Source organism: Luteithermobacter gelatinilyticus (assembly GCF_005849285.1).
Taxonomy (GTDB): Bacteria; Pseudomonadota; Alphaproteobacteria; order Sphingomonadales; family Emcibacteraceae; genus Luteithermobacter; species Luteithermobacter gelatinilyticus.
In genome coordinates, this window is sequence record NZ_CP040517.1 from 1,227,504 (window position 1) to 1,458,189 (window position 230,686).

Below are 230,686 nucleotides of genomic sequence, written 5' to 3' on the forward strand. Positions count from 1 at the left end.
CTGACAAACTTGGCATTTCCGTCAGTACGGTTGAAAAACACGTGCTGAAAGGCATGCGGGATTGTCAGCAGTATATGGAAGCTCGAATGAAACAGACTTCTCCCGCGCACAACCAAAAAACTGCCAAGGGTGATGCTGTTCGTTCTTCATAAAAACAGTAAAAGAAATAAAACAAACAATAAATATAATATACAATAATATAATAATAAAAAGACAAAACAACCTACGGAAGAGATGAGAGTATGGGTGGTAAAATATCTGTAGAAGATCAGGCCAGACAGTGGTATCTGCGCCTGCAGGAAGGGGTTGATGATGACCAGGTCAGAGGGGAGTTTGAGCGCTGGCTCAAGGCGGATGAAAGGCATTTTGCCAGTTTTAAAAAGGTTGCTGTCTTTTGGGGCACCATTGAGGACCTTCCTGATCTGATCTCTTGTGGTGCGGCCGCAAGGCAAAAAGAACCGGATCCAGACCTGTTTCTCAAATTGGCCAATGCTAATGAAACAGACCAGGCTATTCAGGCCGGGATGGCTAAACAGCCAGCGAAAGAGGGGGCGCGTGTCGTTCCTGTTAGGTGGTGGAAAAAGCGCCATCGGGGCTGGTTTTTCTCAGATTTACAAAAAAAGTACGCTGCGGCGGCAGCGTTTCTTCTGGTGGGGGTGTTCTCCTATTATTTATACCAATCATGGATGCCGGAGGGGACGTTCAGAACCGGTGTAGGCGAGCAGTTGACCGTCACACTTGATGACGGGTCGGTTATGCGCCTCAACACAAATACGCGGGTGCGGGAAGAATATTCAGAAAAACTGAGGAAGGTACGACTGTTACGGGGGGAAGCCAGCTTTGAGGTGAGCAAAGATGAAACGCGTCCCTTTGTTGTGGAAACGGATCACGGGGTGATCATGGCCGTGGGGACGTCTTTTAACGTCTATGAAACTTCGGGCAAGGTGGAAATCATTGTTCTCGAGGGTACTGTTGCCGTAGGTCAGGGGCAAACTCTGCCGCATATGCAGCCGCTTGCGGTTCAGGAAAAGATCAAACAAGAAAAGAGCCGCCCAAGGGACAGGGATATGGTTTTGCTGTCTGCAGGTGAGAAGGTCTATGCTTATGAAAACAAACTGGGGTTAGTGGGGCGGGCCAGCCAACTGGAACTGGATAAAAAAACACTATGGCCGCAGGGAAAAGTGATTTTCCGGGGACAGGCTTTGGCCGAAGTCGTAGAGGAAATGGCCCGATATAGTAACCGTAAAATTATCATCACTGATCGCAGAGCCAAAGACATGAAAATGGGCGGCGCTTTCGAAATTGATGACTTCGACGCCTTTATCAGTGCCGTAGAGGACGCTTTTCCGGTAAAAGTTATTCGTATTACCCCCTTGCTTACGGTTATTGTGGAAGCATAGATCATTCGGTAGACTGGAATTAAGCAGAAAAATATGTTTCCATTACGCTTTCATGAATGGAAAAACCGCTACAGGTTTTACAAAGACACCGTTGTGTCTTTGTGTTTTTTTTGTGTTTTGGGCGTTGCTGCAACGTTATTTCCGGAAAACGCAGCTTTTGGCGCACAAGACTCTGTTGTGCCTGTTGAGCTACCCCATCCAGTTCAGGAAATTCATATTAGGAAGGACTTGGCCACCCTTGCGGATACACTTCTTCTATTTGCCCAACAGACCGGTGAAGAGATTATTTTCCCTTATGACAGAGCCCGGCAGTATCCGGCCAAAGGTCTGAAAGGGCGTTATACGTCAACCGGGGCATTGGCGGTGCTGCTGAAAGACACGCCGCTCATTGCTTATCGCAATGCAGAGAATATTATCATTATTCGGTTTGATCAGGCCAAAGCCCGGGGCCTGCGGGAGAAACGCCGACAACGACCCCGGTCCTCTCAGCCAGACAATTTGTCTGCCTCTCTTACAGAAACTGTAGAGCTTGATGCCGGGGATCTTCCCGTAGAAGAATTAGTAATTACCGGCTCCCGTCTTGAACGTAAGGAGTTTGTCACACCTACTCCCCTGGCGATCATTTCGTCTGACCTAATCAGGACAACTGGAAGCACGAATGTGGAAACCATTCTCAATAAGTTTTCTCAGGTACTTCCGGGCTTGACCGCTCATTCCAATAATCCGGGAGATGGCACTGTAACGCTGGATCTCAGGGGGCTGGGGACGAGCCGCACATTGGTGCTGGTGGATGGAAAGCGTTATGTGGCCAGTAATCAGGCGGGGATTATTGATCTTAATGCCATTCCCACTGTGTTGGTCAAAAAGGTTGAAATCGCCACGGGCGGAACTTCCGCGGTCTATGGATCAGATGCGATTTCCGGCGTGGTGAATTTTATTCTCAAAGATGACTTTCAGGGCGGTCTGCTGGACACTCAATACAGTATTTCCAATGCAGGAGATGCCGAGAAATGGCATGCAGATGCGGTGTTTGGCGGCGATATTGCCCAAGGCAGAGGCAATTTGTTTTTGCATGTTGGGTATCTTGAAAGGCAGGCATTATTGCAGGGGGAAAGGAGGTTCTCCAGTTATGCGTTGGGTGATGGATTTATTGTGCCAGGCAGTGCCGATCCGGATTTTGGCTTTGGTCTTCCATCCCGTCCGAGTGAAGGCGGCGTTCCCGGATTGATCCGTCTGGGAAGCGGCGCTATTCCAGAAACCCGGATAATTGGTGTATTTCCTACGGGCCCTTATCCGGGTCTTGAGCGCTTTGGACCTCAAGGGGAGTCCCTGCCCTATAGAAGTGAGGAACACTCTTTCAATTATGCGCCCGATAACTTTCTTCAGCTGCCACAAAAAAGGTGGATGACTACCTTGGGTGGTAAATATGAGATTTCGGACGCTTTGCGGCTGCAAAGCCGATCGACCTTCGTGCATAATAGGGTTGACACAAAACTGGCGCCAACCCCAGCTTTTATGGGGGAGGTTCTGGTCCCGGTGGAGAATCCCTTTCTTGCCGAGGACAGCCGGGCGGCGCTGCGAGGTCTTGACTGGTATGGCACGGGGGACATTATTCAAGCTCGAAATGGGGCTGGCGAGCTTTTGTTTCATGCGGATGGAACGCCGGTACAGGCGCGCCAGGCGTTGGGTGTTGTCTATGATGAGCAAGGAAATGTTCTATCAACCCAGGCGCTCTGGAATGATAATGGAACACCAGTGGTTGCGACAGGTGTGCCGGACCCTGATGTGACCGGCAGACTGTTGTTCCAGGCAGATGGCAAAGCACTTATTCCGTTTCTGGGGCGGCGCATTCAGGAAATCGGGACACGAAAATCTTTAAATGACCGAGACAGTTTTAATACGGTTTTCAGTTTTGAGGCCGATCTGTCCGCGCGCTGGCAGTGGTCGGGATATTATAATTACGGCCATTATTCCCATGAACAACACAATATCAACGATGTTTCGGAACAGAAGCTGCGTCAGGCGCTGAACATTATAGAACTGGACGGAGAATATGTTTGTGCGGATGAGGCGGCGCGTGCAAAAGGGTGTGTGCCGGCAAATATTTATGGAGCGGGCAACCTTTCACCTGAGGCTTTGGCGTATATTGGCATCAATACTTTCAGCAAGACCACATATGAGCGACAGGTGGCAAGTACTCAGATTTCCGGCTTTCTTGATATGTCATGGTTGGGGGGAGAGGAAAAAGAGCCAGCACAGTTTCTGTTCGGGGCGGAGTGGCGCAAGGAAAGCAGTCATTTTAAAACCGATGAGGCGGTCAGTAGCGGGGATGTTCTGGGATTTAATATCAATCAGGGGGCCAATGGCAGTTATGCTGTGCTCAGCCTGTTTGGCGAATTTGCTCTCCCGCTGATTTCAACCGGGGCCGACGGACAGAAGCTGGAACTTTCCGGGGCTTTCCGATACTCCGATTTCCAGACGTCTGGGGTTAACTGGTCCTATGCGGCAGGGGTTTTCTGGTCCCCGGGAAGTGGGATAAGTTTGAGAGGGCAGTATCAGCGGGCGGTTCGCGCTCCCAATATTGACGAGCTTTTTTCCGGTAAAATGGAAACGTTTAGTGAAGTTATGGATCCTTGTGCGGCACGTTATGCGGAGGCTTCTGAAATGCTTGTTCCGCTATGTGAAGCGACGGGGGTGCCTGCTGGTGAAACAGGGCATTTTACCCAGGCTAGTGGCCTGATTAGAATTAGTTATTCTGGTAACCCTAATCTGAAAGAAGAATTTTCGGATACTTTTACGACCGGTCTGGTGGTGCGTCCGGATCAGTTTGGAAACTTTCAACTGACCCTGGATTATTATGATATCACCCTGCATGACCGGATTGATATTCTGGCCGGTGGCGCTGCAAATGTTTTTGCCCTCTGTTATTCCGGTAATAATCCTGAGAGTCCTTATTGTCAGGCGATTCACCGTCTTCCGGATGGCAATCTGAATTATCTGGACCTCACCCTTGAAAATCAGGGCAAGGCCCACACCAATGGATTTGATTTGCAGATATTCTATTCCCGGGCGGTGGAATGGGGATTGTTCACTGGAGGCAGCAATCTGGATTTTTATTTTCAGGGCAGCTATGTGCTGGGCTTTCGCCTTGATCCAGCGGTAGGTCTTCAGGGCCCCGATTGTGTTGGCTTTTTTGGTGGGATTTGCGGAGATCCCTATCCGCGGCTGCGGTTTATGCAACTGACCAGATGGGAGACAGGACCGCTAAGCCTGACATTAAGGTGGCGTTTTATGGGAGCTGTCAAAGATGCGGCTCAACTGGAGGGCCTGCGACCGGATCAACTTGCTGTGCCGGATATTCCTGCACAACATTATTTTGACCTCTATGCCACATATGAGGTTTCTGAGCAGATTTCTCTGCGTGGCGGGGTGGACAATTTATTGAACAATATGCCGGAGTTTATCGGATCAAGCCAGCAGCAGGCGAATACCTTTCCAAACGTTTATGACGTATTGGGGCCTTATTTTTACATGGGCCTTCAGCTCAAATTTTAAACTAAATACAGAATTTCTGATATTTTTGAAATTTTGTTTTGAAAGTATCCGCAAAAACAAAATTTTCATCAAAGTTGTTGAAAAAGAAGTATTTTTTTCATTTTGACATGGTGGTTTCCGCTCCTTTGAGGGTCTTGGGTTTCAAGAAATAAAGATTCAGGAGGACGCCTTGCGCAGGGAAAGTATATCCTGCAGCATTCAGCTGTGCTTTTGGCGTTCCTCCAAAAAAGAATCACTAAAACCCAACCTACAGGAGGAAAAATGCCTAAAACCTTTTTTCATATTAACAGATATTTGAAAACCGGTGTGTCCGCGTTTGCGGTCCTCGGGACCTTATCTGTTGCAACTACTCCTTTCACAGCTATAGCTGCGGAAGAAGAAGAGCTGACCCTTGAAGAGGTGGTTGTTACCGGTTCCCGTATCAAGCGTAAGGATCTGACAGCCCCGAGCCCGGTTACCTTGCTTGACAGCAACGATGTAAAGGTTTCCGGTCTGAACCACGTTGGTGAACTGTTGAACCGGTTGCCGTCCGCAGGTGTACCGCCGGTATCCGATACCAACTCAAACTTCACCACAACTGCGACCGGGGCAACTATCCTGGACCTGCGTGATCTGGGTTCAGAAAGGACTCTGGTTCTTGTAAACGGCCGGCGTCACGTTGGCGGTTTGGCTGGTGGTCCGCAGGTGGACGTGGCGATGATTCCGACGGCAATGATTGATAGAATCGAAGTGGTCACTGGCGGGGCTTCTGCCGTGTATGGTTCTGAAGCCATTGCCGGCGTTGTAAACCTGATCCTGAAAGACGACTTCGAAGGCGTTGAGTTTAACAGCCGCTTCGGTATCAGTGATGAAGGTGACGGGGAAGAATACGACCTTGGGGCTACTGTTGGTGGAACCTTCGGGGATGACCGCGGTAGCGCCATCCTGCATTTCAGCTATAACAAGAAGGAAATGATCGAGTCCAAGGATCGTGATTTCTCCAAGTCAGATACGTTCCTGGATGACAATCAGGCCTTTAGCTCCTTCCCTCCGCAGGGGCATTTCTTTATCCCGGGACAGTTGCGCGGTTTTACACTTGATCCGGCAACCGGCCTCTTTAATAAGCCCTTTGTTAGTTCTGAAGACGGCTTCAACCGGAATGCTTTCCGTTTGATCCGCGTTCCCACAGAACGTTATCTGATGAGCGCTAAAATTGACTACGATATCGCTGATGGTCACGAGTTTTTCATTGAAGGCGCTTATTCAAGACTTCAGTCAGATTCTCGTCTGGAGCCGACCATCACGGGGCAGTTCATTTCTGTGGGGAATATCCCGAACATCAACCTGCCGGTTGATAACCCGTTCATTCCGGCTGAACTTCTGGCTCTTATCCCTGATGGGACAGAAGAGATTACCTTCCGGAAACGTTTTCTTGAGCTAGGCCCGCGGACATCCGATGCCCAGCGTCAGACCTTCCGTGTAGCCACCGGCTTCAAAGGGGACATCGATGAGAACTGGTCTTATGATACGTATTATACGTTTGGGGTTACTACCCAGGATCAGATCAATGGCGGTGTGTTCAACTCCCAGAACTTCCTCAATGGCCTGAATGTGGAAGCCGATCCGGATAACCCTGGTCAGTTCCGCTGTAAGGATGCGCTGGCACGTTCACAGGGGTGTGTTCCGATCAACGTCTTTGGTGTAGGCAGCATCTCTCAGGAAGCGATCGATTATGTAAGTACGCCTGAGTCATTCACCTCTCGCTTGACCCAGCATGTGGTTGCAGGATCTGTTACCGGTAATCTCCTGACGCTTCCCGCTGGTGATGTCGGTGTTGCTTTGGGTGCTGAGTATCGCAAGGAGAAAAGTGAAGACAATCCGGATGCTCTGGCTCAGCTTGGGATTACCTCAGGTAACTCCACACCTGCTACCAACGGTGAATATGATGTGAAAGAATTCTTTAGCGAAGTGCGGGTTCCCGTGCTGGCTGATGCGGCTTTCGCAGAATATTTAGGAGTTGAAGGGGCAATCCGTTATGCGGACTACAGCACTGTTGGCGGTGTATGGTCCTATAAACTCGGCGGTGAATGGTCTCCGATTTCGGATGTGCGTATCCGCGGTGGGTATTCCCGTGCCGTCCGTGCTCCTAACATCGATGAATTGTTTAATGAAGGTTCTGAAACCTTCCGTTCTGTTGATGATCCATGTACCAAAGGCGGTGAGGGGCAGCCCCAGATCGTTAAAGATCGCTGCGCTACAATTCCGGGTGTGGACGAAAACTTCGATCCGGGGGCCGCAGGGATCCGGAGCGCCGGTGGTTTTGCCTCAGGCAATCCTGACCTGAATGAAGAAACCGCCGACACGTGGACTATTGGTGCGGTTGTTCAGCCGGAAGCTGTCCCGGGTCTGTCTCTGACTGTTGATTATTTCAACATCACTGTTGATGATGCGATCAACAGTTTCTCAGCTCAGACAACTGCTGAACAGTGTCTGCTGCAGCCGGATTTCCCCAACAACCCGTTCTGTGAACTGATCCAGCGTGATCCTGTCACAGGGCTGATCCTGCGCATTGATGCCAAGGAAATCAATGTGGCCACGTTTAAAACGGACGGCATTGACTTCTCTATCAATTATGACGTTGATGCGGATGTATTAGGTCTGGGTGAAGGGGACTTCAACTTCAACGTCATCGGCACTTATATGTTCTCCAACAACTTCACGCCGTTTGAGGGGGGTGAGGTCATTGAAGAAGCCGGTGAAGTTGGGCTCAGCAAACTGAAATTCAATACGCGGGTTACCTACAACCGTGACAATTTCAGCATTTCCTGGGGAACAAGGTTGATTGGCTCTGCTGTTATTGACAACACCATCACGACCGACGACTTTGCCGGTAATGATGTTGGCGCACAGTGGTACCACGACCTTTATGCCAGCTATAATGTGCTTGAAAACGTTCAGCTTTTTGGTGGTGTAAACAACGTGTTTGATAAAACACCGCCGGCCGTTCCGGCTCCCTTTGACCAGAATGTGACGGGTACTGTTACCGCCGCTGACGTTTACGACGCCGTAGGCCGGTACTTCTATTTCGGTGTGACCTCACGGTTCTAATCCACGACGTCTTAGACGTTCTATAATAGATCATTTTGCAGCGTTCCTCTTATAGGGGAGCGCTGCTTTCATATCGATAGACCCCTTCGCCATTTTGGGGTTCATTTCTCCCTCTTTGAGACTTGCGACTTATTCAAAACTTATTGCGTTATGAATGCTAATTTTGGAATTAAATTCTATCAATATTCGAAAAACAGAATATTAATTGAAGTTGTTGAAAAGGTTGCGTTTTTCTCCGTATTTTTCTGACGGGCGTATGGTGGTTTTTCTTCGTCAGAGAGTCTTAGGGGTAAGAAAAAAGATTCCGGAGAACGGCTTATACCAGGATTCATGTCTTGCCGCTCTTTGACACAAGGAATTACCAAAACCAACCCTAAGGGAGGAAAATATGCCTAAAGCTATTTTTCATATAAACAGACGTCTGAAAACCGGTGTGTCCGCACTTGCGGTCCTCGGGAGTTTATCTGTTGCGACATTCCCGCTCACGGCTGTGGCAGCGGAAGAAGAAGAGGAATTAACCCTCGAAGAAGTGGTGGTGACGGGTTCACGCATTCAACGTGAAGACCTGACAGCCAACAGCCCGGTTTCTGTGCTTGAGGCCGGTACCATTAAAATGACCGGCACCACCAATGTGGAAGAATTCCTGCGCGACATTCCCCAAGCTGTAGCAGGCATTGGGGCCCAGGCCAATAACGGCAATGACGGCGGCGCCACCGTTGATTTGCGAAACCTGGGTGAAGAACGCACGCTTGTCCTGGTGGACGGCAAACGTTTTGTGCCGTTTGATAACCAGGGGTTTGTGGATCTCAGCATGATCCCCACCAGCCTGATCGAACGGGTTGAAGTGGTCACCGGCGGGGCCTCTGCGGTGTATGGGTCTGACGCTATTGCCGGTGTTGTCAACTTTATCATGCGCGACGACTTCGAAGGTCTCGAAATGGATGCCCAATACGGTATTTCCGAGCGGGGTGACGGTGAACGAGCTGATTTCAGCGTGACCGTCGGTGGCAGCTTTGCCGGAGATCGCGGCCATGCGGTGCTCAATATCGGCTATACGGACCAGAAAGCCGTGACCCAGGGTGATCGGGAGTTTTCCGAATTTGCCCTGGCCGCAGCAGACTTTTCTCCGGGCGGCAGCTTCACCACGCCGGACGGGGTGATTGATGGCACCTTTGCGCTGGTTCCCGATCCTAATGGCGATCAAGCGGTCTCCTTTGATCAAAACGGCAATCTGGTGCCGTTCGCAGGCACTTTCAACTTCAACCCCTTTAACCTGCTGCAAACGCCGCAGAAAAAATGGACCGCCACGGCGTTGGCCACCTATGACGTGACCGATAATATCGAATTCTACAGCCGGGCGTCCTTTGCCAACAACCAAGTACGCACCATCATTGCGCCGACGGGAACCTTTTTCTTCCCGTTCTCGCTGAACCTGAACAACCCGTTCCTGTCTGCGCAAGCGGTGAATGCGCTGACCGATCAGGATGGAGATGGTGTTGTTGATGCCGAGTTCGATGCCGACAGTGACGGTGTGGTTGATCCTGATGCCAATATTGATATTGCTTTCGGACGGCGTTTGCCGGAAATTGGCACGCGTGATTCCATTTATGAAAATACCGCTTATCAGTTTGTTGGCGGCTTTACCGGAGACCTTAGCGACGGCATTGTCTGGGATGTGTTTGCCCAGTATGGTCGTACCAAACGGACCCAGAACTTCGTCAATGACGTTAGCTTCAGCAAGGCCCAGCAGGGCATGCGGGCAATTACGGATCCAGTTACCGGGGAAATCGTCTGTGAAGACCCCAGCGGCGGGTGCGTGCCGGTAAACTTCTTTGGCGCCGGCAATATTTCCGAGGAAGCCGCACGCTTTATCGCCCTGAACCTGGCAGAGGTCAATAATACGGAGCAAACCATTGTGGGTGGCTCGTTGACCGGTGATTTGCCGCTGCAACTGCCGAGTGCGTCAAACCCCGGGGCGTTTGCCGTGGGCTTTGAGTACCGCAAGGAGAGCAACGAATCCCTGCCAGACGATAACCTGGTCAGCGGCAACAGCATCGGTTTCGGCTCCAGTACGCCGGTAGATGCGAATTTTCGGGTCTGGGAATTTTTTGCCGAAACCAAGATCCCGTTGGTTCAGGACGCCACCTTTGCCGAATCCCTGGTGCTGGACGCTGGGGTGCGTGTAGCGGATTATCAGAACACGGTTGGCAATATTGAAAATAGTTTCACCAACTGGACCTATAAGATTGGCGGGGAATGGGCGCCGATCAGTGATCTGCGCTTCCGCGGCATGTTCCAGCGGGCCGTGCGTGCGCCGAACTTGAGGGAAATCGGTTTGCCGAAAACCCCCAGTACGGGTGACCTGACCACGGATCCTTGTGCAGGGGCCAATCCGGTCGGGAATGCGGAACTGACAGCCTTGTGTATTGCAACCGGCGTGCAGCCTGATGATATCGGTACGGTAAACGGCCCGATTTCAGGACAGATCAATAACTTCCTGGGCGGCAACCCGGAACTGGAGCCGGAAAAATCCAACACCTTCACGCTGGGGTTCGTCCTTCAGCCGGAAGCTGTGCCCGGTCTGTCCGTTGCGCTGGATTATTACAGCATCGAGATCAAGAATGTGATCACCCAGTTCGCGGAACAGAGTGTCGTGGATGCCTGTTATAACATCGAAAAGGATGCATCCGGGGAATTCTGTCAACGGATCGCCCGTAACCCGCTCAACGGGTCCCTCAACGGGGGCACCGAAACCGGGGTGGATGTATCCTTGGAAAATGCCGCCTTTGACAAGACTCAGGGCATCGACCTGTCCATCAATTACGGTTTTGACCTGAATGATGGGGAAATGGGGCGTATTGACCTGGCGTTTACCGGCACCCATGTCATCGAGACGTTGACCCGGGATGCGGACTTCCTGGAGACGGATGATTGCGCCGGACTTGCCGGAACCACCTGTCTGCGGCCTGATCCTAAATGGCGTTTCAACCAGACCGTTCAGTGGACCTATGATGCCTTGACCGTGTTCTTGCGCTGGCAGTATCTGAGCAAGGTCACCAATGATACGGTTGCCTTTGGCGAAGCGGATGAATCAGATTTTGTCCAGCCGGTGATCCCTGCTGCACATTATTTTGATCTGAGCGCGTCTTATACGATCAATGATAATGTGACGGTCCGGGCCGGAATCAACAATCTGTTTGATCGCCAGCCAACGGTTGTCGGGAATGACTTCGGCGGAACCACCGAAAACAGCGGGAACGTTTACCCTGCCGTTTACGATCCGATCGGCCGGTATTATTTCTTCGGCATCAATACCCGTTTCTAATACGCGGAAACTATACCCAAGGAACTGCAGCCATTTTGGCTGCAGTTTTTTTCTGAAATACTGGAGGGTTTTAGAACCTGAAGGGTCATAGGTTGCAGAAGCGTGATGCGAAACGTTTCGCAGAATTTTTGAACCCTATGATAGCGATGATCCACACAGTCATGGCTATCCTCCGTAGAAGGGCTGGCTGCCGTCGCAATGACGGCAGCCTTTTTCTTTTTACCATTTTCTTTTCGGTTGACCTTCTCCGGCGGGAAAGAGTATTGAAGACACCATATTCTGTGCCGAAACCCCTAGCTCAAGGACTAGCCTGATGTCAGAGAAAATCAAAAAAGTGGTGCTTGCGTATTCCGGCGGACTGGATACCTCTATTATCCTGAAATGGCTTCAGGATACCTATGGCTGCGAAGTGGTGACCTTCACTGCCGATCTGGGCCAGGGGGAGGAGCTGGAGCCGGCCCGAAAAAAGGCGGAACTTCTGGGCTGCAAAGAAATCTATGTGGAGGATTTGCGCGAAGAATTTGTACGCGATTATGTGTTTCCCATGTTCCGCGCCAATGCGCTTTATGAAGGGGTTTATCTCCTGGGCACCTCCATCGCCCGACCATTGATTGCCAAACGCCAGATCGAAATTGCCGCGGCCACCGGGGCGGATGCCGTTTGCCACGGGGCAACGGGCAAAGGCAACGATCAGGTCCGTTTTGAACTTGGCTATTATGCGCTCAATCCTGACATCAAGGTGATCGCGCCCTGGCGGGAATGGGATCTCAACAGCCGCAGCAAACTGATCGCCTTTGCCGAGAAACACCAGATCCCCATTGCCAAGGATAAACGTGGCGAAGCGCCATTTTCCGTTGACGCCAATTTGTTGCATACCTCTAGTGAAGGCAAGGCGCTGGAGGATCCGTGGCAGGAGGCACCGGAATATGTCTATAACCGTATCGTCTCACCGGAAGACGCGCCGGACAAACCCACCTATATTGAGATTGAGTTTAAAAAAGGCGATCCCGTGGCCATTGACGGTGAAAAGCTCTCTCCCGCGGCTTTGCTGGCGCGTCTGAATGAACTGGGCGGGGCCAATGGCATTGGCCGTCTGGATTTGCTGGAAAACCGTTTTGTGGGCATGAAGTCCCGGGGCATTTATGAAACTCCCGGCGGCACCATTTTGCTTACCGCGCATCGGGGGATGGAAAGCATCACCCTGGACCGGGGCGCCATGCATCTGAAAGACGAACTGATGCCGCGTTATGCGGAACTGATCTATAATGGCTTCTGGTTCTCACCGGAGCGGGAAATGCTTCAGGCGCTGATTGACAAGTCGCAGGAACATGTGGAAGGCACCGTGCGCCTGAAACTGTATAAGGGCAACGTCATGCTGGTCGGGCGCAAGTCTCCGAAGTCGCTCTATTCCATGGAGCATGTGACCTTTGAAGAAGATCAGGTCTATGACCAGCGTGATGCGGAAGGGTTTATCAAGCTGAACGCATTGCGCCTGAGGTTGCAGAAAAAACGTGGCGATGCGGATGTTCCGCCCAGCTACGAATAACCTGACGATGGGTGTTCATGTCCCGGGTGGCAGCACTTCTTCTCGCGGCGGGGCAATCCCGGCGTATGGGAGAAGAGAATAAATTGCTGCTGCCGTATCATGGTGATACGGTTGTCGGCCGAGCGGCCACCTGCCTGTTGGACTCTGCTGCCGCTCCCGTTATCGTGGTCACGGGATATCAGGCGGGTGAGATTTTATCTGCCCTAGCTCAAAAACAGGTGCAATTCGTTCATAATCCGGATTTTGCGGGTGGCATAAGCACATCACTGAAGGCCGGGCTTGCCGCCTTGCCCGGGGGAGTAGAGGCGGTCTTGATCTGTCTGGCGGATATGCCGGATATCACCCCGGACCTGCTCAATCAGATGATCGCCGCCTACAAGGCGAAACCAGGGAAAATTATTGTTCCGGTCCGTAGCGGGCGGCGGGGCAACCCAGTATTATGGGATAAAGTATTTTTTCCTGAAATGATGGCGCTCGGCGGCGATCAGGGCGCCAGATCCCTTATGGGCACTCATGCGGATGATGTGGTTGAGCTGTCCGTCGGCACTGACGCCATCTTCCGCGATATTGACACAATGGAAGACTATCAGAGGCATGGCGCTCAGCGCTGACGGTAGACTGTTTCGGGACGGGAAGCTTACGCCACCTCAAAAAGGCCGGCTGCACCCATGCCACCGCCGACACACATGGTGATGACCACATATTTCACGCCGCGGCGCTTGCCTTCAATAAGGGCATGTCCCACCATACGTGATCCGCTCATGCCATAAGGATGACCAATGGAAATGGCGCCGCCATTAACATTGAATTTTTCTAGATCAATACCCAGATGATCCCGGCAATACAGGGCCTGAACGGCAAAGGCTTCATTGAGTTCCCAAAGGCCGATGTCCTCAATTTTCAGGCCCGCCTGTTTCAGCAGTTTCGGTATGGCATAAATGGGGCCGATGCCCATTTCTTCCGGCGCGCACCCGGCCACCGCCATGCCCCGGTAAATACCAAGCGGCGCGAGCCCCTTCTGTTCTGCGAGCCGTGCATCCATCACCACACAGGCGGAAGCGCCATCTGATAACTGGCTGGCATTGCCAGCCGTGATTGTGCCCCCCTCAATGACAGGGGGCAGACTGGCGAGACTTTCCAGCGTGGTGGAAGGGCGATTGCCTTCGTCCTTTTCCAGAGTGACCGGTACTTCGCTGATCTTGCCGCTTTCCTTATCCTTGACCAGTTTGATGGAGGGCAGGGGCACGATTTCGTCATCAAATTTACCCGCCTGTTGTGCGGCGGCTGTGCGTTGCTGGCTCGTCAGCGCATATTCGTCTTGGGACTCGCGGCTGACATTATATCGTTTGGCGACCACTTCCGCTGTTTGCAGCATGGGCATATAGGCGTTCTCGTTCATGGCCAGAACGGCGGGGTCGGTACTCTCCATGATCCATTTGAAAGCCTTATCCTGGACCAGGGAGATGCTGTCGAGACCACCAGCGACAATGGTGCTCATGCCGTCACAGATAATCTGTTTGGCGGCGGTGGCGATAGCCATCAGCCCGGAAGAGCATTGCCGGTCCAGGGTCATGCCGGCCACGCTGACCGGGAGGCCGGCGGCAATGGCGCTCATGCGGCCAATGTTCCAGCCGGTTGTCCCTGCGGGCAGGGCGCTGCCCATGATCACATCTTCGATTTCCGCGCCGTCAAGGCCTGCACGCTGGACGGCTTCACGAACCACATGTCCGCCCAAGGTCGGGGATTTGGTGTTGTTGAAGGCGCCCTTGTAAGCGCGGCCAATGGGGGTTCTGGCGGTGGAAACGATAACGACATCTTTCATGGTCTTGTCCTTACTGGTTTGTCTCTTTAATCCTGGGGCGGGTCCCGGGTTTTATCATAAAGTGAATTGTGATTAGATTGACTCTAGAGTGAATTGTGAACAGGTTGGCTCAATTCACTCTAGCGCAGGGTGTTCGGGAGATCAATATAATAATCAAACGTTTGTTTAGTTATTTGAACTGTTCCATAAACAGGGGTTGCAAGCCATATTTTGTTGTATCTGTTCGGTGTCCTTTGGACTTTTACCCAGAATGACTGGTGGTGGCCCCCGATTGTTGAGCCAACCTATGCACAATTCACGCTAAAGATTATTTTGCAGGTAATTCTTCAACTCATGGGCCGACATTTTGGTCAGATCAGAGGGAATTTCGGTTTCAATCAGATCTTTCAGCTGCGGTTCCATGGCCTTGCGCATATGTCCCAGCGTTTTGGGGGCCGCAATTAGGATCAGCTTTTCAAAATCCTTGTTTCGGGCGTGTTCGTTGAGTTTTTTGACCATTTCCCGGGCAAATTCCTCTTCCGCCAGATCATGAGCGTCGTTGCGGGGTTCCATGGCATGCCGACTGCCATTCGCGCCGCCGCTTTGACGGCCGGGCTGATCCATGTCGATTTCCCGGCTAGGCAGGCTGGGCAAGGCAAACCCTTCCAGTTCTTTCAAATCATATTTGGCGTTTTGTTTGAGGAAAAAACGGGCGCGGCTACCGTCTGCAACCGCAATCCAGCATTTCGGTTGGTTGATGATCATCTTGTCTTTCCCTTTGTTTGGAAAGGCAATTATATCAAATATACGGGGGAAGATGATAGGGGGTGGCGAAGAAAATTATTTCTCCGGGGAAAGAGAGCAGAATGAAATGAAAACGTCATCCATATCGTTCTCTTTTCGGCGTCACGCCGGGGTCACTCCGATGCCCACAGGATCGTTTGGCAAACCTTCTGAAACCTGTGGCGCTTCCCCGGGGATCGGCACCCCGGATTAAGTCCGGGGCCCCGACATCTCTTATTTCTCACCCCTACAGATAGATCACCAGGCTGTCGAGTGCGGCGTCACAGTTGATCAGATCTACCCGCTTGTGACGGATTTTGAGGCCGTCCTCTGTGCGGGCGAGCACATGACGATAGGTGCCGCCGAAGACCTGCTGATTTTTGTAATAGAGCAGAGCGTGAAAATTGGAGGTCACCGTGATATCGCCTGTGGCTTCGTCAATATGTTCCACCCGGATGTTGGAAATAATGTGCGAGCAGCGTACCGGGTGATCCAGGGATGGCGCTTTGGTTTCATGAAAATTGATCCGCCGAATATTCATCAGCAGTTTGTCATCATAAAATATCGAGATGTGATTCAGCGGGTCTTCCTGATCCGGCTTGACCGGCATCCAGTAGGTACCGTCTTCGGTATAAAGCTCATAAAAGGCGTTGAGATCCGCCCGGTCCAGACAAGAGGCCTCTTCATATAACAGGTCTTCGATTTCCCGGATGTCCGGGTTGCTTCTGATCACCGTGGTCATTCCGCTGCCTCCACTTCGCTATATTCCGGAGCTGTCATATATTCTTTCCAGGCCTTGTACATGTTACGGAAAGACAGGTCGCTGGTCCCGATTCCACGCATGACGCCCGGTTCTTCCTCCCGGTCCTGTCCCAGATTGCGGTGCATATCAACCCAGTCGCCTGCATCGGCTTCCACACCTTCCTGAATGCGCCGGTAGCATTCAAGATCATCCGGCCCGACCATGGAGCCGGAAGAATTGATCAGGCGGCTGTAGAGAATATTGCGCTGGAACATTTCGTCCGGCGCCCCCACCAGCCGGAAATGCCAAGTTTCAATAATCGTGCGATTGACGGCCACGGGCCGCACGACACGAATATTCTGGATGGCCCCTTTCAGGGTCATGGATGGATAAAGGATGGTGTTATGGCGGTTGATGGACAGGATATCCTCGGTTTTTTCCTTGCCATAAGCTGCATACATGGCGTCCAGATACCCTGGGATTTCCGAATAATCCGCATGGATGCTGGTTTTGCCGCCGGAATAACCATTGCCATAGGCGCAGGCGGTGACGCCCATATTGTCAAAAAACTCATAACTGCTGCCAAAGGGGAAGATGATTTCCGCCTCACGGGGCGGCGGGGTGTCCTTGGGCATGGATGCCATGAGTTTCTTGGTCGCCTGGCCGACGGATTTGTGGGCCACCATCGGGTGGGTGGTGTCGTTCAGGTTATCCATGAACAGTTTCCAGTTGCAGGTGTGATCATATTTCAGCACCCCTCCATCCATCACCAGCTTACCCTCGGGCGAGCGGTCGATCATATTGTCGATGCTGGTGGCAACATGGCCCAGATATTCTTCCAGCGATGGCCCTTCGGGGCTAAGGCTGGCAAAGACAAACCCCCGGTAATCGCCGTAACGGGGCACCCGTTTCATGTTATTGGCCGGGTCCTTGATGTCAAAACCGGTGTTTTCATACCCTTTGTTATGGGGAATCCCCATCAGGGTGCCGTCGGTGGCAAAGGTCCACCCGTGATAACCACAGCAAAACACCCGCGCGCTGCCGTATTCCTGATTAACCAGTTTGGCGCCACGATGGGTGCAGCGGTTAAACAATACATGGATTTCGCCGGATTTATCCCGCACCATGATCACGGGCTGTTTGCCGATATTGCAGGTGTAATAATCGCCGGGCTTGGGGATCTGGCTTTCATGGCCCACAAAAATCCAGGCCTTGCCGAAAATGCGGTCCATTTCCAGATCAAAGATTTCTTCATCAGTATACAGCTTGCGGTGGGTTCTGGTTTCCTGAACCATATCCGCCAGTTGTTGTATGCTATAGGTCATTTTTCGTCTCCTTACAGCGTGAGCGAACCGAGGCTGGCACCGCCACAGACATACAATGTCTGTCCGGTTACAAATCCGTTATTTTCGTCCGCGAAAAACAGGGTGGCCCGGGCGATGTCTTCCGGCGTACCTAGCCGCCCTACCGGCAGTCCCTGGGCGAGGGATTTTGCTTTTTCTTCAGAGACCTGTTCGTGGAACATCTCCGTGACAATGGGGCCGGGCGCAATGGCGTTCACGGTAATGCCATGATGGCCCAGCTCCATGGCCCAGGTCCGGGTCATGCTGATGATGGCCGCCTTGGTGCCCGCATAATTGGTGCGGGTGGGCAGGCCCACCACGGCCCGGCTTGACATGTTGATGATACGCCCGAACCGGGCTTCTTTCATGGCCGGTAAGCACGCTTGGGTCAGAAGGATCATGGCGCCCAAATGAAGATTGGTGAGATAGGTGAGGTCGTCCAGGCTGACCTCTTCAATCAGTGAGGGCCGAATAACCCCGGCATTGTTCACCAGGGTGGTCACCTTGTGTTTGGCGGTAATTTCCGCGGCCGCCTCCCGGGTGGCGGCCGGGTCGGCCAGATCTACCTCATAAGCTTCCAGATGGGCATGGTTAAAATCAGGCAGGCGGCGAGCCAGGGTAATCACATGATAGCCGGCATCCAACATCATTTGGCAAATGCCTTTGCCGATGCCGCTGCTGCCGCCGGTCACGATGACTTTACGGTTTTTCATTGTTGTCTCCCAGAGAAGAAATGACTTCCGCCCAGCTCCTCACCGAAACATTTTCGGGCAGGGCGATATAAACAGGATCTGCAAAAGGGGTTGGAATGCTGCTGATGGTCACCGGCGACCCCGGCGCAGCGCAGTCCCGATGACAATAGGTGAACAGAATACCGCCGGTATCAAGTTGCACCGTGGCAATGCGCAGCGGCAATAGGGGCCTCAGACTGTCTTCGAGACTGTGATGCAGAAGAATGCTGCCGAGCACCCGGCCTTTGTTGTTCACCGGTTGCGTTTGCAGATCTGGACTAAGACAATTGCCGCAAATTTCCCGTGGGGGATATTGCACAGTGCCGCAGTCCTGACAAACGGGAAGAGAGAGGGGAGCAGACATGATTATTGGCCTCCCTTCCTGAGAATGGCCGCCGCCGAACACAGGCCGCGATTGTAATTGATCATGCCATAGCCGCTGATCAGCGCGGTTTCGGCCTTTTTCACCGGATTGCCGAGCGCCTGGCCGGTCAGTTGCCGGAGGCTTTCGACAACGCCCATATATCCGGCGGCTGATCCGGCCTGGCCACAGGAAAGCTGCCCGCCACAGGTATTGTGCGGCAGGCCGTCGCCGTCGAAATTTAGATTGGTTTCGCGCAAAAAGGCCGGTCCCTGGCCCTTTTCACAAAAACCGAGATCTTCCATCTGCATCAGGCTGATCACCGGATAATCATCATAGGTTTGGAGCATGTCCATGTCTCGCGGGCCAAGGCCGGCCTTGTGATACATCTCGTCGGCATAAGCCGCCCAGCCGCCGCGGATTTGTATTGGATCATCGGGAAAGGAATTGTGCAGTTCGCCGGTGCTGAGAATTTCTGCATAAGCCAGTCCCAAATGGTGGGCCCGTTCCGTGCTCATCACCAGAAATGCCTCCGCCCCAGCGCAAGGCATGACACAGTCCAGAAGATGCACCGGCCCGGCGATGGGACGGGCGGAAAGGTAATCTTCCCGGGTCATGGGTTTGTTTCTGAACAGGGATAGGTCGAAATGATTGGCGTTGTGGCGCTGACTGAGTGCAATACGGGCGAAGTCCTCCCGCGTGGCACCGAACCGGTCCATGTAATGCTGGGTGATCTGGGCAAAGGCCATGTTGGGCCCTCCGGCGCCGTACCAGTAGGCGGAACTGTTGGAAAAACTGCTGAAGTCATGCACCAGTTTTTTGAAACTTTCCGCATTGGCCGTATCGCCACCGATACAGGCGATAATATCTGCGTCTCCGGCCTGGACGGCACGAGCGGCCCGTTGCAGGGCAATCACCCCGGATGCCCCGCCATAGGGGAGGTCCGCGATCCACCGGGGGCTGAGGCGCAGATATTCGGTAAGGGTAATGGTGCTGTCCGGCCGCAATGTGAAACTAGAGGTGGCCAGACCGTCAATCTGGTCTTTTTTCAGACCGCTGGTTTTAAGCAGTTCTCTGAGTGCAGAACCGATAAACCACGGAGCGCCATACGGGCTGCTTTTCACGTAAGGCAGCGTCACCGGCGCGGTCAGCGCAACTCCCTCATATCCGCCGGATGCCTTGCTCATGTGCCGGTTCCTTCGGTCTTGGGGCGTTTCTTCAGGGATCTGAGATCATAGGTCTTTCCCTGTTCGACAAGTCTGCGGCATAAGGTTTTCACCTCACCGCGTTGCAGTTTTTCGGACGGGGTTTTCGGCAGCTTGTCCACAAAGGCGATATATCCCGGCAGCTTATAATAGGCGAGCAGGGGCATGGCCGTTTCAAAAATCTGCTGGGCCAGGTCCGCAGAATCCTCGAAGCCTTCAGCCAGTTCGATGGCGGCCATGACTTCATCCCCACGCAGGTCGTCAGGAACCGCTGTGACGGCCACGGTGCCGATGGGCTCCTGCTGCTGAAGGATGGATTCCACCTCAACGGCAGAAATGTTTTCGCCACTGCGGCGGATGATGTTTTTTTTGCGGTCTACAAAATAAAACGCCCCTTCCGCGTCCTGTCGCGCAAGGTCCCCCGTGTGCAGCCAGCCGCCCTCCCAGATTTCTTCGGTCGCGGCCGGATTCTTATAATAGCCGGAGAAGAAACCTTTTCGCGGATTGTTTCCCTTGCGCCGGACCAGAAGTTCGCCGACCTCGCCACAAGGTACATCCTGTCCCGTGTCATCTACAAGACGCGCTTCCACATCCGCCGGGGCCTTGCCAAAACAGCTTTGGCCCACATGGCGGGGTTCCACATTTGCGGTGATGCAGCCGCCGCTGCCGGATTCGGTCATGGCCCAGCTTTCAATTAGGGGAAAGCCAAAGCGTTCTTCAAAGGCGGCGTGATGTTTGGGGTTGACCCCGGCGCCAAAGCCGAACTTGACCTGATGGGCACGATCATAGGGGCCTTCCGGGATCTGCAGAAGAATAGCCGGCAGAACGCCCAGATAATGCACGATGGTGGCGTTGCTTTCCGCAATGCTTTGCCACCAGGTGCGCGGATGGAAGCGGTCCAGCTGAATAATACAGCCGCCGTTCATCATCATGCCCATGGTGGAACAGGCAAGCGCATTCATATGCACCAGCGGCAGTGGCGTGAGCAGACGTTCCTTGCCAGGCTCTAGCGTACAATAGCCGCCAATATCCCGGTACCAATGGCCAAATTCCAAGAAATATTCGTTGCTCAGCATGCAGGCTTTGGGTTTTCCAGTGCTGCCCGAGGTGAACATCAGCGCGCATTCAGTCTGTTCGGTCTTCTCCCCTGTCACAGCTTCCGGCTGTTGCGGCAGGGTTTCAAGATCCGAAAGGTTGACCACGGGACAATTCAGGTCCTTCACAGCCGAGGCGATATAGGCCGCGCGTTCATCCAGGCTGATCACAGCGGCGGCTTCGCTATGCGAGACGAGATAGTTGATTTCTTCTGGGGAAAATTCGGGATTGATCGGTACAATACTGACACCAAGCGCATTGAGGGCCAGCCAGTGCATGAAAAAATCCGGCCGGTTTTCCAGGACAAGGCCCATTCTTTGGCCGGTGGTCAGGCCGCGCCTCTGATAAAAGACGCGCAAGTGTTCCACCTTTTGCGCCATTTCGCCATAGGTGAAATCAATGGGGCCATCGTGATAGGCGGTACAGGCGGTCGCGGGGATATGCAGAAAAGGGCGGTTCCCATAGGTGGCCACGCTGTTCTGAAACGCGTCATATACTGTTGTCATGATATTGCTCTTGCCATCCCTGATATGGTCTTTGTTAAATTATCCATATGATATACCAACAAAAAATATATGAAAAGTGAAAAATAGAAAAATCATATATATGGATAATTCTACTCTTTTTTCAAAAGTATAGCATGAAGCAGAGGGGCTATGAAGACAACTTCAGGGGCAGGGCAGTGGTGTATTTGACCTTGGTAACGGCGAACCGGGAATGAACTTCGTTAACCATATCCATTTTCAAAAGCTTGTGGCGCAGGAAATTTTCATAAGCGGTCATGTCCGTGGTGATGATTTTCAGGACATAATCCATAGAACCGCTAATGGTGTAGCATTCGGTAACCTCGGGATAGACCTTGATCAGGCGCTCAAAATCCTCAAGCGCATTGTCCCGGTGGTGGGACAGTTTGACATTGGCGAAGGAAACGATGTTCAGGCCGAGTTTTTCGGCATTGAGCAGGGCGACCCGTTTGTCAATCAGGCCCATCTCTTCAAGTTTCCGGATGCGTCGCCAGCAGGGGGCGGTCGATAGTCCCACCTTGTCGGCCAGCTCTGTATTGGTGAGGCTGTTATCTTCCTGAAGAGCGGCGAGAATCTTTTTGTCTATGTCGCTTAATTTGTCCAGCATTATTTTTCCTCTTATTGCGTCTTAAAGGCAAAAATATAGCCAAAATTACGCGAAATAATCTGAAAAAGAAACGTAATTTCGCATGATTTATGCAAAAATAATTCGAAAAATCGGGTGGCGGAAATTTACTGGAGAGTCATGTGAAAAAAGACCTTATTTCCCTTGATGATAAATACATTTTGAATGAGGGCAGCGCCTTCATGTCGGGCATTCAGGCTCTGGTCCGGATTCCTCTGGTGCAACGCTGGCGGGATCGGGCGGCGGGTCTGAATACAGCGGGATTTATTTCCGGATACCGGGGATCGCCGCTGGGGGGGTATGATCAGGCCCTGGTCAAGGCGCGCAAGTTTCTGGAAAAGGAAAATATCCATTTCCAACCGGGACTGAATGAGGAGCTGGCGGCTACCGCAGTCTGGGGCACACAGCAGGTGAACATGTTTGAAGGCGCTCGGTATGACGGGGTGTTTGGTATCTGGTACGGCAAGGGGCCGGGGGTGGATCGGACCGGCGATGTGTTCCGCCACGCCAATGCCGCCGGAACCAGCCCGCATGGCGGGGTTCTGGCCATTGCCGGGGACGATCATGCGGCTAAATCCTCCACTTTGCCGCATCAGTCTGATCACAGTTTTTATGCGACCATGTTGCCGATGCTGTATCCGGCGGATATTCAGGAATTTGTGGAATATGGTCTGCTGGGCATTGCCATGTCCCGCTATTGTGGCTGTTGGACCGCTTTCAAGGTGACCAGCGAGACGGTTGAAACCACGGCCACCGTAGACCTCAGCCGGGAAAACCGGGAAATCTTTCTGCCCGATGAAACGGAATTCGAAATGCCGCCGGGTGGGGTGCATATTCGCCCCAATGACGTCTGGAAGGAACAGGATTACCGCTTGCAGCGTTATAAACTTTTTGCCGCGCTGGCCTTCGTCAAGAAAAACAAGGTCGATCGCATCGTCATGGACAGCTCCAAGCCCCGCTTTGGCATTATCACCAGCGGCAAGAGTTATGGCGATGTACGCCAGGCTCTGTTCGAGCTGGGTATTGATCATGATGTGGCAGAACAAATTGGCCTCAGGCTTTACAAGGTGGGTATGCCTTGGCCGCTGGAACCGGACGGGGTTCGGAACTTCTGTGAAGGCCTGGAAGAAATTCTGATTGTTGAGGAAAAGCGCGAGCTCATCGAAAACCAGCTCAAGCAGCAGCTCTTTAACTGGCATGCGGACAAGCGACCGAAAGTGGTCGGTAAATATGATGAACACGGCAACTGGCTGCTGCCGCCGGATAATGATCTTAGCGTGGGGCTCATCACCCATGTGATTGCGGATCGGATTTCCCGCTTCTACCATAATGATCGCATTGACGAACGGCTGGAATTCTTTAACCGGCGTGAGGCATTGCAGAAAAGTTACCAGCCGCCGATTATTCGCACGCCTTATTTCTGTTCCGGCTGTCCGCATAACACGTCGACCAAAGTTCCTGAAGGCAGCCGGGCCACAGCCGGGATCGGGTGTCACATTATGGCGCTGTGGATGGACCGCAACACCTCCACCTTTACCCAGATGGGCGGGGAGGGGGTTCCCTGGGTCGGTCAGGCGCCCTTCACCGATGAAAAACATATTTTCGTCAATCTGGGGGATGGGACCTATTTCCATTCCGGCCTTCTGGCGGTGCGTCAGTCCGTGGCTGCCGGGGTCAATGTGACCTACAAGATTCTCTATAATGACGCGGTGGCCATGACCGGTGGCCAGCCCCATGATGGCCACTTGACGGTGGAAAGCATCGCCCAGCAGATGGTGGGCGAAGGGGTGAAGAAAATCTGGATTCTGACCGAAGATCTGGACCGGTATCGGGACCGCGGGAAAATTCCGGCGCATATCCCGATTCTGGACCGGGATGAGATGCCCGCCATTCAGGAAGAAGCCCGGAATACGGAAGGCTGCACCGTAATCATTTACGATCAGACCTGTGCCGCGGAAAAACGCCGGCGGCGCAAACGGGGCAAATATCCGGATCCGGATAAGCGCATCTTTATCAACGATCTGGTATGTGAGGGATGCGGGGATTGTTCGGAAAAATCCAACTGTGTCTCTGTCGAGCCTCTGGAAACGGAATTCGGTCGCAAGCGGACCATCAACCAGTCCACCTGTAACAAGGATTACAGTTGTGTCAAAGGGTTCTGTCCTTCCTTTGTCAGTGTGCTTGGCGGTAAGGTTCGCAAACCCAAAGCCATCGGTTTTGATGCGGAGCTGGAAAACCTGCCTGAGCCTGCCATCTCTGAAATGTCCCATGCCTATAATATTCTGGTAACCGGCGTGGGCGGCACCGGGGTGCTGACTATCGGGGCTCTTCTGGGCATGGCCTCCCATGTGGAAGGCAAGGCCTGTTCCATTCTGGATATGACCGGTCTGGCGCAGAAGGGTGGCGCGGTATTGTCGCATGTACGGCTGGGACCGGACATGGATGAATTGCGTACCCCGCATATTCTGACGGGCGGTGCGGATTTGTTGCTGGCCTGCGACTTGGTGGTGGCGGCCAGTCCCCAGTCTTTTGAAACCATGCAGAAAAGCCGAACCCGGGCTGTGATTAATGCTCACCGTATTCCGGTGTCGTCTTTTGTGCTGAACAATAATATCGACTTTAAGCAGGAAGCCCTGAAAAAAGTCATTAACGACCATACCCGCGATGATGGTCGCTATTATGTGGAAGCGACAGAAATCGCCACGGCGTTGCTGGGTGACAGTATCGCCACCAATGTTTTCATGCTGGGCTATGCCTGGCAGCAGGGGCTTGTTCCGCTCAAACGCCAGTCCATTGAACGGGCTATCGAGTTGAATGGCGTGGCGGTGGAGCAGAATCTCAAAACCTTTGCTTGCGGGCGTCTTGCGGCCCATGCGCCGGAAAAAGTGGAGGAAATCATTCGGCCGCTGCTTGATCCGGCAAGCCATGAACATATTGCCGATACGCTGGAAGAAATTGTCGCCAAGCGGGTTTCTTTCCTCACCGGCTATCAAAGCAAGGCCTATGCTACGCGCTATCAGCAGTTGGTCGGCCGGGTGGAAAACAAAGAGAAAGAGTTGTTCTGTGCCGCCGGGGATTTGTCAACGGCCGTGGCCAGATATTATTTCAAGCTTCTGGCCTATAAGGATGAATATGAGGTGGCTCGGCTTTATACCAACGGCGAATTCCTGAAAAAGCTGGAAGCCCAGTTTGAAGGCGACTATAAGTTGCGTTTCCATATGGCCCCGCCCATCCTGGAGAAGAAGGACAAGGTCACCGGCCATCCCAAGAAACGGGAGTTCGGCCCCTGGATGATGAAGTTGCTGAAAATTGTGGCGAAAGGACGCATATTGCGTGGGACGCCGCTGGATATTTTCGGCTATACGGCGGAACGCAAGATGGAACGCGCCCTGATCCGGGAGTATGAGGCCGTGGTGGAAGACATTCTTACGCATTTGCATAAGGATAATTATGCGTTATGTGTCGATCTGGCCTCTTATCCCGACGGAATTCGCGGATATGGTTATGTCAAGGAAACCAATGTGGAGCGGCAGAAGAAAAAAGCCGCTGAGCTGCGGCAGGCCCTGAAAGAGGGAAAAACGCATGCCGGAAAAACAGATGACAGGACCGACAACCGGGATGATCAGCGCAAGATCGCCTGAAGGTGAAATATGAGGTAGAAGAATAAACAAACAAAAAGCGTGGAAAGATAAAATGATCGAAACAAACCAGTTCAAAGGCCATGAGAAAGTTGTTTACCTTCATGACAAGGAAAGCGGCCTGAAGGCGATTATTGCGGTACACGATACATCGCTTGGCCCGGCAGCCGGTGGATGCCGCATGTGGCCCTATGAAAATGAGATGGATGCATTGACCGATGCGCTTCGTCTCTCTCGCGGGATGAGTTACAAGAATGCCGTTGCCGGTCTGAAGCTGGGCGGGGGCAAGTCGGTGATCATTGCTGACCCGCACAAAGACAAAAACGAACAGCTTTTTCGTGCCTTTGGCCGTTTTGTTGACAGCCTCAACGGCACCTATATTTCTGCCGAGGATGTGGGGATTTCTGTAGAGGATATGGAAATCGTGGCCAAGGAAACCCGGCATGTCATCGGCTTGCAAAGCAGTGAAAACGCCAGCGGGGATCCTTCTCCCTTTACAGCCCGGGGAACCTATCTCGGCATCAAGGCGGCCGTCAAGCACAAACTGGGTCAGGACGACCTCAAGGGGTTGACCGTGGCGGTTCAGGGGGTTGGTCATGTGGGGTATCACCTGTGTAAACACCTGGATGAGGCCGGCGCTCACCTGATTGTGTCGGATATTCATCAACCCTCCCTGGACCGCGTGGTGCAGGAATTCGGGGCGAAGGTGGTATCGGTGGCGGAAATCATGTCTGTGGCGTGTGATGTGCTCGCCCCTTGTGCGTTGGGTGCCGTGCTGAATGATGCCACAATCCCGGCGCTGAGAACCCCGATTGTCGCCGGCGCCGCCAATAATCAGCTCGCCCGGGATGAACATGGTCAGATGTTGCATGACAAAGGCATTCTGTACGCGCCTGATTATGTGATCAATGCCGGCGGTATTATCAATGTCTCCGCCGAGGCCCGCGGCAAATACGACGTCAACTGGGTTAATGACAAGGTGGACAATATCTATACCACGCTCGGTACCATTTTTGAGCGTTCCGATAAAGAAGGCCGACCCACCAATGTCATTGCCGACGAGCTGGCAGAGGAAATTATTGCCGCAGCCCGGGCCCGCAAGAAACAGGAAAAGGCGGCCTGATGCACATTGGCTGATCGATAATTCCTGCTCCGACTCCCTTTAATGGAGGGCGGAAGACGAGATTTTTCCAAACAGTATATTTTTTTCTGTTTAGAAAATTCTTGATTCTTCCGCCTTTTTCTCATTAGAGTGACATGGAATAAAAACAGGAGGCGAGGATGACGGAAAAAGAAACGGTGAAGGCCGTTGATCTGAGCGGTGAAAAGATTCACTGGGATCAGGATATGAGTTACGGGCAGTATCTTGTCCTGGACAAGATCCTTGAGGCCCAGATTCTGCGGTCCGGCCACCATGATGAGATGATGTTCATCATCATTCACCAGGCTTCCGAATTATGGTTGAAATTGTGTATTCATGAACTCAGCGCAGCCATGCGGCACATCCGGGAGGATGACCTGGGGCCGGCGTTTAAAATGATCAGCCGCATTGCCCGTATTCAGGAACAGCTCATTCAGTCTTGGAACATTCTGGCCACTATGACGCCGAAGGATTATCTGAGTTTCCGGGATGCTCTCGGACAGAGTTCCGGGTTCCAGTCCTATCAGTACCGGATCATGGAGTTTGCCTTGGGCAACAAAAACAAAAGCATGATCGAAGTGCACAAGGCCCATCCCGATATTTACGCACGAGTAAAACAGGTCCTGGAAGCACCGAGCATCTATGACCTGACGTTACAGCTTCTGAAAAAACGCGGCTTTGCGGTGCCGGGGGATAAACTGGAACGGGACTGGAGCGAACCTTACGAGTCCAGTCCGGCGGTCGAAAAAGTCTGGCGGGACGTTTATCTTCATGCGGACCAGCATTGGGACCTGTATGAACTGGCGGAAAAGCTGGTCGATCTGGAGCATCGCTTCCAGACCTGGCGCTTCAGCCATATGAAGACGGTGGAGCGCATTATTGGTTATCGCCGCGGTACGGGCGGAACCAGCGGGGTAAGTTATCTGGTGAAGGCCTTGGATTTGCAGTTCTTTCCGGAACTGTGGTCGGTGCGCACCTCTCTTTGATCGGGCTGCTTTATGCCCGGATCCGGCTCAATAGTGTCTGAAACAGCGGGCTGTCCGGCCGGGTCAGTTCCATCACAATGTCAAAATGATTGACCCCCGGAACAGGCAGAAGTTCCGCATCCAGCCCCCGTTCAAGCCAGGCGTCATGATAGTCATGGCTTTGTCTTTTAAATTCTGCAGTTTCATTCTCGCCATAACTGATGATCAGCGGGCAGGACCGGGGCGGAATGCGGAATAGCGGACTGCAGGCGGTGGCTTGGGCCTGGTCCATGCGCAGCGGTTCATTGATATAGGTATTCACCAGGGGGCGCAGGTCATAAATACCGCTCATCGCCAAAGCCGCCTTCAGGGGGCAGGTGGCATATCCGAGGGCCGGCCAGTCACTGGAAAGTATTTCCGCCACCAGATGGGCCCCGGCGGAACTGCCAGACAGGCTGATATTGGTCGGATTGCCGCTGAATTTTCTGGCATTTTTCAGGATGCTGATCATGCCGCGCCGGGTCTGCTCAATAATCTGGGGCAGGCTGTAATCAGGGGCCAGTGTATAATCCAACGCAATGAATACCATGTCATGGGCGAGAAAGTTGGGAGCGGCAAAACAGCTCTCATTTTTAGAGAGTTCCTGCCAGTAGCCGCCATGAATAAAAACATGAACAGGGAAGGGGCCGTCTCCGTCCGGGATAAAAATATCCATCATGGCACGGGGTTCCGGCCCATACCGCAGATCCTCCCGAAGCCGGCCCGCATGGTCAATCTTGGCCGCCAGACTGCGTTTTTCATACGCACGAAGAAATGGCATAATGTCCGGAACACAGGAGCTAGGCGAATATTCCCGCTCCAGCGTGGGGATATCCATGTCCTCCCAGCATTGATGGCTCATCGGTTTCCCCTCAATACTTATGGCCCCTGGCAGGGGTGGTAAGAGAGTTATACCACAGATGGCATGAGTAAAAAACTTTTCTTTTTGGGAAAATATTTTCATTTTAGGAAAATTCTGTTATTCTGCTCCGAAAAAGGTAATCGGAAGTCATCATGAGTAACTCTGCTTTTATACAACATACGGCCGGGGATGAGCACAAGGCGCTGGGAGATCGTTTGGCCCATCTGCGCAAGGAGCGTGGGCTGACGCTCCAGCAATTGAGCGCGCTTGTGGATATTCCAGTCTCCACCCTGTCCAAGGTGCAAAACCATCAGGCCACCCTGACCTATGGCAATCTGATCAAGCTGGCCCGGGGATTGGGGGTACCCATCTCCGCCCTATTTGACGACCCGCAGGATCAGGTTCTGAAGTCCGGACGCCGGTCCATTACCTCAAACGGGGACGGCAGCGTGAATGAGGTGGACATATACCGGGTGGAGGTTCTGGCTGCTGATCTTTTGAACAAAAGCATGTATCCCGGAATTTTGGAGGTGCCACCAGCGGGGCCACAGGATTTGGGGGCGTTGTCCCGTCACCCCGGAGAAGAGTTTGTGTATGTTCTGGAAGGTGCCGTACGGCTGTATAGTGAGGATTACAAACCCGTAACCCTCGCCCAAGGTGACAGCGCCTATCTGGACAGTCGTTCGGGGCATCGTTATGTCTCGGCCACTGCTGATCCTGCCCGGATCCTTGTGGTCTGCTCCCATGAGGTGAGTGAAACCGCGGAACAGGAGAACTGAATGCTGACCCGATCTGATTTCGAAAAACTAGATGCCACGGATGACCTCGCCTCTTTTCGCGAGGAATTTTTGCTGCCGGAAGGGGTGGTCTATCTGGATGGCAATTCGCTAGGGGCGCTGCCAAAGGCGTCCGCCTCGCGTGCCGAGCAGGTGGTGCGCCGGGAATGGGGACAGGATCTGATTAAAAGCTGGAACAAGGCCGGATGGGTGAGCTTGTCCGAACGCATCGGGGATAAGATTGCCGCCCTGATTGGGGCGGCGCCTGGCGAGGTGGTGGCCTGCGATGCCACTGGGATCAATCTGTACAAGGCATTGGGCATGGCGCTCAGCCTGCGTCCGGAGCGGAAAAAAATTCTGGTGGAAGGGTCAAACTTTCCTACGGATCTGTATGTGACCCAAGGGCTGGTGCAGCAATTGGACCGCGGACATGAGATTGTCTATGCCGAACATGAGGAAATTCTTGATGCCATCACCGAAGAGGTGGCCGTTGTCTCCCTGATTCATGTGCACTACAAGACGGGCCGTCTTTTGGATATGAAGGCCATTACGGAAAAAGCTCATGCGGTGGGGGCGCTGGTGATCTGGGATCTGTGTCACAGCGCCGGGGCGGTGCCGGTGGACCTGAACGGTTGCCGGGCTGACTTTGCCGTGGGCTGCGGCTATAAATATCTGAATGGGGGGCCCGGGGCGCCGGGGTTCATTTTTGTGGCCCGTCGGCATCAGGGACAGGCGATTCAGCCGCTCACTGGTTGGTTTGGTCATGAGGCCCCTTTTGAATTTCACCGGGATTACCGTCCGGCCAAAACCATCCGTCAGATGCTGACCGGCACGCAGCCGATTGTGTCGTTATCGCTTCTGGAGGAAGGGGTGGATATTCTTGGCCGCGCGGACATGAACAAAATTCGCCGGAAATCTTCATTGATGGGAGACCTGTTTGTTCAGTTGGTAGAAGAACAGCTGGACGGCTTTGGGTTTGAGCTGGCCTCCCCGCGTGCTGCGGAAAAACGGGGCAGTCAGGTCTCGCTTCGTCATGAACAGGGGTACGCCATCATGCAGGCGCTGATCGCGGAAAATATTATTGGCGATTTCCGTGCACCGGATATTGTGCGTTTTGGGTTTACGCCGCTGTATCTGCGATATGTGGATATCTGGGACGCGGTGGCGGGCCTGCGCCGGGTGATGGAACAGAAACTCTGGGATTTGCCTGATTATCAGGCAAAGGCTGCTGTGACCTGATCTGTCACAGCTCTTAAACAAGACTGGCCTTGGCCTTTTTTCGGCCAGGGCTTTTTTTATGGGGCTGGTCCATATATTATAAAAGATCTCTCTGCATGGCGCTTATGCGATGTGTCTTGTCTCAATTTAAATACCCTTTATCCGCTTTGACTGTACACAGACGCCTCAGATGTGCAAAATGCATGTCGGTAACCCCTTGGGGATAGGGGGGAGTCGTGTCATAACAGGATTTGGCGTAGTGCCGGGATGCAAAAGTATAAAATATTTCATATCACGATGACCTCTCATGTCAGAACGTCAGGGCGTTTCAGAATGTCAGGGCGTTGTCTCTTTTGGGGGCTGATGGCGTTATGTCTGGTTTTGGCCGGGCAGGCACTGGCCCAGCCCCAGCTTCAGCCCTCATCGTCTCCAGGGCCGCCGCCCGGGCCGATGCAGGAAGTTCCTTCCGAACCGCCGGCGGTGTTATCGGAGAGTTTCAAGAAAATCAGGGCCAAAGCCGAATATCGGGTTTACTGGGCGGGGTTCGTGGTGGCGGATGTCTGGTCCGAACTGGTGTTGAGCGAAGAGAGCTACAAACTGGACACGGCATACAGAACCCGGGGCATTTTGAGTTTTTTCAGCAAAGCCGAAAGTGAAACTTTTGCGGTGGGGAAAATCCGCGATGACGGGACCTATCAACCACTGCTTTATAAGAAACAGGGGCATTGGGGCGGCACATCCTATAAACATTTTATCGAACGTGATCCAGAAAACGGCGCGCCGCTCAAGATTTCCATCTATAACGAAGATCATAAATGGAACCGGGAGCCTGTGCCAGAAAAATACTGGTCTCTGGTGGACCCCGCCACCTATATGGCCCGGCTGCTGACCCGGGACCGCAAAAGGCTTCTGCCAGGTCTGCAAGGAGAAGGATCCCGGACTCTGGGCCAGATTTTTAATGGCGCGGTTGCGGCGGAATATATGCATCACTGCCCGCAAATGGATCATCTCGAAAAACGCCGGAAGTCCCTGTATGAAGGGAAGGCCGTGCGGTGTGAATTCACTGCGCGACTCCTGGCTGGCTGGTCTGAGGAGGAACGGGAACGTCAGGAAGAAAGAGAGGGGCAACAGCATGAGCGCGACGCGGACCCTATTGAGATCTGGTTTGCCCCCTGGAAAGATTTGCCGATGATGATCCCGGTTCAGTCCCGCTTCAAGACCGGGTGGGGCACCGCCACCATGTATCTGACCAGGCTAAATATCCAGGTTTTGCTTGATGATACAGCGCAGCCGGAGGAAGATGAGCTGGTTCCGGTTGATCCATCGGATCAGGACTCAAAACAGCATCGGGAAGAGTTTCTCGACGGTAATCATTTGTGAATGTGATCCGCCGGGATATTGGCACGCGCATTTTTCGCAAAAAAATGAGGCTTAACACCTGTTTCAATAGGGTTTTGGGCCCGTTCAAACCTCCAGTTCGCACCAGATGGGGGTATGGTCGGAGGCTTTTGCCTTGCCCCGCGGCACCCGGTCAATGGCACAGGTTTTGAGACGGTCAGCGGCTTGGGGCGACAACAACAGGTGGTCGATCCTGAGACCATTGTCCTTCTGCCAGGCCCCGCCCTGGTAATCCCAATAGGTGTAATTTTGTCCTGTGGGGACGATTTGCCTGAGCGCATCGGTAAACCCCAAATGTAAAAGGGTGAAAAAACGATCCCGGCTTTCCGGCCGGCACAGCGCGTCATTGGCGAATCGTGCTGGGTCGTAACAGTCTTCGTCTTTGGGGCAGACATTGTAATCTCCCCCCAAAACAAGCACTTCTTCCCGTTTCAGGAGGTCCCGGGCGCGGTCTATCAGCCGATCCATCCAGGCGAGTTTATAATCAAATTTTTCTCCCGGAACAGGATTGCCATTGGGCAGATAGAGGGCAGCCACGCGCACCGTGTTTACGGTCGCTTCCAGATAACGGGCCTGATCATCGGCCTCATCGCCCGGCAGGCCGCGCATAACGTCTTCAATAGGGTATTTGGACAGGATAGCGACACCATTATAGGTTTTCTGGCCATGGGTTTCCACGTTATAGCCCAGTTCCTCAATTTCCATGCGCGGGAAATTTTCATCCACACATTTCAATTCCTGAAGCAACACCACATCGGGGGCCGCATCACTCAGCCACTCCACCACGCGCGGCAGTCTCGCTTTGATGGAGTTGACGTTCCAGGACGCAATTTTCATAAAATCAGCCTATGGCAAAGGAGGCGCCGCAGCCGCAGGCAGCCGTGGCGTTGGGGTTTTTAACCACGAACATGGATCCGGCCAGTTCCTCGACAAAATCCACTTCGGAACCCGTCAGATACAACAGCGACAGCCCGTCCACCAGCATGGTCACCCCGTCGCGTTCCACCACGATGTCGTCTTCGCGTTGCTCTTCCACTAGATCGAAGTCATACTGAAACCCGGAACAGCCGCCACCGTTCACTGACACCCTGAATTTCAGGTTGGGGCGGCCGTCCTTCTCAATCAGTTGGGCGATCCTTTTTGCGGCATTGCCGGATAAAGTGACCGGTGTTTCTGTGTTGGTCATGGTTATTTCTGGTACCCTGATAATTGTAAAGATCTGATAATTGTAAAATATATGCTTTACTTCTGCTACTATATGTATGCTGTATAAGGGAATTGTCAATAATGCCGCAAAAATGCAACACCATAGAACCGGGCAAGTTTCCTGCCGCCATATGCAGCGATTACATATCATGACCGGATAAGATCCAAGGAAAGGGGATCTGAAGGAATGTCATCAGACTTTGTGTTGTTTGAGCCGGCCTTTGAATACGCGCCTTATGCCTGTCTTGCTGCCACCAGCCGGGGGCGGTTATATCCGGAGCCGGAAACCCGGATCCGCTCACCATTCCAACGGGACCGGGACAGAATCATCCATTCCAGCGCGTTTCGTCGGCTCAAACATAAAACCCAGGTTTTTGTTTATCATGAAGGCGATCATTACCGCACGCGGCTCACCCATTCCATCGAAGTCTCCCAGATCGCCCGCAGTATAGCCCGGGTTTTGGGCCTGAATGAGGAAATTACCGAAGCCCTGTCTCTGGTTCATGATTTTGGTCATCCGCCCTTTGGCCATGCCGGGGAAGAGGCTCTGAATCTGGTGATGGCGCCCCATGGCGGATTTGATCATAATGCCCAGTCACTCAGGATCGTCACTCGTCTGGAACGCCGTTATGCGGATTTTGACGGTCTCAATCTGACCTGGGAAACGCTGGAGGGTCTGGCCAAACATAATGGTCCGCTGTGCCGCGGTCAGGATATGTCAGACCTGCACAGCTATTTTGCGGAATATAACGAACGGCATGATCTGGAACTCCACACTCATGCTAGCGCCGAAGCACAGGTGGCGGCATTGTCGGATGATATCGCCTATAATAACCATGATATTGCCGATGGGTTGCGGGCAGGGTTGTTCACGATGGAGGAGCTGTGCGAAATTCCACTGGTGGCGGAAATTGTCCGGGACGTTTATAACCGGTATGGTGCCTTGGAGGCCAGCCGGTATGAACATGAGGTCATTCGCCGCCTGATCAATCGGATGGTCAAAGATATTCTTGAGGAAAGCCGCTCCCGCCTTCTGGCGCTCAAACCCGAAACCGTGAAGGATATCCGCCAGGCTCCAGATAGCGTGGTTGCTTTTTCTTCCGCGATGCGCGAAACGGATCGGCGGCTCAAAACCTTTCTGATGCGCAATATGTATCGCCATTACAAGGTGAACCGGATGACCAGCAAAGCCAAAAGGGTGGTGCAGGATCTGTTCGAATTGTATATGGAAGAACCGGAATGTTTGCCCGAGAAATGGCAAAATAGATTGACGCAAGAGAGTGAACAAGATAGAGCCCGTCATGTTACGGATTTTATTGCCGGGATGACCGATCGTTACGCCCTGTTGGAACACAAAAGACTTTTTGATATATCAGCGTTTGAATTATGAATATTTACAAAGATTTACACGAAAAAGTTAAAAACATAATTGAAATCCTGTCCGAAGAAGGGAAACTTCCCGGAGGGCTTGATCTGGTGGCGATGACCGTGGAAAGTCCGCGCGATCCCTCGCATGGAGACATTTCCACCAATGTGGCCATGGTGCTTACCAAACAGGCGCGCATGAAACCGCGTGACATAGCCATGATGGTTGCGGAAAAGCTGGAACATCTGGCGGAAGTGGACAGTGTCGAGGTGGCTGGGCCCGGATTCATCAATCTTCGGCTGAAAAACGGCTTCATTCTGGAAAGGATCAAAATGGTCCTTGAGGCCGGACCCCGTTACGGTGTTTCGGATATCGGTAACAAAGAAAAAGTTAATGTGGAATATGTTTCTGCCAATCCGACCGGCCCCATGCATGTGGGACATTGCCGGGGCGCGATCTTCGGCGATGCCTTGGCGGCGCTGCTGGAATTTGCCGGATTTGATGTCACCCGGGAATATTACATTAACGACGCCGGGGCGCAGATTGACGTTCTGGCCCGCTCCGCCTATCTGCGGTATCGGGAGGCGCTGGGCGAAGATATTGGCGAAATCCCCGAAGGTCTGTACCCGGGAGAATATCTGATCCCTGTGGGGCAGGCGCTGGCGGAAAAATACGGGGAGCGCTGGCGGACAGCCGACGAAGCGGAATGGCTGGATCCCATACGCGAGTTTGCCACACACGCCATGATGGACATGATCCGCGAGGATCTGGCGGCGCTGGGTATTCATCATGATGTGTTTTTCTCTGAAAAAACACTGCATACCGGCGGTGGTATCGAGGCGGCTGTGGAGGCGCTTCGGGCCAAAGGGCTGATTTATGAAGGAGTTCTTGAGCCCCCCAAGGGCAAAAAGCCCGAAGACTGGGAAGAACGGCCGCAGCTGTTGTTCAAGGCGTCGGCGTTTGGGGATGACATTGACCGTCCGTTGCAGAAATCCGATGGCACCTGGACCTATTTTGCCGCCGACGTGGCCTATCATTACGATAAGGTGCAGCGCGGGTTCAATTCCATGATTGATGTTTGGGGGGCTGATCACGGGGGATATGTCAAACGGGTCAAGGCCGCGATTGAGGCGCTGACGGATGGCAAGGGGGAGCTGGATGTCCGGTTGTGCCAACTTGTCAATCTGCTGCGCGATGGTAAGCCTGCGAAAATGTCCAAACGAGCCGGCACCTTCGTCACGCTGCGGGACGTGGTGGATGAAGTGGGCAAGGATGTGGTGCGTTTTATTATGCTGACCCGCAAAAATGACGCGGCGCTGGACTTTGATTTCACCAAGGTCATGGAACAATCCAAGGACAATCCGGTCTTTTATGTGCAATATGCCCATGCCCGGGTACATTCGGTCCTGAAAAAGGCGCAGGAGAGTTTTCCGGATCTTGACCTCTCGCGGGCGGCGCTGCTGGATGCAGAGGTCTGGCGGCTTGATGATGAGGCGGAACTGGGGCTGGTGAAAGTGATGGCCGGCTGGCCGAAGCTGGTGGAAAGCGCGGCGCTGGCCCATGAACCGCATCGGATCGCTTTTTATCTGTATGATCTGGCCTCGGCCTTTCATACCCTGTGGAATAAAGGCAATGACAATCCGGACCTGAAATTCATTATCGAGGGAGATCGGCATCTCACCCTGGCGCGGCTGGCGATGATATCCGCCCTTGCCAACATTATCGCGACGGGGCTAAATATACTTGGCGTGGAGCCCGTCACTGAAATGTAATCCAGATCCAGATCTGTTACCAGCCGGAAGGGGAGTGAAAGCATGGCAGGGGAAGACAAACAGAAATCGCCCGGGCAGAAATCCGCAGAGCAGAAATCGGCTGGGCAGAAATCGTCATGGCTTGAACCGCTGCCGGAGGAATTCGCTTCCGATGATGGCGCAACCAGCCGTCGGATGATTGTTGCCGCGATGACCGTTGTGGTGCTGGCCATATTCGGGGGAGTGATCTGGTACAGCTATATGGGCAAGACCACCGGCGGGCCGGTTCCGGTGGTGCGGGCCGACAAGTCCGTGATCAAGGTTAAGCCGCAGGATCCCGGTGGCATGGAAGTGCCCAATCAGGATAAGCTGGTCTATAAAAAGGTTTCGGATGCCGCCATTGAGGATCAGGAAGACCGCCTGGCGCCCAGCGCGGAAATACCGCTTGGTCGGCCAGAAGCCCAGGCAGGATCGGCGGCAGGGGAAGCCGAGAAAACTGAGAATGCCGGGGTGCCTGAGAATGCCGGGGTGAATGGCGATGCCGACGCCGTCCGGAAGGCGGACCTGCCGCCAGCGCCGCCGGGTACGACGACCCCGGAAGTTGCGGATAAATCGCAAAAGTCGCCTGAAAAGGTGGTGCCGGCCGCTGCTGCGATACAGACGACTTCTGTTGCCAGTTCCCCGGTGGCAACTGACGGGATTTTTATGGTGCAGATGGGGGCATTCAGTAAACGGGCCAGCGCCGAAAATCTGTGGAAGACTTTGCGCCAGAAACATGCAGATGTGCTGGGTGGCCTGAAACCGGATTATATGATAGTGGATCTGGGCCAAAAAGGAACTTTGTATCGTCTGCGTGGGGGGATGATCAAAGATCGGGCCAGTGCGGATAAAATCTGTGCAACCTTGAAGGCCCGTGGACAAAGCTGTTTGGTGGTAAAAAAATAACATGATCGGAACGTGACATGCCGCGTCCGGTAATCACAGATTGTGAGGGCACGCGCCTTACGGTCGAGGAAAAGGCTCTTTTCCGCGAGGCGCCGCCATTTGGTTTTATCCTGTTCGCCCGGAACTGCCAGACACCGGATCAGGTCCGCGCCCTGACAGACGAAATGAAAGAGGTGCTGGGGCGAGAGGACATTCCCATCCTGATTGATCAGGAAGGGGGGCGGGTGATACGCCTTAATCCCGAACATTGGCGCCATCCGCCAGCGCCGTCGGTTTTCTCCAGCTTGTATGAGCGAGACCCTGACACCGCGGTGGAAGCCTTATCCATTAACACCCTGCTGATTGCTGCGGATCTTGCAGAAATCGGGGTGAATATCAACTGTTTTCCCCTTCTGGATCTGTTGTTCGATGGGGCGCATGATATTATTGGTGATCGATCTTTCGGGCGGGATCCGGCCAAGGTCATCGCCCTGGGGCTTGCCGCCTGCGAAGGGCTGATTGCCGGCGGCGTCCTGCCGGTGATCAAACATATTCCGGGACACGGCCGGGCCGCGGTGGACAGCCATGTCGCTTTGCCGGTGGTGGAGGCATCCCTGGAAGACTTGCGCAATCTGGACTTTGTGCCGTTTCAGGCGCTTTCCGGCATGTCCTGTGCCATGACGGCCCATGTCACCTATACGGCCATTGATCCCGACCATCCGGCGACCCTGTCCCCCAGACTGATCCGGCAAATCATCCGCAAGGAAATTGGCTTCACCGGGGTGCTGTTTTCTGATGACATCAGCATGAAGGCGCTTTCGGGCAGCCCGGCGCAAAATGCCAAGGCAGCGCTCAGGGCAGGGTGCGATCTGGTTCTGCACTGTAATGGGTCCCTTGAAGAACGCCGGGATGTGCTTACATCTTTGTATGACTTTAACGTGACGAACGAATCCTGGATCCGGGATATGCTCAGCCGGCGCCGCAGGCCCTGGGATCTTGACAGGGACCGCCTGTCCCGATGGCTGGATAATGCTTTGTCCGGTCTGACAACCAACAGCGAGTAAACATGTTTTCCGAAATCATCACGAAATTGTCCGTCTGGATCATTCCGCTTTTGCTGGCCATTACCCTTCACGAGGCGGCACATGGGTGGATGGCCTGGAAAAAAGGCGATCCCACAGCCAAACTTCAGGGCCGGGTCAGCTTTAATCCACTGGTGCATGTGGATGCCTTTGGCACGGTTCTGTTGCCGTTATTGCTGTTGTTTATGCAGGCGCCGTTCCTGTTTGGTTATGCCAAGCCAGTTCCGGTGAATTTTCGGAATCTCCAAAATCCGCGCCGGGACATGGTCTGGGTTGCATTTGCCGGACCAGGGGCCAATATTCTGCTGGCGCTGTTAGGGGGGCTGCTTCTGAATGTGCTTTATATTGCCCCGGGCTTTGCTTCGGACTGGTTGGGATATAATCTGTCAAACCTGATCCTGATCAATGCGTTTCTGGCGGTTTTCAATATGTTGCCGTTGCCGCCACTGGATGGCGGCCGGGTGGCGGTGGGGTTGCTGCCGGATGCCCTGGCGCGGCCGCTGGCCCGGTTGGAACCCTATGGTATGATGATTTTGATTGGCTTATTGTTTTTGTTGCCTTTCATCGGGGCGCAGCTAGGATTGAACTTCAACATTCTTTTCGTCATTATAGAACCCTTCGTCGAGATGATTATGAAACTGGCCTATAGCCTGGTAATGATATGAGGTCCTATGAACGCATCGGATGAGACGGCGTTTGAAGGCAAAACCACCTTCCGGGAGAATTCCGACCTGCCGGAACATGAACGTCTCGTCTTGGATATTCGGGGGTTTGAAGGACCTCTGGACGTGCTTCTCGCCCTGTCCCGGACCCAGAAAGTGGATCTTAAGCAAATTTCCATTCTGGAACTTGTGGAGCAATATCTGAACTTTATTGCGGTGGCCCGGAAGCTGCGTCTGGAAGTGGCGGCGGATTATCTGGTCATGGCGGCGTGGCTGGCCTATCTCAAATCACGGTTGCTGTTGCCGGTGGAGGAAAAGGGGGAGGAACCCTCGGCCGAGGAACTGGCGGCGCGGCTGACATTTCAGCTCCAGCGGCTTGAGGCGTTGCGTGAGGCAGCCGCTGCGCTGATGTCCCGCAATCAGCTGGGGCGCGATGTTTTTGCCAGAGGGGCGCCGGAGCCGGTGCGCATCACCCGCAACGCCACCTATGAACTCAGCCTTTATGAGCTTTTAAAAACCTATGCGGAGCATAAAATCCGCCGATCCGTTTCCGACATCAGGATTCATAAACGAAAGGTTTATACCCTTGATCAGGCGCTGGAACGGTTGGGGGCTATGATTGGGCAGGTACTTGACTGGACCAGCCTTGAAGCCTTTCTGCCTTCTGAGTTGCAGGACCGGGACATGATCAGATCCGCCAAGGCCAGCCTGTTTACCGCTACGTTGGAAATGGCGCGGCAGGGTAAGGCCGAAATCGTACAGAAACAGGTGTTCGGCCCTTTGATGATCAAGGGCAAGGCCGGACGGGAGACCGGGGAAAACTAGGCATGGAACAGTTGGAACAACTGAGAATTGTTGAAGCGTTGTTGTTTGCCAGCAACAAACCTTTATCCTCCATTGCGCTGGCGGAACATCTGCCGGAAGGCGCACCGGTGGAGGATCTGCTGGTGACATTGAAGCAACAATATGAGAAACGCGGCGTTATCCTGGTGGAAGTCGCCGGCAAATGGATGTTCCAGACGGCACCGGATCTGGCATTTCTGCTGCGTCGGGAAGTGGAGGAGGAAAGGCGGTTGTCCCGCGCCGCGGTGGAGACGCTCGCAATCATTGCCTATCATCAGCCGGTCACCCGCGCCGAGGTTGAGGAGGTTAGGGGGGTGAGTCTCAGCAAAGGCACATTGGATGTGCTGATGGAAGCCGGCTGGGTGCGCCCGATGGGTCGGCGCCGTACACCGGGACGCCCTATGACCTATGGCACTACCGATCATTTTCTGGTGCATTTCGGGTTGCAGAGCATCAAGGATTTGCCGGGACTCGCGGAACTGAAGGCGGCAGGGTTTTTGGATAATGTCAACACCTCACGCCTTAACCTTCTTGAGGACCCAAAACCTCAAGAAGAACAGCCGGAATTGCCCACGTCCTGAATCTTTGGAACGGGCGCATCTTCCGTATTCTTGCTGGATCACGGCTCCAAAGAGGGAAGTCGGGGATTTTTTGTGGCTGAGGACAAGTTTTTATTGATTTTAAACGCCAAAGTTTTAGCAATAGGCTAGATAAATCTTAGGAGAAAGATCATGGGTCTGAGTGTGTGGCAAATTTTACTGGTCGTGTTGTTGGCGATTTTGCTGTTTGGTCGGGGGCGTATTTCCGATCTGATGGGGGATGTGGCCAAGGGCATAAAAAGCTTCAAAAAAGGCCTGTCTGACGAGGATGAGGAAAAAGCAGCAAATAAGGAAGATCCCAAAAAGTTGCAGCAAAATTCCGAAATTGCCGATCGGAACAAGACACCGGAAAACAATAACAGCTGATTTTGCGTAAGGACGTCCCATGTTTGACATCGGCATGTTGGAAATGTTTGTCCTTTTGGTGCTGGCCATTATTGTGGTTGGCCCCCGGGACCTGCCCAAGCTGATGCGTAATGTGGGTCGGTTTGTGCGCAAGGTCCGGGAGTTGGGCAACGAGTTTCAGAGCGGCCTCAAACAGATTGCTGACGAGGTGGAACTGGAAGAGGTCACCCGCAGACTGAATGAGGCAGGCAATATCCCGCTTGAGGACCTGGAAAAGCGGAAGCCCGACATCCTGCCGGAGCCTGATCCCGTGAAAGATGAATTCGAGAGTAAAACGGGCAAGGGGGACGCACCCCAGAAGCCGGATCCGACGTTGCCCGAGGGGGATAAAAACTCATGAGCGTGGACAGTGAGGACAATCTGGACCAGACGGCAGCCCCCCTGATCGACCATCTGATCGAATTGCGCCAGCGACTGATCTGGTGTGTAGCCTATATCATCATCACATTCGGCATTTGCTATTTTTTTGTTGAAGAAATTTATGCCTTTCTGGCGCAGCCCTTTGTGGATGTGTCCCTGAAATATGGGCAAAACCCCAAAATGATCTACACCGGGCTGCATGAGGCGTTTTTTGTGTATATCAAGGTGGCGTTTTTCGCCGCCATCTGCGTTTCGTTCCCGTTGATTTCCATGCAGATATGGAAATTTGTTGCTCCCGGGCTTTATAAAAACGAAAAACGCGCCTTTTTGCCGTTTCTAATCGGGACGCCCATTCTTTTTACTCTGGGGGCGGCCTTGGCCTATTACATCATTATTCCCCTGGCCTGGGATTTTTTCATTTCCTTTCAGGTTAGCACCAACAGTGCAGCAGAGGCCGGAACGGGTCTGAACAAGGAACATGTGGCGTCCTTGTTGTCTATTGAGGTGCTGCCGACGGTTAAGGAATACTGGTCGCTGGTCATGATGCTGATTTTGGCGTTTGGCTTGAGTTTTGAACTGCCGATTCTGCTGTTGCTGTTGGCAAGGGTGGGACTTGTAACTGCCGATGGATTGGCCAGCAAGCGCAAATATATGGTGGTCGGGGCGTTTCTTTTTGCGGCCGTCATGACCCCGCCCGACATCGTCAGCCAGATCGGGCTTGGCATTCCCATTCTGCTGCTTTATGAACTGTCCATCATTGCCATAAGACTAACGATTAAGGAAAAAGCGGATGTTTGATATCAAGGCTATACGGGAAAATCCGGAAGCATTTGATGAGGGCTGGAAAAAGCGCGGTCTTGAGCCACAGGCCGAGGCGTTGCTGGCGTTGGATCAGGCCTGGCGCGACAAACAAAGGGAATTGCAGGATTGCCAATCCCGCCGCAATGAGGTCTCCAGGGCGATTGGGCAGGCCAAGGCCCGGGGCGAGGATGCTGAAGATCTGATTGCGGAGGTTGCCGCCCTGAAAAAAAGAATGCCCGAACTGGAAGAGGAAGTGCGGGCCCTTGAGGAAGATCTTAATGCGCGACTGTCCCGCCTGGACAATATCCCGGCTGATGATGTGCCCTTTGGCGAAGGGGAAGAGGAGAACCAGGAAATCCGGCGCTGGGGGGAAAATCCCGCTTTTGACTTTGCCCCGAAACAGCATTTTGAGATTGGCGAGGCCCTAGGTCAGATGGATTTTGAGGGTGCCGCGAAAATGTCAGGCGCGCGGTTTGTGACGCTTACGGGGGATCTGGCGCGGCTGGAACGGGCCCTGGCGGCCTTTATGCTGGATCTGCATACGACGGAATTCGGCTATACCGAGGTTTCCCCGCCGGCACTGGTGCGGGATGCGGCATTGTACGGTACCAGCCAATTGCCCAAGTTCGAGGAGGATTTGTTCAAAACCGACACCGGACATTATCTTATTCCCACGGGGGAGGTGCCGCTGACCAATCTGGTGCGGGAAGAAATTCTGGACGAAGAGCGCCTGCCGTTGCGTTTTACGGCGCTCACCCCCTGTTTTCGGTCCGAAGCGGGATCAGCCGGTAAAGATACCCGCGGCATGATCCGTTTGCACCAGTTCCAGAAAGTGGAACTGGTCAGTATCACCACGCCCGAACAATCCTGGGACGAACTGGAACGTATGACGGGGATTGCCGAGGAGGTTCTCAAGCGGCTGAATTTGCCATATCGGGTCATGACCCTGTGTACTGGAGATATGGGCTTTGCTGCCCGAAAAACCTATGACATTGAGGTCTGGTTGCCGGGGCAGGATACTTATCGGGAAATTTCCAGCTGTTCCAATACCGGGGATTTTCAGGCCCGGCGCATGCGGGCCCGATGCCGTCCGGCAGGGGAGCGCAAGACCCGTTTTGTGCATACCCTGAACGGGTCTGGCCTGGCGGTGGGGCGCACCCTCGTGGCGGTTCTGGAAAATTACCAGCAGGCGGATGGTTCCGTCATTATTCCGGAAGTCTTACGGCCGTATATGGGCGGCAGAGAGGTTATAAAACCGCAATGATGGTCCCTGATACAAAACGTATCCTGATTACAAATGATGATGGCATTCATGCGCCCGGCCTGAAACTCTTGGAAGAGATTGCCCGACAGTTGAGTGATGACGTTTGGGTGGTGGCGCCGGAAGTGGAACAAAGCGGCATGGGGCATGCGCTGACCCTGGCTGAACCCTTGCGATATCGCAAGCTGGAGGAACGCCGTTATGCGGTGCGAGGCACGCCCACGGACTGTGTCATGATGGCCATGCACAAAATTATCGAGGGCGATAAGCCCACCTTGCTGCTTTCGGGTATTAATCGGGGGGGTAATCTGGCCGAGGATATGACCTATTCAGGCACCATTGCGGCGGCCATGGAGGGGACTATTTGCGGCATTCCTTCTATCGCGCTCAGTCAGGAAATCAGTTCGGTTAATCGGCAAACGCCCTTTGCCGTTGCGCAGGAATTCGCTTTGCTGGTGATCCGTGATATTCTGACCCAGAGCTGGGAAGACGGTATTCTTGTTAATGTCAATTTCCCCCCGGATATACGCAACATTCACGGGATCAAGACCACGCAACAGGGGTTCAGGGACGAGGCGGAACTGTTTGTCAAGGAACGCGAAGATCTGCGTGGGGGCCATTATTACTGGCTGGGATTCCGTAGGGCTTACGGCAACCCGGCTGAAGGCACCGACCTTGAGGCCATACGGGACGGGTATATTTCCATCACGCCGCTGCATCTTGATCTTACGCATTATTCCACATTCAACAGTTTCCGGAAAAATCTGAACAAAGACTTCTGATGGCAATTCCTTCTTTGACACAGAAAAAGCGGCGCCTTCTGGAGATCCTGAAACGGGAAGGTATTACGGACGAGGCGGTGCTTAGGGCGATAGCGGAGGTGCCGCGCGAAAAATTCGTCCCCAATTATCTGCGCCATCAGGCTTATGAAAATGCCGCCCTGCCTATTGAGAGCGGGCAGACCATCAGCCAGCCTTATGTGGTGGCCTATATGACTCAGGAGTTGCGGGTGGGGCGAAAAATGAAGGTTCTTGAGGTGGGAACCGGTTCGGGATATCAGGGGGCTGTGTTGTCCCGGTTGTGTCGCAGACTGTTTACCATCGAACGCCATCTGCCCCTGTTGAACACGGCCGAGGCTTTGTTTCGTGAGCTTGGCTATTTCAATATCACCACATTATTTGGCGACGGTATGAAAGGGTGGCCGGAACAGGCGCCTTTTGACCGTATTATGGTAACGGCGGCGGCGGAAAAGGTGCCCCAGCGGCTTCTGGATCAGCTGGCCGAAGACGGCGGTATCATGATCATTCCCATCGGTGGTCAAGAGGAAACGCAGCATATTTACCGCATTACCCGCCAGGGTGAGGATTTTGAGACGGAAATTCTGTTGCCGGTCAAATTTGTGCCGCTGTTGGGCGGCATCGTGCATGATTCATCGTGATGCAGCATCATGAGTCATAAAGTTTGTTGATCTTCCAGGAGGGGCTTTTTAAACTTCCTTCCATGACCGGGGCCACTGAAAAATTTATCTGTAAAAAACTCATCGGTGTAAGAGTTATCCGTGAAAAATATATCCGTGTGGCGGGGACGGCGGCAGTGTGTCTTGTGCTGCTTGCAGGGTGTCAGGAGGGCCATCCCTATCAGATCGGGTATAAAAATTCACTGCCCGGTCGGGTGGCGAAGAACAGCCCTTATCCCATTCCCGTTCCTCGATCCAAACCCACACCCCCCCGGCAGTTTGCCGCTGTGCCCCGGAGGCACAAAACGAGCGTCGTTCAAGGCGCAAGTGTTACAGTGCGCAAGGGAGATACGGTTTATGCCATTTCCCGCCGTCACAAGGTGACCGTGCGTGATCTGATTACAGTCAATCGTCTGAGGCCGCCTTATCTGTTGCGGCCCGGACAGAAACTGTTGCTGCCGGTGGCCGGCCGGCACATTGTTAGAAAAGGCGATACGGTTTACAGTATTTCCCGCCGATATAAGGTGGATATGACCGAACTGGTACGGCTCAACCGGCTCAAAAAACCCTATATTTTGCATGTGGGGCAGGTCCTTAATGTGCCGGGAGGAAACCGGGCAGGCGGTACTCAGGCAGCGGCCCGTGTGGCGATACCCACGCCCCCGCCAAGCTCGGGGCAAGGTTTCCTCTGGCCTGTTAAAGGCCAGATTATTTCCCGTTTCGGTCCCAAGGCCAATGGTTACCATAATGACGGAATCAATATTCTGGCGCCCCCCGGTGCTGCGGTGCGGGCCGCGGAAAGCGGGGTTGTAGTCTATGCCGATAACAAGCTGAAAGGGTATGGCAATTTGGTTCTGATTCAGCATGAAGGCGGCTGGATCAGCGCCTATGCGCACAATAAAACCCTGTTGGTTCGCAAAGGGCAGAAGGTGGTCCGCGGACAGACCATTGCCAAAGTCGGACAATCCGGCAGAGTGACCCGCCCCCAGCTTCATTTTGAGCTGCGTAAGGGATCCCGAGCGGTAAACCCTGAAAGGTATTTGAAAACATGAGGAATACAAAGGGGCGGCTCATGGTTTTTCTTTGGGATCTCTAGCTTCTTCCAAAACCGCAGGGATGCAGAAGGTGTTTTCATGGTCCCGGGAGTAGCCGACGGGGGGAAAGAGCTGTATGATGCTGAGACAACTACTCATGAGAGGCGAGCAAAATAAGTGGGATAACAAAAACAAGGGGATAAAATATTATGATGTGTTTCATTCGAAGAGGCTTCTACGCAGTTGTAATCGCCTTGGGGCTTGCCTTGGGTCTCGTTTGGGAACTGGCTCGTCCGGGATATGGCATGGAGACGTTGGTGCCCTCACCGGCCTATCCCGTTCAAACCTTTCAAACCGAAGACTATTCTGTGCGTGTGGAAACCATTACCAGCCGCCTGCGTTTTCCTTGGGCTATGGATTTTCTCCCGGATGGGTCGGCAGTGATTACGGAAAAACCGGGTACCATGCGGCATCTTTCCGGCAACAAGCTTTCCAAGCCCTTCGCGGGGGTGCCGGAAGTCAAATATGCCGGGCAGGGCGGGCTGCTGGATGTGGCGGTAGATCCCGATTTTGCCAAAAACCAGCTTATTTTTTTCAGTTATGCGGAACCTGCTGAAGAGGGCCGGCTGGCCGGGACCGCCGTGGCGCGTGCTCGTCTGATTCTGGGGGAGGCGCCGCGACTGGAAGATGTCCACGTGATTTTCCGAATGAATAGGAAAACCGACAAGACCCATCATTACGGATCCCGTATCACCATTGCCCCGGACGGCACCCTGTTTGTCACCCTCGGCGACAGGGGCGAATGGGACCGGGCGCAGGATCCCTTTGATCATGCAGGGGCGGTGATCCGGATCAACAAGGATGGGTCGATTCCGGCTGATAATCCCTTTGCTGACGGGAGGCAGGCCGCGCCGGAAATCTGGTCCATTGGTCATCGCAATGCCCAGGGGGCGGCTTGGAACAAAGATGCCGGGATGTTATGGACCGTGGCGCATGGTGCGCGGGGAGGAGACGAGATCAATGAGCCGCGCGCGGGCCGCAATTATGGCTGGCCGGTGATCACCTACGGCCGGAACTATAACGGGGAGAAAATCGGGATCGGCACTCATAAGGAAGGCATGGAACAGCCGTTGTATTATTGGGATCCGTCCATTGCCCCCTCCGGCATGGCCTATTATGACGGCGCGGCCTTTCCCCGGTGGCGTGGCAATATCTTTGTCGGGGCGCTCAAGGATGAAATGCTGGTACGTCTTGAATTCCGGGAAGACAAGGTAGTGAAGGAGGAGCGCCTGCTTCAGGGGCAATATGGACGAATCCGGGATGTGGTGCAGGGGCCGGACGGATATATCTATTTTCTGACCGATGAGAAACGCGGTAAAGTCCTGCGGTTGCGCCCTGCCTCCTGATATCTGCGTCATCCCTTGTTATCCGTACTTTAATATAATGGCATGGGGGGCGAAGCAGACGCGCCCCGCCCCGCCTGAAATGCCCTTATGTCTAGAGTGAATCGAGCCAACCTATTCACAATTCACTCTAAAAGAGAGTGTCGGGAAATTTTACAGTTTCACCCTTATAAGGGTGAAACTGAACGTTCGCTCGCAAGGGCCTTTGACTAAGTTATTGATTCAATGGAGGTTTATAAACTCTGGTATGATTTATGCTTGCCGATAATTCATTTAGGCAGAGTGGAAATTTATGGAAGGATGGCGAGAGATGAAACAAATTTTGCATAACATGGCGGGGGGAAGAAAAGTCCTTCTGGCTGCGGCCGCAATTGTGGCGCCTTTGATGGCGAGCCCGGCCCAAGCCGCGTTGATTTCCTGGGCTGACTGGACGGCAAGCACCTCAACGACGGTTGACGGTACTCTGACGGTCGGCTCGACCAATGTCAATGTGGATGTGTCCAGCAGTAGTAATTTTCATTTTGTAACCACAGGCACGGGAACCAATTTCTGGACCGAGGGCAGCCCTGCCCCCTATACGGGTAATACATTGGTAGACAATGCGCCGCCGGCCAGTGACATCATTGCGCTGGGGGCGGGAGGAACGATTACAGTCACCTTTGACCAAGCGGTTGAGGATCTTATTGTGGCTCTGGTGAGCTGGAATGGAAATGTGGTGAATTTCAGTGATCCCATTGAGATCATCGGAGAAGGAAGAGGCTTCTGGGGGGATGGTGCCTTTTCCGCTGTTACCTCGACAGGATTCACCGGTTCTGGCGAACTGCATGGGGTGGTTCGCCTGCCGGGCGAATTCACCAGCTTCAGTTTTACCCATACCAGCGAATTCTGGCACGGTTTCACCATCGGCGTGGCAGGTCTGGCAGACCCGGAACCTGATCCAAATACTATTCCGGAACCTGCTGCACTGGCATTGTTTGGTATGAGTTTGATTGGCCTTGGTGTCGGCCTTGGCCGTGCCCGCCGGCGTCAAAAATCGGCCTAGAGTGAAGCGTGCAGAAGTTAGCCGGGCCGTACCGCCAGTATGGCCTGCGCCAAATCCCTTGCTGCTGAACCAGACCTGACCGGCAGAATGGGTCAACCTATGCACAATTCACTTCACTCTAAAGCGGATAAAAGAGGCAGACGGCGCAGACGGCCAGGATTATCTGGGAATTATCCGGGGGATTACGATCGCTTATCCGGCAGCAAAACAGCCTCTGGGTCAGAGCCTGATCCCGTGTCGTCCGGCCAGATCCTGAATAAATTGCCAGGCGACCCGGCCGGATCGCGCCCCGCGGGTGGTCGCCCATTCCAGGGCCTGGGCATGGGCTGCTTCCTGTGTCACGGGGATATGATAGTGACTGACATAGCAGTCGACCATTTTCAGATAAATGTCCTGGGGGCAGCTATGAAAGCCGAGCCACAGGCCGAAACGATCGGAAAGAGAGACTTTTTCTTCCACCGCTTCTGAGGGGTTGATGGCGGTGGAGCGTTCATTTTCCATCATCTCCCGGGCCATCAGATGCCGCCGGTTTGAGGTGGCATAAAAGACAACATTTGTGGGCCGGCCTTCAATACCGCCTTCCAATACTGCTTTTAGGGATTTATAACTGCTATCTTCTGTATCAAACGATAAATCGTCGCAAAATAAGATGACCCGCCGGCGGCTATTGCGGATCACGTCCAACAGGCGCGGCAGGGAAGGGATGTCCTCACGATGGATTTCCACCAGGGCGAGTTTTGCGCCGTCGGGCGTCCTGACTTCCGCGTGCAGCGCCTTGATCAGCGAACTTTTGCCCATGCCGCGCGCGCCCCACAGCAGGGCATTGTTGGCCGGCAGACCACGGGCGAACTGTTCTGTATTGTTCCGCAGAATATCCGTGACATGATCAATGCCCTTGAGCAGGGATAAAGGTATATGGTTCACTTCCGGGACGGCAGTCAGGCGGTCCGGATCGGTATGCCAGACAAAAGCGTCCCCCTGCTCCAGAGAAGGGGATGGGGGCCTTTTCGGGGCCAGCCTGTCCAGGGCATCGGCAATTCGGGCCAGAAGGGGAATCAGATCTTTTTTATCGGCCATTCTGCAAATCCTTTTTTCTTTCGCTCTAACACAGAACGCCGGGCGGTTAAACAAATTCTGCCTTGTTTTTTGTTCTTAAGCTTCCTATATCCCACAGGTGATTGCAAAATATTCGGGGCGCGTTATAGTTCCCTCAACCCAAGATCTTAAAAATAACAGGGATAACAAGATGTTTATTTCTACGGCTTACGCACAGGATGCCGCGGCAGGCGGCGATCCGTTAATGGGATTTCTGCCTCTGATACTGATTTTTGTGGTATTTTATTTTCTTCTGATCCGTCCGCAACAAAAACGCGCCAAGGAACACAAGCAGATGATTGAAAATCTGCGTCGCGGTGACGTGATTGTGACTTCTGGCGGTATCATTGGCAAAATCACCAAGATTGTGGATGACAATGAAGTGGAAGCCGAAATCGCTTCCGGCGTGAGAATTCGCCTGATCCGCAATATGATTTCCACGGTTCAGGGCAAAACATCTCCCGCTAATGATTCTGCCAAGACGGACAAGAAAAGCTCCTAAAGAACAACGTCAGATAACCATTCACGCTGAAACGGAACGGATAAGCTTATGCTGAACTTTCCCCGCTGGAAGGTCATTTTGATCACTCTGGTATCCCTTTTGGGGATTCTTACGGCCTTTCCGAATTTTCTTACAGAAGAGCAGGCCAGGTCGCTTCCTTCATTTCTGCCCAGCAAACAAATTACGCTGGGGCTGGATCTTCAGGGCGGGGCCCATCTGTTGATGGAAGTCGAAGTTGACAGTGTGATTCAGGATCGCCTGGAAGATAAAAGCGAAGAAATCCGCGAAGCCCTGAGGGACGCCAAAATCCGGCACCGTCGCCGGGTCAGCGAGGGGAAGGTGATTGTCACCCTGACTCATCCCGAGGATCTTGACCGGGCGGTTTCCGTCATTCGCAAGGAAGCGTCCGGCAGTGTGGGGGCCTCTCTGACTGGTCTTGGGGTATCCGACATTGAGCTGGCCCAACGTCCCAACGGCATTATTGAGGTCAGCCTCAGCGAGGCCGCCATCCGGGAGCGGGCCCAGCTTGCGGTATCCCAGTCCATCGAAATTGTCCGTCGCCGTATTGACGAAATGGGCACCAAGGAACCCACCATCCAGCAGAATGGCGATGATCGTATCCTGATTCAGGTGCCGGGCATTGACAATCCGGATGAGCTGAAACAAATTCTGGGTAAAACCGCCAAGCTGGAATTCCGGCTGGTGGATCTGTCGGTTTCGCCGGAAGATATTGAACGCGGTAGGGTGCCGCCGGGCACGGAAATCCTGGAGGCGGCCGAAAGCGAAAGGGCCCAGGGCTTCCCAGCCAAATACGCTGTACGCAAACGTGCCATTCTGACGGGGGAAAACCTGGTGGATGCAAGCCTGGGCTATGACGAGAATCAGCAACCGGCGGTGAATTTCCGTTTCGACAATTCGGGCGGCAAGAAGTTTGCCGATGTGACCCGCAAAAATGTGGGCAAGCCTTTTGCCATTGTGCTGGATAATAAGGTCATTAGCGCGCCCCGCATCAACAGCCCGATCCTTGGCGGGTCCGGTATCATTACGGGGAATTTCACCATTGACAGTGCCAGCGAACTGGCGCTTCTGCTCAGAGCCGGGGCGCTGCCGGCGCCACTTAAGGTTCTGGAAGAACGTACTGTGGGGCCGGATTTGGGGGCAGACTCTGTTGCCGCTGGTGAAATCGCTGCCATGATCGGTCTGGCCGCGGTGATGATCTATATTTTATTGAGTTACGGATTTTTCGGGCTGATCACCAATCTGGTGCTCATCGTGAATATTTTCCTGATTTTCGGAATTCTCTCGACACTGGGGGCGACGCTCACCCTGCCGGGAATTGCTGGGATTGTCCTGACCATAGGGATGGCAGTGGATGCCAATGTGCTGATTTACGAACGCATCCGGGAAGAACTGAAAAACGGCAGGAACCCGCTAACGGCGCTGGATCAGGGCTACCAGAAAGCTATGAGCACCATTGTGGACGCCAACATTACCACCCTGATTGCCGCCCTGATCCTGTTTCAGTTCGGATCGGGGCCGGTGCGCGGGTTTGCCGTGACACTGGCGGTGGGTATTTTTACGTCGGTGTTTACGGCCGTTATGCTCTCGCGTCTGATCATTGCCACATGGGCGCGCAAGAAACGCCCGCAAACGTTAAAGCTTTGAAAAGGAGCCTGAGGTGATGTTGTTAAAGCTGGTTCCTGAAACCACCAAAATTTCCTTTATCAAGTTCCGGAAAATCGCCTTTGTGTTTTCCCTGGCGCTACTGGTGGCGTCCTTTGCCATGTTTTTTACGAAAAACCTTAATTACGGCATTGATTTCGAAGGGGGTATTTTGATTGAGATCCAGACGGAACAGGATGCCGATCTGTCGGTTATTCGCCGCACCGTCAGCGGCTTGGGCATGGGAGATGCTGCCGTGCAGACCTTTGGGGCACCGACCGAAGTGTTGATCCGCCTGGAATATCAGGAGGGTAAAAGCTTGGAAGAGGTGGTGGCGATGGTCAAGTCTGCGCTTGCACAAACCGTGCCGGGAGAGATCAGCTACCGTCGGACGGAAACGGTGGGGCCCAAAGTATCTGGCGAGTTGATCATGGACGGGATTCTGTCGGTGACGCTGGCCATGGTGGCGGTGCTGATTTATATATGGTTCCGTTTTGAATGGCAGTTTGGTCTGGGCGCCGTCATTGCCCTGTTTCATGACGTTCTGATTACCATCGGCATGTTTTCCTTTACCCAGCTGGAATTCAATCTGTCGGTGATTGCCGCCATTTTGACCATTGTGGGATATTCATTGAATGATACGGTGGTGGTCTATGACCGGATACGGGAGAATTTGCGGAAATTCCGCAAAATGGATATTCCGGCGCTTCTTGATCTCAGCATCAATGATACGCTCTCGCGCACCATCATGACCTCGCTGACCACGTTGCTGGCGCTTTTTGCCCTGTTTTTCTTTGGCGGGGAAAATATCAAAACCTTCACGGCGGCCATGATTTGGGGTATTTTTATCGGAACCTATTCCTCTATTTTTATCGCTTCGCCGGTGTTGTTGTGGTTCGAATTGCGTCGTGAACCCGATACTTCGCCACAGGAAGGCGTGGAAGTTCTGCCCCCGGAAAAAGGCTGACAAGCACAGGCCGGTACAGACAGGTGAATAACCCGATGAAATTGGAAGAAATCACGTCTCAGGAAGAAACCACTATTGCCGGTTACGGCAATGGCGGGTTTCGTGTCGGGGAACATCAGCGGGTGGAAGGGTCTGTTTTGCTCACCCCCAAAGGGTATTATCCCTGGCCGGTCCGCGTGCATCAGGACATTACGCTGGCAACACTTTCACAGATTACCGAAATGGCGGATGACCTGGAACTGCTGATTGTGGGCATGGGCGAAAATATGGCTTTTCTGAACCGTGAGGTCCGTGCTGCACTAGAAGGATACGGCATTGCCGTGGAAATCATGGCGACTGGCGCGGCAGCGCGCACCTATAATGTACTGCTGACGGAAGGACGCCGGGTGGCTGCGGCCCTGATTGCGATTTAACCAGATCTCATCTTTTAACAAAGCCGAATGAGTCGGGGCTTAGAGTGAATTGTGAATAGGTTGACTCTAAATGGTCTTGGGCGGAAAGCTTGGCTTTGTCCCTCTCGGAATCAACCATAGGTATAGAACTTATAGATATATTGCGATTTTCGCGATAGTGTCTATAATAAAGGTTGAAAAAAGGGGAGGGATGGATGAAAAACAACCATCTGTTTTATCAGCTTTCTGTATCCTGTCTGGCTCTTCTGATCCTTATCGGATTTCCTGCTGAAACTTATGCGGCGGGGAACTTTACGGCCTTTAAGAATTGTATTATCGACAAACTCATCAGTATGCTGGATATCGGGGTGATTATTCTGCTAATCTCCATTATCTGGGAAAAACTGACGGGGGAAGTTGTTGTGCTGAGCATCGGCGGAGAGGCCGCCGCTGCTGGTGCAGCCGGCGCTGGGGAAGCCGGGGCAGCAGCTGCCGCTGCGGAGGCAGCAGGCGGCAGAACACTAACCAAGGTTCTCAAAAAAATCGCCGAATTTGTTGGCAAGAAGCTGATTCCCATTGTGGGGATCGCCTTGTTGCTGGGGTGGCTATTATACATGCTGGTGGACTGTCTGCCGCATCTGGCGGGCTATAACGGTATCGGCGACCTGATTGACCAGCTGCTTGACGGAAACTGAGGGAGGGAAGGTACGATGCTTATTATCTTTACACTTTTGGCCCTGGCCCTTTTTATCTATCTGCTGGTGGCTGATACGTCCAAATGGATGACCAGAGATAAAAACCTGACTCTGTTGCAGGCCAGTTTGTGCTGTTTCTGTTTAGGGCTTGCGCTGTTGTTGCAGCTGCCTCTGCTCATCCTGGCGTTTATCACCGTCTGGATGATTGTTTCCTTCTGGCACCTGACGCTGGTGGATTAGGAGGAGTTGTGGCCAGAGTGAATTTGTGCATAGGGTGGCTCAATTCACTCTAGCTGATCCGGATCCGTCACCGCCCCCCAACAGGGGCGATGACGAACTGTCCTGGGCGGTGAGGCTGCCTATTCGCCGAACACCCGCTTGAAAATAGTGTCCACATGTTTGGTGTGGTAACCGAGATCAAACTTGTCGTCGATTTCGGCGTCTGACAGCCGGGCGGACACTTCGGGATCGTTTTTCAGCTCGGTGGCGAAATCGGCGCCCTGTTCCCAAACCTTCATGGCATTACGCTGTACCAGCCGGTAAGCGTCCTCGCGGCTCACCCCGGCCTGGGTCAGCGCCAGCAGCACCCGTTGGGAATTATGCAGGCCACCCAACTTGTCCATGTTTTTCTGCATGTTTTCGGGGTAGACCACCAGTTTGTCCATGACCATGGTCAGTCGCGCCAGCGCAAAATCCAGTGTTACCGTAGCATCCGGACCGATCATCCGTTCCACGGAGGAATGAGAGATGTCCCGTTCGTGCCACAACGCCACATTTTCCATGGCAGGGATGGTATAGCCGCGAACAATACGCGCAAGGCCGGTAAGGTTTTCGGTCAGCACCGGATTGCGTTTATGGGGCATGGCGGAGGAGCCTTTCTGCCCTTTGGAGAAATATTCCTCGGCTTCCAGTACTTCGGTACGCTGCAGGTGGCGGATTTCCACAGCGAGGCGTTCGATGGAGCTCGCGATCACGCCCAGTGTGGCGAAATACATGGCATGGCGGTCGCGGGGAATAACCTGAGTGGACACCGGCTCCACTTCCAGGCCCATGGCCTTGGCCACATGTTCTTCCACATAGGGGTCGATATTGGCGAAGGTGCCCACCGCGCCGGAAATGGCACAGGTGGCAATTTCCTTGCGGGCATTTTTCAGGCGGGTGCGGCAGCGGTCAAATTCCGCATAGGCCGCCGCCATTTTCAGGCCAAAGGTCACCGGTTCGGCATGAATGCCATGGCTGCGCCCGATGCAGACGGTGTATTTATGCTCCTGTGCCCGACGTTTGAGAACCTCGAGAAGTTTGTCCAAATCGTCAAGCAGGATGTCCGTGGCCCGGACCAGTTGCACATTAAAGCAGGTGTCCAGCACGTCGGAAGAGGTCATGCCCTGATGCACAAATCGGGCTTCTTCGCCCACATGTTCGGCCAGTGAGGTCAGAAAAGCAATCACATCGTGTTTGACTTCTCGTTCGATTTCGTCGATGCGCTCGATGTCGAAACTGCCCCGTTCCCACACTGCCTTGGCGGCTTCTTTGGGGATCACCCCCAGTTCCGCCTGCGCATCGCAGGCATGGGCTTCAATTTCAAACCAGATCTGGAACCGGCTTTTGGGGTCCCAGATGGACGTCATGATGTCACGGGAATAACGGGGTATCATTTTCCAACCTGTCTTGTTTTGAGAAGAGTTTCAGATATGGGGCAGGATGTAGCAGAGTTTCACCCAAGTCTCAAGCTTCTTGGGCCCGCTGTGGGGCCCAGGAGCAGAGGTTCAAATGAATTGTCAGGAGAGAGGGTCAGGCGCCGGGCAGCGCGCGGTCCAATATTTTCTGCACGTCTGCTGCTTGGGGCAAGGCGCCATAGACAGTATGGCGGTCCTGACTGAGGCGGGCGGCGCAGAATAGATCGTTGACCTCAGCCGGGCTGTGCCGGAGAACAAGAGACGCCTGTAACAAAAGCGCCATTTTTTCCACAATTCGGCGCGCATTGCGTTCCGCATTGGCAGTATCTGTCAGCAATTTCTTAAGTTCGCCAAGCGTGTTGTCGAAATAGGCATTAGTCCCTTGTGCCGGCCTGATTTCAGCAAAATACTGCTCCAGCGCCACTGGTTCTTTTTGAAAGGTGCGCAGAATGTCCAGGCAGATTACATTGCCCGATCCTTCCCAAATGCTATTCAGCGGAGCTTCGCGATACAGCCGCGGCATGATGTTTTCTTCCACATAGCCTACGCCACCCAGGCATTCCATGCACTCATAGACAAAATTGGGGCAGCGCTTGTTATGCCAAAATTTGGCGATGGCGACGGCAAGACGGGCATAACGGCGGGCTTCCATATCTGCCATGCTGTCGTCAAATTTGCGGGCAAGATGCATAAACAACAAAGTGCCGGCCTCGGCTTCCACGGCCAGATCCGCAAGCACATTTTGCATCAAAGGCTGGTCGATGAGTTTTTTCTGAAACACGCTGCGGTGACGGCAATAATGAATGGCCTGGCTTAAAGCCTGGCGCATCAGGGAGACCGGCGCGATGCTGGTATCCAGCCGGGTATGGTGGACCATTTCAATGATGGTGGGGACCCCGCGTCCTTCTTCCCCAACCATCTGCGCCCAGGTATTATGATATTCGATTTCACTGGAGGCATTGGCCCAATTCCCCAGTTTCTGTTTCAGGCGCTGGATAAAGAAGTTGTTGCGGCTGCCGTCCGGTCGGAAACGAGGCACGAGGAAACAGCTCAGTTTCCGTTCCTTGAGCCCCTGTTCCGTATAGGCGAGAGTGAGAAAGGCGTCACACATGGGGGCGGAACAGAACCATTTGTGACCTGTGAGTTCATATTCGCCGCCCGGGCCGCCCTTGCCCAGGGGGGAGGCGATGGTGCTGTTGGCGCGCACGTCAGAGCCACCCTGTTTTTCGGTCATGGCCATGCCCATGGTGCAGCCGGTTTTCTGATCCGCCGGAATCATGCGGGCGTCATAGGACCGTGAAATAAGTTTGGGAAGCCAGAAATCTGTAAGGTCGGGCGTGAGGGCCTTCTGGGCCTGGAGCGCGGCGATACCGGCATAGGTCATGGTCTGCGGGCAGCAAACGCCGGCTTCCACCTGATGCACCATATATTCGATGACGGCATGCTGAAGATGACCGTATTTGCTGTCTTTTTCCCACGGCAAAGACGCCATGCCGGCCTCTTTGGCCAAACCCATCATGTGATGATAAGCGGGATGAAACTCCACTTCATCAATGCGTTGTCCTAACCGGTTGAAGGTTTTGAGCACCGGGGGAAATTCATTGGCCAGACGGCCCTGATCAAGGGTTTCAGCACGTCCCAGTTCTGCGCCGACACTGTCCAAATGATCCTGCGCCGCATTATTGCTTTCCCTTTTGAAAGCTTCCAGCAGTGGCGCGTCGCTCGTAAAAAGATTGTAATTTTCCAATGCCGGGGGCTGGTTGGTGACTTCATGGGTCGGCAGTTCGGTAATCGGATTGTAAAAAGACATGATATCTATCTCCCTCTGGACCCCGAATCCTACCACTAAAATCACAAAATTAAAACGATTGTTTGGTTGGTAAAAGGGGTCGTATCGGGTCTGTGTTGTTGCAGGGGGTGCTGAGGGATATTTTTGTCACAAAAGCCCCAAGGTTTTGAAGCTGCACTGGCCGCTCCGGGCAATAATCAGGTGGTCATGGAGCAGAATACCCAGTTGTTTGCCTACGTCCTCGATTTTACGGGTCATGAGGATATCGTCCTGGCTAGGCGTGGGGTCGCCACTGGGATGATTATGGACCAGGATGATGGCCGTGGCCTGAAGCTCCAAGGCGCGCTTGATGACTTCACGCGGATAGACCGGGGTGTGATCCACCGTGCCTTCCTGCTGAACTTCATCGGCGATCAGCCGGTTTTTGCGGTCCAGAAACAGAATGCGAAATTGTTCCTTTTTCTGGTGCCCCATACTGATCTGGCAATAATCCAGCAACGCCTGCCAGTTGGACAGCACCGGTTTGTTCAGCACGCGGCTCTGGGCCAGGCGCTGGGCGCTGGCTTCTGCCAGCTTCAGGGCGGCGATGGCTGTCTCGCCAATGCCGGGAATTTCACGCAGGCGTTCCCGGGGAGCGCTGATGGCTTCGGCAAAATTGCCAAATTCCCGGATCAGTGTTTTTGCAAGCGGCTTGACGTCGCGACGTGGTATGGCCAGGCACAGGAGCAGCTCCAGAATCTCGTAATCGGCCAGCGCCGCTCCGCCGCTGTTCAGGAACTTTTCTTTCAGGCGTTGACGATGACCGGTGTAATGGGCCTTTGTTCGTTGGTCATTGCCGTTTTTTGTGTCGTCTGCCATCTGTCCCCCCACATTTCAGGTTTGACCCGGTCTTACAGATAAGGCGGTTTGGTCCAGCCCTTTGGTGAAAGTGTGAAGATTTCACAGCCGTCACTGGTCACGCCCAGGCTGTGTTCAAACTGGGCGGACAGGGACTTGTCTCGGGTCACAGCAGTCCAGCCGTCCTTGAGAATCTTGACGTCTGGCCGGCCCAGGTTGATCATCGGCTCAATGGTGAAAAACATGCCTTCCTTGAGTACGGCGCCTTCGCCGGGGCGGCCATAATGCAACACATTGGGCGCATCGTGAAATACCCGCCCCAGCCCATGCCCGCAAAAAATTTCCACCACGCTACAGCGTTGGCTTTCGGCATAGGTCTGAATGGCATGCCCGATATCGCCCAAGGTCGCGCCGGGCCGGACCACTTCGATACCTTTCATCAGGCAGTCATAAGTGATGTCCACAAGGCGTTTGGCCTTGACGGAAGGTTCGCCGACAAAAAACATGCGGCTGGTGTCTCCGTACCAGCCGTCCACAATGGTGGTCACGTCAATATTCAGAATATCGCCGGATTTCAATTTCTTGGGGCCTGGAATGCCGTGGCAGACCACGTGATTGACCGACGTACAGATAGATTTGGGAAACCCGCGATAATTGAGCGGGGCCGGGATGGCGCCATGGCTGGTGATAAAGTCATGACACAGCCGGTCCAACTCCTCGGTGGTGACACCCGGTTGAATATGAGGGGTGATAAAGTCCAGCGTCTCCGCCGCCAGTCGTCCGGCCTTGCGCATGCCCTCAAAGTCCTTGGGGTCATGCAGTTTGATTTCCGATGTGGCTTCCAGCGGCGCTTCCGATGCTTTAATGTATTTCATATATTACCCATCAGGTCCCAATGATGTTGAGCGGACGGTTCACGATGATTTCTTCCGGTCCCAGCCTGCAATCGTAACACAGGGCCTCAACGCCCGTATCCAGCGCCATCTTTAGCGCGTCTTGATAGGCCGGGTCAATATCTTCGGCAATTTTGAAGGTGTCGCAGTCTTCGCGTTGAACCAAATAGACCATGACGGCCCGGAACCCCTCCCGGACCATGGTGGCCAGTTCCTGAAGGTGTTTGGTGCCGCGTGCGGTGACCGCATCGGGAAATTCGGCGACACCATCTTCGCGTTTGAGGGTGACGTTTTTCACTTCCACGTAACAGTCAGGATGATGGTCCGATCCTGACAGAAACAGGTCGATGCGGGAGTTACGGCCGTATTTCATTTCCCGTCGGTGGGCTGAATAGCCTTGCAGTTCGGCAATCGTACCGCCTTGGACCGCTTCCTCGACAAGATAGTTGGGGCGGGCGGTATTGATGCCCACCAGGCTGCCATTTACCCGCACCATTTCCCATTTATAGGGCAGTTTTGCCTTGGGGTTGGTGGCCGGTGACAGCCAGACTTCATTGCCCGGATCCACCAGTCCCATCATGGAGCCCGAATTGGCACAATGGGCCGTGACCATCTCGCCGTTTTCCAGCTCTACATCGGCCAGAAAACGTTTGTAGCGCCGGATCAACCGCCCACGTGTAAGTTTTGCTGTAAATTTCATGAGCACAGGGTATAGTCCCATCTGAAGCCCAAGGCAATTCCTTTATAACCTGCATGGTGAAACCAAAACATGAAGAACCAAACCATTGTTACCGCGGCCGTGATCCTGATTGGTGATGAAATCCTGTCCGGACGGACCAAGGATGCCAATCTGAATCACCTGGCCCTGTGGCTGGGCGAGCGGGGAGTCAGCCTCAGGGAAGCTCGTGTCATTCCAGATGAAGGGGATGTGATCGTGCGCACGGTCAATGAGTTGCGTCACAGTTTCGATTATGTTTTCACCACGGGCGGCATTGGGCCTACTCATGATGATATTACTGCTGAATACATCGCTCGGGCGTTCGGGGTGCCGTTCCGGCAAAACCCGGAGGCGGTGAAGATCATGACCGATCATTACGGCAAGGAAAACCTGACAGAGGCCCGGTTGCGCATGACCATGATGCCCGAAGGGGCGACACTGATTGCCAATCCGGTCAGTCGCGCCCCGGGGTTCCAGATGGAGAATGTTTTTGTCATGGCCGGTATTCCGGTGGTGATGCAGGCCATGCTGAAGGATATTGAACCGCGTCTTGTGGGCGGAGACAAAATGCACACCATTACGATGCATGTCTATGAGGGGGAAAGTTTCTTTGCCCAGTGCCTGACAGAAGTGAATGAGGCGTTCGAGACCGTGACCATCGGCAGTTATCCGTTTCATCGCAACAGAACCTATGGCGCGAGTTTTGTCCTGCGCTCGGCCTTCCCAGACGATCTTGCCAAGGCGGCGGCGCAGTTGAAAGATAAAATCAGTCTGCGCGGTACCAAAGTTTACGACGGGGAGCCGGACTAGAGTGAATTGTGAATAGGTTGGCTCAATTCTGTTGGCGGATTGTGGCCCGCCTCACGCGGAAGACGGCGCCGGGCGATGCGGGGCATCGGGCCAGGCGTCTGACAAAGTGAGCGGCCCCAAGCCGCCACCCCGAAGGGCCGGGCCGATCTGGTCCAGTTCCGGCGGGGTTTGGCTTGGCCGTACCGCCAGTATGGCCTGCGCCAAACCCCTGGCTCCTGAACCAGATCTGACCGGCAGAATGGGTCAACCTATTCACAATTCACTCTAAGATTCCTGGTTGCCGCTCGGGGGACGGGTGCCGCTAGGGGCGGGATCCCGACCGGGTTTTGAGGACCGGACGGGAAACGGAACCCCGAAATCAGGCTTTTCGGACATTCTGGAGGAACTGTTCAACATCTTTTTTCAGGTTTTCCGCAACGCGGTTCAATTCTGTCGAGACAGATAACACCTGCTCGCCGACGGCCCCGGTTTCCATGGCGCCCTGGGCAACATTTTTGATGTTGGAGGAAACATCTTCTGTTCCCACGGCAACACGTTGGATATTCTGGGAAATCTCGTTGGTTGCGGCAGATTGCTGATCGACGGCCGCCGCAATGCCAGTCATTGTTTCATTGGATTTCTGGTTGACGGCGACGATGACTTCTATGCTTTTCACGGCGTTTGCTGTGAGGGTCTGCATTTCGGCGATCTGGTTGGAAATTTCCTCAGTGGCGTTAGCCGTCTGGCCGGCCAGCGCCTTAACCTCATTGGCCACCACGGCAAAGCCCTTGCCGGCTTCTCCGGCGCGGGCCGACTCTATGGTGGCGTTGAGCGCCAGAAGATTGGTTTGTTCGGCGATGTCGTTGATCAGATTGATGACCTCGCCGATGCGGCTGGCGGAGTCTGCCAGCGCCTGAATGGACATGCTGCTTTGCCCGGCCTCCCGAACCGCCTGTTCGGAAATGTCGTTGGCCACTTGTACCTGACGGCTGATTTCGTGAATGGAGGACGACAGCTCTTCCGCCGCTGCTGCTACCATCTGTATATTGTTGGCGGCTTGTTCTGAGGCGGAAGCCACCGTGGCGGACTGTTCCTTGGTGTTGTTGGAGGTATCCACCATCTGATGGGCAGCGGCGCTCATCTGGCTGGAGGAGGCGGCGAGGATCTGCAAGGCTTCGGCCATGTTCCGGTCAAAATTTTCAACCAAGCTGTTGATTCTTTCTGCCCGCGCCTGTCGGCGGGCCATGTCGGCCCGCTCCCGTTCGGCTTCGGCTTTGGTGCGGGCTTCTTCCGCCTCGCGTTCCTGCTGCTCGCGTTTGCGCATTTCTTCTTCGGCTGCCTTGGTTTCCGCCTCAAGGCGTTCCCGTTCAATGGCATTGGTCTTGAAAACTTCCACTGAACGGGCCATTTGCCCCACTTCATCGGTGCGGCCCAGGCCCGGAACAGTGATGCTGTTATTGCCTTTCGCCAAGCTGTTCATGGCCGTTGTCATTCTGACGATCGGGGTGACAATGGAACGGGCCGTCATGGTGACGATGACGCCGCCGCCGCCCAGACCCGCCAGAAGAACGAGCCACATGACGATGGTCAAACTGTCGGTGGTGGCGACCGTCGCTTCGACGTCATTCGACAGCAGCTTTCTCTGATCTGCCACCATGCCGCCTTGGCCGTCTGTACCCACCAGGATATTCAGCAGGCGTCGGGCGTGCGGGGCGGCCTCTGTTTCCAGAAGATAGTTGGCCATGTCCCACTTTTCCGATTCGCGAATCTCGAACATTCGATCGGGAAGGGGGGCGAAATCACGCCGCTGGGCAGTGAAAATCTTGAAAGCGGCGGACTGTTTGGGGCCAAGCAGGGAGCTGGCCCGCTGCAAATCGCCAAACCTTGTTTCATTCTTGCGCCACAATCTGGCAAAATTTTCCCGGAACTCAGGCTCCCCCGTGAGCAGGAAGGCCCGGATATTGGCCAAGGCCATACCAAGCGTTCCGCGAACATCGGCCATAATGCCCAGAAGGCGCTTGCGCTCCGCTGTGGCCGGCATGCCGCCTTCCAGGTCGATCATTTCGGTGATCTTGTCGATCATGAGGGTGGCCCGGGGAGCCGCCTCCTGCAGCAGGATGGCATTGGCCGGAAACTGTTCCTGGCTGTTGGCGATGGCCTCTACCTTCTGCTGTGCTGTGCGAAATTGTTCCAGCGTAACCTTGAAGGTTGCCCAGGCCTGCACATTATCGGGATTGGTCCAGTCGCCTGACAGCGCGTCCATGCGCGATGCTACTTCATCGATTTTTGCCCAGGTTTCCTGGCGGCTGGTCTTGAACGCGTTGTCACCGGTAAGCATCCAGTCCCGCAAATGGGCGAGAGAGGCAAATATTTCCTGGGCCAGCTGGGAGCTGGTGGCGGAGGTGGGCATCCGCAGATCATTAATGCGGGTGACCTGGCGGTCAATGGATCCCAGATTGACCAGTGTCATGCCGACGGCGATAATCAGGATCAGATTGATGGCGCCAAAGCCAAGCAAGAGTCGGCTTTTGATATTCAGTCCGGCAAGAAAGGTAACTCCCTTGGACAATTTCATTATTTCTCCCTCCTTGGGTCACATTTTGCGATTTTTTTTGATTTGTCTGTCCGACAAAAAGGTATTTGCAGGAGGGTTAACAGGAAATTAAACCTGACGGGGAATAGTCCATAAAACATCCCTCTCTATCTCCGTGGATATATGTCCTTGGGCGGGGCAGAGGGAAAATCCGGCCTCGATCCGGGCTACGCCGCCCGCTACGGGGCATGATTCGCAGAGCAGATGGTCAGCATTCAGGGAAAGTGATCCTCACGGTGGGCCTTTTTCTTCCGGCATCAGGCATTTCATGGTTTATTTTAAAGGCGGAATATGTCATATCCCTGTTCAGCTTCTCATCGTCAGCACAGGCGGGCGTGGCGAAATTGGTAGACGCAAGGGACTTAAAATCCCTCGGTCATTGCGACCGTGCCGGTTCGAGTCCGGCCGCCCGCACCAACTACCTTCCAAGAGATTCTTTGAGCCCTGTCCGGTTTTCCCTTTTATTCAGAGGGGGTGCCCACCACGCGCTGTTTTAGCAGCCGCTCAATCTCGTTCTGTGTCAGTCCCAGTTCCGTCAGAATTTCCGAGCTGTGTTGTCCCGGTGTGACCGGCCCCCACCGGACACTGCCCGGAGTTCTGCTGAACTTTGGCGTCGGGGCCGGCTGGAGGAGGCCGTCTATGTTGATAAAACTGCCGCGGCTTTTGTTATGCGGATGTTCAGGGGCTTCCCAGAAGGGGAGCACCGGGGCAAAACAGGCGTCGCTGCCTTCCAGCATCTCACACCAGTCTTTCTGATCCCGTGTTTTGAACAGTCGGGTCAGCTCCTCCTTGCGTTCCGGCCAGCGTGTCGGGACCATGTGATCGTCCAGCCAGTCTTCTGGCAATCCCGCCTTTTCAATCAAAACTTTCATAAAAGGACGCTCAATGGCGCCAAGGGCAATATACTTGCCGTCGCGGGTTTCGTAACAGTCATAGAACGGCGCGCCTCCGTCCAGCAGGTTGCTCCCCCGGGCTGGGGTCCACATCTTGCTGGCCATCAGGGCGTGAAATACACTCATCAGCAGGGAGGACCCTTCGACCATGGACACGTCCAGCACCTGTCCCTTGCCGCTGTTGCGGGCTTCCAGTAAGGCACAAACAAGGCCAAAGGCCAACATCATACCGCCCCCGCCATAATCGCCGATCAGATTGAGCGGTACGGTTGGTGGTCTGTCCCCGGGGCCCATGGCATGCAATGCCCCGGACAGGGCGATATAGGTGATGTCATGTCCGGCGCATCCGGCCAGCGGGCCGTCCTGACCCCACCCGGTCATGCGGGCGTATACTAGCCGTGGGTTATGCGCATGGCAGATTTCCGGCCCCAGGCCCAGTTTTTCCATCACGCCTGGGCGATACCCTTCAAATAGGGCATCGGCTGTTTCACAGAGTTTCAGGAAAATTTCCCGTCCCGGTTCGGACTTCAGATCCAGAATGACAGACTTCTTGCCGCGTCGGTTCACATCGACGGGCAGGGCCGGGACGTCTGGGGTATCCAGCCGGTCCACGGCGATCACTTCCGCTCCCATATCCGCCAGCAACATGCCTGCAAACGGTCCGGGCCCCAATCCCACAAGCTCGATGATTCTAATGCCGGTCAATGCGCCCATATCCCGTTTCCTTATTGTCTGTCTTCTTGGTGGCATAGGGAAAAATACGGCTTATGTGGTTTTTGTGCAATGTCTTGCCATGGTTCGGAGATGAAAACCGAACTGGTTCACGGCCCTAGAGTGAATTGTGTATAGGTTGGCTCAATTCACTCTAGGGCGGATGATCAAAAAAAACCACCTTCAGCGGAAAACTGAAGGCGGTTGAATAAACGGGGCAGATGTTTGACCCCAAATCAATAGGCTGTCAGATCAGTCGCTGATGACCAGGTTTTCCGCAGAAAACTTGCCGTTTTGCCCTTGCAAAAGATCATAAGAAACCTTTTGGCCTTCATTCAGCGTGCTGTGTCCGGCGCGCTCAACGGCTGAAATGTGAACAAACGCATCCTTGGAGCCGTCTTCGGGTTCAATAAAACCAAAGCCTTTGGTGGAATTAAAGAATTTTACAGTACCAGTAGTCATAGTTATTTCCTCTAACAGGAGATTCGTTTCACGTCCCATCCATTGTGAAGGGACGCAGTTAAGGTAGTGCTTGCAATGTCAGGGGATAACTAAGTAAAACGGCGGACCGGTTGTCCAAGTATCTCGAAACAAGTTTACACGTGCGTCTACTGTGTAAAGTAAATCCCGATAATGTCAATGGTTGATTGAAAATTTTTGAAAAAATGTTTGGTATGATTAACTCCAGATAAGGTCAAAGTGGAAATAGCGGCCTGGGAAGTTGGCAGAATTCGAAAGGGCAAAAAACGAGAACCCGTAAAATTCTGTTTCAAAGACCGGAATAAAACTGTAATAAAGAAGGGCTACCTCATTGTGTGCTGAGGGAGATCATTTGATTGCGGATTAGGACACAGTTCCTAAAAGCATTCGATGGTTCCGCTGATCAGGTTGTCTTAATTCTGCCGTGATCATCGGGCCTGATGAGATACACTTTTAAAAGATACAGGACACATACTATTTCCATACATCAATTGCCTAGTGACACGTCGATGGCCTCGGATGCCGGGTCTACCGATACTGCCGGCTTGCGTAAATATAACCATGAATGGTCGAAAATTATCCGCCCGTACGCCGAGCCGGTCCCTTGGCGAAGTATTTTGCAGTTAGTGACGACGATACTGCCCCTGGCCGGATTATGGACGGGCATGATGCTCACAGTCGATCAGGCCTATTATATAACATTGTTGATGGCGGTTCCCACGGCTGCATTCATTGTACGGCTGTTTATCATCCAGCACGATTGCGGGCATCGTTCGTATTTTCGGTCCCGCCGGCTTAATGATCTGGTCGGAAATCTCATCGGAATCATTACTCTGACACCACATGCCTATTGGCGCCGGGCCCACAATATTCACCATGCCACCTGTGGCAACCTGGAGCAGCGGGGGATTGGTGATGTGGATGTGCTTACAGTGGCGGAATACAGGACGTTGTCTTTCTGGAAACGTCTGGCCTATCGCATTTATCGCGCCCCTGCCATTATGTTGGGGATCGGGCCAGTCTATTTATTTGTGATCAAATACCGCCTTCCTCTGGATTTGATTCGTCGTCATCCGAAACTGTTCATCAGTGTGATGGGAACAAATTTCGGTATTGCCGGTGTTTTGACAGCGCTGGGGGTCAGTTTTGGCTTTATGAACGTTATGATGGTTCATGCGCCGGTTGTGTTTCTGTCTTCTGCCATTGGAGTTTGGCTGTTTTATATTCAGCACCAGTTTGAGCAAACATATTGGAAAATGGAAGGTGACTGGAACTTTCATGAGGCTTCGGTCATGGCTAGCAGCTATTACGACCTGCCGCAGCCGTTGCGATGGTTTTCCGGCGACATCGGTATTCATCATATCCATCATCTGTCTTGTCGCATTCCCAATTACCGTCTTCGGGCTGGTCTGGCAGAGATTCCTGAATTGCAGCAACTTAACCGCATTGGTCTTCGGGACAGCCTGTCATGTTTTCGGCTTGCGCTTTGGGACGAAAAAGCACAACGCCTGATATCATTCAGGAACCTGCGCCAACAGCAATCGTCAGGCATTGGATAAAGTTCTATAAGGGGAAGAACTCAGCGCGTGTTTCAAGCCGGAAAGGTGTGAGCCGCAGCGGGGTGGCATCCTTTGGAAACATATAAATATAAATTACGAGATTAATATGAAACTAAAAAACACCATCCACAATATGGCTATTTTTTGCGATTTTGAAAATGTCGCCCTTGGTGTCCGTGACGCCAAATATGAGGCTTTTAATATCCAGAAAGTACTGGAGAGACTCCTCCTTAAAGGTAATATTGTGGTCAAGAAAGCCTATTGTGACTGGGCGCGTTATAAAGAATTCAAATCCGCCATGCATGAGGCGACTTTCGAATTAATCGAAATTCCGCATGTTCGCATGTCAGGGAAAAATTCCGCCGATATCCGCATGGTGGTGGATGCCCTGGATCTTTGTTATACCAAATCCCACGTTGATACTTTCGTGGTCATCAGCGGTGATTCAGACTTTTCCCCTCTGGTTAGCAAACTGCGTGAAAACAACAAAATGGTTATTGGCGTGGGAGTGAAAAATTCGACGTCTGACCTGCTGACGTCGAATTGCGATGAATTTATCTATTATGATGACCTGATCCTTGAGGCGGAAAAACAAGGAAAAGAGAAACGCCGCAGAACAGCAGAGGCTCAGCCCCGGAAAGGCAGTTCCAGTGACGAGGAGGAAAAACAACTGGCCGGACTTACGCTGGTTCTGGAAACAATCGAGGATTTATTGAAGGAGCGTGGTGAGGAAGAAAAGGTCTGGGGGTCCATGGTCAAACAAACCCTGAAACGCCGAAAACCCGGTTTCAGTGAATCCTATCACGGTTACCGAACGTTCACAAAACTCCTAGAAGATGCGCAAAAACGCGGAATGTTGGATCTGGAATATGATAAAAAATCCGGCGGATACATTATCAAGAGCCTCTTACAGGACAAATAAGGGGGGTGAGGGAATGTGGACCGCGGTGTCCCGACCCTTACATTCCCGTTGTTATTTTAGAGTGACCCGTTGTTATTTTAGAGTGAACTGTGAATAGGTTGGCTCAATCGGTATCGAAGGGAAAAACCAGAACAGCACGGGCCGTGAATTTTTCTTCTTCCCACTGGTTGGTCACCACGATTTTCACGTCAATCCTTTTTTCCGTTGCTGTGTCATATGTATCGGTAATCATGGCTTGTGCCTGTAAGATGTCTTCAAGCTGGGTGAGCGCCGTAAAGCGCCCCTCATAGGAGCGGATACAGTGCGGGGGGACCTGACTTGTGAGGATATTGGCGGCATAGGCCATGACCAGCATGCCCTGGGCAAAAACATCCTCCATACCGGCGGCCCGGGCGAATGCCCGGTCAAGATGAATGGGGTTATGGTCCCCCGAAACGGCGGCATAAGAGGCGAGCAGGGCCCTGGTGATCCGGAGCGGGGCCGGGCGGGATAACATCTGGCCGGGCTCAAGATGTTCATGGTTAAGCATGGGATTGTTCTCTGGCGGCAGTAGGGGTATGGCGGACCGCGAAAGTTGATCGCATTTCGGCGATTTTTCCCCCGCTGGTAAGGCGAAGACGATCCCTCGTATCAGTTGTAGTGGTGACAAGGGTTTCTTTGATGATAAAGGTCAGTGTGCCGCTCTTGCGGCCTGTTTTGTCATAGATGTCGGCGATACGAGAAGAGATTTTGACATTTTCCCCGGCATAAAGGGGAGAATGATAAAGAAAATATTGTCCCGCATGTAACAGGTCATGCTGATTGACCCCCATGTCAAACAGCCACGCATAGGGATCTGCCTGCATAAAATCCAGACAAAACAGATAGGTGGGTGGCACCGGCAGGGCAGGGTGTCCCATTGCGCGGGCATACCCTTCCTCCAGATAGAGCGGGTTGTTCTGCCCGGTGGCACGGGCAAAACGCCTCAGGTTATCTGTCCGGATTGTGACGATATGGCTACCCAGTGTTTTCCCGATATGTTTCCGGTCAATCATGCTGAAGCTTTGCAACAAATTCTTCCAGGGCTGTGATGGCTTCCGGCTCGTCCAACATGGGAGCATGTCCCCGGTTCGGAATGGTGACCGGGAAAAACTGCGGGTGGCGGGCGGCCATTTTTTGTTGTGTTTCGGCAGACAGAATATCGGACAGTTCGCCGCGAATGGACAGGATGGGAATATTCCCAAGCCGCCCAAAAAGACGCCAAAGGTCCCCAAAAACCAGGCGCTTGAGAAAAGCCAAAACCCGGGCTTTGAGGACGTGGAGTTTGCTGGTGGGCGCAGCGAAAGGGAGCGCGATGGCGTTGTCATAGGCGGGTATGGGCCGTCCGTTTGTGTCAAGTTTGTAAGATCGCCGTGCAAATTTCATCCAATCTTCCTGGGTATAGTCCGGAAAAGCTAGGGCATTGATCTGGCGTACCCGTTTGGCGGCTTCCTCCCACGAACCCACCGGCCGGCCCTTGCCCACATACTGCTTGATCCGCTCAAGACCCGCCGGGTCAATTTCCGGACCGACGTCGTTAAGCACGATGCCCCTGAACAGATGGGGTTTCATGGCGGCCATCACCATAGCCATCAGGCCACCCATGGAGGTCCCCACAAGGATAATGTTGTTGAGCTTCATATGATCAATGAGCCTGAACATGTCGGCTATATAATACTTGATGTCATAATGAGCTGGATTAGGGTCATAGTCGGAACGACCGCGGCCGCGCTGATCCGGGGCGATGATCCGGTACTGCGGAAGCATCTCGGCCAGCGGTTCGAAGTCAAGGGAGTTGCGGGTCAGGCCATGCAGGCAGAGCAGAGGGAGGTCCTGTGCCTCTTGCCCGATCGTATCTGAAGCCGTGTCCCGGGCAAAAAGTTTCAGCCCATCCCTGCTGTGGTAATGGAGTTCGTTCTGCCAGACGGTGCCGGTCTCAGTCACAGGTAATATTTCCATATTTCTCTCGCAGGATGTTTTTGAGGATCTTGCCGTTGGGATTGCGCGGCAAATGATTTACAATTTTTAGCATCGAAATTTTTTGCTGTCGGCCCAGACGGGCATTACACCATTCCCGAATGTCTTCCGCAGGGACGGGTTTTCCCTTGTGCAGAACGACAAGCGCCAGCGGCGTTTCGCCCCACCGGCGGGATTTTATTCCGATGACGGCGGCTTCGCTGATCGCATCATGCTGCATCAGGACGGTTTCCAGGTCTTCGGGATAGATATTCTGCCCGCCGGACAGGATCATGTCCTTCAATCGTCCGGTGAGATATAAAAATCCTTCTTCGTCAAGATGACCCAGATCGCCAGTTCGCAGCCATTTTTTGCCCGCCTCATCCGTCCAAGTCGCTTCTTCTGTAGCATCCTTGCGGTTAAAATAACCGGACATCAGGAAACTGCTGCGGCCGACGATCTCCCCTTTTTCACCGGGCGGCATTTCCCGGCCATCGGGACCGATAATTTTTAGATCTACGCTAAGGTTGGGTTTGCCCACCGAGGCGGGTCGCAGCAGGCCGTCTTCGGGCTCTATGGTGGTGCTGATCCCTTCGGTCAGGCCGTATAGCTCGATCAGGGAACCGGAAAGACGGGCACAAAGTTTTTCTTTCAAGGAGGCATGAAGGGGGGATCCACAACTCATCACGGCCCGCAGAGAGCTTAAATCGAATTTTTCTTGGCCCTTGAGCTCTAAAATTTGTTGGAATTGAACCGGCACCATCGAACAATGGGTGATGCGTAACTCCTGAACGGCTGTCAGGAAATCCAACGCGTCAAATTTTTTTTGGATGATGAGGGTTCCCCCGTTCAAGAGGGTGCATATCATGGAGACCCAGCTGATATTGGAATAGAGCCCGATATTGACCAGAGTGCGGATTTTGCCACTATAATGTAAGGCCAGGGAAATGGCCTGGGCAAAATTAAGACGCCCTTGCTGGGTGTGGACAATGCCCTTGGGCGTACCGGTGGTGCCGGAACTGTAAATGATGTTGATGGGATCGTCGGGCGCGAGGGGGATATCCGGCGGGTCTGAAGGCTGATTTTCTTTCCAGGTGGCGTAATCAATCCAGTTCTCGTTCACCTCGCCTGCGCAAAGGCGGAGGGGCGCCAGGTCATGGGGAAGGGCGGCGAAGCGGGAAGCCTGATCCGCGGTCACGATCAGGGCTCTGGCGCCGCAATCTTTAATCATGCGTACAATGTGGTCATCGGAAACGGCAAGATTAAGTGGCACGGCAACACATCCCGCCCGGAAAATGCCGAACAGGATTTCGACCATTTCGATGCTGTTGCTCATAACAACAGCTACCCGATCTCCTTTCTTAAGGCCCAGCGCCAAAAGGCCGTGGGCCACTCTGTTCTGGTTTTCTGCGAACGCCTGCCATGTAACAAGGCGATCTTCGCAAATGAGGGCGGGGTCCGAGGCGCGCCATTTGCCATGAAGGGCAATGATATCGGGCAATAAGGGCGTTTGAAGGGGAAAAACTGTCATCGGGATCTTGCCTGTGTTTTTCTTGCGGTTTCTGAAATTGGGGGCAACGGTCACAAAATCTTGGAGATGATGACGGAACCGGCCTGGTTCCGTCATCCCTGTGTCCATAGGCTAGAAACTATATCCTACGGTAAAGGTTACGGTTCGCGGCGGGCCGAAAAAGGCCGTGATATTGTTTTCCAGTCCCAGCGGAGTATAGGGCGCGCCGAAATTATAACCGGCCGTTTTGTAGCGCTTGTCGGACAGGTTTTTACCATGCAGCCCCAGGCTCCAGACACCCTCGTTGTCGGTCCAGACCAGACTGGCATCAAACAGGCTGTAGGCGTCTTGGTCGATTTCCGGCACTGGCATTTCAAACTGAACGACGGACCCTTTGTGGGACCAACTGCCGGACAGCGACAATTTACCGTCCGCCAGGGGCACGCTATAGGTTAGTTGCAGGAAAGACATGAATTCCGGGGTGTTCTGAACCTCCCGTTCATCGGCGATATTCACACCGTTGAAAATCCATTCATTGATTTCGGCGTCCAATACACTCAGACTGCCGCGCAGGACAAGATTATCGGTGATCAGAAGGGTGCCTTCGGCCTCGATGCCTTTGATGGTGGCGGAACCCGCGTTGGTGACCGTGCCGACAAAATCGTCGTTGACACCGTCGCCATTGGTATCAATGGGCAGGGATCCCGGAATCTGCATGTCACTATAATCGCTGTAAAAGGCCGCCAGATTCAGGCGCAGACGTCCGTCCGCCAGGGTGGATTTCACCCCGATTTCATAGGTCGTCAGGTTTTCCGGTTCATAGCCGTTTTCCACATCTTCGCCGCCGGCCACCAGATTGGCACCGCGCGGGTCAAAGCTGCCGGCCTTGAAGCCCTTGGAGAAAGATGCATAGGTGGTGGCTTCCTCTGAAATCGCATAATCCAGAACCACGCGCGGCGTAAATTTATTGAAGGTCCGTTCCGCCTCAAAATCACTGGAGGTGGCGAGAAGAATGGCGGCGTCGTTGCCAAAAAAGATGGACGGCACGCCGAGGAAAGACTGCCGCAACACATCCGCGGAACGTTTGTCGCTGGTATAGCGCCCGCCAAGGGACAGGGACAGGCGGTCGGTCAAGTCATAGGTGAAATCGGCGAAAATGGACCAGGCTTCGGTGTCCACCACCCCACCGGTATAGGCGGTCAGTTCGCTGCCAAAGGCGATACGGCCCAGCTGCCCCAGCACCACGTCAAAATCGTTGGCAGCCGACGCATTAAGATAATAAAAACCGATCAGGCCTTTGATCCGGTCCGAAGTATAGGAAATCTGGAACTCCTGACTGAATTGCTGGTTGTCGTAGATGACGGCAGCATCCAGATCATCAACTTCCAGGCTGTCAAAATCAATCACTGATTCCGTATAATCTTCCCGATAGGCGGTGATGGACTTGAAGCTGATGGTTTCACTGACCTGCCATTCCAGAAGGCCGTTGATCCCTTTGACCTTTACTTCGTTATTGCCGTCAATACCGGAAGTGGAGGCGTTGATTTCAGCCCCGGCGCGGGTGTCAAAGACATTGTCCAGGACTGGCGCACCGCTGACAGCGCCGGGATTGACCCGGTGGCCGTGGCGGGCGTTGGAGTCATCGTCCGTATAATCGCCACTGAGGCGGATGAACACATCTGGCGTGGGCTCCCATTCCAGGCTGGCGCGGAACGCGAGGATTTCCTTGTTATAATTTTCCGCGCCGGTGGTCAGGTTGGTGCCATATCCGTTGCGGTTCAGGGACGCCACGGCACCACCGATCCGCAAAGTGTTGGTCAGGGGGACGGACCCCTTGGCCACGCCGTCAATCTGGCCGAAGTTGCCTACGGAAGCGCGCAACGACAGGCTGGGATCGGTGGAAAGGCGACGGGTGACATATTTAATGGCCCCGCCCACCGCGTTACGGCCATAAAGTGTGCCCTGTGGGCCCCGCAGCACCTCGATCCGTTCCACATCATAAATATCCAGAAGGGTGCCCTGGGGACGGGCCAGATATACGTCGTCCAGATAAATCGCCACCCCCTGTTCAAACCCGGCCAGCGGGTCCTGCTGGCCCACCCCGCGAATAAAGGCGGTCAGGGTACTGTTGGTGGCGCGTGAGGGTTCCAGGGTGACGCTGGGCGCGCTTTGCGCCAGTTCGGAAATATCCCTGATGCCGTTGAATTCCAGATCCTTACCGGTAAAGGCCGTAATGGCCACGGGTACTTCCTGCAGGGATTCATCCCGGCGGCGCGCTGTCACGATAATCTCTTCCAGGGTCAGGGCCGTTTCCGCCTCTGCCTTTGCCTCTGCATCATTGATGTCATTGTCTCCCATAGCCAGGCTGGGCGCTGCACGGGTCATATCAAGAACGAAAACGCTGGCCAGCAGAGCGGCTTTCATGGGTAAGGTTTTAAGCAGTCTCATGAGTGGTGTTCCCTATATAATTTATCATTCTGAAATAAACTGGACATTTGTCCAATTATTATTACTGGACGATTGTCCAGGAGTCAATAATGTTTTGTGTCGGTCGGGGAAATGGGGTTATATGACGAACAGGAGAGGTCAACAGACAGGCCAGGAAAGAAGATGTCGATGTCAGAACTCGCAAAAAACAGAACTGGTAAAAAAAATTCCAGAAAAGAACTTATTCTTGATGCGGCGGAGGAATTGTTTTCCATTCACGGTTATGACGGCGTAACCTTGCGGCAGGTGTCAAAAAAGGCGGGCGTCAAGCTGGCGCTGATTGATTATCATTTTGGGCGAAAACGGGATCTATTTGAAAGTGTTTTTCTGAGGCGGGCCAAGATCCTGAACGATGCCCGTCTGAAGGCATTGGAAGAATGTGAAAGGGCGGCGGGACCGGAAGGGCCTTCAGTGGAAAGTATTATTGAAGCTTTTTTGCGGCCATTGGAGTTTGTTCAGGAAAGTGAGGATCCGGGCTGGAAGCATTATTGTGCTCTAGTGGCATATATCAACAATTCTTCCGTATGGGGCAACGTTATGATCGGCAAACATTTTAATCCATTGGTGCTGCGGTTCATCGAGGCCTTGAAAAAGGCCATGCCAGGGGTCCGGGAAGAGAAAATTTTCTGGGGCTATCATTTCCTGTCCGGGGCCCTGACCCTGACCTTTGCGCAAACCGGGCGCATTGACGAACTGTCCGGCGGGCTATGCAAGTCGTCCGACTTTCAGGCAATTTATAATCGCATGATCCCGTTCTTTTCCGCCGGATTCAAGGATATTGAAAAAGACAATGCTGACAAGACTCTGAACGGGGCCTGAAAGGCAAAGCCGGGGCATGAAGCTCACCTTGCCCTGAACCTGTCGATGGGATCTCAGACACCCCAGTGCCAGAAGTCGGCACTATTGCTCATGAACTGGCGGGCGAGCACCATTTTATGCACTTCGCTGGCCCCGTCCACCAGCTTGGCCTGGCGGGCATAACGGTAAATCCATTCCAGGATACTGTCCTTGGAATACCCCTGTGCGCCCATCAGCTGGATGGCGGTGTCCGCCGCCTTGTTCAGGGTGTCGGCCACATGGATCTTGGCCATGGAGACCTCCTTGCGGGCGAAATCGCCCTGATCCAGCATCCAGGCGGCGTGCATGGTCAGCAGGCGGCCGATCTGGATGTCCTTGGCCACTTCGCCGACCATCCATTGCACCCCTTCATGATCGGCGAGAGTGGAGCCGAAGGCTTTGCGTTCCTGCACATATCCCGAGGCGGTTTCCATGGCCCGGCGCGCAAGCCCCAGCCAGCGCATGCAATGGGTGAGCCGCGCCACACCCAGGCGGATCTGGGTGGCCTTCAGCCCGTCGCCCACTTCCATCAGCCGGTCTTCATCGGGGATTTCCAGCCCGTCAAAGACGATTTCACAGTGTCCGCCATGTTCTTCCGGGCCCATGATGCCGATGCGCCGGTCAATGCGCCAGCCCGGCTGGTCCCGGTGAAACAGAAAGGCGCTAAGCCCCCGGCGCGGATCGTCGGACGTGCGAGCGACGAGAATAAAATGGCTGGCAATTTCGGCCCCGGTGATGAACCATTTGCGCCCGTGAATGACCCAGTTGTCGCCTTGTCGGGTGGCAGTGGTTTTCATCATGCCCGCCGGATCGGATCCGGATCCGGGCGCGGGTTCGGTCATGGCAAACGCTGACCAGACCTTGCCGTCGATGATCGGCTGGAGCCATTTTTGTTTTTGTTGCTCTGTCGCGACCTTGTTCAGTAGGATCATATTACCGTCGTCCGGCGGGGCGGCATTAAACACTGCTGGCCCAAACAACGACCGGTTCATTTCTTCGTAACAGGCCGCCATGCCCACTATCGGCAGTCCCTGGCCGCCGCGGTCTTTGGGCATTTGCAAGGCCCAGAGTCCTTCGGCCCGGGCTATTTTGCGCAGTCGGTCAAGTTCCTCGATTTTCAGGTTTTCGTGGGCATCGCGCGCCTCGGGCTGATTTTCCACCGGGATTATATGCCGGCTGACAAAATCGCGGATCCGGCGGCGGTATTCTTCGATTTCCGGGGAGAGAGCAAAATTCATTTTCCAATCCCTTAGATTAATCTCACATGATGGCCGCCATCGACGGGCAGGGCGACACCGTTGATAAAACTTCCGGCCTCGCTGGCCAGAAGTAGGGCAGGGCCCACCAGTTCTTCAAGCTGACCCAGCCGGCCGGGCGGCGTCTTCCGGACATAAGCCTGGCCTTTTGTCGATGAGAAAAAGGCGTCGTTCATTTCCGTCTGGAAATATCCGGGACACAGGGCATTGACCCGGATGCCCTTGCCAAACAGCTCCAGTGCCATGGTGCGGGTCATCTGGATGACACCGGCCTTGGATGTGGCATAAAGGGTATATCCCGGCTGGGTGCCGACCCCCAGGATGGAGGAGATGTTGATGATTGAGCCGTTCATCTTGTGAGCAAGCATTCTGGCGGCGGCTTCCTTGGCGACCCGCCAGACGGCCTTGAGATTGACGTCCATGACAAAATCCCAGTCGCCTTCCGCCTGCTCCCAACTTTGCCCGTTTCGCGCCACGCCAGCATTGTTGATCAGCACCGTGACCGGCCCGAAGGCCTGTTCTGCCGCCACGAAGGCCTGCCGCACACTGTTGGGACTGGTGACGTCCATGCTTGCGGCAAGGGCATTTTCCCCGATTTCTCCGGCCAGCAAATCCAGGTTTTCCCGACGCCGGGCGCAGAGCACCACATTCGCTCCCCGCGTGGCAAAGGCGCGGGCCAGATGAGCGCCGATGCCGGATGAGGCGCCGGTGATCAGTACGGTTTTATCGGTAACGTCAAAGTCGGTGTTATGAGACATGGGGATACCTGATTTGGATGATACGAAAACGGTTGGCGACAAAGGCAAGGTCGGTGAGGCAGGCATTGCCCGCTGGATTCAGCCCCGTTACGTGATAGTCGCTATAGGCCGCCGCGAAATTGAGCGGCATGGGGCCGGTGAGATTACAGGTGAGTGACGCGCCCGCATTGGCGAAGGCCATCTGTCCTTTGGCCAGGAAATCAGGATCGGTGCTGTAGAAATAACTGGCGATGGCGCCGTGCGTGCGGGCGTCACTGGTGGCCTGTTGCAGGGCCTGCTCGCGGGTTTCGGATTTGATGATGAAGGCGATGGGCGCGAAAACCTCTTCCTGATAGATGTCGCGGTCTGTAACCTCCAGCTCAATCATGAGCGGGGTCGCGGTGCGCGCCTCGGGAAAATGCGGATGGGCATAAGGAGTCGATTGCCGCAATATCCTGCCCCTCTCGCGGCCAATCCGTTCATACTGTTCCAGGAGTCTGAGGCTGTTTTCCGACTGGATGGCGCCAAACAGGTTGGGGGCCAGCTTTTCATTACGGGCGCGGACTTCGACCGCCTCCACCAATTTTGCGACCACCTCGTCATAGGGCACCTTTTGTCCAGCTACAGTGATTCCCAATGCCGGGATATGGATGTTCTGGGGGCTGGTGCACATCTGGGCGGAAAACAGGCACAGGGTCTGGGCAATGCTGCCGAGTGTGGCATCCAAGTTGTCCACAGATTCCAGCACCACGCTATTGACTCCGGCGGTTTCCGTATAGACCAGCGCATTGCGGATATTCTGTTCGATCCAGGTCCCGAAACGGGCGCTACCTGTATAATCCACAATTTTGGTGGCCGGATGGGTCATCAGTTCCTTGGTAATCGGCGCATCCGCCAGGTCCGGAGCAAGGGTGACCAGATTGGGATCATGCCCCAGTTCACTGAGCACCTGGCGCATGGTTTTTACAGCAATGGCCATTGGTAGAATGCCATTGGGATGTGGTTTGACGATCACCGGATTGGCCGTCGCCAGATTGGCCATGATCGCCGGATAGGCGTTCCAGGCGGGGAAGGTGGCGCAGCAGATCACAATGGCCACGCCACGCGGCCGCAGAAGATATCGTTTTTCCAGTCGGACATCCTGTCTGCCGAACTGTTTTTCCCATTGTGCGGTGGCGGGAATTTCCGTCATGGCGCGATAGGCATGAGCCAGCGCCTCCAGTCCTCTATCAAGGGCGTTGGAACCACTACCGGCAAAACCCATGGGAAAGCTCTGCCCGGCCGTATGCATGGTAGCATGGGCATTTTCGAAAGCCTGTTCTGAGAGTTTCGTCAGGATTTCCAGTAATACGCCACAGCGTTCCTCAACGCTTTGTTCCTGCCAGCTTTCCTGGGCTTTTCCAGCGGCCTTAAACAGGACTTCGATGTCCGGTTTGGGATAATCAATACCCAGCGGCGTTTGGGTGTAGGGGGAAATTTCATGGCCCGTGCGCCCGATGGTGCCGGGTTGTTCCAGATCAAAACTCTTGCCCAGATGGGCTTCAAAGGCGGCCTGACCCTGCCTGATTTTTTCCTCGCCGTGAAGGCGGGGACTGGGATTGTCGATGAAGGGACTCCAGTTATAACGTTTCCGGCAGGCCTCCAGGGCCTTGTTTAATGTTTCCTGATGCTTTCTGAAAATATCACTCATGGGGTGCCTCTATTTTTTAAACCAGATCAGGCGGTGATGACGGATCAGGTCGGTTTCTGGCAAAACCTCGTTGGCGCTTAAAGTCAGTTTATTGTCCTGAAACGCCATCTGGCGTACCTGTTCCGTCCCCAGCATATTGGGGTTGAGGGCATGTTGGACAGTATGGGTCACGGTTTGTCCATTGATGCGGTAGGGGCCCGCATAACTGAAATTGCTTTCAAAGGCGGCGATTTTCTCTTCGGGCGTGGCGCGACGCAGGCTGCCGCCGGAAAGTCGCGGTCTGTGGGCGGCGGAAATATTGGCGGACATGTATCCGTCTTCGGTATAGACCAAAATGCCGATGGCGTCAGGGCCATAGGGATAACTGTCGGGACGGTCGTCGGAATAGGAAATCTTCCATTCCAGCAAGTGCCAGGTCCCGACCAGCGGGTTTTCCAGAGAGGGTGTCATAAGCCTTCACGTTTTTTTGAAAGACGGGACGGGATTCCCCCGTCCCGACAAAAGAGGTGATTAGTTAAACTGCCAGGTGAGTGTGACGCCATAGCTGCGCGGCAGGCCATATACGACGGCGGCACTGTTGGTCAGACCAAAGGGGCCGCGTCCATCAATGCCATGCACCCGATACAGTTCATCGGTAAGATTCTTGCCCCACAGCTTGACTTCCAGGCCCTGCTGGACAAATTCCAGCGCCACATAGGCGTCCAGCAACGAACGGCTGCCGTCTCCCACCAGAATACGTCCATCATCAAGGCGGAAATTATCCGGGTTAAAGAAAATTTCGTCGCGATAGGCATAATCGCCCTGCAAGGTCAGGACTCCCCAATCGCCCAGATCCCGTTGATAGGTCATGGCGATGTTGAAGCTGTGCTCCGGGGAGCGGGTCAGGCGATTGCCGGAGAAATCTTCGCCGTCTTCCGTGATATAGGAAGAATAGCTGGCGTCGAGATAAGCATAATTGGCGTTGAACGTCAGTTCTTTGGTCAAGGCCGCGGTAAGTTCGGCTTCAAATCCTTTACTGGTGGCATCGGCCGCATTGTCGATGACCAGTTCTGCGCCGTTGACTAGCTGGAAAACCTGCAAGTCCGTGTAGTCAATATGGAAGGCGGTCAGATTGAGGCGCACCTGTCCGTCCAGCCACATGGATTTTAGCCCCACTTCCCATTGTTTGGCTTTTTCCGGATCAAACCCCCGCAGGGCTGCGGCCTCGGAGGAAGCGGAGCCGTTAAAACCGCCGCTTTTGAAGCCTTCGGAGTAGCTGACATAGACCATGGCATCTTCGGTAACTTTATAGTCCAGGGTGGCTTTCGGGGTGAAGGAGTTCCAGCTTTGGCTGGGGCTCACGTCATAGGGCGCGGCCAGAAAACCGCCCGTGGGATCAAACCCGAAGCCGTTGATTTCGGCGTCTTTTTTCTCATGGGTATAACGGGCGCCAAGGGTAATGCTGATCTGTTGCGTCAGATCATAGGTGGCCTGACCGAAGGCGGCATAACTGTTGGTGGTGTTGAATTGGTCAAAAAAGATGTTAAAGGGGGCCTGTCCCCAGGGTTGACCGGTGAGCGGCAGAAGCTGCCCCCAGGTCAGCCCCGGTACGGGAGAGGGGGTAACCATGACGGCGGCATCATTGCCGCGGAAATCATTATTGTCCAGCCGGTCGATTTTTTCATTGAAATAATACAGGCCGGCGATCCATTTAAACCGACCGTCTTCGGACACATCGCCCAGGCGCAGTTCCTGGGAAAACTGTTTGGCGTCCTCGTCCACATTATTGATCACCAGATTGGCGTCAGAGCCGGAAAAATCCTCCTGGAACTCAAAGTCACTGTTGCGGTAGGCGGTAATGGAGGTGAGTTCCCCTAGTCCGGTTTGCCAGGTGATTTTGCCGGAAACGCCCCAGACGTCGCGGTTCTGGAATCCGTTGACGGTTTTTTCATTGACAAAGGGGTCTTCGCTACAGGGGCTTGCCCCCAGAGGCTGCCCAGGGGCGAACCACGGGAAAAAGACAAACTGTTCCCCGAAACAGTCACGGCTGTTGCCGGCCAGCCGGTCGCGGGAATAATCGGCGGACAGCAGAAATTCCACCTCTTCATTGGGGGTGAATAAAAGCTGGGCGCGGGCGGAAAAGTTGTTTTCATCGCTCAATTTTCTGCCGTCGATGGAACTTGTGCTATGGCCGTCGCGTTCCACTTTGGACAGGCTCAGTTTGGCGTTGACCGTGTCGCTGAGTGCGCCGTTCACCAGACCGCGTAACTCGTAACGGTTAAAATTGCCATAGGAGCCCCGCAGCTTGACCTGCGTCTCGGCGGATGGTTTTTTGGTAATGATGTTTACCGCTCCGCCCACAACGTTTTTGCCGTAAAGTGTGCCCTGGGGACCGCGTAGCACTTCAAGGCGTTCCAGGTCCATCAGGTCAAAATCAGAACCGCCGGCGCGGCCTACATAAACTTCATCGACAAAAACGCCAACCGATTGATCGCCAAAAGCGGAATCATCCGTGGAGCCGATGCCGCGGATAAACAGTTGCGGCTGGGCCATATTGAAGCGGGACATGGTGAATCCCGGTGTGCGGGTGCTGACTTCATCAAGAGCCACAATACCGGAATCTTCCAGAAACTTACCGGACATGGCGGTCACGGCAATGGGCACTTCTTGCAGATTTTCAGATCTTTTCTGGGCTGTCACCACAATTTCTTCCAAAGTGACGGCTTCTTCGGCATATGCTTTATTCGACGTGTTCGCGATTGTAGCGACAAGGGTTGCCGCCAAGGTCGTGCTTAATAGTTTGTGTTTTGTTTTCAGTGTCATAGATGACCTCCCTTTAGTAGTACTTCAGCCAATTTTCCCGATGGTTTACATTGTTATTCACAGCGATAACTCATGGACAGATCGGGATTTCTGCCCTGAATCAGTGTTGCGGTCTTGGGGTATGCACAGATGGGGCGGCTTCGGATGACGTCGCCTTTCCCGGATTTCTGTACAGCATTGAGTGTGTCCGGAGCCTGGTCCCGCTCCAGCCAGTCTTCCAGGGTCGCAATCGGATCGAACAGATCCGGACCCGTGCCCGGCACGCCCCAGCAATGGCCATGACCGGGCACCATAAACATCCGGAAATAGGTCTGCGTGATTTCCATGGAGCCGTCGCGGGTCGTGACTTGCTCGTAATACTGAACGGTGCGCTGCGGCAGAATCAGGCTGTCGGCCCAGCCGTGCCAAAGCAGAAGTTTCCCGCCATTTTTGCGAAAGGCGGAGAGATCCGTGTCGGTGGCGTCCAGAAGGTCTGGAAGCGAGGAGTGCGTTAGCACTGCCGGATGACGATTGAAATCAAATGTTGGGGCTTTCAAATCAGGGACGTTCAAAAGATGTGCCGCGAGTTTCAGATAATTTTCCCCTGCGCGCTGTCCCCAGCCGGGCCTATTTTCATCGCCGGTAATCCACAACGGCCAATTATGTTCGCCGCCCGGCGCAATGCCAAAAAATAATGGCCTGCCGTCCTTATCCTGTGCGCCTTGGTATAATTTCCAGGCGGCGGCAATTTCATCGGAAGTCAGGCAGGGAAGAACTGTCCTGGCGTTGCAGGACAATTTGTCCAGGTCAGGCTTGCACCGGCCGGGTCGGCTGATAAGGCCGTCTTTTTGACCATCCAGGGCATCACATTGCGCCAGGATCTCTTTTTGCAAAAGCGCGGCTGTTCTTGGCGTCAAAATCCGGTCGCCGTCGGGTGTGGTGTTGCTGCGGGACAGCCAGGCGCCGTGAATGCCGGCATTGCCGGTCATGTCCAGAATGGGACCACCGACCAGAATGCCGTCAAACAGTTCCGGATATCGTTGAGCCGCCACGAGCCCCAACCGACCGCCATTGGAGCAACCGGAATAAAGTTTTCTGTGGGCAGGCTTTTGATAAAAAGAATGAGTCAGTTCCTCCAGCCCCTGGATGGTCAAAGGCAAGAGTTTGTGGGCGAAAATTTCCAGGGCTTCCGGATCGTCATAAGCCCAGCCGGTCTTATGGTTTTGTCCTTTATGGCCGCCATCCGTGGTGATAACGGCATATCCTTTTTTCAGGGCCGGGAGGATGCTGTTGGAAAAACCGGGTTTGTCCGGCAGTAGCGTACCGCAAAAGCCGCCACATCCCGCCATGAACAGCGCCCCGTTCCAGTCTGCGGCCGGCAGGCGGGCCTCAAAGCCGATTTTCCCGGCAATCTGGCCACGAATTTTGCAGAAGGCCGGCAGGGTGGACGAGGCCGGGACCATGTCTGCGGTCTGCACGGTAAGGTCCTTGCGGGCCAATGTCTTCATGTCACTGCAGGTCCCGGCGGCTGCTATAGCGCCGGAAGAGGCAGTGATAGAGACAGCCGCAGACACTAAAAGGCCCGCAAGAAACCCCCCGACCCTCGAAGACGTACTGCCGTTCATGAATGCTCCCTGTGCGCATTATCAATTTAATCTGTTATGACGTGAGGCGATCTTTGTTGTTATGGTTCTGTAAAGACCGGCCCCGGTCGGGACGAAGGCCCTGTCAGCCTTCGTCGGATCGGATTTTATTTCCAGATGTCTTCGCCACGGACCCAATTGGAATGGAACCCATAGGGCAGGCGATGCGGCAGATGGATACGGGCGATGGGCCCCTGCTTGACATTTTTCGCATCAAAGATCAGGCAATATGATTTCCAGGTTTTGGCGTCTGTGGTGAAGGTAATCAGATAACCGTCATCTTCGGGGTCGTTCCGGGTGGCGCCTTTGCGCGGGGCAAAGGGAGTTTCGCTGCCGAAAACGTCTTTGCCATAATTATACCGTTCATAACCGCCGCTTTCGGTGTCATATTTGATCAGTCCGCCGAATGCCAGCGTGCGGGCCTCATCCGGGGCTGTCATGATATACTGATTATAGGAATATCTGTTTTTCACACCGCCATAGAGCGGATTGATGCGGGGAAATTCCGTATTCAGGGTGCAGATGTCGTGCTCCACCACTTCGCCGGTTTTCATGTTGAATTTCCAGCGATACATATTGGCTTCGAGACGCATATAGGACAGCATGCCGGCAAGTTCCCCTTCAGAGCGATCCGGTTCCGGCCAGGGGTTGGTTGACCGGCAGCCATCCATAATCACCCAGTCACCTTCTTCCCAGCAATTCACGACATGCAGAATATAACATGGTTCGCATTCAAACCATTTGACCTGATCGCCGCTGCCATAACGGGGGTTGATGCCGAAACGGGTCGGGATTTCGCGATGAAAATGCACCACCCTTTTGTCGGTTTCGTGAAGCGCGTCTACATCATGGAAAAAAGGCAAATCATGCAGGATGACATAATTTTTGGTAAACCCAATATCATGGGGGGAGCGGGCGCCGGGCAGTTCAATGTCAGTCTGATGAATGATGTGGCCGTTCGCATCCGCAATGCCGTAACTCATATAAGGCGGTTCATCCCAGTAATCGAAAAAGACCAGTTCCCCGTTTGACCAGTCCACCTTGGAATGAGCAGACATGGCGCGTCTCAGGCCCCCCCGCAGGGTTTCCTTGCCCGTGGTTTTCAGGGATTGCGGGTTCAGTGTATAGGGGATACCGGCCATATACCACAGGGTCATGATATTGCCGTTGAAATACATCAGATCCGTATTGGATGTGTCCTTGATGGGGAAATCCGGCAGATCGAAATTAAACGGTCCCATGACCCCCGGCCAGATGGCTTCGCCGGCGTCTTTTTCTTTTTTCAGGGCGTCGGTTTCGATCATCTTGTTTATGAAGCTGGCCTTGCCGTCCCGAAAAAAGATCGCGGACACCATGCCGTCCCCGTCAAAGGGGTGATAGCGATATTTGGGTTTAAAGATAGGATTGGGGCCATTGCGCATATAGGCGCCATACAGATCTTCCGGAATTTTCCCTTCGATCACAAGGTCGTTCGTATTTGTTTCGACAGTGGTCGGGGCATATACGCCATGCAGATAGGGATTGTCCACTTCATAAATCCACTCAGGCGCGTTAGGAGGCAATGAGCCGTCATCGGCACGGATGCGGACATTCCTTTCGGTGATGGGCAGATTGGAATAAGGGTCATTAACAACTGCTTCGCTCATTGGATACTCCTGGTTTTCTTCTGCAGGCGGTGTTTTCTGACCCAGGGTTGTGGTGCTGGGCCTGTTGATGCGGCGCCCTTCAAGGTTTGATGTTTCGCCAAGTAACTTTCATAAAAGTACCTACAGGATAGCAATAAGGTTTTTTTATGCAAGTAATTTGTGATATTTTTGTATTATTCTTTGTTTTCAATGAATTATGTTGGAATAACTAAGACTCTTTCATCAGGATTCTCCGCAAAAAGCGACTCAATCATATCGGCACGGTTGGCCTGCACGGCGGTGGCGTTGACGGTGCCTTTGTCGGATAATTCGTGGCGGCTAGGGTCGGGCGGGGTGTCCAGAAACGTCAGACGTGCAATACGGGTGCTGCTGCCTGGAAATTCCCGGTTATGGGCAGCCAACCGGGATAGAACCCGGTCCGCAAATCCGGAGTGCTGTACCCGTTCCGGATCAGGCCAGGCCAGCAGCGCAATGTAATCCTGGTTTAGTCCGCACACCACGAGTTCCGAAATATCGGGGGCGAGGCGGCGCAGAAGCCTGTCACGCAGCGCGGAGCTGTTGACCCAGGTGCCGGTGGCGAGCTTGAATTCATCAGACAGCCGTCCGACAAATTTCAGACCCTGTTCCGGGACGCTTCTGTCTACCCAGTCCACCAGATCGCCGATGGAATAATATCCTTCTTCATCAAGAATGGTTTCATTCAGGTCCGCCCGTCCATAATAGCCCGGGGTAATGATATCCCCGGCCAGACGCAGCTCATAGCCGGTGCGCGCCGGCACCATTTTGATTTTGACCCCTGGCTGGGGCAATCCGATGCCGCGCCCGTCAATTTCGAAATAGGTACACAGCACGCCCGAGGTGGTTTCGGTGGCCCCATACCCGGATCCGAACAGGATTTTTTCTCCCGTTTCGGTAAGAGCCATTTTCTGAAACCGGTCATAAACGCTTCGTGATATTCCGGCCCCGCCATAAACAAGGTGGCGAATGTTTGTGAAAAACTGTTTGCGGAACTCCTCGTCCTTTTCCAGCTCCCGCGCCAGCAGTTCATAAGCCAGCGGGATATTGGTCAGAAAGCTGACATTCAGTTCCCTGATATTGGCTATGCTTTTTTCAAACAGACCGGGCAGGGGGCGGCCGTCGTCAATATATAATGTGCCGCCATTCATCATCACCAGAACAAGAACCAGGGCCCCCGAGGCATGATTCCAGGGCAGCCAGTCCAGGGTTTTATCCGCCCAGCTGGTGGCGTTTTTCATAACCGCGTTGCAAAATGCCGCATTGGCCGCCAGCATACGGCTGGTATGAATAACGGTCTTGGGCGCCCCCGTGGATCCCGAAGTCAGCATCAACTTGAAAATTCCGTCCGGGTTAACCTGATCGACAGGCGCGATCTCCGCTGGGTCCACGAGCGGTTCCAGGATTTCTGTGAGGGGTATGGCCGGGACAAGGAGTCTATCCGGCTGTTCGGTGATCAGTATGACGTCTTCTGCGTTCAGGTATTCAAGTGTCTTGTGAAACAGGGAGGTCTGTTCGGCAAAGATGATGGCAGGCGTGATCATCTGGCGCACATAGTCCAGCCTTTCATAATTGCCCATGAGGGCATAATTGACGCTGACCGGACAGACCGGAACGCCTGCATACAAACCGGCGAAAGTGAAAATTGCGTGATGTATGGAATTCCCGGACAGTATCAGAAGACTTTGACCTTTCGGAATATCCCGTCGGCGCAGCCATGTTCCTGCGGCCAGAACTTTATGAAAAAAATCGCGATAGGTGATGCCGCGCCAGGCGCCTTGAGGGTCTTTTTCCTGAAGAAATACCGTTTCCGGGCGGCTTCTGGCCTGCTGTTGCAGAATGGAGAGAAGGTTGGGATCATAAGCCGGCGGTGTTTGGGCTGACTGAAGATAAATCGTGCCGTCATCCTGCTTTATAATATCCAAGTTAACGGGCGGAAAATCCACTTTTCTGAATGCTGGTTGCCTGAGGAGGTGTTGCATGAAGATGTCCCTGTTTTTTTTATTGGTTTCTTTTCAGGGTAACAACTAAGTCCAATTATGCAAGTATGTATTTTCAGATCCGCATTTTTCAGATCCGCACCATATCGCGGCCGGATATTGTCTGGGTGGTGTTTTAGGGGATGGCGATACGACTGGCTGCGCGGGGTGTCAACATCTTAAGAAAAGCCGACAAGAGGATGCCGGCTTCTTTATGACTGCTATCAGGGGATCCGGAGAGGTCCTTGTTCAGTCATCCTGATGGGTGAGAGCCGCTGGCTGGTTTTCCTTGGCCATTTCCATCATGGCTTTTTGCAGTTTTTCAAAGGCGCGGACCTCAATCTGGCGCACTCGTTCCCGGCTGATATTATAGATCTGGCTGAGTTCTTCGAGTGTGGCCGGGTTGTCTTTGAGGCGGCGTTCGGTCAGAATATGCTGTTCCCGGTCGTTCAGTTTCTTCATGGCCTTTGCCATGAGCTCCCGCCGGTAATCCAGTTCTTCGCTTTCGGCATAGGCGGTTTCCTGATCGACGCTGTCCTCATCCACCAACCAGTCCTGCCATTCGCCTTCCGCATCGGCGCGCAATGGGGCATTCAGCGAATGATCCCCGCCAGCCAGGCGTCGGTTCATCTGCACCACATCGTCCTCGGAAACATCCAGCTCCGAAGCGATTTCCTTGACCTGGTCCGGGTGCAGGTCGCCCTCATCAACGGCTTCAAGCTGGCCCTTCAGACGGCGCAGGTTAAAAAACAGCTTTTTCTGGGCCGCGGTGGTGCCGATCTTGACCAGTGACCAGCTGCGCAGGATATATTCCTGAATGGATGCCCGAATCCACCACATGGCATAGGTGGCCAACCGGAAGCCCCGATCCGGGTCAAATCGTTTCACCGCTTGCATCATGCCCACATTGCCTTCGGCAATCAGTTCACCAATCGGCAGGCCATACCCCCGATATCCCATGGCGATTTTTGCCACCAGCCGCAAATGAGAGGTTACCAAACGATGAGCGGCTTCCGTATCGCCATGTTCCCGCCAGGCTTTGGCCAGCATAAACTCTTCATCCGCTTCCAACATCGGAAACTTGCGGATCTCTTGAAGATATCGCGTTAGACTGCCTTCCGGGCTTAAGACAGGCAGATCATTATTTGCCATGTGAGTTCTCCACCTCGCAACATGTGTTGCTTTTCTTCTTGATCTGATTTTACGCGGGATGCGTGACCAAATTAAGTGTTAATTCATGTGATCATTTAAATCAGATTATATTTTAGTGCCTTATATTCCTTATTATCATGATTCTAAGGCAGTAATAAGGCGTCTCATATCATTTGGGAGGTCAGACTCGAATTTCAAGACCTCGCCGGTCACAGGATGCACAAAACCAATCACATGCGCGTGAAGGGCCTGACGATGGAAACCGGAAATGGCTTCCCGTGCCTGCTCTGAAAAGTTTTTCAGTGGCGGGTTGCGGCGCCCATAGAGCGGATCGCCAATCAGCGGATGGCCCGCTGCGGCCATATGCACCCGAACCTGATGGGTGCGGCCGGTTTCCAGCCGGCATTCCACCAACGACACGCTGGGCGGCAGGCGCAGGGCTTTGACCTTTTTTCCGCTGCTGTAGGCTCCACCGCTTCTGGTGGGAGTTCGCGGCGGTTCCAGCCGGCGGAGCACCCGGTAATTGGTCAGGGCTTCCTTGCCACCTTCCGTCACCACGGCCATTTTCAGGCGGTTTCTGGGATCGCGGCCAATATTGGCTTCGATGAAGCCGTCGGCTGGATTGGGGACCCCCCAGACCACCGCCAGATAAGCCCGCTCCAGGCTGTGATTGGCAAACTGTTTGGCCAGTTTTTTATGCGCCTTGTCGGTTTTGGCTACCACGATCAGGCCGCTGGTGTCTTTGTCAATGCGATGTACGATGCCGGGACGTTTGACACCGTTGATGCCTGACAGGCTGTCGCCGCAATGGGCAATCAGGGCATTGACCAGGGTACCGTGCCAACTGCCGGGGGCGGGGTGCACCACCATGCCCGCGGGTTTGTCGATCACGAGAAGATGGTCATCTTCATAGACAATGTCGAGGGGAATATTTTCGCCCTCTGGTTCTGGCTCAACAAGATCCGGAATTTTCAGCTCGAATGTCTCACCGGGTTTGACCCGGTAGGACGGGTCGTCTATTGTTCTCGCGCCGGAGGAGGGGCTGAGAAAGACCTGCTGTTCGGTAATCAGGGTTTTCAGGCGCGACCGGCTGATATCCGGTAGCCTTTCGGCCAGAAATTTATCCAGACGCAGGCCCCGGGCCTCGTCTTCAACAGTCAACTGATAAGAATCGGGTTCAATATTTGTCATGACAGAACAACAGGTGCCAAATAATCATCGTTTACTCAAGTGGATTGTGATCATTCTGGGCATTTTAATTATGATTATGCTTGGCGTGATCATTGTGACCATTACCAGCCGCCTGATTGCCCGGGCTGAACGGAAACAGCAGGAGCAGCAGAAAATTGAGCTGGCGCAGCAGGCGCTGGTCCGGCAAAGCGGTGAGAGGGTTGTGGAAAACTTTCCGACAGAAGTCACCTTATCCCTTGCCGAAGGGGAAGACATTGCTGACAGCCGTCTGACGCCGGCGGGGTTGTTGCTGCGTGTGGTCAAGGACGGGAAGACGAGTCATTTGTTGCTGATCGGGACAGATGGGCGGACCAGAACCCGCTTCCAGGTAGAGAGAACGGAGAGGGCGGAATAAAATTCTAATGACGGCGCTGACAATACCGGCAGACATCCTGGCCTCGATCAAATCGCATTGCGCGGCGGCGTATCCGGAGGAAGCCTGTGGCTTGCTGATCGGGCGGGGCATGACAATTGAGCAGGCCGTCAGAGCCGAAAACCTTTCCGCTCGCCCGAAAGACAGTTTTGAAATTGACCCGGCGCTGATTGTGCACTGGCAGAAAAAATTGCGTCAGGAGCCCAAAGAGCAAGGCACAGAAACAAGGCGTATTCTGGGGCATTATCACAGCCACCCTGATCATCCGGCAGAGCCTTCGGCGCAGGACAGGGCCCGTATTTACGAACCCGATCTGATTTGGGGCATTGTCCGGGTTAGTGGTGAAGGGGCCGAAACGATCCGTTTCTTTTCGGCACGCGAAGGGACATTCCAGCCGCTAGACGTGATCGTCCGTTGAGGTTTCATTCCGGTTTTCGGTGGCGTCCTCCATGGGTAGTGAAAACTTCACCAACCCCTTCATTTTGTTGGGGTCAATGGGCACCCCCCGGCGCAGAATACTGATGCGTCCCTGACGGGCCAGGTGTTTGGCCTGCTGTTTGACGGCCAGCATGTATTTGCGCCAAATGTCCTTGGGCGCTTCTGGTTTGGCCCGATCATGGGCAATTTTCAGGGCAATGTCACGGGCCGTCACCTGGCTGCCGTCCGCGATAGCATCCAGGATATAGCCTATGATCGGGTCCTCTTTTTTTTCTTCGTTTTCCATTTTCGTCTCCGGCATAAGGGACTTTTCTTTCTTTTCGCCGGCTCTACCACGATTTTCATGCGCCTGCCACAAATCTTTTTCCTATATATCATCTCATAGGGATATATCGCCTCATAAGGGCAAAAATTACACGATCGGGCACGTTGGGACTTTTCTTCCTGGGCAGGAGTCTATAAAGAGGCTGATGACATGACCGGGCATTATCTGGAAAATTTTCATGACGGTACTTTATCTGTTCTGGGGAATTCTGATCGGTATCCTTGTGGCGGCGCCCATGGGGCCGGTCAATATCATCTGTATCCGGCGGGCTCTGGCCTATAATGCCTGGAACGGATTTCTGGTCGGTATGGGGGCGGCGCTGGCGGATACGCTGTTTGGGGCGGTGGCGGCATTCGGTTTGTCGACCCTTACCCGGCTAATCCTGGAATTTAATGGCTGGTTTGAAGTCTGTGGCGGCATTGTTCTTCTGATCGTGGGGGTCAATATCTGGCGCAAACACCCCCATCTGAGTGATGTTCAGGATCAGAACGGTGACTGGGTTAAGGCGTCAATTGGGACTTTTGCGCTGACGATTACCAATCCTATGACCATTCTGGGGTTTGTGGCCCTGTTTGCCGGATTGGGGCTGGGGAGACTGGGGGAGTCCCTGCCCAATGCTCTTCTGGTGATCGCCGGGGTTTTTCTGGGCTCCAGCCTGTGGTGGTTTGCCCTGACCGAAGGGGTGGCTCATATGAAAAAGAAACTCTCCGATGATCATCTGTTGTGGATCAACCGGCTTTCCAGTGTGGTGGTGATCGGATTTGGCCTTTGGGCGCTCGGTAAAAATCTGTATCTGCTGATTTGACCTAGAGTGAATTATGCATAGGTTGGCTCAATTCACTCTAACCTTATCGGATTATAGTTCTACCCCGCCCTTGGCGATAAAGGGGCCGTTACGGAAATCCGGCTTACCGTACAGAAATGGTTTGCCGTCGGGGTGGGTCACCTCTCCCCCGGCGGCCCGCAGCACCGCATGGCCTGCCGCCGTATCCCATTCCATGGTGGGGCCAAAGCGGGGATAGATATCCGCTTCCCCCGCGGCCACCAGACAGAATTTCAATGAACTGCCGATAGATCGGGTGTCGCGAATACCGTGCTGTTTCAGAAAAGTGTCGGTCTCGGCATCCCGGTGGGATTTGCTGGCTACCCCCACAAGGCCGCTTTCAGGAACCTTGCGCACCTTAAGGGGGGTTTTAGATGACGTCAGGGCGTCATCCTTTACATCCCAGACCACGGCCTCCCGGGGCGATCGGGCGAGGTAGAGTTTTTTGAGTGCCGGGGCATAAACGATGCCGAAGACAGGCTGACGATTCTGGATGAGCGCGATATTCACGGTGAAATCGCCCCCCTTGCGGATAAATTCCTTGGTGCCGTCCAGCGGGTCCACCAGCCAGAACATATCCTTCACTTCGGGGATATGGCCGGCGGCCACGCGTTCTTCGGCCACCACCGGGATCTGAGGCGTAAGGGTGGCAAGGTCCCGCAGGATCATTTCTTCCGCGGCCTCATCCGCTGCTGTGACCGGTGACGTGTCATCCTTGTAGACCACTTCAAAGTCCTGTTTATAGATGGCCATAATCCGCCGCCCGGCTTCCAGGGTACAGGGAACCAGAACATCGGCAAGGCGGGTTTCAGAAACAGGCAAGTGAGACATAAAACTGAACTTTCTGCTTTGACTTCTGATCGTGAATATCGTTAAGTTTGGGGTGTCCGCATTATAGGGACATCATCTGTACTGTCACGAGAATTCAAGAGAAAACCGGTTCATGAGCGATATTGAATTTGCTGCCCTGTTATGTTCCCGTCTGTGTCATGATCTGATCAGCCCGGTGGGGGCCATTGCCAACGGGATTGAAATCCTGTCTGAGGAAGACGATGATATGATGCGCCAGGAAGTTATGAAGCTTCTGGAGCAGAGCGCCGGGCAGACATCTAACAGGCTTCAATTTTTCCGTCTGGCCTTCGGGGCGGCGGGGGGCTTTGGCGAGGAGGTCCCGCTGGATGAGGCGGAAAAGGCGGTTAAGGCTCTTTTTTCTACCTCCCTGGTTGACGTGGCCTGGAATGTCCGGGTGCAGATGATGAACAAGGATGCCATCAAGCTGATGCTGAATCTGATACTGCTGGCCGGAGAAGCATTGCTTCGGGGGGGGCGTCTAGAGGTCAATGTGGAGGAACACGGTGAGAGCCGGCAGATCGGCATCACTGCATCAGGCGAGAAAGTAATCTTTCAAGACAAGATTCGCGAAACTCTTTTGGGCAATGTGGCGCCGGAGGGTCTTGAGCCGAAAACCGCGCCGGCCTTTCTGGCAAAAAACGTGGCCGACAAACTGGGTACGGAAATTCAGCACACGGTGTCTCAGGAACAAAGTTTTGCTCTGCGTTTTACCCTGGCCTCATCCGCAAAAGATTCCCTGCCCCAAGTGGGCTAGAGTGAAGTGTGCATAGGTTGGCTCAATTCTGTTGGCGGATTGCGGCCCGCCTCACGCGGAAGACGGTGCCGGGCGATGCGGGACATCGGGCCAGGCGTCTGACAAAGTGAGCGGCCCCAAGCCGCCAACCCGAAGGGCCGGGCCGGTCTGGCCCAGTTCCTGCGGGATTTGGCTTGGCCGTACCGCCAGTATGACCTGCACCAAATCCCTGGCTCCTGAACCAGACCTGACCGGCAGAATGGGTCAACCTATGCACAATTCACTCTAGAGTCACGCTCTTCACAATTCATTCCAATACGGGTCACTGCAACAGTGATTATTCCAATAGTGGCCGGTCTTCTGTGTGATGCCCATTTGGCCTAGCAGAAATGCGTATATGCAGCCTTGAGAGAGCCCGGGGGTCCTGCAGACGCGGATGGCTCTTCAAAAGCGTATTTTAAAACGGATTACTTTACAGCTTTTTAACCAATTTCTCCCATCTTAAGGGAAACTAAAAAAGTTCCCTGTCCAAGGAAGAAGGTTAAGAGCTATGGATGATCTGTTAAACGAGTTTCTGACGGAGACGGCAGAAAGTCTTGATGTTGTCGATGTGGAACTGGTTACCCTCGAACAAGATCCCAATAACAAGGCTGTTCTGGATAATATTTTCCGGCTCGTCCACACCATTAAAGGAACGTGCGGTTTCTTGGGATTGCCCCGTCTTGAGGCCGTAGCTCATGCCGCCGAAAATGTTCTGGGTAAATTCCGTGATGGTGAAATCAGTGTTACCCCTGAGGCGGTGACCCTTATTCTGGAATCCCTTGACCGGATCAAGGAAATCCTGGCCGGACTTGAGGCCACTGAGGAGGAACCCTCCGGCGATGACAGCGAAATTATTGCCCAGCTGAACGCCATGGCATCCGGGGAGGCGGGCACCGCAACGGGGACTGAAAAATCTGATGCCGGTTCCGTTTCCGCCGAAGATGATGCTGTTCTTCCGGAACCTGTTTCCACTGTGGGATCGGTGCCGGGGGAAGTCTCTCTGGAAGAACTCGAAGCCGCTTTCCAGGCGGCTCCGGGGCCTGATGATCTGGTGGACGGGGAAGAAGAAGGGCATTCTGCCCCTGTGCGTGAGGGATCGCTGTTTGATCAGATCGGCAGCAGCGAGACAATCAGCGTGATCTCTCACCTCCTGCATAACAGAATCCTGGGGGATGCGGCCCTTAAACCCTTGCTTCAGGGAGCCGACCTTCAGGCCAGCAAAAAGGCAGTAGCGGCCTTTCTTGAAGAAACTTTCAAAACCGGTGCGGTAGGCGGGGACCCAAAGACCGCCTTTGCCCCGATGATTGCCAAGGGGATCACGTCGGGGCAATTTGCCCAGATCGTTGAGCACCTTAAAACGGTGCTGAACGAGGTGGACGTGGCCTCCGATTGTATTGATGAGGCCGTCACCCTCGTTCAGCAGGCCGAGTCAAAGGTGACATCCGCGGCCACTCAGAAGTCTCCGGCATCTGCCAGAAAAAACGAAGCGGAAAATACGTCGACTGCGTCCGCTCCCTCCAATGGGGAAAGCAGCGTCGCCAATCAGAGTATCCGGGTGAATGTGCAGTTACTTGAGGATCTGATGAATATGGTCAGTGAACTGGTGCTGACCCGTAACCAGTTGATGCAGATCCTGCGCCGGTCCGGAGAGAGTGAGTTTTCCGTGCCCCTGCAACGGCTGAGCCAATGCACGACGGAGTTGCAGGAAGGGGTCATGAAAACCCGCATGCAGCCGATTGGCAATGCCTGGGCCAAACTGCCACGGATTGTCCGCGATCTTCAGGTGGACCTGGGCAAAAAGATTGACCTTCAGATGTTGGGCGCGGATACGGAACTAGATCGTCAGGTGCTGGAACTGATCAAGGATCCGCTCACCCATATGGTGCGCAATTCCGCAGACCATGGCATTGAAACGCCGGATGTCCGCAGGGCCGCCGGGAAAAAGGAAACGGGAACCATCCGTCTGAACGCTTTCCATGAAGGCGGACACATTATTATCGAAATTACTGATGACGGGGCGGGCCTGAGTGTTGAAAAGCTGAAAGCCAAGGCGCTGAAAAACGACCTGGCGACGGAAGCCGAACTGGCCGAAATGTCGGACCAGCAGATTCAGAAATTTATTTTCCATCCAGGGTTTTCCACGGCGGAGAAAGTCACCAGCGTGTCCGGCCGTGGGGTGGGCATGGATGTGGTGCGCAGTAATATTGAAAAAATCGGTGGCACCATTGATCTGAAATCCATTGAAGGCAAAGGCACCAGTTTCAGCATCAAAATTCCTCTGACGCTGGCCATTGTTTCCGCTCTGATTGTCAAATGTCGGGAAGAACGTTTCGCCATTCCCCAGATCAGCGTTCTGGAGCTTGTACGCACTTCGGAAGATGCGGATCACCGTATTGAATATATCAACCGGACCCCGGTTCTGCGGCTGCGGGATCGTTTGCTGCCGCTGATCTGTCTGGAAAAGGTTCTGGGTTTTGAAAGCGAGGATGGTGAAGACATCACTTCCCGCGAAGCCTTTATTGTGATTACCCAGGTCGGGGCCTTTACCTTTGGGATCGTGGTGGACCAAGTTTACGATACCGAGGAAATCGTGGTCAAACCTGTGGCCCCGATCTTGCGGGATATAAGTGTTTATTCCGGCAATACCATTTTGGGCGACGGCAGCGTGATTATGATTTTGGATCCCAATGGCATTGCGGCCCAGACGGGTGATGTTCTGTCGGATATTTCCGATGCGGAGGCGGAGCGCGAGACCGCGCATTATGAAGCTTCTCTGATTAATGATCGTGAAGCCATTCTGCTGTTCCGCGCCGGCGACCGGGCCCAGCGGGCCGTGCCGCTGTCGTTGGTGGCCCGTCTTGAAGAAGTGGATGTTGACAAGATCGAAACTTCGGATGGCAAGCCCGTTGTCCAGTATCGCGGGAAGCTGATGCCGCTGGTCAAGATTTCTGAGGATTTCGCCATGAAGGAAAGCGGCCGGCAGCCGGTGCTGGTGTTCACGGATGGAGACCAAACCATGGGTCTGGTTGTTGACGAAATCATCGACATTCTGGAAGACCGTATGGAGGTGGAACTGGCGTCCAAAATTGAAGGTCAGATCGGGACAGCGGTGATTAACGGCAAGGCGACGGAAGTCATTGATGTGGCCTATTATATCGAGAAAGCCTTTGGCAAGTTCGGGCCTTCAGGACGCGCTGATGCTGCCCATCAATCGCATAAGCGCTCGCAAGTGCTGATCGTTGACGACAGTCCTTTTTTCCTCAACATGATCCGACCGTTGTTGTCAGCGGCCGGCTATGAGGTGACAGCTGTGGACACGGCCAAAGAGGCGCTTGTGCTAAGAGAAAAAGGCCGGGATTTCGATGTGATTATCAGTGACATTGAGATGCCGGAGATTGACGGGTTCAGTTTTGCAGAGCAGGTGCGCGAAAGCGGGCGCTGGCAGGATGTGCCGCTGGTGGCCTTGTCGTCCCATGCCACAGCACAGGATTTCGCCCGGGGCCGTGAGGTCGGGTTTAATGATTATGTGACCAAACTTGATCGGGAAATGCTGCTGGAGACGATCACCCATCAGATCAACAACAAAGCCAGTGTGGCCTAAACTGTGGCCTAAGAGGATATAGTCATGGTAGACATTACAAACAATAACGATTTTGTAACCATTCGCCTTGCCGGCCAGCTTTGCGGTATTCCCGTACTCAGTGTGCATGATGTGCTCTCAGAACAGAAAATCACCAAAATTCCTTTGGCGCCGTCTTCTGTGGCAGGAGTGCTCAACCTGCGCGGGCGTATTGTAACAGCCATTGACCTGCGGAAACGGTTGGGATTGCCGGACCGGGAAGCCGGGGCAGGGAGCATGAGTGTCGTTGTGGAGTATAAAGGAGAGCCTTACAGTCTTCTTATTGACAGTGTGGGGGATGTTCTGTCTTTACCGGCGGATTCCTTTGAGCGGAATCCTGTGACGCTCGATCCCTGCTGGCAAGAGGTTTCCGGCGGAATATTTCGCTTGGAGGGTGAGCTTCTCGTTATCCTGGATGTGCATAAGTTACTGAATTTCGGGGCTGATCAAACAGTTGCCGCATAACGGCGGCCGGATAACGAGCGGCAGATAAAAAATCGGAGAGAAAGAAATGAAATCCTGTCTTGTTGTGGATGATTCAAAAGTCATTAGGAAAGTGGCCAGAAGGATCCTGGAGGAGTTGAACTTCGAGGTCATCGAAGCGGTGGACGGCGAGGATGCGCTTGCGGCTTGTAAAAAGGCGATGCCTGATGTTGTGCTTCTGGACTGGAATATGCCGGTGATGAATGGCTTGGATTTTCTAAAAACACTGCGCAATACAGCGGGAGGCGATAAACCGGTGGTGGTTTTCTGCACCACGGAAAATGATATGAGCCATATCAGCGCCGCCATTTCTGCCGGGGCTGATGAATATATTATGAAACCTTTTGATCGTGAGATTATTGAGTCTAAGTTTTCTCAGGTAGGACTGCTGTAAAGTGATTTCGTCCGTTTCCGACAAGATTGAATACCCTACACACCCTCGTAGAACGGGGCCATACCGTGTCATGATCGTGGATGATTCCGCCGTTGTGCGGGGGTTATTTGCCCGATGGCTGGAAGCTACACCACATATCAAAGTCGTCAACACTTCCAGCAATGGCGAAATGGCGCTGAGAAACCTGAAAAACAGCGATCCGGAAATTGTCATTCTGGATATTGAAATGCCGGTTTTGGATGGTCTGACGGCATTGCCCAAAATTTTGGCCTCGCAGCCCGGGGTTCAGGTGCTAATGGCGTCAACCCTGACCAAGCGCAACGCGGAAATCAGTCTCAGGGCCCTGTCAATGGGGGCCGCTGATTATGTCTCCAAGCCGGAAAGCAGTCGGGAAGTCACGACATCCCTGTCTTTTAAGGAAGAACTGATCAGCAAGGTTGTGAGCCTGGCGGCTGCCAAAAGGCAGCAGACAGGAGGAGAGGTTTTTCAACCTGATCAAAGGTCATCTTCTGCTGTTAAAGGGATAGTCAGGGCGGCTTTTCGTCAGCAAGGAGCGCTACGTCCCATCTCTTCCACACGCCCGAGGATTATAGGAGTGGGAAGCTCTACGGGCGGACCGCAGGCACTTTTGAAATTTTTGAATTCCATCAAGGAAAATTTACGCCTGCCTGTCCTGATTACCCAGCATATGCCGGCAAGTTTTACGGCCATTTTGAGCGATCATCTGGCGCGGGCGACGGGACTGCCCTGCAAACAGGCTCGCAATGGGGATGTTTTGCAGACCGGGCATGTTTATGTGGCGCCCGGGGAATATCATATGACGGTCGTTAAAGAGGACGGTGTGAAAAAAATTCGTTTGATCCAAACCCCACCGGAAAATTTCTGTCGCCCGTCGGTGGACCCGATGTTCCGCAGTTTGGCGGAGGTGTTCGGGCCGGCTGTGCTGGGCGTTATTCTAACCGGGATGGGGCAGGATGGTCTGAAAGGCAGCGAATCCATCGTGGCCGCGGGGGGAACCATTATTGCTCAGGATCAGCAGACCAGTATAGTCTGGGGAATGCCGGGCGCGGTGAGTGAAGCCGGGTTGTGCAGCGCCTTGTTGCCGCTGGATGAAATTGGACCCCAAGTAGTAGCGATTGCCAATGGAGAGGCGGCATGAGAACAGAAGATTTTCAGTTGATTAGCAGTATTCTCAAAGAAAGATCCGGTTTGGTTCTTACAGAGGATAAGGTCTACCTTCTGGAAAGTCGTCTCACCCCCATTGCCCGCCAGAAAGGGATGGAAACCCTTGATGATCTGATTAATGAAGTGAGGTTGCGGCGCAAGGAAGATCTGCTGAATGAAATCACGGAAGCAATGACGACCAATGAGTCCTTCTTCTTCCGCGACAATACGCCATTCGACCATCTTCGGGACAAGGTGTTGCCGGAACTTTTGGGCGCAAGGAGCAATGTCAAACGCTTGCGTATATGGTGTGCGGCGGCCTCAACCGGGCAGGAACCCTATTCTATTGCGATTACCCTGAAGGAAATGCAGGCCAAGTTGCAGGGGTGGAACATAGAGATCGTAGGGACGGACTTGTCCCAGCAGGTTCTGGAAAAGGCCCGGGCCGGTCTTTATTCCCAGTTTGAAGTGCAACGCGGGCTCCCCATCAAAATGCTGATTAAATATTTTACCCAGGTGGGGGAAATGTGGCAGATCAGCGAGGAACTTCGCAACATGGTCACTTATCGGCCGTTTAATCTGTTGGATAATTTTTCCATTCTGGGACAGTTTGATGTGGTATTTTGCCGGAATGTGCTGATTTATTTTGATCAGGCCACCAAAACCCAGGTCCTTGATCGGATACGTTCCCAGATGCCCGAAGATGGCACATTATTTCTGGGAGCGGCGGAAACGGTCCTGGGGGTGAGCGATAAGTTCAAACCCGTTGCCGGTCACCGCGGAATGTATATGACTTCTGATGCGCCTGCGCTGCGCAAGGTAGGCTAGGGTCAGGATCTAGAGTGAATTGAACCAACCTATTCACAATTCACTCTAGACGAATGAGGCATGTATAAAGTATAACATGCATGAGGTATAAAAAAGGACCATTCGGAAAAGGAATGGTCCTTAAGTTTTTATCAATTGCGTTTTATCTTTACCGGAGATTTCGCAATTTGGTTATAGGAGGAGGGTCAGCCGGTTGCGGCCATTCCCTCTGAATTTTCACTAGGATCTCTCAGCACATAACCCCGACCCCAGACGGTTTCGATATAGTTTTCACCGCTGACGGCTGCCAGTTTCTTGCGCAGCTTGCAGATAAAAACATCAATGATTTTCAGTTCCGGCTCATCCATGCCGCCATAAAGGTGATTGAGGAACATTTCCTTGGTAAGCGTGGTGCCCTTACGCAGGGAAAGCAATTCGAGCATGGCGTATTCCTTGCCAGTGAGATGTACCCGTTGACCATCGACCTCTACGGTTTTGGTGTCCAGATTCACGGCCAGCTTGTCGGTACGGATAATGGATTCCGCATGTCCCTTGGAACGGCGGATAATGGCCTGAATCCGGGCCACCAGTTCTTCTTTATAAAACGGCTTGGTCAGGTAGTCATCGGCACCAAAGCCCAGCCCCTTAACCTTGTTTTCCAGCTCAGCCATGCCTGACAGGATCAGGATCGGGGTGTTGACCTTGGCCATGCGCAGTTTTTTCAGGACATCATAGCCGTGCATGTCCGGCAGGTTGAGATCAAGAAGAATAATGTCATAGTCATACAGTTTGCCAAGATCGATGCCTTCCTCGCCCAGATCGGTGCTGTAGACGTTAAATCCTTCTGCCGACAACATCAGTTCGATGCTTTTGGATGTGGACGGATCGTCTTCAATCAATAAAACGCGCATTTCTCAAACCCCTATTCTGTTAACTCCACCGGTCAACATTGTTTCAAAGTTCTCTTGCATGGTTAATTTTTGGCTGTTTGGCCCTTTTCACATTAACCATTTTTAACAGTATTAGTTAACAAATGGTAACCAAACCTGTTTTTTTGTGATGATCTGTAAGGAGATTTTAAGGATGATTAATTTCCAAAAATGTGATTTGTTGTCTTAACTATTTGTAAAATATGATGATTTTATTTATTCATGTATATGAATACATGTTAAGATTTGTCCTGGTCAAGATCCGTTTTTTTATTAATAAAGGCTGTGATATTTGGGGGTTTTCTCTTATGATAAACGCAAACTGGTGATAAACCCAAACTGGGCGACGTTGATACGACAATATGAGTGCCGGGGTATGGGCTGCTGAGGCCATATGAGGGCATAATCGGAATGATCGCCCGAAACGACCCACAGAAAACAGGGGATCTGGTGTTTACGCTTAAAACAGAAATAGACAGGATACAGCCCTGGAAGTTTTATGGCCGGGTGGTCGGTGTTCAGGGATTGCTGGTGGAAGTGGCCGGCGCGCAGCGCTCTTTGAGCATTGGAGCGCGGGTTAATATTCTGTCCCGTCAGGACAAGGTGATCCCTGCCGAAGTGGTGGGCTTCCATGCGGACCGGGCTCTGCTGATGCCCTTTTCCATGCTTGAAGGTGTGGGCGTGGGCTGCAAGGCCTTCATTGAGGGAGAAGTGGCCGTGGTGCATCCGGGCGAAGGCTGGCTGGGGCGGGTGGTCAATGCCATGGGGGAACCCATTGATGGCAGGGGGCCGATCCGCGACGGCGCCGAATCCTATGCGGTGCGGGCCCAGCCCCCGGCGGCGCATTTGCGTCAGCGGGTCGGGGAAAAGATTGATCTTGGGGTGCGGTCCATTAATACTTTTGTGACCTGCTGCAAGGGGCAACGTATGGGGATTTTTGCCGGATCAGGTGTCGGGAAATCCGTTCTTTTGTCCATGTTTGCCCGTTATGCCAGCGCCGATGTGACGGTAATCGGTTTGATCGGGGAACGGGGGCGCGAGGTGCAGGAATTTCTTGAGGATGATCTGGGGGAAGAGGGACTGGCGCGCAGTGTTGTGGTGGTGGCCACGTCGGACGAGACTGCCTTGATGCGTCGGCAGGCGGCGTATCTGACGCTCACGGTCAGTGAATATTTTCGGGACCGGGGCATGGATGTACTGACCCTGATGGACAGTGTGACCCGGTTCGCCATGGCGCAGCGGGAAATCGGCCTGGCCGGGGGCGAACCACCGGCCAGCAAAGGCTACACGCCTACCGTCTTTTCCGAACTACCGCGTCTTCTGGAACGTGCGGGGCCGGGGCTCAGAGGCCGGGGCGGATCCATTACCGGATTGTTTACCGTGCTGGTGGAAGGGGATGATCATAACGAGCCGGTATCCGACGCGGTGCGTGGCATTTTGGACGGCCATATTGTTCTGGATCGGTCTATTGCGGAACGTGGCCGCTTTCCGGCGGTGAATGTGCTACGGTCTGTTTCCCGTACCATGCCGGGGTGCAACACATCAGAGGAAAATGAGCTTCTGGTTACCGCTCGTAAATATTTGGCGGACTATAATGACATGGAAGAGATGATTCGCTTGGGGGCTTATCGCTCCGGGGCCAACCGGGAGGTTGACGAGGCGATATTTTATCATCCGGCGCTGGAAGAATTTCTGGCGCAACAAAAAACGGAACGCAGCAGCCTGGTGGAAGGGTACCAAAGGCTGGCGGAAATATTGAACCGACGTCCAGGTTCGGAATAAATGCAGGATTAAAAAGAAAGAGGGACAATCGAGGCGCAAATGGTTAAAGGTTTGGAGGGGATGATCCGGTTACACAAGTGGCAGCTGGATGAAAAAAGGCGTCAGTTAAACGATCTGGAGGCGATGCGTGACGATCTGCTGCGGCAGAAGGCGCTTCTGGCGGAGCAATTATCATTTGAACAGCAAAAGGCGGCGGCCGCGCCGGTGGTGGATTTTGCTTATGCCAATTATGCAACCTCGGTGATGCAGCGGCAGCAAAATCTGCAAAACTCCCTAAACGAGATTGAAGCGTCCATCGAAGACATGAAAGAGCAGGTGGCCGAAGCCTTCAAGGAAATGAAGAAATATGAAATCGTCGAGCGGCGGGAGCAGGAGCGTCGCCGGGCCCAGGCTCACCGGCGCCAGCAGGCTGACCTTGACGAACTGGCGGTGCAGATGCATCGGCGTAAAAACCGCGCAAGCGCCTGAGCGCCCCCCCAAAAACATCGCCAGAAACGAAACATCGCCAGAAACGAAATCAGATTCTGTCAGCAGGGCATTTAGAGTGAATTGTGAATAGGTTGTCTTAATTCACTCTATACGGCAAGGCGTTGCAGCAGGGCTTCGTCATGCCATTGCGGCTGGCGGTCCTCCACGGCGATTTTGACCTCAAGGCCCCCATCCTCTCCCTTGCGGACGATGCTGAGCCCCACCCATTTAGGCACAATTTCATCCATAATGTCTTCCAGAACATGCAGGGCCAATCCTTCAGGTGTGGTCCATTCCGGAAGCTGGCCCAGAATCTGGCATTGTTCCAGATAGTCATCAAATGCTCCATGCTGCAGGATCAGCTTGTCCGGCACATAACGCAGGGTGAACACATAGCTGTTGTGATTGAACGTCACAATCTTGCGAAGGGAGATCACATAATCGCGTCTTTTGTCGGGATTGTTATGGGAAATCAGTAATTTTTTCATGGGAATCCGGTTGTTTGCTGATGGAATGCCTTAAATGGTCCCTTAAATCGTCAATGTATCCAGGTCCGATTGGTGAATGTGGGATTCAATAATCTTTTTTACCGAAATATCTGTGGGTCTGCCATCATGAAACAGAAGCTCTCCGGCAAAACCACTTCCTTCCAGCGCAGACGTAAACCGTGATGTCAGATCCTTTTTGACAGTGTCGGCGAGAATATTTTCGGATTTCAGAATAATATCCAGCCGCCTTTCCCTGAGCATGCCATCCAGGACCAAGTGGCCATAACGGCTCAGGTCAAGATCAAGGATGAACCGCGTGGTATGGACAGATACCTCCCGGTTTTCGCCGGCTGTCTCATCATTGTTTTCTTCGGACTTTTCCTGTCCGCTATGGCGGATCAGCATGGGCAGGGCCGTCACCTCCTGCCCATTATAGGCGGGCAAAAGCACCGGGCGCCAGTCACCAGCCGGAGCCTCTGCGCCCAGCCTGGCGATGCGGCGCATATCATGGTCCAGTTGTCGCAGAAGCTTCTGCTGCCCAACCTTTTGCAGCTGTGCGCTGACCTCGGGCCCAAGCCAGGTCCGGGCGGGCTGTGGTGCACCAAGGGCGGCCATAAAGAACAACAGGGTACTGCTCATCTGTTGAGGAGACTGAAGGTTGGGCAGGCGACTGCCCATCAGGGTATAAGGGGCCGTATTTTGTTGTGCCGCCAGAATCGCCATGATGTCATTTAGGGCCTGCCAGTTTTGAAACAGGCTGTCCAAGGGTTGCGCCGGTAATGCCGCTGCCGTTTGTGAGGGGGGGAGGGGGGCTCCTTCTACAGCGGCTGGATCCGAAGATGGGACGTCGGCAGGTAGGGAGGATGGCGGTGTGGCGCTGACGGAGACAGCTGTAGCCGCAGTTCCAGCGGGCTTTTCCAGAGAGGATGCGGAACTTTCGGGGGCCTGTCGGGGCAGGGGGGTAAAACTGACAATGGTGCCCGGCGGCAATTCTGCACTGCTTTCGAATTTGATAATGGATACCGGGGTTGCCAGATAATGAGTCTTGGGACTCGAAGCAGCTGCGCCGGTTGGCATGCGGGTAGCTCTCCCCCCATAACTATGGGCGGCAGGGGGCGGGGGGGATCGCCGGAAGGAATCCTCCGGCGCCAGAACAATCCCGGAAATCACCGGGGCCGTCGATGTTTCAGGGGACGGGGCAGAGACTGGGGTGGAAGGGGAAGCCGGCGCAGCGGGTTGGGCGGCGGCCGTTTGTTCGGTGGTCTCAGGCTCCGAAGAAGAAAAAGAAGGTCTCTGCTGGGAAGCGTCCCGGGGATCAATATTTTCGGCCGGCTGGACATGGGGGATGGCCACCGCGTGCACCCTGAAACTGAAATGGCTTCCCTGAGGCAGACGGTCCAGTATGCTGTCCAGCCCGATTTCCCGGGCCACGAAGCTGGGCAGGGAGGAGGCCGGATTGGGATAGGTTTTGACAACCGTGGCCAACAGCTCCCGGTTCAGAAGCGTTTCAAGTTCGGCCTGAACAGCGGCAGGCGGTGGTGATGCGACGGGGGGTGGGGTTTGTTCCTGGGCCAATAAGGGGGTGGCGGTGATTTTCGGGCTTAGGGGTGGCGTAATGGATTTGGTGGCTGTTTCCGGCGCAACGGGGGCTGTTTTGCCATGATCCGGCGGTGGGGAAGCCGGGACGGGTTTTTCAAAAAAAGTATAAGCGGTACCAGAGGTGGGTAGCGGAAAATTTTCCATATTGCCGCTCATATTGCGGGCGATTTGTTCGGCCCGGTAAAGGGTGCTGGCCTGATATTGGTACCCGGCTGGCGGGGAAAAAGCGTCTTCCTGTGCCGGGTGTTGGGGGGTGGTGAACCCGGCTTTGACTTTGATCAGGGTCAGGCTGACCTGAACCGGTTGAAACAGCGAAGTGTCCGAACTGCCTGGTGTGTCCCCGGGTTTCTCGTTTCTAACCGGGATGAGGGTGGCCCGTATTTCCTTGTCCACCTGGTCAATTTTTACCATCACCGCCGTCCCCGGCGATAACTTTGCAAGGGCCTTTTCGATTTCCGGTTTGCTTTGCACCAGATAAACAGCGCTGTCGGTTGCCAGGGTCTGACGGCCTTCCACATCAAGGCCATCGGTTCGGGCGGTAAAGTTGCTGCCGGCTCGTAGATGCAGGAGGGAAGCGGACAAGGTGACCGCGGGATCGTGATGGGGGATGGGTTTGTCGGCTTCCCCGGCATTATCCGCACGGGGGGCGGAATGCCCTGTGGCCTCCTGTCGCGGTCTCTGGTCCGAGGTGGTGGACGCAGGGGTCACGCGGTTGGGGCTTTCCTGGGGACTGAAGTCCGGTTTTTGCGGGCCGCCGATTTCGCTCATCTCATCACATTTCGCTTTCAGCAGAGTTCAGGCAAATTGTACACATATTTCGTGGCCTTAGCCAAAAAATACTTCGGGTCAGGCCCAGTGAAAAAGGGGAATGGCCCTATAGTTTCCGCGAAATGGCTTCCACGTCTTCGCCAGCGGCGCAAACGGGATGGCGGCTGAGTAATGGTTGCTGATGACGGATAGCGGAAACCACATGATCGTCCTGACGTACTGGCCCCAAAAACTCGGGCGTGAATTTCAGAAAGTTTTCGCAGGCTTTTTTCAGTGTTTCATAAATGCGTGTGGCTACATGGCGATCCTTGACCATATTTACCACAATGGCAACGGGAGCTTCTGGGTTGCGCATGCGTGTGACCTTGATGAAGGCATAGGCGTCGGTCAGCGATGTGGGATCGCCGGTAACCACCACAATCACCTTGTCGGAAACCTGGGCCAGCGTGGTTACCGAGTTTTCCACTCCGGCCCCTAGATCCATGATGGTGAAGTCATAATTTCGGCTGATGGCGCGCAGGTCCCGGGCAAGCCGGCCCAGGGGTTCTTGTCGCAGCGAGGCGAGCGCACCGGATCCGGACTGTCCCGAAATAACGTCAAAGACGGTTTTGCGGTTGCTTTCATCGACAAAGGGAGTGATGGCCTCCTCCAGAGGAATTTTCCGGGTAAGCACCATGCCGAGATCCTTTTCCGGCATAAGGCCAAGCTGAATGTCGATATTTGCCAAACCGAGATCACCATCGAACAGCAGGACCTTGTGTCCGTTGCGGGCCAGGGTGTGAGAGAGGGTTGCCGACAACCAGGTTTTGCCGACACCGCCCTTGCCGGAAGCAACTGTAATCAGTTTTTGTTCAACAGGGGCTTGAGAGCTCATGAGTGTTTGCTTTCCTCGGGTCTGTTTTCTTCGGAGATATCTTCGGGGGCTCCCTGCAGATTTTCATCAGGGGTTTCATCGGAGGGAGCAGGAGAGCTGTCCGTGGCTGGGGACGCCGCAGACAGGTTTTGTATATTTTGCCGTTTGGGAATTTTGGTCAAAAGTTTCGCCAGCTGCACCGCATCCAGTTTCTGAATGCCGTCGGCCAAGTAGGGGGTAATACCGACGCCGGCAAAAGTCAGTCCCGCACCGTCCGCGGCCATTAGAAGGCTGGCATAACGCCGGGCCGCGTCCAGCCGGGTCCCAATAAAACGGCGCACGCCCAGGGCGGCATAGGTTTCGGCAATCTCCCTAGCCTCGACGGGATCGGTTCCGGCTGTCAATACCAGTACCGGTTCCACGTCCGCGGCGGTAATAAAACGATGTAATTCGGCAATTTCCGTGTCGGAATAGGGATTATATCCGGCGGTGTCGACGATGGTCAGTTCGCCAGGCTTCTTTTTGCTTCCAAGAAGGTCGGCCAAAAGTTCGGGCGAAGCGGCTTCGGCAACCGCCAGTTTCAGCGCCAGACCATATCCTTCCAATTGCGCCAGACCGCCGGTGCGCAGTGTGTCGGTACTGACCAGCCGCACCGGCCGGTTGTCCAGTACGGCCTGGCTGGCCAGTTTGGCGGCCGTGACGGTTTTGCCCACACCCGGCGGTCCGACCAGCATGACCGGCCGGTCCTGATAGTCATTATTCAGTGGATCAAAGTGGAACAGGCTGTCCAGCGCGCAGGCCAGCGCCATCAGGCTGTTTTCGCGTTCCACGCTGGCGGCAAAGTCAAGAAGACGCAATTTCAGGCTGGTGCTGAGGCCGTGATGGCTGAGATAATACTCCAGATCCAGTTCTCCGGACTGCTGCTCTTCTTCCAGTTCCTTTAAAGATTTTCGTATGGGGGAGGGGGTCGGTTTGGGCGGCGGCGATACCCGGGGGTTGACCCGGGGCGGCGGCGCCTCCACAGCGGCGGTAATCTTAACCCGGTCGCCTTCCTCCTGACTGTCCAGAATAATGGCATTTTCCCCGAGGGTCTTGCGGACCTGATCGAGGGCATCCTGTATGTTTCTGGCGCTGAAAATCTTTATTCGCATATCGGGTCTTCAGAACGTCCTATTAAATGTGCCTCAGAATAACCCCGATTAAATCTGGCCTAGGGTACGGATTTTAATCTTGGGGTGAATTTCATTTTGCGACATGACCACGGTGGCAGGCCGGAATCGTTCGATGATCGACCGGACATAAGGCCGGATCATCGGGCTGGTCAGCAAGACGGGCAGTTCCCCCGCATGGGCCTGTTCTTCAAAGGTCATGCGGACGGTGTTGATAAATTCCTGTAATTCGCTGGGCGGCATGGCCAGCTGTTTTTCCTCACCGCCGCCAACCAGGGATTCCATGAACCGCTGTTCCCACTGGGGCGACATGTTAATCAGTGGAATGCTTCCCTGCGCATCCGCATTGTCATGGCTGATCTGGCGCGCAAGCCGGGCGCGCACATGTTCGGTGATCATGACCACATTCTGGGTGTAGCCGCAGGCTTCGGCAATGCCTTCGAGGATGGTCGGTAGGTCACGAATGGACACTCTTTCATTCAGCAGGTTTTGCAGGATACGCTGCACCCCGCTTTGGCTGATCATGCCCGGAATCAGGTCGGCGACAAGTTTCTGGTGTTCCTTGGGCAGATCATCCAGAAGTTTCTGGACCTCGGCGTAAGACAACAGCTCAGCCATATTGTCCTTGATGACTTCGGTAATGTGGGTGGTGATCACCGTCGAGGGATCCACGACGGTATAGCCCCGGAAGGAAGCTTCTTCCTTCATGCTGCGCTCCACCCACACGGCCGGTAGGCCAAAGGCCGGCTCTCGGGTGGCTTCGCCGGGCAGGGCCACCTGTTCGCCGCGGGGATCCATGACCATCAGCATGTTGGGGCGGATATCCCCACGGCCCACCTCGGCTTCCTTCAGGCGGATGACATAGGTATTGGCCTGAAGCTGCATATTATCGAGGATCCGCACTGACGGCATGACAAAGCCCATCTCAGAGGCGATTTGACGCCTGAGCGCCCTGATCTGATCCGTCAGGCGAATACCGCTGTCATCGTTGATCAGCGGCAGCAGGCCATAGCCCAGTTCCAGCCGGATCGGGTCGATGGCCAGGGCTGAGGTAATAGGTTCCTCGGCCGGTTTGGCTTTTTCCTTTTCTTCCTGTTGCTGTTGCAAGAGTTTTTCATTTTCCACTTCTTCCTCTTTTTTACGGGTCAGCGCATAGGACGTATAGCCCAGCAACCCTGACAGAACGGCAAAAGGCAGAAATGGAATGCCCGGCAGCAGGGCCAGGCAAAACAACAGAAAGGCACTGACGCCAATGGCGCGCGGATAGGCGCTGAGCTGGGAAAACAGAGCTTGGTCGGTTTTTCCCGTGACCCCCGCCTTGGTCACTAGCAGACCGGCCGCAGTAGAAACAATCAGCGCGGGAATCTGGCTTACCAGCCCGTCCCCCACGGTCAGTAAGGTATAGGTGTTGGCGGCATCCGCAAAGCTCATGCCGTTTTGGGCCACCCCCACAATCATGCCGGCGATAATGTTGATGAAGGTAATCAGCAGGCCGGCAACGGCGTCGCCGCGGACATATTTGGCCGCCCCGTCCATGGATCCGAAGAAGGTGCTTTCGTCTTCCAGTTCCCGGCGCCGCCGGCGGGCTTCGTCTTCATTGATGAGGCCGGAAGACAGATCCGCGTCAATGGCCATTTGCTTGCCGGGCATGGCATCCAGGCTAAAACGGGCCGCCACCTCTGCAATGCGGCCGGAGCCTTTGGTGATGACCATGAAATTAACGATCAGCAACACGGCAAACACAATGATACCGATGACAAAATTCCCCCCCATGACAAAAGAGCCAAAGGCTTCGATCACATGTCCCGCCGCCGAGGGGCCGGTATGTCCGTTGCTGAGAATCAGCCGGGTCGAGGCCACATTGAGCGCCAGCCTGAGCATGGTTGAAACCAGAAGGATTGTTGGAAAGGCGTTCAAATCCAGCGGCTTTTCGATGAACAGGCAGGTCATCAGGATCATCACGGCAAAGGTGATGGACAGGGCCAGACAAATATCTAGAAGCCAGGGCGGCATGGGCAGAAACAGAACCACCAGAATACCAACAACGCCCAGCGCCATCATGATGTCGCTTCTTTGGGAAAGCTGTGCAGCGAGGCCGGGGCCTGCGTTATTTGTGGCTGTGTCGCTCATTCGGGTCTTTTCTCAGCATGCGCATCAATGTTCGGGTTTTCAGGACAGGGAGGAATTTTCCATTCCCTCTCCGGGGCTGGGGACCGCCACACCCTCAGCCATATACTGATTCAGCTTGTTGCGCAGGGTGCGGATGGAAATCCCCAGAATATTGGCGGCATGGGTCCGGTTGCCCAGACAGTGTTTCAGGGTGTCAATAATTAGGTCCCGCTCCACATCGGCCACTGTCCGGCCAATATGGGAGCTGGCGGCAAAAGGTTCGGTGTCTCGTGGCGAAGCTGTGTCCGTGCCACGTGTACTGCTCTGGATTGCCATGTGCGGCCGGCCATCCGGCAGCAGGATATCCTGTTTGGTGATTTCGGGACCGCTGGCCAACAGGACGGCGCGATGCATGGTATTTTCCAGTTCGCGCACATTACCCGGCCAGTCATGATTGATCAGCACCTTCATGGCCTCATCGGATACGGGTTTCGGCTCAAGGCCATTGAATTCCGCATATTTCCGGGCAAAATGTTTGCATAGGGCCCGGGTGTCTTCCGGCCGTTCCCGCAACGGCGGGAGGTTAAGATTGACCACATTCAACCGGAACAGCAAATCTTCCCGGAACGTGCCTTTTTTGACTTCTTCATGGAGATTGCGGTTGGTGGTGGCGATAATGCGGATATCCACCTTTACGGGGCCACCGCTGCCGCCCACGCGGTCAATTTCACGTTCCTGGATGGCCCTGAGCAGCTTGGCCTGGAGACGGATGTCCATTTCGCTGATCTCATCCAGTAGCAGGGTACCGCCATTGGCTTCTTCAAACTTGCCGATCCGGCGGGCCACGGCCCCGGTAAAGGCGCCTTTTTCATGACCGAACAGTTCAGATTCCAGAAGGTTCTCGGGAATGGCCGCGCAGTTAACGCTGACATAGGGCTTCTGGGCCCGGCGGCTTTTGTTGTGTACGTAACGGGCCATCACTTCCTTGCCGGTGCCGGATTCGCCGCTGATCAGAATGCTGGCTTCGCTGGGAGCGACCTGGTCAGCCAGACTGACCACTTTCATCATGGCGCGGTCGCGATAGATAAATTCATGGTCGTCATCGGAAATGGCGGTCAACACCGCGGCAATCATATCCGGATCCGGGGGCAGGGGGATATATTCCTTGGCTCCGGCGCGAATGGCGCGGACGGCGGCATCTGGGTTAGAGCCAATTCCACAAGCCACCACAGGGGTGGAAATACGTTCTGTTTTCAGGTTCTCGATCAACCCTTTAATGTCCTGTTTGATGTCCACCATCAACAGGTCTGCCCCCTTGCTGCGGATCAGATTAAGGGCGCCGTCCACATCATCCACATGCATGACCTGGGCCCCCTGTTGCATGGCAATCCGGGAGGCTGTACTGAGCTGGCCTTGTAATGTTCCGACAATGATTAATCGCATTTTCCGTCTACTCTTATTCAAAATATCTGATGCGATGGGTTTGCGGCAGCATGGCATTCAGCTGCATTTCCAGACGCCGCGGATTTTCTTCCCTGCTGATGGACAGGGCGCCTGTCAAATACAGGGCGTTAAGGGTGGATTCATTCTGGGAATTTCTTTCTGCCTTGGTCGCCAGCGGCATCAATACCATATGCGCCAAGACGGCGCCATAAAATGTGGTGAGCAGGGCCACCGACATGGCCGGGCCGATGGTGCTGGGATCGCTGAGATTGCCCAGCATCTGCACCAGCCCCACCAGGGTACCGATCAGTCCCATGGCCGGGGCCACCTCGGCTGCCCGGCGCAACAGGTCCACGCTCTTGGACTGGATACTGGCGGTATAATGGATTTCCTTTTGCAGGATTTGTTCGATTTCCTCCACTGAGGCGCCATCAACCGTGAGGTTCAGGGCTTTTTGCAGAAAGGGTTCGTTATTCATGGTGGAGGTGAGCTTTTCCAGCGACATCAGCCCCTGCTTGCGGGCCCTTTCGGAAATCTGGATCATGGTGACGCCAGCCTCCCGCGGGTCAAGGGGGGTATAGGTCATCATGTGCCACAATGCCCCGGGAATCAGTTGCAGGTCTTTTGGCGAAAAACTGACGATGGTAATGGCCACAGTTCCCCCCAGAACAATGAGAATGGAGGGTACATCCACAAAGGCCAATGGCGACCCTCCCAGAATCATGGCGGAGATGATCAGTGCAAAACCTGCGACAATACCCAATAACGTAATCACCCTAACTTCCCTCTTTATATTGCCGAGTCCGGCGCGATACCGGAGACTTTGGCATATTATTCTTCGCCCTTGATAATTTCCGTCATGGTGATGCCCAGCTTGTCCTCCACCAGAACGACCTCACCCCGTGCCACAAGGCGGTTATTCACATATATGTCAATGGCTTCGCCAACCTTGCGGTCCAGTTCGACAATGGCGCCGGGCCCCATGCGTAACAATTTGTTCACGGGGAGGTTGGTTTTGCCAAGCACGGCAGAAACCTTGACCGGTACGTCAAAAACCGCTTCCAGATCACCGGCCATGGCGTTTTCGGTGTCTACCGGCTCGCTTTGCGAAGGCGTTGCAGTTTCAGTACTGGATTCGGACTTGTCCAGTTCCTGCCAGTCCATATTCTCAGTATCAGACATTATCCTATCGTCCTTAATATTTCCTTGTCATATCCCGAACCGCTCCCTGGTTGCGCTATATGTTCAGAGCAGGTCGGAAACATGGCCTCATCTATTACTATACTGTCCGTCATACAGCCGGCCCCACCTCATCGGCGGAAATGCTCACCGTCATCCCGTTATCGTCCTGGTGGCCTGAAGAAGGGGCCTCAATGAAAAGCTGTATGGTTTTATCAATGGTGTTTTTCAATGCTTCAAAATCACGGTCTGCGCCGCCATCCGCCCATTCCACCTTGCAATCGCTGATATGTCGCATGGGCTCGCTGATCAAAACAATCTCACCGGCGAAACCGGTCATTGTTTTCAGATCCTCAATTCGTTTTTGCAGGAACGGCAAGATCTGATCATCAACCCGGATCACGATGCGCGGTTCCAGCGGGCTGTTTTTCAGGCACTGGCTGACCAGGGCCTCGATTTCCGGCAAGGGCGTGTTTTCCACCAGGGCCGGCGCCAGTTTTCCGATGATGGTATGGGCCAGAATCGCGGCTTCCTTATGCATCATGGCTTCCTGTTCCTTGTGCCGGGTGGTGAGAACCTGAAGGGCCGCGTGAATATTCTGTAGCAGATACTGGCTTTGCTGTTCTATGCTCTCGCGAATTTCCGCGCGTCCTGCTTCCAGCCCCTTTTCAAAGGCTTCCTGGCGGGCCTGTTCAATTTTTTCCTGGCTGCGGGGGCCGCCAAGTTCGTCTTCAAAGTCCGTATCGAATGTATATTTTACCGCAGTCATGTGTCCCCTGTTTCTTTCCGGATCAATAGATCAGTTCGTCCTCGCTCTTGTTGTCGGCCAGGACAATTTCCCCGGCATCGGCCAGATCTTTAGCCACATTGACGATTTCCATCTGGGCCTCGTCAACATCTTTTAGCCGTACTGGCCCCATGGCTTCCATGTCCTCTTTGAGGATTTTGGCGGCCCGTTCGGACATATTACTGAAGAAGATATCGCGGAGTTTTTCCGAGGCTCCCTTAAGCGCCAGCCCCAGGCGATCCTTGTCAATACTCCGCAGCAGGGTCTGCACGCCGGTGGAATCCAGACTTTGCAGATCGTCAAAGGTAAACATCAGGGCCCGGACACGCTCGGCGCTTTCCCGGTTGCGATCTTCCAGGGCGGTCAGGAACCGGGTTTCCGAACTCCTGTCCAGGAAGTTGAAGATTTCCGCGATAGTTTCATGGCTGTCCTTACGGCTGGTCCGCGCCAGGTTGTTCATGAATTCGGTACGCAGGGTTTGTTCCACTTTATCCAGAATGTCTTTTTGCACCGGCTCCATGCGTAACATACGCATAATTACTTCCATGGCGAAATCATCGGGCAGGACACTGAGCACCGCGGCAGCATGTTCGGGTTTAATCTTGGACAGAACCACGGCCACGGTCTGCGGATATTCATTTTTGAGATAGGTAGCCAGCACCACCTCGTTGACATTGCCCAGTTTGTCCCACATGGTCCGCCCGGCCGGACCACGGATTTCCTCCATGATCTGGGTCACTTTATCTTTGGGCAGCATTTTGGAAAGCAGCCGTTCCGTGTTATCAAAGTTGCCGGTCATGGTGCCGACGGAGCTGACGTTGTTGGCAAAATCAAGAAACAGCTCCTCAATAACCTTGGCGTCCACCGTCCCGAGGGAAGACATGGCCAGAGACAGTTCTTTGACTTCCTCATCATCCAGGAGATTCCAGATGATCCGGCCATGATCGTCACCAAGCGCCAGCATCAGGGCTGCGGCCCTGTCGCTGGAACTCATATCGCTGAGACGTGATATTTTTCCTTTACTCACTCAATTCACCTGACCAGTTGTGGTTACCATTACTGTGATGGCGGTTCTTGTAGGGTACGGATTCAGAGTTAATTTCCAGAAACTATTCATAAAGTATCTATTCATAGAGCCAGCTTCTGATAACGGCGGCAGATTCGTCGGGGTATTTTTCAACCAGCTCTCCAACTTTTTTAAGAGCCGTTGCCTGAATTTTTCCTTCGACGGAGGCGATATCAATGGCCGACTCAATCCCCTGTTTTTCAGCCACTTCCCGGGCCGTGAGCGTGCGACCGCTTTCATCTGTCGGGATCACCACCTGTTCCCCTTCGCGAGTGACAATGGCCTTACCCTGTTGCGGGGGGGCTAGGGCTTGCTGTTGTTGCTGGCCTTCTTCACCTGGCAACTGGGGATACTGTCCGCCTTGGGCCCCTTGAAGAGCCAATTGTCCGGTGCCTCCTTCGTCAGGTCCCATCATATAGGAAATCAGGGGACGCAGGCCAAAAAAGGTAACAGCCAGGAAGGCAATCAGCAAAACCCCGAGCTCTACAAGCCACAGAATGTCGCCTTTGTCAAAATTGAACAATCCTTCTTCAACCAGGTCATCGCCATAGTCCACTTCGGCAAACTGCATGTTTACCACACTGACCGTATCGCCGCGGTCCTCATCGAAACCAATAGCGGACTTAACCAGATTTTCCAGTTGCGCCAACTCTTCGGGACTCCGCGGCTGGTACAAGGGCGGCGTGCCTTCCCCCTGATCCACATAGGTCCCGTCTACCAGAACGGCTACGGAAACCCGTTTGACCGTACCCGCTTCATGAATTTGCGTGCGGATGGTTTTGGAAATTTTGTAGTTAATGGTTTCTTCGGTGGTGCTGCCGGACGACTGGTTAAGCACAGTCGGACCGCCGGCGGTTGCTTCCTGATCCGGCAGGTTGTTGGCCACGGAAACCTGGGTTTCCTCGGCATTTTCCTGATCCCTTGTGGTGGATTCGCGGATTTGTGAGGATAGAACCACCTGGCCGTCAGGATCGTATATTTCAGAATTGCTGGTGACCCGGTTCAGGTCAAGTTCTGCCGTCACTTCTGCCCGCACTTTCCCCAGGCCCACTGTCTTTTCAAGCAGAGTCTCGATCTGACTGCGCAGGCGGTTCTCCATAGCGATTTTCTTTTCCTCCAGGGAGGTGGCCAGAATGCCGGTGCTGTCTTCCGCTGAGCCGCGGGCCAGAAGAGAGCCTTTCTGGTCAACAATGGAAATACGTTCCGGCTGCAAATCCGGTACTGCTGCAGCGACCAGATTCTGAATGGCCATAACCTGGTCCCGGCTGAGCCGCCCATTTCTGGTTTTGACCAGAATGGAAGCCGTTGCTTCGCGGCTTTCGTTACTGAACAGCCGGCGTTCCGGCATAACCAGATGTACCCGGGCGCTTGCAACGCGTTCCATGGATTGGATGGTGCGGGACAGTTCCCCTTCAAGGGCGCGCAGACGGTTGATATTCTGCACAAAACTTGTGGTGCCGAGGGAATCGGTGCGGTCAAAAATTTCGTATCCCAGAGATCCCCCACCGGTCAGACCCTGGGCATGAACCATCATCCGCAGGCGGTAGACCTGGTCCTCAGGCACCAGAATGGTGCTGCCATCGCCGGCAATCTTGTAGGGAATGGATTGGCTTTCGAGCTGTTGCACAATACGGTCTGCGTCAGCAAGATCAAGACCACTGAATAACAGTCCCATATTGGGGGTGGAAAGGCGAACCGTAATATAGATAAAGAAACCAATGATGATGGCCGCCACCGTTCCCATCGCCGCCAGACGGGCGGGACCAAGAGTTTTAAAAAAGACAGCTAAACTATTCACTTGCTAATCCCTGTGAAACAGTCCGAAAATGCCTGTTGATGAGTGAGCTTTCCGAACCCCTGTGTTCCAAAACGAACCAGAGTTTACCCAATGTTAAGTAAATAACTGGTTAATGCTAGGCAAAAATTGCCTAGTATGAGGCGTAAAAAATTAGATGTTTCTAATAAATCGCAGAATTCCTTGAGTTAACAAGCTATAGTGTGCCTTAAAAAAAATACCACAAGATGTGGTGTTTCCCATAATGTTAAAATCAGTGATTGTCTGGCCAAAAAAATTAACCATGAGACTCGGGGCCCCATGGTTAATAATGTTTGTCTGTAAGGTCAATATGTTCCGGCGTGCTGATGCCGGTATATGCATTAGTTATTAGCCGGCGTGGACTTCCCGGAACGGTAATCCTGGACTTTTGTCACGCGCAATCCCATCAGTCCGTCATTGTCGATGGCGCGCTGCCATGACAGGAATTCCTCGACGGACAAGGTATATTTCTTGCAGGCTTCTTCCAGAGAGATGAGACCGCCCCTGACTGCGGCGACCACTTCGGCCTTACGTCTAACAACCCATCTTTTAGTATTGCTGGGGGGCAGATCATCAAGCGTAAGTGGCTCTCCGGTCGGTCCCATGATGGATGCCGGCTGCATGTCTTTTCTGGTACTCATTGTTACGCGAATCTCCGGTATCTTGGTTTGATGAAAAAAAGATACGCGAAGCTCTTTAAAAAAGACCTAATGAATTCGGTTAATTTGGAGCAAAAAAAATATAAATTTTTATCAAACTGTGTTGGACGAAATTGTCTGCTATATGGGAATGGGGTTCGTTTGAAATATAACCTGAAACATAAAAAGACATAAAAAGGATGCCGGAGGATTCCGGCATCCTTAGGTGAAGTCTTTGAAAAGATTATCGTTTGATGTTGTTCAGTTCACTAAGCATCTCATCCGCCGTGGTGATAATCTTGGTGCTGGCGGAAAAGGCGCGTTGAGTGGTAATCAGCTGGGTGAACTCGTTGGACAGATCCACTGTGGAGGCTTCCAGGGTAGAGGGGGCAACAAATCCGGCACCCCCGGTTCCCCCTACCTGTAAGGCAAAGGTACCGGACTGGTCAGATACGGTATAGCTGTTGCCCTGCCGGCGCGTCAGGCCGTCCGGGTTCTGGAACACGGCGACGGGAAGCTGGTAGACTTTCCGGGTCAGCCCATTGTCAAACAGGGCCGTAACAATGCCTTCCTCGTCAATGGATACCCCCGTCACGTTGCCAAAAACCGCTCCGTCCACTGAAGAGGAAATCAAGGTGGAGATACTGTCATACTGGGTAAACCCGTTGCCTTCGCCATCATCGCCGAAATCGAAGGTGATGGTGCTGGGCGCGGCCTGACTGGCTGAACCGCCCCCGGGGGCCCAGTTAATGGGAACCGGACTGGTCAGCGCCGGGCTGGTATTGGTCAGGTCAAGATGACTGTCTTGATCAAAGGCCAGCGTGCCGACGGCGATCTGGCCGCTATGCAGTGGCGCTATTGGCGTTATGTCGGAGGCCGGATCAATAAACAGTTCCACATGCCATTCATTGGGGGTTGAACTTTTTAGGGCCGCAATGGTGACGGTGTGGGAGGTTCCCTGAGAGTCAAAAACCTGGATTTGTCGTTTGAAATCCGGAGTGATTGAGCCGTCGGCCATAGAAAAACCGGGGCCGCCGGTATAGGTGGCTTCGGCAGGATTGACCGGCTGGGTATTCTGTAGGTTGGCCCGCAGGGTCACATTGGTTGTGGCTTCCGCCGTCCCGGTCAGCCCGGAAACATTGATCGGCTCCAGGGAACTGACCGGACGGTCCGGGTTGAGGCTTCCGGTGGAATCAATCGGGAAACCCAGAAGATACAGACCGGCGGTGTTTTTCAGAAATCCTTCGTCATCGGGGGTGAAGGATCCGGCGCGGGTAAAACTGATAGAATCGTTGTTCTGACCCACTGTCGGTGTGGAGGAGACCACAAAAAAGCCGGCGCCGTCGATGCTGAGATCAGTTGCCGAGGCAGAAGATTGCAGCAGCCCCTGGCGACTGATGAGGTTTTGCGGTAACGACTGAACCCCGCCGGGAGAATAGGAGGTTGTGGAGCGGGATTCCGTCACCAGAGTGGTGAAGCTGGCCCGTGTTTCCTTATAGCCGATGGTATTCACATTCACGATATTGTCGGAAATCATACCCAAAGCACTGCTATAGGCGCTAAGCCCGGAAACTCCGGAAAAGAGTGATGCGTAAAGACTCATGTCATTACTCCTGTTCTTAAAGAGCCCCCAGGTTTAAAGAGTGTCAGGGGCAGCAAGGTTAATTCTGTTTTTTCACAGCGTGTTTTACGCATAATCAACCGGCGTTTTCTTCACCAGGGGAAGGAGGAGGGGCCTCCGTAACATCTTTGACGGCCAGGATATTATCTGGCGCCACGAGAATGCCATTGGAAGCCAAGTATGGCAGTCCGCCAAGGGTTTCCACACTTTTTACAATGCCTTTTGAATAGACCTGTGTCTGGACCTCCTGATCGGAAGCGGTGGTGGCGCTGACTTCCAGGGAATAGATGCCCTCTTCGGCATTTTCCGGCGCCTGCCAGACAAATTCGTGCATTCCTGCGGCCGTTTTCCCAAAACCTTCGTAGACAACTTTGCCGGTTTTATCATGGGTGACCTTGATCGTTGTGGTTTCCGCCACGGAATCCAGAGTGTATTCCCATTTGGCCTTGCCGTTGTCCAGTCCGGCTTTATTGGAATCGACGGTGATTTCCTTACCCAGATAGGAAACGGAATCAGCGATGCTTTGGCTGGTCACCTTGCTGATCAGCGTTTCCAGATTTTTATTGGTGGCAATCGACTGCTCCACGCCGGTGAATGAGACCAGTTGCTGGGTAAATTCGTTGGAATCCAGTGGGTCCAGCGGATCCTGATATTGCAACTGCGTGGTCAACAGCGCCAGAAAATCGTCAAAGTCTTCCGCCAGCTTTTGTTCGGCCTGGCGGGCCTTGCCTTGTGTGTCGGTTTGGGAGGCTGTCGCTGAAGTAACTTCCATTGCCTGATCCTCTTTAAATACTGATATCAATGCCGCCCGCAGAAGCGGACATCAGCAGGTGTTCGGTAACGGCCGGATTGTCTGCTTCCTGCCAGGCCGCCCCCTCGGACTCGCCAGTGGGGGAGGTTTTGCCACCGGTCCCGCCGTGCTGCTCAAACATATCGCCCTGAGCTGTCTGGTTCTGGTGTTTCAGGCTGAAATTGAGATTGCCCTGGGAGGTATCGAATCCGGCATTTTGTAACATTTTTTCCAGAATGCCCTGGTCGCGCTGCAACAACATCAGCGTGCGGTCATTGTCCACCGTCATGACGGTATGCAGTTTGCCGTCTGCTGCGAAATCCATGCGCACGTCTACCTGTCCCAGTTCCGCTGGATGAAGCTGAATGCGAAATGTGCTGCGGCCGTTGGCACTGTGGCGGGTGAGGGTGCTGACAATCTGATCGGCCATATGGGCGGACGGCGTGGTCATGGCCGGACGCAGCGCGGTTTCGCTGGCCATAAGGCCGTTTTGTGCCCCATTGAGGGAGGTATGGCCCGCTGGCGTCCCAGAAATGCCGGTGCTTGTCCCCTGTCCGGTAGTGAGCTGCGCCCCGGCCAGGACGGTCTCGCCCGGGGCCTGTGTCAACAGGTTGTCATGCGGTTTTACCCCCATGGGCAGTCCCATATTCTGTCCCGACATCATGGCGCGGAAATCCTGTCCCGGGAAGGAGGTGTTCTGTCGGCCGGTCGGAGTTTGGGGATCCGCAGGGACGGAACCTGTCTGGTTCGGTTTGTCGGTGCCAGAATCGGTTTTGCCTGCCCGGTTTTCTGTTGTGCTTTCCCTCAGGCGTTCTCCAGGGCTTTGACTTCCCTGCCGGTTCTGCTGCCGGTCCGAATGGCCTGACAGAGGCTGGTTCCGGGTGGCAATTCCGGACAGGGAGGCGATCTGGGAACTGTCTGTCGCTACAGCTCCTGGCTGTCCTGTGGCGGTTGTTGCCGTGTTAACGGCGCCGGAAAGGGCATGTCCGGGAGGTGTCGTTTCAAGCGCCAATGTGGTATTTGTTTGTGCCTGAGCCTGTGCCGGGATTGCAGCCTCTCCTGGAGGTTCAGCGGTTTGTGTGTCAGCCGGAAGCCGGGAACCGGCAGATTCCGCTCTGGCGGCGGCTGAGCTCTCGCTGTTTCCGGGGGGTGATGTGCTACTAACGTGATCGGGTGTACCGTTCGCAGCGGCAACACTAGCTGTTTCAGGGATGATACCCGGATGTTGCGGATTGCCTTGTGACAGGGCCAACTCGTCCAGCGCTTGAGCAGGGGGAATAAAAACCGGCATTCCCGGAGAGCGGTCGGAACTGGCGTTTGAGGGGGATTGCGCTGTTTTGCGTTGCCCGGTCCCGCTTGTCGTAACCTTGGGATCGGCGGTGGGGTCGGACTGGCCGGGCAGAGGCTCAAACAAAATTTCCGGATTCTCGATCATAACCGGAGATCCCACCGGCACGGACTTTGCAACGGGCGGGGATTTAGGCGGGAACGTTTCTGTGCCCGGAACGGTAATTGCCAAACCTGAGGGGGCCGGCCTGATTTCATCTTCCGTTAAAGATATGTTCTCGACAGATATGCTCTCAGGTATGTTCTTTGGGCGTGCCGGAGAGGTGTTGTTCGGAGCATTTTTGTTCACAGGAGACGTCGCACTCTTGGCCTTGATGTTCTTGGTATTGACATTCTGGGCCTTGTTCGGGGAAGACGTGCTGTTCCGTCCGGCTTCTTTGGCAAGATGGGCATCAAATGATGTATTGGAAGATGGCTTTGGAGCAGGCGATGACGCAGCAGAAGATGACATTTCGGCCCCCCCCGCAGGGAATGGGGTTGAGGCCGCCCTTTGCGGGGTCATCAAGGCGTTGTTATATAAGTCCATTGCTGTGGTCATTCATTCTTACCTGTTTTCAGGCCTAACCTGTCCTGTTTTCAGGCCTAACCTGTTTTCATGGCTGTTGCCCAAATGTGTTTCAAAACCTTTTTGTCCTCTTTAAATTTCTGTAGTGGTTTTGTTCAGACGGTTGAGCCGTAATTCTTCTGCCTTTGGTAAAGCAAGATGCGGGCCATTCTGGATTTGTTTATATAACCAGTTGAAAATAAATGTATTTTATGGGTTCTTCCCGGTTCTGAGAGAGGGGTCTGCGGCAATTTTTGCCAGCAAAATTTTCCCGCCGGTCTTTATGTGCCGCGTCGTTTTCGGAATGTTTTTGCCTTTGCATTGCTTTTTGGTGTCCGGGCCTTTTTTTTATCTGGCAGGTTTCCGGCTTTTTGGGGCATCGGTGAAAACTGGCCCCCTGTTTGCATAGAAATTGCGTAAAGAACGTCGGAACATGGTGTCTCCCGGAACGTTTCACCGGGAGAAGAACACGAAAAGGTTTGAAAAGCTTTTTAATTATAAAGACTTGATCAGGTAAAGGAAGATGTTTGTGAGAACCGCAAGGATCAGGAACAAAAAAGGAAAAGCGGAAAAAAATGACCCCGCCCGGCAGTCTTTACCCATGGCGGGGCGCTTTCTTTACCTGAAAGATCCAGTTTTGTGGATCGGGAGAAACCAGAATGTCATCCAGCATTAATAATATTATCCATAATTCCCTGACGGGGTTGTTTGTGAACCAGGCGGCGTTGTCGGTTACTTCCAACAACGTTGCCAATGTGAACACCCCAGGATATGCCCGCCAAGTGGTCCAACAGGAAGCCTTTGTGACCGGGACCCAGTCCGGCGGAGTCAGAATTTCGGGCATTGACCGGGTGATTGACAGATTTCTTGTCAGGGCCACTTATGACGCCAATGCGGATTTTGGACGGTATCAGGTGGAAAACGCCTTTCATGAAAGAATTCAATCCTTTCTGGGTAAACCCGATGAAAATACCAGCCTCAGCGGCAAGATTGATGACCTGTTTACCGCGATTTCCGAATTGGCGCTGGACCCGTCCTCCACAATTCTGAGGGAAAACTCCCTGAGCAAAATCAACAATTTCGGGGAAGAGGTTGGCTATTTGGCGGAGAGTATCCAGAATCTGCGCAAGGATGCCAGCGACAGCATCAATGACAAGATTGCCGAGATCAACGCGCTTTTGGAAAGGATCGACAATCTCAATCCCTTGATTGTGCGGGAAACGGTTACCAATGGTACGCCGGGGTCCCTTCTGGAACAGCGCGCTCAGGCGATTGGCGAACTCTCGGAACTCATTGACATCAGCATCACCGATACCGGCAATAACGGTATTCAGATCACCACCTCGACCGGGATTACTCTGGTTGGGCAGCGGCGTGTTGAATTGCAGTATGAAGCGCCGGGCAGCGTGACCACCACGACCCGTTTTCCCTCCATCACCATTCATCCTGTTAACGGCGTAACCGGGGCTGTCATGCCCAGTACCGCAACCCTTGACGGGGAGGTATTCGGCGGTGAGCTGAAAGGGCTGTTGAAAATGCGGGACGAGGAACTGCCGGAAATCGCCGCCCAGCTTGGGAACCTGGCAGCCGCCTTCGCGGATGAAATCAACCGGGTTCATAATACCAATTCCGCAGTGCCGGCCCCCAATAGCCTGAGCGGTATCAATACTGGGTTATTGGGCGGCGATCTGCATAATTTTACCGGTGATGCGGTATTTGCCGTGACCGATGTCAATGGTGATCTGGTCAATTCGGTGACCATTGACTTTGATGCCTTGGCCGGGGGAACGTTGAATGATGTGATTACAGCGGTGAATGCGGCTCTAGGGCCGGCGGCAACACTGAGCCTGAATAACGGGGTGATGAGTTTCAGTGCCGCAAACCCGGCGCATGGTGTGGCTATTGCCCAGTCCGACAGCGACCCGAGCCTCAGGGCCGGACGTGGATTTTCGCATTTCTTCGGGCTGAATGATCTGGTGCAGGCCAATACCAGAAGTCATTTTCAGACCGGTGTCGCCGGAGCGGAAAATCACGGTTTTGGGGCCGGGCAGACCATTACGTTTGAAGTACTGGATGACAGAAACGTGTCGCTGGACAGTTATACCTTGACCATTGCCGGCAGCAGCTTTGACGATCTGCTGAATGATCTGAACGCTAGCCCGCTGTCCAATTATGCGACTTTTTCACTCTCGTCTGAGGGCGAATTCACGATGACTCCTCTGTCCTCCGGGCAGGCGCTTTCCCTTCAGGTCAAAAACGATACCACCAGCCGTGGCGCCACGGGGGTCAGCCTGTCTCATTTCTTCGGCATTGGGGAACGTTTCGTCATGGATGCGGCGTTTGGTCTTAAGGTCAAGGACGAAATTTTCCAGGATGCGGGACTTTTTGCCCTGGCCCGGTTCGATCAGTCGGCGGCGATTGGCGACAATGTGTTCAGCATTGGTGATCAGTCCGGCGCACGGGCGTTTCAGGATCTGGAGAATCTGGTGGTTTCCTTCCGCGAGGCGGGGGGCTTGAGCGCCATGAATGTCACATTGGGGCAGTATGGGGCGAATATATTGGCGGATCTTGGGCTCAGGGCCAGCATGGCGGCCGGTTTTGCCGGCGATTCAGCGAGCCTTAAAAATCAGCTGGAACAGAAATCGGCGGATATTTCCGGTGTTAATCTGGATGAGGAACTTAGCAACATGGTGATTTACCAGAATGCTTATAGTGCCTCCGCTCGTATTCTTCAGACCGCACAGGATATTTATGATGCCCTTCTGTCGGTGGTCTGATGATCGTCGACCTTTCAGGCGGTACCGGTGCGCAGAACCATAATGCAGAACCATGAAGAAATAACTGAGATGATGCGATCTAACAGGACAGGAACAGGACCCAAATCATGACACGCGTATCCAGTTTTGGCCATCAACAGATGATGTTGTCCAGTCTGTTAAGAAATCAGGAGAAGGTCTTTGATGGTCAGGTGACCATCACCACCGGCAAAAAAGAGCAGCAATACAGCGGTTTTGCCACCCAGACCAATACCCTCCTCGGAGCTAAGACAGTGCTGACCCGCACCCAAAGTTATATTAATGCGGGGGAATATGTGGATCGGCAATTGCGCACCAATGATGTTCATCTCAATGCGCTGGTCAGCAATGCTCAGGATGTCCGTCAGGCGGTATTGGAAGCCATTTCCATGGATGAAACCTTTGCCCTGAATGAAATCATGGATCAGGCGTTTTCCTCAATGGTCAGCGCCCTGAATACCAATATCGGCGGGGTGTATATTTTCGCCGGGGCCAAAAGTGATGTGCCGCCAGTAAATGCCCGGGATATTACGGATCTGGTGGCGGCGGCGTCGGCGCAGGACCTGTTCCAGAATGACACCCGCCGGGCGGCGGCACAGGTGGGGCAGAATACGGAAATGGAATATGGTCTGCTGGCCAGCGAGGTGGCCGGGGATATTTTTGCCGCTTTCAAGAATATTGCCGATTTTAATGCGGGTGGTGGTGGGCCCATTGATGGGAAGCTGAGTCCGGCCCAGCGGGCGTTTCTCGAAGGGGAACTGGCGACGCTGGATTCCGCTATCGACACCTTGCAGCTGTTTGTGGCCCGCAACGGGACCCGCCAGGCCAATCTGGAAGATATTCTGGTGGAACATAAGGATGAAGAGGCCTTTTTACAGATTTTTATTTCCGATATCGAGGATGCGGATCTGGCCGAGGCGATCACGCAACTGGAAAATAACCAAGTGGCGTTACAGGCTTCTTATGAAATCACCGCGCAATTGTCCCGCCTGTCCCTGCTGAATTTCCTTTAGAGATCGCCTCATCACAACTCACTCTGGGACAGGAGAACCTTCCTCAAGGGCGCAGAAAAGGGCAGAATATTGTTGCAAGGCCTTGAAGTTTGCCCCGGGATGCGGTATCTGCGCATTATGGAAAATTCTCAGGTTTCACATATCGCCGTGGCAGAAGGGTCGAATGCGCCAAAGCGCGGCTTCAACTCCCTCGGGTTGGCCAAGCCCGTGGCGGAAACGCGGGTGGTGGTGGCCATGTCCGGCGGGGTGGACAGCTCCGTTGTGGCGGCGCTGCTTAAAGATGAAGGCTACGATGTGGTCGGCATCACGTTGCAGCTTTATGATCATGGTGTGGCGGTGCAGAAAAAAGGCGCCTGCTGTGCCGGGCAGGACATTCATGACGCGCGGCGGGTGGCGGAGGCCATCGGTATTCCCCATTATGTGCTGGATTATGAAAGCCGCTTTAAAGACAGTGTAATGGAGGAGTTTGCCGACAGCTATATCCGCGGGGAGACGCCGATTCCCTGTGTGCGGTGCAATCAGGAAGTGAAGTTCAAGGATCTGCTGGAAACCGCCCGGGATCTGGAGGCGGATGTGCTGGCCACTGGCCATTATGTGCGCCAGACCCTGAGCGGCGGACATGCACGGATGCTTCGGGCGGTGGACGGAAGCCGGGATCAGAGCTATTTTCTGTTCGCCACCACGCAGGCGCAGCTGGATTACCTGCGCTTTCCTCTGGGCAGCCTGCATAAGGACGAGGTGCGCCGGCTGGCGGCGAAATACGGGCTGGAGGTGGCGGCCAAACCCGACAGTCAGGACATCTGTTTCGTGCCCAATGGCAGTTATGTGAGCGTTATTGAACGGTTGCGTCCCGGTGCTTCCGAGCCCGGGGAGATTGTGCATATTGATGGCCGGGTACTGGGGCAGCACAAGGGCATTATCCATTATACTATCGGCCAGCGCCGTGGTCTGGGGATCGGGGGGGGCGATCCGCTTTATGTGGTGAAGTTGGAACCGGAACGCCGGCAGGTGGTGGTCGGGCCGAAAGAGGCGCTTGAGACTCACACATTGCTGCTGAAAGAAGTGAACTGGCTGGGCGAGGGGGCGATCCCTGAAGCGGGGATGGCCGTTGAGGCCAAGGTGCGCTCGACCCGCCCGCCAGTGGCGGCGAGATTGTATGCCGAGGGGGAGGCGCGGGCGCGGGTGGTGCTGGAGATGCCGGAGGCCGGCGTTTCACCAGGTCAGGCCTGTGTGTTTTATGAGGGGGACCGGGTGCTCGGCGGAGGCTGGATTACGCGCAGCCTCGGTGCTTGGGAGGCCGCGGCAGCCTGAGATGGGGCCTGAGGTGGGAATGAGGGGGAAGCTGAGGGGGAGAGGGGCATGCGCTCTGCTGGTTAAAAAAATCCTCTTCTGGGGTAAAAATACGATTGACTAAGCCGGGATCAGGCGATATACCCCACTCGTTCCCGTTCGGGAGTACCGGTCCGGTTTGGTCCGGCCAGAGAAGGCCGGAAGGCAGCACCGGGCGGCAGGTCTGTTCAGGGGCGGAGTAGCTCAGCTGGTTAGAGCAGCGGAATCATAATCCGCGTGTCGGGGGTTCGAGTCCCTCCTCCGCTACCAACTTCCAAATATTCAATAAAAACAATAAGTTAGATGTATCGTAACGCGAAGTGCGTCGCATATTTGTGTTACATATTTGCGCGACCGTGTGATTGATGCGGTTCTTATTGAAGGGGTCAACCTCTTCACAATTCACTCTAGTGTGGCGCAGTACATTGAGAAAATGATCGAACAGGACAGCGCCTTAATCTTTTCAGAAATGTCTTATGTCTATGACACTGTGACTGGAGAATATGTTTCGGGTTATCTCTACAATGACACTGGAAATATTTCAGGGTTTGTCATTGGAGTAGATGCCCCCTCCAACGTTGCCTTTCTTCTAGTCGGAATGTTGTTGATATCAAAGAATAGACTCCGAACCCGCTGTCTTAACTGAGTATTTCTAGCTTCCAGAAGACGTGGAGGATTTTGCATGCTCTATCCTGTCTCGTATTGACGGCTTGGTTTTAACAATCGCTGCGATTTTTTCCTTCGAAAAGCCGAGGAGAGACAAGAAGTGGAGTTGATACAGAGCTTCTAGGACAAAAATCAAGCTTAATAGTCTGGTTCCTTTTGCTGATTGTTTCTCCAAATCTTCATTGAAATGAGTAAGATAATTTCTAGTATCCACTATTTTAGATACCAAGTTCTTTCTTGCTTTCTTTGATCCAAAATAGCCTTGAAAAGGCTCAATTAGACCCATTACACGTTCGCGTAACGCTATTTCGTTTCCAAACTTAAGACGCCCTTCTAGCCATTCCTGGTGTTCCAATGGGCACTTATCTATGATCCCATCAATCAATTGATCGTATTGATTTTGGTCCATCAGTTTTTTGTTGTTGGACCTGCGACTATAGCTCTCTAAACCTCCTATCAAAGTGATATACCGCTCCTCCAGTAGTCTCTTTGAACTCGGCTGAATTGCAAAATAGGAATTGAATGTCGGTGAATACTTGTCAAAGTGTGTGAGCCATAGCTTGAACGTGTCGCTCTTCATATCATTTAGGTTGAATAGCATGAAATGAGACACGACTTGTGGTTCTTCTGGAGAGAATGGGGTGCTCATATAAAATACGTCCACCTTTCCCTCGAACTCCTTTGAAGTTACCTCCACTTCCGAAATCGATGCTTCGAGTCCTATGGCTAGACGTAATAGGTGGGTGATTCTGTTGGCTAGTTTCTGGAATCTTTCTAAAGGTAATTCATTGGTTGACTTAATCCTTATGTATGCCTTTTGGGATAATAGTGCCTCTTTTTGGGTTAGTTGATGCCCTGACTGATATGTAAAAAGAAACTCCAATGTGAGCTCTTCCGCTAACTCAAAAGAGATATCGTTAGGCAACTTAAAGTCAATGTTTACGTTATGAGCATTCGAGTATGTATATTCAAACCCACTTATTCCCAGCCATTCGTCTAGCCCATCAACTGAAAACGAGAAGGAGTTAAACGCTGCTTCTTCGTCAGCATCATATCTAACTCCTCCATACAACGTATTTGCGGTTATCTTGGATATCGGTTGGCTAGTTGAATACTGTCTTTGAATTTCTATGCATTGTTCTAGGGTCACATACCCATATTTAGTGGTTTCGCCAACAATACGCTTAATAACATCGGAACCCGATGAAACAAGCGAACTCTTCTTGGTCAGTAGCCCTATTAATTCTAGGGAGATATCTCCCCCATCAGAAACAGTCAGAATTCCCGAAATCTTGTCTTCAGGGGTTTCAGGTAACCAGAAAGATCCCAATAACCGTATTTCGTCTTTGATGCGCATTGGCTATGCACTTGCCAGTCTTAGGTGTTCGGTAGGACGTATACGAAAACTATAAAACTGGCGGGCCACCAACGTGAGTACAGAGGTGGTGGAAAGATTAAATGATGTCTTGTAGCATAAATACATAAAACCCCGATGTCCTTTTGCTTAATAATGAAGGTGGTGGGCAGGTCGAGTCAAGTCTGCGATCAGTAGCCTTAAGGGAATACAATTTTTAATCCCGGGTATGTCACCTTTTCTATAACTTTGAGACGTTTTCTATAACTTTGAAACGTTGCTTTATGGAGAGACCATCAGGGCTATATGTTCCATAGGTCATCTCCTTTTCATGACCCACAAGGTCTTTAGCGGCGCTCGGGGCGACCTGCGCCGCTTCCCGGACCAATGCTATGATATTGCGGGGCGGCAGACCCGGATACGCTTTGGCGACAACAGCCATGTGATCGATCAGGCCTATGACGGAGTGGGCGGATCTTTGTGGTGCGGTGCTCGGGTAGTGTCCAGAATTTTTCGCACTTTTGTTTCAGATTGGTGTCCTTCTGCTAGGCTCAGGACCTATTAATTTAGGTATGGTGTATTTTTGGGCATTATGATTCAACGTTGTGGCAGGAGCTTCCACCATGACTGATTTGTATTACCTTACCGACGACCAACTGGCGCGCATCCAACCCTTTTTCCCGCTGGCGCATGGTGTGCCACGGGGTGATGACCGGCGGGTCATCAGCGGGATTATCCATGTGCTGAAGCGGGGGCTTCAGTGGCGTGATGCGCCGAGAGAGTATGGCCCTCACAAGACTTTGTATAATCGCTTCAAGCGCTGGAGCGAGAGGGGAGTGTTCGACAGGATATTCACGGAGTTGGCGTCTCGGGATGTCCCGGACCAGCTCCAGATAGATGCCACACACCTGAAAGCACACCGGACGGCCGCCAGTCTGGCAAAAAAGGGGATGTTTCCCGCGACATTGGCCGCCCGAAAGGCGGACTGAACTCGAAGCTTCATGCGGTTTGTGACGGTGAAGGCAGGCCGCGCCTCCTGTGCCTGACGTCGGGCAATGCCAGCGATTTCAAGGGAGCGGCCATGCTCGCGCCGCACCTGCTGCCGTCACGGGACTTGCTGGCCGACAAGGGCTATGACGCCAACTGGTTCAGGGAGGACCTCATCAAGCGCGGGATCAGCCCCTGCATCCCTCCAAAGCGCAACAGACGCCAGCAGATCGCCTATGACAAAGCCCTGTACCGTCTGCGACACAAGGTCGAGAATATGTTCGGCAAACTCAAGGACTGGCGCCGTATCGCAACGCGATATGACCGAAAAGCCTGCAACTTCCTCGCCTTCACCCTCCTCGCCGCATCAATGATATGGATGCGATGAATGTCGATTCAGCCTAGGTCATCCTGAGATGAATTGGTTCAGGCTTGACCGTATCGTCAAACACAAGCCCGGCCTTTTCAATTTGGCACGGGACCGGTGCGGGATCGGAATGAGCATATCAAAACAAAGGTGAAGCCGCCGCAGACGGACGGCATCTGTGAACGTTTCCACAGAACCATTCTCGAACATTTAACCAGACAGACGCCAACTGAAAATCGGTCTCTGTCAGATCAAGACCATTACACATCAGATCCAGACCATTACACACTAATCTGACCCCACCGGACGCTTCTCGTGGGTTACTTTTGTGCATTTACTTTGCGAATGGTGCCTTGCGCCAACGCCACAACTCGCTCTTCGCCATTGGCTACCGCAAAAACCTTGCATTGGCATACGGCCTGTGTTTTTCCTGAAGACACAACAGAGGCCCGGGCGATCAGCTTTTCTCCGAGCGCAGGACGAAGGTAGTTGATTTTATATTCGGAAGTGACTGAATCGCCCAGCACCGATCCCCCCGCGTAAGTTAGTGCATTATCGGCGAGATAACTCACGACCCCGCCATGCACGAAACCATGCTGCTGTTTCAGTTTGTCCTGAATGGGTATGCTGAGTGTAGCCATGCCTGGCTCAAATACCTCTAATTCTGTCCCGATAAGAACACTAAAGGGCTGGCTTTTTAATATCTTCATCCCGAACTCGAACAACTCAGTCACTGATTTCTCCCTGTATAGCGTGTTGATGTAGAGCAACCCTTGCCAGGCGCCTTATGGCGTGTAGTTTATTGGAGTGTATTTATGCTGGAATCATTGCTTTTGCCTGAGGCTTTGGGTATAAAAAGGCACTTACGAATAGAAGGGACACTTGACCAATCCGACCCCCAACGGCAAAGGTAAAGTGTCCCTTCTTTATAGTCCCCCAAAGCTGCTTGCGGCATGTAAGCTAAGCAAGTTGGATATTTAATCCAGGCAACATAGTATGGTTTTCCCTGCGGCGAGTAAATACGACATAACGATTAAGCGTGTAGTACATTTATGCTAGTACTAGAGGCTGGATTTTCATAAAAATATGTGTACAATCTATGAGAGCAAATAGGCAGAAGGGGTAAAGTGTCGGGAAAGATGGGAAATTTCTGAGGCGGATGAACATATCGTGATGTTTTCTTTTCTTCAGTATCGCTAAACTGTTCGGATAAACTTCCTGAAGGGGTATAGCTGGGTCTAACCTTTTGGAAGAACTGGAAATTATCCAGTCGAAGAAGAAAAAACATCAAGAGGTCCAATACACCATTCCCCGTTAAACCCTCATCATAGGAAGATATACAAGACGACCGAAAGGACAACCATGCGTATGCTACTGGTGGATGACCATACTTTATTCAGAGATGGCCTGAAACATGTGTTATCCCAGTTGGAGGATGATCTGAAGATACTTGAGGCGGGGACTTATGAGGACGCCATGGCGATCATACGGGGGGATGATAATGTTGATCTGGTGTTGTTGGATCTGGATCTGCCTGACATGTCCGGTTTGCAGGGGGTTAAGGCTGTGCGGGATATGAATCCCGTTTTGCCGGTTGCTATCCTGTCCGGCGCCGAAGACGGGGGCCTGATCCGCAAAGCCATGGAAATGGGGGTCATGGGATATATTCCCAAATCACTGGGCAGTGAGGTCATGCTCCAGGCCCTGAGGCTGATTCTGAAAGGCGGGCGTTATGTCCCGGATAATATCCTCCAGGAAGATCCCCAGGAAAGGGCAAGAAACTTTCATAGTCTCACCACCCGTCAACTGGAGATTTTGCGGTTAATCACCTTGGGCAAGTCCAATAAGGAAATTGCCCGGACATTGGGCATCGCGGACAATACGGTCCGGGTACATATATCAGCCATTTTCCAGGTTCTGAACGTCAATAACAGAACCGAAGCGGCGCTGGCGGCCCTTCAGGAGGGGCTGATTCAGTCTGCTTAGGACCCCTCTTTCATGCTGTTGAAAACCAGGGATCGTCATCTTGTCGCAGAACAGGTCAAATGGCATTTTGATCATGTTCCCTCCATTATGTTGCTCAATTCTGTCGTGGCTATTGTGGTGTCCTTTTGCATTGTGCAATGGGTGCCGATACAGACTGTTATCCTTTGGCTGATCGCGATTATTGTGTTGAGCGGGGTGCGGTTTGGGCATTGCCAAATGGCCCGCCAAGATGAAAAATTTGGGGATCATGCCCGCCGACATGCGTTGGCGCTTATCATATTTTCCTTTAGTTCAGGAGTGGTCTGGGGCAGTCTTGGCCTTTTGCTGCCGGTTGTGGATAATGTATTTGTGGCGGTTCTGGCGGCCACGTTATTTAACGGACTGGTGGCTGGCTCACTAGCTTCGCTTTCCAATTATAAACCGGCCTATATCGCCTTTGTGATTCCTGTCGCCCTGCCTTTTTCCCTGCGCTGTCTGCTGAGCAACGAAGACGTGCTGGTTATGGTGGGCGCGCTGGGGTTGATTTTTTTGGCCTTGAATGTGTTTTACAGCTTTCTGGCAGAAAAAGAGGTGGCCAGAACCATAAAACTCAGTCTGGAGAACAAGGATCTCATTGAGCGGTTGAAGCGGGAAAAGGAAAACGCCGAAGCTGCTCGCGAAATCGCGGTCAGGAACAATGAAGCCAAAACCCGGTTTTTGGCTACCGCCAGCCATGACCTGCGCCAACCCCTTCATGCCATGGGCTTTTTTGTGGAAGCCTTGGTCATGGAAGCCACGACGCCGAAACTGGTTGCTTTGGCAAAAAAGGTGGATAATTCACTTGAGGCCCTGCGAGACCTCCTGACCAGCCTGCTGGATCTGTCGAAAATCGAAGCCGGCATTCTTAGTCCCACTAAAGTCCATTTCGATCTCGGGGACATCATTGAGGAAATTAAAAACGATTTTATTCCCGAGGCTCAGGCAAAGGGACTCTCCCTGGAGTTTGAGGACTGTAACGATGTCATTGTCTACAGTGACCGGGCCATGCTGAGCCGGATTATCCGCAATCTGATTTCCAACGCCATTCGTTATACGCATTTTGGTTTTGTCAAAGTGCATTATGAACGCCATCCAACCACACTGGCCATCCAGGTGAGCGATAGCGGGCCAGGCATTCCGGCCGATAAGTGCCAGGAGGTGTTCAGGGAATTCTTTCAACTTGGCAACCCGGAGCGGGACCGGCAAAAGGGACTGGGACTTGGTCTGTCCATCGTGGAAGGGTTATGCCGTTTGCTCAAACACCCAATCACCCTGAGATCGGAAGAAGGCAAGGGGACCACATTCTCCGTCCAGATCCCCCTGGGTGATAAAACCCGGATCATCACTCCCCAAGAACGCGGTAAACAGCTGGTGATGGAACAGACATATCAAATCCTGGTAATTGATGACGAAGAAAGCTCTCGGGACAGCATGCGGGAAATGATCTCCTTATGGGGGCATCGGGTTTATGCCTTTGAGGGGCCCGCGGCGGCGGAACTTTTTATCGACTTTGAAGGGTATGAGCCGGATCTGATTATTGCAGACTATCGCCTGAAGGATGGTCTGACCGGGGATCAGGCCATCCGCAAGCTGCAGGCTTCACTCGGCCGCGAGGTGCCCGGGTTGATTGTGACGGCTGATACGGAAAAAGAGCGCATCCGGGATGCGAAGAAAAGTGGTTTTATTTTGCTCCACAAACCCGTGCATCCCGCCAAATTACGCAGTGTGATGACCTATATAATCAATCAAAAAGACATCACTCAAAAAAACGATCTACCAACAAATAGCTGAATCCGAGCAGTACCCATATGAACCCTGCCAGCAGGATACGGATCAGACTTAGGGACCGGGGGCAGGGAGCTGTCCTTGGTCTCATTCAGGGGGCAACTTCTTCACCATTCACTCTAGATTTGTTTTGAAAGCATTGCGATAGATGCCCAGAACCGTGATCATGACCGCCGCGAGTACAGGGCCCAGAATGATCCCCACGGCGCCAAACGCGCCAAGGCCGCCCAGAGTACTGACCAGCACCAGAAGGTCCGGCATTTTCGTATCCCGCTGCACCAGGCGGGGCCTGAGAATATTATCGACCATGCCAACAATCAGTACGCCCCACAGGATGAGCCCGACGGCGGAAAGATATTGACCATTCAGGGCCAGATAAATGACGGCTGGAATCCAGATCAGCCCGACTCCGATCCCTGGAATCGCTGAAATCAACACCACGATCAGGCCCCAGAATATGGCCCCGTTAATCCCCACAGCCCAAAAGGCCAGTCCCAAAAGCAATCCCTGAAGAGAGCCAATGATCAGAATGCTTTTCAGCATGGCCCGGGACATGAACAACCCTTTTTCCCGGATCAGGATGCGATCATCCTCACTCAGTGGCAGATGCCGGGAAATCACATCAATGGTCCCATGTCCCCAGATCAGGAAAAAAAACATGGCATAAAACAGGATAAAAAAATCAACCAGCATACGCGCGGTGCCCTGTGTTGCGGCGGACAGCATCTTGACAATAAAACCGCTTGCCGTGCCGGCCCATTCCGCGAGCTTTGAGAGGATTGTTGACTTATACAATACCAGTTCTTCGCTAAAGGGTAGCCAGGCCGGCAACAGCTCCTTAAGCGCGCCGGGCTGATTGATCTGTTGTTCAATCCAGGTGATGGCGACCTGGGAGATTTTCAATCCTTCGGCCGCGGCCAGTGATAAAATCCCCACCAGCGGGATGCCCACCCCGATAATTAGAACAATCAACAGGAGGACAGCAGTGACGGCGCGGTGCCGTTCTCCCAAAACGGCAAGCAGACGGTCATAAAAAGGCTGTAGAAGTGCACTGAAAATGGATGCCATCAGAATGACAATAATATAATCGCGGACCACCCAGAGAAAAAAGGCGGAAACCAGAAGCACCAGGATGATGATAAAACTTTTGCGTTGCGGCATGTAGGAAAATTCTTCTTCTGCCGGTTTTTGTCTGTCTGAATCTGGCATATAACTATCCTGCCTCCCCACGAGCTTCTGCGTCAGTCAGAGACAGTTTATGGGCTTAAGTTGTTTCGGCAAAGCAAAAAAGCCCGGCCCTGCGGGCCGGGAAGTTCAGAGGTATGATGGGAGGGAGGAATAAGCGTTCCTTAACTGTAATCTTCGATGGTGAGCACCTGAGCTGCCGCAGAGATGACGGCGGCAATGCGAATAGCGGACTGAATGCCGGTTTTACTGATGCCGGCTTTAAGCACTTCGTGAACATGGGCTTCAATACACATGGCACAGCCATTGATGGCGCTTACGGCAAGGGAATACAGTTCGAAATCGACTTTCTCGATGCCGGGACGCCCAATGACATTCATACGCAGCTTCGCAGGCAGTTTGCGATAATCCGTGTCGCTGACCATATGGGTGAAACGGTAATAGACATTGTTCATGCCCATGATTGTAGCGGCGGCTTTGGCGGCAGTCATTTCTTCGGTTGTGATTTTATCTTCCGTCTCCAAGGTAAGGCTTTCGATGACGGTCTTGTTCCTTGTAGCATAGGCACTGGCCAGCGCGATGCCGTAAATCTGACGTTGGCTGAGGTCCTCAGCGCCTTCTTCCGACAAAACGGCGGACAGGTTGAGTTTGATATCCTTGGCATAGTCGGGCAGGCGTGATTTCAGGTCCTGTATTGACATAATTGATCCTTTCTTCTGACAGCTTGGGGAGGGACACGGGCGAAAGCGCAGACATATCGCCCGTGCAGGTGAGCAAGGTTAACTTATCTTGAGGGTTTCCTGCCCTTTTTCCCAGTTACAGGGGCAGAGTTCATCGGTTTGCAGGGCATCAAGAACCCGCAGGACTTCCTTGGGGTTACGGCCCACATTCATGTCGGTCACCATGACAAACCGCACGATACCGTCCGGATCAATGATGAATACTGCCCGCTGGGCGACGCCGGCCTCAGGGTCGATAATGCCGAGGGCGGAGGACAGGTCGCGTTTGACATCGGCCAGCATGGGGAAGGGCAGGTCCCGCAATTCCTCTTTATCATTACGCCAGGCAAGGTGGACGAACTCACTGTCGATGCTGGCACCGAGGATCTGGGCGTCCCGGTCTTCAAATTCTTCGTTCATTTCCCCGAAGGCGGCGATTTCCGTCGGACAGACAAAGGTGAAATCCTTCGGCCAGAAAAACAGAACCTGCCATTTCCCAGCATAGGTTTTATCGGTTATTTCCGTAAATGCGGAATTGATGTCAGTGGATACTGTGGCCTGTACGCGAAATTCGGGAAGTTTTTGCCCTACACTAATCATATTTGTCTCCTGTTGGTTCCTTGAGTGTTGTTGATAGAAGGAACCTAAGAGATCTCGTGCAATATGTACAATATATTGATTTTAGTATATCAATAAGAAAAAGTTATTTATGAGGTTTTCTGATGAACATACGGGATTTCACTTACCTGGTGGCGGTGGCGGAGAAAAGGCATTTCGGCCGGGCAGCGGAACTCTGCCATGTGAGCCAGCCGGCGCTGAGCATGCAACTGAAAAAGCTGGAAGACATATTGGGGGTTAAGCTGTTTGAACGAACCAACAAATCGGTCATGATCACGGAAGCCGGGCGGCATATTGTGGAGCGGGCGCGGGTAATACTTCAGGAAGTGGAAAATATCCGCGAGATTGCTGCCGGGTTTTCCGATCCTTTTTCCGGGCGAATTCTGTTTGGGGCTTTTCCGACCCTGGCGCCATATCTGTTGCCCAAAATTATACCGGCTCTGCATAAATTCTATCCCAATCTGTCTTTATATCTGGTGGAGGAAAAAACCGAAGTTCTGGTAGAAAAAATCAAAACCGGGGTGATTGAGGCCGCGCTTCTGGCCATGCCGGTGGAAGAAGACCTTTTAGATCATGAAAGTCTGTTTAGCGAAAAATTCCTACTGGCCCTACCGGCGGGGCACCCATTGGCGTCACGACCTCAAATCAAGTTGGAAGATATTCGTCATGAAAGTCTGTTGTTGCTGGAAGAAGGGCATTGTCTGCGAACACAGGCTCTGGAAGTTTGTACCCTTGTGGGGGCACAGGAAAACACCGAATTCCGGGCCACAAGCCTGGAAACCTTGCGACAGATGGTCGCGACCAATGTGGGCATGACATTGATTCCGGAATTCGCTGTTCGCGAACAAGAAGGAATAGTATATCTGCCTTTTGCCGAGCCGGCCCCGGCGCGGACCATCGCCCTGTATTATCGTAAGACCACAGTGCGCCGGGATGTGCTGGTGGGGATTGCTAACCATATCCGGGAACTGATCATCCCGTCATGACTTTGTCTGAAACAGGGTGAGGGGGGTGTGGTGGGCGTGCTCATGCGCCAGGAGAGCTTTCTTGCGCGCCAGCCCCCCGGCATATCCTGTCAATTTCCCGTTGGCCCCAATGACCCTATGGCAGGGCACCACGATGGCGATCGGGTTCAGGCCGTTGGTCATCCCGACAGCCCGGACAGCGGTAGGATGTCCGATATAATGGGCAAGTTCGCCATAGGTCCAGGTCGTCCCGGCCGGAATGTTCCGCAACGCCCGCCAGACTTTTTTCTGAAAAGTGGTGCCTTCCATTTCAACATCGATTTTCTCAAGCCGGTCCAGTTCGCCGTCAAAATAGGCTGCCAGCGTATCGCGTAATTCAGAATTTCGCTCGGGCCGTATTTCTATTGCGCCATATCTTTTTTGCAGGAGTTTGGCCATGCGCGCTTCATAGTCTTCGAAATCAAGAGCGCACAGACGCGAGCCGCGGCTGACGGCGAAAAGGCGGCCTACGGGGCTGTCGATGGTGTCGAGTGTAAAGTCAGCAGTGCAGGAGGTCATGAGGTTTTTCCCCTGTTGTGTCTTGAGTGAGCGAGGCCCAGAGATAAAGGGCGGCATAGGCCCGAAACGGTCGCCAGGCTTCGGCGCGTTTCAGGAGTTCCTGTGATGAGGGCTTGCGTCCATTTAAGGCGCAGGCTTTCAGCAAGCCGAGATCGGCGGCCGGAAACGCATCCGTTTCCCCCAAGGCCCGCATGGCGACATAATTTGCGGTCCACGGGCCGATGCCCCTGATCCGGCACAGCCGGGTGACGATGTCGTCCACAGTATGGCCTGACTGAAAAAAATCCGGTCTTTCCGCCACGGTTTCAGCGAGCTCCCGCAGGGTCCGTTGACGGGCGCGCGGTAGGCCGATACAGCCAAGGTTTGCCTTGGCGACCTGGTGCGGCGTGGGAAAAACCAGATCTGTCTCCTGGTCTGTATTTTGTGAGGGGGCTGGTTGAGGAGGCAGGCCATTGCAGAGGCGAACCAGGCGACTGATCAGCGTTGTGGCGCCCTTGACGCTCACTTGCTGGCCGAGCACAGCCCGAACCGTCATTTCAAAAGGGTCCCAGCAGCCGGGAATTCTGAGTGTACCATAGTGTCGGATCAAAGGGGCAAGCAGGGCGTCCCGTTGCAGGAATTCCGCAATCGCTGAAACAGGGCTGTCCAGGTCAAAAAGCCGACGTATTTTGGCGACCAGCAAAGGCAATACCGTGATGTCCGGATAATCAATCCGGGCATACAAAAGATGGTTCTGTGGGCAATGTTCGATGTGAAACCGGCCTCTTTTCCCCTGAAATATAAAGTTGCGACCATATCCGGTTGCGCTGATGTGTTCTATGCCGGAAATGGCGCGGGGTTTCCAGAAGGCGATCAGGCCGTGCCAGTCGAAGGGCGGGGCATAGTCCAGTCGCAATGTGAGCAGCCGGGCTTCTCCTTCGGGGGCAGATGGCGTGTACCGCCGCATATCCCGTGGAGTCATCTTGTAGGCTCTTTTAAAGGCGTCATTAAATCGTCTGAGGCTGTTAAAACCAGCCGCCAGCGCCACCTCGGTCAGGGGCAGAGCGGTTTCCGTAATAAGCTGTTTGGCGAACAGCAGCCGGCGGGTTGTGGCGATCTGTTTCGGAGAAGCCCCAAGATGCTGCTCAAAAAGCCGACGTAAATGGCGTGCTCCTAGACCAACTCTGTTTGACAGTTCCTCCAACGAGCCGTCATTCAGGGCTCCTTCCTCAATCAGCCGCAGGGCACGGGAAACCGTTGCGGAGGTACCCTGCCAGCCGGGTAAATGTGGAGCCACCTCCGGCCGGCATCGCAAACAGGGGCGGAATCCTGCCGCCTCGGCAGCAGCGGCGGTTGGCAGAAACAGGCAGTTTTCACGTTTGGGCGTACGGGCCGGACAGATCGGACGACAATAGATGCCCGTGCTAAGGACTGCGGTGAAAAAGCGGCCGTCGTAACGACGGTCCCGAGTGCTCAACGCCGTATAACATTCGTCTTGGGTCAGTTTTGCAAGGTATTCCTGATGTGTCATGGCGGGAGAGTAACACATTGGAGCCTGAAAACTCGCCATTTTCGGACTCAAATGCAGGATTTAATTCCATCACAACCATTTTTTGTGGTCATACGGGATTGTACTATGTCTTTTTTGTTTCAACAAAACATGTTCTGCTCTAAGTTAACTCTTTATTGAACAAATAGTTATAAATCTCCCCAAGGAAATTTGCGCGTATTCCTCAGGTAATTTTTATGATTTTTTAACGCTCGGTATAATACTGTAGGTAGGAAAAGATAGTTAAAACTGTCGGACACTTGATTCCGTGCTCTGGATGAGCAGAGATAACAAACAGGCAGAAGAACCTTATGGGTGCTATGCAAAATGGATATAATGCAGAAGATCTTATAAGTCTTGCACAGAACAAGACGATCTCCGCCCGTAATGAACTGGTGGAAAATATCGCTGATCTTTTTCTGTCTCCTGCTGGTCGCCTGAATGAACATGAACGGGCGCTCATGAGCGATATACTCTCCAAGCTGATCCTGAATGTGGAAAAACATATCCGTAAGGATCTGGCCGCTCGTCTCGCCACTCATACAGATATTTCTTCCGAGCTGGTGGCCATACTTGCCAATGACAGCATCGAGGTCGCACGCCCCGTCCTGGAACAAAGCAGCCTGTTGAAAGATGCGGATTTGATTGAAATTATCCGCAATCGGACTGATGCGCATCGTATGGCCATTGCCATCCGGGAACATGTCAGTGAAGACGTCAGCGATTCCCTGCTGAAGCATGGCGGTGAAGACGTGATCGAGGCATTGATCCGCAATGAGAATGCGGAAATTTCACGGCAGTCCATGGAATATCTGGTGGCAGAATCTAAAACCTTTGACAGGTTTCAGGAACCTTTGCTTAACCGTCAGGATTTGCCGCCGGATCTGGCCTATCGGATGTATTGGTGGGTTTCCGCGGTACTTAGGCGCAAGATCATCACTGAATTTGACGTGGATGAGGTGGTGTTGGATGATGCATTGGAAATGGCCACTAAACACAGCCTGCAAAATTATGACGATCCCAACAGCGCCATGAAGGAGGCCCAAAAGCTGGCCCGGAAACTGACCGAGGCGGGCAAGCTTGATGCGCGGTTTGTCTTGCAATGTCTGCGCCAGCAAAAAGTCAACCTTGCGGTGGCCTGTCTTGGGGAAATCAGTGGCCTGAATGTTCGCATTATCTGGCGCGCATTCCGGGAAAGAACTGGGGAAAGTTTGGCCGTAATTGCCAAGTCGATTGATCTAAATAAAGAAGATTTTACGTCATTATTTTTGTTGGTAATGCAGGCTCGGACCGGCGGCAAGGCCCGGGCGACAAGTTTGCTGAAATCTATACTTGTATTGTATAATGATATAAAACCAAAAAATGCCAAAACGGCGGTCCGATTCTGGCAGCGGGACTTTGGCTACCAGAATGCACTGGCGGATGTAAAAAAAGCGATATGAGCCATGCACGGGAAACAGGGGAATGTTGAGGGGATGACACAGGCGGCGGCCATGCGGCAAGCTGACAATCGTACGATCGTACCCATGGAAATGGTGCAGAAGCTGCGCCAGAAACGGCGCAGAAGTGAAAAAAACGGGTCGGCAAAACTGATTGACCAGGTTCAGGCCCTGCTGGAACACATGAATATCGACGACAGTGTACCGCTTTATGTGGCGTCGGTATCCGGGGAGCTAATTTTTGTCAATGACGCCTACAGGAATCTGGCGCACCGTTCCGCTCAGATCGGGTTTCCTGCGCCTCCGGAAAAAGGCAACAGCCTGCCGCCCAGCCTGGTTGCGATTCTCAATGAAGTGCAACTGACCCGCCAGACCGTGACGACAGAGGAACAGATCGTGATGGAGGGGATAGTGCGTCTGTACCGGTCACGGCATTTTCCCATTTGTGATGACAATGGCTATGTGATTGCTGTGGGGGGCACCTATGTGGACTGCACCAAGCAACATCAAAGCGTGCAGGACGAAACCCTGATGCAGCAAAGGTTCCGGGATTTTGCCCGGGCCACGTCCGACTGGTACTGGGAAGTGGATCGTGAATACAAGATAACCTTTGTTTCTGATCGTCTGACGGCTTTGACCGGGGTGCCGGCCTTTATGATGCATGGCAAACGGTTTGAAGAACTCGGCCGGCTGAAAAAAGATCATGACGGCCAGGAAATAACCTGTGATGATTTTATGGATGAATACAAGCCGTTCCGGGATTATCTCTTGTTGCTTAAAGGACAGGACGACGAGGAAATTTATATCCATTTAAGTGGGGTACCGCTGTTTGATTCTGTGACCGGCGCTTTTCAGGGATACCGGGGGGCGGGAATGGACGTCACCGCCAATTACAAGGCGCGTTTTGAAACATTGGCTATTCAGAAGTCGCTGGAAAATACGCTAGAGGAATTGACCAATAAAAATATCCAGCTCGATATGGCTTCTGCTACGGCAGAAGCGGCGCTGTCGGCAAAAAGTGAATTTCTGGCGGCCATGAGTCATGAACTGAGAACGCCGCTGAATGCCATTATCGGTTTTGCCGAGGCCATGAAAATGCAGGTGTTTGGCGAACTCAACCCTCAATATGTGAATTATAGCAAGGATATCATGAATGCGGGGCGCCATCTGCTGGAATTGATCAATGACGTGTTGGATGTGGCGGTTCTGGAAAGCGGGAAGCTGTCTCTGGATATTACGGAAGTGCCCCTGGATGACATTATTCAGAAAGCGCTGAACCTGACGATCCTGCGGGCCCAAAGCAAACATCTGGATACGGAAAATGTGATAATACCTGACGGTATTATGGTCAAGGTTGACGAACGTCGTGCGACGCAGATTTTTGTGAATCTATTGAGCAATGCGGTCAAATTTACCCCTGAATATGGTCAAATCGGCGTCCGGGTGAAAAAAATTGATCCCTATTATATTGGTGTAACGGTCTGGGATACGGGGATCGGCATCCCGCAGGATCAACAGGATCTAGTGTTCGAAAAATTCCACCAGGCAACGGACAATGTGTATTCCCGCAAGGAGGAAGGGACAGGGCTTGGATTGCATATTTCCCGGCACCTGGCGCAACAAATGGGTGGGGACATCGAACTTCACAGTGTTGTTAACGAAGGTTCCGAATTTACCGTCATCCTTCCTGTGGCCCAATCATCTCGGACAAAATAGGTATCATTAACCGGGACCTGATAGGGGGATGGGCAAACCCATCACGTCACGATTTTCCTGATTCAGATATTTTCTTCAGACATTTTCAGGACGATCTGTCGTAGGCCAGCAAGGATCGCCTGCGCTTCCCCGGTGGAGGTTGTCGCGTTCTGTCCACTGGTTAATACCGCCTGAAGGGCATGGATATGAGCCACGAGTCCGGCCAGATAGTTCTTGTGTTCCTGGGAACATTTATCCAGCATTTCACATATAGAGGCGCAGATATCACCGATCAGATCATATCCCAACGATCCGGCCAGTCCCTTGGTTTCAAACGCCAGATGATAAAGTTGTGTCTTTTCAGGTGCAGGGACGGGATGTTTTTGGCGAAAATCTTCCAAGGCGTGTTTTATGTTATCTAGATCCTGAAAAAGGGTTGCGGCAATGTCGGCGCTTATTTTTTTCATGGCGACTTCGGCCTTGCGGATCGCCACCTCACCTGATGAGGCCGGAATGCCCTTTGCTTTCATTTTCAGGTGATTGGGTGGGGTGACAATCTTGCTCCGATTTGTAGCGGTCATGGCATTCCCCTAGTTGATGAATTGTTCATTCAGAATGCGTTCTTCCAGTGTATGTTCCTTATCAAATAACAGGGTGATCTCAACGGATTTGTCTTGCTCTACCGTTACAGAAGTCACGTCACGTACTTCTTTGATGTCAGCGACGGCGCTGACCGGCCGTTTTTCCGGTTGTAGTATTTCCAGCCGGATTTTGGCTTCCTGCGGCAAAAGGGCCCCACGCCAGCGGCGGGGGCGGAACGCGCTGATCGGGGTTAGGGCCAGAATATCGGCATTGAGCGGCAGGATCGGGCCGTGAGCCGAGAGGTTGTAGGCCGTGCTGCCGGCCGGAGTAGCCACCAGAACGCCATCACAGACCAGTTCTTCAAGCCGCTGCCGGTCATCCACATATATTCTGATTCTGGCGGTCTGGCGGGTTTCCCGCAGCAGGGAAACCTCGTTAATCGCCAGGGCCGCATGAGTTTCGCCGGAAGTGGTGACCGCCGTCATTTTCAATGGATGAAACCGGAAGGCTTCGGCCTGACTGATGCGGTCGTGCAGATGGTCGGTATGAAACTGATTCAACAAAAAACCGACTGTGCCGCAATTCATGCCAAAAATAGGGCGTTCATCATGCATCAGGTCATGAATAAGATGCAGCATAAAGCCGTCACCGCCAAGAGCCACAATCACGTCAGCCTGATCCAACGGTACAAAGTCATGATGTTTTTTAAGTTCTTCTGCGGCTTGGGTGGCAATTTCCGTGTCGCTGTTGACGAGGGCGAGTTTTTGGTTGACATGCGGCATAGGTGCGTTCCGTTGTTATCCGCCGGTGGTGTTCATGAAACGTTGAAGCGTCGGTTTGTCATCTTGCGGGTCAATGATGAAATAATGGCGTTCCGGTTTTTGGGAAATGGCGTTGTGCAGGGCTTCTTCCACTTGGGCGACATCTCCTGGATAGGCGCGCAGCACCTGGCGCAAATCAACTTTATCGTCATGCCCGAGACACATATACAATTCCCCCGTACAGGTCAGCCTGATCCGGTTGCAACTGTCACAGAAATTGTGGCTCATCGGGGTAATCATTCCCAGTTTGGTTTTGCTGCCTTCCACAGTGTAATACCGGGCGGGGCCGCCGCTGCTGTGGGAACTGGCTTTAAGAGGCCAACGACTTTTCAGATCTTCAAGTTTGGGAGCAAGCGGCAGATATTGATCGGCGCGAATGACGTTCACGGCGCCCAGCGGCATGGTCTCAATCAGTGTCAGGTCCATTTCTTCCGCTACGCACCAGGCGAGCATGTCGTCAATTTCCGTGTCATTGATTCCTTTAAGCGCGACCATGTTGATTTTAACAGACAGGCCGGCTTTTTTCGCAGCCCTAATGCCCTGCATCACCTGATCCAGGCGTCCCCAGCGGGTAATGGTCCTGAATAGTTCCGGCTCCAGCGTATCCAAGGAGACATTGATCCGGCGCATCCCCGCCGCATAAAGATCGGCGGCATATTTTTCTAGCTGGCTGCCATTGGTGGTCAGGGTGAGCTCATCCAGTTCACCGTTATGCACATATTCGCCCAAATGACGGATCAGGGAAATGATGTTTTTCCTGACTAAAGGCTCCCCACCGGTGAGCCGGATTTTTTTGATCCCCCGGCGGATAAAGACATGACATAAAAGTTCCAGTTCCTCCAAGGAAAGGATTTCGCTTTTCGGCAAAAATGTCATGTTTTCTGCCATGCAATACTGGCATCTGAAGTCACAGCGATCTGTGACAGAAAGCCTGAGATAGGTAATATGTCTCCCGAACGGGTCGATCATGTTTGGCCCTGATAGCTGAACTGATACTGTCTTTATAAACGGATGCGGGAAACTTTTCCATGAAAGATATGAGAAAAGTATCGTCAGGAGGGAGGGGGTGTTTCGGTGCGGATCACTTTTGCCAGTGTCTCTCGCGCCTGTTGTCGGTCCATGCGGACAAATTGTTCAAACGCCTTGTCGATTTCCTTTTGTTCAAGGCGGGTATCCATGTTGCGGGCTTCCCGGGTCAGGCGAAAGATAGTGAGAAAAACACTGCGGTCTATCCCAACGGCGTGACAGGCCAGAGCCAGGGTATCGGCCCCCTGGTCATACAGAATGGATTGTAACACCTGACGGGGCATGTCCGCCATGCGGGCAAAGCTGATTTCAAAAAGATTGATTTGTCCCTGCCGGAGGGTTTTCATCAGAAAAGCGGGACCCAGCTTGTTCGCCTTATGCAGTTTTTCCACAAGGCGTTCCTCCGAACTGTTCCTTTGATGAAGGGCCTGGGCGCCGTTTTCCTGATTCAGCGTGTCCAGCGTGCGCGCCAGAATATCCCTGATTTCCTGTTCGGAGATGTTGTGAACCTTGAGGATAAGATCCTTGAGATCATCTGAAACCCACTGATACATTTTGGAATAAAATTCCTGTGGCAGGTCCGGCCGTTCGATGAGGGGGGATTGCAGGGCCGTTTTCTCCCGGGACTGTTCCACCAGAATATTCAGGGTTTCATTGTCAATTCTGGCGCCATGATTGCTGAGCAGGGTCAAGACAACGTCGTCGTTGCCCATATGGACCAGTTCCCGGCACACTTTCGCGGAAAGATATTTGCGCGCGGCGATGCTGAACTGATGCTGGATGGTTTTATGCCGGATGATCCGGACCAGATTGTCGTCTGACAGCAGTTTACTCAACAACAGAACCGGGCGGGCCACTTCGATTTCGTCATTGGCCAGAAGAATGATCAGCTCAGGGGATGTATCTTCGCGATCCGCCAGCCTTTCAGCCAGTTTTTTGCGCACCTCCATTTCGACATGATGAAGAATACTGCCCAGAATATCAGCCATCAGGGCCGTTTCCCGGTCGGTCAGATCTTTGTGTCGTCTTTCGAGAAGGTCAACGATCGCCTGAAACAGCTCTGTTCGCCCTGATGTTGACTTCTGATGAGCCAATTCAATCAGGCCGCTGATTTCCCGGTCCAGATTTCCTCCTTGTGGGGGCATACTCATTTACTCAATAAGTCATATGGCTTTTTATATTAGCAGGGTACAAACTTACCCGAAAACAAGCGTGTTATCCAACTTATAGCGCAAATGTAAATGAAACCTTGCTAAAAAGTTAAACTTCTTTCTTTTTATCAATAAGTTGTATAGGAATTGTTATCTTTTTTATGAGAAAGACATTGTAATTTATTGTTTTTCTATAGTGTTTGGTAAGATATCAGAAGTCTTTTAGGAATTTGTGCAGGGTGTTATCAAGTTCTGCAAGCACCTTGGCATTGGTTTCGTACGCCGATGTGGCGCGGATCATCTCACTCAACTCAACGAATTCATTGACATTGGGGGTGTTGACATACCCCTTGGGGCCGGCCACAGGGGATGTCGGGTCATAAACTGCAAGATGCGCCGGCGAGACGGGAACCGGATGGGCTTTTACCCCGCCGAACCTGTTGGTTGTCTGAACCGTTTTCTGGGGAAGGTAGGCTTTACTGCCGCGCAAACCGGCAGAGAATGTTTCATCGCCTTCAGGCGTAGAGGTAGTACGGGCATTAACGATATTGCTGGCGGCAATAGTCATCCGTGTGGAGGAGGCCAGAAGTCCGGAAAGACTTGTCTTAATCGCATTCAACATGGGGCGGTTCCCTCAAACTCACGTATGACACCCGCAAATAGGGCAGTAAAGCGAGTATGTTGGAAAAATCCAAATAAAAGGTTAATCATCACGTTTCGAACGCTTAGAGTGTTTTTCTAGAGTAAATTGAATCCACCAATTCACAATTCACTCTAAACGGTCTGCCCGGCGATTTTGGCTAGCGCCCGGGCCAAAATATAACAACCTTTCAGCCGGTTTTCGATTTGGTCCCATTTTCTTACATAAACCAGCTTATGATCCGGCCGCAGCTTGGCGACTACGTTTTGTTTGGAGATAAAGTCAATCAGGCCGGCCGGATTGGCGAACCTGTCCTTCCGGAAGGACAGAATGGCCCCCTTGGGACCGGCTTCGATTTTCTCAATGCCGGCTTTGCGGCAGAAATATTTGATCCGGATCACGCTTAGCAGATGTTCCACTTCTTCGGGTAGGGGGCCGAAGCGGTCGATCAGTTCCGCGCCAAAGGCGTCGATTTCATCTTCGCTGTCGTCCAGCTCGGCCACCCGCCGATACAACGACATCCGCAGGTTCAGGTCAGGTACGTATCGTTCGGGAATGAGTACGGCGGCGCCCAGATTGATCTGCGGCGACCAGTTGTGGTCCATGTCATCGCCTGTGATGCCGTTTCTGGCCTGGGCCACGGCTTCCTCCAGCATATGCTGATACAGTTCCAGTCCCACTTCCTTGATATGCCCCGACTGTTCTTCCCCCAGAAGATTCCCCGCGCCGCGAATGTCCATGTCATGGCTGGCAATGGTGAAACCTGCTCCCAGCGTATCCAGCGCCTGCAATACCTGCAGGCGTTTTTCCGCCGTGGCCGTGGGAATGCGCTTGGGTGGCAGGGTAAGATAGGCATAGGCGCGCACCTTGGAACGGCCCACCCGGCCACGCAACTGGTACAATTGGGCCAGGCCGAACATATCCGCCCGATGAATGATCATCGTATTGGCGGTGGGAATATCCAGCCCGGATTCGACAATGGTGGTGGACAGCAGTACATCATAGCGCCCTTCGTAAAAGGCATGCATGATATCCTCGATTTCCGAAGGCGGCATCTGCCCATGGGCGACAACGAACTTCACTTCGGGCACATGTTCTGTCAGAAAATCAGCAATTTCTTTCAGGTCCGCAATGCGCGGACAGACATAAAAACTCTGGCCGCCGCGGTAATGTTCCCTAAGCAGGGCTTCCCGTACCACAAGAAAGTCCATGGGCAGGATAAAGGTGCGCACCGCCAGGCGGTCCACCGGGGGGGTGGCGATCAGACTCAAGCCCCGCATGCCGCTCATAGCCAGTTGCAGCGTACGTGGAATAGGCGTGGCAGTAAGGGTGAGCACATGCACGTCATGGCGCAATTTTTTCAGGCGTTCCTTATGGGAAACGCCGAAATGCTGTTCCTCGTCAATGATTAACAGGCCGAGATTTTTGAACTGTATGGTCTTGCCCAGCAGGGCATGGGTCCCGACGACAATATCACAGGCACCGCGGGCGAGTTCCTCTTTGGTTTGCTTCTGATCGCGGGCCGGCACCAGACGCGACAAATGCCCGATTCTCACCGGCAGATCCTTGAAACGGTCCACGAAATTCTTGTAATGCTGCCGGGCCAAAAGAGTGGTGGGAGTCACGATGGCAACTTGATACCCAGCCATAACCACCAGAAATGCGGCGCGCAGGGCAACTTCCGTTTTGCCAAACCCAACATCACCGCAAATCAGCCGGTCCATGGGACGGCCAGAGCCCAGATCCTCAATCACATCCTGGATCGCGCGCAACTGATCCTCGGTTTCGGCATAGGGAAACCGGGCGCAGAATTCTTCATACAGACCGTCTGAAGGCGTAATCACCGGCCCCTTGCGCAATTCCCTTTCCGCCGCGACTTTGATCAGCTCGTCAGCCATTTCCAGGAGTTTTTTCTTCAGCCGCGCCTTTTTGCTCTGCCAGGCGGTGCCGCCCAACTTGTCCAGCTGTACATGCGTCCCTTCGGCGCCATAGCGGCTCAGCACCTCGATATTTTCCACCGGCACATAAAGTTTGTCGCCGCCATGATAGGTCAGCATGACGCAGTCATGAGCGGCCCCCATGACCTCTATGGTCTTAAGGTCCTCATAACGGCCCACCCCGTGATCCATATGAATGACCAGATCACCGGGTGAAAGGGCGGAGGCTTCGCTGATGAAATTTTCCGCCCGGCGCGAGCGGCGCACCTTGCGGATCAGGCGATCACCCAAAATGTCCTGTTCCGAGATCAGGACAATGTCGTCCGCTTCAAATCCATGTTCCAGCGGCAGAACGATCAACCCCAACGCGCCGTCTGGCAATTGGTCCCCTTCTGGCCAGTTTTCCACCAGCCGGTGGCGGGTCATGCCGTGATCCTTGAGTACGGCGGATAACCTGTCCCGGGCGCCGATGCTGTAGCTGGCAAGAAAGACTTTTTTACCACGCTGGAACAAAGACACCACATGCTGACGCAGGGCGTCGTAAACATTAACATCCCGGTTATTGCGTTCCGGCGCAAAGTCCCGGCCAATTTTTCCTTCAAAATCTAGATGCGGGACTTCTTCGGGGGCACCGTAAGGGGAAAAACTGTGAATCCGTCGGGTTTCGCTTATGTGAGCCCACTCCTGTGCCGTCAGATACAGGAGTTCCGGCGCCAATGGTTTATAGACTGTTGCCGTAAGGCTGCCGGCGGGGGTTTTTTCATAATCGCTTTTGCGGGCCAGATAATAATCCTGAATGGCCGACAGACGATCTTCCAGGGCTTCCTGTCCCAGATGATCCAGTGTGATGGTGCACCCTGGCAGATAATCGAAAAGGGTTTCCAGAGTTTGATGGAACAAGGGCAGCCAGTGTTCCATTCCCTGATGTTTGCGGCCTTCGGTGACAGCGTCATAGAGTGGGTCGTCTCCGAGAACCGTGCCGAATTCTGCCACATAACGGGCGCGGAAATGACGGATGGAGTCTTCGGTCAGAAATACTTCGCTCATGGGCACCAGATTAATCTGGGCCACCTTGGCGCCGGATCGCTGGCTCAGCGCGTCGAATTCGCGGATCACATCGATTTCGTCGCCAAACAGGTCGATCCGCAGCGGATTGTCATATCCCGGCGGAAAAATATCCACCAGGCCGCCACGAATGGCAAAATCACCGTGTTCCATCACGGTGCTGGCACGGCTGTACCCGTTGGTGGATAGAAAACGGGTCAATTCCTCAAGGTCGATCTGGTCCCCCGGCTTGGCGCTGAACGATACATTCTGCATAACGGCCCGTTCGGGGACACGCTGACTTGCCGAACCGATTGTGGCGATCACCAGAGTTTTTTGTGCCGATGACGACTCCAGCCGGGCCAGGCGGCTTAGTGTGGTCATGCGTTCTGCTACAATGTCCTGATGCGGAGAAATACGGTCATAGGGCAGGCAGTCCCAGGACGGGAACCGCAGGACCTCCACTTCCGGTGCAAAATAGCCGACCAGTTCGGCCATATTTGCCAGGCGGGTGCCGTCACGGGCGATATGCAGGTGCAGGTTCTGTCCGCATTCCTCGAGAAGCTGTGCCAGCAGCATCGCGTCATAGCCTTCGGGCACATGGCTGAGGAGTAGCGGAATGTCGGACGAAATAAGCTCGCGCAGGTTTTTCACTTTACAATCTTCAGATAGTCCATACCCCGTAGCAGGGCCATAACGTCGTGATTAAGATGTTCGGGCGGTTCCCGGTCGGAGGTGATCCAGGCCACCAGGTCGGAATCTGCCTCGCGCAACAGCTCTTCATAACGATCCAGCTGTTCTTTGCTCAGCTTTGCCAGATATGTATCAGCAAAACTCCCCAACAGCAGGTCCGCTTCCTTGATCCCCCGGTGCCAGCTGCGAAATTTCAGTCGTTTACGACGGGTTTCCGGACTTTCGTTTGGATCTATTTCAGGTTCGATGAAACCAGGCGCGTTAAAACGGGTCATGATCTTTTCACTTGGTTCTGGGGCGTTGGGTAATTCGTCAGTAATTCCGTTTTGGCAATCAGAATATGTTCGTTATGTTTACGTTATGTGTCATTGTGTCTACAGGATATCAACAGGAAAATAAAACAATAAAGCCATGCGTCCGGAAATTCTTTACCCTTTCTTTGCCGAAACCATTAGCCTGTCCGGGGTCGGCGGACGTTTGGCCGGGCTTCTGGAAAAACCTGTCGGCAGAAGGATTCTTGATCTGTTGTGGCATTTGCCGACGGATGTGATTGACCGACGCCTAAGCCCGAAACTTTCGGAGATTCGCCATGAGCAGATCATCACCGTTGAGGTGGAGATCGGTAATCATGAGCCGCCCCCCGCCAAAAGCCGCCGGCCTTACCGCATATGGTGTCATGATGGCACGGCGTCACTACAACTGATTTTTTTCCATGTAAAAGGCGATTATCTGGTGCGACAACTGCCTGTAGGAAGCCGCCGGGTGATCAGCGGCCGGGTGGAAATTTTTAACGGTCAGCTTCAGATGAGCCATCCGGACTATATGCTGTCCCCGGAACGACGGGAGGAAATACCCGCTCTGGAGCCGGTTTATCCTCTGACAGCGGGAATAAGCGGCAAGGTGATGACCCGGATCATCAGGGCCGCCCTGGAACGCGTTGTGGATTTGCCGGAATGGCAGGATGACGCGTTGCGGCGGCGGCAAGGCTGGCCCGGCTGGAAAGCGGCCTTGCTTAACCTGCATTATCCGGAGGGGGCAGGGGATCTTTTGCCGGAAAGTCCGGCGCGCCGACGGCTGGCTTATGATGAATTTCTGGCCAACCAATTGGCGCTGGCCCTGGTGCGCCGGCAGTCCCGACGCAAAAAGGGGCGGGCCTTGCGCGGGGGCGGGAAACTCACCCGCCAGTTATATCAGAATTTGCCCTATGAACTGACTTCATCACAGAAAGCCTGTCTGGAGGAAATCAGGGCGGATCTGGCGGCGCCAACCGCCATGATGCGACTGCTGCAAGGGGATGTGGGCAGTGGTAAGACAGTTGTGGCGTTGATCAGTATGCTTTGCGCGGTGGAAAGCGGGGCGCAGGCTGCGTTGTTAGCGCCGACCGAAATCCTTGCCCGTCAACATTATGAGAGTCTGAAGGAGCTTATCCAGGAACTCGACCTGCGCCTTGAGGTGCTGACCGGCCGGGACAAGGGCAAGGCGCGGGAAAAGACGCTGGCGGCGCTTGCTGCTGGCGAAATTGATATTCTGGTGGGAACCCATGCGTTGTTTCAGAAAGATGTAATCTATCATGATCTGGCCCTTGTGGTGATTGATGAACAACACCGTTTCGGGGTGGAGCAGCGGATGGCGCTGGCTGCCAAGGGGAAAGAAGGCGAAAGCATGAATGTTCTCGCTATGACGGCGACGCCCATTCCGCGCACCCTGACGCTCACGGCTTATGGGGATATGGACGTCTCGCGGCTGACGGAAAAACCGCCGGGCCGAAAGCCGGTGGATACCCGGACAATTCCGTTGGACCGGCTGGATGAAGTGGTGCAGTCTTTGGCGCGGGCCATTAGATCCGGGGCGCGAATCTACTGGATTTGTCCATTGGTGGAAGATTCTGAAGTGACAGACCTGGCCGCCGCCGAAGCGCGTCATCGGGAACTGGCGCAGATTTTTGGCGATCGTGTGGGGCTGGTTCATGGCAAAATGAAAGGCCGGGACAAGGATCAGGTTATGGCAAGGTTTGCGTCGGGGGATTTGGATATTCTGGTGGCAACAACGGTCATCGAGGTGGGGGTCAATGTGCCCGAGGCCACGGTGATGGTGATCGAACATGCCGAGCGTTTTGGCCTGGCGCAGTTGCATCAGCTGCGCGGACGGGTTGGCCGCGGCACAGGCAAGTCCGTTTGCCTTTTGCTGTACAGCAATAGCGGTGGAGAGACGGCCCGGGCGCGCCTCAGAATCATGCGGGAAACGGAAGACGGGTTCCGCATCGCCGAAGAGGATCTGCGGTTGCGGGGCGCGGGAGAGGTTCTGGGGACGCGTCAGTCGGGATTGCCGGACTTCAGGGTGGCGTCACTGGAGGCGCACCAGGATCTAATCCCCATCGCCCGGGATGATGCGCGTCTCATTCTGGAAAAGGATCCCGAGCTGAAATCGCCACGGGGGCGAGCGCTCAGAATCCTTCTCTACCTGTTTGAGCAGGACGAAGGCATCAAATATCTGCGGTCAGGATGAACTTTCATCGCCACCTTCTTTGTCTTTTACCGGTTGTGAAGGGTCTTTTTTCCCTGTCCAATCGGTAATGCGCGAGCCTTTTTCCGGCCGGGCCCTTTGGCGCAGGTCGCCAGTGCCATTTGCATCGACTTTATTGTTTTTCGGATCCACAAGACCTGCGGAAATCACATATTTTACCCCCTCATCAGGGGTCATGCTCAGATAAATCAGGTCCCGTTTTGGCACAAACAGTAAAAAACCCGACGTAGGGTTTGGGGTGGTGGGCAAAAACACATTGATGACTTCATTTTCCAGTTTTTCCTGCACTTCGCCCCTGTTTTCGCTGGTGACAAAGGCAATGGCCCACAAACCACGACGCGGATATTCCACCAGCACCACATCCTTGAAACTGGTGGCATTCTGGGAAATTACGGTTTCAAAGATCTGTTTCAACGTGCTGTATATGCTGCGGATGATCGGCATGCGATTGAGGATTCGTTCGCCGAATCTCAATAATGCCCGCCCAAACAGATTGGCCGCCAATGCGCCCAGCATGGTCAGGAAAACCACCACAATAACCAGCCCCAGGCCGGGAATGGAAAAGGGCAGATAATTTTCTGGTTGATAGGCTTCGGGGATCAGCGGCGTAACGTTGCGATCAACCGTGTCAATAAACATCCAGGCTAGATAAATGGTAATCCCGATCGGGGCCGCAACCACTAGCCCTGTCAGAAAATAATAGCGTAGGCGATGCATAAGCCCGGTTTTGAGCTGTCCGGAAGGATCGCCGGTTTCCGGAGTTTCTGGTGTGTTGTGTTCTGGCATGGTTCGTCAGCATCCCGAAATCGGCCGCCGGTTACCCGACAGCGTTATGGTTCAGACTATATATCCTGATTTGCCTAACCGGAAAAGAGGGCAGGACTATGATACCGTCGATTTTTCCGGGGTCAGGTCTTTTTCAAAAAGGCGGTAGGTCTTGTCATGTTGACACCCGATGGTTTCCAGCATTTTTTGCAGGCGGGTGTTTTCCTCCAGAACCCATCCCAGTTCCGCATGTGTGCAGCCGGCGGCCACGGCATGGATACGGCAGGTTTCAATCAGTGAAAAAGCCATGGCCCCGCCCAGTGCGCTATTCTGATGTTGGTGGCGTACTCCCATCAGCGGCACGCGCACGGTTTTATAGGAGGGGCGGAGTTTTAACCGCCAGAGCAGTTTGAAAATACCCGTGGGTAGCAGCCGGCCGTTTAGGTCGTGAATGATTTCATTCAGATTGGGCAGGGTGACCATCATGGCCTGGGCTTCGCCGTCCAGTTCCGCAATGTAAGTGAAATCCTCGCGGATCAGGAGCTTGAGATCCTTAACCGCCTGTTGAAGTTCCTTTTCCGTAAACGGCAAAAACCCCCAGTTTTGGGACCAAGCGTCATTATAGATATCCAGAATGATGCGCAAATCCCGGTCATACTGTTTCATATTGATGGGGCGGATGGTGATCCGGTCATTGGCCAGTACCCTTTTGACCAGCTTGTCGATGGCCGGCGGCAAGATTTCCTGGGTAATATCCAGCCAGTAGGCCCAGACATCCTTGACTTTCCGGTACCCGGCCGCCGTAACCAGTGTCTGGTAATAGGGACGGCTGTACGGCATCATCAGCATAGGTGGCCTGTGATACCCGTCCACCAGCATGCCGGTTTCTTCATTGATGGATAGGCTGAACGGGCCGATTATTTTTGTCATGCCTTGGTCACGCAGCCAGGCTTCAGCCGTTTCGAAAAGGGCCGCGGCGACAGCTTGGTCTTCAATGCAGTCGAAAAAACCGAAATGTCCAATCCTCTTCCCGTGATATTTGGGCACCAGGTCGTCGATCTGAGCGGAAATGCGGCCGACAACCTCGCCGCCCCGGCGGGCGATCCAGTATCGGGCGCGGGCATGTTCGAAAAAGGGATTCTTGTCCCGGTTTAAAATATCCCGACGTTCCATCTCCAAAGGCGCCACCCATTGTGGGTCATCAGCGAAAACCATATGCGGCAGCCGGATGAAACTGTTGAGCTGCTGTTTTGTGGTGACTTCCTCGATCTGCACAGCGGACTGTTTCACGTCAGGCTTTTCCTTCTGGAGTGTTGGGCTGGACTGTCGGGCTATCATATCAGGCCGGAATGATGCCAGAAAGGTGCTATTCCGCGGCCGTCTGTGTGTGCTCCGTAGCGGTTTTCTTATCTTTGGAAGTGTGTTTCAGCCGCCGTTCCCGGGGGGAATTATGGCTGACCCCGCCGGACATACGGGCAACCCAGGGATATTTTTCGGCCATTTCTGCGGTATATCCCAGGTCAAAGACTGTGGGGCTTTTTTCCAGTTCTGCGGGGTTGTCCTGATAGGTGCCGAACAATTTGTCCAGCCAGAAACTCATGATGCCGTAATTGACTTTTTCATTCTGAAAATGATGCATCACATGAAGTTTCTTGATTTTCTTCACATATTCATTTTTGGGCTTATAGGACAAATGCATAATGCAGTGGAAGAACTCATAAAAACAGGTAATGATCAAGCCCGTCGCAAACGCGGTTGCCGCGCCGCCAATGCCATCCAGCAGATACCCCACCGGAATGGTGGCCAAGGCAATCAGCGGCATGGTGGTATAGAGGGCCCCAAACAGAATGGACAAATCATAAGGGTCCTGGTGGTGATCATAATGCACCCGCTTCCAGGTCCGCGCGGTAATGGGGTTCTTATAAAAGATGTTGCCATGCAGAATATAGCGATGGGCCAGATACCAGACGAGGGGGTAAACCACATAGGTGATGGCCACGGCCGCTACATTGGCCCATAGACTGGTGACATGGGTTGCGGCAATATATATGGAGATCAGGGCAGCAATAATATATCCCTGAATGGCATAATATTGGAAATACGCCACCACCAATTCCTTTAAAGTCATCTTGTCCAGATGATGGGTTTTGTTTTTCCAGAAACCAAATCGTGCAACCACCTGTTATCTCCTGTGCCTTCTCTGTGAAAGCTTTACGCTAAAATATAGTGTCCGGATGCAATTATCCAATTGTTTTTGCAGATTTCCTTGATCGGGATCATTCTTCGGTCAAAAGAATAAAACTGATCCCGGCCAGACCAAATAGCAAGAACGGCAGCCATCCGGCCACAATGGCGGGAACGGCGCCATATTGCCCTAATGCCACAAATAGATTGTTGATGACAAAATAACTGAACCCCAAAGCCAGTGTCAGCAGAATACGCCCGAACAGATTTCCGCCGCGATGCAGTCCGAATGCGGCAAGTCCCGCGAGAAGCGGCATGAGAAGTGTGCTCAGGGGCGAAACGAATTTCTGATGGAGATAGGTTTTCAGATCGTTTGTGACGTGTCCTTCGCGCTCAAGCTGATCAATGGCGGTCAGCAATTGTTGTAGATTGACCTGATCCGCCTTGATGCCCAAAGCAATAAAACGTTCAGGCGGCACATTGGTTTTCCAGTCCAGGTTTTCGAGAGGGGTTACCTTCAGGGTGTCAATATCGAACTTCTTGACTTCAAAAAGCTTCCATTTGCCGTCCCGGTAGACTGCAAAGTCGGCCTTGATCAGGGCCTTGACCTGCAACTGGTCATTGCGGATATATTGGGTGACCCGGTCCAGCAGAAGAATGCTGCCATTGCGGCTGGCACTTTCGGCCTTGATCAGGTTGTTCCCATCCGTCACCCAGCTGTCGTAAACCCGGTCCGGCGCCGGCGGCACATTGGCGGCAAAATCATGTTCTTCCCAGTTTTTCAGCTCTGCTCTCGCGGTGACGGCAATTGTTTCATTAAACACAAAATGAATGGCAGCAACCAGCCCGGACATCAAAATCAGCGGCAATATTATGCGAAAGGCATTCCAGCCTGCTGCTTTCATGATGATGACTTCGTTGTGAATATTCAGTCCCGCCAATGACAAAATGGCGGCCAGCAACGCAACAAAAGGAGAAAACAATGAGACAAGTTGCGGCATGCGAAGCGTGACATAGGTCCACAAGTCAGCAAGGGTCGCGCCATCGCCGGCCAGAATGTCATCGGATTTGGCCAAGAGATCAAGAACCTGCAATGTTGAAATCAGGCCGACCAGAATAATTACATAACGAATGATGAATACCCGCGCCAGATACAGGTCAAGGCTTCCGGGATTGAACATCTGACCGATGACACTGGAAAATTTTGTTATTCTGTCCATGTCAGTTCACCGCACTCAGGCGCCGGGCAATTTTGCCGACGGCTTCCACCATTGCTTCATATACAATTTCCAGTTTCCTCAGCGGCATGCCGCCCACTTTATAGGCACCTACATAATAAAGCCGCGTTGTCAGCAAAATGAATAGCAGTGTCGGCCCCCAGATGGACAGCCAGGGCGATATCGCCCCTTCCGAGGCAAAGGCCAGACCGAATTCTAGAAGTTTGTGGTACACCAGCAGCACAACAATTCCGACGGAAATGCCCAGTGCTCGCCCGGACCGTTTGGCGACCAGGCCCAACGGCATGGCCAGGAAAGGGACGATCAGAATGGACAGCGCCCGCGCCGTACGGGAATGCAGGGCCGCAACGTAGGCTTCGTTACCGCTGTTGCGTTGTTGCCAGAGTTCAAGAAAGGTCATTTCTCGCGCATCTTCGCCACGCTCACGGAACTGTTCAAAAAGCGGCACATGAATAGGCAGGTCATGCATTTCAAAGTTCATGACCCGGGGACGGCTCTGGCTGATATCCAGATCAATCAACGTGCCGTTATAAAGTCTCAGGATCAGATAACGTTCGTCCGGAGAAACAAAAAAGCCGCCTTTTTTGGCGCTGATGGACTGAATCCGCCCGTCGGGACTTTCCTTTTGCGCGAAGATGTCAATCAGCTCGCGGCCCGACTGGCGGGATTCCTCGATCCTGAGGGTTAGCCCGTCGCCAAGGTCCGTAAAGGCGCCGGCCTTGATACTGGCGCCGAGGGCACCGCTGCGAACATCAAAATACAGGCCGTTATAGGCGTAACGGCTGTAGGGTTGGACAAACCCCACCACGATAACATTGACCATCAGCAGAAAGATGGCAATACCCAGTGAGGGCAAAAGCAGACGATTGAGGCTGAGACCGCTGGCCAGCAGGGCGTCCAGCTCGCTGTTCAGCGCCAGTTTGCGTATGGCCAGCAACACGCCCAGAAACATGGCGAGCGGAATAACCAGCGTGAGATATTGCGGCATGAGATTGCCCAGCATCCGCCAGACAATGTCAATAGGGCCGCCCTGATTGATTACAAAATCAAACAGGGTGAGCATTTTTTCCAGCAACAGAAGTAATGCGGCAATCCCCAAAGTGATCACCAGCGGAATAATCGTTTCACGCAGAATGTAATAGTCAATTTTTTTGAGCATTGCTGATCATACCGCACGGGGTTTTGCTATTTTGGGCTGGATTTTGCGCGCAATCCTGCCTATAGCTGCTAGTACAAAAAATATACCGAAAAGGGAAATGCTTTTTCCCTGTTTACAGGTCCGGGCTAAGATTTTTTTATGTCCATTATGCGGCGGATAATCAAATAATGGCCATAATTTTCTTATGCCTTGCTGTCAGAATAACAGAATAACCGGAAAAAAGAATTGAGCATTATTGCCATCCTGACCAGCCCGGCGTCATTCGAGGGCACCGATGAAATGACCCGATTGAGAGAGGTCATTCATGGCGGCTCGGGCATTATTCATTATGAAGTGGAAAAACACAATCATATCGGTGAGGCGCTCCGGACTTTTGCACGAAGTGGCGCGAAGGCGCTTGTCATTATCGGGGACAAGGCTCTGGCGTCGGCGACATTTGAATTTCTGGTGGAAAAAAATCCCTTTGACGGCCCTCCGCCGCCGATCGCCATATTACCGGCCGGGGATAATAATATTGTGGCCGAAAATCTTGGTGCTGTCAGCGCGGTTCCTCATCGGGAATTAACGCGGATACTGGAACGTCATAAAAACGGACGGCTTCTGCAGGACAGTCTGAGCTTGCCGCTGATGAAAATTGAAGGCGTTTATGGGGTTGGAACCTTATATGGCCTGTTTTTCTGTACCGGGGAGATTATCGGCGAAAAAGCCCTGTTTCATCGTGGTTTTGCGCCGCCGGGACTACGGCGGCGTTTGGGACATGCCTGGCGGGCGTTGGCAGTTACCCGGAAAGCCTATCTGCGTGCCCTTAAAGATAAAAATATGGACAAAACCATCCGTATTAACGTCAATCAGCGCGGCGCGGTTGTGGGACGATTCTTTATGGTGGTGCTGACTACAATGAACAGAGGGCTTCTTGGAGCCGAGTTGCCAGAGGCATCGGAGGGGGCACACCTGAATTTTCTGAGCGTGGAAAACACGTCGGATGCTGTTCTGAAAAATGGTCGGCAGCTGGTCAGGGGCCGGTATGAAAACCGTGTCCTTCCAGGACTGGTCATGAGTCGTGTACGGCATGTCCGCCTTGTCCAGGACGGCCGGTTTATTCTGGACGGAAGTTATTTTGAGCCGGATAAAAACGGCGAACTGCTGATTTCCGCAACAGTTCGCCTGAATTTTATCCTTTTATCCTGATTATCCTTTTATCCCAGCCGGGGAGGACTCAGGCCGTTTGCAACCGCCGGAGGTCCTGTTTTAAGACCCCCATGCGCTCGCCCACAAGTTTGAATTTTTCAAGCATCAGGTCAATTTGTTCAAAACTGTGAGCGGCCGACAGGCTGCATCTTAACAGATTATAATTGTTGGGAGTTGCAGGAGGCAGGGCCAGATTGACATAGACCCCTTCTTTGATCAGTTCGCCCCAGAATGCGATGGCCGTTTGAATATCGTCGATAATGACAGCAGCAATGGGGCTTTCCCCTGTGGTGCCCATGTTAAAGCCAATATCCGCGAGCCCTTTGTTCAGGCGCATGGAATTGTCGAGCAGTTTTTCGCGCAGATTGGTGCTGGCAATGATTTGCAGGGCCTTGGTCGCGGAAGCCACCACAGACGGGGGCAGGGAGGCCGTAAACATATAGGGACGGCAAACCAGGCGGAGCACCTCGAATTTGGGATGGTTGGAAACGCAATAACCGCCAATGGTGCCCACGCTCTTGCTAAAAGTGCCGACAATGAAATCAATCTGGTCTTCGACCCCCTGGGCCTGGGCCACGCCCCGGCCGGTTTTGCCAAACACGCCGATGGAGTGGGCCTCATCCACCAGAATATAGGCATTGTGTTTCTTGGACACGGCGGCGAGTTCCTTTAATGGTGCCTGGTCGCCAAGCATGCTGTAAACCCCTTCCACGACAACCAGAATTCCGGCGTCCGGGTCTTGGCGGCGGACGCGGGTTAACCGCTTGTCCAGATTTTCGGGATCATTATGGGTAAAGCGAATGACAGTGGCGTTGCCCATGGCGCAGCCATCATAAATACTGGCGTGGCTATCGGCGTCAATCAGGACATAGTCCTTGGGACCGGCGAGGGTGGAGATAATGCCGAGATTAGCCTGATAACCGGTGGAAAAAACCATGGCGTGTTTGGTGCCATAGAATTTCTTGAGCTCTTCTTCCAGTTTTTTATGGCTGTGATAGGTGCCATTGAGCACGCGGGAGCCGGTGGTGCCGGTGCCCTGGGTGAGAAGGGCTTCCTGTGCGGCAGCAACGGCATCCTCATTAAAAGTCATGCCCATGTAATTATTGGTGCCCGCCAGAATGGTTTTACGGCCGTTAATGATGGCCTCTGTGGGAGAAAGGATTTTCTCCATACTGACGGTAAACGGGTTCCCTTCCCCTTCCGGCAGAGCACGGAAATGGTTCAGGGTTGTGTCGAATTTTTCAAATAAATCGGTAGTCATTGGTCTTTAAGAATTTTTTCAACGGCTGCAGATACCTGACCGACTTTTTCCAGGTCCGGGAGAATATTCAACGGGACCGTAATATCAAAATGATCCTCGATGGCGGCGACGAAGTCCATCACGGCCAGAGAATCTAGTTCCAGGTCGGTGGTAAAGGATGTATCCGCGGTCAGTTCGAGGCCTTTCGTATTGAAGGGCTCCAGCAGCGTAAAGATCTGCGTCAAAATCTCGTTATTGTCCTGTGTCATATTCCTCGCCCTAGTCATGCTTCTCCGCAACAGGGAAAGCCATTCTAATTATCTATAGGTTATAATAAATTATTCTGTCTGTACCAGCGAAAACTTTTTTCAAGTCCCTCATGTAATGAGACTTGCGGCTGCCAGGGAAGGACATCCTTAGCATGCTCATCCCGGCATATCCAGTCGGGATGACATAATTCGTTAACTTTTCCCGGAGAGACCATGGGGATGTAACGGAACAATTTTGACAAAATTATGTTGGCATGCGCAAAAGTTTTGAGCGGCGCGTGGCCCACAGTCAGTGAAAAAGCCGGGCGCCCAATGAGGCGGGCGGCGGTGGCAAAGACATCACCAAGCGCATATCCGCCTGGCGTACCGTCATCTATATCCAGGATTCGACCATAGGCGCTGTCCCGAAGCGCTGCATCGGCCAATGCCGTGATCAGATCCTCTACATAAATGACCGCCACCCGGTTGGCCGGATTTCCCGGAACCAGCGCGAGACGCCATTTGAGGGATTTAAAAAGTTTGAGAATTTCCATATCCCCCGGGCCATAAATAGCTGGGGGGCGGAATATGGTCCAGGGCAGATCGTCCGGGGCCTCCCGGATCAGCATTTCTTCTCCCTGACGTTTACTTTCCGCATAGGCGGACAAATGGCGCTCCCGAGCCGCCAGAGACGAGAGCAGAATAAAATGAGGTCGGGCGTTCTGACGTTGTAGAGCGGCCAGCAGGGCCTGCACACTGTCGCGGTTGACCGTGGTGAATCCCTTGAAGTTGCGCGCCTTGACGGCGCCAGCAATGTGATACAACACCTCTGCCCCCATCACCAGCTTTTCCAGGGCGGCCTTGTCTGCGAATGTGCCTTTGATCCAGGTGATGCCAGGGTGTTCGGGTTGGGGCCTGCGGGTAAGGGCGCGAACCTCTACTCCCCGGTCCGCAAGATAACGGATCAGGTGTGACCCGACAAAACCGGTGGCCCCTGTCACAGCGGCTGTTTTTATCATCTGACTCAACGTATAAACTTATTTCCAATCAAACGGTTCTAAAGTGAATTGTGATAGGTTTCACTCTGGCAACAAAGTAAAACGGTAACCCCTGCCAGAGAGATTACCGTTAGAGAGATTGCCGTTAGGATTTTCATTTCGTCAACCGGATGGCTCAGGGGGCCAGGGTACCGGAGAGATATTGTTGCCGCGCCTTGGTCCGACTCAATTTGCCAGAAGAGGTTCGTGGCAGAGAGCGCGGCGGCAGCAGCACCACCTTGGCCGGCATGCCGATCAACGATTTGACCTTGTGTCTGATCTTGTTTTCCAGTTCCTGCCGTTCGGCTTCGTTGCGGGATCGGCATTGTACCAGTATGGCAGGAACTTCTTCATTGTTTTCACCGGGAATGGAGATAGCGGCGCTGTCACCAGATCGCAGCTCCGGCAATTGCTCGACAGCCCATTCAATGTCCTGTGGCCAGTGATTTTTACCGTTAATGATGATCAAATCCTTGATCCGGCCAATGATATAGATGGCGCCATCCGCCATATATCCCATGTCTCCGGTATCCAGCCAGCCGTCTTCAGACAGGCATTGGCGAGTGGCTTCCTCATCCTGAAAATAACCGGACATGACGCTGGTGCCACGCACGCAAACCCGGCCGATCTGACGTTCGCCGAGGGCGTTGTCATTTTCATCCCGGATTTCCATTTCATATTCAGTGAGCGGAATACCGCAATTCACCACTTCCCGGTAATTAGCACCATTGCCGTTGGCTTTGGTGAATTTTTCCAACATTTTGATTTCGCCGTTCAGGACACGCTCATCAACGAGATCGACCTCAACGCCCTTGCCCAGTTTGGCGAAACTGACGGCCAGCGTACATTCCGCAAGGCCATAGCTCGGCAGGAAAGAGGTTTCGCGGAAACCAACATTTTTAAATGTTTCATGGAAATTGCGGAGCACATCGGGACGGATCATATCTCCGCCGATCCCCGCGACCCGCCAACAGGACAGGTCCATGCCCTCGGTGTCTGTGCCGTTGGCCCGACGACTGCAGATTTCATATCCGAAAGTGGGGCTGTAGGTGATGGTGCCCCGGTTGCGGGAAATCAGTTTCAGCCATTGCATCGGGCGACGGGCAAAAGCTTCCGTTGCCAGATAGTCGGTGGTCATCTGGCAGGCAAGAGCAGACAGCAACGTGCCGACCAGCCCCATGTCATGGTAAAATGGTAGCCAGGAGACCAGGCGGTCATCGTCCCGCACGTCAACCCCTTCTTTGCCAATCCCATAACAATTGGCCATCAGGGAACGATGGGTGACAGCTACGCCATGCGGAAACCGGGTACTGCCCGAAGAATATTGAAGATAAGCCAGGTCGTCCGAGTTGGCCTTGTGTAATTCAATATCCTTGAGATCGGCCAGTGTGGCCTGAGCTTCAAAGGTATCGGCCGAACCCACATATTTCATGTCCAGCCCCTGGGCGGCTTCATCCAGTAGCGGCAGCATGTATGACGCCGAAAATGCCACACTGGCGCCACAGCTTTTCATCTGTTGATGAAGCTGGCGCGTATAACCTTCGCGTCCGCCAAAAGAAGTGGGCAGGGGCAGGGGGACCGGCAGAAGCCCGGCATACTGACATCCCAGGAAATAGCAGACAAAATCCTCGCTGGTTTCGGCAATAAGGGCCACTCTTTCCCCTTTTTTGAAACCGAACAGAATCAGCCGCCGGCCGATTTCCTGGGCCCGATCTCTGATCTGGGCATAGGTGATACTGCTTTCCAGTTCCCCACGCGGAGAATAAAAGTTTAGCCCTCTGATCCCTTGTGCTGCATAATCCAGGGCATCAAGAAGGGTGTCAAAATCCGCAAAACGCCTTGGCAGCGTCGGATCTACTGTAGGTATAGGTTCACGCATATACGTTTTTTATCACTACCTAAGCCTGGTTAATCTATTTTCTTTAAAACGGAACATTCCATAAATCGGGTATATCCCGTTAACTTAATTTCACTCTCGATACAGTTTGTCGACATGTATCGCAAGAATTTTATTTGTCTTTTCGATTTAATTTATTCTACGCCAGAGAGGTTTTTACCTGTTGAAAGTTTACTAACTTGCTGATTTATATGTCAATTATTTCTTTTTGACATTTTCTGCCGCAAAAAACCTCTGGACAACTGTACGGCAACTTGTCGAGATGAGGTGGGCGGGATAGTCTGTGAAGACACAAAAAGACACTGTGCCGGTTCCGTACGGACAGCGGGTGCGTAAAATAGCCCGCGTTCTGGGGGAAGGGAGCTGTGAATAATGAATGACAGAAATGATGAGCTTAAGGCATGCAGAACTCAAGGGATTTTCAGGAAATAAAGCGCACGCAGGACAGTCAACAGAGGCGTAAGATCCAGGAAATTTCACGCGACTATCTGCGCAATGCCACTTATCGTTATCTTGAACGTTATGCCACCTCCGAAGCCAATCTGAGAAAAGTTTTACTGAACAAGGTGGCGCGGCGCACACGGGAGGTGCCGGTGTCACCAGAGACCATGCAGGAAATATCTTGCTGGATTGATGAGATTATCGCCACATGTCGGAAGATGGGTATGGTGGATGACCGGTTTTATGCAGAAAGCCGGGCGCGCACCCTGATCCGCAGGGGGAATTCCCGACTGAAAATTTTTCAGAAATTGCGTGCTAAGGGACTGTCCATAGCCTTGATCGAGGAGGTTTTGGCAGATTTACAGGAAGAAATGGCGGATCCTGAACTGGTGGCGGCCATCAAATATGTCCGGCGGCGGCGGTTTGGCCCTTTTTCGGGGGTACAGACTGATGAACAACAAACGCAAAAACAGATGGCAGCCATGGCACGGGCGGGCTTTTCCTATGACATGGCGCAAAAGGTTCTGGGGGCGTCGCGCGAGACGCTGGAAGATCTGCTTTATGCCTCATCCGCCATGGGGCCCTCTTCATGAGAGCGGGCCGGATCTTGCGGCGTCTGCTGCCGCCTGGCCGTGAGGAAGCTGCGCTGGTTTCCATTAAGCTTGGCAATGTATATGGCGGCCTGTTTCTTTATATCGGGGTCCTTTTACCATTCTGGGCCGTATGGATGCAGTCCAAAGGACTGAGCCCCTCCGAAATTGGCATCATTATGACGGTTCCCTTTATCACCAAGCCGTTCATTCCGCTTCTGGTGACCCAGTTTGCTGACCGTATCGGTAGCGCCCGGCCGCTTTTTCTGATTAATTTGGGATTGTCTGTGATCTTTTTTGTCCCGTATCTTTTCGTTGACAGTTTCTGGGAAATTTTCTGGGTTACGGTGCTGTTTAACCTGTTCGTCCCGTCTTTGATGCCACTGCTGGAATCCATGTCCGTCTATCATACCCGAAAGCTGGGTATTCACTACGGGCGGGTCAGGTCCGCCGGATCTTTGACGTTTATTTTCAGTTCCCTGTTGATGGGCGCTGTTCTGACCCGCAGCACAACGGACTGGGTGATGGTCCTGGCACTGGTTTTTCTGGCGTTGAGTTTTTCAGCTGCTCTGTTCCTGCCCGAAGATCAGCGCCGAAAAATGCCGGAGGAGAATGGGGAACGCTCGGTCGGAGAGGAACAGGAAACTCCTTTGAAATTTTTGCTGACCAACCGCAATTTTCTGATTTTTCTGGCAGTTTCCGGCCTGATCCAGATGAGCCATGGCGTCTATTACGGCATGGGCAGCCTGTACTGGAAGACACATGGCATTCCGGAAAACATTATCGGGCTTCTCTGGAGCGTGGGGGTAGTTGCGGAAATCATTGTTTTTATGTTCTGCAGCAAGATTATTGCCGCCTTGCGCCCTATGCATGTCTTTATGGTCATTGGGCTGTCGGGTGTGATCAGGTGGATCATATTGGGCGGTACGCTCTCGGTTCCCGTCCTGCTTCTGGCACAATTAATCCACGGCCTGACCTATGGGGCCGCACATCTTGCCGCCATTTATTATATTGCGGCGCGAGTGCCGCAAAACTGCGCCTCAACGGCTCAGGGACTCTATAGTGCCATTCCCTTGGGTCTGGCCTCTGGTGCGACTATGATGTCGGCCGGTTATCTTTATGAAGGGTTTGGCGGTAAGGCTTATTGGGGAATGGCTCTGATGTGCCTGTTGGCAGTTTTAGTGGCTAGAAAACTGCGTCGGGTTACCGAAGAGTGACGGATTTTTGCCATTGTTCCGTATTATACAGGACAGTGAGACTAGGTCGTAAACTCATTGAAATATCCTGAAAGACCTTGAATAAGGAGATACAAAATGATGAAACGGAATATACGGAAATATATGGTGGCAACCGTGGCGGGGCTGGTGTTGGGGGCAAGCGTTGGCGTTGTTTCCGGCGTGGCGGAGCCTTCCGAGAACTGGACCGGTCCCATGCCGGGTTCTCATGGGCCTGGCTCCCAGGGTATGAAAGGGCATGGCATGATGCACAAACACATGATGCATAAACATATGCTGATGACCCTGGCGGACAAGAACGGTGACCGCAGCCTTTCAAAGGCAGAAATGGACGCTTTTCATAAGGAATGGTTGGCGCGTTCTGATAAAAACGGGGATGGCGCGTTGAATCTTGCTGAGTTTGACGCCATGCATGAGGCAATGCGCGAAGAAATGCGCAACCGGCATATGCAAAAACGTTTCAAGGGACTCGACAGCAATAAGGATGGCAAGGTAAGCCTGCAGGAAATGCAGGAACATGCCGATAAACGTTTTGAGATGATGGACCGCAACAAGGACGGGGAACTGAACCGGGAAGACCGCAAGCCCATGAAACCTTACGGTAAGCGCTAACAAATATCACAAATACGCTCAGCAAGTTACTGGCGACGATGAATGGCGGGCGTATTCCCGCCATCTTTTTTGGTTATAAAAGGGCCTTCGGGGATATCCTCTCTTGCAGTTATGGGGAATGAAGACTATTTTCCATCAACAGCACAAAATGATTTTGACGACAATGTCTCTTGTTGAGGAGTTTTGATATGATCAAGGGCTCAATTACGGCCTTGATTACGCCGTTTCGGGACGGGAAGTTTGATGAGGACGCTTTCCGTAAGTTCGTAAACTGGCAGATCGAACAGGGATCGCACGGGTTGGTGCCCTGTGGCACGACCGGGGAATCACCAACCCTGGACCATGACGAACATCGCAGGGTGACCGAAGTCTGTATCGAGGTTGCGGCGGGCCGCGTGCCGGTAATTGCCGGATGCGGGTCCAACTCAACAAAAGAGGCAGTGGGGTTGATCCGCCATGCTTCAGAGGCAGGGGCAGATGCGGCGCTTGTGGTCACACCCTATTATAACAAGCCCACGCAGGAAGGGTTGTTTCAGCATTTCAAGGCGCTGAATGATGCCAGCGACATCCCGATCATTATCTACAATATTCCGCCGCGTTCCGTGATTGACATGAGTGTGGAAACCATGGCCCGCTGTTATCGGGAATTGGATAAGGTAATCGGGGTCAAGGATGCGACCGGCAATGTGGCTCGGGTGCCGTTGCAGCGGGCAGCCATGGGGCCTGATTTTCTGCAACTGTCCGGGGAAGATCAGACGGCACTGGGCCTGATGGCGCATGGCGGACACGGCTGTATTTCAGTGACGGCAAATATCGCGCCGGCGCTGTTGGCGAAATTTCAGGAAGCCTGCCTGGCCGGAGAGTACAAAACTGCACTTGGGATCCAGGATCGTCTGACGCCTCTTCATGACGCTATGTTTGTGGAAACAAGCCCCGGTCCGGTGAAATATGCCGCCGAACTACTGGGGTTATGTTCTGCGGAAACGCGCCTGCCGATTGTACCGGTCAACGAGAATACCCGGAAAACTGTCAAGGCGGCCCTGATCAAGGCTGGGCTTCTGGACGCATAAATGGCCAAGAATAAAAACAGCGGGCACAAGGTGGTGGCCGAAAACCGCAAGGCCCGCTTTAACTTCACCATAGAAGAGGATTTTGAGGCCGGTATAGTCCTGAAGGGCACCGAGGTGAAATCCCTGCGTCAGGGAGAGGCCAATATTTCCGAATCCTATGCCGAAGTTAAGGATGGCGAGGTGTGGCTGGTGAATTCCTATATCAAGGAATATGATATGGGCAACCGGTTCAACCATGATGCTCGGCGTCCGCGCAAGCTGTTGCTGCATAAGCGGGAAATTAACCGGATTTTTGCCGCGGTCCAGCGTAAGGGCATGACTCTTGTGCCGCTTTCTCTATATTTTAACGAACATAACAAGGCGAAAGTCAAACTGGCGCTGGCCAGAGGGAAAAAGGTCCACGATAAACGGGCTACGGAAAAGGAACGTGACTGGAACCGGCAAAAATCACGTCTGATGAAGGACCTCGGCTAGACTGAATTGGCCAGACTGAATTGGCCAGACTGAATTGGCCAGACTGAATTGGCCAGAGTGAATTGTGATGAGTTTGATACAGTTCACTCTAGCGGGCATAGTCCGGCACGGCCTTGGCGGGGCCGAATTTCCAGCTGCCGTCCGGTTGCAGGCAGGCCGTGCCATAGGCCGGAACGGTTTCGTTGCCGACGGTAATGGTGGTCTGATACTCCCGTTCCTGCAGGCATGAACTGTTGGTGCGGATCTGTTGGGGGCTGGAAGCCACCCAGCCGCTTCCTTGTACCGGCTGCTGCACATAGGCGGGGGCAGTTTCGGTTTTGGGGTGAGACTGTGCCGCCTGTGTCAGGCCGTATACCAGCAAACCGCCCGCAATCAGCCCCAGCGCCACGTCACCGCTGCCATGTCCATGAAAATGACCTCTGAAATGCAGGCCACGCCCGTATCTGTAGGGGTGATGATAATATCGGCCATACCCGTAATGCCCGTAATAGTGGGAACGGTAATGAGGTCTGTAATGATGGCGGTAGTGGTGTTTATGGTGTTTATAATGAGATCTGTAATGATGGCCGTAATGGTGTTTCTTGTAGTGATGGCCGCCCTTATGGTGCCGGCCACCCGCGTTTGCTTCAACGGTGGTGATCAGGCCAAAGGACAGAACGCCCATCACCAGAGCAGTTTTTTTAATCAATGGACCCAGCTTAAACATGATATGCCCTCTCCGGTTCGTTAGGTCCCCCTTGCACCATATGCCCATATTATGCGGGGGATCCTGAACTGCTCCTGAACGCGGCCGCTGGGTTCTGTTTATTTGCTGACTTTTTTCTGAACTGTGGGATAGATGATTTTCAGGAAATCGTCCGGTTTCAGAAAGCCGCCTCCCCAGTTATCATTATACGCGCGGAGGGGATTCTTTTCCACAGCCGCTTCATAGGTCAGCCCGGCCCGGGCCAGTGGTTCCACTGCGGCGACAACGCCTGTCAGCATATCGTGAAAGTTTTGCAGGTCCTGCCGACGGGCGAGGGGGCCGTGGCCCGGAATGATAATGGTCTCTTCATCGGCCATGTCGAGAAGTTGGCTAACGGCACGGATCAGCCCGTAAATGGAACCGCCCGCGCCGGTGTCAATAAAAGGATAAAATCCGTTAAAGAACAAATCACCCGTATGAATAATGTTGTGGTCGTTGAAAAACAGTACACTGTCGCCGTCAGTATGGGCGTGAGCGAAATGTCGGGCGGTGATGTGCTGTCCGTTCAGGTGGAACGTGACCTGATCATTAAAAGACAGCACAGGCAGGGCTTCTTTTGGCTGGGCCGGTGTGGCTCTGTTGAAAAATTCGATGACCTGATCCGTGCTCAGGCGTTTATAGACATTGTCGTGGGCGACGATGATGGCGCCTTTTTTACCCAGATTTTCATTTCCACCGGTATGATCGAAATGATAGTGGGTATTAATGACAAATTTGACGGGCTTGTCGGAAATTTCTTTCAGGGCTGTGAGGATCTTGTCCGTAAGAGGGGCAAACTGATCATCAATCAGGAAAATGCCATCTTCCCCGGCGGCTACCCCAATATTCCCGCCACGCCCCTGAAGCATGTAGACACCGCCTTTAATTTCAGTGGTGGTAATTTTCACATCCGCCATATTGTCCTGTGCCTGGCCAGGGCCGCTTGCCAGGGCCAGGGTCAGGGTCAGGGCTAGGGTGAGGGTCAAAACAGAAATAATTTTTCTCATGATAATCCCCTAAAGATCTGTTGCATGGCAAGAAGGTATCATAAAATGACCTGCTCAGCCTAGATATGAAAGGAGTTTCTTTTACAGGAGGAAAATTACCGTTCTAGGTAGGCTGTAATTTTGTCAAATACTTGTTCGAACATTTCCGGCGTGAGGCGGCCGGTATTGGTGTTGTATCGGGAACAGTGATAACTGTCGATCAGGGCGAGCCTTTCCGGTCCGCAGTCCGTCGATCCTCTTTCAAAGATATTTCCCAGTTCGTGAAGGGCGCCGTGGGCAAACCTGTATGCCGATTTTTTCAGGCCAAAGGCGCTGAGCACCGCATTATGAGCTACCAGCCCCAGCGCAAGCACAAGCCGAACATGGGGCAGGGCGTTAATTTTATCAGTAAGGAAGGGACGGCAGGTTTTTTCTTCCTGAGAAGTGGGTTTGTTTTGCGGCGGCACACAGCGCACGGCATTGGTGATCAGGGCCCTTTTGAGCGTCAGGCCGTCCTGCGGGTCTGCCCGGTACTGACCGTCGGCAAAACCGTATTTGATCAGGGTCGGATAAAGCAGGTCGCCGGCATAATCCCCGGTAAAGGGGCGGCCTGTCCGATTGGCCCCTTTTAACCCCGGGGCGAGCCCTACGATCAGTAGTTCTGCCGCCGGATCACCGAAAGAGGGCACTGCGCCATTGTAAAAGGCCGGATACGTTTTCTGATTGTCGTGCCGAAACGTTACCAGGCGGGGGCAAAGGGTGCAGTCCCGCGGTGGCTCCCCAACTTGTCCAGTGGGAGCAAAGACAGAAGATGTCATTCAAAGGTCTCCGGGATCTGACGGCCGAATTCATGGTACATGTCGGCCAGTTCAATGAAGGAATCAGCCTGCCGGCGGAGCTCATCGGCAATCATTGGCGGTGTGGTTTTGGTGCTGCTGACCACGGAGACCCGCACCCCCCGGCGCTGCACGGATTCAACAAGGCGGCGAAAATCCCCGTCTCCGGAAAACAGCACCATGTGATCTACATATTCAGCCAGGTTCATCATATCGATGGCCAGTTCCATGTCCATGTTGCCCTTGATTTTCTTTTCCCCCCTATGGTCGACAAATTCCTTGGTGGGTTTGGTGATCAGGGTATAGCCATTGTAATCAAGCCAGTCGACAAGCGGACGCAAAGGGGAATATTCTGATTCCTCAATCAGGGCAGTATAATAATTTGCCCGCAACAGAATGCCCCGTGTGGCAAAATATTCACGAAGCCGTTTGTAGTCTATGTCAAAATTCAGGGCCTTCGCTGTGGCAAAAAGGTTGGATCCGTCAATAAAAAGTGCAAGTTTTTCGTTAGGATAGAAATACATCCGAATATCCTGTTAATTTATCTTCGCCAATAGAAAACCCAAGAGAAAACGATGAATTAAATATTGCTCTAGACTAGCATGAAATATTTTCAATATCAAAGGCCTGGATGATGATATTATTACATGGCATGAATGGGGTTCACTGATTGGGCAAGGGACTTTAAAACATAACAAAAGTTGATATTAGCGGGAAGTGCAGTGATATTGATCGGCTTGGGCAGCAACCTTGTTTCCGAGGTGCATGGTAGCCCCAAAAACATCCTAAAAGAAGCTCTTCGCTGTCTTGGCAAAAGAGGGGTTAGGGTTATCAATGTTTCCCCTTTTTATGAAACGGAACCGGTTCCTCGTTCGGATCAGCCGTGGTTTGTGAATGCGGTAGCCCAGCTGCATACAGAGCTTTCCTGTGATGAGCTTCTGGCCGTTTTGCATGACATAGAACGGGAGATGGGGCGGGTGCGTAAAATCCGCTGGGAAGCGCGGATTATTGATCTGGATCTGTTGGCGTACCACGACCTGGTTATGCCCTCTCTTGCCATATGGACCAATACGGCGGCGGAGACGGGGCCCTCCGTTATGATGACGGGGCAGATTTTTGTGCCGCACCCTCGCTTGCATCAGCGACGGTTTGTGCTGCTGCCATTGCAAGATGTGGCGGCGGACTGGCGTCATCCTGTATTCAGACAGACGGCAGAAGAATTGCTTGCAAATTCGCCCGGGGAGCAGGAAGGTGTTGTCCGTAAGCTAGAGTGAATGTGCGAGAGTGAATTGCGATGAGATTGACACGATTTACCCTAACGCGGCCGTCCATCATCAAGCGCTGGTCGGACGACAGGCTGCTGATAAGCGGGACACGGCGGAAAAAGAGGACGTTCTGCCCTTTACAGACGGAAGATAGGGTTGTATAAGCCTCGTTTCTGGAACATAGCAGATTGGAGATCGTTGCGGCATGGCACGCGTTACAGTTGAAGATTGCGTAGATAAGGTACCAAACCGTTTTGAGCTTGTCCTGGTAGCTGCCCAGCGGGCCCGGCAGATTTCTTCCGGCGCTCCTTTGACCGTTGATCGGGATAATGACAAAAATCCTGTGGTGGCCCTGCGTGAGATTGCCGAGGAAACCGTCAAGGTTGAAGATTTGAAAGAAGCGCTGATTCGCAGCCAACAGAAACATGTGGAAGTGGATGAGCCGGAAGAAGATGATCTTTCCCTGCTGCTGGCCGGGCAGAAGCTGGAAGAAACCAATCAGGATCTGACGGCTGAAAACCTGTCCATGATTGCCGGGGAAATGATGGGCGAAGCCGGGAAAGAGGATGAGCAAAAAGATGAGGAGTGATCCTCTTTTCCTCATCAAAAGGATTTGAGGAAGTTCCAACCTCGGACAGGGCCTGCATGATCTTTTCTGCAGGCCTTTGTTTTTGAGGGGTGAAGACCAATTTTTGTATGAAATTTTTTACATGTCTTTAAGGACCTTTCTGGTCTACTTATATCATTGGTGTCATAGCGGTCATCATGAGAAACGAGTAACGGGTTGTGATTAGGCAATACGAACTGGTCGAACGGGTGAAGTCCTACGATCCGGAGACTGACGAAAATCTCCTGAACAGGGCTTATGTGTTCTCCATGAAGGCTCACGGCAAGCAGCTCAGAGCCAGCGGCGACCCCTATTTTTCACACCCCCTGGAGGTCGCGGGTATCCTGACGAACATGCAGCTGGACTGCAATACCATCGTGACGGCATTGCTGCATGACACCATTGAGGACACGGTGGCCACTCGCGAACAGATCGAGGAACTGTTTGGCGAGGAAATTGCCAAAATGGTCGATGGGGTAACCAAACTGTCCAAACTCGAATATGTCTCGGAAAATTCCAAACAGGCGGAAAATTTCAGCAAGTTCCTGCTGGCCATGTCCAATGACATCCGGGTGTTGCTGGTCAAACTTGCCGACAGGCTGCACAACATGCGCACGCTGCATTATATCCGCAAAGAGGAAAAACGGGTTCGTATCGCCCGGGAGACCCTGGACATTTATGCGCCACTGGCCGAACGCATCGGCATGCAGGAAGTAAAGGAAGAACTGGAAGGCCTTGCTTTTCCCTATGTTTATCCGGAAGCTTATGAATCCATCATCAAACGTCTGGAATATCTTCATGCCAATACGGCGGATATTCGCGATCAGGTGATCCGTGAACTCGAAATGCTGATGGAGGAAGCCGGCATTGAAGCAGAAGTCAAGGGCCGGGAAAAGAAACCTTATTCCATCTGGCGTAAGATGACCTACCGCAATGTAAGCCTGGAAAATCAGGCGGACATTCTTGCTTTCCGGATTATTGTCGATGATCGGGAAACCTGTTATCGGGCGCTGGGCGCGGTACATCAGAAATGGCAGGCTGTTCCGGGATTGTTCAAGGACTATATTTCCATGCCCAAGCCGAACGGTTATCAGTCCCTTCATACTGCCGTGATCGGCCCGCAGAAGAACAAAATTGAAATCCAGATTCGCTCAACGGAAATGGATGCTGTGGCGGAAAAGGGGGTGGCGGCACACTGGACCTACAAGCAGCACGCCAACTCTAAGGAAGGCGCCCAGTTCCGCTGGCTGCAGGATCTTCTGGAAATCCTGGAACATTCCGCCGATCCCGAAGAGTTTCTTGAACACACCAAACTGGCCATGTATCAGGATCAGGTGTTCTGTTTTACCCCCAAGGGAGAACTGATCAGCCTGCCGCGCGGAGCCACGGTGGTGGATTTTGCTTATGCGGTGCATACCCGTATCGGCGATACCTGTGTGGGCGGTAAAATCAACGGCAAACCGGTCCAGCTCAGAACCATACTGAAAAACGGGGATCAGGTGGAAATCCTGCGCTCCAAAGCACAACACCCGTCCCCCACCTGGTTGAACTTTGTAATTACCGGCAAAGCCAAATCCGCCATCCGACGTTTTATCCGGCTGCAAAAAAAGAATGAATATATCAAGCTGGGACGCAGTATTCTTGAACGCTCCTTTCTGCGGGAAAGCCGGGAATTTACCCAGAAATCCATTGGCCTGGCGGCAAAGAAACTGAATATGGGCGGGGTGGATGAGGTTTATGAAATGGTCGGAAAGGGGGAACTTTCAGATCGCAAGGTTCTTGAGACCGTTTTCCCGGGAATCAAGCTGAACGGAAAGGACAATAATCGGCCCCTCAACGGCGCAGATGAAAATGGTGAGAAAAAGAAGAAAAACAGATCCATTCCGATCCGTGGCCTGACGCCAGGGCTGGCGGTGCATTTGGCAGAATGCTGCCATCCCTTGCCTGGCGACAGAATTGTGGGCATCAGCACCACCGGTAAGGGAATCATGGTGCATACGATTGATTGTGATGCGTTGGAAGCGTATTCCGAAACCCCTGAAGCGTGGCTGGATTTGTCCTGGGCGGAGCAGGAGGAGGATCTCGGCTTTTTTGTGGGGCGGATCGAAATGCTCCTGGATCATGAACCCGGCGTGCTGGCAACGGTTCTGAATATCGTGGCCCTGGAACGGGGCAATGTGAGCAACATAAAATTCGTTGAACGTTCCCCCGATCTGTTCAGGATTGAGCTTGATATTGAAATCAGAGATGTTAAACATCTGACCAGCATAATCACGGCTCTCAGGGCCAATGAACGGGTGAATTCTGTGGAGCGGGCGTTCAGCTGAACGCAATGGGCCCGGCAGTGGGGCCAGCGTGAGGGGACGGTTAGAGGACAAGGTGGAAGATGATGATGGATCGTGATGAAGTCCTTGATGTGTTCAGGGAAGCGGGGGCTTTGCTGGAAGGGCATTTCTTATTATCCTCCGGGCTACATAGCGCTATGTATCTGCAATGCGCCCGGGTATTGATGGACCCCAAAAGGGCGGAAAGGCTCTGCCGTGCGTTGGCCGCCAAAGTGCGCGCGGCTACGGGGGAACCCATTGATATGGTGGTTTCTCCGGCTATGGGGGGGGTGATTGTTGGTTATGAAATGGGGCGCCAGCTTGGTGTGCCGGCCATCTTTACGGAACGGGTAGAGGGGGAGTTTACCCTCCGGCGCGGTTTTGAAATTCCCGAAGGCGCCAGAATCCTAATGGCCGAAGACATCGTGACCACAGGGCTTTCGTCCCGGGAATGTATTGATGTGATCCGTCGGTATGGCGGTAATGTGGTGGTGGCAAGCTGTTTAATTGACCGCAGCAATGGCAAGGCGGATGTGGGCGTCCCATTGGTCTCACTTGCCGGTCTGGAAATCCCGGCTTATGAAGAAGACAACCTGCCGCCCGAATTGAAGACCCTGCCGGCCATAAAACCGGGAAGTCGCGGCCTCAAGTGATCATAAGAGATGGTCGCTTGTGTCCGCCACAGAAGACATTAACAGACAAGACATCCTTTGAGCAGGTGTTTTCTTAATTTGTCGAGCGGATGATTTAACAGGAAAGGACCGGATACTGTTCAGGCGTCGCACCGAAAAGACGTTTGGGGGAAAAGTCAGGGATCTGATCTGGCCAAGTGTGGGTTGGAAAAGGACCCTGAACTATCTGCATCATCGTCTGGCGCGTATTCCGGGAACCTCTTATGCCATAGCGGCGGGGTTTGCCTGCGGGGCCGCTGTTTCCTTCACACCCTTTATCGGATTTCATTTTCTGCTGGCGGCGTTGTTCGCCTGGATCATTCGGGGCAATGTGCTGACCTCGGCTATGGGCACCATTGTTGGCAATCCCTGGACCTTTCCATTGATCTGGTTTGTTACATATCAGACGGGATGCTGGTTGCTGGGCTGGGAGGCATCGGGCCAGTTGGGCGCGGAAATGGAAGCCATGCTGCACAGCTTTACCTTTGGGGAAGTGCTGACAAGCCCTCTTGTGGTGTTGAAAAAACTGACCCCGTTTTTCCATTCTGTCTTGTTACCGATGCTGGTGGGGGGACTATTGATCGGTGCTGTGGTGTGGGGCATTACCTATTGGCCGATTTACAAACTGGTGTCAGAATATAAACGTAAACGCTTTGAAAAGCGCATGAAGGCATTGGAGCGCAAATTGGCGCTTGGCACCGCCGAAGAGACGGAGCGGGATGTGCGCCGCACCACGGCTGACAAAGCGCAGGAAAATATCGGCAAGGAAGAAGGTGTGTTATGGTAGACAGGCGCAAAAATGGGCAAGGCGGCAGAATTCGTCTTGGGGTGAATATTGATCATGTGGCCACCATCCGGAATGCCCGCGGCGGCGTTCATCCCGATCCTGTCAGAGCCGCACATCTTGCGGCTCATGCAGGAGCAGACGGCATTACGGCGCATTTGCGCGAAGACCGCCGGCATATTTCCGACAATGATATTGACCGCCTGATGGCGGAAATCAGCCTGCCGCTTAACCTGGAAATGGCGGCGACGGAGGAAATGCTGGAAATCGCTGTCCGGCACAAACCGGCCTCAAGCTGTCTGGTGCCGGAAAAACGTCAGGAATTGACGACCGAGGGCGGTCTTGATGTTATTGTCGGCTATGAACATCTCAGCGCTTATGTGGCGGCATTGAAGGAGGCCGGCATCAGTGTCAGCCTGTTTATTGATCCAGATGAAGACCAGGTTCGCGCATCGAAACAGATTGGCGCGGACAAGGTGGAACTGCATACCGGCACCTATGTGGAAGCTTCGGGACAGGATGTGCGTCGGGAACTGGATCGGTTGCGCCGGGCAGCGGCATTATGTGAAGAACTGGAGCTAGAAGTGCATGCAGGCCATGGCCTGAATTACGACACCGTTATGGCCGTGGCGGCCATCCCGCAATTTACGGAATTTAATATTGGCCATTTCCTGGTGGGTGAAGCCATTTTTGTTGGGTTTGAGGAAAGCATCCGCCGGATGCGGGTTCTTATGGATCGGGGCCGTAACAGAGCGACTCCGGGCGGGGCAGACACATAATGCGGGTGATCGGGCTGGGCAATGATCTGGTGGATATTCGCCGGATTGAAAATTCTTTGCAACGGTTTGGAGCAAGATTTATCCACAGGATTTTTACAGAAACCGAAATCGCGCGATCCGAGGCCCGGGAGCTGACACGGGCGGCAAGCTATGCCAAACGGTTTGCCGCTAAGGAAGCCGCCGCCAAGGCTCTGGGAACAGGGTTCTATCAGAATGGAGTGGTCTGGAAAGACGTCACGGTGGAAAATGACGAGCTGGGACGTCCGTATCTCAAACTTGGCGGTATGGCGCGGCAAAGGCTTGAGGAATTGGTGCCCAATGGCTATACAGCAGAAGTCACTCTGACTATGACAGATGATTACCCATGGGCCCAGGCCATTGTTTTAATTACGGCTTACCCTGCCGGAAGCGCGTGAATGGTCAGACCATATGCGCAGATTAACAATTGAGATTTGACGGACAATAGGCTAAGCCTAGTCCGTATGCATTATATGTTTTCTTCACATGCGAAAGTATTCTTTGTTCCATGAGCAACAATATTAAGGATCAGGTGAACGCCTCGCCCGAAACCAAGGATCAGGCCAAGGGCCAGGCCAAGGACCAGGCCAAGGACCAGGAAAGTTGGCTGGATTTTGCGAAAACCATTTTTTACGCAATTCTGATTGCCGTATTTTTCAGGAGTTTTGTGTATCAGCCCTTTACGATTCCTTCGGAATCCATGCTCAAAAACCTGATGATCGGGGACTATCTTTTGGTCTCAAAATTCTCCTATGGGTTTAGCCGTCATTCCCTGCCTTTTAGTCTTCCCCTGTTTTCCGGACGGATATTTGAAAGCCCGGTAGAACGGGGCGACGTGGCGGTCTTCCGGCTGCCCCGGGATCCGGGAACTTATTATATCAAGCGTATTGTCGGTTTGCCGGGGGACCGGATTCAGATGAAAAAGGGTGTGTTGTATATTAACGGAGAGGCCGTCAGACGCGAGCGTCTTGAGGATTATGTTCGGATCAATGAACATGGCCGCCGGGAAAGCTTCGAACAGTACCGGGAAACTCTGCCCAATGGCAAAAGTTATATTGTCCTGGACAAAGGGTATTCCCCGTTCAATCACGCCGATGACACCCAGGTTTTCCGAGTACCGGAAGGTCATTACTTTGCGATGGGCGACAATCGCGATAATTCCCGGGACAGCCGTCTGCCCAAGGATGTGGGGGTAGGGTATGTGCCTTATGAGAACATTATCGGCCGGGCCGAATGGATCACCCTTTCTTTCGATAACAAAGCCAGGCTTTGGGAGTTTTGGAAATGGTTTCCCGAAGAGCGTCGCGAACGCTTTTTTACGACCATACACTAATGATATGCAGGAAGAAGACGTGACTGCGGAAAAAGGACAGTATGTACAGCTATACAATTCCCTGGGATATACCTTCCGGGATGAAAGTTTGCTCAGGGAAGCCCTCACGCATCCGAGCCTCGAAGGGGTGAATAACTATCAGCGTTTGGAGTTTGTCGGTGACAGGGTACTGGGACTGGTGATAGCCGAATGGCTGTATGAAAAATACCCCCATGAACCGGAAGGCGGTCTGGCAAGTCGCCATACCAATCTGGTGCGCCGGGAAACCTGTGCCGAAGCCGCGGAAAATATCGGGCTGGGGGATTATATTATTATGGCCAAAAGCGCCGAAGATAGCGGCGGACGAAGCCGGATTACGATTCTTGCGGACATCTGCGAGGCGGTGATCGGAGCCATCTATCTGGAAGGGGGCGCGGAGCCGGCACGTAAATTAATCCGCACCTATTGGCGCGATTTTCTCAAGGATGCCAACATCGCGGAACGGGATGCCAAGACGCGATTGCAGGAATGGGCGCAAAGCCGGCGAATTGCAACCCCCACCTATGTAACCCTCAACCGCAAGGGACCGGCTCATGAGCCGCTTTTTACCATTGCCGTCCGCATGAACGGATTTGAACAGCAGACTGGTCAGGGGCGCTCCAAACGCGAAGCAGAGCAGGCGGCCGCAGCCAAGATGCTCAGCTTGGTGGAAGAGGTGTCTGCATGACGGGAAGGGAACCAACCCGTTGCGGGTATGTGGCATTGATCGGCGCGCCCAATGTGGGTAAATCCACCCTTCTGAATGCCTTGGTCGGCAGCAAAATCTCGATAGTCACCCATAAGGTTCAGACCACCCGGACCCGCCTTATCGGCGTGGGGGTAGATGGCCCGAACCAGATGATCTTTCTGGATACGCCCGGTATTTTTCAGCCTAAAAGACGGCTGGAGCGTGCCATGGTTTCCGCTGCCTGGGAAGGGGCTTATGATGCGGATATCGTTCTTCTGATGATTGATGCGACGCGCGGGGTGGATGAGGATACGCGACGGATCGCAGAAAACCTCAAAGAACACAAGCGGCGCGCCATGTTGGTCATCAATAAGGTGGACGCGGTAAAAAGGGAGCGGCTACTGGCGTTGGCGCAAGAAATGAATGCGGCTGGGGAGTTCACCGATACCCTGATGATTTCCGCCCTGACCGGGGATGGTCTGGAGGACCTGAAACAAAAAATCGCCAAATATCTGCCCGAAGGCGTCTGGCTGTATCCCGAGGATCAGTTGACGGATATTACCGAACGCATGCTGGCGGCGGAAATTACCCGCGAAAAGTTTTTTCTGCGCCTGCATGATGAGCTGCCCTACAGCGCCACCGTTGAAACCGAAAGCTGGAAAGAACTGAAAGATGGCAGCGTGCGTATCGAACAGGTCATCTATGTGGAGCGGGACAGCCAGAAGAAAATCGTGATTGGCAAAGGCGGCCAGACCTTAAAGGAAATCGGTCGTCAGGCCCGGGAAGAATTGCAGGACCTTCTGGATCGCCGGGTGCATTTGTTTTTGTTCGTTAAGGTGCGCAAAGGCTGGACCGAAGACAGGGAACGCTATCGGCAGATGGGCCTCGACTGGGTGGATTAACGGTTTGCAGTAGCCTTCGCCATCATTGCGATGTCATTGCGCGAAGTATCAGCGACGAGGCAATCCACGGTTCCCCATGGATTGCCAAGAGATACCCGCCTCTCATTCTGCCGCCAGAACCTCGGTGAGCTGGTCCACCATCCAGTCGATATTTTCTTTCTCAATAGTCAGGGGCGGGGCGATACGAATGACTGTTTCATGGGTTTCTTTGCACAGCATGCCCCGTTCCATAAGCGCCTCACAATAAGGCCGGGCCGGTCCCACATCCTTGTGCAATTCAATGCCCACCATAAGCCCTTTGCCCCGGATTTCCGCCACTTTATTAGTGGGAATGGCTTCCAGTTTGCGCATCAGATAATCCCCGAGCAGGTGGGAGCGTTCCGCCAGGTTTTCCTCTTCAATCACCTCAAGCGCGGCAAGTCCCACAGCCGCTCCCAGCGGGTTGCCGCCATAGGTGCTGCCGTGAATGCCGGGGGTGAAAACTTCGAGTACGGCTTTGGAGGAGACCACGGCGGAAACCGGATAGGTGCCGCCGCTCAACGCCTTGCCCACAATCAGCATATCGGGTTTGGCGTCATGTTCGTGCTGGTAACAGAACATTTTTCCGGTGCGTCCCAACCCCGTCTGGATTTCGTCCAGAACAAAAAGCACATTATGGCGATGGCAGATATGACGCGTGGCACTCAGATATCCTTCCGGCGGCACATTGATTCCAGCCTCGCCCTGAATGGGTTCCATGATCACGGCTGCCGTATTTGGGGTGATTGCCGCTTCCAGCGCCTGGGCGTCCCCATAGGGGATCAGTTTGAATCCTGGCGTAAAAGGACCGAAGTGATGTTTGTATTCCTCTTCGGAAGAGGCGCTGACCGTGGTAATGGTCCGGCCGTGGAAATTACCTTCGCAGAAAATGATTTCAGCCTGGTTGTTCGGAACGCCTTTGACTTCATAGGCCCATTTCCGCACCGCCTTGATGGCGGTTTCCACGGCTTCAGCCCCGGTGTTCATCGGCAACGCCATTTCCATCTCGGCGACCGAACAGAGCTTTTCCAGAAAACTTCCCATTCGGTCGTTGTGAAAGGCCCGAGACGTGAGAGTCAGTTTTTCGGCCTGTTCCTTAAGCGCCTGGATGATTTTGGGGTGGCAGTGTCCCTGATTGACAGCCGAATAGGCGCTTAGACAGTCCAGATATTTTTTGCCGTCAGTGTCCCAGACCCAGATATCTTCCCCCTTGGTCAGGACAATCGGCAGAGGGTGATAGTTATGGGCGCTGTAACGTTCTGTTTTTTCAATAAGCTGTTCTTGCAGTGTCATGATTATTGTTCCTTAGAGGACAGGGAAAAAGCCTCGTTGGCCTGAGGCGGCAGAATGTGTTTGCCGAACAGACTGGCGACCAGTTCAACGGCCAGAAGAGCCGTGGAGTTTTTATGATCCAGCGCCGGGTTGATTTCGGCAATATCCAGAGAGCCCATCAACCCGCTGTCGTGAATCATTTCCATGCACAGCTGGGCTTCCCGGTAGCTGAGGCCGCCGGGAATGGTGGTGGCGACACCGGGAGCAATGGACGGGTCCAGGCTGTCCACGTCAAAACTGACATGCAGGTGCGCGTTTTTGCTCGCCACATCCTCAAGAATTTCGGACATGGTCTGGCGTATACCGATTTCATCAATGCGGCGCATGTCATAAACGGTGATGCCACTTTTCATCACCAGGTCCTTTTCCTTGCGATCCACAGAACGGATGGCCACCTGACAGATGTTTTCCGTTTCCACCATGGGAACCGCAGGACCGATGGACAGAAGTTCCTTCGGGCCGTATCCGGCGGCGACGGCAACGGGCATACCGTGAATATTGCCGGTCGGACTGGTGTCATTGGTGTTGAAATCCGCATGGGCGTCGATCCACAAAAGATACAGTTTTTTGCCCACCCGGGCACAGTAGCGGGCTACGGCAGCGACGGAACCGATGGACATGGCATGATCGCCGCCCATCATAATCGGGAAATGTCCTTCCAGAAGCTGCTCATAGACCGCATCCTGGACATTTCGGCACCAGATGGCTGTTTCCCGCAGATGGCGATAGCCGTTTTTCGATGCGGCCTGTGGGTTTTTCGGGCCGAACAGGTTGCCTGTATCGTTGACTTCATATCCCAGCTCTTCAAGGGTGCGGATAATACCGGCAACCCTGAGGGCTTCGGGCCCCATGCTGGCGCCGCGATCGCTGGCGCCAATATCACTGGGAACCCCGATCAGAGAAATTTTCCGGTTCTTCTGTAATGTCATTTTGGGGATGCCTTTTCGTAACGTGTATTTCTCGAAAACGTCCTGAAAACATTTGCCTTGTTCTTCCTAAGTTTTACACGGAATCCGAAAAATGAAATTTCTATTTTTGGAAAAGGTCAAAATATTATTCGGATTGTAACCGAAATGTGATATATTGTTTTAAAAAGATTATTCGTTATTTTTTTTAATGAGTTACATAACATAATAAAGAACCTACGGAGTCCAAGAATGGCGAAAAAGAAGTCTCTTGATAAGATTGATTTGAAGATTCTTTCGATTTTACAGAATGATGCGCGTATCACCAATCATGATCTGTCCCAGAAGGTAGGGCTATCTCCGAGTTCCTGCCTGCAACGGGTGCGAAAGCTTGAAGAGGAAGGGTATATTGAAGGATATATGGCAAACATCAATCTGGATATGATCTGCCGGACCGTGACAGTCCTGGTCACTGTTAGCCTTCATGAACATACCAATGACAATTTCAAGGCCTTTGAGGAAGCCATCGAAAAATTCCCGGAAATAGTGGAATGCTACACGGTGAGCGGCAATTTTGATTATTTCCTGCGGATTGTCTGTCCTGACATGAACAGCTATCTCAAGCTCAATGATGATCTGATCAGCAATATGGAAGGTGTGGCTAATATATCGAGCCATGTGGCGCTTGCCCATACCAAACCGTTTCGTGGTTATGCACTTGATCGGCTTGTCGAATAAGGCGGTAAAAATATTCCCCTTTTTATTGCTGCTCACAGCTGTGAACCTGGTTTGCAGGCAGATATTTAACCTGAGTTAAACCTGCATACTGTTCCGGTGGAAAGGCTTTTTGCCCAACCTGTCATTTTGCCGGATTTAGCGATGCTAACCCTTGCGGAACATCCCCGCCGGTGCTAGGTTCCGCTCATCTTATGTCATCACAACAAAGTCAGGAACAAGATGTCTGTTGATAAGGATACTGTCGCGAAAATCGCGAACCTTGCCCGGATTACTGTGCCCGAGGACAAGCTGGAGCCGTTGGCCGGGGAACTCAATAATATTCTTGATTGGGTAGAAATGCTGTCCGAAGTGGATACGGACGGGGTGGATCCCATGACCAGCGTGGTTGAAGCCAGTCTACCCATGCGGGAAGACAAGGTCACCGACGGTGGTTATCGAGAGGATATCCTGGCCAATGCACCGGCGGCTGAACATGGCTTTTTTGCCGTTCCCAAGGTCATCGAATAGGAGGGGATCATGACAGAACTGACAAAACTGACCCTCGCCGAAGCCCGCGACGGACTGAAAGCCGGCGACTTCACTTCCCGCGAGATTACCGAACAGCATCTGGAAGCAATTGAAGATGCCAGTGAATTGAACGCCTATATTGTCACAACTGCCGAACAGGCGCTGGACATGGCGGAGCGGGCTGATGCCATGATCCGTGCGGGCGAGGCCAAGGCCATGACCGGTTTGCCCGTGGGCATCAAGGATCTGTTTTGTACCAAGGGGGTGCACAGCTGCGCGGCGAGTCATATTCTTGACGGTTTCAAGCCGCTCTATGAATCCACCGTGACCGCCCAGATGTGGCAGGACGGGGCCGTGATGCTTGGCAAATTGAACATGGATGAGTTCGCCATGGGCTCCTCCAATGAAACCAGCTATTACGGTCCGGCCATTAACCCTTGGCGGGCGGAAGGTTCCGACAAGAAACTTGTGCCGGGGGGATCTTCTGGCGGGTCGACGGCGGCTGTTGCCGCGGATATTGCGCTGGCGGCCACCGGCACGGATACTGGCGGCTCTATCCGGCAACCGGCATCCTTTACCGGCCTTGTGGGCCTGAAACCCACCTATGGGCGCTGCTCTCGCTGGGGCATTATCGCCTTTGCCTCTTCGCTGGATCAGGCGGGGCCGATCACCAAGACGGTGCGGGATGCGGCGATCATGCTGGAAAGCATGGCAGGGCATGACCCTAAGGATTCAACTTCGATCAATGTGCCGGTTCCCCATTACGAAGCGGCTCTGACCGGGGACATTCGTGGTCTGAAAGTGGGTATTCCCAAGGAATACCGGGTGGACGGCATGCCGGCGGAAATTGAAAAACTGTGGCAGCAGGGGATCGGCTGGCTGAAAGATGCGGGGGCCGAAATTGTGGATATCAGCCTGCCGCATACCAAATATGCCCTGCCCACCTATTATATTGTGGCGCCGGCGGAGGCTTCATCCAACCTGGCGCGTTATGATGGGGTAAAATATGGGCTCAGGGTTTCTGGCGACAGTCTGGCGGAAATGTACAGCAATACCCGTGCCGCAGGGTTTGGCGACGAAGTCAAGCGTCGGGTTCTGATCGGCACCTATGTACTGTCCGCCGGCTATTACGACGCCTATTACCTGAAGGCGCAAAAGGTGCGCAGCCTGATTGCCCGGGATTTCTCAAAAGCCTATGAGCAGGTGGATGTGATCCTCACCCCCACAGCGCCGAGTGCGGCCTTTGCTCTTGGCGAAAAGTCCGACGATCCTCTGGCCATGTATCTCAATGACGTCTTTACCGTGCCGGCAAGCCTGGCCGGTCTTCCGGGAATCTCTGTCCCGGCGGGATTGAGCGCGGAGAAACTACCGCTGGGGCTGCAACTCTTAGGCAAACCCTTTGATGAAGAAACAGTGCTGCGGACGGCAGACGTTCTGGAGCAGGCGGCCGGCTTTACTGCCAAACCGCAAAACTGGTGGTCACGCAACGGGGGAGAGAAATAATGGTGAAGATTATTCAGGGCGCCACGGGGGATTGGGAAATTATCATCGGGCTTGAAGTTCATGCCCAGGTGATTTCCGAAGCCAAGCTGTTTTCCGGTTCCTCCACGGCGTTTGGGGCAGAGCCCAACACGCAGGTCAGTTTTGTGGATGCGGCTATGCCTGGCATGTTACCCGTGATCAACAAGGAATGTGTGCGGCAGGCAATCCGGACGGGTCTTGCGCTTCAGGCCAAGATCAATACCTATTCCGTTTTTGACCGCAAAAACTATTTTTATGCCGATCTGCCCCAAGGGTATCAGATTTCCCAGTATAAACACCCCATTGTGGGAGAAGGGGAAATCCACCTGGATCTGGAAAATGGGGAAACCCGGGTAGTGGGGATCGAACGGATTCACCTGGAACAGGATGCCGGCAAGTCCATGCATGATCAGCATCCAGAAATGACCTATGTGGATCTCAACCGCTCCGGCGTGGCACTGATGGAAATTGTCTCCAAACCGGATATGCGCTCTTCTGAGGAAGCCGGGGCTTACCTGAGAAAACTTAGAACCATTTTGCGTTATATCGGTACCTGTGATGGCAATATGGAGCAGGGCAGCATGCGCGCTGACGTCAATGTGTCCGTGCGCCGGCCGGGTGAACCGCTGGGAACACGTTGCGAAATCAAAAATGTTAACAGCGTGCGGTTTGTGATGCAGGCCATTGAATATGAAGCCAACCGCCAGGTCGCCATTCTGGAAGACGGCGGGGTAATAGAGCAGGAAACCCGGCTGTTTGATCCAAATACGGGCAAGACCCGTTCCATGCGGTCCAAGGAAGAGGCCCACGACTATCGCTATTTCCCTGATCCGGACCTGCTGCCTCTGGAGTTTACCGAGGAGTTTGTGCGCGAGATTGCCGCAGATTTGCCGGAATTGCCGGATGCGAAAAAGGCCCGGTTCATCGAGGACTTGAAAATCCCTGCCTATAATGCCGGGGTGCTGGTGGCAGAAAAAGAAAATGCCGCTTATTTTGAACAGGTTCTGGATGCTCTGGAAAAAATGACCGGCAAGGATAAACATGAATTTGCCACCCAGGTGTCCAACTGGGTGACCGGTGACTTGTTTGGGGCGTTAAACAAGTTGGGATGTACCATTACCGACAGTCCGATCCCGCCAGAACATGGCGCGGAGCTGCTGAAACTGCAGATGGATGGCACAATTTCTGGACGCATCGCCAAAGACGTGTTTGAAATTATGCTCACCTCCGACCAGTCTCCGGAACAGATTGTGGAGGAAAAGGGCCTGAAACAGGTGTCAGATACCGGCACCATCGAGGCTTTCATCGACGAGGTGATGGCGGCCAATGCCGATAAGGTCGAAGAATATCGTGCCGGGAAGGAAAAACTGCTCGGCTTCTTTGTCGGACAAGTCATGAAAAAGACTCAAGGCAAAGCCAATCCGCAACTGGTGAACCAGTTGTTGTTGCAAAAACTCAAGGGCTGAGCACGTCGTTTTCGAAAATCGAATTTACAAAGCAGTATTAACAGCAAACAAAGCGGGGCGCGAGAGCTGCCCCGTTTTTTTGTGAAAGTTTTGCAGGACGTTCTTTTTTCTTAAAATTGCCATATTAACCATAATACTGTAGCCTGTTGTTTGTATGGCAACATACTTTTTATTTCTTTCACGAGAGTAGGGGACGGAATGATGATGGAATTTAGGAAAAACCTTCTGATGGCAGCTTTTGCCGGGACGGCTCTTTTCGGCCTTGCGGCTTGCGGGGATGACAATGGCTCCACCACAACCGCAACGGAGAAGGAAGCGGAAGCCACCAGTGAAACATCTTCCATGACGGATGAAGCCGAAAAAGCGGCTGAAGATGTTATGGAAGAGGCAGGCAAAGCTATGGAAGACGCTGCTGAGTCCGCAGAGGAAACAGCAGAAGAAGTGATGGATGAGGCCGAAAAGGCCGCTGAAGAAGCCAAAGAAAAAATGGACGAAAAAATGAAGGAAAATATGCCCAAATAATCCGGTCTTTTTCGGATTTTTGGTTAACGTTCTTCACCAAAATCGTTAATTTTTAGAAACGGGCTTCCGTGGGGGTCCGTTTTTATTTTGAAAAATTTATGTAAAACAATGTGTTGTGGGGTTTGTTTTATAGTTAACCAAATTTTTAATTTTTGCAGAGATGCTCAATTTCATAAGGCCGAAAAAAGCCTGTTTAAAAATAAAATCATGTGAACACCAAAAAATAGGGTTTTGATGGAGAAGAAAAATGGGTCGGTTGGATGATAGTTATCTTACAACAAGGTTTCAGGAAGCGGACCGGGGCGCGCCAGAGGCGCTTTATGATCTGGGACTGCTGTATTCCGTCGGGCAAGGGGTTGAACAGAATAATGTCGAAGCCCATAAATGGTTCAACCTGGCGGCCATTCGCGGCATGAAAAGTGCTCAGATTGATCGGGCCGAAGTGGCGGAATATATGTCACCGCAGGAAATCGCCGAAGCGCAGAAAAAAGCCCGCGAGTGGCTGGCGACTCATTAATGCGGATCTTGAGATTTTTAATCCGGCACCACAAACAAATTATCCGATCCGAAACCTTTCCTGTTATGACAGAAAAGGTTTTTTAGGGGGCTGAGCGAACATTTTCCCGAGATAAAAAGTTTTCCGAATTTCCCCTTGACCGCATGGGGCTTCCTCTATAAACAAGGCGGCGGAGAGGTGGCCGAGTGGCTTAAGGCGCTCGCCTGCTAAGCGAGTTGGGGTTAACGCCCCTCGCGGGTTCGAATCCCGTCCTCTCCGCCATTTCCTTCCTTATGTTATTTTTCTTTTTTGGGCTATTTTTTACGCGTTATACGCAGCAGACAATCAAACTCCTCTCTCATATTTCTAGGCGTTATAGAACGCAGATACACAATTTTGTGAAGTGGTTTGACCGGGGCGGCTGTTGTGTGGTTTGTCCGCTGTGTGGTATTTATGGCAGGGCATAAGGATGCACCAACATCAATATAACGAGGAATGACAATGAGCACACCAATGAAAACAGCCGGTCTGGCTATGGCGGTTGCCGCTGCCGGATTCTTCGCCGCCGCGCCTGCTACGGTTACGGCCGGGGAAAAGGGGAATGTCAAATGTTATGGCGTTAACGCGTGCAAAGGGCATAATGACTGCAAAGGCGCCAATAATGCCTGTGCCGGACACGGGTCCTGCAAAGGGCAGGGTTTTGTGCTAATGTCCGAAGACGCCTGTAAGAAAGTTGGCGGAGAAGTCAAAAAATAAATTCTGCCGGGGGAGCCCCCAAAGGCTAGAGTGAATTGTGTATAGGTTGGCTCAATTCACTCTAGGGAATAGCGGCATCCCGGCGGGACGTCGCTATTCTTTTTGGCCGCTTTCTTTGATATAGGGGAGCAGATGACGCAGAAACCTTTTCTTGGTTATGGTCTGGGGCTGAGACCGGATCATTTCGAGGCCATTCTTAACGATACACCTTCTTCTGACCGTCCGTCCGTTGACTGGTTTGAAATCATTTCGGAAAATTTTATGGTGCCCGGCGGCAAACCACGTCATTATCTGGAGCGCATCCGGGAGCGGTATCCCCTGGTCATGCATGGGGTATCCCTGTCTATTGGCTCCACCGACCCCCTGAATATGGAGTATCTGGAGGATCTGAAAGATCTGGCAAGGACGGTGAACCCGCAATGGATTTCGGATCATTTATGTTGGACGGGGCAGGATGGGCTCAATCTGCATGATCTGATGCCGTTGCCCTATACAGAAGAAAGCCTGAACCATGTGGTCAGGCGAATACGCCAGGTGCAGGATTACCTGGAACAGCATATCCTTATCGAGAATGTATCCAGCTATCTCACTTACAATCAGTCCGACATGACAGAATGGGCGTTTTTGCGCGAAATTGCCGAACAGGCGAATTGTTATATCCTGCTGGACATTAACAATATTTATGTCAGCGCCTTTAATCATGACTTCGATCCGGAAGACTATCTGAAAGCCATGCCGAAAGAACGTGTTTATCAGTTCCATCTCGCGGGCCATGAACATAACGGCGATTATATTGTAGATACCCATGACCACCCGGTCGCTGCAGAGGTCTGGGCCTTATACCGGCGGGCGCTGGAACATTTCGGGCCGGTATCCACCATGATCGAACGGGATGACCATATCCCCCCCTATGAAGACCTGCTGGCAGAATTGACCCAGGCCCGTCGCATTGCACAAGAAGTGGTCGGATCACAAAAGGGTATGAGGCAGGAGGCGACGTCATGACGTCATTGAGCCGGCTTCAAGCGTTGTTCAGACAAGCGGTCACGGCAGAGGCCGGGGAGGCGGCTCATGAGTTTCTGGGAGAAGTTGCCCCTGACGGTCGGATCGGGCCGGAAAAGCGGCTTCATATTTATGCCCACGCTTATCAGGCGCGGCTTCGGGAAACCTTGCAAAAGGATTATCCTGTGCTGCAGAGCATGTTGGGAGAGGCGGCATTCGGGACATTGTGCGATGCCTATGCCCGGGCCCACCCCTCCCGGCATCCTTCCCTGCGGTTTTACGGACAGCATCTTTCCGCCTTTTTGCGAAAGGAGCCCCCTTATAGAAATTTGCCGGCCCTTGCCGAAATGGCGGCGTTTGAATGGGGATTTGTAAACGTTTTCGATGCCCCTGACGCATCGGCTGTTTGCGTGGAAGATGTCGCCCGTATTCCGCCGCCGGCGTGGACGACCCTGCGCCTTGGGTTTCATCCCTCCTTATCCCTTCAGCAGACAAAATGGAATGTAACGGCCATATGGTCTTCGGTTAGCCGTGAGGAGCAACCTGTTCTGCCCCAGGAACTGGCGGCACCGGTTATTGTCATACAGTGGCGACGTGATCTGGTCAGTTATTTCCGTACGCTGGATCCGGATGAGGCGGAGGTGCTGCCTCTGGCGCTTCGTCAGGAAAGTTTTCCCGTCCTGTGTGAACAGCTGTTCCGTGAACAGGGGGAACAAGCCCCGTTAAGGGCGGCTGAACTTCTCAAACGCTGGGTTTCAGAAGGGCTTGTCGTGGCGCTGGATTATGCCGACGTCGCGACACCTCACTAAAAGCTCACAAGAGTTCACCAAAAATGTGATGAGCTGTGATTTTCCTTTTTCAAGGTGTGGTGGAACTATAGGTCCCGCAAATGGCAACAACTTTGAAGAGGATACACAATGTCAAAGCTCAAAGAAAAAACCACATCTGCACTTCTGATCTCCGCCATGGCGACGGCAGTCAGCCTCACGGCGGCACCGGGCGGGGCTCTGGCTGGCGATAAAGCGGTCGAGAAATGTTACGGTGTGGCTAAAGCAGGGAAAAACGACTGCGCTACTGCCACAAGCTCCTGTGCCGGGACGTCCAAGGTAGATGGACAGAAAGACGCCTGGATTTATGTTCCCGAAGGCACATGCAGCAAGCTGGTCGGGGGCAGCACGTCCCCCAAAAAATAATCTCCCGGTCCGCAATGATGGTATCCGATCCTATGACGGGCCCGATGCAGTGGGCACAAGAGACAATTCCGGCATCGGCCGGAATTGGCCTCAAGGCCCAGCATTATCAGGACATTCTTGCAGAAAAACCCGCCATTGGCTGGGTGGAAGTTCATACGGAAAATTATATGGGTGAGGGGGGCGCCGCCCATTATTACCTGGGTAAGATCCGGGAAGATTATCCCTTGTCGCTGCATGGCGTGGGGTTGTCCCTGGGATCAGCCGATGGGCTGGATCAGGACCATCTGGACCGGATCAAGCAGGTGATGGACCGATATGATCCGGGGCTGATTTCGGAACATGTTTCCTTCAGCACCATCAATGGGCAGTATTTCAACGATCTTCTTCCCCTGCCTTATACGGAAGAGGCGCTGAAAATTTTATGTGAAAACATAATGCGATGCCAGGACCATCTGGGGCGCAGACTCCTGGTGGAAAACCCATCTACCTATCTGGAATACAACGAAAGCCATATCCCCGAATATGAGTTTCTCAATGAAACCGTTGCTCGCACCGGTTGTGGCCTGTTGCTGGACATTAACAATATTTACGTGAGTTGCAGCAATCACGGCCGGGAATGTCACGAGTATCTGCGCCAGATCCGTCCGGAGGCGGTGGCGGAATATCATTTGGCGGGCCATACGGAAAAGGTCTGGCGCAACCGGGTCTTGCGCATAGATGATCATGGGGCCAATGTCTCGCGGGAGGTGTGGGAGCTGTATGAAAAGACACTGGAGTTGATGGGCCCCCGACCCACCTTGATCGAATGGGATACCAATGTGCCCTCTCTGCTCACACTCTTGCAGGAAGCAGAGCGGGCCGAACACTTCCTGGGGGCGGCAAAACACTCTCCGGGGCCTGCCCCTCTCGGGAGGCTGAAATGAAACTTGGCCGGCTTCAGATTGCGTTCCGGCAGGCGCTTCTGAGTGGTGACCCTGCGGCCTTGGCCCGATATGTCAAAGGGGCCAAAGCCGAAGCCGGGGAAAGGGTGCAAATTCATCAAAATAATGTCCTTCTCTCCCTCAAAGCAGCGCTGGCGGACAATTTTCCTGTGGTGCACAAGCTGGTTGGGGATGATTTTTTTCAGGCGTTGAGTGGGGAATATATTCGCAAATTTCCCCCGCAGTCCCCGGTTCTTGCGGAATATGGCGCCAATTTTCCGACATTTCTGACAACCTTCCGGGGGGCGAAGGATCACCCTTATCTTGCAGATATGGCCCGGTTTGAACGGGGTATCATCCGTGCTGCCCGAGCCCGGGATGCAATTCCGCTGGATCCGGCGGGGATAGAAGGGGAGGGGTTTGCGCATCTTGAGGAAATGGTGTTGCACTTTCTGCCTTCTGTAGAGCTGTTTGAAAGTCCTTATCCCATTCTTGAGATCTGGCGCAGCAACCAGCCGGACTATGCAGGAAATGACCGGATATCACTGGATCAAGGGGGGAGCCGTCTGGCGGTCTATCGGCCGCATCTGGAGGTGCTTTTTTTGCGTTTAGAGGCGGCGAATTTTGACTTTATCCGCTTGTTGAAAAAACCGAAACCGCTTGGGCAGGCGGTGCGGGATATCCTGGCGGATTACCCGGATTTTGACCTTCAGGGTGCGCTCGCATTGATTTTGGGCGCTCGGCTTGTCGAAGCCTATTCTTATTAGAAGCCTGTTCTTATGAAAAGGGAAAGAGCAATGATACATAAGCTGGACAAAACGATTCACTATGGGAAAAAAACCATTCAGATGGCGGGGTGTATCCCGGAAAGTATGATCTTACTGTTGGCCCGTCTGGGCATGGGAGGGATCTTCTGGCGGTCAGGCATGACCAAGATCACCCTTGAACAGGATGCGGCAAATTTCACGCTGGACCAGTTCCTTCAGGTCATCACCCTGAAATGGCAGGTTTCCGACTTCACCTATGTATTGTTCGAAGGTGATTATGATGTGCCGGTTCTGCCACCGGAGCTGGCGGCGCATATGGCGTTGCTGGCTGAATTGACTTTGCCGGTATTATTGCTGATTGGTCTGGCCAGCCGGCTGTCGGCCTTGGCGATGTTGGGTATGACCGCAGTGATTCAGACGTTTGTCTATCCCGGGTTATGGCCGGATCATTCCTTGTGGGCCGCGGCGCTGTTATTGCTGATTGCCAAAGGTAGCGGCAAGATTTCGGTCGATCATCTGATTGCCCGGAAATTGAAATAATAACTGCGCTGTTATGATTTTAGGCAAAGGCGGCGACTTAGAGTGAATTGTGAAGAGGTTGATTTTAGCCCGTCGTCTCCCGCGCCTTTCGGGCGGCAAGAGAAGTACTGTCCAGGGCTTTTAGAATCGCCTGAAGGGGAAGGGTCACACAAGTATGGCGGTTCTTATGGGGCGCTACGGGCGCAAACATCGAAAAGTCCTGCCATTTTTCTGCAGGCCATGAAACACTGTCCAGTGTGTTTTCTTCCAGACCCGCCATCAGTATGGCGCAGACCTCGCGAAGCCGAGCTGAGGGCTCTCCTGCCAAATGTTGTCCTAACAGGGAAGCACTGGCCTGACATAACACGCAGGCCCGGGTTTCATGACGAAAATCATGAATAATATCCTGTTCGGCGTTGAGATAAACTGTAATGCGGTCACCGCACAGGGGGTTGTGCAGGGTGTAATGCAGGATAGCATTCTCCAGCGCCCCATGGCCGACCGCCAGCGCCGCCTGTTTCAGGATTGATTTTTGATATAACGCGTCGATCATTTTTTCTCAGTAAATCAATCCGCCGATCATGTCCAGTCTTTACTCTCACAGCTTTTTCTGGCGCCTTGATGGCGCTGGCGTGCCTGATTTTAGGCTTTGGCATCCCCTGAGATGATAACTGGTGAGGACTGGAGGCGATTTTTGTGGTTTTTTTCCGGTTTTTCTTGATCTTTCACTGTGTGTCTCAGTATGTATTGGCAGGTTTGTTTTCGCCGCATGTGAAATCGGCATGATAATTAATGGAAGGCTTTAGTAAACAATGGTAAAAACAATCTCCCAAGGGATGGTCAGAAATTTCATGGGCCATTCACCCGAGTGGTACAAACTGACCATTATCGGGTTTCTTATTTTGAACCCTATGCTGTATATTGCACTGGGCCCGGAGACTGGCTCTTATATTGTCGGCTGGATCCTGGTTCTGGAATTTATTTTCACGCTGGCCATGGCGCTGAAATGTTATCCCCTGATTCCGGGCGGGTTATTGGCGCTCGAAGCGTTGTTTATGGGCCTGACCAGCCCTACCAGCGTTTATCATGAAATTGAGCATGGTCTTGAGGTGATCCTGCTGCTGGTCTTTATGGTGGCAGGCATTTATTTCATGCAGGGCCTGTTGCTGTTTACCTTTACCAAGGTGCTGCTCAAAGTCCGCTCAAAGGTGCTTTTGTCGTTCCTGTTTTCGTTTATGGCGGCGGTACTTTCCGCCTTTCTGGATGCGCTGACGGTGACCGCCGTGGTGATCACGGTTGCGGTCGGATTTTATTCCATTTACCACAAGGTGGCCTCCGGAAAGACCTTTCATCATGAACATGATCATTCTTCTGATCACAGCGTTCAGGAACTGCACCGCAGCGACCTGGAACAGTTCCGGGCCTTTTTGCGCAGCCTGATGATGCATGCCGCTGTGGGGACGGCACTCGGCGGGGTGTGTACGATAGTGGGTGAACCGCAAAACCTGATCATTGGCAGTGTCGCCGGATGGAGTTTTGTGGAATTCTTTATCCGCATGGCGCCTGTGAGCCTGCCGGTTCTGGTGTCCGGGCTTATAACCTGTATGGTGCTGGAAAAAATTAAGATCTTCGGTTATGGCACCGAACTTCCTGTCGCGGTCCGCAATATTCTGGAAGAATTTGATGCAGAACAGTCCAGCAAACGTACCCTGAACGAAAAAGCGTCCCTTATCGCCCAGGCGGTTGTGGCCGGGTGGCTGGTGATCGGACTGATGTTCCATCTGGCGGCTGTAGGATTGATCGGGTTGTCAGTGATTGTGCTGCTGACGGCGTTTAATGGCGTGACCGAAGAACACCAGATTGGCAAGGCCTTTGAAGAAGGGCTGCCGTTTACGTCTCTGCTGGTGGTCTTTTTTGCTGTGGTCGCGGTTATTAATGACCAGGAACTTTTCCGCCCCGTCATTGACTTTGTTCTTAGTATGGATACCCATAGTCAGATCGCAGGTTTTTATATTGCCAATGGCGTGTTGTCAGCCATCAGCGATAATGTGTTTGTGGCGACGGTGTATATCAAGGAAATCAAAAATGCCTTGGATCTCGGTCAGATTGCTCGTGATTCCTTTGATCTGATGGCGGTGGCGATCAATACGGGGACCAACATTCCCAGTGTGGCAACTCCGAACGGGCAGGCCGCTTTCCTGTTTCTGCTGACCTCTGCGCTTGCGCCTCTGATCCGTCTATCCTATGTGCGCATGGTTATTATGGCGCTGCCTTATACCATTGTTATGACTCTGGTGGGTCTGATTGCGGTCTTGACTGTGCTGGAGCCGGCGACGGACTACATGTATGAAGAAGGTCTTATCCAGCACCACAGTGAGTATGAAGCTTCACACCAGGACGAAAATGCCAAAGGGGCGACGGAACACTGATCCGAATGATATGAGTGCGGGCAGTGGGATTTCGCACCATACAACCGTTCTATAAAAAAATGTTTTATAAGGCAGGGTTAATGTAACCCTGCCTTGTTTTTGTGGTCTGTTTAATATTTTTTAAACCTATGGTTTTTCTTGGGATATATCCATGTTATAATCTGCCGTTATTTGTGTTGGCAGTGAAAAGTAATTATTGGGGAACGCATAGTGGGGACGTTGTATGATGGAGTCAAGTGCGACAGTAGGTGCACAGGCAAACGCGGGAGAGAATCAGGATTTTGCTGAGGAAGAGAGCAAAAAAGAAACGCCCACGGTAAAACACAATCCCTCAGATCATTTTGAGGAGGTTACCGGGACGATCAAATGGTTTGATTCCGTTAAAGGGTATGGCTTTGTGGCGCCAGAAGACGACAAGGGAGATATTCTTGTCCATTTTTCCATTCTCAAGGAACTCGGACGGCGGTCTCTGCCCGAGGGATGTACGCTGACTTGTCTTTCCGCAGATCGTCCCAAAGGACGACAGGCGGTGAAAATCCTGAATTACGACTTGACAACGGCAGTACAGAAAGACGGGCCGGAAGGGCGCAGTTCAGTTGACTTTGACGCGGATCTGAGTGATCTGGAGTTTGTCGAGGTTTCCGTGAAATGGTTCAACAGGGTTAAAGGGTATGGATTTGTGAACCGGGGAGATGGAGGACAGGATATTTTCATTCACATGGAAGTCTTGCGCCATTTTGGCCTTGATCATCTCTCACCGGGACAAACATTAAGGGTTGCGATCGCGGAGGGAGATCGCGGCCTGATGGTACGAGCCATTAAAACCTAATGCCTGCCATTAAAATGCCTGCATTTACGTGATATGCTTTTCCTGAAAGGATATCGCGATGATGTTTGTTGTTTTTTCTTCTGTTTTTGAGTTTTTTATTGAAAAAATGGCCCTGTCAGTACGCGAGTTGGGGACGGGGATGTGCGCTGTTCCGGCTCGGTTTTTCCCAAAAAGAAAAGGCATATTTCTTTCACTCCTGGCAGCGGCTTTCATCTTCTCTCCTTTGGCATATGCCACTGAATCCTTACAATCAGAGGTGGTCATCCAAACGGCGAAAAAAGAGATTGTGATAACAGTGGAAATTGCGGACACGCCGTTCACGCGCGCCAGGGGATTGATGTATCGGGACAGTCTGGCGGAAGGTCATGGCATGTTGTTCATTTTTGAAGCGGTGCAACCGGTTACCATGTGGATGAAAAACACCTATATTCCGCTTGATATCCTGTTTCTTGATGAACAGGGCCGGATTGTCCATATTGCCTATTCCACCACTCCGCTGTCGCTGTCGTATATTTCTTCCAGGTTTCCGGTTTTGGGGGCGCTTGAGGTGAATGCGGGTTTTGCCCGGAAAGAAGGCATTTCCGTGGGGGACAGGGTGCTTCATCCGGCCTTCCAGAAGGCCCTTCCTCCTCAAGAGGAGCAGCAACCGACTTCAGGAAAAAACATGCCGTCGCCGGGAAAAGACTTGCTCTTCGGGGGCTGATCAAGTATTAAGCCTCCTCAAGAGAGGCTCCGGATGTAGTTCGATATGGTTCTGCCGGGGGCCGCATATCCTACGGGGAGTGGCGCAGTCTGGTAGCGCATCTGGTTTGGGACCAGAGGGTCGCAGGTTCGAATCCTGTCTCCCCGACCATCTGTCAGACTCTGAACGATTAAAAGCATGATCTTTTCATGTCTTTTATCTGCCAGGCTGATCTTTGGGGTTATCTTTATCGGGTATTTTTTTCGGGGCGATGGCATATTTGGGCTTTTCCTTCCGGGGGCTTTGCGATAAATAACGGTGAACTTTTCAAAGCTTGGAAGAACAGGTGTCGATATGACAGCACGGATTTATCAGCCCGCCAGAAATGCCATGCAGTCCGGCAAGAAAGGAACCGGAATGTGGGTTCTGGAATTCGACCCTGAACAGCACAGGTATCATGATCCGTTGATGGGCTGGACAGGGTCCGGCGATGTCAAAAGCCAGATCCAGCTGAAATTCGACACTATGGAAGACGCCGTGGCCTATGCCAAACGCTATAATATTGATTATGTTCTGTTGCCGCCGCATAGACCCAAGCCACGAATCAAATCCTATGCCGACAGTTTTGCCTATCGCGGATAGGGCAAAAAAATATGAGACTTCAAGATATAGAAATTTAAGGTATGGAAATTTTCGGCCCCGTAGCTCAGCTGGATAGAGCAGGAGCCTTCTAAGCTCAAGGTCGCAGGTTCGAATCCTGCCGGGGTCACCAGATCGACAACCCTCCCCATTGCGGGAGGGTTTCTTGTATGGGGAAACTCTGGTTGGCAGCCTGCCGTCCTTCCTGTACCCTCTGGAGTGAATTGTGCATAGGCTGGCTCAATTCACTCTAGGGGACGATACGGCTGGAGGAGACCATGATCAACTTCACACTAAATGGCAAGGCGCACAGCTATGACGGGGATTCGGAAATGCCCCTGTTGTGGTATTTGCGCGATGAAGCGGGACTTACGGGCACCAAATATGCTTGCGGGATTGGCGAATGCGGTGCCTGCATGGTGCATCTTAACGGCCAGGCCATGCAAAGTTGCCTTATACAGATGGGGGACCTGGACGGAGCCATGGTGACCACCATAGAAGGGCTTTCGGCGCAAGGGGATCATCCGGTGCAGATGGCCTGGAAAGAACATAACGTGCCGCAGTGCGGTTATTGTCAGTCGGGCCAGATCATGATGGCGGCGGCGCTGATTGCCGAAAACCCCAATATGAGTGAACAGGAAATTCGTCGGGAAATGTGGGGCAACATCTGCCGTTGCGGCACCTATCAGCGGATAGTGAATGCCGTAAAATCAGCTGCGGAGAAGTCAAAATGACCCGTATTATGAATGTCAGCCGCCGTCACCTGATCAAATCTGCTGTTGTTGGCGGTCTGGCCCTGAGCGCTGAAGTGAGCGGATTTTCGCTGATGCGGGCTTTTGCTGGAGAAAAGTCCCTTACCCCGAATCTTTATGTGGTCATAGATCCGGACGGTAGCGTACATATCACGGCGCATCGCTCAGAAATGGGACAAGGTACGAAAACCGGCCTGCCGCAGGTGGTGGCGGATGAGCTGGGCGCGGACTGGAGCCAAGTCAGAATCATTCAGGCCATTGGTGATTCGCGCCTGGGGGACCAAAATACGGACGGATCGCGCTCAGTGAGGCGTTTTTATGAAAAAATGCGGGAGATGGGCGCGGCAGCGCGGCAGATGATGGAGCGGGCCGCAGCGAGGGAATGGGGCGTTCCCGTGGAAGAGGTCCATGCGGATAACCACCGAATTTTGCATAAAAAGTCAGGCAAAACGATGCCTTTTGGAAAGGCGGCAGTTCTCGCGGCTGATGATGCCGTACCCGGGCGGGAGGAGCTGAACTTTAAGTCACCAGCGGACTTCACGTTGATTGGAAAACCGGTCAAAATCTATGATCTGGACGACATGGTCAGCGGTCGGGCCATTTATGCCCAGGATCTGCATAGGGAAGGCATGCTGGTGGCGGTTATTCAGCGGCCGCCGGTTTTTGGGGCCACGGTCAAACAGTATGATGCGGCGCAGGCGCTGAAAATTGCGGGTGTGGAAAAAGTGATTCGCATGCCGGATGTGCAGACCCCTACGGCCTTTACCCCGTTGGGGGGCGTGGCGGTGCTGGCCAAAAACACCTGGTCTGCCATGAAAGGCCGCGAGGCGCTGGAAATTGAATGGAGTTCCAGCCCCCATGATCGCCATGACAGTGCGGCGTATCAGCAGGAGCTGATGAAAACGGCGCAGAAAGCCGGTTCTTTTGTGGGCCGTCATGACGGTGATGTGGATCAGGCGCTGGCAAAGTCTGATAAGGTCGTTGAGGCAGATTACCTGATGCCGTATTACGCTCATGCGCCCATGGAACCGCCGGCGGCCTTGGCTCATGTCACAGGAGAGACGGCGGAAATCTGGGCCTGTGTGCAGGACCCGCAATCCACACAGGATGTGGTGGCGGCGACCCTGGGGCTGAAAAAGGAGAATGTCACCGTACATGTCACGCTCCTTGGCGGGGCTTTCGGGCGCAAATCCAAATCCGACTTTGTGGCCGAAGCGGCGTTTTTGTCCCAGCAAACAGGAAAACCCGTCAAAGTGGTCTGGACCCGCGAGGATGACATCCGTCATGATTATTATCACGCCATCAGCGCCCAGCATCTGAAAGCCGGGCTGGATAAAAATGGCGCGGTGATCGCCTGGAACCATAATTCGGTTTTCCCCACCATCGGATCCATTTTCAGCCCCGGCGCGGATCAGCCCCTGCCGTTTGAGATGGGGTTGGGATTGGTGGATCTGCCCTATAACATTCCCAATATCCGGGCCGAAGTAGGTAAGACCCAGGCCCATATCCGGATCGGTTGGGTCCGCTCGGTCTGCAACATTCACCACGCCTTTGCCGTAGGCTCGTTCATGGATGAACTGGCCCATGCCGCCGGCCGCGATCCACGAGATTTTCTGCTTGAACATCTGACCCCGGACCGGGAAATTCCGGTGGACAGCTTCAACGCCAAATTCAATTATGGTGAAAAACAGACGGATTATCCTTTTGAGACGGCGCGTCTCAAACATGTTGTCCGACTGGTCACCGACAAGGCCGGTTGGGGTCGGAAACTCCCCAAAGGGCATGGCTTGGGGCTGGCTTGTCATTACAGTTTTCTCAGCCACATTGCCGTTGTGGCCGAGGTGGCGGTCAAGGATGGCGCGGTGACGATCCCGCGGGTGGATCTGGCGATTGATTGCGGGCGGTATATCAATCCTGACCGGGTGATTGCCCAGATGGAAGGGTCCATTATTTTTTCCATATCCCATGCCCTGACCTCGGAACTGAGCATTAAGGGTGGCAAGGTGGAACAAAGCAACTTTCATGATTACCGGCTGGCGCGTTGTGATATGACGCCGGATATCCGGGTTCATCTGGTGGACAGTGACGATAAGCCACGCGGGGTGGGCGAGCCCGGTGTACCGCCGGTTACCGCCGCCATTTGCAATGGGATTTTTGCGGCCACCGGCAAACGTATCAGAAAGCTGCCGATAGCTGAGCCGTTTTAGAGTGAATTGAGCCAACCTATTCACAATTCACTCTAGCCTGATCCGGGTCTATTCCGATTTGCCGTAAAGTTCAGCGGGGTCCTTTTCCACCTCGCTGATAATTTTCAGACCGCGGGCTGTGACTTCCTCAAAAAAGCAGCTGCGCCGTCCGGTGTGACAGGCCACGCCTTCTTGCTCCACCAGCAATAACAGCGTATCGCCGTCACAGTCGATGCGAAAATTTTTGAGCATCTGGACCTGTCCGGAACTTTCCCCCTTGCGCCACAACGCCCGGCGGGAGCGCGACCAGTAACAGACCTGCCCCGTCTTCAGGGTTTCGCTCACCGCTTCGGCTGTCATCCACGCCATCATCAGCACTTCCCCCGTATCATGCTGTTGGGCAATGGCCGGGATTAGCCCATCAGCATCAAATTTAAGCCGGGAGAGCACCTGCTGAATAATTTTTTCCGGAATGCTGGCGGTCATGATGTTTCCTGTCTGACAGCTTATAAGCTTGAAATTCATTGCGTATGTCGTCACTATTCATTAAATGGGATTGATCAATAAGACAAGAATAACCATCCATGATGCAAACTGCCGCCAAACATGATCATGACAAATGTATCGAGCAGGCCCTGAGCGCCGCCCGGGATATCTGCGACCGTCGCGAGATGCGGTTTACCCCGCTCCGCCGCAGAGTTTTGGAGCTGGTCTGGCGGGGGCACAAGCCGGTGACGGCCTATGAGCTACTGGATCTTTTGAGTGTGGGGCAGAAAAAAGTTGCCCCGCCGACCGTTTATCGTGCCTTGGATTTTCTCATAGAACAGGGACTTGTGCACCGGATTGAATCCCTCAACGCTTTTATCGGCTGTCCGGACCCAGCGCACCGACATCAGGGCCATTTTCTGATTTGCAAAAAATGCCGGACCGTTGCCGAAGTCACTGAAACGGCTCTTGATCGGCACATTACCCGAATAGCCGCAGATCATGGCTACAGCAGCGAACAGAGCATGCTCGAAGTCATGGGCCTGTGTGCCAATTGCCGGTGAACGGGGCTGAACTGATGCAGGGCCGGGCGGAGCCAATACTTGAGCTTGAGGGTATTTCCCTGTCCTTTCGGGGACGGGAGGTGCTCTCGAATGTGAGCCTGAGTGTCATGGCGGGGGAAATTGTGACCTTGATCGGCCCCAATGGCGCCGGGAAAAGCACCCTGATGAAAATTGCTCTGGGGCTTGTGCAGCCGGACAACGGACATGTCCGTCGCCGAAAGGCGCTGCGGATCGGGTATATGCCCCAGAAAGTGATGCTGGATGACAGCCTGCCGCTGACGGTGCAGCATTTTTTAAGACTGAGGCCCGGCACCACAGCCCAACAGATGGAACGAGTTCTGCACCAGGTCAGACTTATGGCCCGGATTGACAACCCTGTCCAAAATCTTTCAGGGGGGGAAATGCAACGGTTGCTCTTGGCCCGGGCGCTTTTGGGACAGCCCGATTTTCTGGTGCTTGATGAGCCGGTGCAGGGGGTGGATATTACCGGTCAGGAAGAATTGTACCGGCTGATCACCACTATACGGGACGAAACGGGATGCGCTGTTCTGATGATTTCCCATGATCTGCATATGGTCATGGCCGGGGCGGATCAGGTGATTTGTCTGAACGGCCATATCTGCTGTCAGGGCGCCCCGGATTCCGTGCGGGATCATCCCGAATACAGGGCGTTGTTTGCGCCCGGGGTGGAAAATGTCGCCCTCTATACCCATCATCATGATCATCACCATGACAGCCGGGGAAATGTTGTGCCCGGTTGCCTGCCGGATCATAACCCGTCGCAGACGACAGGGCCAAAGAAACATGATTGAGGATTTTATTCTGAATGCTCTTATTGCCGGCAGCCTGGTGGCTCTAGTGGCGGGTCCTCTGGGGTGTTTTCTGGTCTGGCGGCATATGGCCTATTTCGGCGACACCATTGCTCATTCCGCGCTAATGGGGGTGGCGCTGGGTGTGGCGTTGGGGACGGCAAGTCCGCTGATTATGGTGGCGGTTTGCGCCGTGGTGGCGCTGCTGTTGCTGGTATTGCAGCAGGACCGTAGCCTTTCCTCGGATACCTTGCTGGGTATTCTGGCTCACAGCGCCTTGTCTATCGGTCTGATCGTTATCTCACTGCAACCGGCTGTCCGGCAGGACATGATGTATTATCTTATTGGGGATATTCTGGCCGTAAACGCCGAGGATATTACCGGTATTCTGATCATGGCGCTGTTGGTGCTTGCCGGGCTATTGCTTATCTGGAAGTCTCTGCTATCCATTACCGTTCATGAGGACCTGGCCCGGGTGGAGGGCGTAGCCGTGGGACGCACCAAGGCCGCCTATATGCTGATGATTGCGGTCCTGGTCGCGTTGGCAATGAAAGTGATCGGCGTGCTTCTGGTTACTGCATTGATGATTATTCCCGCCGCTGGGGCGCGCAACATCACCCGCACGCCGCTTGCCATGACGTTGATTTCGGCGCTGATCGGGGTGATTTCGGTTTTTGCCGGAATCACTTTGTCTGGAACCTGGGATGTTCCAACTGGTCCGGCCATCGTGCTGGCGGCTGTGGCTATCTTTTCTGCGTCAAGAATTTATTATTTTTTATCAAAATAATAAACAATCTTCTTAAAGTGCTTTATTAGAGTGAATTGTGCATGGGTTGACTCAATTCGCTCTCAATCTCTTGAAGCCCTGTTCCAGGTCAGCGATCAGGTCGTCCGGATGCTCGATACCCACATGCAGGCGGATCAGTGGACCTGAGGTTGGCGCGGGGGTAGCGGTGCGGATACGGGCGATGTTTTGGACGGGCAGGATCAGGCTTTCATACCCCCCCCAGCTGAAGCCCATCTTGAAATGCTGCATGCCGTCCAGAAAGGCGGCCAGTGCCTTTTCGCTACCCTGTTTGAGGAAAAAGGAAAACAGCCCGCAACTGCCGGTAAAGTCCCGTTTCCAGATATCGTGGCCCGGACAGCCGGGCAGAGCCGGGTGGCGTACATGGTCAACTTCTTCCCGCTCTTCCAGCCAACGGGCAAGGATAAGGGCATTTTCCTGATGCTGTTTCAGGCGCAGTCCCAGGGTGCGCAGGCCCCTCAGCGCCAGATAAACATCATCAGGGGCCGCGCAATACCCCATCTGAAAACTCATTTCCCGAAGCTGGTCCCAATGTTCGGGTGTGGCCGTGGCGGTGCCAAGCATCACGTCTGAATGACCGACGATATATTTTGTGGCGGCCTGGATGGAGATATCTACGCCATGCTCGAAGGGTTTGAAATACAGTGGGGTGCCCCAGGTATTGTCCATCATGACAATAGCGCCATGATCATGGGCGGCTTTGGCTATGGCGGGAACGTCCTGAACTTCCATCGTGAGAGAGCAGGGGGATTCTACAAATACAACCCGGGTATTGGGGCGCAGAAGTTTGCGGATTTCTGCGCCGATAAGCGGATCGTAATAGGTGGTTTCCACCCCCATACGCTTGAGGACAGTATCACAAAAGCTGCGGGTTGGTTCATAGGCGCCGTCCACCATAAGAATGTGATCCCCGCTTTCCACAAAAGACAGGATCGCACCGGATATAGCGGCGAGACCGGAAGGATACAGGGCGCATCCGGCGCCGCCTTCCAGTTCGCACAGGGCGTCCTGAAAGGCAAACTGTGTGGGGGTGCCCCGCCGACCATAATAAAGATGGTTCTTTTCCCGGTGGCGGATGGCGTTTTTCATATCCGCGAGGGTATCGAAAATCACTGTCGAGGCATGATAAACGGGAGGATTTACGACTTTCCCGGTCCATTCCTTGCGCCGGCCGGCATCGACGAGTCGGGTTTCCTTTTTCATGATTATTTTCCCGCGTTATTTTTCCACCGGCGTATCCGGGTGGCTGCCCCATTCCGCCCAAGAGCCGTCATAAACGGCCACTTCCTGGTGGCCCACCAGGTGAAGGCCCAGGGCCAGCACACAGGCCGTAATACCGGACCCGCAACTAGTGACTACCGGTTTTTTAAGATCCACTCCTGCCTCCTGGAATATTTTTTTCAGGTCTTCCGCAGGACGATAGGTGCCGTCTTTTGGGTCAAGCAGGGTCGTATAGGGAATATTGAGACTATCGGGGATGTGACCTGATTTCATATTCGGCCGAGGTTCCGGCACGCTGCCCTTGAAACGGGGTTCGCCGCGGGCATCAATCACCTGTTCCCGTCGGGTATGCAGATTGGCCAGCATCTGATCCAGATCCCGAACCATGGTGTTATTGAACCGGGCGGTAAAATGCCGTGGTCCCGGAATGGGAGGAATATCTTCTGTGGGGCGGTTTTCCGCCCGCCACTTTTGAAAACCGCCATCAAGGACTGCCACGTCCCGATGTCCGAAACATCTCAACATGAACCAGGCCCGCGCGGCGGATTTGACGTCGCTGTTGTCATAGATGACAATGCGCATGCCATCCCCCAGACCAAGCTTGCGCAGGCGACTGGAAAGTTTTTCAGGACTTGGCAGCATATGTGGCAGATCTATGTCTGTATCACAGACGTCATCCAGATCCAGAAACACCGCGCCGGGGATATGGGCCTCGTTATATTCTGCCCGGGCGTCGCGCCCCTGATCCGGCATATGCCAGGAAGCGTCTACCACTCTTACGTCAGGGGCGTGAAGATGGTCAGCGAGCCATTGTGTGGAAACGAGCGCGGGATAATTCTCTGCCATGGTTTATCCTTTTAAATATTATCGAAAATAATTTGTGTCCGGTGGCTTCCCAGCTGACTTCACTCTAGAGCCAGTCCGGGTAGGGCAGTCCCTGTTCCTTGAGGAAGTCAGGGTTAAAGAGTTTGCTCTGGTACCTTGTACCATAATCGCATAGGACTGTCACAATGGTGTGTCCCGGTCCCATTTCCTTTGCCAGACGGATGGCACCCGCCACGTTGATGCCGGAGGAGCCGCCAAGGCACAACCCTTCATATTTCAGAAGGTCAAACACAACCTCAAGCGCTTCGGCATCTGGAATCTGATAGGCGTCATCCACCTCTACTCCTTCCAGATTGGCGGTGATGCGCCCCTGACCGATGCCTTCGGTTATGGAAGTGCCTTCGGCTTTCAGTTCGCCGTATTTATAATAATGATACAACGCCGCGCCCATCGGGTCAGCCAGGACGATTTTGACATTCTTGTTGCGTTCTTTCAGCGCCATCGACACCCCGCCCAATGTGCCGCCACTGCCAACTGCACAGGTGAAAGCATCCACGGTGCCCTCTGTCTGCTCCCAGATTTCCGGGCCAGTGCCCAGATAATGGGCCTTACGGTTGGCTACATTATCGAACTGATTGGCCCAAATCGCGCCATTGGGGGAGGTGGCGGCAATTTCCTCGGCCAGACGGCCGGAATATTTGACGTAGTTGTTCGGATCCTTGTAGGGCACCGCCGGGACCAGTCTGAGATCACAGCCACATAATCTGAGCATATCCTTTTTTTCCTGTGACTGGGTTTCCGGCATGACGATAACGGTTTTATATCCCAGGGCATTTCCCACCAGACCAAGGCCGATGCCGGTATTGCCGGCTGTACCTTCCACAATGGTGCCGCCCGGCTTTAAAAGACCTTTTTCTTCCGCATCCCGTATAATATACAAGGCGGCGCGATCCTTGACGGATCCACCCGGGTTAAGGAACTCTGCTTTGCCCAGAATGGTACACCCGGTTTCTTCAGAGGCTTTTTTGAGCTTGATCAGTGGCGTGTTTCCGATGGCTTCCACTAAACCGTCACATATCTTCATCTTGATGACCCCGTTTTCTGCGCTTGAATAATTCCCTATAGATAGGATGCTCTATGCCGGGTCGCAAGCCTGTCGTCAATTGTCCTCAAAAAAACACTGAAGGCAGGAAAGGGCAGATGGAGCCCTAAGAGGCAAGTTGCAGGCCGCTTTCTGCCGAGGGAGAGCGGCCCAATATGGTTTCTGAACGCACATCACAGACCGCAACAAGCGCTTGCAGCTTTTGTTCCAGAATAAGGCGGCCCTCGGCGCTGAGGTTTTGGATGTGGACCTGGATGACCAGTTTGCTTTTCAGGCGGTTTTGCGCTGAAAATTTGCTGCATCTCACCAGATCAGGGACCAGATGCTGCCGTTCAAATACGGAAAGGATCCGGGGCAGGGTGCCGGCTTCAGGCTCCGCTGTTACCTGAAAATGAGTCGTTTCGCAAAAAGAGGGGGTCCCGCAACGGGAGGTATTGGACAAAGACATGCTCTGTTTTCCTTAATACGATGATGTTTCTTTCGCAGAGAGTTGGTCCATAAGGGACCGGCCCGGCCTTACGCGAAGACCGGGAACATAATTCGAAAGAGACACATTCGTATTAAGTAAAACCGTTTCATGGCTTTGATCTTTAGAAAATATGGAGTAAGAAGTCAACAATGTTGATGAAGAGGTAAGCCGATGAGTAAGGAAATTTATAAAGGTTTGTCCCAGTTGGGCGGAACGGCGAAACTGCCTGAAAGCCCCGAACAGGCGGTGCTGGAAAAGGTTCCCAACCCGCGGCCGGACTCCCGATATTTTGTACGTTTTACCTGTCCCGAATTCACTTCTCTATGTCCGGTCACCGGACAGCCTGACTTTGCCCATCTGGTCATTGATTATGTGCCGGACGGGTTTCTCGTCGAGAGCAAGTCGCTGAAGCTCTATCTGCATTCTTTCCGTAACCATGCCGCTTTTCATGAAGACTGCACAGTTGGAATTGGGGAGAGGCTGGTGGAAGAATTAAAACCACACTGGCTGAGGATTGGCGGATACTGGTATCCGCGTGGCGGTATTCCCATTGATGTCTTTTTTCAGACCGGCACGCCACCCCAAGGGGTCTGGATTCCGGACCAAGGGGTTCCCGCTTATCGGGGCAGGGGATAACACCTGACATGATTGCCAGGCCCCAGCGCTGTGCTTTGCTCTGAAAACGCGGTTCTTACCAAAAGTGTTCTCAGGAAATTTATTTTCAGGGAATTTGCAGGATCTTGTGGGTCTGTAGACTGAGCCGCCATTGGGGATGGCGCCGGCAGTAGTCCAGCGCCTTGCGGGTATTGTCCTGTCTGAATTTTTCGGTGTCCTGCCCGTTTGCGTCGGGGCCAAATCCGTCCATGGGTTGTAGAAAAAAATGCTTAAAGGCCAGATCAGCCACATCTTCCGGGCGAATGTTTTCCTGTGGATAAACCAGCTTCAGCTCATGTCCCTGTTTCTGGACAAGGTTAGTGAGGGATTTGGGGCTGACGCAGATCCAGTCCACTGTTTTCGGAACGGGCAGGCTACCGTTGGTTTCGACGGCTACTTCAAACCCTGCGTCGTGAAAGGCCTCGATCAGAGGCTCGTCCAGCTGTAGCAGGGGTTCGCCGCCGGTGCAGACAAGATATGGGCGTCCCCGATCCTGTGTGTTTTCCTGCCATAGCCTTGCGGCGGCGCGGGCCAGTTCCTGTGGTGAGGCAAATTTGCCGCCGCCGGGGCCATCGGTGCCCACAAAATCCGTATCACAAAAGCGGCATGTGGCGTTTTCACGGTCCTTTTCCAGCCCGGACCAGAAATTGCAGCCGCTGAACCGGCAGAAGATGGCGGCCCGGCCGGTGCGTGCCCCTTCACCCTGAAGGGTATAAAAGAGTTCCTTTACACTATAGGTCATGATGTCATGGCATCCTGGTAGGGAATGGGGTCCCTGGCGTTTGCTTCGGCAAATCCCTTGAGGCGCAGCAGGCAGGCGTCACATTGGCCGCAGGCCGCGCCGTCTTTTGCCGGATCATAACAGCTGGTGGTTAAACTGTAATCCACCCCCAAAGACAGCCCCGTGCGGATAATTTCCGCCTTGGACATGTGAATCAGCGGGGTGTGGATGTTCAATTTCCGGTGGTCTTGGGTGCCGGCCTTGGTGGCCAGATTGGCCATTTTTTCAAAAGCGGCAATAAATTCAGGGCGACAATCCGGATACCCGCTGTAGTCCAGTGCGTTCACGCCGATAAAAATGTCGTTGGCGCCAAGGACTTCGGCATAGGCAAGGGCAAAGGACAGGAAAATGGTGTTGCGGGCCGGGACATAGGTGACCGGCACATCTTCGCTCATATCCTCATGGCTGCGTCCCTTGGGCACAGGGATATCGTCCGTCAGGGCGGATCCCCCGAAAATCCCCAGATCAATTTCGGCAACCACGTGATGGCTGATTTGCATGCTTTGCGCGACTCGCCGGGCGGCTTCTAGTTCAATGGTGTGACGTTGCCCATAACGGAAGCTCAACCCGTATACCGCGAATCCCTGATCCCGGGCAATGGCGACACAGGTGGTGGAATCGAGTCCGCCGCTTAATAAAACTATGGCTTTTTTGATTGCCGTCATTTATTTGTCTTCTCCAGTTGCAAGTGCCCTCACATAACGCAAAAGCGCTGAAAGGGCCATATGCATTATCATAAGTTTACGGTATTGGCGGCATGAAGTACATTGCATGAAGCATTTGCGTGTCTTCTGCCATGAAGAAATCCTCAGGAACGCAAGTTTTGTGAGGGTTTCGTAACCCCCGTGAGCATCCTAGTCAAGGAGTGACATATGCCTCTGTCTGAGCCTGCTGCTCGTAAACGACTTCACACCCGCACCATTATTTGTGATGGATATGAACGCGAAGATGGCCTTTGGGATATCGAAGGTCATATGACGGATGTCAAGAGTTATCCCTTTGAAAACCGTTGGCGCGGACCCATCCAGCCCGGCGACCCCATTCATGACATGTCCATTCGTATGACCGTGGATGATGATCTGGTGATCCGGGATATTGAAGCGGTGACCGATCACAGCCCCTTTGAAATGTGCCCGCATATTACCGCCGCTTACAAAAAACTGGTCGGGGTCAGGATCGGCCCCGGTTGGCGCCGGGAAATCAAAACACGGGTCGGGGGTGTTGAGGGATGTACGCATCTGACAGAACTGTTTACGCCGCTGGCAACCGTCGCCATTCAGACAGTGATGACGGCCCTGATGAAACGCCGGGAACAGCAGAAGAAAGAGCTTGGAAAGGATCTTGCGGATTCCCGCAAGAAGAAACGTCCGCCCGTCCTCAATACCTGCCATGCTTGGGCCAGTGATTCCCCGGTGGTCAGGGAACATGCCCCGGATTTTTATACCGGGCCGGATTTGCCTAAATTGGATTTGCCTAAATCGGATCTGTCTGGGAACAAGGCCGGATAGGCTCTCAAAAAGCGAAAATGAAAAAGGGTTCGGTCTGAATAACCGAACCCTTCGAATTGGCTCCCCGAGCAGGACTCGAACCTGCGACCCATAGATTAACAGTCTACTGCTCTACCAACTGAGCTATCGGGGATCAGAAAATTCTGTCCCGGCGGTGTGCGCCGCCAACGCGCACCTTATACAAAGAGAAAAAACATCTGCCAATAAAAAAATTCAAAAAATTGCAAAAATTATTTCGCTGATATCCGCACAGGGAATTTGCCTGAAATCGTGTTAAACAATCACGTATACTCCCAAAGGGATTCGCCCCACTGGGCGCGCTGTTGTCTGCCTCATTCCGGGTGATTCCTGGATTGTGGCACAAATGAGACATTTTGCTCGCTGGTCTTCCGTGGGCAGGGAAAAAAAACAGACGGACTTAAGCATCTGTAAATGTTGCAAATTGAAACCGCCGATAACTGTATATCAACCTATCTTCGGATAAGGGCGTTGACAGGTTTGTCAGCCACTGGATAGCATTTAGGCACTGTTAAGGTTAATGAAGGTTATTTGGCAAAAAACTTTAACATTTCGGGCAAAATCATCGTGTTCAGAGTGACGATTTTAAGCTTGGAGTGAGAACTGTTACGCTGAGCGCGAAAAGAATATGGTGGGTTATATTTATGGATTTATCACCGGTGAATTCCAGCCACGTTCATATTGAATGGCTGGAAGAAAAGATTGGCATTGTGCGGGTGTATGACCGACCTGTCAATGCGCTGCAAATGGCTCAGGGAGTCCCTTATATCTTTTTCACTGTAGTGCAAGTTGATTCCGATAAAAGGGCGTTGTTCAAAGGGGCTCTCAAATTTCCGTTACGGGCATTGAAGCTGATCATTAATTACGCCCGTGCTCACACGGACTGGAAAATGATCTGGTGGGAAAGGCCCTCGGCGGGATACAATGTGTATCTGGATCTGCAGGCGGATGAGGGCGGCAAATACCGGATCATTAAAAGCCATTATAAAAATAAGCTGGATAAAAATAATCTGAACCCTGAACAGCAGATCAGGACATATGATCCCGACGATAGGGCAAATGAGTCCGAAACAGGGGACTTTCATCAGCTGGCTCTGGCGGAATAACGGGTCGCAGCAAACAACGGCTCTCGTCAGATACAAAAAATCTGGTGGGAATACTCATGGGACAGTGTTTCCCGAGCCCTGAACAATGCGCCAAATGGCACACCCTGAATAATCGAATAACCTATTGATATTAAGAGAAAGTTATGGAGGTGCGGACCGGATTCGAACCGGTGTACACGGATTTGCAATCCGCTGCGTAGCCTCTCCGCCACCGCACCTTAGCCTTCCTTGCAAAAAAGGAAGAGTTCCTGATTCCGGGAGAACATTTCGTATTTATTTTTGTATCTACAATAAGGAGATCATTCCCTTACGAAAGAGCCCTCCGAAATGGCGTTGCATCTTTTTACACCCTCATTTCTTTTTTTCAAGTCTTAATGTTGTCATCTGACGTTCGTAATTTTTCAGCCCGGCGAGAGTTGAAAAGCGTAAAGATGGAAAAGAGCAAAGGCGTTTTGTCGTTAAGTTCCCTCCTTTGATCGAGACAATGTTGTCAAGCCGACCCGGACCCTATATATATGCAGCAACATTTTCGGGATAACATTTAGGACATTGTTCGATGACACACTCAGTCCAGGCCAGAACCAACATGATCGAAGGGCAATTGCGCCCTAATCAGATCACCGACCAGAAAGTCATAGATGCCATTGCTTCCGTTAACCGTGAAAAATTTGTGCCCCGTTCGCTGGCAGGGGTGGCGTATCTGGATGAAGACATTCCAGTCGGGGAAGGCCGGTATTTGATGGAACCAATGGTTTTTGCCCGTCTTGTTGAGGCGGCGCATGTAAGACCGACTGACCTCGTTCTGGATATTGCTTGTGGCACGGGGTATTCCTCTGCCGTTTTGGGGCGTCTTGCAGAGGCCGTTGTCGCCCTTGAAGAAAATGAAAAGCTTGCGGCACAGGCCACTGAACTACTTTCAGAGGAAGCTTGTGATAATGTGGCGGTGGTGAATGGCCCTCTCAAAGAAGGGCTTGCGGCACAGGGGCCTTTTGATGTGATTTTTATCAACGGCATGGTGGATGAAGTTCCGCAAAATATTCTGGAACAGCTCACGGATGATGGCCGGGTTATTTGTGTCTTGAATGAAAATGGCGTCGGAAAAGCCTGCATTCTAACGTATAAGGAAAAAATTCCGGGCAAGCGGGTGTTGTTTGACGCCGCGGTTCCAAAGCTGGAAGCCTTTGCCAAGGATCCGGGATTTGTATTCTGAAGCGGAAGGGGCAGGGATGTTTTTCTTGCCGAAACCTTTTGTCAATAAAACTGGTGTATGACCAGTGCATTGGTTTTGAATGAGTTGATTTGAGTGGATCGTTATTGATCTGGATATAAATTGGCGGGGCGGAAAATCGTCCTGTTTCGGGGATGTAAAATGAAAAAAACGTTATGCGGCATTTCCGTCTGTCTTCTGGCAACAGCCAGCCTGACGTCTTTGGCATATTCAGAGTCCTTGAAGGAAATTCTGGAAACCGCCTATGTCAGTAACCCGACGCTGAAAGCGCAACAGGCGGCAGTGCGTGCAACGGATGAAAATATTGCACAGGCAAGATCCGGATGGCTGCCGTCAATCACCGCCAACGGTTCGGTGAGTTATCAGGACACCACAAGTGAAAGCCAAATTTTCCGTAGTGGCACCCTGTATCCCAAAAGCGCCAGTATCACCCTGCAGCAGCCCCTTTTCACCGGTTTTCAGACCGTGAACAATACCAAACAGGCCCGCAAGCAGGTGGAAGCCGCCCGCTCGCAGCTTACTGAGACGGAACAGCAGGTTCTTTTGGAAGCGGTGACGGCCTATATGGATGTCAAACGGGACGAAGCCGTTCTGGCTCTGACCAAGAATAACGTTTTGGTGCTTCAGCGTCAGCTCGAAGCCAGTGAAGACCGCTTTCGGGTCGGGGAAATCACCCGGACGGACGTGGCCCAGTCCCGGGCGCGTTTATCCCGGGCTATAACCGAGAAGTTTCAGGCAGAAGCGGCGCTTACGGCCAGCCGGGCGGCCTTTGCCCGGATTGTCGGCATGTCTCCGGCAACTCTTGACGAAGTGAGCGCCCTGCCATCCCTGCCGGCCTCGGAAGAAGCGGCGCTGGAGATTGCTCTGCGCAACAATCCAATACTGGCGGCAGCAAAATTTACCGAAGAGGCTGCCCGCTACAATGTAAAAAGTCAGTTCGGAGGCCTAAGTCCTCGGCTCGACCTGGAGGCCAGTTACAGTAAATCATGGGATTCCAGCACTATTGTCACCTCCTCTTCAACGGCGGAAGTGGTCGCGCGCATGACAGTGCCGCTGTATCAGAGCGGGGCCCAGTCTTCCAGGATTCGCCAGGCCAAGCAGATTGAAAACCAGCGGCGCCTGGAGGTTGTCGCTGCGGAACGCCAGATTCAGGAGACGGTTCAGAATGCCTGGGAAGGGTATCGGGAAGCAACCGCACGAATTCAGTCCACGGCGGATCAGGTCGAAGCCAATGAAATTGCATTGGACGGGGTGCGTCAGGAAGCGGAAGTCGGCTCCCGGACAACCTTGGATGTTCTGGATGCCGAACAGGAACTTCTGGATTCCCGGGTGCAGCATGTTCGTGCCATGAGGGACCAGGTCGTTGCCGCCTACACATTGTTACGGGCCATTGGAAAACTGACGGCCCGCGACCTTGAACTGGAGGTGCCGTATTACGATTCCCGAAAACACACAGAACGCGTGGATGGCAAGATTTATGGATGGGGCGTTGACGACGAAGAGTAATCCTGTCGTTTCAGAATATGCCGATCCGCAAAAAGAGGCTTTGAAAAACACTTTCCGCCAGTCATGAATTTGACCGGGAAGTGTTTTTTGTTTAAAGACAAGGAGGAATTGTGATCAAAAGGTCAGCATTCTGTCGGTTTCCATTCTGCAAAATGCGGACCTGCATTGCGTTTATAGGGGTGCGCCTTTAAGTTTGCACCATGATCTAAAAACCTTGATAATGGCTCATAATTCAATAAAGGTGTACAGTTAAGCGAGAACTGCATTACATTGGATCATAAGGGGATCATTTCGACAGCGAGGAGCCGGGCAAGCTCCACTGACCTGACGAATATCATCGAGCGAGACATAAAGCATGAGCGAAACGGACGGCCAAGAAGAACCAAGTATGGAGGAGATCCTCGCCTCGATTCGCCGGATCATTTCCGAAGATGAAGAGGAAAGGGAGGAAAAGAAGCCTGTAGAGGAGGCCTCATCTGCCCCTGAACCGGAACCCGAGCCGGACCCTGAACCGGAACCGGAACCCGAACCCGAGCCCGAAGAAGAAATTCTTGAGCTGACGGATATGGTTGAGGAGGAAGGGGAGGATATCGAACTGGAAATCGACGATGAACCAGAACCCGAGCCGGACCCCGAGCCTGAACCGGAACCGGAACCTGAGCCTGCTCTGGCGGGAATGGACATAGATGACGTTGATCCGGCCGAAGGCAAGGATATTTTGATGTCCGAAGGGCCTTCTGCTGAGGCCATGGGGCAATTTCAACGGCTTTCAGCTCTGTTGACCTCAGGATATGAAGGCTCCGGTAATACGCTGGAAGACCTGGTGCGTGAATTGCTCAAGCCAATGCTGAAAAGCTGGTTGGATGAAAATCTGCCGCCCATTGTGGAGCGCATGGTCGCCAAGGAAATCGCTCGTCTGGCCCGGACCAAAAAACCGTAAGTTTTGGGACATAATTCCGGATAAAATTCTGGACAAGATTCTGGATAAAATTCTGGGCAAAACGCTGGATTTTTCACGGATGGGCGTCTATCTTGGCGCAAAATGAAACAGGAAGGGCCGCCGGGCTCTTCTCTTTTTTTGACTTATGCCTTTTGGGGCGCATTCTGGCCCCTGGACAGGACGCAAAAGAAAGAGTTTTAGATGCTGGAAAAAACTTTTGATTTTTCAACGGCGGAAAAAAGAATTTACGATGCCTGGGAAAAAAGCGGGGCATTCAAAGGCGGGCAGCGCCCCGAGGCGGAACCTTTCACCATTGTCCTGCCGCCGCCCAATGTGACGGGCAGTCTGCATATCGGCCATGCGCTTAATCATACGCTTCAGGATATTCTGATCCGCTTTGAACGATTGCGCGGCAAGGATGTTTTATGGCAACCTGGTATGGATCATGCGGGGATTGCCACCCAGATGGTGGTGGAACGGCAACTGGATGAAGAAGGAATTTCCCGTCGTGACCTGGGGCGGGAAAAATTTATCGAACGGGTGTGGCAGTGGAAGGAACAATCCGGCGGCATGATCTTTAACCAGATGCGTCGCTTGGGACAGTCCTGTGATTGGAGCCGTCAGCGCTTTACCATGGATGAAGGGTTCCATGAGGCTGTACTTAAGGTATTTGTGGAACTGTATAATGCCGGCCTGATTTACAAGGACAAACGCCTTGTTAACTGGGATCCCAAACTGAAAACCGCCATTTCTGATCTGGAAGTGGAACAGCGGGAAGTCAATGGCCATTACTGGCACTTCAAATATCCGGTTGACGGGGAGGAAGGCCGTTATGTTGTTGTGGCCACCACTCGGCCCGAAACCATGCTGGGCGATGTGGCCGTGGCGGTCCATCCCGACGATGAACGGTATCAGGACCTGATCGGCAAGACCCTGACCCTGCCTCTGGTGGGGCGCAAGCTGATTGTGGTGGCGGACGAACACGCCGATCCGGAAAAAGGCTCCGGGGCGGTGAAGATTACTCCGGCCCACGATTTTGACGACCATATGGTGGGCAAACGCCACAATCTGGAAAACATCAATATTTTTGATGACGAGGCGCGGACCAATGACAATGTACCGGAAAAATACCGGGGGCTGGACCGCTATGAGGCCCGCAAACGCGTCGTGGCGGACATGGAGGCGTTGGGGCTTCTGGAAAAAGTGGAAGACACGGTTCACATGGTTCCCTATGGAGACCGTTCCGGCGTGGTCATTGAGCCCTGGCTCACGGATCAGTGGTATGTGAACGCGGCGGAACTGGCTAGGGAAGCCATTGCCGCCGTTGAAGACGGCCGTACCAAATTTGTGCCCAAGCAATGGGAAAAAACCTATTTTGAATGGATGCGCAACATTGAACCCTGGTGTATTTCCCGGCAGCTGTGGTGGGGCCACCAGATTCCGGCCTGGTATGGGCCGGACGGCGAAACCTTTGTCGCCATGAGCGAAGAAGAAGCCCGCAAGGCTGCCCATGATCATTATGGGCGGGATGTGGAGCTTGTTCGTGATCCGGATGTGCTGGATACCTGGTTTTCCTCAGCGCTCTGGCCGTTCGGCACGCTGGGCTGGCCCGATGAAAATGATCCCTTCCTCAAACGTCATTACAAGACCGATGTGCTAGTGACCGGATTTGACATTATCTTTTTCTGGGTCGCGCGCATGATGATGGATGGCCTGCATTTCATGAAAGACGTGCCGTTCCATACCGTCTATGTCCATGCCCTAGTGCGGGACGAATTTGGCGCCAAGATGTCCAAAAGCAAGGGCAATGTGATTGACCCGCTGGAACTTGCGGACAAATACGGCGCGGATGCGTTGCGGTTTACCCTCGCCGCCATGGAGGCCCAGGGCCGGGACATCAAAATGTCCGAAAAACGGGTCGAAGGGTATCGTAATTTCGGTACCAAGCTATGGAATGCGGCGCGGTTCTGTGAAATGAATGACTGTTTCGGGCTGGGCGCTTTTGATCCGGCCTCGGCCAAACTGGCGGTCAATAAATGGATCATCGGCGAAGTGATGAAAACGGTGGACAAGGTCACCAGTTCGCTGGAAGCATTCCGCTATAACGAGGCGGCGGGTGCCATTTACCATTTCACCTGGGGCACCTTCTGTGATTGGTATATCGAGTTGATCAAACCTCTGTTCCAGGGGGATGATGAAGCGGCCGCCAAAGAATGCCGTCAGACGGCCGCCTGGGTCATTGATCGGATTCTGGTGTTGTTGCATCCGTTTATGCCGTTCATTACCGAAGAATTGTGGCAGGCGCTCAGTGATCAGCGCGAGACACCGCTCATTCTGGCCCAGTGGCCGCATAAGGATGACCACCTCATTGATGCGGAGGCCGGAGCGGAAATGAACTGGGCCATTTCGCTGATTTCGGAAATTCGCACGGCACGGGCGGAAATGAATGTGCCGGCAGGAGCAAAAATTCAGATGTTGTTGAGCGGGGCTGATGCGCGTTCAAAGACAGCGCTGGAAAATCATCGGGAGGTGATCATGCGTCTGGCGCGCCTGGAAAGCATTGCACTACATGAGGGGGAAGCTCCGAAAGGCGCTATTCAGGTGGTGCTTGGCGAAGTGAGTGTTTTCCTGCCGGTGGCTGATGTTATTGATATTTCGGAAGAGAAAAAACGGCTCGAAAAAAATCTGGCTAAGCTGGAAAAGGAGATGGCCGGTTTGCGCGGACGGCTCGGCAATGAAGCTTTTCTCGCCAAGGCCCCGGAAAAGGTGGTTATGGAAAGCCGGCAGGCGTTGGCCGAAGGGGAAGAGAAAATCGCCAAGACCAAAGCCGCTCTCAAGCGTCTGGACGCCATGGAGTAAGTGGTATGGATGTCACAGCATAAAGGACGTTTGTCCGATGAAAAAGCCGGGGACAGCTCCGGCTTTTTTATATGGTCTTGGACAAGTTTATATGGCCTTGGACAAGGAAAAATTGGCATCACCAGAGAAAAACGAGGCAAGCAGAAGTGTTTGGCCCTGTCGTAAAATGGGGACAAAACCGGGAGTGCTGAGGTCTGAATTTTATTGTCCGATTGTAGGAGGCGGAAAAATCTTTTATTATATCTATTAGATATAAATGGAGGCGATAATGGATCCTAAATTGTATTATTGTGGGACGGAGCTGCCGGTGTCCCGGTTGCATTATCATGCGGCACAGGTGGCGACGGGCCTGCATGATGCCGGGCTTGTGGCTGGTGATCGTATCGCCATTATGATGCGTAATGATGCCCCGTATCTGGAAGCAATGTTCGGGTCTTCTTTCCTTGGGGTGTATGCCGCCTCCCTCAACTGGCATTTAAAAGGTGAGGAGGTTGCCGCTATCGTGCGGGATTGCGGGGCGAAGATGCTGGTTGTTCATGCGGACCTGTACCGCCGTGTGAAGGCGTCTTTGCCACCGGAAATTCGCATATTATGCGCCGAAACGCCCGCCGCAATTTGCGCGCAGTATCGTCTTTCTGAAGAGGAAAGCCGCATCCCGGAAGGGCTGGAAAACTGGCATGACTGGCGTGACAGTTTTGATCCCTGGGCCGGAGACCCTGCGGGAATATGGAAGAGCCTGATTTACACGTCCGGAACTACGGGAACGCCCAAGGGAGTCTTGCGCTATATCGACGATCCGGCCCGGGCGGAGCAATTGCTTCGAGAGCTGGCAGCTGCCTTTGGCCTCGAACCCGGCAAGAAGGTGGTCATGTGTGGGCCTCTATATCACAGCGCAACTAACGGCTATACCAGTTGTGCGCTCAAACTTGGCAATGATGTGGTGTTAATGGAGCGTTTCGATGCAGAGGAACTCTTACAGGTCATTGAGCGCTACAAAATCACTCATCTGCATATGGTGCCGACCATGTTTGTGCGTCTTCTGCAATTGCCACAGGCGGTCAGGGATAAATATGACCTGAGTTCCCTGGAGCATGTCACCCATGGGGCGGCGCCCTGTCCGCTTGATGTCAAGCGCCAGATGATTGACTGGTGGGGACCGGTGATCAACGAATATTACGGGGCAACGGAATGTGGCCTGATGGCGACCATCAGCAGCGCCGAATGGCTGGACCGGCCGGGATCGGTCGGCCGCGCCCGCCCCGGCACTGAAATCCGCATTTATGACGAGACCGGCGCTTTGTTGCCAGCCGGGGAAATCGGCGATATTTATGTGAAAAATATCGCTTCCGATACCTTCACCTATTATCAAAAAGACGACCTGAAAACCACCATCAGCCGCGACGGGTTTGTCACCAATGGCGATATGGGGTATCTGGACGAGGCGGGGTATCTTTACATCTGTGACCGGCGCAAGGACATGATCATTTCCGGCGGCGTGAATATCTTTCCGGTGGAAATCGAAGATGTGCTGTCCCGCCATCCCCTGGTTCGTGACTGCGCCGTGTTTGGCATTCCCCACCCGGAATATGGCGAAGAAATTGTCGCGGCCATTGAAAGCGACGGGGAAATTCCATTGTCAGAGTTACAAAACCTGGTGCGGGAACATCTTGCGGATTACAAAGTGCCCCGTCAGTTTCGCTTTTATGACCATCTGGCGCGTGAAGACAGCGGTAAGATTTTCAAACGCAAAATCCGGGAGGATTTTCTCTAAGCTATCCTATCCGAGCACCGCGTCCAGGCTTTTCTCCAGCTTGTGCAGAAGTTCGTCAATTTCCGCTTCACTGATGATCAAGGGAGGGCAGATGGCGATCACATCGCCCAGATTGCGCAGGATCAGCCCGTTTTTCAGGCACTCAGAAATCACTTTCGGCCCTGATTTCTCCACCTTAAGTTCCAGCGCAGCAATCAGCCCCACGCCGCGCACATCGCCCACCAGTTCGTGAGACCGGAATTTTTCCAGTTTGTTCTGCAGGTAGCGACCGGTCCGGGCGGCCCGGGCAAAAATATCGTCGCGCTCGTAAATTTCCAGCACCTTCAGCGCCACGGCGGCGCAGACCGGATGTGCGGAATAGGTAAAGCCGTGACCAAACACGCCCACCTCATCGCAGGCGTCGATCATGGCCTGATACATTTCCTCAGGGAAGGCGACGGCGCTGAGCGGCAGATAGGCACTAGTCAGCGCCTTGGCAAAACTCATGGTTGTGGGGGTGATGTTGAAAGTATCCGCGCCAAACGCCTGGCCTGTGCGCCCAAACCCGCAGATGACCTCGTCATCAATCAGGAAAATGTCATATTTTTTCAGCAGCGCCTGCAGCTTTGTAAAATAACCTTGCGGCGGCAGGATTACCCCGCCCGCGCCCATGATCGGTTCGGCGATCATGGCGGCAATGGTGTCGGGGCCTTCCCGTAGAATGAGTTCTTCAAGATTGTGCATCAGCCGGTCGGTGAAGCCCGCCTCGCTTTCACCCGGTTCGCCAAAGCGGTAATAATGCGGGCAGTCGGTATGCAGAAAGCCCTCTAGCGGCAGGTCAAACAGCGCATGATTGACGGGAATACCCGTGAGGCTTCCGGCGGCCAGCGTCACGCCGTGATAGGCGAGGCGGCGGCTGATGATTTTTTTCTTTTCCGGTTTGCCGATGGCGTTGAAATAATACCGCATCAGCTTGACCTGGGTATCGTTGGCATCGGAACCAGAGGAGCCAAAAAACAGCCGCGCCTCGGGGACCGGCAGCATTTCGCGCAGTTTTTCGCCGAGCTTTATGCCCGCCTCATGGCTTTTGCCGGAAAACATATGGGCAAAACCCAGCTCTCGGATGGTCTCAGCGGCCACCTCGGCTACTTCCTCATTGCCGTATCCCAGCGCCGTGCACCACAGCCCGGCCATGCCTTCGAGATATTGTTTGCCCTTGTCGTCCCATTGATAGACGCCCTGGCCGCGGACCATCACCTGCGGGCCTTGTTCTTCGATTTGTCGGAAATTGGTGGTTGGCGGAATGAGCGGATAAGACGACATGCAACATCCTCTTGTTAATGTGGTTTTGCTGGATCATATCATATCGCTACGCCCTGCCTAGGGGGAGAAGTTTTGGCGTCAGGTTCAGGGCGGCGGGTCAGGAAGTTTTTGGAAATTTAAAGTTTCGCCACCTCACTTTCCAGAATAGCCCATCTTTCATGGTCGCGCCATTGGCCATTGATGTGCAGATATTCCGGCGAGAAGCCTTCCTTGCGGAAGCCCAGGCTTTTGACCAGGGCAATGGAACGGCTGTTGCCCGGCTGGATGTTGGCTTCGATCCGGTGCAGGCCGGCTTTGTTGACCGCAAATTTGAGCACCAGTTTCAACCCTTCGCGCATATATCCCTTGCCGGCGACCTGCGCCGCCCCGTAATAGCCGAGACTGGCGGAGCGCACGGCCCCCATCAGGATATTATTGAGATTGATTACCCCCACCAGCTCATTGGTGTCATTGCTGAACAGGAAAAAACCCAAAACCCGGCCCTCCCGAATCCGCTCCAGATAATCTTCATAATGACGCGACGTTTCGGTATGAATAATCCAAGGGTAATGATAGGTTGCGTTTTTCCGGATAAAATCCAGATAGACATTTTTCAATGCCGGGGAGGGGGCGAGAAGATGCACCAGCGCGCCCTTGTCAAGGGGGCGGATCGGCAGGATTCTGATCATCTCGCAACTCCCCGGATGATTTATTTGAAGCGGTTGTTTTGCGGGAAACCGTGCGGCGGCATACGCCCGACCTGACCGCGTTTCCCGGTCCAGGGGGTCAGGTCCGTTTCGGTTCGTGTCTTGCCGCCCTTCATGGGCCAGCTCAGACCGTCTTCCCGGCGGAAGCAGATAATGTCACTGAGTGTTGCTTCCCGGTATTTCTGCAGAATGGCTCCGCGGCCCCGATTCATGACCGGCATGTCTTCTAGCGGGAAAATCAGCAGTTTGCGGTTGCGCCCGACAATGGCCACCATATCCTGATCTTCTTCAACCTGGATCACGCTGTGGGGTTTGTTTTTCCCGTCCTCGGTGTTCAGGATTTGCTTCCCGTTGCGGGTGGCCGCCACCACATTGTCGGCGTCGGTCATAAACCCGCGTCCCATATGGGTCGCGATAATCAGCTTGCTGCCCGGCCTATAAGGTAACAAGGAGACGATTTCCTCGTCATTTCCCAAGTCCATCATCAATCGCACCGGCTCGCCATGTCCCCGTCCGCCCGGCAGTTTATCCGCACCGAGGGTGTAAAAACGTCCATTGGAGGCAAACAGCAGAATCTTGTCGGTCGTATAGGCATGGAAGGCAAATTTTCCCTTATCCCCTTCCTTGTATTTGATGTTGTCATCTATGGCTACATGGCCTTTCATGGCGCGGATCCAGCCTTTTTCGGAACAGATGACGGTGATCGGTTCCTTTTCAATCATGGCTTCAATGGGGATGACTTCCGCTTTCGGGGCCTCGGCAAAGCTGGACCGGCGGCGGCCCAGCTCGGTTTTTACGCCAAAACGGGCCTTGATGCCGCGAATGCCGTCGGCAATAACCTGCCATTGTTTTTCTTCATTTTTCAGAAGATCTTCGAGGTCGGCTTTTTCCGCTTCCAGTTCTGCATGTTCGCGACGGATTTCCATTTCCTCCAGCTTGCGCAGCGAGCGCAGACGCATGTTCAGAATGGCTTCCGCCTGTACGTCACTGAGTTCAAAGGTTTTGATGAGCTCCTGTTTGGGGTTATCCTCTTCCCGGATAATGCGAATGACTTCATCCAGATTGAGATAAGCAATCAAATACCCCTCAAGAATCTCAAGACGATGGTTGATCTTACCGAGCCGATGACGTGAGCCGCGCAGCAGCACGTCCAGCCGGTGATCGAGAAACGCCTGCAAGACTTCACGCAGGGACATGACGCGGGGAAGGGTGCCCTTGTCAATCACATTCATATTGAGCGGGAAACGGATTTCCAAATCGGTCAGCCGGAACAGGCTTTCCATCAGAACTTCCGCTTCTACCGTGCGGCTTTTCGGTTCAAGCACAATACGGATATCATCGGAACTTTCGTCCCGTACATCGGCCAGTATGGGCAGTTTCTTTTCATAAATCAGATCGGCGATTTTTTCGATCAGTTTTGATTTCTGCACCTGATAGGGGATTTCCGTCACCACGATACGATACTGGCCGCGTCCGGTATCCTCCACTTCCCACCTGGCGCGTAGGCGGAAGCCACCGCGTCCGGTGGCATAGGCCTGGACAATGCTGTCATGAGGTTCGACAATCACCCCGCCGGTGGGAAAGTCCGGTCCCGGCAGGCGGTTGACCAGCTGTTCAATGCTCGCATTGGGGTGTTTGATCAAATACAGAAGCGCATCACACAATTCTGAGGCATTATGAGGTGGGATGCTGGTGGCCATGCCCACGGCGATCCCCGAGGCCCCATTGGCCAGAAGATTAGGGAAGTTGGCCGGCATCACCACCGGTTCCTGGTCTTCGCCATCATAGGTTTCGCGGAAATCGACCGTATCTTCGTCAAGCCCTTCCATGAGCGCGATGGCAACTTCGGTCAGGCGCGCTTCGGTATAGCGCATGGCGGCAGCATTATCGCCGTCAATATTGCCGAAATTGCCCTGACCATCCACCAGTGGGTAACGTACCGCAAATTCCTGCGCCAGGCGCACCATGGCGTCATAAACCGCCTGGTCTCCGTGCGGGTGATATTTACCGATCACATCCCCCACCACGCGGGCGCATTTCTTAAAACCCGTTTCCGGATTCAGTTTCAGCAGCCGCATGGCATACAAAAGCCGCCGGTGAACCGGTTTCAGGCCGTCACGCACATCCGGCAGCGAACGGGACATAATGGTGGATAAGGCATAAGATAAATAACGCTCCCCCAGCGTATCGCCAAGTGGCGCGTCAATGATGGTGTCTTGAATTTCTGGTCGTGTCGTCATAGGCAGACTATAGCAAGAAAATTTCAGCACGCCACAAGATGTTGCGGAGCTGTTGAAAAAAAATAGCTGATAAGGGTTATCCGGTTTCGCACAAAGTGTCTATGGCGCGGCCCCGGGCGTTTTTCTTCAGCATCTCCCCCTGTTTTTTGGTCGCCATAATCTCGCGGGCTTTGGCGTAAGCCGGGTCCTGCCAGAAAATCAGGCAGCCATTGCACCCCCGTCCGCAACACCCTTCAACCCCTAACCGCGGCGTTTTAAAGCGTCGCTCCATATTCCGCAGGTCTGTGCTTTCCTTGAGCCGGTCAAGTTTCTTGCGGTACTGGCTTTCGGTGCCCGCACCCTGTTCCAGTTTGGTGGCTTCCCGGTCCAGTTTCAGGCGGTCCCATTGCTCCCGGGTCAGGGCCCGTTCTTTGCGGATGATGGTCATGGGCGGGACGTCATTTCTTAAAACTTCGGGGTCTTCCTGGTCAAACCAGTTGAACGGAAGCCGGATCATAGGTTTCATGCCCGCGTTAACCACATCACTCACTTTGCCGGTCTTGGCGTCGATAAATTCATAGATCCGCAGGAAAATGGTTTCGCGGCGAGTGGGACTGACCAGTTCCAGAACATCCCCGGCTTCGATGCGGTTTTTGACCTCCATGACAAAACTGTCGTCCTCCACCCGGTCAATCAGGCCGGCGAATTCCCATTCCGCAAGCGAGGCGGTGTTCTCATAATTATGGGCATAATTGGTCAGCCGCCCATTATGGAAAGCGAGGGTATAACCCCGGTTCTGTACTGTCTCCAGTTCGGCAAAATAGGGCTCCGGGGACCAGTTGTCCGGGTCTTCATACCAGTCGTCAATGGCCATCCGGTAAGCTCGCGCGACCAGCGCCACATAATACTGGCTTTTGTTACGGCCTTCCACCTTAAGACTGTCTACGCCAATACGCAGATAATCGTCCAGCTTCGGCATCAGGTTCAGATCCTTGGAGTTCAGGATGTAGGACCCGCGTTCATCTTCTTCGATCGGCAGCAGTTCCCCCTCACGTGCTCCTTCCTCCAACAGGAATTCAAACAACTCAATGGTATGTTCATTAAGCTCCAGTTCCTTGACGGTGCCGTCTTTCAGGCGCATGTGGACCTTGTAGTTCCAGCGGCAGCTGTTGGCGCAATTGCCCTGGTTGGCACCGCGTTCGCTCATGAAATTGCTGAGCAGGCAGCGCCCGGAATAGGTCATGCACATGGCCCCATGCACAAAGGCTTCCAGTTTGATGTCCGGGCATTTCTCCCGGATTTCAACCAATTCCGCATATGAGACTTCGCGGGCCAGCACAACAAGAGAGGCGCCCTGTTCCTGCCAGAATTTTACGCTCAGCCAGCTACAGACATTGGCCTGTGTGGACACATGAAGTTCCAGTTCCGGTGCGCGCTCCTTGACATACTGGAATACGCCCGGATCGGCGACAATCACCCCGTCGGGTTGGACTTTTTTCACCGTATCTACATATTGTTCCAGCTTGGGCACGTCCTTGTTATGGGAAAACAGGTTAAGCGTAAGATAGACACGTTTGCCATGGGCATGGGCGAATTTGATGCCTTCGACCACATCGTCCAGGGTAAATCCCGATTTGGTGCGCAGGGACATGTCCGGCGTGCCGAGATAGACGGCATCGGCACCATATAGAACGGCCATTTTCAGGCGTTGCAAATCGCCGGCCGGCATGAGAAGTTCGCTGCGTTCGGGGCGTGTGACTTTTTTGACCATAAGACTTTCCTGATATACCCTGAATTCCTGCAGTCGGTATACTAACAGATGCTCAGAAAATAAACAAAAATCCGTGCGCTTCAGGCCACATAATCCATGAGCCGCCGCCGGGAATGCGGGATTTTTCTGCCATGTGGACCAAACATGTATCTTTCCAGAAAAAATTCCGTGAGGTTGAGCCCGTCGCGCACATCTTCGATCGTAACGTTTTGGCCATTGCCCACAAGAAAGGCGGGCAGGGGCAGCAGTTTGTCATGATAAGGCTTTCCCGCAGTGGCGGAAACAGCCCGGCCCGAGCGGGGGGAGACATAGATCAGGTCTTCTGTCACACCGGTGGCGGCGCAGCAGCTCAGATCCAGCCCGAATCCCAGCTCACTGAGTACCCCCAGTTCCCAACGGATCAGCAGCGGTCCCCAGTGAAGAACGTCTTCGTCACCTTGATCCACCATATCCAGCAGAGCAATCAGGCTGTCCAGCAGGGGTCTATGTTGTTCCCGTTCAGGCAGGCAGGTGGACAGGACCGCCGTGACCGCATTCAGCACGGCGAGCTTTGCAGGCGCGTAAAGAAACGCGGCCGAACGGGTTTGCCGCAATTCTACCTGAAAAGTTCCCAGATGGCTTTCCAGGCGGCCGCGCCAGTGAACTTCTACCTCGTTGCCGGGCTGCAAGATTCCGCGCAGGCGTCGGCTCATGCCCCCCTTGACCAGTCCGCCATGCCGACCGTGACACCGGGTCAGCACGTCAATAATGGCGTCGAATTCGCCATGTTTGCGCAAACTCAGAATAATGCCGTCGTCCCGCCAGTCCATGCTCACCAGTCCATTCTTGTTCTTTCCCGTGATCCCCAAGTCATAGCTGTTCCGGGGGATATTGCCAAGAGTGTCGAAGAGACCGTCTCGCTTTGCGCTTTGGCGCGGAAATGTTAGACTTCAATTTTATCATCTGGGAGAAGAGGAATGTCCCACCAAGCCGCCCAAAATATTCCGGAAGGTTTTCACACCATTACCCCTTATCTGATTAATGAAAATGTGCGGGATGTGATTGCCTTCCTGCAATATGTGTTCGATGCAGAGGTCAAAAGTCTGACCCCACATCCGGAATATTCCGATAAGGTGATGAATGCAGAAGTCAGAATCGGCAACAGCATGATCATGATGGCTGATACGCGGGAGGATGTTCCGCTTTTCCCGGCAATACTTTATGTATATGTGGATGATGTGGACGCTGCCTATGCCCGGGCTTTGGAAAAAGGGGTATACGGATTTAATGGTTGATGGGGCACCTTCACCCCATCAATCTGATACCACCCTCAGATGGTTGATAGATCGACTCCGTAGTTGAGTTCCTCTGCGAAGTCCGGCAGTCCGTAACCGATGGTTTTCTTGTAGAAAGGAGAGACCTTCGCAGTCGGTGCCTTCTTCTTGTGCTTCGTGGTGTAGAGCATTCGTGCCCGCATCACCTCGAAGGAGTAACCGCGCCCTTCACGGTTCTTGTCCTTGGCCAGTCGGTTGATGGACTCCGTGTAAGCGTTGGTGACGGGCATGTCCGTCTCGAAGTAGGTCATGGTCTCTTCGCGCCAGTTTCCCACTGCCCTGACCAGATCGCTCCAGACTTCCTTTTGGCCCTTCGGGATGGTGGCTATCCACTCGTCCAGGGCGGCTTCTGCCTGGAGCCGTGTGGTGGCGTCCCAGATGCCGTAGAAGCGCTCCTTGTGCTCGTAGGCGGCCAGCAGTTGCGGGAACGCGCCTGTCCAGGTCTCCATGATGAGGCGCTCCCGGTCTGAGACTTCGTGAGCGCGTTTCAGCAGGATTTTCCGGTCTCCCTTGAGAGTCCGGCTCTGGGACGGTTTCAGCTCCTTTCTGAGGCCCTTGCGCACTCTCTCTAGGGCATCGTTGGCCATGCGCACCACATGGAACTTATCGACCACGATACGGGCCTGGGGCAGCACAGCCTTGACCGCTGCCCGGTAGGGGTTCCACATGTCCATGCTGACGATCTCGACCTTCTGCCGGTCTTTCAGATTCATCAGGTAGTTGGTCACCACGTCCTGGCGGCGGGTGGCCAGCAGGTCGAGCAGGGTTCGCTCCTCAATGTTGGTCAGAATGCAGCGGTAGCGCTTGTTCAGGTATAGCTCGTCAATGCCCAGGATGCGGGGCGTCTCGAAGCGGTGCCAGCGCCCCAGGAACTCGGCGCGGGCGTTGAAGATGTCGCGCACCGTCTTCTCGTCCAGGCCGGTCTGTGCCGCCACAAAGGTGTAGGGGTGGTTGAAGGATTCCTTCTCCACGTACTCATGCAGCCGCAGTGTCATACGGAATCCGTCCACCATCTCCGGTAGCTGGGGCCTGAATGTTGTCTTGCAGGCCCGGCAGGTGTATCGGCGGCGGACCACCCAGAGAGTGACCCGCTTGCCGTGGATGGGCAGATCACGATAGGGAACGTCACGCTTGCCGAACCGTACGAACTCACCCTGCACGCCGCATTCCTCGCAGGCGATGGGATCGGGCACGTCCACCTGGAAGTGCATTTCGTCGTCGGTTGATTTGCAGCCCAGTACTTGGTATTGCGGCAGGTGAAGGATGTTGTCGGGAAGTTCGGTCATGGTGTTGTATAGGCGTAGGTGTCAGTCAGATCCATCCGACTCGGCATTGGTGTTTGCTTTTTTACCCAACAAGCTGCTGGAAACGAAAAGTAAGGCACCGAGGACAATTGCAATATCAGCCAGGTTGAAGGCCGGCCAATGCCAGTCTCGCCAATAGAAATCAAAGGAATCCACAACATAGCCGCGAAAGACCCGGTCAATCAGGTTGCCCATGGCGCCACCGAGGATAAGACTGTAAGCGATGGCTTCTCCTTTATGACGATTTTCAAGGATCAGCTTGATCAGAAAAATCGAGACCACTACCGCGATTCCGATAAAAAAGTAGCGCTGCCAGCCTCCACCATTCGCAAAAAGACTGAATGCGGCACCGGTGTTCCATAGGTGCACCCAGTTAAAGAACGGGGTCACCGAAACATACTCGCCATAGGCCATTGATTGCTGCACCAGCCACTTTACAGCCTGATCAGACGCTGCCAGCAGGCCCGATATGGACAATAGGGCATACGGCGAGAGCTTTTTGCCAATAATGAGCATTATTTAACCCTTCAACGCCAAAATGCGTCTGGCACCGTTAAGTACAATGCCCCCCGCGATGGTGCCGATAATCAGATCCGGATAATTGGAACCGGTCCACGCGACCAGGGCGCCGGCGGTGATGACCCCCAGGTTGATCACCACGTCGTTGGCCGAGAATATCCAGCTTGCCTTCATGTGCGCCCCGCCTTCCCGATGTTTGGATATGAGCAGCAGACAACTGGTATTGGCAATCAATGCGAGGAATGCGATAGCCATCATCACCAGCGATTCAGGCTCACTACCGAATACAAAGCGTCTCACCACCTCTACGAGCACGCCCACAGCCAAGATCAGTTGCAGTACACCAGCAAGATGCGCGGCACGTACCTGCATTTTCACGCTATGTCCAACCGCATAAAGGGCAAGCCCGTACACCGCCGCATCGGCAAAATTGTCCAGGGATTCTCCAATCAGGCCGGTGGACCGGGCGATCAGACCGGCAGTCATTTCCACCACGAACAGAAGTGCATTGATGCCGAGCAACCAGCGCAGGGTCCCGGATTCTTGCTTAGCAGAAGCTGCCGAAAACTCGGCGGCCTTGATGGTCTCCGGATTTGCAGCGACGGTTTCCTGAAGCGAGGCGCCTAGCCCCAAGGTCTTCAGTTTCGAGGTGACGGGCTCGACCTCGCCGTCATGCACGACCTTCAGCCGGCGGTTCGACAAGTCGAAGGACAGCGCCCGAATCTCCTCAAAGCCGTTCAGGGCTAGGCGAATCATTCGTTCTTCTGATGGACAGTCCATCTTCGGCACGGCATAAACACTGACCCATCTCCCTGGCGCCTCGGAGGAGGCCTGTATATCGGTATCCGCTGCGGACGTTGCATCACCGCCACAGGCGCCACCACAGGATTTGCTCATGATACGACTCCACTTGAACAATGTTGTGGTACCATTTAAAACTATAAAGCTACTATAAGGTCAATAGAGTAAAGAATCCGTTGGGGAGGAGGCTGATGCGCATTGGTCAGTTGGCGCAGTTGGTAGGGGTCGAAACACAGACGATCCGCTTCTATGAACAGCAGGGCTTGTTGCCGCCGCCTGATCGGCAGGACAACGGTTACCGTGTCTATACCGAGAAGCATGGTGAGGGGCTGGCCTTCATCCGTCGCTGCAGAATCCTGGGCCTGTCACTGGCTGAGATTCACGAACTACAGAGCTATCAGGACGACCCTCATCAGCCTTGTACCGCCGTCAACACCTTGCTCGATGATCACATCTCTCATGTGCGGTCGCAGATAACCGCTCTGCAAGCGCTTGAGAAACAACTCGTTTCACTGAGAGCGAGTTGCAACGATGACCGGGAAGTTGAGGCGTGTGGGGTTCTTGCTGGAATTAGCGAAGGAAACATGCACCAGCAGTAGGTGAAGCATCAACCAGATAATCCGATGAGATGCCGGTCTGTCTCACTCTCATGCAAAGGTAAGATCAACCATTTAATCCGCTTACCCGGAAAAAGGCGCTGAAAGCCTGATGGAGCCGACGGATATGTTCTATGGTGACCGCAATGCTGGGGTCCGGGATGCGACGGGCAATCAGTGGTGGATTGCCACCCATCAGGAAGATTTAACAGAAGAGGAAATGCATCGGCGTCTGCAGGAACAAAAGCTCTAATGGCTGATGCTGTTAGAAAACAGATTCACCACCATTACCCCGAGCACAATCAGGCCGATGCCGAAGATGGCGGCAAAATCCAGTTTCTGGCCAAACAGAACAAACCCGATCAGTGAGATAAGCACAATACCCAACCCGCTCCAGATGGCATAGGCAATGCCTACCGGCATGGTCTTGAGGGTGAGCGCCAGAAAAAAGAAAGAGGCGATATAGGCCATAATCATCAGTGACACCGGACCAATGCGCGTAAATTGCTGAGACGCCTGAAGGGCGGAGGTTCCGATCACTTCCAGAACAATGGCCGTAAACAAATAGAGGTATGTCATAATATTTCACTCCAGAAATCGACTTACGAGGCGGAACGGAAAATAACCTCTGGCAGCCAAGTGGTCAGTTCCGGCCAAAACCACAAAAGGATCAGCGCAAAGATTTGGATGATCACATAGGGGATCACCCCCCGGTAGATGTCCGATGTTTTGACCGACTCCGGCGCGACACCGCGCAAATAAAACAGGGCAAAGCCGAAAGGCGGGGTGAGGAAACTGGTTTGCAGATTCATAGCCATCATCACCCCAAGCCAGACAGGATTGATATCCATCATCAACAGCACCGGCGCCACTATCGGTACCACGACAAACGTAATTTCGATAAAATCGAGGAAAAAGCCCAGAACAAACATCACCAGCATCACCAGGATCAGGGCGCTGAGTTTACCGCCGGGCAGGTCCGAGAGAAACTCATGAATATATTCATCGCCCTCGAACCCTTTGAAAACCAGAGAAAACAATGCGGCCCCGATCAGGATCACAAAAATCATGCTGCTGATACGGGTGGTATTCTGCATCACTTCCTGGAGAACTTTCTGTCCCTGAAGGCGCAGCAGGCTGACCACAATACCCCAGATGATCAGGCCGCAGAACAGGCTGGCGCTCAGTACCGCAATCTTGTCCACGGGGCCGGCATCCTCCTGGTCCAGGCGCAGGTCAAAAAATTGGTTGAGCAGCAATAGGCCAGCCAGGCCTATGCCGGCGGCATAAACGGCACGGGTATCCTGTGATCCTGCCCTGTGCCCAGCCATTAATGTGGCCCCGACAGCACCCACGGCAGCGGCTTCGGTGGGAGTGGCTATGCCGGCCAGAATGGAACCAAGAACAGCAATGATCAGCAGAATAGGTGGCAGAAAAGCCCCCATAATTCTGCTAAGCGGTACGTTCTGTATATCTCCCGTGGGACTAGTGCCGTCCGTAGCCGCCTGATGCAAGGGGACGCTGTCAGGTTTCAGAATGGCCAGCGCGGTCTGATAGGCAATATAAAGCAAAACAAGTCCCAGCCCCGGCAGCAGCGCGCCGGCGAACAGGTCACCCACAGACAGGGGTTCCGGTGACCAGTTGCCCATTTCAAGCTGGGCGGATTGCCAGGCGGAACTGAGCTGATCACCTAGCAGGATGAGCACAATACTGGGGGGAATAATCTGTCCCAGCGTGCCGGCCGCAGCGATGGCACCGCCAGCATGGGCGGGACTGTAGCCCCGTTTCAGCATCGTGGGCAGGCTCAATAATCCCATGGTTACGACAGTTGCCCCCACAATACCGGTGCTGGCCGCCAGCAGGGCCCCCACGATGGTGACGGAAATCCCCAACCCGCCACGAACACGGTTCATCAACAGAGCCATGCTTTCTAGAAGCTCTTCCGCCAGCCGGCTGCGTTCCAGCATAACCCCCATGAAGACAAACAGGGGTACGGCCAGAAGAGTGTCATTGGTCATGATGCCATAAATACGTTCCGGAATCAGGGCGATGAAATCAGCGTCGAACTCTCCAAAGGATATGCCTATGGCGGCAAAAACAAGCGCAGTTCCGCCCAGCGCAAAGGCCACGGGAAAACCGGAAAGCAGCAGCAGACAGGCGGAAACAAACATCAACAGATCAAGCAGGGCATTAAGTTCCATTACAGAAGACCCTCCTGATGGTCTGCATCGTCATGGGTTTTGCCGCGTAAGGTGTTTAGACTGTGCAGGGTGAGGCTGATGCCCTGCAAAAAAAGCGAAACGACAAACAGCAGAATAAGGCTTTTGAGAAGATAGACGGCCTGAATGCCGCTGGATTCTATGCTGCCTTCACCCGCCGCCCAACTGTCGGCAATATAGGGCCATGACATCCAGCAAATCACGCCAAGCATGGGAAAAAGGAATACAAGGCATCCCAGAAGATTAACAAGGGCCTTGCGCCGCGCAGAGAAGCGGGAATAAAACACATCCACCCGCACATGGCCGTTATGTTTCAGCGTATAACCGGCAGCTCCCAGAAAAATCAGGCTGTGCAGATACAGCAGGCTCTCCTGAAAAAAAATGCTGCCGGTGCGGAAGATGTAATGGCTGACCACCACCCCGAACTGTGTAAGGACCAGCGCCAGCGTTGCCCAGGAAATGAGCCGGCCCAGCC

The 230,686-nt window shown here is 53.3% G+C and carries 217 protein-coding genes and 7 tRNA genes (2 of these 224 only partly in view); 117 read left to right on the top strand and 107 right to left on the bottom strand.

Annotated features, from left to right (window positions below):
* The 7 genes from FE788_RS05450 to FE788_RS05480 form a co-directional block, all read left to right on the top strand.
* On the top strand, window positions 1-152 hold the 3' portion of the coding sequence (locus FE788_RS05450; RefSeq protein ID WP_138379691.1) for an RNA polymerase sigma factor. The gene continues 439 nt to the left of window position 1, outside the view; only the last 152 of its 591 coding nucleotides appear in the window; its start codon lies off the left edge, out of view; its stop codon occupies window positions 150-152.
* Between the two features lie 90 nt (window positions 153-242).
* Window positions 243-1,400: a FecR family protein gene (locus FE788_RS05455; protein WP_138379692.1), complete on the top strand. Its 1,158-nt coding sequence runs from the start codon at window positions 243-245 to the stop codon at window positions 1,398-1,400.
* Window positions 1,401-1,628: 228 nt separating this feature from the next.
* Window positions 1,629-4,955, top strand: coding sequence for a TonB-dependent receptor plug domain-containing protein (locus FE788_RS05460; RefSeq protein WP_168190285.1), 3,327 nt, complete (start codon window positions 1,629-1,631; stop codon window positions 4,953-4,955).
* Window positions 4,956-5,216: 261 nt separating this feature from the next.
* Window positions 5,217-8,042, top strand: coding sequence for a TonB-dependent receptor domain-containing protein (locus tag FE788_RS05465; RefSeq protein ID WP_138379694.1), 2,826 nt, complete (start codon window positions 5,217-5,219; stop codon window positions 8,040-8,042).
* Window positions 8,043-8,430: 388 nt separating this feature from the next.
* Window positions 8,431-11,367 (top strand): TonB-dependent receptor domain-containing protein, encoded by a 2,937-nt coding sequence (locus FE788_RS05470; protein ID WP_138379695.1) that lies wholly within the window; start codon window positions 8,431-8,433, stop codon window positions 11,365-11,367.
* A 313-nt stretch (window positions 11,368-11,680) separates the two neighbouring features.
* On the top strand, window positions 11,681-12,913 hold the full coding sequence (locus FE788_RS05475; RefSeq protein ID WP_138379696.1) for an argininosuccinate synthase: 1,233 nt from the start codon (window positions 11,681-11,683) through the stop codon (window positions 12,911-12,913).
* Window positions 12,914-12,930: 17 nt separating this feature from the next.
* Window positions 12,931-13,524: a nucleotidyltransferase family protein gene (locus FE788_RS05480; RefSeq protein WP_138379697.1), complete on the top strand. Its 594-nt coding sequence runs from the start codon at window positions 12,931-12,933 to the stop codon at window positions 13,522-13,524.
* A gap of 26 nt (window positions 13,525-13,550) precedes the next feature.
* Here FE788_RS05480 and FE788_RS05485 read toward each other — a convergent pair whose 3' ends face one another.
* The 9 genes from FE788_RS05485 to FE788_RS05525 all read right to left on the bottom strand — a co-directional run bounded on the left by FE788_RS05485 (window position 13,551) and on the right by FE788_RS05525 (window position 22,105).
* Window positions 13,551-14,735, bottom strand: a complete 1,185-nt coding sequence (locus tag FE788_RS05485; RefSeq protein ID WP_138379698.1) for an acetyl-CoA C-acyltransferase — start codon at window positions 14,733-14,735, stop codon at window positions 13,551-13,553.
* 300 nt (window positions 14,736-15,035) lie between these two features.
* A complete protein-coding gene (locus FE788_RS05490) occupies window positions 15,036-15,479 on the bottom strand; it encodes a host attachment protein (protein WP_138379699.1) in 444 nt (147 codons plus the stop codon).
* 265 nt (window positions 15,480-15,744) lie between these two features.
* On the bottom strand, window positions 15,745-16,239 hold the full coding sequence (locus FE788_RS05495; RefSeq protein ID WP_138379700.1) for an aromatic-ring-hydroxylating dioxygenase subunit beta: 495 nt from the start codon (window positions 16,237-16,239) through the stop codon (window positions 15,745-15,747).
* Entirely contained in the window at window positions 16,236-17,564 is a 1,329-nt protein-coding gene (locus tag FE788_RS05500) for an aromatic ring-hydroxylating dioxygenase subunit alpha (protein ID WP_138379701.1), read from the bottom strand. Before FE788_RS05500 ends, FE788_RS05495 begins: the two co-directional genes overlap by 4 nt.
* 11 nt (window positions 17,565-17,575) lie before the next feature.
* Window positions 17,576-18,295 carry an SDR family oxidoreductase gene (locus tag FE788_RS05505; protein WP_138379702.1) on the bottom strand — a complete coding sequence of 240 codons (720 nt, stop codon included), beginning with the start codon at window positions 18,293-18,295 and terminating at the stop codon, window positions 17,576-17,578.
* Entirely contained in the window at window positions 18,282-18,677 is a 396-nt protein-coding gene (locus tag FE788_RS05510) for a Zn-ribbon domain-containing OB-fold protein (protein ID WP_138379703.1), read from the bottom strand. The genes FE788_RS05505 and FE788_RS05510 overlap by 14 nt, the downstream gene beginning before the upstream one ends.
* 2 nt (window positions 18,678-18,679) lie before the next feature.
* A complete protein-coding gene (locus FE788_RS05515) occupies window positions 18,680-19,861 on the bottom strand; it encodes a thiolase family protein (protein ID WP_138379704.1) in 1,182 nt (393 codons plus the stop codon).
* Entirely contained in the window at window positions 19,858-21,480 is a 1,623-nt protein-coding gene (locus tag FE788_RS05520) for an AMP-binding protein (protein ID WP_210414151.1), read from the bottom strand. The genes FE788_RS05515 and FE788_RS05520 overlap by 4 nt, the downstream gene beginning before the upstream one ends.
* Before the next feature lie 148 nt (window positions 21,481-21,628).
* Window positions 21,629-22,105: an Lrp/AsnC family transcriptional regulator gene (locus FE788_RS05525; RefSeq protein WP_138379706.1), complete on the bottom strand. Its 477-nt coding sequence runs from the start codon at window positions 22,103-22,105 to the stop codon at window positions 21,629-21,631.
* A gap of 140 nt (window positions 22,106-22,245) precedes the next feature.
* Here FE788_RS05525 and FE788_RS05530 point away from each other — a divergent pair, with 140 nt between their 5' ends.
* From FE788_RS05530 to kynA, 3 genes are all read left to right on the top strand, one after another.
* The gene (locus FE788_RS05530; RefSeq protein WP_210414152.1) at window positions 22,246-25,764 is read left to right on the top strand and encodes an indolepyruvate ferredoxin oxidoreductase family protein; all 3,519 of its coding nucleotides are present in this window, start codon (window positions 22,246-22,248) and stop codon (window positions 25,762-25,764) included.
* A gap of 52 nt (window positions 25,765-25,816) precedes the next feature.
* Window positions 25,817-26,884: a Glu/Leu/Phe/Val dehydrogenase dimerization domain-containing protein gene (locus tag FE788_RS05535; protein ID WP_138379708.1), complete on the top strand. Its 1,068-nt coding sequence runs from the start codon at window positions 25,817-25,819 to the stop codon at window positions 26,882-26,884.
* A 158-nt stretch (window positions 26,885-27,042) separates the two neighbouring features.
* Window positions 27,043-27,888, top strand: coding sequence for a tryptophan 2,3-dioxygenase (gene kynA / locus FE788_RS05540; protein WP_138379709.1), 846 nt, complete (start codon window positions 27,043-27,045; stop codon window positions 27,886-27,888).
* 10 nt (window positions 27,889-27,898) lie between these two features.
* Here kynA and FE788_RS05545 read toward each other — a convergent pair whose 3' ends face one another.
* Window positions 27,899-28,768 carry an alpha/beta hydrolase gene (locus tag FE788_RS05545; RefSeq protein ID WP_168190286.1) on the bottom strand — a complete coding sequence of 290 codons (870 nt, stop codon included), beginning with the start codon at window positions 28,766-28,768 and terminating at the stop codon, window positions 27,899-27,901.
* A 152-nt stretch (window positions 28,769-28,920) separates the two neighbouring features.
* On the opposite strand from FE788_RS05545, the gene FE788_RS05550 reads away from it, so the two are divergent.
* From FE788_RS05550 to FE788_RS05560, 3 genes are all read left to right on the top strand, one after another.
* On the top strand, window positions 28,921-29,547 hold the full coding sequence (locus FE788_RS05550) for a helix-turn-helix domain-containing protein (protein ID WP_138379711.1): 627 nt from the start codon (window positions 28,921-28,923) through the stop codon (window positions 29,545-29,547).
* Complete coding sequence (gene kynU, locus FE788_RS05555) at window positions 29,548-30,783, top strand: kynureninase (RefSeq protein ID WP_138379712.1); 1,236 nt, start codon at window positions 29,548-29,550, stop codon at window positions 30,781-30,783.
* Between the two features lie 312 nt (window positions 30,784-31,095).
* Window positions 31,096-32,142 carry a DUF3108 domain-containing protein gene (locus FE788_RS05560; RefSeq protein WP_210414153.1) on the top strand — a complete coding sequence of 349 codons (1,047 nt, stop codon included), beginning with the start codon at window positions 31,096-31,098 and terminating at the stop codon, window positions 32,140-32,142.
* An 84-nt stretch (window positions 32,143-32,226) separates the two neighbouring features.
* Here FE788_RS05560 and FE788_RS05565 read toward each other — a convergent pair whose 3' ends face one another.
* The gene (locus FE788_RS05565) at window positions 32,227-32,997 is read right to left on the bottom strand and encodes an exodeoxyribonuclease III (protein ID WP_138379714.1); all 771 of its coding nucleotides are present in this window, start codon (window positions 32,995-32,997) and stop codon (window positions 32,227-32,229) included.
* 4 nt (window positions 32,998-33,001) lie between these two features.
* Complete coding sequence (erpA, locus tag FE788_RS05570) at window positions 33,002-33,346, bottom strand: iron-sulfur cluster insertion protein ErpA (RefSeq protein ID WP_138379715.1); 345 nt, start codon at window positions 33,344-33,346, stop codon at window positions 33,002-33,004.
* A 207-nt stretch (window positions 33,347-33,553) separates the two neighbouring features.
* Between erpA and FE788_RS05575 the strand changes: the two genes are divergently transcribed.
* The 16 genes from FE788_RS05575 (at window position 33,554) to FE788_RS05650 (ending at window position 48,355) form a co-directional block, all read left to right on the top strand.
* Window positions 33,554-34,756 carry a deoxyguanosinetriphosphate triphosphohydrolase gene (locus tag FE788_RS05575; protein ID WP_138379716.1) on the top strand — a complete coding sequence of 401 codons (1,203 nt, stop codon included), beginning with the start codon at window positions 33,554-33,556 and terminating at the stop codon, window positions 34,754-34,756.
* Window positions 34,753-36,504, top strand: a complete 1,752-nt coding sequence (gene argS, locus FE788_RS05580; RefSeq protein ID WP_138379717.1) for an arginine--tRNA ligase — start codon at window positions 34,753-34,755, stop codon at window positions 36,502-36,504. The genes FE788_RS05575 and argS overlap by 4 nt, the downstream gene beginning before the upstream one ends.
* A gap of 42 nt (window positions 36,505-36,546) precedes the next feature.
* On the top strand, window positions 36,547-37,428 hold the full coding sequence (locus FE788_RS05585) for an SPOR domain-containing protein (protein ID WP_138379718.1): 882 nt from the start codon (window positions 36,547-36,549) through the stop codon (window positions 37,426-37,428).
* Window positions 37,429-37,445: 17 nt separating this feature from the next.
* Window positions 37,446-38,471 carry a beta-N-acetylhexosaminidase gene (gene nagZ, locus FE788_RS05590; RefSeq protein ID WP_138379719.1) on the top strand — a complete coding sequence of 342 codons (1,026 nt, stop codon included), beginning with the start codon at window positions 37,446-37,448 and terminating at the stop codon, window positions 38,469-38,471.
* Window positions 38,472-38,473: 2 nt separating this feature from the next.
* A complete protein-coding gene (locus tag FE788_RS05595) occupies window positions 38,474-39,154 on the top strand; it encodes a site-2 protease family protein (protein WP_138379720.1) in 681 nt (226 codons plus the stop codon).
* A gap of 6 nt (window positions 39,155-39,160) precedes the next feature.
* Window positions 39,161-39,976 carry a segregation and condensation protein A gene (locus FE788_RS05600; RefSeq protein ID WP_138379721.1) on the top strand — a complete coding sequence of 272 codons (816 nt, stop codon included), beginning with the start codon at window positions 39,161-39,163 and terminating at the stop codon, window positions 39,974-39,976.
* Between the two features lie 2 nt (window positions 39,977-39,978).
* Window positions 39,979-40,575: an SMC-Scp complex subunit ScpB gene (gene scpB / locus FE788_RS05605; protein ID WP_138379722.1), complete on the top strand. Its 597-nt coding sequence runs from the start codon at window positions 39,979-39,981 to the stop codon at window positions 40,573-40,575.
* A 150-nt stretch (window positions 40,576-40,725) separates the two neighbouring features.
* The gene (locus FE788_RS05610; RefSeq protein ID WP_138379723.1) at window positions 40,726-40,959 is read left to right on the top strand and encodes a twin-arginine translocase TatA/TatE family subunit; all 234 of its coding nucleotides are present in this window, start codon (window positions 40,726-40,728) and stop codon (window positions 40,957-40,959) included.
* A 19-nt stretch (window positions 40,960-40,978) separates the two neighbouring features.
* The gene (gene tatB, locus FE788_RS05615; RefSeq protein WP_138379724.1) at window positions 40,979-41,338 is read left to right on the top strand and encodes a Sec-independent protein translocase protein TatB; all 360 of its coding nucleotides are present in this window, start codon (window positions 40,979-40,981) and stop codon (window positions 41,336-41,338) included.
* Window positions 41,335-42,156, top strand: coding sequence for a twin-arginine translocase subunit TatC (gene tatC / locus FE788_RS05620; protein WP_138379725.1), 822 nt, complete (start codon window positions 41,335-41,337; stop codon window positions 42,154-42,156). Before tatB ends, tatC begins: the two co-directional genes overlap by 4 nt.
* The gene (serS, locus tag FE788_RS05625) at window positions 42,149-43,423 is read left to right on the top strand and encodes a serine--tRNA ligase (protein WP_138379726.1); all 1,275 of its coding nucleotides are present in this window, start codon (window positions 42,149-42,151) and stop codon (window positions 43,421-43,423) included. The genes tatC and serS overlap by 8 nt, the downstream gene beginning before the upstream one ends.
* Window positions 43,420-44,202 (top strand): 5'/3'-nucleotidase SurE, encoded by a 783-nt coding sequence (gene surE / locus FE788_RS05630; RefSeq protein ID WP_210414154.1) that lies wholly within the window; start codon window positions 43,420-43,422, stop codon window positions 44,200-44,202. Before serS ends, surE begins: the two co-directional genes overlap by 4 nt.
* A complete protein-coding gene (locus FE788_RS05635) occupies window positions 44,202-44,858 on the top strand; it encodes a protein-L-isoaspartate(D-aspartate) O-methyltransferase (RefSeq protein WP_138379727.1) in 657 nt (218 codons plus the stop codon). The genes surE and FE788_RS05635 overlap by 1 nt, the downstream gene beginning before the upstream one ends.
* 23 nt (window positions 44,859-44,881) lie before the next feature.
* Window positions 44,882-45,928, top strand: coding sequence for a M23 family metallopeptidase (locus FE788_RS05640; protein ID WP_138379728.1), 1,047 nt, complete (start codon window positions 44,882-44,884; stop codon window positions 45,926-45,928).
* 191 nt (window positions 45,929-46,119) lie between these two features.
* Window positions 46,120-47,316, top strand: a complete 1,197-nt coding sequence (locus FE788_RS05645; protein WP_210414155.1) for a PQQ-dependent sugar dehydrogenase — start codon at window positions 46,120-46,122, stop codon at window positions 47,314-47,316.
* Between the two features lie 307 nt (window positions 47,317-47,623).
* On the top strand, window positions 47,624-48,355 hold the full coding sequence (locus FE788_RS05650; RefSeq protein WP_168190288.1) for a PEP-CTERM sorting domain-containing protein: 732 nt from the start codon (window positions 47,624-47,626) through the stop codon (window positions 48,353-48,355).
* A gap of 219 nt (window positions 48,356-48,574) precedes the next feature.
* Here the strand turns inward: FE788_RS05650 and FE788_RS05655 are convergent, their stop codons facing one another.
* Window positions 48,575-49,432, bottom strand: coding sequence for an ATP-binding protein (locus tag FE788_RS05655; RefSeq protein WP_138379730.1), 858 nt, complete (start codon window positions 49,430-49,432; stop codon window positions 48,575-48,577).
* A 169-nt stretch (window positions 49,433-49,601) separates the two neighbouring features.
* Between FE788_RS05655 and yajC the strand changes: the two genes are divergently transcribed.
* The 6 genes from yajC to FE788_RS05685 all read left to right on the top strand — a co-directional run bounded on the left by yajC (window position 49,602) and on the right by FE788_RS05685 (window position 53,908).
* Window positions 49,602-49,952 carry a preprotein translocase subunit YajC gene (gene yajC / locus FE788_RS05660; RefSeq protein WP_138379731.1) on the top strand — a complete coding sequence of 117 codons (351 nt, stop codon included), beginning with the start codon at window positions 49,602-49,604 and terminating at the stop codon, window positions 49,950-49,952.
* A 48-nt stretch (window positions 49,953-50,000) separates the two neighbouring features.
* Window positions 50,001-51,617, top strand: a complete 1,617-nt coding sequence (gene secD / locus FE788_RS05665) for a protein translocase subunit SecD (protein ID WP_138379732.1) — start codon at window positions 50,001-50,003, stop codon at window positions 51,615-51,617.
* A gap of 16 nt (window positions 51,618-51,633) precedes the next feature.
* The gene (secF, locus tag FE788_RS05670) at window positions 51,634-52,581 is read left to right on the top strand and encodes a protein translocase subunit SecF (RefSeq protein WP_246057992.1); all 948 of its coding nucleotides are present in this window, start codon (window positions 51,634-51,636) and stop codon (window positions 52,579-52,581) included.
* A 35-nt stretch (window positions 52,582-52,616) separates the two neighbouring features.
* A complete protein-coding gene (locus tag FE788_RS05675; protein WP_138379734.1) occupies window positions 52,617-52,994 on the top strand; it encodes an Mth938-like domain-containing protein in 378 nt (125 codons plus the stop codon).
* A 194-nt stretch (window positions 52,995-53,188) separates the two neighbouring features.
* Window positions 53,189-53,668 carry a hypothetical protein gene (locus tag FE788_RS14040; protein WP_168190289.1) on the top strand — a complete coding sequence of 160 codons (480 nt, stop codon included), beginning with the start codon at window positions 53,189-53,191 and terminating at the stop codon, window positions 53,666-53,668.
* 15 nt (window positions 53,669-53,683) lie between these two features.
* Window positions 53,684-53,908, top strand: coding sequence for a hypothetical protein (locus FE788_RS05685; protein WP_138379735.1), 225 nt, complete (start codon window positions 53,684-53,686; stop codon window positions 53,906-53,908).
* Between the two features lie 119 nt (window positions 53,909-54,027).
* Here the strand turns inward: FE788_RS05685 and purB are convergent, their stop codons facing one another.
* The 5 genes from purB to sfsA all read right to left on the bottom strand — a co-directional run bounded on the left by purB (window position 54,028) and on the right by sfsA (window position 59,563).
* On the bottom strand, window positions 54,028-55,323 hold the full coding sequence (gene purB / locus FE788_RS05690; RefSeq protein ID WP_138379736.1) for an adenylosuccinate lyase: 1,296 nt from the start codon (window positions 55,321-55,323) through the stop codon (window positions 54,028-54,030).
* Window positions 55,324-55,459: 136 nt separating this feature from the next.
* Window positions 55,460-57,154, bottom strand: coding sequence for an acyl-CoA dehydrogenase family protein (locus FE788_RS05695; protein WP_138379737.1), 1,695 nt, complete (start codon window positions 57,152-57,154; stop codon window positions 55,460-55,462).
* A 126-nt stretch (window positions 57,155-57,280) separates the two neighbouring features.
* The gene (radC, locus tag FE788_RS05700) at window positions 57,281-57,991 is read right to left on the bottom strand and encodes a RadC family protein (RefSeq protein ID WP_138379738.1); all 711 of its coding nucleotides are present in this window, start codon (window positions 57,989-57,991) and stop codon (window positions 57,281-57,283) included.
* A gap of 32 nt (window positions 57,992-58,023) precedes the next feature.
* Window positions 58,024-58,845: a type I methionyl aminopeptidase gene (gene map, locus FE788_RS05705; protein WP_138379739.1), complete on the bottom strand. Its 822-nt coding sequence runs from the start codon at window positions 58,843-58,845 to the stop codon at window positions 58,024-58,026.
* Window positions 58,846-58,855: 10 nt separating this feature from the next.
* On the bottom strand, window positions 58,856-59,563 hold the full coding sequence (gene sfsA / locus FE788_RS05710) for a DNA/RNA nuclease SfsA (protein WP_138379740.1): 708 nt from the start codon (window positions 59,561-59,563) through the stop codon (window positions 58,856-58,858).
* Between the two features lie 69 nt (window positions 59,564-59,632).
* On the opposite strand from sfsA, the gene FE788_RS05715 reads away from it, so the two are divergent.
* On the top strand, window positions 59,633-60,391 hold the full coding sequence (locus FE788_RS05715) for a competence/damage-inducible protein A (RefSeq protein ID WP_138379741.1): 759 nt from the start codon (window positions 59,633-59,635) through the stop codon (window positions 60,389-60,391).
* Between the two features lie 51 nt (window positions 60,392-60,442).
* Here FE788_RS05715 and FE788_RS14045 read toward each other — a convergent pair whose 3' ends face one another.
* Window positions 60,443-60,595, bottom strand: a complete 153-nt coding sequence (locus FE788_RS14045; RefSeq protein ID WP_168190290.1) for a hypothetical protein — start codon at window positions 60,593-60,595, stop codon at window positions 60,443-60,445.
* A 154-nt stretch (window positions 60,596-60,749) separates the two neighbouring features.
* Entirely contained in the window at window positions 60,750-62,945 is a 2,196-nt protein-coding gene (locus tag FE788_RS05720; protein ID WP_138379742.1) for a HAMP domain-containing methyl-accepting chemotaxis protein, read from the bottom strand.
* Between the two features lie 347 nt (window positions 62,946-63,292).
* Here FE788_RS05720 and FE788_RS05725 point away from each other — a divergent pair.
* Window positions 63,293-63,380: transfer RNA gene (locus FE788_RS05725), tRNA-Leu, on the top strand.
* Window positions 63,381-63,424: 44 nt separating this feature from the next.
* On the opposite strand, the gene FE788_RS05730 is transcribed toward FE788_RS05725, so the two are convergent.
* The gene (locus FE788_RS05730; protein WP_138379743.1) at window positions 63,425-64,570 is read right to left on the bottom strand and encodes a CaiB/BaiF CoA transferase family protein; all 1,146 of its coding nucleotides are present in this window, start codon (window positions 64,568-64,570) and stop codon (window positions 63,425-63,427) included.
* A 249-nt stretch (window positions 64,571-64,819) separates the two neighbouring features.
* On the bottom strand, window positions 64,820-65,029 hold the full coding sequence (locus FE788_RS05735; RefSeq protein WP_138379744.1) for a cold-shock protein: 210 nt from the start codon (window positions 65,027-65,029) through the stop codon (window positions 64,820-64,822).
* Between the two features lie 683 nt (window positions 65,030-65,712).
* Here FE788_RS05735 and FE788_RS05740 point away from each other — a divergent pair.
* Together FE788_RS05740 and FE788_RS05745 are read left to right on the top strand one after the other, a co-directional pair.
* Window positions 65,713-66,606 (top strand): fatty acid desaturase, encoded by an 894-nt coding sequence (locus FE788_RS05740; RefSeq protein WP_210414156.1) that lies wholly within the window; start codon window positions 65,713-65,715, stop codon window positions 66,604-66,606.
* A gap of 106 nt (window positions 66,607-66,712) precedes the next feature.
* Window positions 66,713-67,528 (top strand): NYN domain-containing protein, encoded by an 816-nt coding sequence (locus FE788_RS05745; protein WP_138379746.1) that lies wholly within the window; start codon window positions 66,713-66,715, stop codon window positions 67,526-67,528.
* A 103-nt stretch (window positions 67,529-67,631) separates the two neighbouring features.
* Here FE788_RS05745 and FE788_RS05750 read toward each other — a convergent pair whose 3' ends face one another.
* From FE788_RS05750 to FE788_RS05770, 5 genes are all read right to left on the bottom strand, one after another.
* Entirely contained in the window at window positions 67,632-68,057 is a 426-nt protein-coding gene (locus tag FE788_RS05750; protein WP_210414157.1) for a MaoC/PaaZ C-terminal domain-containing protein, read from the bottom strand.
* Window positions 68,050-68,562 carry an FAS1-like dehydratase domain-containing protein gene (locus FE788_RS05755; protein WP_138381300.1) on the bottom strand — a complete coding sequence of 171 codons (513 nt, stop codon included), beginning with the start codon at window positions 68,560-68,562 and terminating at the stop codon, window positions 68,050-68,052. The genes FE788_RS05750 and FE788_RS05755 overlap by 8 nt, the downstream gene beginning before the upstream one ends.
* Entirely contained in the window at window positions 68,555-69,490 is a 936-nt protein-coding gene (locus FE788_RS05760) for an alpha/beta fold hydrolase (RefSeq protein ID WP_210414158.1), read from the bottom strand. The genes FE788_RS05755 and FE788_RS05760 overlap by 8 nt, the downstream gene beginning before the upstream one ends.
* Complete coding sequence (locus FE788_RS05765) at window positions 69,483-71,033, bottom strand: class I adenylate-forming enzyme family protein (protein WP_138381301.1); 1,551 nt, start codon at window positions 71,031-71,033, stop codon at window positions 69,483-69,485. The genes FE788_RS05760 and FE788_RS05765 overlap by 8 nt, the downstream gene beginning before the upstream one ends.
* Before the next feature lie 111 nt (window positions 71,034-71,144).
* Entirely contained in the window at window positions 71,145-73,460 is a 2,316-nt protein-coding gene (locus tag FE788_RS05770; protein WP_168190291.1) for a TonB-dependent receptor, read from the bottom strand.
* A gap of 168 nt (window positions 73,461-73,628) precedes the next feature.
* Between FE788_RS05770 and FE788_RS05775 the strand changes: the two genes are divergently transcribed.
* Entirely contained in the window at window positions 73,629-74,318 is a 690-nt protein-coding gene (locus FE788_RS05775) for a TetR/AcrR family transcriptional regulator (protein WP_138379748.1), read from the top strand.
* A 53-nt stretch (window positions 74,319-74,371) separates the two neighbouring features.
* Here FE788_RS05775 and FE788_RS05780 read toward each other — a convergent pair whose 3' ends face one another.
* From FE788_RS05780 to FE788_RS05825, 10 genes are all read right to left on the bottom strand, one after another.
* Window positions 74,372-75,574, bottom strand: coding sequence for an acyl-CoA dehydrogenase family protein (locus tag FE788_RS05780; protein ID WP_138379749.1), 1,203 nt, complete (start codon window positions 75,572-75,574; stop codon window positions 74,372-74,374).
* Between the two features lie 11 nt (window positions 75,575-75,585).
* Window positions 75,586-76,350, bottom strand: coding sequence for an SDR family NAD(P)-dependent oxidoreductase (locus FE788_RS05785; protein ID WP_138379750.1), 765 nt, complete (start codon window positions 76,348-76,350; stop codon window positions 75,586-75,588).
* The gene (gene paaN / locus FE788_RS05790; protein ID WP_138379751.1) at window positions 76,340-78,019 is read right to left on the bottom strand and encodes a phenylacetic acid degradation protein PaaN; all 1,680 of its coding nucleotides are present in this window, start codon (window positions 78,017-78,019) and stop codon (window positions 76,340-76,342) included. The genes FE788_RS05785 and paaN overlap by 11 nt, the downstream gene beginning before the upstream one ends.
* 9 nt (window positions 78,020-78,028) lie before the next feature.
* A complete protein-coding gene (locus FE788_RS05795; protein ID WP_138379752.1) occupies window positions 78,029-78,469 on the bottom strand; it encodes a lipocalin-like domain-containing protein in 441 nt (146 codons plus the stop codon).
* A 60-nt stretch (window positions 78,470-78,529) separates the two neighbouring features.
* Window positions 78,530-80,821 carry a TonB-dependent receptor gene (locus FE788_RS05800; protein WP_138379753.1) on the bottom strand — a complete coding sequence of 764 codons (2,292 nt, stop codon included), beginning with the start codon at window positions 80,819-80,821 and terminating at the stop codon, window positions 78,530-78,532.
* Between the two features lie 53 nt (window positions 80,822-80,874).
* A complete protein-coding gene (locus FE788_RS05805; RefSeq protein WP_168190292.1) occupies window positions 80,875-82,308 on the bottom strand; it encodes a tannase/feruloyl esterase family alpha/beta hydrolase in 1,434 nt (477 codons plus the stop codon).
* 242 nt (window positions 82,309-82,550) lie between these two features.
* Window positions 82,551-84,089, bottom strand: a complete 1,539-nt coding sequence (locus FE788_RS05810) for a carotenoid oxygenase family protein (protein WP_138379755.1) — start codon at window positions 84,087-84,089, stop codon at window positions 82,551-82,553.
* Window positions 84,090-84,283: 194 nt separating this feature from the next.
* A complete protein-coding gene (locus FE788_RS05815; RefSeq protein WP_138379756.1) occupies window positions 84,284-86,086 on the bottom strand; it encodes an AMP-binding protein in 1,803 nt (600 codons plus the stop codon).
* Window positions 86,087-86,332: 246 nt separating this feature from the next.
* Entirely contained in the window at window positions 86,333-87,235 is a 903-nt protein-coding gene (rpoH, locus tag FE788_RS05820) for an RNA polymerase sigma factor RpoH (RefSeq protein ID WP_138379757.1), read from the bottom strand.
* A gap of 135 nt (window positions 87,236-87,370) precedes the next feature.
* Window positions 87,371-88,426: an RluA family pseudouridine synthase gene (locus FE788_RS05825; RefSeq protein WP_138379758.1), complete on the bottom strand. Its 1,056-nt coding sequence runs from the start codon at window positions 88,424-88,426 to the stop codon at window positions 87,371-87,373.
* Between FE788_RS05825 and FE788_RS05830 the strand changes: the two genes are divergently transcribed.
* Together FE788_RS05830 and FE788_RS05835 are read left to right on the top strand one after the other, a co-directional pair.
* Entirely contained in the window at window positions 88,425-88,820 is a 396-nt protein-coding gene (locus FE788_RS05830; RefSeq protein ID WP_138379759.1) for a hypothetical protein, read from the top strand. The two genes, FE788_RS05825 and FE788_RS05830, sit on opposite strands and share 2 nt — an antisense overlap.
* 7 nt (window positions 88,821-88,827) lie before the next feature.
* Entirely contained in the window at window positions 88,828-89,256 is a 429-nt protein-coding gene (locus tag FE788_RS05835; protein ID WP_138379760.1) for a M67 family metallopeptidase, read from the top strand.
* Here FE788_RS05835 and FE788_RS05840 read toward each other — a convergent pair.
* Complete coding sequence (locus tag FE788_RS05840; RefSeq protein ID WP_168190294.1) at window positions 89,236-89,562, bottom strand: DUF3253 domain-containing protein; 327 nt, start codon at window positions 89,560-89,562, stop codon at window positions 89,236-89,238. The genes FE788_RS05835 and FE788_RS05840 overlap by 21 nt on opposite strands.
* Window positions 89,563-89,779: 217 nt before the next feature.
* Here FE788_RS05840 and FE788_RS05845 point away from each other — a divergent pair, with 217 nt between their 5' ends.
* Window positions 89,780-90,406 (top strand): LysE family translocator, encoded by a 627-nt coding sequence (locus FE788_RS05845; protein WP_138379762.1) that lies wholly within the window; start codon window positions 89,780-89,782, stop codon window positions 90,404-90,406.
* Window positions 90,407-90,457: 51 nt separating this feature from the next.
* Here FE788_RS05845 and cysQ read toward each other — a convergent pair whose 3' ends face one another.
* A complete protein-coding gene (gene cysQ, locus FE788_RS05850) occupies window positions 90,458-91,255 on the bottom strand; it encodes a 3'(2'),5'-bisphosphate nucleotidase CysQ (protein WP_138379763.1) in 798 nt (265 codons plus the stop codon).
* Window positions 91,256-91,367: 112 nt separating this feature from the next.
* Here cysQ and FE788_RS05855 point away from each other — a divergent pair, with 112 nt between their 5' ends.
* Complete coding sequence (locus tag FE788_RS05855; RefSeq protein ID WP_138379764.1) at window positions 91,368-92,030, top strand: histidine phosphotransferase family protein; 663 nt, start codon at window positions 91,368-91,370, stop codon at window positions 92,028-92,030.
* 51 nt (window positions 92,031-92,081) lie between these two features.
* On the opposite strand, the gene FE788_RS14050 is transcribed toward FE788_RS05855, so the two are convergent.
* Window positions 92,082-92,231, bottom strand: a complete 150-nt coding sequence (locus FE788_RS14050) for a hypothetical protein (protein ID WP_168190295.1) — start codon at window positions 92,229-92,231, stop codon at window positions 92,082-92,084.
* 328 nt (window positions 92,232-92,559) lie between these two features.
* Between FE788_RS14050 and FE788_RS05865 the strand changes: the two genes are divergently transcribed.
* From FE788_RS05865 to FE788_RS05885, 5 genes are all read left to right on the top strand, one after another.
* Window positions 92,560-95,652 carry a chemotaxis protein CheW gene (locus FE788_RS05865; protein WP_168190296.1) on the top strand — a complete coding sequence of 1,031 codons (3,093 nt, stop codon included), beginning with the start codon at window positions 92,560-92,562 and terminating at the stop codon, window positions 95,650-95,652.
* 24 nt (window positions 95,653-95,676) lie between these two features.
* Entirely contained in the window at window positions 95,677-96,135 is a 459-nt protein-coding gene (locus FE788_RS05870) for a chemotaxis protein CheW (RefSeq protein ID WP_138379765.1), read from the top strand.
* 46 nt (window positions 96,136-96,181) lie between these two features.
* Complete coding sequence (locus tag FE788_RS05875) at window positions 96,182-96,547, top strand: response regulator (protein WP_138379766.1); 366 nt, start codon at window positions 96,182-96,184, stop codon at window positions 96,545-96,547.
* Between the two features lie 70 nt (window positions 96,548-96,617).
* On the top strand, window positions 96,618-97,706 hold the full coding sequence (locus tag FE788_RS05880) for a protein-glutamate methylesterase/protein-glutamine glutaminase (protein WP_138379767.1): 1,089 nt from the start codon (window positions 96,618-96,620) through the stop codon (window positions 97,704-97,706).
* A complete protein-coding gene (locus tag FE788_RS05885) occupies window positions 97,703-98,539 on the top strand; it encodes a CheR family methyltransferase (RefSeq protein WP_138379768.1) in 837 nt (278 codons plus the stop codon). Before FE788_RS05880 ends, FE788_RS05885 begins: the two co-directional genes overlap by 4 nt.
* Window positions 98,540-98,724: 185 nt before the next feature.
* Here FE788_RS05885 and ctrA read toward each other — a convergent pair whose 3' ends face one another.
* Window positions 98,725-99,429: a response regulator transcription factor CtrA gene (gene ctrA, locus FE788_RS05890; protein ID WP_138379769.1), complete on the bottom strand. Its 705-nt coding sequence runs from the start codon at window positions 99,427-99,429 to the stop codon at window positions 98,725-98,727.
* A gap of 429 nt (window positions 99,430-99,858) precedes the next feature.
* On the opposite strand from ctrA, the gene fliI reads away from it, so the two are divergent.
* Together fliI and FE788_RS05900 are read left to right on the top strand one after the other, a co-directional pair.
* Window positions 99,859-101,229: a flagellar protein export ATPase FliI gene (gene fliI, locus FE788_RS05895; RefSeq protein WP_138379770.1), complete on the top strand. Its 1,371-nt coding sequence runs from the start codon at window positions 99,859-99,861 to the stop codon at window positions 101,227-101,229.
* Window positions 101,230-101,289: 60 nt separating this feature from the next.
* On the top strand, window positions 101,290-101,697 hold the full coding sequence (locus FE788_RS05900; protein ID WP_168190297.1) for a flagellar FliJ family protein: 408 nt from the start codon (window positions 101,290-101,292) through the stop codon (window positions 101,695-101,697).
* A gap of 107 nt (window positions 101,698-101,804) precedes the next feature.
* On the opposite strand, the gene FE788_RS05905 is transcribed toward FE788_RS05900, so the two are convergent.
* The 15 genes from FE788_RS05905 to FE788_RS05975 form a co-directional block, all read right to left on the bottom strand.
* A complete protein-coding gene (locus tag FE788_RS05905; protein WP_138379772.1) occupies window positions 101,805-102,185 on the bottom strand; it encodes a hypothetical protein in 381 nt (126 codons plus the stop codon).
* A gap of 42 nt (window positions 102,186-102,227) precedes the next feature.
* On the bottom strand, window positions 102,228-104,552 hold the full coding sequence (locus FE788_RS05910; protein WP_138379773.1) for a hypothetical protein: 2,325 nt from the start codon (window positions 104,550-104,552) through the stop codon (window positions 102,228-102,230).
* Window positions 104,553-104,658: 106 nt separating this feature from the next.
* Window positions 104,659-105,426 (bottom strand): MinD/ParA family protein, encoded by a 768-nt coding sequence (locus FE788_RS05915; RefSeq protein WP_138379774.1) that lies wholly within the window; start codon window positions 105,424-105,426, stop codon window positions 104,659-104,661.
* The gene (locus tag FE788_RS05920) at window positions 105,423-106,556 is read right to left on the bottom strand and encodes a flagellar biosynthesis protein FlhF (protein ID WP_138379775.1); all 1,134 of its coding nucleotides are present in this window, start codon (window positions 106,554-106,556) and stop codon (window positions 105,423-105,425) included. Before FE788_RS05920 ends, FE788_RS05915 begins: the two co-directional genes overlap by 4 nt.
* 48 nt (window positions 106,557-106,604) lie before the next feature.
* A complete protein-coding gene (gene flhA, locus FE788_RS05925; protein WP_138379776.1) occupies window positions 106,605-108,704 on the bottom strand; it encodes a flagellar biosynthesis protein FlhA in 2,100 nt (699 codons plus the stop codon).
* 39 nt (window positions 108,705-108,743) lie between these two features.
* Window positions 108,744-110,126, bottom strand: coding sequence for a sigma-54-dependent transcriptional regulator FlbD (gene flbD / locus FE788_RS05930; RefSeq protein ID WP_138379777.1), 1,383 nt, complete (start codon window positions 110,124-110,126; stop codon window positions 108,744-108,746).
* 13 nt (window positions 110,127-110,139) lie between these two features.
* Window positions 110,140-110,901 carry a motility protein A gene (locus tag FE788_RS05935; protein ID WP_210414160.1) on the bottom strand — a complete coding sequence of 254 codons (762 nt, stop codon included), beginning with the start codon at window positions 110,899-110,901 and terminating at the stop codon, window positions 110,140-110,142.
* A 56-nt stretch (window positions 110,902-110,957) separates the two neighbouring features.
* Window positions 110,958-111,308 carry a flagellar motor switch protein FliN gene (gene fliN / locus FE788_RS05940; protein ID WP_138379778.1) on the bottom strand — a complete coding sequence of 117 codons (351 nt, stop codon included), beginning with the start codon at window positions 111,306-111,308 and terminating at the stop codon, window positions 110,958-110,960.
* Between the two features lie 109 nt (window positions 111,309-111,417).
* Entirely contained in the window at window positions 111,418-112,074 is a 657-nt protein-coding gene (locus tag FE788_RS05945; RefSeq protein ID WP_138379779.1) for a FliH/SctL family protein, read from the bottom strand.
* A 22-nt stretch (window positions 112,075-112,096) separates the two neighbouring features.
* Entirely contained in the window at window positions 112,097-113,086 is a 990-nt protein-coding gene (gene fliG, locus FE788_RS05950) for a flagellar motor switch protein FliG (RefSeq protein WP_138381305.1), read from the bottom strand.
* Window positions 113,087-113,216: 130 nt separating this feature from the next.
* Window positions 113,217-114,956, bottom strand: coding sequence for a flagellar basal-body MS-ring/collar protein FliF (gene fliF / locus FE788_RS05955; RefSeq protein ID WP_138379780.1), 1,740 nt, complete (start codon window positions 114,954-114,956; stop codon window positions 113,217-113,219).
* A 359-nt stretch (window positions 114,957-115,315) separates the two neighbouring features.
* A complete protein-coding gene (gene sciP / locus FE788_RS05960; protein ID WP_138379781.1) occupies window positions 115,316-115,615 on the bottom strand; it encodes a CtrA inhibitor SciP in 300 nt (99 codons plus the stop codon).
* Between the two features lie 241 nt (window positions 115,616-115,856).
* Window positions 115,857-117,215 carry a flagellar hook protein FlgE gene (locus FE788_RS05965; RefSeq protein WP_138379782.1) on the bottom strand — a complete coding sequence of 453 codons (1,359 nt, stop codon included), beginning with the start codon at window positions 117,213-117,215 and terminating at the stop codon, window positions 115,857-115,859.
* A 94-nt stretch (window positions 117,216-117,309) separates the two neighbouring features.
* A complete protein-coding gene (locus tag FE788_RS05970; RefSeq protein WP_138379783.1) occupies window positions 117,310-118,005 on the bottom strand; it encodes a flagellar hook assembly protein FlgD in 696 nt (231 codons plus the stop codon).
* A 13-nt stretch (window positions 118,006-118,018) separates the two neighbouring features.
* Window positions 118,019-119,458 carry a flagellar hook-length control protein FliK gene (locus FE788_RS05975; RefSeq protein WP_168190298.1) on the bottom strand — a complete coding sequence of 480 codons (1,440 nt, stop codon included), beginning with the start codon at window positions 119,456-119,458 and terminating at the stop codon, window positions 118,019-118,021.
* A gap of 61 nt (window positions 119,459-119,519) precedes the next feature.
* Between FE788_RS05975 and FE788_RS14055 the strand changes: the two genes are divergently transcribed.
* From FE788_RS14055 to FE788_RS05995, 5 genes are all read left to right on the top strand, one after another.
* A complete protein-coding gene (locus FE788_RS14055; RefSeq protein ID WP_168190299.1) occupies window positions 119,520-120,011 on the top strand; it encodes a hypothetical protein in 492 nt (163 codons plus the stop codon).
* A gap of 562 nt (window positions 120,012-120,573) precedes the next feature.
* Window positions 120,574-122,691, top strand: a complete 2,118-nt coding sequence (gene flgK / locus FE788_RS05980; protein ID WP_138379785.1) for a flagellar hook-associated protein FlgK — start codon at window positions 120,574-120,576, stop codon at window positions 122,689-122,691.
* 107 nt (window positions 122,692-122,798) lie between these two features.
* Window positions 122,799-123,722, top strand: coding sequence for a flagellin (locus FE788_RS05985; protein WP_138379786.1), 924 nt, complete (start codon window positions 122,799-122,801; stop codon window positions 123,720-123,722).
* A 117-nt stretch (window positions 123,723-123,839) separates the two neighbouring features.
* On the top strand, window positions 123,840-125,033 hold the full coding sequence (gene mnmA, locus FE788_RS05990; protein WP_138379787.1) for a tRNA 2-thiouridine(34) synthase MnmA: 1,194 nt from the start codon (window positions 123,840-123,842) through the stop codon (window positions 125,031-125,033).
* Window positions 125,034-125,244: 211 nt separating this feature from the next.
* Window positions 125,245-125,321: transfer RNA gene (locus tag FE788_RS05995), tRNA-Met, on the top strand.
* 382 nt (window positions 125,322-125,703) lie between these two features.
* On the opposite strand, the gene FE788_RS06000 is transcribed toward FE788_RS05995, so the two are convergent.
* Window positions 125,704-127,074, bottom strand: coding sequence for an ApeA N-terminal domain 1-containing protein (locus FE788_RS06000; RefSeq protein WP_138379788.1), 1,371 nt, complete (start codon window positions 127,072-127,074; stop codon window positions 125,704-125,706).
* A gap of 328 nt (window positions 127,075-127,402) precedes the next feature.
* On the opposite strand from FE788_RS06000, the gene FE788_RS06005 reads away from it, so the two are divergent.
* Complete coding sequence (locus FE788_RS06005; protein WP_138379789.1) at window positions 127,403-127,636, top strand: hypothetical protein; 234 nt, start codon at window positions 127,403-127,405, stop codon at window positions 127,634-127,636.
* A 58-nt stretch (window positions 127,637-127,694) separates the two neighbouring features.
* Window positions 127,695-128,446 (top strand): IS5 family transposase gene (locus FE788_RS06010; RefSeq protein ID WP_425462978.1). Its coding sequence is split into 2 segments (ribosomal slippage): window positions 127,695-128,034 and window positions 128,034-128,446, totalling 753 coding nucleotides; the frame shifts between segments, so codons are not numbered across the junction.
* A 299-nt stretch (window positions 128,447-128,745) separates the two neighbouring features.
* Here the strand turns inward: FE788_RS06010 and FE788_RS06020 are convergent.
* A complete protein-coding gene (locus FE788_RS06020) occupies window positions 128,746-129,159 on the bottom strand; it encodes a PaaI family thioesterase (protein WP_342779546.1) in 414 nt (137 codons plus the stop codon).
* Window positions 129,160-129,787: 628 nt separating this feature from the next.
* Between FE788_RS06020 and FE788_RS06025 the strand changes: the two genes are divergently transcribed.
* The gene (locus FE788_RS06025; RefSeq protein ID WP_138379791.1) at window positions 129,788-130,411 is read left to right on the top strand and encodes a response regulator; all 624 of its coding nucleotides are present in this window, start codon (window positions 129,788-129,790) and stop codon (window positions 130,409-130,411) included.
* Between the two features lie 12 nt (window positions 130,412-130,423).
* On the top strand, window positions 130,424-132,220 hold the full coding sequence (locus tag FE788_RS06030; protein ID WP_138379792.1) for an ATP-binding response regulator: 1,797 nt from the start codon (window positions 130,424-130,426) through the stop codon (window positions 132,218-132,220).
* A 108-nt stretch (window positions 132,221-132,328) separates the two neighbouring features.
* Here FE788_RS06030 and FE788_RS06035 read toward each other — a convergent pair whose 3' ends face one another.
* The 3 genes from FE788_RS06035 to FE788_RS06045 form a co-directional block, all read right to left on the bottom strand.
* The gene (locus FE788_RS06035; RefSeq protein WP_210414163.1) at window positions 132,329-133,423 is read right to left on the bottom strand and encodes an AI-2E family transporter; all 1,095 of its coding nucleotides are present in this window, start codon (window positions 133,421-133,423) and stop codon (window positions 132,329-132,331) included.
* Between the two features lie 140 nt (window positions 133,424-133,563).
* The gene (ahpD, locus tag FE788_RS06040; protein WP_138379793.1) at window positions 133,564-134,100 is read right to left on the bottom strand and encodes an alkylhydroperoxidase, AhpD family; all 537 of its coding nucleotides are present in this window, start codon (window positions 134,098-134,100) and stop codon (window positions 133,564-133,566) included.
* Between the two features lie 78 nt (window positions 134,101-134,178).
* Window positions 134,179-134,718, bottom strand: a complete 540-nt coding sequence (locus FE788_RS06045; RefSeq protein ID WP_138379794.1) for a peroxiredoxin — start codon at window positions 134,716-134,718, stop codon at window positions 134,179-134,181.
* A gap of 122 nt (window positions 134,719-134,840) precedes the next feature.
* Between FE788_RS06045 and FE788_RS06050 the strand changes: the two genes are divergently transcribed.
* A complete protein-coding gene (locus FE788_RS06050; RefSeq protein WP_138379795.1) occupies window positions 134,841-135,722 on the top strand; it encodes a LysR substrate-binding domain-containing protein in 882 nt (293 codons plus the stop codon).
* On the opposite strand, the gene FE788_RS06055 is transcribed toward FE788_RS06050, so the two are convergent.
* Both FE788_RS06055 and FE788_RS06060 read right to left on the bottom strand, forming a co-directional pair.
* Window positions 135,717-136,259 carry a methylated-DNA--[protein]-cysteine S-methyltransferase gene (locus tag FE788_RS06055; protein WP_138379796.1) on the bottom strand — a complete coding sequence of 181 codons (543 nt, stop codon included), beginning with the start codon at window positions 136,257-136,259 and terminating at the stop codon, window positions 135,717-135,719. The two genes, FE788_RS06050 and FE788_RS06055, sit on opposite strands and share 6 nt — an antisense overlap.
* Complete coding sequence (locus tag FE788_RS06060) at window positions 136,240-137,769, bottom strand: DNA-3-methyladenine glycosylase 2 family protein (RefSeq protein ID WP_138379797.1); 1,530 nt, start codon at window positions 137,767-137,769, stop codon at window positions 136,240-136,242. The genes FE788_RS06055 and FE788_RS06060 overlap by 20 nt, the downstream gene beginning before the upstream one ends.
* A gap of 329 nt (window positions 137,770-138,098) precedes the next feature.
* Here FE788_RS06060 and FE788_RS06065 point away from each other — a divergent pair, with 329 nt between their 5' ends.
* Both FE788_RS06065 and FE788_RS06070 read left to right on the top strand, forming a co-directional pair.
* Window positions 138,099-139,229: a DUF2336 domain-containing protein gene (locus tag FE788_RS06065; protein ID WP_138379798.1), complete on the top strand. Its 1,131-nt coding sequence runs from the start codon at window positions 138,099-138,101 to the stop codon at window positions 139,227-139,229.
* 33 nt (window positions 139,230-139,262) lie between these two features.
* On the top strand, window positions 139,263-140,942 hold the full coding sequence (locus FE788_RS06070; RefSeq protein WP_168190300.1) for a sensor histidine kinase: 1,680 nt from the start codon (window positions 139,263-139,265) through the stop codon (window positions 140,940-140,942).
* A gap of 62 nt (window positions 140,943-141,004) precedes the next feature.
* Here FE788_RS06070 and FE788_RS06075 read toward each other — a convergent pair whose 3' ends face one another.
* The 7 genes from FE788_RS06075 to FE788_RS06105 all read right to left on the bottom strand — a co-directional run bounded on the left by FE788_RS06075 (window position 141,005) and on the right by FE788_RS06105 (window position 149,090).
* Window positions 141,005-141,502, bottom strand: coding sequence for a hypothetical protein (locus FE788_RS06075; protein ID WP_138379800.1), 498 nt, complete (start codon window positions 141,500-141,502; stop codon window positions 141,005-141,007).
* A gap of 9 nt (window positions 141,503-141,511) precedes the next feature.
* Window positions 141,512-142,285, bottom strand: coding sequence for an NAD kinase (locus FE788_RS06080; RefSeq protein ID WP_138379801.1), 774 nt, complete (start codon window positions 142,283-142,285; stop codon window positions 141,512-141,514).
* Between the two features lie 15 nt (window positions 142,286-142,300).
* On the bottom strand, window positions 142,301-143,293 hold the full coding sequence (gene moaA / locus FE788_RS06085; protein ID WP_138379802.1) for a GTP 3',8-cyclase MoaA: 993 nt from the start codon (window positions 143,291-143,293) through the stop codon (window positions 142,301-142,303).
* An 83-nt stretch (window positions 143,294-143,376) separates the two neighbouring features.
* Window positions 143,377-144,495 (bottom strand): DUF2336 domain-containing protein, encoded by a 1,119-nt coding sequence (locus FE788_RS06090; protein ID WP_168190301.1) that lies wholly within the window; start codon window positions 144,493-144,495, stop codon window positions 143,377-143,379.
* A gap of 217 nt (window positions 144,496-144,712) precedes the next feature.
* Window positions 144,713-145,123 carry a flagellar basal body rod protein FlgC gene (locus FE788_RS06095; protein WP_138379804.1) on the bottom strand — a complete coding sequence of 137 codons (411 nt, stop codon included), beginning with the start codon at window positions 145,121-145,123 and terminating at the stop codon, window positions 144,713-144,715.
* A 152-nt stretch (window positions 145,124-145,275) separates the two neighbouring features.
* Complete coding sequence (gene mfd / locus FE788_RS06100) at window positions 145,276-148,776, bottom strand: transcription-repair coupling factor (protein ID WP_210414164.1); 3,501 nt, start codon at window positions 148,774-148,776, stop codon at window positions 145,276-145,278.
* Window positions 148,773-149,090 (bottom strand): succinate dehydrogenase assembly factor 2, encoded by a 318-nt coding sequence (locus FE788_RS06105; RefSeq protein ID WP_138379805.1) that lies wholly within the window; start codon window positions 149,088-149,090, stop codon window positions 148,773-148,775. Before FE788_RS06105 ends, mfd begins: the two co-directional genes overlap by 4 nt.
* A gap of 136 nt (window positions 149,091-149,226) precedes the next feature.
* On the opposite strand from FE788_RS06105, the gene recG reads away from it, so the two are divergent.
* Window positions 149,227-151,320 carry an ATP-dependent DNA helicase RecG gene (gene recG, locus FE788_RS06110; RefSeq protein WP_138379806.1) on the top strand — a complete coding sequence of 698 codons (2,094 nt, stop codon included), beginning with the start codon at window positions 149,227-149,229 and terminating at the stop codon, window positions 151,318-151,320.
* Here the strand turns inward: recG and FE788_RS06115 are convergent.
* From FE788_RS06115 to lptF, 5 genes are all read right to left on the bottom strand, one after another.
* Window positions 151,312-152,124 (bottom strand): DUF502 domain-containing protein, encoded by an 813-nt coding sequence (locus FE788_RS06115; RefSeq protein ID WP_210414165.1) that lies wholly within the window; start codon window positions 152,122-152,124, stop codon window positions 151,312-151,314. The genes recG and FE788_RS06115 overlap by 9 nt on opposite strands.
* A gap of 96 nt (window positions 152,125-152,220) precedes the next feature.
* Window positions 152,221-153,393, bottom strand: coding sequence for a GNAT family N-acetyltransferase (locus tag FE788_RS06120; RefSeq protein ID WP_138379807.1), 1,173 nt, complete (start codon window positions 153,391-153,393; stop codon window positions 152,221-152,223).
* 76 nt (window positions 153,394-153,469) lie between these two features.
* On the bottom strand, window positions 153,470-154,282 hold the full coding sequence (locus tag FE788_RS06125) for a sterol desaturase family protein (RefSeq protein WP_210414166.1): 813 nt from the start codon (window positions 154,280-154,282) through the stop codon (window positions 153,470-153,472).
* 97 nt (window positions 154,283-154,379) lie between these two features.
* A complete protein-coding gene (gene lptG, locus FE788_RS06130) occupies window positions 154,380-155,507 on the bottom strand; it encodes an LPS export ABC transporter permease LptG (protein ID WP_138379808.1) in 1,128 nt (375 codons plus the stop codon).
* Window position 155,508: 1 nt separating this feature from the next.
* Window positions 155,509-156,684 (bottom strand): LPS export ABC transporter permease LptF, encoded by a 1,176-nt coding sequence (gene lptF / locus FE788_RS06135; RefSeq protein ID WP_138379809.1) that lies wholly within the window; start codon window positions 156,682-156,684, stop codon window positions 155,509-155,511.
* Between the two features lie 225 nt (window positions 156,685-156,909).
* Between lptF and FE788_RS06140 the strand changes: the two genes are divergently transcribed.
* Window positions 156,910-157,872: a hypothetical protein gene (locus FE788_RS06140; protein ID WP_138379810.1), complete on the top strand. Its 963-nt coding sequence runs from the start codon at window positions 156,910-156,912 to the stop codon at window positions 157,870-157,872.
* 28 nt (window positions 157,873-157,900) lie between these two features.
* Here the strand turns inward: FE788_RS06140 and spt are convergent, their stop codons facing one another.
* From spt to FE788_RS06160, 4 genes are all read right to left on the bottom strand, one after another.
* Complete coding sequence (gene spt, locus FE788_RS06145; protein WP_138379811.1) at window positions 157,901-159,133, bottom strand: serine palmitoyltransferase; 1,233 nt, start codon at window positions 159,131-159,133, stop codon at window positions 157,901-157,903.
* Complete coding sequence (locus FE788_RS06150) at window positions 159,130-159,381, bottom strand: acyl carrier protein (protein ID WP_138379812.1); 252 nt, start codon at window positions 159,379-159,381, stop codon at window positions 159,130-159,132. The genes spt and FE788_RS06150 overlap by 4 nt, the downstream gene beginning before the upstream one ends.
* A 59-nt stretch (window positions 159,382-159,440) precedes the next feature.
* The gene (locus FE788_RS06155) at window positions 159,441-160,379 is read right to left on the bottom strand and encodes an NAD-dependent epimerase/dehydratase family protein (protein WP_138379813.1); all 939 of its coding nucleotides are present in this window, start codon (window positions 160,377-160,379) and stop codon (window positions 159,441-159,443) included.
* Between the two features lie 154 nt (window positions 160,380-160,533).
* Window positions 160,534-162,276 (bottom strand): fatty acyl-AMP ligase, encoded by a 1,743-nt coding sequence (locus FE788_RS06160; protein ID WP_138379814.1) that lies wholly within the window; start codon window positions 162,274-162,276, stop codon window positions 160,534-160,536.
* 419 nt (window positions 162,277-162,695) lie between these two features.
* On the opposite strand from FE788_RS06160, the gene FE788_RS06165 reads away from it, so the two are divergent.
* The 5 genes from FE788_RS06165 (at window position 162,696) to smpB (ending at window position 166,716) form a co-directional block, all read left to right on the top strand.
* Window positions 162,696-163,328, top strand: a complete 633-nt coding sequence (locus FE788_RS06165) for a regulatory protein RecX (protein ID WP_138379815.1) — start codon at window positions 162,696-162,698, stop codon at window positions 163,326-163,328.
* Window positions 163,325-164,542: a 3-phenylpropionate MFS transporter gene (locus FE788_RS06170; RefSeq protein ID WP_138379816.1), complete on the top strand. Its 1,218-nt coding sequence runs from the start codon at window positions 163,325-163,327 to the stop codon at window positions 164,540-164,542. Before FE788_RS06165 ends, FE788_RS06170 begins: the two co-directional genes overlap by 4 nt.
* Window positions 164,543-164,638: 96 nt before the next feature.
* A complete protein-coding gene (locus tag FE788_RS06175; RefSeq protein ID WP_138379817.1) occupies window positions 164,639-165,172 on the top strand; it encodes an EF-hand domain-containing protein in 534 nt (177 codons plus the stop codon).
* Window positions 165,173-165,360: 188 nt separating this feature from the next.
* Window positions 165,361-166,242, top strand: coding sequence for a 4-hydroxy-tetrahydrodipicolinate synthase (dapA, locus tag FE788_RS06180; RefSeq protein WP_138379818.1), 882 nt, complete (start codon window positions 165,361-165,363; stop codon window positions 166,240-166,242).
* A complete protein-coding gene (smpB, locus tag FE788_RS06185) occupies window positions 166,243-166,716 on the top strand; it encodes an SsrA-binding protein SmpB (protein ID WP_138379819.1) in 474 nt (157 codons plus the stop codon).
* Between the two features lie 88 nt (window positions 166,717-166,804).
* Here the strand turns inward: smpB and FE788_RS06190 are convergent, their stop codons facing one another.
* The 4 genes from FE788_RS06190 to FE788_RS06205 form a co-directional block, all read right to left on the bottom strand.
* Complete coding sequence (locus FE788_RS06190; protein ID WP_138379820.1) at window positions 166,805-167,422, bottom strand: hypothetical protein; 618 nt, start codon at window positions 167,420-167,422, stop codon at window positions 166,805-166,807.
* 98 nt (window positions 167,423-167,520) lie between these two features.
* Window positions 167,521-168,447, bottom strand: a complete 927-nt coding sequence (locus FE788_RS06195; protein ID WP_138379821.1) for an MBL fold metallo-hydrolase — start codon at window positions 168,445-168,447, stop codon at window positions 167,521-167,523.
* Window positions 168,448-168,542: 95 nt separating this feature from the next.
* The gene (locus FE788_RS06200; RefSeq protein WP_138379822.1) at window positions 168,543-169,244 is read right to left on the bottom strand and encodes a uracil-DNA glycosylase; all 702 of its coding nucleotides are present in this window, start codon (window positions 169,242-169,244) and stop codon (window positions 168,543-168,545) included.
* Entirely contained in the window at window positions 169,241-169,786 is a 546-nt protein-coding gene (locus FE788_RS06205; RefSeq protein WP_138379823.1) for a LabA-like NYN domain-containing protein, read from the bottom strand. The genes FE788_RS06200 and FE788_RS06205 overlap by 4 nt, the downstream gene beginning before the upstream one ends.
* A gap of 198 nt (window positions 169,787-169,984) precedes the next feature.
* Here FE788_RS06205 and folK point away from each other — a divergent pair, with 198 nt between their 5' ends.
* From folK to era, 10 genes are all read left to right on the top strand, one after another.
* On the top strand, window positions 169,985-170,536 hold the full coding sequence (gene folK, locus FE788_RS06210) for a 2-amino-4-hydroxy-6-hydroxymethyldihydropteridine diphosphokinase (RefSeq protein WP_138379824.1): 552 nt from the start codon (window positions 169,985-169,987) through the stop codon (window positions 170,534-170,536).
* A 196-nt stretch (window positions 170,537-170,732) separates the two neighbouring features.
* Window positions 170,733-171,116, top strand: coding sequence for a DNA-directed RNA polymerase subunit omega (gene rpoZ / locus FE788_RS14260; protein WP_138379825.1), 384 nt, complete (start codon window positions 170,733-170,735; stop codon window positions 171,114-171,116).
* Window positions 171,117-171,313: 197 nt separating this feature from the next.
* On the top strand, window positions 171,314-173,461 hold the full coding sequence (locus FE788_RS06220) for a RelA/SpoT family protein (protein WP_138379826.1): 2,148 nt from the start codon (window positions 171,314-171,316) through the stop codon (window positions 173,459-173,461).
* 65 nt (window positions 173,462-173,526) lie between these two features.
* Window positions 173,527-174,111, top strand: coding sequence for an orotate phosphoribosyltransferase (gene pyrE, locus FE788_RS06225; protein ID WP_138381311.1), 585 nt, complete (start codon window positions 173,527-173,529; stop codon window positions 174,109-174,111).
* A 178-nt stretch (window positions 174,112-174,289) separates the two neighbouring features.
* Window positions 174,290-174,916 carry a DUF2062 domain-containing protein gene (locus tag FE788_RS06230; RefSeq protein ID WP_168190302.1) on the top strand — a complete coding sequence of 209 codons (627 nt, stop codon included), beginning with the start codon at window positions 174,290-174,292 and terminating at the stop codon, window positions 174,914-174,916.
* A complete protein-coding gene (locus FE788_RS06235; protein ID WP_138379828.1) occupies window positions 174,910-175,692 on the top strand; it encodes a pyridoxine 5'-phosphate synthase in 783 nt (260 codons plus the stop codon). Before FE788_RS06230 ends, FE788_RS06235 begins: the two co-directional genes overlap by 7 nt.
* Window positions 175,692-176,108, top strand: coding sequence for a holo-ACP synthase (gene acpS, locus FE788_RS06240; RefSeq protein WP_138379829.1), 417 nt, complete (start codon window positions 175,692-175,694; stop codon window positions 176,106-176,108). Before FE788_RS06235 ends, acpS begins: the two co-directional genes overlap by 1 nt.
* Before the next feature lie 110 nt (window positions 176,109-176,218).
* A complete protein-coding gene (gene lepB / locus FE788_RS06245; protein WP_138379830.1) occupies window positions 176,219-177,043 on the top strand; it encodes a signal peptidase I in 825 nt (274 codons plus the stop codon).
* 19 nt (window positions 177,044-177,062) lie between these two features.
* On the top strand, window positions 177,063-177,749 hold the full coding sequence (gene rnc / locus FE788_RS06250) for a ribonuclease III (protein ID WP_210414168.1): 687 nt from the start codon (window positions 177,063-177,065) through the stop codon (window positions 177,747-177,749).
* Window positions 177,746-178,651, top strand: coding sequence for a GTPase Era (gene era / locus FE788_RS06255; protein ID WP_138379832.1), 906 nt, complete (start codon window positions 177,746-177,748; stop codon window positions 178,649-178,651). Before rnc ends, era begins: the two co-directional genes overlap by 4 nt.
* A gap of 102 nt (window positions 178,652-178,753) precedes the next feature.
* Here era and rocD read toward each other — a convergent pair whose 3' ends face one another.
* Both rocD and rocF read right to left on the bottom strand, forming a co-directional pair.
* The gene (gene rocD / locus FE788_RS06260) at window positions 178,754-179,962 is read right to left on the bottom strand and encodes an ornithine--oxo-acid transaminase (protein WP_138379833.1); all 1,209 of its coding nucleotides are present in this window, start codon (window positions 179,960-179,962) and stop codon (window positions 178,754-178,756) included.
* Window positions 179,963-179,964: 2 nt separating this feature from the next.
* Window positions 179,965-180,930 carry an arginase gene (gene rocF / locus FE788_RS06265; RefSeq protein WP_138379834.1) on the bottom strand — a complete coding sequence of 322 codons (966 nt, stop codon included), beginning with the start codon at window positions 180,928-180,930 and terminating at the stop codon, window positions 179,965-179,967.
* A gap of 228 nt (window positions 180,931-181,158) precedes the next feature.
* Here rocF and FE788_RS06270 point away from each other — a divergent pair, with 228 nt between their 5' ends.
* The 14 genes from FE788_RS06270 to FE788_RS06335 all read left to right on the top strand — a co-directional run bounded on the left by FE788_RS06270 (window position 181,159) and on the right by FE788_RS06335 (window position 191,334).
* Window positions 181,159-181,644: an Lrp/AsnC family transcriptional regulator gene (locus FE788_RS06270; protein WP_138379835.1), complete on the top strand. Its 486-nt coding sequence runs from the start codon at window positions 181,159-181,161 to the stop codon at window positions 181,642-181,644.
* Between the two features lie 219 nt (window positions 181,645-181,863).
* Window positions 181,864-182,151 (top strand): Asp-tRNA(Asn)/Glu-tRNA(Gln) amidotransferase subunit GatC, encoded by a 288-nt coding sequence (gatC, locus tag FE788_RS06275; protein ID WP_138379836.1) that lies wholly within the window; start codon window positions 181,864-181,866, stop codon window positions 182,149-182,151.
* 9 nt (window positions 182,152-182,160) lie between these two features.
* Window positions 182,161-183,654, top strand: coding sequence for an Asp-tRNA(Asn)/Glu-tRNA(Gln) amidotransferase subunit GatA (gene gatA / locus FE788_RS06280; RefSeq protein WP_138379837.1), 1,494 nt, complete (start codon window positions 182,161-182,163; stop codon window positions 183,652-183,654).
* Window positions 183,654-185,138: an Asp-tRNA(Asn)/Glu-tRNA(Gln) amidotransferase subunit GatB gene (gene gatB / locus FE788_RS06285; RefSeq protein ID WP_138379838.1), complete on the top strand. Its 1,485-nt coding sequence runs from the start codon at window positions 183,654-183,656 to the stop codon at window positions 185,136-185,138. Before gatA ends, gatB begins: the two co-directional genes overlap by 1 nt.
* 198 nt (window positions 185,139-185,336) lie before the next feature.
* The gene (locus tag FE788_RS06290; RefSeq protein WP_138379839.1) at window positions 185,337-185,660 is read left to right on the top strand and encodes a hypothetical protein; all 324 of its coding nucleotides are present in this window, start codon (window positions 185,337-185,339) and stop codon (window positions 185,658-185,660) included.
* Window positions 185,661-185,907: 247 nt separating this feature from the next.
* Window positions 185,908-186,177 (top strand): SEL1-like repeat protein, encoded by a 270-nt coding sequence (locus FE788_RS06295; RefSeq protein WP_138379840.1) that lies wholly within the window; start codon window positions 185,908-185,910, stop codon window positions 186,175-186,177.
* A 171-nt stretch (window positions 186,178-186,348) separates the two neighbouring features.
* Window positions 186,349-186,438 (top strand) — tRNA-Ser (locus FE788_RS06300).
* Window positions 186,439-186,657: 219 nt separating this feature from the next.
* A complete protein-coding gene (gene bufA2, locus FE788_RS06305; protein ID WP_210414169.1) occupies window positions 186,658-186,912 on the top strand; it encodes a BufA2 family periplasmic bufferin-type metallophore in 255 nt (84 codons plus the stop codon).
* Between the two features lie 132 nt (window positions 186,913-187,044).
* Window positions 187,045-187,917: an MNIO family bufferin maturase gene (gene bufB, locus FE788_RS06310; protein WP_138379842.1), complete on the top strand. Its 873-nt coding sequence runs from the start codon at window positions 187,045-187,047 to the stop codon at window positions 187,915-187,917.
* Window positions 187,914-188,723, top strand: coding sequence for an HvfC/BufC N-terminal domain-containing protein (locus tag FE788_RS06315; protein ID WP_138379843.1), 810 nt, complete (start codon window positions 187,914-187,916; stop codon window positions 188,721-188,723). The genes bufB (FE788_RS06310) and FE788_RS06315 overlap by 4 nt, the downstream gene beginning before the upstream one ends.
* Window positions 188,724-188,831: 108 nt before the next feature.
* Window positions 188,832-189,107 (top strand): BufA1 family periplasmic bufferin-type metallophore, encoded by a 276-nt coding sequence (locus FE788_RS06320; RefSeq protein WP_210414170.1) that lies wholly within the window; start codon window positions 188,832-188,834, stop codon window positions 189,105-189,107.
* 44 nt (window positions 189,108-189,151) lie between these two features.
* Complete coding sequence (bufB, locus tag FE788_RS06325; protein ID WP_210414171.1) at window positions 189,152-190,030, top strand: MNIO family bufferin maturase; 879 nt, start codon at window positions 189,152-189,154, stop codon at window positions 190,028-190,030.
* Complete coding sequence (locus FE788_RS06330) at window positions 190,027-190,794, top strand: HvfC/BufC N-terminal domain-containing protein (RefSeq protein WP_168190303.1); 768 nt, start codon at window positions 190,027-190,029, stop codon at window positions 190,792-190,794. The genes bufB (FE788_RS06325) and FE788_RS06330 overlap by 4 nt, the downstream gene beginning before the upstream one ends.
* Window positions 190,795-190,824: 30 nt before the next feature.
* Window positions 190,825-191,334, top strand: a complete 510-nt coding sequence (locus tag FE788_RS06335; protein WP_138379846.1) for a DoxX family protein — start codon at window positions 190,825-190,827, stop codon at window positions 191,332-191,334.
* 64 nt (window positions 191,335-191,398) lie between these two features.
* On the opposite strand, the gene FE788_RS06340 is transcribed toward FE788_RS06335, so the two are convergent.
* Window positions 191,399-191,866 carry an iron-sulfur cluster assembly scaffold protein gene (locus tag FE788_RS06340; RefSeq protein ID WP_138379847.1) on the bottom strand — a complete coding sequence of 156 codons (468 nt, stop codon included), beginning with the start codon at window positions 191,864-191,866 and terminating at the stop codon, window positions 191,399-191,401.
* A 259-nt stretch (window positions 191,867-192,125) separates the two neighbouring features.
* Between FE788_RS06340 and nhaB the strand changes: the two genes are divergently transcribed.
* Together nhaB and FE788_RS06350 are read left to right on the top strand one after the other, a co-directional pair.
* Entirely contained in the window at window positions 192,126-193,742 is a 1,617-nt protein-coding gene (nhaB, locus tag FE788_RS06345) for a sodium/proton antiporter NhaB (protein ID WP_138379848.1), read from the top strand.
* Window positions 193,743-193,965: 223 nt separating this feature from the next.
* Window positions 193,966-194,571, top strand: a complete 606-nt coding sequence (locus FE788_RS06350; RefSeq protein ID WP_210414173.1) for a cold-shock protein — start codon at window positions 193,966-193,968, stop codon at window positions 194,569-194,571.
* A 24-nt stretch (window positions 194,572-194,595) separates the two neighbouring features.
* On the opposite strand, the gene FE788_RS14060 is transcribed toward FE788_RS06350, so the two are convergent.
* Window positions 194,596-194,784 carry a hypothetical protein gene (locus tag FE788_RS14060; RefSeq protein WP_168190191.1) on the bottom strand — a complete coding sequence of 63 codons (189 nt, stop codon included), beginning with the start codon at window positions 194,782-194,784 and terminating at the stop codon, window positions 194,596-194,598.
* 82 nt (window positions 194,785-194,866) lie between these two features.
* On the opposite strand from FE788_RS14060, the gene FE788_RS06355 reads away from it, so the two are divergent.
* The 6 genes from FE788_RS06355 (at window position 194,867) to FE788_RS06380 (ending at window position 198,851) form a co-directional block, all read left to right on the top strand.
* Entirely contained in the window at window positions 194,867-195,274 is a 408-nt protein-coding gene (locus FE788_RS06355; RefSeq protein ID WP_210414174.1) for a DUF192 domain-containing protein, read from the top strand.
* A gap of 73 nt (window positions 195,275-195,347) precedes the next feature.
* A tRNA-Pro gene (locus tag FE788_RS06360) sits at window positions 195,348-195,424 on the top strand.
* Window positions 195,425-195,607: 183 nt separating this feature from the next.
* A complete protein-coding gene (locus FE788_RS06365) occupies window positions 195,608-195,895 on the top strand; it encodes an ETC complex I subunit (RefSeq protein ID WP_138379849.1) in 288 nt (95 codons plus the stop codon).
* Window positions 195,896-195,948: 53 nt separating this feature from the next.
* Window positions 195,949-196,025: transfer RNA gene (locus FE788_RS06370), tRNA-Arg, on the top strand.
* A gap of 145 nt (window positions 196,026-196,170) precedes the next feature.
* Entirely contained in the window at window positions 196,171-196,626 is a 456-nt protein-coding gene (locus tag FE788_RS06375) for a (2Fe-2S)-binding protein (RefSeq protein WP_138379850.1), read from the top strand.
* Window positions 196,623-198,851: a xanthine dehydrogenase family protein molybdopterin-binding subunit gene (locus FE788_RS06380; RefSeq protein WP_138379851.1), complete on the top strand. Its 2,229-nt coding sequence runs from the start codon at window positions 196,623-196,625 to the stop codon at window positions 198,849-198,851. Before FE788_RS06375 ends, FE788_RS06380 begins: the two co-directional genes overlap by 4 nt.
* Before the next feature lie 48 nt (window positions 198,852-198,899).
* Here FE788_RS06380 and hisI read toward each other — a convergent pair whose 3' ends face one another.
* Window positions 198,900-199,316: a phosphoribosyl-AMP cyclohydrolase gene (hisI, locus tag FE788_RS06385; RefSeq protein ID WP_138379852.1), complete on the bottom strand. Its 417-nt coding sequence runs from the start codon at window positions 199,314-199,316 to the stop codon at window positions 198,900-198,902.
* A gap of 98 nt (window positions 199,317-199,414) precedes the next feature.
* On the opposite strand from hisI, the gene FE788_RS06390 reads away from it, so the two are divergent.
* From FE788_RS06390 to FE788_RS06400, 3 genes are read left to right on the top strand one after another with little or no spacing between them, the layout of a single operon-like run.
* Window positions 199,415-199,879, top strand: a complete 465-nt coding sequence (locus FE788_RS06390; protein ID WP_138379853.1) for a Fur family transcriptional regulator — start codon at window positions 199,415-199,417, stop codon at window positions 199,877-199,879.
* 14 nt (window positions 199,880-199,893) lie between these two features.
* Window positions 199,894-200,691 carry a zinc ABC transporter ATP-binding protein ZnuC gene (gene znuC / locus FE788_RS06395; protein ID WP_138379854.1) on the top strand — a complete coding sequence of 266 codons (798 nt, stop codon included), beginning with the start codon at window positions 199,894-199,896 and terminating at the stop codon, window positions 200,689-200,691.
* Complete coding sequence (locus FE788_RS06400) at window positions 200,687-201,475, top strand: iron chelate uptake ABC transporter family permease subunit (RefSeq protein WP_138381315.1); 789 nt, start codon at window positions 200,687-200,689, stop codon at window positions 201,473-201,475. The genes znuC and FE788_RS06400 overlap by 5 nt, the downstream gene beginning before the upstream one ends.
* Window positions 201,476-201,526: 51 nt before the next feature.
* On the opposite strand, the gene FE788_RS06405 is transcribed toward FE788_RS06400, so the two are convergent.
* From FE788_RS06405 to FE788_RS06420, 4 genes are all read right to left on the bottom strand, one after another.
* On the bottom strand, window positions 201,527-202,696 hold the full coding sequence (locus tag FE788_RS06405) for a cystathionine beta-lyase (protein WP_138379855.1): 1,170 nt from the start codon (window positions 202,694-202,696) through the stop codon (window positions 201,527-201,529).
* A 15-nt stretch (window positions 202,697-202,711) separates the two neighbouring features.
* Window positions 202,712-203,560, bottom strand: a complete 849-nt coding sequence (gene sseA, locus FE788_RS06410) for a 3-mercaptopyruvate sulfurtransferase (RefSeq protein ID WP_138379856.1) — start codon at window positions 203,558-203,560, stop codon at window positions 202,712-202,714.
* Between the two features lie 64 nt (window positions 203,561-203,624).
* The gene (locus FE788_RS06415; RefSeq protein ID WP_138379857.1) at window positions 203,625-204,623 is read right to left on the bottom strand and encodes a cysteine synthase A; all 999 of its coding nucleotides are present in this window, start codon (window positions 204,621-204,623) and stop codon (window positions 203,625-203,627) included.
* A 124-nt stretch (window positions 204,624-204,747) separates the two neighbouring features.
* Entirely contained in the window at window positions 204,748-205,089 is a 342-nt protein-coding gene (locus tag FE788_RS06420; RefSeq protein ID WP_138379858.1) for a hypothetical protein, read from the bottom strand.
* 192 nt (window positions 205,090-205,281) lie between these two features.
* Between FE788_RS06420 and queF the strand changes: the two genes are divergently transcribed.
* The gene (gene queF, locus FE788_RS06425; RefSeq protein WP_138379859.1) at window positions 205,282-205,746 is read left to right on the top strand and encodes a preQ(1) synthase; all 465 of its coding nucleotides are present in this window, start codon (window positions 205,282-205,284) and stop codon (window positions 205,744-205,746) included.
* Window positions 205,747-205,831: 85 nt separating this feature from the next.
* Here the strand turns inward: queF and queE are convergent, their stop codons facing one another.
* Both queE and queC read right to left on the bottom strand, forming a co-directional pair.
* On the bottom strand, window positions 205,832-206,506 hold the full coding sequence (queE, locus tag FE788_RS06430) for a 7-carboxy-7-deazaguanine synthase (protein WP_138379860.1): 675 nt from the start codon (window positions 206,504-206,506) through the stop codon (window positions 205,832-205,834).
* Window positions 206,503-207,210 carry a 7-cyano-7-deazaguanine synthase QueC gene (gene queC / locus FE788_RS06435; protein WP_138379861.1) on the bottom strand — a complete coding sequence of 236 codons (708 nt, stop codon included), beginning with the start codon at window positions 207,208-207,210 and terminating at the stop codon, window positions 206,503-206,505. Before queC ends, queE begins: the two co-directional genes overlap by 4 nt.
* 207 nt (window positions 207,211-207,417) lie before the next feature.
* Between queC and FE788_RS06440 the strand changes: the two genes are divergently transcribed.
* A complete protein-coding gene (locus FE788_RS06440) occupies window positions 207,418-208,053 on the top strand; it encodes a DUF2889 domain-containing protein (protein WP_138379862.1) in 636 nt (211 codons plus the stop codon).
* A gap of 57 nt (window positions 208,054-208,110) precedes the next feature.
* Here the strand turns inward: FE788_RS06440 and FE788_RS06445 are convergent.
* Window positions 208,111-208,186, bottom strand: a tRNA-Asn gene (locus FE788_RS06445).
* Between the two features lie 529 nt (window positions 208,187-208,715).
* Between FE788_RS06445 and FE788_RS06450 the strand changes: the two genes are divergently transcribed.
* Window positions 208,716-209,177, top strand: a complete 462-nt coding sequence (locus FE788_RS06450; protein WP_138379863.1) for a hypothetical protein — start codon at window positions 208,716-208,718, stop codon at window positions 209,175-209,177.
* Window positions 209,178-209,321: 144 nt separating this feature from the next.
* Here the strand turns inward: FE788_RS06450 and FE788_RS06455 are convergent.
* Window positions 209,322-209,395 (bottom strand) — tRNA-Cys (locus FE788_RS06455).
* A 338-nt stretch (window positions 209,396-209,733) separates the two neighbouring features.
* Here FE788_RS06455 and FE788_RS06460 point away from each other — a divergent pair.
* The 6 genes from FE788_RS06460 (at window position 209,734) to FE788_RS06480 (ending at window position 217,481) form a co-directional block, all read left to right on the top strand.
* Window positions 209,734-210,387 carry a protein-L-isoaspartate O-methyltransferase family protein gene (locus FE788_RS06460; RefSeq protein WP_138379864.1) on the top strand — a complete coding sequence of 218 codons (654 nt, stop codon included), beginning with the start codon at window positions 209,734-209,736 and terminating at the stop codon, window positions 210,385-210,387.
* Between the two features lie 159 nt (window positions 210,388-210,546).
* On the top strand, window positions 210,547-211,911 hold the full coding sequence (locus FE788_RS06465) for a TolC family outer membrane protein (protein WP_138379865.1): 1,365 nt from the start codon (window positions 210,547-210,549) through the stop codon (window positions 211,909-211,911).
* Window positions 211,912-212,266: 355 nt separating this feature from the next.
* Complete coding sequence (locus FE788_RS06470; protein WP_210414176.1) at window positions 212,267-212,851, top strand: DUF2497 domain-containing protein; 585 nt, start codon at window positions 212,267-212,269, stop codon at window positions 212,849-212,851.
* 201 nt (window positions 212,852-213,052) lie between these two features.
* Window positions 213,053-215,710, top strand: a complete 2,658-nt coding sequence (locus tag FE788_RS06475) for a valine--tRNA ligase (protein ID WP_138379866.1) — start codon at window positions 213,053-213,055, stop codon at window positions 215,708-215,710.
* A gap of 37 nt (window positions 215,711-215,747) precedes the next feature.
* Window positions 215,748-215,960, top strand: a complete 213-nt coding sequence (locus FE788_RS14200; protein ID WP_210414177.1) for a hypothetical protein — start codon at window positions 215,748-215,750, stop codon at window positions 215,958-215,960.
* A gap of 18 nt (window positions 215,961-215,978) precedes the next feature.
* Window positions 215,979-217,481 carry an AMP-binding protein gene (locus FE788_RS06480; protein WP_168190304.1) on the top strand — a complete coding sequence of 501 codons (1,503 nt, stop codon included), beginning with the start codon at window positions 215,979-215,981 and terminating at the stop codon, window positions 217,479-217,481.
* 6 nt (window positions 217,482-217,487) lie between these two features.
* Here the strand turns inward: FE788_RS06480 and FE788_RS06485 are convergent, their stop codons facing one another.
* The 5 genes from FE788_RS06485 to recO form a co-directional block, all read right to left on the bottom strand.
* Window positions 217,488-218,783: an aminotransferase gene (locus FE788_RS06485; protein WP_138379868.1), complete on the bottom strand. Its 1,296-nt coding sequence runs from the start codon at window positions 218,781-218,783 to the stop codon at window positions 217,488-217,490.
* Window positions 218,784-218,899: 116 nt separating this feature from the next.
* Window positions 218,900-219,451, bottom strand: a complete 552-nt coding sequence (locus tag FE788_RS06490) for a GNAT family N-acetyltransferase (protein WP_138379869.1) — start codon at window positions 219,449-219,451, stop codon at window positions 218,900-218,902.
* A gap of 20 nt (window positions 219,452-219,471) precedes the next feature.
* Window positions 219,472-221,709, bottom strand: coding sequence for a DNA topoisomerase IV subunit A (gene parC / locus FE788_RS06495; protein ID WP_138379870.1), 2,238 nt, complete (start codon window positions 221,707-221,709; stop codon window positions 219,472-219,474).
* Between the two features lie 76 nt (window positions 221,710-221,785).
* Complete coding sequence (locus FE788_RS06500; RefSeq protein WP_138379871.1) at window positions 221,786-223,459, bottom strand: U32 family peptidase C-terminal domain-containing protein; 1,674 nt, start codon at window positions 223,457-223,459, stop codon at window positions 221,786-221,788.
* A gap of 80 nt (window positions 223,460-223,539) precedes the next feature.
* On the bottom strand, window positions 223,540-224,268 hold the full coding sequence (gene recO, locus FE788_RS06505; protein WP_138381317.1) for a DNA repair protein RecO: 729 nt from the start codon (window positions 224,266-224,268) through the stop codon (window positions 223,540-223,542).
* 147 nt (window positions 224,269-224,415) lie between these two features.
* On the opposite strand from recO, the gene FE788_RS06510 reads away from it, so the two are divergent.
* Entirely contained in the window at window positions 224,416-224,733 is a 318-nt protein-coding gene (locus FE788_RS06510) for a VOC family protein (protein WP_138379872.1), read from the top strand.
* A 35-nt stretch (window positions 224,734-224,768) separates the two neighbouring features.
* On the opposite strand, the gene FE788_RS06520 is transcribed toward FE788_RS06510, so the two are convergent.
* Genes FE788_RS06520 through FE788_RS06530 form a run of 3 tightly spaced genes read right to left on the bottom strand, consistent with a single transcriptional unit; the run spans window position 224,769 to window position 227,492 of the window.
* Complete coding sequence (locus tag FE788_RS06520) at window positions 224,769-226,058, bottom strand: ISL3-like element ISPpu12 family transposase (protein ID WP_138378768.1); 1,290 nt, start codon at window positions 226,056-226,058, stop codon at window positions 224,769-224,771.
* Window positions 226,059-226,079: 21 nt separating this feature from the next.
* Complete coding sequence (gene lspA / locus FE788_RS06525; protein ID WP_003821921.1) at window positions 226,080-226,592, bottom strand: signal peptidase II; 513 nt, start codon at window positions 226,590-226,592, stop codon at window positions 226,080-226,082.
* 3 nt (window positions 226,593-226,595) lie between these two features.
* Window positions 226,596-227,492 carry a cation efflux transmembrane domain-containing protein gene (locus FE788_RS06530; protein WP_138378767.1) on the bottom strand — a complete coding sequence of 299 codons (897 nt, stop codon included), beginning with the start codon at window positions 227,490-227,492 and terminating at the stop codon, window positions 226,596-226,598.
* Window positions 227,493-227,587: 95 nt separating this feature from the next.
* Here FE788_RS06530 and cadR point away from each other — a divergent pair, with 95 nt between their 5' ends.
* Both cadR and FE788_RS14065 read left to right on the top strand, forming a co-directional pair.
* Window positions 227,588-227,995, top strand: a complete 408-nt coding sequence (cadR, locus tag FE788_RS06535; protein ID WP_007148576.1) for a Cd(II)/Pb(II)-responsive transcriptional regulator — start codon at window positions 227,588-227,590, stop codon at window positions 227,993-227,995.
* A 109-nt stretch (window positions 227,996-228,104) separates the two neighbouring features.
* Window positions 228,105-228,245, top strand: a complete 141-nt coding sequence (locus tag FE788_RS14065) for a VOC family protein (RefSeq protein WP_168190305.1) — start codon at window positions 228,105-228,107, stop codon at window positions 228,243-228,245.
* On the opposite strand, the gene FE788_RS06540 is transcribed toward FE788_RS14065, so the two are convergent.
* The 3 genes in view from FE788_RS06540 to FE788_RS06550 are tightly spaced (at most 20 nt apart) and all read right to left on the bottom strand, a layout consistent with a single transcriptional unit that may run on beyond the window.
* On the bottom strand, window positions 228,242-228,574 hold the full coding sequence (locus FE788_RS06540; protein ID WP_210414201.1) for a DMT family transporter: 333 nt from the start codon (window positions 228,572-228,574) through the stop codon (window positions 228,242-228,244). The genes FE788_RS14065 and FE788_RS06540 overlap by 4 nt on opposite strands.
* Window positions 228,575-228,594: 20 nt before the next feature.
* Window positions 228,595-230,193, bottom strand: coding sequence for a TRAP transporter large permease (locus FE788_RS06545; protein WP_138379874.1), 1,599 nt, complete (start codon window positions 230,191-230,193; stop codon window positions 228,595-228,597).
* Window positions 230,193-230,686 carry the 3' portion of a TRAP transporter small permease subunit gene (locus FE788_RS06550; protein ID WP_138379875.1) on the bottom strand. Its footprint extends 43 nt past the window's final position, so 494 of the gene's 537 nt are visible here — the last part of the coding sequence; its start codon lies beyond the right edge, outside the window; the stop codon is at window positions 230,193-230,195. Before FE788_RS06550 ends, FE788_RS06545 begins: the two co-directional genes overlap by 1 nt.

Excerpts from the sequence above, each read along its gene's own strand:
- sciP (WP_138379781.1), bottom strand. The coding sequence starts at position 115,615 with ATGAGTACCAGAAAAGACATGCAGCCGGCATCCATCATGGGACCGACC.
- FE788_RS05655 (WP_138379730.1), bottom strand. The coding sequence starts at position 49,432 with ATGGCCGATAAAAAAGATCTGATTCCCCTTCTGGCCCGAATTGCCGAT.
- lptG (WP_138379808.1), bottom strand. The coding sequence starts at position 155,507 with ATGGACAGAATAACAAAATTTTCCAGTGTCATCGGTCAGATGTTCAAT.
- recO (WP_138381317.1), bottom strand. The coding sequence starts at position 224,268 with ATGGACTGGCGGGACGACGGCATTATTCTGAGTTTGCGCAAACATGGC.
- map (WP_138379739.1), bottom strand. The coding sequence starts at position 58,845 with ATGAAATACATTAAAGCATCGGAAGCGCCGCTGGAAGCCACATCGGAA.
- FE788_RS05830 (WP_138379759.1), top strand. The coding sequence starts at position 88,425 with ATGACAGAACAACAGGTGCCAAATAATCATCGTTTACTCAAGTGGATT.
- FE788_RS05695 (WP_138379737.1), bottom strand. The coding sequence starts at position 57,154 with ATGTCTTTTTACAATCCGATTACCGAACTGCCGACCCATGAAGTCACC.
- queE (WP_138379860.1), bottom strand. The coding sequence starts at position 206,506 with ATGACCTATAGTGTAAAGGAACTCTTTTATACCCTTCAGGGTGAAGGG.
- FE788_RS05815 (WP_138379756.1), bottom strand. The coding sequence starts at position 86,086 with ATGCAACACCTCCTCAGGCAACCAGCATTCAGAAAAGTGGATTTTCCG.
- FE788_RS05880 (WP_138379767.1), top strand. The coding sequence starts at position 96,618 with ATGATCGTGGATGATTCCGCCGTTGTGCGGGGGTTATTTGCCCGATGG.
- FE788_RS06235 (WP_138379828.1), top strand. The coding sequence starts at position 174,910 with ATGGTAGACAGGCGCAAAAATGGGCAAGGCGGCAGAATTCGTCTTGGG.
- FE788_RS06045 (WP_138379794.1), bottom strand. The coding sequence starts at position 134,718 with ATGATTAGTGTAGGGCAAAAACTTCCCGAATTTCGCGTACAGGCCACA.
- FE788_RS05970 (WP_138379783.1), bottom strand. The coding sequence starts at position 118,005 with ATGGAAGTTACTTCAGCGACAGCCTCCCAAACCGACACACAAGGCAAG.
- FE788_RS06375 (WP_138379850.1), top strand. The coding sequence starts at position 196,171 with ATGATCAACTTCACACTAAATGGCAAGGCGCACAGCTATGACGGGGAT.
- FE788_RS05515 (WP_138379704.1), bottom strand. The coding sequence starts at position 19,861 with ATGAGCAAGGCATCCGGCGGATATGAGGGAGTTGCGCTGACCGCGCCG.
- FE788_RS14060 (WP_168190191.1), bottom strand. The coding sequence starts at position 194,784 with ATGAAAGCCGCTGCCAGGAGTGAAAGAAATATGCCTTTTCTTTTTGGG.
- FE788_RS05480 (WP_138379697.1), top strand. The coding sequence starts at position 12,931 with ATGTCCCGGGTGGCAGCACTTCTTCTCGCGGCGGGGCAATCCCGGCGT.
- FE788_RS06465 (WP_138379865.1), top strand. The coding sequence starts at position 210,547 with ATGAAAAAAACGTTATGCGGCATTTCCGTCTGTCTTCTGGCAACAGCC.
- flbD (WP_138379777.1), bottom strand. The coding sequence starts at position 110,126 with ATGCGATTAATCATTGTCGGAACATTACAAGGCCAGCTCAGTACAGCC.
- FE788_RS05810 (WP_138379755.1), bottom strand. The coding sequence starts at position 84,089 with ATGAGCGAAGCAGTTGTTAATGACCCTTATTCCAATCTGCCCATCACC.
- bufB (WP_210414171.1), top strand. The coding sequence starts at position 189,152 with ATGCAGTGGGCACAAGAGACAATTCCGGCATCGGCCGGAATTGGCCTC.
- FE788_RS05575 (WP_138379716.1), top strand. The coding sequence starts at position 33,554 with ATGTCATCAGACTTTGTGTTGTTTGAGCCGGCCTTTGAATACGCGCCT.
- FE788_RS05805 (WP_168190292.1), bottom strand. The coding sequence starts at position 82,308 with ATGAAGACATTGGCCCGCAAGGACCTTACCGTGCAGACCGCAGACATG.
- bufB (WP_138379842.1), top strand. The coding sequence starts at position 187,045 with ATGACGCAGAAACCTTTTCTTGGTTATGGTCTGGGGCTGAGACCGGAT.
- queC (WP_138379861.1), bottom strand. The coding sequence starts at position 207,210 with ATGACGGCAATCAAAAAAGCCATAGTTTTATTAAGCGGCGGACTCGAT.
- FE788_RS05945 (WP_138379779.1), bottom strand. The coding sequence starts at position 112,074 with ATGACTGCGGTAAAATATACATTCGATACGGACTTTGAAGACGAACTT.
- FE788_RS05840 (WP_168190294.1), bottom strand. The coding sequence starts at position 89,562 with ATGGAAAACGAAGAAAAAAAAGAGGACCCGATCATAGGCTATATCCTG.
- kynU (WP_138379712.1), top strand. The coding sequence starts at position 29,548 with ATGCTGACCCGATCTGATTTCGAAAAACTAGATGCCACGGATGACCTC.
- FE788_RS06000 (WP_138379788.1), bottom strand. The coding sequence starts at position 127,074 with ATGCGCATCAAAGACGAAATACGGTTATTGGGATCTTTCTGGTTACCT.
- FE788_RS06340 (WP_138379847.1), bottom strand. The coding sequence starts at position 191,866 with ATGATCGACGCGTTATATCAAAAATCAATCCTGAAACAGGCGGCGCTG.
- FE788_RS06485 (WP_138379868.1), bottom strand. The coding sequence starts at position 218,783 with ATGTCGTCTTATCCGCTCATTCCGCCAACCACCAATTTCCGACAAATC.
- FE788_RS06365 (WP_138379849.1), top strand. The coding sequence starts at position 195,608 with ATGACAGCACGGATTTATCAGCCCGCCAGAAATGCCATGCAGTCCGGC.
- FE788_RS05495 (WP_138379700.1), bottom strand. The coding sequence starts at position 16,239 with ATGACCACGGTGATCAGAAGCAACCCGGACATCCGGGAAATCGAAGAC.
- FE788_RS06290 (WP_138379839.1), top strand. The coding sequence starts at position 185,337 with ATGATGATGGAATTTAGGAAAAACCTTCTGATGGCAGCTTTTGCCGGG.
- FE788_RS06520 (WP_138378768.1), bottom strand. The coding sequence starts at position 226,058 with ATGACCGAACTTCCCGACAACATCCTTCACCTGCCGCAATACCAAGTA.
- scpB (WP_138379722.1), top strand. The coding sequence starts at position 39,979 with ATGGAACAGTTGGAACAACTGAGAATTGTTGAAGCGTTGTTGTTTGCC.
- FE788_RS05685 (WP_138379735.1), top strand. The coding sequence starts at position 53,684 with ATGCTTATTATCTTTACACTTTTGGCCCTGGCCCTTTTTATCTATCTG.
- FE788_RS05770 (WP_168190291.1), bottom strand. The coding sequence starts at position 73,460 with ATGAGACTGCTTAAAACCTTACCCATGAAAGCCGCTCTGCTGGCCAGC.
- queF (WP_138379859.1), top strand. The coding sequence starts at position 205,282 with ATGAGTAAGGAAATTTATAAAGGTTTGTCCCAGTTGGGCGGAACGGCG.
- FE788_RS05550 (WP_138379711.1), top strand. The coding sequence starts at position 28,921 with ATGAGTAACTCTGCTTTTATACAACATACGGCCGGGGATGAGCACAAG.
- FE788_RS05920 (WP_138379775.1), bottom strand. The coding sequence starts at position 106,556 with ATGCGAATAAAGATTTTCAGCGCCAGAAACATACAGGATGCCCTCGAT.
- FE788_RS05675 (WP_138379734.1), top strand. The coding sequence starts at position 52,617 with ATGAAATTGGAAGAAATCACGTCTCAGGAAGAAACCACTATTGCCGGT.
- FE788_RS06295 (WP_138379840.1), top strand. The coding sequence starts at position 185,908 with ATGGGTCGGTTGGATGATAGTTATCTTACAACAAGGTTTCAGGAAGCG.
- smpB (WP_138379819.1), top strand. The coding sequence starts at position 166,243 with ATGGCCAAGAATAAAAACAGCGGGCACAAGGTGGTGGCCGAAAACCGC.
- fliI (WP_138379770.1), top strand. The coding sequence starts at position 99,859 with ATGATCGCCCGAAACGACCCACAGAAAACAGGGGATCTGGTGTTTACG.
- FE788_RS05750 (WP_210414157.1), bottom strand. The coding sequence starts at position 68,057 with ATGCTTAACCATGAACATCTTGAGCCCGGCCAGATGTTATCCCGCCCG.
- FE788_RS06025 (WP_138379791.1), top strand. The coding sequence starts at position 129,788 with ATGCGTATGCTACTGGTGGATGACCATACTTTATTCAGAGATGGCCTG.
- FE788_RS05780 (WP_138379749.1), bottom strand. The coding sequence starts at position 75,574 with ATGAATTTTGCTCTCTCCCCGGAAATCGAAGAATACCGCCGCCGGATC.
- FE788_RS06510 (WP_138379872.1), top strand. The coding sequence starts at position 224,416 with ATGTCCCACCAAGCCGCCCAAAATATTCCGGAAGGTTTTCACACCATT.
- FE788_RS05775 (WP_138379748.1), top strand. The coding sequence starts at position 73,629 with ATGTCAGAACTCGCAAAAAACAGAACTGGTAAAAAAAATTCCAGAAAA.
- mnmA (WP_138379787.1), top strand. The coding sequence starts at position 123,840 with ATGGAAAATTCTCAGGTTTCACATATCGCCGTGGCAGAAGGGTCGAAT.
- FE788_RS05825 (WP_138379758.1), bottom strand. The coding sequence starts at position 88,426 with ATGACAAATATTGAACCCGATTCTTATCAGTTGACTGTTGAAGACGAG.
- FE788_RS05485 (WP_138379698.1), bottom strand. The coding sequence starts at position 14,735 with ATGAAAGATGTCGTTATCGTTTCCACCGCCAGAACCCCCATTGGCCGC.
- gatC (WP_138379836.1), top strand. The coding sequence starts at position 181,864 with ATGTCTGTTGATAAGGATACTGTCGCGAAAATCGCGAACCTTGCCCGG.
- FE788_RS05500 (WP_138379701.1), bottom strand. The coding sequence starts at position 17,564 with ATGACCTATAGCATACAACAACTGGCGGATATGGTTCAGGAAACCAGA.
- lptF (WP_138379809.1), bottom strand. The coding sequence starts at position 156,684 with ATGCTCAAAAAAATTGACTATTACATTCTGCGTGAAACGATTATTCCG.
- secF (WP_246057992.1), top strand. The coding sequence starts at position 51,634 with ATGTTGTTAAAGCTGGTTCCTGAAACCACCAAAATTTCCTTTATCAAG.
- FE788_RS06480 (WP_168190304.1), top strand. The coding sequence starts at position 215,979 with ATGGATCCTAAATTGTATTATTGTGGGACGGAGCTGCCGGTGTCCCGG.
- FE788_RS06175 (WP_138379817.1), top strand. The coding sequence starts at position 164,639 with ATGATGAAACGGAATATACGGAAATATATGGTGGCAACCGTGGCGGGG.
- FE788_RS05470 (WP_138379695.1), top strand. The coding sequence starts at position 8,431 with ATGCCTAAAGCTATTTTTCATATAAACAGACGTCTGAAAACCGGTGTG.
- radC (WP_138379738.1), bottom strand. The coding sequence starts at position 57,991 with ATGGCAGACGACACAAAAAACGGCAATGACCAACGAACAAAGGCCCAT.
- sseA (WP_138379856.1), bottom strand. The coding sequence starts at position 203,560 with ATGGCAGAGAATTATCCCGCGCTCGTTTCCACACAATGGCTCGCTGAC.
- FE788_RS06330 (WP_168190303.1), top strand. The coding sequence starts at position 190,027 with ATGAAACTTGGCCGGCTTCAGATTGCGTTCCGGCAGGCGCTTCTGAGT.
- FE788_RS06490 (WP_138379869.1), bottom strand. The coding sequence starts at position 219,451 with ATGATCAGAATCCTGCCGATCCGCCCCCTTGACAAGGGCGCGCTGGTG.
- FE788_RS06195 (WP_138379821.1), bottom strand. The coding sequence starts at position 168,447 with ATGAGAAAAATTATTTCTGTTTTGACCCTCACCCTAGCCCTGACCCTG.
- secD (WP_138379732.1), top strand. The coding sequence starts at position 50,001 with ATGCTGAACTTTCCCCGCTGGAAGGTCATTTTGATCACTCTGGTATCC.
- fliN (WP_138379778.1), bottom strand. The coding sequence starts at position 111,308 with ATGTCTGATACTGAGAATATGGACTGGCAGGAACTGGACAAGTCCGAA.
- FE788_RS05645 (WP_210414155.1), top strand. The coding sequence starts at position 46,120 with ATGATGTGTTTCATTCGAAGAGGCTTCTACGCAGTTGTAATCGCCTTG.
- FE788_RS05560 (WP_210414153.1), top strand. The coding sequence starts at position 31,096 with ATGTCAGGGCGTTGTCTCTTTTGGGGGCTGATGGCGTTATGTCTGGTT.
- FE788_RS06350 (WP_210414173.1), top strand. The coding sequence starts at position 193,966 with ATGATGGAGTCAAGTGCGACAGTAGGTGCACAGGCAAACGCGGGAGAG.
- yajC (WP_138379731.1), top strand. The coding sequence starts at position 49,602 with ATGTTTATTTCTACGGCTTACGCACAGGATGCCGCGGCAGGCGGCGAT.
- FE788_RS06005 (WP_138379789.1), top strand. The coding sequence starts at position 127,403 with ATGACCCACAAGGTCTTTAGCGGCGCTCGGGGCGACCTGCGCCGCTTC.
- spt (WP_138379811.1), bottom strand. The coding sequence starts at position 159,133 with ATGACTACCGATTTATTTGAAAAATTCGACACAACCCTGAACCATTTC.
- FE788_RS06450 (WP_138379863.1), top strand. The coding sequence starts at position 208,716 with ATGGATTTATCACCGGTGAATTCCAGCCACGTTCATATTGAATGGCTG.
- FE788_RS06470 (WP_210414176.1), top strand. The coding sequence starts at position 212,267 with ATGAGCGAAACGGACGGCCAAGAAGAACCAAGTATGGAGGAGATCCTC.
- FE788_RS05905 (WP_138379772.1), bottom strand. The coding sequence starts at position 102,185 with ATGAAAAAATTACTGATTTCCCATAACAATCCCGACAAAAGACGCGAT.
- FE788_RS05845 (WP_138379762.1), top strand. The coding sequence starts at position 89,780 with ATGACGGTACTTTATCTGTTCTGGGGAATTCTGATCGGTATCCTTGTG.
- FE788_RS14040 (WP_168190289.1), top strand. The coding sequence starts at position 53,189 with ATGAAAAACAACCATCTGTTTTATCAGCTTTCTGTATCCTGTCTGGCT.
- FE788_RS06065 (WP_138379798.1), top strand. The coding sequence starts at position 138,099 with ATGGGTGCTATGCAAAATGGATATAATGCAGAAGATCTTATAAGTCTT.
- FE788_RS05585 (WP_138379718.1), top strand. The coding sequence starts at position 36,547 with ATGGCAGGGGAAGACAAACAGAAATCGCCCGGGCAGAAATCCGCAGAG.
- lepB (WP_138379830.1), top strand. The coding sequence starts at position 176,219 with ATGAGCAACAATATTAAGGATCAGGTGAACGCCTCGCCCGAAACCAAG.
- FE788_RS06530 (WP_138378767.1), bottom strand. The coding sequence starts at position 227,492 with ATGAGCAAATCCTGTGGTGGCGCCTGTGGCGGTGATGCAACGTCCGCA.
- FE788_RS05545 (WP_168190286.1), bottom strand. The coding sequence starts at position 28,768 with ATGAGCCATCAATGCTGGGAGGACATGGATATCCCCACGCTGGAGCGG.
- FE788_RS05475 (WP_138379696.1), top strand. The coding sequence starts at position 11,681 with ATGTCAGAGAAAATCAAAAAAGTGGTGCTTGCGTATTCCGGCGGACTG.
- ahpD (WP_138379793.1), bottom strand. The coding sequence starts at position 134,100 with ATGTCAATACAGGACCTGAAATCACGCCTGCCCGACTATGCCAAGGAT.
- FE788_RS05885 (WP_138379768.1), top strand. The coding sequence starts at position 97,703 with ATGAGAACAGAAGATTTTCAGTTGATTAGCAGTATTCTCAAAGAAAGA.
- rpoZ (WP_138379825.1), top strand. The coding sequence starts at position 170,733 with ATGGCACGCGTTACAGTTGAAGATTGCGTAGATAAGGTACCAAACCGT.
- FE788_RS05870 (WP_138379765.1), top strand. The coding sequence starts at position 95,677 with ATGGTAGACATTACAAACAATAACGATTTTGTAACCATTCGCCTTGCC.
- FE788_RS05715 (WP_138379741.1), top strand. The coding sequence starts at position 59,633 with ATGAAGAACCAAACCATTGTTACCGCGGCCGTGATCCTGATTGGTGAT.
- FE788_RS06030 (WP_138379792.1), top strand. The coding sequence starts at position 130,424 with ATGCTGTTGAAAACCAGGGATCGTCATCTTGTCGCAGAACAGGTCAAA.
- FE788_RS06170 (WP_138379816.1), top strand. The coding sequence starts at position 163,325 with ATGAGAGCGGGCCGGATCTTGCGGCGTCTGCTGCCGCCTGGCCGTGAG.
- ctrA (WP_138379769.1), bottom strand. The coding sequence starts at position 99,429 with ATGCGCGTTTTATTGATTGAAGACGATCCGTCCACATCCAAAAGCATC.
- FE788_RS06380 (WP_138379851.1), top strand. The coding sequence starts at position 196,623 with ATGACCCGTATTATGAATGTCAGCCGCCGTCACCTGATCAAATCTGCT.
- FE788_RS06160 (WP_138379814.1), bottom strand. The coding sequence starts at position 162,276 with ATGCGTGAACCTATACCTACAGTAGATCCGACGCTGCCAAGGCGTTTT.
- FE788_RS06080 (WP_138379801.1), bottom strand. The coding sequence starts at position 142,285 with ATGCCGCATGTCAACCAAAAACTCGCCCTCGTCAACAGCGACACGGAA.
- FE788_RS06115 (WP_210414165.1), bottom strand. The coding sequence starts at position 152,124 with ATGCCAGAACACAACACACCAGAAACTCCGGAAACCGGCGATCCTTCC.
- kynA (WP_138379709.1), top strand. The coding sequence starts at position 27,043 with ATGACGGAAAAAGAAACGGTGAAGGCCGTTGATCTGAGCGGTGAAAAG.
- sfsA (WP_138379740.1), bottom strand. The coding sequence starts at position 59,563 with ATGAAATTTACAGCAAAACTTACACGTGGGCGGTTGATCCGGCGCTAC.
- FE788_RS06090 (WP_168190301.1), bottom strand. The coding sequence starts at position 144,495 with ATGCCCCCACAAGGAGGAAATCTGGACCGGGAAATCAGCGGCCTGATT.
- FE788_RS05455 (WP_138379692.1), top strand. The coding sequence starts at position 243 with ATGGGTGGTAAAATATCTGTAGAAGATCAGGCCAGACAGTGGTATCTG.
- FE788_RS06500 (WP_138379871.1), bottom strand. The coding sequence starts at position 223,459 with ATGGTCAAAAAAGTCACACGCCCCGAACGCAGCGAACTTCTCATGCCG.
- FE788_RS06200 (WP_138379822.1), bottom strand. The coding sequence starts at position 169,244 with ATGACATCTTCTGTCTTTGCTCCCACTGGACAAGTTGGGGAGCCACCG.
- pyrE (WP_138381311.1), top strand. The coding sequence starts at position 173,527 with ATGGATCGTGATGAAGTCCTTGATGTGTTCAGGGAAGCGGGGGCTTTG.
- znuC (WP_138379854.1), top strand. The coding sequence starts at position 199,894 with ATGCAGGGCCGGGCGGAGCCAATACTTGAGCTTGAGGGTATTTCCCTG.
- rocF (WP_138379834.1), bottom strand. The coding sequence starts at position 180,930 with ATGACATTACAGAAGAACCGGAAAATTTCTCTGATCGGGGTTCCCAGT.
- FE788_RS05800 (WP_138379753.1), bottom strand. The coding sequence starts at position 80,821 with ATGACACTGAAAACAAAACACAAACTATTAAGCACGACCTTGGCGGCA.
- FE788_RS06320 (WP_210414170.1), top strand. The coding sequence starts at position 188,832 with ATGTCAAAGCTCAAAGAAAAAACCACATCTGCACTTCTGATCTCCGCC.
- FE788_RS06415 (WP_138379857.1), bottom strand. The coding sequence starts at position 204,623 with ATGAAGATATGTGACGGTTTAGTGGAAGCCATCGGAAACACGCCACTG.
- FE788_RS05465 (WP_138379694.1), top strand. The coding sequence starts at position 5,217 with ATGCCTAAAACCTTTTTTCATATTAACAGATATTTGAAAACCGGTGTG.
- FE788_RS05875 (WP_138379766.1), top strand. The coding sequence starts at position 96,182 with ATGAAATCCTGTCTTGTTGTGGATGATTCAAAAGTCATTAGGAAAGTG.
- FE788_RS05835 (WP_138379760.1), top strand. The coding sequence starts at position 88,828 with ATGACGGCGCTGACAATACCGGCAGACATCCTGGCCTCGATCAAATCG.
- fliG (WP_138381305.1), bottom strand. The coding sequence starts at position 113,086 with ATGAGTTCCAGCGACAGGGCCGCAGCCCTGATGCTGGCGCTTGGTGAC.
- FE788_RS06095 (WP_138379804.1), bottom strand. The coding sequence starts at position 145,123 with ATGTTGAATGCGATTAAGACAAGTCTTTCCGGACTTCTGGCCTCCTCC.
- flhA (WP_138379776.1), bottom strand. The coding sequence starts at position 108,704 with ATGAGCGACACAGCCACAAATAACGCAGGCCCCGGCCTCGCTGCACAG.
- FE788_RS05650 (WP_168190288.1), top strand. The coding sequence starts at position 47,624 with ATGAAACAAATTTTGCATAACATGGCGGGGGGAAGAAAAGTCCTTCTG.
- FE788_RS06335 (WP_138379846.1), top strand. The coding sequence starts at position 190,825 with ATGATACATAAGCTGGACAAAACGATTCACTATGGGAAAAAAACCATT.
- FE788_RS05755 (WP_138381300.1), bottom strand. The coding sequence starts at position 68,562 with ATGATTGACCGGAAACATATCGGGAAAACACTGGGTAGCCATATCGTC.
- rpoH (WP_138379757.1), bottom strand. The coding sequence starts at position 87,235 with ATGGCAAATAATGATCTGCCTGTCTTAAGCCCGGAAGGCAGTCTAACG.
- rocD (WP_138379833.1), bottom strand. The coding sequence starts at position 179,962 with ATGACACTGCAAGAACAGCTTATTGAAAAAACAGAACGTTACAGCGCC.
- FE788_RS05535 (WP_138379708.1), top strand. The coding sequence starts at position 25,817 with ATGATCGAAACAAACCAGTTCAAAGGCCATGAGAAAGTTGTTTACCTT.
- FE788_RS06055 (WP_138379796.1), bottom strand. The coding sequence starts at position 136,259 with ATGACCTCCTGCACTGCTGACTTTACACTCGACACCATCGACAGCCCC.
- FE788_RS05525 (WP_138379706.1), bottom strand. The coding sequence starts at position 22,105 with ATGCTGGACAAATTAAGCGACATAGACAAAAAGATTCTCGCCGCTCTT.
- dapA (WP_138379818.1), top strand. The coding sequence starts at position 165,361 with ATGATCAAGGGCTCAATTACGGCCTTGATTACGCCGTTTCGGGACGGG.
- FE788_RS05855 (WP_138379764.1), top strand. The coding sequence starts at position 91,368 with ATGAGCGATATTGAATTTGCTGCCCTGTTATGTTCCCGTCTGTGTCAT.
- FE788_RS05900 (WP_168190297.1), top strand. The coding sequence starts at position 101,290 with ATGATCCGGTTACACAAGTGGCAGCTGGATGAAAAAAGGCGTCAGTTA.
- FE788_RS05720 (WP_138379742.1), bottom strand. The coding sequence starts at position 62,945 with ATGAAATTGTCCAAGGGAGTTACCTTTCTTGCCGGACTGAATATCAAA.
- gatA (WP_138379837.1), top strand. The coding sequence starts at position 182,161 with ATGACAGAACTGACAAAACTGACCCTCGCCGAAGCCCGCGACGGACTG.
- nhaB (WP_138379848.1), top strand. The coding sequence starts at position 192,126 with ATGGTAAAAACAATCTCCCAAGGGATGGTCAGAAATTTCATGGGCCAT.
- FE788_RS05510 (WP_138379703.1), bottom strand. The coding sequence starts at position 18,677 with ATGTCTGCTCCCCTCTCTCTTCCCGTTTGTCAGGACTGCGGCACTGTG.
- tatB (WP_138379724.1), top strand. The coding sequence starts at position 40,979 with ATGTTTGACATCGGCATGTTGGAAATGTTTGTCCTTTTGGTGCTGGCC.
- FE788_RS06405 (WP_138379855.1), bottom strand. The coding sequence starts at position 202,696 with ATGAAAAAGGAAACCCGACTCGTCGATGCCGGCCGGCGCAAGGAATGG.
- serS (WP_138379726.1), top strand. The coding sequence starts at position 42,149 with ATGTTTGATATCAAGGCTATACGGGAAAATCCGGAAGCATTTGATGAG.
- FE788_RS06475 (WP_138379866.1), top strand. The coding sequence starts at position 213,053 with ATGCTGGAAAAAACTTTTGATTTTTCAACGGCGGAAAAAAGAATTTAC.
- nagZ (WP_138379719.1), top strand. The coding sequence starts at position 37,446 with ATGCCGCGTCCGGTAATCACAGATTGTGAGGGCACGCGCCTTACGGTC.
- hisI (WP_138379852.1), bottom strand. The coding sequence starts at position 199,316 with ATGACCGCCAGCATTCCGGAAAAAATTATTCAGCAGGTGCTCTCCCGG.
- FE788_RS05865 (WP_168190296.1), top strand. The coding sequence starts at position 92,560 with ATGGATGATCTGTTAAACGAGTTTCTGACGGAGACGGCAGAAAGTCTT.
- FE788_RS05490 (WP_138379699.1), bottom strand. The coding sequence starts at position 15,479 with ATGATCATCAACCAACCGAAATGCTGGATTGCGGTTGCAGACGGTAGC.
- FE788_RS05915 (WP_138379774.1), bottom strand. The coding sequence starts at position 105,426 with ATGAGCTCTCAAGCCCCTGTTGAACAAAAACTGATTACAGTTGCTTCC.
- FE788_RS05910 (WP_138379773.1), bottom strand. The coding sequence starts at position 104,552 with ATGAGCGAAATCGGCGGCCCGCAAAAACCGGACTTCAGTCCCCAGGAA.
- FE788_RS05965 (WP_138379782.1), bottom strand. The coding sequence starts at position 117,215 with ATGAGTCTTTACGCATCACTCTTTTCCGGAGTTTCCGGGCTTAGCGCC.
- paaN (WP_138379751.1), bottom strand. The coding sequence starts at position 78,019 with ATGAGTGATATTTTCAGAAAGCATCAGGAAACATTAAACAAGGCCCTG.
- FE788_RS05520 (WP_210414151.1), bottom strand. The coding sequence starts at position 21,480 with ATGACAACAGTATATGACGCGTTTCAGAACAGCGTGGCCACCTATGGG.
- parC (WP_138379870.1), bottom strand. The coding sequence starts at position 221,709 with ATGACGACACGACCAGAAATTCAAGACACCATCATTGACGCGCCACTT.
- moaA (WP_138379802.1), bottom strand. The coding sequence starts at position 143,293 with ATGATCGACCCGTTCGGGAGACATATTACCTATCTCAGGCTTTCTGTC.
- FE788_RS06420 (WP_138379858.1), bottom strand. The coding sequence starts at position 205,089 with ATGTCTTTGTCCAATACCTCCCGTTGCGGGACCCCCTCTTTTTGCGAA.
- FE788_RS06190 (WP_138379820.1), bottom strand. The coding sequence starts at position 167,422 with ATGTTTAAGCTGGGTCCATTGATTAAAAAAACTGCTCTGGTGATGGGC.
- FE788_RS05985 (WP_138379786.1), top strand. The coding sequence starts at position 122,799 with ATGACACGCGTATCCAGTTTTGGCCATCAACAGATGATGTTGTCCAGT.
- FE788_RS05795 (WP_138379752.1), bottom strand. The coding sequence starts at position 78,469 with ATGACACCCTCTCTGGAAAACCCGCTGGTCGGGACCTGGCACTTGCTG.
- FE788_RS05565 (WP_138379714.1), bottom strand. The coding sequence starts at position 32,997 with ATGAAAATTGCGTCCTGGAACGTCAACTCCATCAAAGCGAGACTGCCG.
- FE788_RS05505 (WP_138379702.1), bottom strand. The coding sequence starts at position 18,295 with ATGAAAAACCGTAAAGTCATCGTGACCGGCGGCAGCAGCGGCATCGGC.
- FE788_RS05735 (WP_138379744.1), bottom strand. The coding sequence starts at position 65,029 with ATGACTACTGGTACTGTAAAATTCTTTAATTCCACCAAAGGCTTTGGT.
- FE788_RS06155 (WP_138379813.1), bottom strand. The coding sequence starts at position 160,379 with ATGATAAAAACAGCCGCTGTGACAGGGGCCACCGGTTTTGTCGGGTCA.
- FE788_RS05765 (WP_138381301.1), bottom strand. The coding sequence starts at position 71,033 with ATGACAGTTTTTCCCCTTCAAACGCCCTTATTGCCCGATATCATTGCC.
- FE788_RS06460 (WP_138379864.1), top strand. The coding sequence starts at position 209,734 with ATGACACACTCAGTCCAGGCCAGAACCAACATGATCGAAGGGCAATTG.
- FE788_RS06390 (WP_138379853.1), top strand. The coding sequence starts at position 199,415 with ATGATGCAAACTGCCGCCAAACATGATCATGACAAATGTATCGAGCAG.
- FE788_RS05785 (WP_138379750.1), bottom strand. The coding sequence starts at position 76,350 with ATGTCTCATAACACCGACTTTGACGTTACCGATAAAACCGTACTGATC.
- FE788_RS05595 (WP_138379720.1), top strand. The coding sequence starts at position 38,474 with ATGTTTTCCGAAATCATCACGAAATTGTCCGTCTGGATCATTCCGCTT.
- FE788_RS06270 (WP_138379835.1), top strand. The coding sequence starts at position 181,159 with ATGGCGAAAAAGAAGTCTCTTGATAAGATTGATTTGAAGATTCTTTCG.
- surE (WP_210414154.1), top strand. The coding sequence starts at position 43,420 with ATGATGGTCCCTGATACAAAACGTATCCTGATTACAAATGATGATGGC.
- acpS (WP_138379829.1), top strand. The coding sequence starts at position 175,692 with ATGCGGGTGATCGGGCTGGGCAATGATCTGGTGGATATTCGCCGGATT.
- cadR (WP_007148576.1), top strand. The coding sequence starts at position 227,588 with ATGCGCATTGGTCAGTTGGCGCAGTTGGTAGGGGTCGAAACACAGACG.
- flgK (WP_138379785.1), top strand. The coding sequence starts at position 120,574 with ATGTCATCCAGCATTAATAATATTATCCATAATTCCCTGACGGGGTTG.
- FE788_RS05730 (WP_138379743.1), bottom strand. The coding sequence starts at position 64,570 with ATGGGCGCATTGACCGGCATTAGAATCATCGAGCTTGTGGGATTGGGG.
- FE788_RS14065 (WP_168190305.1), top strand. The coding sequence starts at position 228,105 with ATGGAGCCGACGGATATGTTCTATGGTGACCGCAATGCTGGGGTCCGG.
- FE788_RS06060 (WP_138379797.1), bottom strand. The coding sequence starts at position 137,769 with ATGACACATCAGGAATACCTTGCAAAACTGACCCAAGACGAATGTTAT.
- FE788_RS06150 (WP_138379812.1), bottom strand. The coding sequence starts at position 159,381 with ATGACACAGGACAATAACGAGATTTTGACGCAGATCTTTACGCTGCTG.
- recG (WP_138379806.1), top strand. The coding sequence starts at position 149,227 with ATGCGTCCGGAAATTCTTTACCCTTTCTTTGCCGAAACCATTAGCCTG.
- cysQ (WP_138379763.1), bottom strand. The coding sequence starts at position 91,255 with ATGTCTCACTTGCCTGTTTCTGAAACCCGCCTTGCCGATGTTCTGGTT.
- bufA2 (WP_210414169.1), top strand. The coding sequence starts at position 186,658 with ATGAGCACACCAATGAAAACAGCCGGTCTGGCTATGGCGGTTGCCGCT.
- FE788_RS06205 (WP_138379823.1), bottom strand. The coding sequence starts at position 169,786 with ATGTATTTCTATCCTAACGAAAAACTTGCACTTTTTATTGACGGATCC.
- FE788_RS05740 (WP_210414156.1), top strand. The coding sequence starts at position 65,713 with ATGATGCTCACAGTCGATCAGGCCTATTATATAACATTGTTGATGGCG.
- FE788_RS05610 (WP_138379723.1), top strand. The coding sequence starts at position 40,726 with ATGGGTCTGAGTGTGTGGCAAATTTTACTGGTCGTGTTGTTGGCGATT.
- tatC (WP_138379725.1), top strand. The coding sequence starts at position 41,335 with ATGAGCGTGGACAGTGAGGACAATCTGGACCAGACGGCAGCCCCCCTG.
- FE788_RS06315 (WP_138379843.1), top strand. The coding sequence starts at position 187,914 with ATGACGTCATTGAGCCGGCTTCAAGCGTTGTTCAGACAAGCGGTCACG.
- erpA (WP_138379715.1), bottom strand. The coding sequence starts at position 33,346 with ATGACCAACACAGAAACACCGGTCACTTTATCCGGCAATGCCGCAAAA.
- FE788_RS06165 (WP_138379815.1), top strand. The coding sequence starts at position 162,696 with ATGCAGAACTCAAGGGATTTTCAGGAAATAAAGCGCACGCAGGACAGT.
- FE788_RS06440 (WP_138379862.1), top strand. The coding sequence starts at position 207,418 with ATGCCTCTGTCTGAGCCTGCTGCTCGTAAACGACTTCACACCCGCACC.
- purB (WP_138379736.1), bottom strand. The coding sequence starts at position 55,323 with ATGATACCCCGTTATTCCCGTGACATCATGACGTCCATCTGGGACCCC.
- era (WP_138379832.1), top strand. The coding sequence starts at position 177,746 with ATGACGGGAAGGGAACCAACCCGTTGCGGGTATGTGGCATTGATCGGC.
- argS (WP_138379717.1), top strand. The coding sequence starts at position 34,753 with ATGAATATTTACAAAGATTTACACGAAAAAGTTAAAAACATAATTGAA.
- FE788_RS05600 (WP_138379721.1), top strand. The coding sequence starts at position 39,161 with ATGAACGCATCGGATGAGACGGCGTTTGAAGGCAAAACCACCTTCCGG.
- FE788_RS06035 (WP_210414163.1), bottom strand. The coding sequence starts at position 133,423 with ATGCCAGATTCAGACAGACAAAAACCGGCAGAAGAAGAATTTTCCTAC.
- FE788_RS06070 (WP_168190300.1), top strand. The coding sequence starts at position 139,263 with ATGACACAGGCGGCGGCCATGCGGCAAGCTGACAATCGTACGATCGTA.
- gatB (WP_138379838.1), top strand. The coding sequence starts at position 183,654 with ATGGTGAAGATTATTCAGGGCGCCACGGGGGATTGGGAAATTATCATC.
- FE788_RS05635 (WP_138379727.1), top strand. The coding sequence starts at position 44,202 with ATGGCAATTCCTTCTTTGACACAGAAAAAGCGGCGCCTTCTGGAGATC.
- FE788_RS06545 (WP_138379874.1), bottom strand. The coding sequence starts at position 230,193 with ATGGAACTTAATGCCCTGCTTGATCTGTTGATGTTTGTTTCCGCCTGT.
- FE788_RS14200 (WP_210414177.1), top strand. The coding sequence starts at position 215,748 with ATGAAAAAGCCGGGGACAGCTCCGGCTTTTTTATATGGTCTTGGACAA.
- FE788_RS06105 (WP_138379805.1), bottom strand. The coding sequence starts at position 149,090 with ATGACCCGTTTTAACGCGCCTGGTTTCATCGAACCTGAAATAGATCCA.
- lspA (WP_003821921.1), bottom strand. The coding sequence starts at position 226,592 with ATGCTCATTATTGGCAAAAAGCTCTCGCCGTATGCCCTATTGTCCATA.
- FE788_RS05745 (WP_138379746.1), top strand. The coding sequence starts at position 66,713 with ATGAAACTAAAAAACACCATCCACAATATGGCTATTTTTTGCGATTTT.
- FE788_RS05975 (WP_168190298.1), bottom strand. The coding sequence starts at position 119,458 with ATGATCGAGAATCCGGAAATTTTGTTTGAGCCTCTGCCCGGCCAGTCC.
- FE788_RS06075 (WP_138379800.1), bottom strand. The coding sequence starts at position 141,502 with ATGACCGCTACAAATCGGAGCAAGATTGTCACCCCACCCAATCACCTG.
- FE788_RS06050 (WP_138379795.1), top strand. The coding sequence starts at position 134,841 with ATGAACATACGGGATTTCACTTACCTGGTGGCGGTGGCGGAGAAAAGG.